The 227,627-nt window shown below is 70.6% G+C and carries 202 protein-coding genes and 1 tRNA gene (1 of these 203 running past the window's edge); 123 read left to right on the top strand and 80 right to left on the bottom strand.

The features are described 5' to 3' along the window. From scpB to ACIHFB_RS41195, 8 genes are all read left to right on the top strand, one after another. Window positions 1-518, top strand: partial view of an SMC-Scp complex subunit ScpB gene (scpB, locus tag ACIHFB_RS41230; protein ID WP_365288347.1) — the 3' portion only. It extends 133 nt beyond the left edge of the window; only the last 518 of its 651 coding nucleotides appear in the window; its start codon lies beyond the left edge, outside the window; it ends in the stop codon at window positions 516-518. 11 nt (window positions 519-529) lie between these two features. Next, a complete protein-coding gene (locus tag ACIHFB_RS41225) occupies window positions 530-1,618 on the top strand; it encodes a pseudouridine synthase (RefSeq protein WP_400129563.1) in 1,089 nt (362 codons plus the stop codon). Window positions 1,619-1,744: 126 nt separating this feature from the next. After that, window positions 1,745-2,707: a sigma-70 family RNA polymerase sigma factor gene (locus ACIHFB_RS41220; RefSeq protein WP_400129562.1), complete on the top strand. Its 963-nt coding sequence runs from the start codon at window positions 1,745-1,747 to the stop codon at window positions 2,705-2,707. Continuing rightward, complete coding sequence (locus ACIHFB_RS41215) at window positions 2,704-3,261, top strand: TIGR03086 family metal-binding protein (protein ID WP_365288341.1); 558 nt, start codon at window positions 2,704-2,706, stop codon at window positions 3,259-3,261. Before ACIHFB_RS41220 ends, ACIHFB_RS41215 begins: the two co-directional genes overlap by 4 nt. 51 nt (window positions 3,262-3,312) lie before the next feature. Next, complete coding sequence (locus ACIHFB_RS41210) at window positions 3,313-4,728, top strand: MFS transporter (RefSeq protein ID WP_400129561.1); 1,416 nt, start codon at window positions 3,313-3,315, stop codon at window positions 4,726-4,728. Between the two features lie 78 nt (window positions 4,729-4,806). After that, window positions 4,807-5,535: an NUDIX hydrolase gene (locus tag ACIHFB_RS41205; RefSeq protein ID WP_400129560.1), complete on the top strand. Its 729-nt coding sequence runs from the start codon at window positions 4,807-4,809 to the stop codon at window positions 5,533-5,535. Further along, window positions 5,532-6,551 (top strand): ADP-ribosylglycohydrolase family protein, encoded by a 1,020-nt coding sequence (locus tag ACIHFB_RS41200; RefSeq protein WP_365288335.1) that lies wholly within the window; start codon window positions 5,532-5,534, stop codon window positions 6,549-6,551. The genes ACIHFB_RS41205 and ACIHFB_RS41200 overlap by 4 nt, the downstream gene beginning before the upstream one ends. Window positions 6,552-6,554: 3 nt before the next feature. Further along, window positions 6,555-7,307, top strand: a complete 753-nt coding sequence (locus ACIHFB_RS41195; protein ID WP_400129559.1) for a DNA polymerase beta superfamily protein — start codon at window positions 6,555-6,557, stop codon at window positions 7,305-7,307. Here ACIHFB_RS41195 and ACIHFB_RS41190 read toward each other — a convergent pair. From ACIHFB_RS41190 to ACIHFB_RS41175, 4 genes are read right to left on the bottom strand one after another with little or no spacing between them, the layout of a single operon-like run. Further along, the gene (locus tag ACIHFB_RS41190) at window positions 7,233-7,976 is read right to left on the bottom strand and encodes a DNA polymerase beta superfamily protein (RefSeq protein ID WP_400129558.1); all 744 of its coding nucleotides are present in this window, start codon (window positions 7,974-7,976) and stop codon (window positions 7,233-7,235) included. The two genes, ACIHFB_RS41195 and ACIHFB_RS41190, sit on opposite strands and share 75 nt — an antisense overlap. A gap of 22 nt (window positions 7,977-7,998) precedes the next feature. Further along, entirely contained in the window at window positions 7,999-8,403 is a 405-nt protein-coding gene (locus ACIHFB_RS41185; RefSeq protein ID WP_365284804.1) for a Rieske (2Fe-2S) protein, read from the bottom strand. Next, window positions 8,400-8,981, bottom strand: coding sequence for a DUF6529 family protein (locus ACIHFB_RS41180; protein ID WP_365284806.1), 582 nt, complete (start codon window positions 8,979-8,981; stop codon window positions 8,400-8,402). The genes ACIHFB_RS41185 and ACIHFB_RS41180 overlap by 4 nt, the downstream gene beginning before the upstream one ends. A 23-nt stretch (window positions 8,982-9,004) precedes the next feature. After that, on the bottom strand, window positions 9,005-9,664 hold the full coding sequence (locus ACIHFB_RS41175) for a hypothetical protein (RefSeq protein WP_400129557.1): 660 nt from the start codon (window positions 9,662-9,664) through the stop codon (window positions 9,005-9,007). Window positions 9,665-9,773: 109 nt separating this feature from the next. Between ACIHFB_RS41175 and ACIHFB_RS41170 the strand changes: the two genes are divergently transcribed. The 6 genes from ACIHFB_RS41170 (at window position 9,774) to der (ending at window position 14,956) form a co-directional block, all read left to right on the top strand. Continuing rightward, complete coding sequence (locus tag ACIHFB_RS41170) at window positions 9,774-10,256, top strand: YidB family protein (RefSeq protein ID WP_400129556.1); 483 nt, start codon at window positions 9,774-9,776, stop codon at window positions 10,254-10,256. A gap of 115 nt (window positions 10,257-10,371) precedes the next feature. Beyond that, complete coding sequence (gene aroH, locus ACIHFB_RS41165) at window positions 10,372-10,734, top strand: chorismate mutase (protein WP_365284812.1); 363 nt, start codon at window positions 10,372-10,374, stop codon at window positions 10,732-10,734. Next, on the top strand, window positions 10,731-11,816 hold the full coding sequence (locus ACIHFB_RS41160; RefSeq protein ID WP_365284814.1) for a prephenate dehydrogenase: 1,086 nt from the start codon (window positions 10,731-10,733) through the stop codon (window positions 11,814-11,816). Before aroH ends, ACIHFB_RS41160 begins: the two co-directional genes overlap by 4 nt. Before the next feature lie 250 nt (window positions 11,817-12,066). Continuing rightward, on the top strand, window positions 12,067-12,762 hold the full coding sequence (gene cmk / locus ACIHFB_RS41155; RefSeq protein WP_400129555.1) for a (d)CMP kinase: 696 nt from the start codon (window positions 12,067-12,069) through the stop codon (window positions 12,760-12,762). A 53-nt stretch (window positions 12,763-12,815) separates the two neighbouring features. Beyond that, complete coding sequence (locus ACIHFB_RS41150; RefSeq protein WP_400129571.1) at window positions 12,816-13,418, top strand: lysophospholipid acyltransferase family protein; 603 nt, start codon at window positions 12,816-12,818, stop codon at window positions 13,416-13,418. Window positions 13,419-13,477: 59 nt separating this feature from the next. Beyond that, window positions 13,478-14,956 carry a ribosome biogenesis GTPase Der gene (der, locus tag ACIHFB_RS41145; RefSeq protein WP_365284818.1) on the top strand — a complete coding sequence of 493 codons (1,479 nt, stop codon included), beginning with the start codon at window positions 13,478-13,480 and terminating at the stop codon, window positions 14,954-14,956. Between the two features lie 63 nt (window positions 14,957-15,019). On the opposite strand, the gene ACIHFB_RS41140 is transcribed toward der, so the two are convergent. Both ACIHFB_RS41140 and ACIHFB_RS41135 read right to left on the bottom strand, forming a co-directional pair. Then, the gene (locus ACIHFB_RS41140; RefSeq protein ID WP_365284820.1) at window positions 15,020-15,400 is read right to left on the bottom strand and encodes a hypothetical protein; all 381 of its coding nucleotides are present in this window, start codon (window positions 15,398-15,400) and stop codon (window positions 15,020-15,022) included. 105 nt (window positions 15,401-15,505) lie between these two features. Further along, window positions 15,506-16,288: a hypothetical protein gene (locus ACIHFB_RS41135; RefSeq protein WP_365284822.1), complete on the bottom strand. Its 783-nt coding sequence runs from the start codon at window positions 16,286-16,288 to the stop codon at window positions 15,506-15,508. Between the two features lie 534 nt (window positions 16,289-16,822). Between ACIHFB_RS41135 and ACIHFB_RS41130 the strand changes: the two genes are divergently transcribed. Together ACIHFB_RS41130 and ACIHFB_RS41125 are read left to right on the top strand one after the other, a co-directional pair. Further along, the gene (locus ACIHFB_RS41130) at window positions 16,823-17,491 is read left to right on the top strand and encodes a transglycosylase family protein (protein WP_400129554.1); all 669 of its coding nucleotides are present in this window, start codon (window positions 16,823-16,825) and stop codon (window positions 17,489-17,491) included. Between the two features lie 116 nt (window positions 17,492-17,607). Next, window positions 17,608-18,231 (top strand): transglycosylase family protein, encoded by a 624-nt coding sequence (locus tag ACIHFB_RS41125; RefSeq protein WP_365284826.1) that lies wholly within the window; start codon window positions 17,608-17,610, stop codon window positions 18,229-18,231. Here ACIHFB_RS41125 and ACIHFB_RS41120 read toward each other — a convergent pair. The 3 genes from ACIHFB_RS41120 to ACIHFB_RS41110 are packed head-to-tail and all read right to left on the bottom strand — an operon-like array spanning window position 18,137 to window position 21,980. Further along, on the bottom strand, window positions 18,137-18,844 hold the full coding sequence (locus ACIHFB_RS41120) for an ATP-binding cassette domain-containing protein (protein WP_400129553.1): 708 nt from the start codon (window positions 18,842-18,844) through the stop codon (window positions 18,137-18,139). The genes ACIHFB_RS41125 and ACIHFB_RS41120 overlap by 95 nt on opposite strands. Next, window positions 18,841-21,504, bottom strand: coding sequence for an ATP-binding cassette domain-containing protein (locus ACIHFB_RS41115; RefSeq protein ID WP_400129552.1), 2,664 nt, complete (start codon window positions 21,502-21,504; stop codon window positions 18,841-18,843). The genes ACIHFB_RS41120 and ACIHFB_RS41115 overlap by 4 nt, the downstream gene beginning before the upstream one ends. Further along, window positions 21,504-21,980 carry a hypothetical protein gene (locus ACIHFB_RS41110; protein ID WP_365284832.1) on the bottom strand — a complete coding sequence of 159 codons (477 nt, stop codon included), beginning with the start codon at window positions 21,978-21,980 and terminating at the stop codon, window positions 21,504-21,506. Before ACIHFB_RS41110 ends, ACIHFB_RS41115 begins: the two co-directional genes overlap by 1 nt. A 131-nt stretch (window positions 21,981-22,111) precedes the next feature. Between ACIHFB_RS41110 and ACIHFB_RS41105 the strand changes: the two genes are divergently transcribed. Next, a complete protein-coding gene (locus tag ACIHFB_RS41105) occupies window positions 22,112-22,669 on the top strand; it encodes a hypothetical protein (RefSeq protein WP_400129551.1) in 558 nt (185 codons plus the stop codon). Beyond that, complete coding sequence (locus ACIHFB_RS41100) at window positions 22,644-23,936, top strand: ABC transporter substrate-binding protein (RefSeq protein WP_365284836.1); 1,293 nt, start codon at window positions 22,644-22,646, stop codon at window positions 23,934-23,936. The genes ACIHFB_RS41105 and ACIHFB_RS41100 overlap by 26 nt, the downstream gene beginning before the upstream one ends. Before the next feature lie 5 nt (window positions 23,937-23,941). Here the strand turns inward: ACIHFB_RS41100 and ACIHFB_RS41095 are convergent, their stop codons facing one another. Beyond that, window positions 23,942-25,075 (bottom strand): epoxide hydrolase family protein, encoded by a 1,134-nt coding sequence (locus ACIHFB_RS41095; RefSeq protein ID WP_365284838.1) that lies wholly within the window; start codon window positions 25,073-25,075, stop codon window positions 23,942-23,944. Between the two features lie 62 nt (window positions 25,076-25,137). Here ACIHFB_RS41095 and ACIHFB_RS41090 point away from each other — a divergent pair, with 62 nt between their 5' ends. Continuing rightward, a complete protein-coding gene (locus ACIHFB_RS41090; RefSeq protein WP_400129550.1) occupies window positions 25,138-26,166 on the top strand; it encodes a helix-turn-helix transcriptional regulator in 1,029 nt (342 codons plus the stop codon). Here ACIHFB_RS41090 and ctaD read toward each other — a convergent pair. Continuing rightward, window positions 26,057-27,736 (bottom strand): cytochrome c oxidase subunit I, encoded by a 1,680-nt coding sequence (gene ctaD / locus ACIHFB_RS41085; RefSeq protein WP_365284842.1) that lies wholly within the window; start codon window positions 27,734-27,736, stop codon window positions 26,057-26,059. The genes ACIHFB_RS41090 and ctaD overlap by 110 nt on opposite strands. A 433-nt stretch (window positions 27,737-28,169) precedes the next feature. Between ctaD and ACIHFB_RS41080 the strand changes: the two genes are divergently transcribed. Then, window positions 28,170-28,385 (top strand): I78 family peptidase inhibitor, encoded by a 216-nt coding sequence (locus tag ACIHFB_RS41080; RefSeq protein ID WP_400129549.1) that lies wholly within the window; start codon window positions 28,170-28,172, stop codon window positions 28,383-28,385. 75 nt (window positions 28,386-28,460) lie between these two features. Here ACIHFB_RS41080 and ACIHFB_RS41075 read toward each other — a convergent pair whose 3' ends face one another. Beyond that, window positions 28,461-29,537 (bottom strand): phosphatase PAP2 family protein, encoded by a 1,077-nt coding sequence (locus tag ACIHFB_RS41075; protein ID WP_400129548.1) that lies wholly within the window; start codon window positions 29,535-29,537, stop codon window positions 28,461-28,463. A gap of 239 nt (window positions 29,538-29,776) precedes the next feature. Then, complete coding sequence (locus ACIHFB_RS41070; protein ID WP_365284848.1) at window positions 29,777-30,988, bottom strand: mannosyltransferase family protein; 1,212 nt, start codon at window positions 30,986-30,988, stop codon at window positions 29,777-29,779. A 262-nt stretch (window positions 30,989-31,250) separates the two neighbouring features. Between ACIHFB_RS41070 and ACIHFB_RS41065 the strand changes: the two genes are divergently transcribed. After that, window positions 31,251-32,849 carry an MFS transporter gene (locus ACIHFB_RS41065; RefSeq protein ID WP_365284850.1) on the top strand — a complete coding sequence of 533 codons (1,599 nt, stop codon included), beginning with the start codon at window positions 31,251-31,253 and terminating at the stop codon, window positions 32,847-32,849. Between the two features lie 58 nt (window positions 32,850-32,907). Then, complete coding sequence (locus ACIHFB_RS41060) at window positions 32,908-34,086, top strand: acyl-CoA dehydrogenase family protein (protein ID WP_400129547.1); 1,179 nt, start codon at window positions 32,908-32,910, stop codon at window positions 34,084-34,086. 39 nt (window positions 34,087-34,125) lie between these two features. Here ACIHFB_RS41060 and ACIHFB_RS41055 read toward each other — a convergent pair whose 3' ends face one another. Then, window positions 34,126-34,563: a cell division protein SepF gene (locus tag ACIHFB_RS41055; RefSeq protein ID WP_365284854.1), complete on the bottom strand. Its 438-nt coding sequence runs from the start codon at window positions 34,561-34,563 to the stop codon at window positions 34,126-34,128. Between the two features lie 707 nt (window positions 34,564-35,270). Here ACIHFB_RS41055 and ACIHFB_RS41050 point away from each other — a divergent pair. The 6 genes from ACIHFB_RS41050 to ACIHFB_RS41025 all read left to right on the top strand — a co-directional run bounded on the left by ACIHFB_RS41050 (window position 35,271) and on the right by ACIHFB_RS41025 (window position 42,128). After that, complete coding sequence (locus ACIHFB_RS41050) at window positions 35,271-37,052, top strand: FAD/NAD(P)-binding protein (protein ID WP_400129546.1); 1,782 nt, start codon at window positions 35,271-35,273, stop codon at window positions 37,050-37,052. Between the two features lie 39 nt (window positions 37,053-37,091). Beyond that, window positions 37,092-38,171: an LLM class flavin-dependent oxidoreductase gene (locus tag ACIHFB_RS41045; protein ID WP_365284858.1), complete on the top strand. Its 1,080-nt coding sequence runs from the start codon at window positions 37,092-37,094 to the stop codon at window positions 38,169-38,171. After that, window positions 38,168-39,445 carry an LLM class flavin-dependent oxidoreductase gene (locus ACIHFB_RS41040; RefSeq protein WP_365284860.1) on the top strand — a complete coding sequence of 426 codons (1,278 nt, stop codon included), beginning with the start codon at window positions 38,168-38,170 and terminating at the stop codon, window positions 39,443-39,445. The genes ACIHFB_RS41045 and ACIHFB_RS41040 overlap by 4 nt, the downstream gene beginning before the upstream one ends. Before the next feature lie 4 nt (window positions 39,446-39,449). Next, entirely contained in the window at window positions 39,450-40,232 is a 783-nt protein-coding gene (locus ACIHFB_RS41035) for a DUF1684 domain-containing protein (protein ID WP_365284862.1), read from the top strand. 209 nt (window positions 40,233-40,441) lie between these two features. Further along, the gene (locus tag ACIHFB_RS41030) at window positions 40,442-41,347 is read left to right on the top strand and encodes a S1 family peptidase (RefSeq protein ID WP_365284864.1); all 906 of its coding nucleotides are present in this window, start codon (window positions 40,442-40,444) and stop codon (window positions 41,345-41,347) included. A 124-nt stretch (window positions 41,348-41,471) separates the two neighbouring features. Further along, window positions 41,472-42,128: a hypothetical protein gene (locus ACIHFB_RS41025; protein ID WP_365284866.1), complete on the top strand. Its 657-nt coding sequence runs from the start codon at window positions 41,472-41,474 to the stop codon at window positions 42,126-42,128. Here ACIHFB_RS41025 and ACIHFB_RS41020 read toward each other — a convergent pair. Continuing rightward, window positions 42,123-43,007: an alpha/beta hydrolase gene (locus ACIHFB_RS41020; protein ID WP_365284868.1), complete on the bottom strand. Its 885-nt coding sequence runs from the start codon at window positions 43,005-43,007 to the stop codon at window positions 42,123-42,125. The genes ACIHFB_RS41025 and ACIHFB_RS41020 overlap by 6 nt on opposite strands. Window positions 43,008-43,096: 89 nt before the next feature. Between ACIHFB_RS41020 and ACIHFB_RS41015 the strand changes: the two genes are divergently transcribed. Together ACIHFB_RS41015 and ACIHFB_RS41010 are read left to right on the top strand one after the other, a co-directional pair. After that, entirely contained in the window at window positions 43,097-43,966 is an 870-nt protein-coding gene (locus ACIHFB_RS41015) for a slipin family protein (protein ID WP_365285163.1), read from the top strand. Window positions 43,967-44,245: 279 nt separating this feature from the next. Next, complete coding sequence (locus ACIHFB_RS41010) at window positions 44,246-45,328, top strand: S1 family peptidase (protein ID WP_365284870.1); 1,083 nt, start codon at window positions 44,246-44,248, stop codon at window positions 45,326-45,328. Window positions 45,329-45,359: 31 nt separating this feature from the next. On the opposite strand, the gene ACIHFB_RS41005 is transcribed toward ACIHFB_RS41010, so the two are convergent. Continuing rightward, window positions 45,360-46,406 (bottom strand): DUF3533 domain-containing protein, encoded by a 1,047-nt coding sequence (locus ACIHFB_RS41005; RefSeq protein WP_400129545.1) that lies wholly within the window; start codon window positions 46,404-46,406, stop codon window positions 45,360-45,362. Window positions 46,407-46,615: 209 nt separating this feature from the next. Here ACIHFB_RS41005 and ACIHFB_RS41000 point away from each other — a divergent pair, with 209 nt between their 5' ends. After that, window positions 46,616-50,062, top strand: a complete 3,447-nt coding sequence (locus tag ACIHFB_RS41000; protein WP_400129544.1) for a DNA polymerase III subunit alpha — start codon at window positions 46,616-46,618, stop codon at window positions 50,060-50,062. After that, a complete protein-coding gene (locus ACIHFB_RS40995) occupies window positions 50,059-51,057 on the top strand; it encodes a DNA polymerase thumb domain-containing protein (protein ID WP_365284876.1) in 999 nt (332 codons plus the stop codon). Before ACIHFB_RS41000 ends, ACIHFB_RS40995 begins: the two co-directional genes overlap by 4 nt. A gap of 17 nt (window positions 51,058-51,074) precedes the next feature. Here ACIHFB_RS40995 and ACIHFB_RS40990 read toward each other — a convergent pair whose 3' ends face one another. After that, the gene (locus ACIHFB_RS40990) at window positions 51,075-51,449 is read right to left on the bottom strand and encodes a cupin domain-containing protein (RefSeq protein ID WP_365284878.1); all 375 of its coding nucleotides are present in this window, start codon (window positions 51,447-51,449) and stop codon (window positions 51,075-51,077) included. Between the two features lie 115 nt (window positions 51,450-51,564). Here ACIHFB_RS40990 and ACIHFB_RS40985 point away from each other — a divergent pair, with 115 nt between their 5' ends. Beyond that, window positions 51,565-52,008 carry a MarR family winged helix-turn-helix transcriptional regulator gene (locus ACIHFB_RS40985; protein ID WP_365284880.1) on the top strand — a complete coding sequence of 148 codons (444 nt, stop codon included), beginning with the start codon at window positions 51,565-51,567 and terminating at the stop codon, window positions 52,006-52,008. A 174-nt stretch (window positions 52,009-52,182) separates the two neighbouring features. Further along, window positions 52,183-53,061, top strand: a complete 879-nt coding sequence (locus tag ACIHFB_RS40980; RefSeq protein WP_365284882.1) for an alpha/beta fold hydrolase — start codon at window positions 52,183-52,185, stop codon at window positions 53,059-53,061. A gap of 56 nt (window positions 53,062-53,117) precedes the next feature. On the opposite strand, the gene ACIHFB_RS40975 is transcribed toward ACIHFB_RS40980, so the two are convergent. Beyond that, window positions 53,118-54,098: a lytic polysaccharide monooxygenase gene (locus ACIHFB_RS40975; protein ID WP_365284884.1), complete on the bottom strand. Its 981-nt coding sequence runs from the start codon at window positions 54,096-54,098 to the stop codon at window positions 53,118-53,120. Between the two features lie 172 nt (window positions 54,099-54,270). Between ACIHFB_RS40975 and ACIHFB_RS40970 the strand changes: the two genes are divergently transcribed. Beyond that, window positions 54,271-54,720: a GNAT family N-acetyltransferase gene (locus tag ACIHFB_RS40970; protein WP_400129543.1), complete on the top strand. Its 450-nt coding sequence runs from the start codon at window positions 54,271-54,273 to the stop codon at window positions 54,718-54,720. 27 nt (window positions 54,721-54,747) lie between these two features. On the opposite strand, the gene ACIHFB_RS40965 is transcribed toward ACIHFB_RS40970, so the two are convergent. After that, a complete protein-coding gene (locus ACIHFB_RS40965; protein ID WP_155055489.1) occupies window positions 54,748-54,882 on the bottom strand; it encodes a hypothetical protein in 135 nt (44 codons plus the stop codon). Between the two features lie 173 nt (window positions 54,883-55,055). On the opposite strand from ACIHFB_RS40965, the gene ACIHFB_RS40960 reads away from it, so the two are divergent. Continuing rightward, window positions 55,056-55,670 carry a class I SAM-dependent methyltransferase gene (locus ACIHFB_RS40960; RefSeq protein WP_365284888.1) on the top strand — a complete coding sequence of 205 codons (615 nt, stop codon included), beginning with the start codon at window positions 55,056-55,058 and terminating at the stop codon, window positions 55,668-55,670. A gap of 3 nt (window positions 55,671-55,673) precedes the next feature. On the opposite strand, the gene ACIHFB_RS40955 is transcribed toward ACIHFB_RS40960, so the two are convergent. Then, a complete protein-coding gene (locus ACIHFB_RS40955; RefSeq protein WP_365284890.1) occupies window positions 55,674-56,201 on the bottom strand; it encodes a DUF402 domain-containing protein in 528 nt (175 codons plus the stop codon). After that, the gene (locus ACIHFB_RS40950; protein WP_365284892.1) at window positions 56,182-57,111 is read right to left on the bottom strand and encodes a GNAT family N-acetyltransferase; all 930 of its coding nucleotides are present in this window, start codon (window positions 57,109-57,111) and stop codon (window positions 56,182-56,184) included. The genes ACIHFB_RS40955 and ACIHFB_RS40950 overlap by 20 nt, the downstream gene beginning before the upstream one ends. Window positions 57,112-57,181: 70 nt before the next feature. Between ACIHFB_RS40950 and ACIHFB_RS40945 the strand changes: the two genes are divergently transcribed. Continuing rightward, window positions 57,182-57,550, top strand: coding sequence for a GntR family transcriptional regulator (locus tag ACIHFB_RS40945; RefSeq protein WP_365284894.1), 369 nt, complete (start codon window positions 57,182-57,184; stop codon window positions 57,548-57,550). A 31-nt stretch (window positions 57,551-57,581) separates the two neighbouring features. Here the strand turns inward: ACIHFB_RS40945 and ACIHFB_RS40940 are convergent, their stop codons facing one another. Then, complete coding sequence (locus tag ACIHFB_RS40940; protein WP_365284896.1) at window positions 57,582-58,388, bottom strand: DUF72 domain-containing protein; 807 nt, start codon at window positions 58,386-58,388, stop codon at window positions 57,582-57,584. 48 nt (window positions 58,389-58,436) lie between these two features. Beyond that, window positions 58,437-59,531 (bottom strand): DUF5925 domain-containing protein, encoded by a 1,095-nt coding sequence (locus ACIHFB_RS40935; RefSeq protein ID WP_365284898.1) that lies wholly within the window; start codon window positions 59,529-59,531, stop codon window positions 58,437-58,439. 155 nt (window positions 59,532-59,686) lie between these two features. On the opposite strand from ACIHFB_RS40935, the gene ACIHFB_RS40930 reads away from it, so the two are divergent. Then, entirely contained in the window at window positions 59,687-61,108 is a 1,422-nt protein-coding gene (locus ACIHFB_RS40930; RefSeq protein ID WP_365284900.1) for a xylan 1,4-beta-xylosidase, read from the top strand. Between the two features lie 69 nt (window positions 61,109-61,177). Here ACIHFB_RS40930 and ACIHFB_RS40925 read toward each other — a convergent pair whose 3' ends face one another. The 7 genes from ACIHFB_RS40925 to ACIHFB_RS40895 form a co-directional block, all read right to left on the bottom strand. Continuing rightward, a complete protein-coding gene (locus ACIHFB_RS40925; RefSeq protein ID WP_400129542.1) occupies window positions 61,178-64,969 on the bottom strand; it encodes a lipopolysaccharide biosynthesis protein in 3,792 nt (1,263 codons plus the stop codon). After that, a complete protein-coding gene (locus tag ACIHFB_RS40920) occupies window positions 64,962-65,762 on the bottom strand; it encodes a polysaccharide deacetylase family protein (RefSeq protein ID WP_400129541.1) in 801 nt (266 codons plus the stop codon). The genes ACIHFB_RS40925 and ACIHFB_RS40920 overlap by 8 nt, the downstream gene beginning before the upstream one ends. Next, window positions 65,755-66,744 (bottom strand): glycosyltransferase family 2 protein, encoded by a 990-nt coding sequence (locus tag ACIHFB_RS40915; protein ID WP_365284906.1) that lies wholly within the window; start codon window positions 66,742-66,744, stop codon window positions 65,755-65,757. The genes ACIHFB_RS40920 and ACIHFB_RS40915 overlap by 8 nt, the downstream gene beginning before the upstream one ends. After that, complete coding sequence (locus ACIHFB_RS40910; protein ID WP_400129540.1) at window positions 66,741-67,562, bottom strand: glycosyltransferase family 2 protein; 822 nt, start codon at window positions 67,560-67,562, stop codon at window positions 66,741-66,743. Before ACIHFB_RS40910 ends, ACIHFB_RS40915 begins: the two co-directional genes overlap by 4 nt. 392 nt (window positions 67,563-67,954) lie before the next feature. Beyond that, entirely contained in the window at window positions 67,955-69,049 is a 1,095-nt protein-coding gene (locus tag ACIHFB_RS40905) for a GNAT family N-acetyltransferase (RefSeq protein ID WP_400129539.1), read from the bottom strand. 1 nt (window position 69,050) lies between these two features. Beyond that, entirely contained in the window at window positions 69,051-69,476 is a 426-nt protein-coding gene (locus ACIHFB_RS40900) for a hypothetical protein (RefSeq protein WP_365284912.1), read from the bottom strand. 174 nt (window positions 69,477-69,650) lie between these two features. After that, window positions 69,651-70,859 carry a S8 family peptidase gene (locus ACIHFB_RS40895; protein WP_365284914.1) on the bottom strand — a complete coding sequence of 403 codons (1,209 nt, stop codon included), beginning with the start codon at window positions 70,857-70,859 and terminating at the stop codon, window positions 69,651-69,653. 314 nt (window positions 70,860-71,173) lie between these two features. On the opposite strand from ACIHFB_RS40895, the gene ACIHFB_RS40890 reads away from it, so the two are divergent. After that, window positions 71,174-71,980, top strand: a complete 807-nt coding sequence (locus tag ACIHFB_RS40890) for an SGNH/GDSL hydrolase family protein (RefSeq protein WP_365284916.1) — start codon at window positions 71,174-71,176, stop codon at window positions 71,978-71,980. On the opposite strand, the gene ACIHFB_RS40885 is transcribed toward ACIHFB_RS40890, so the two are convergent. The 4 genes from ACIHFB_RS40885 to ACIHFB_RS40870 all read right to left on the bottom strand — a co-directional run bounded on the left by ACIHFB_RS40885 (window position 71,977) and on the right by ACIHFB_RS40870 (window position 78,457). Beyond that, window positions 71,977-73,569 carry a serine/threonine-protein kinase gene (locus ACIHFB_RS40885; RefSeq protein ID WP_365284918.1) on the bottom strand — a complete coding sequence of 531 codons (1,593 nt, stop codon included), beginning with the start codon at window positions 73,567-73,569 and terminating at the stop codon, window positions 71,977-71,979. The two genes, ACIHFB_RS40890 and ACIHFB_RS40885, sit on opposite strands and share 4 nt — an antisense overlap. 54 nt (window positions 73,570-73,623) lie before the next feature. Next, window positions 73,624-75,270 carry a nickel transporter gene (locus ACIHFB_RS40880; protein WP_365284920.1) on the bottom strand — a complete coding sequence of 549 codons (1,647 nt, stop codon included), beginning with the start codon at window positions 75,268-75,270 and terminating at the stop codon, window positions 73,624-73,626. Further along, entirely contained in the window at window positions 75,267-76,730 is a 1,464-nt protein-coding gene (locus ACIHFB_RS40875) for a tetratricopeptide repeat protein (RefSeq protein WP_365284921.1), read from the bottom strand. The genes ACIHFB_RS40880 and ACIHFB_RS40875 overlap by 4 nt, the downstream gene beginning before the upstream one ends. Window positions 76,731-76,921: 191 nt before the next feature. Then, complete coding sequence (locus tag ACIHFB_RS40870; protein WP_400129538.1) at window positions 76,922-78,457, bottom strand: DUF4331 domain-containing protein; 1,536 nt, start codon at window positions 78,455-78,457, stop codon at window positions 76,922-76,924. Between the two features lie 154 nt (window positions 78,458-78,611). Here ACIHFB_RS40870 and ACIHFB_RS40865 point away from each other — a divergent pair, with 154 nt between their 5' ends. The 3 genes from ACIHFB_RS40865 to ACIHFB_RS40855 all read left to right on the top strand — a co-directional run bounded on the left by ACIHFB_RS40865 (window position 78,612) and on the right by ACIHFB_RS40855 (window position 80,425). Then, complete coding sequence (locus ACIHFB_RS40865; RefSeq protein WP_365285165.1) at window positions 78,612-79,205, top strand: sigma-70 family RNA polymerase sigma factor; 594 nt, start codon at window positions 78,612-78,614, stop codon at window positions 79,203-79,205. Further along, window positions 79,202-80,032 (top strand): anti-sigma factor, encoded by an 831-nt coding sequence (locus tag ACIHFB_RS40860; protein WP_365284925.1) that lies wholly within the window; start codon window positions 79,202-79,204, stop codon window positions 80,030-80,032. The genes ACIHFB_RS40865 and ACIHFB_RS40860 overlap by 4 nt, the downstream gene beginning before the upstream one ends. A 126-nt stretch (window positions 80,033-80,158) precedes the next feature. Further along, window positions 80,159-80,425, top strand: coding sequence for a hypothetical protein (locus tag ACIHFB_RS40855; protein ID WP_400129537.1), 267 nt, complete (start codon window positions 80,159-80,161; stop codon window positions 80,423-80,425). A gap of 41 nt (window positions 80,426-80,466) precedes the next feature. On the opposite strand, the gene ACIHFB_RS40850 is transcribed toward ACIHFB_RS40855, so the two are convergent. The 3 genes from ACIHFB_RS40850 to ACIHFB_RS40840 are packed head-to-tail and all read right to left on the bottom strand — an operon-like array spanning window position 80,467 to window position 83,431. After that, window positions 80,467-81,675 carry a CaiB/BaiF CoA-transferase family protein gene (locus tag ACIHFB_RS40850; RefSeq protein ID WP_365284929.1) on the bottom strand — a complete coding sequence of 403 codons (1,209 nt, stop codon included), beginning with the start codon at window positions 81,673-81,675 and terminating at the stop codon, window positions 80,467-80,469. Window positions 81,676-81,707: 32 nt separating this feature from the next. Then, window positions 81,708-82,490, bottom strand: coding sequence for an ABC transporter permease (locus ACIHFB_RS40845; protein ID WP_365284931.1), 783 nt, complete (start codon window positions 82,488-82,490; stop codon window positions 81,708-81,710). Next, window positions 82,487-83,431 (bottom strand): ATP-binding cassette domain-containing protein, encoded by a 945-nt coding sequence (locus tag ACIHFB_RS40840; protein WP_400129536.1) that lies wholly within the window; start codon window positions 83,429-83,431, stop codon window positions 82,487-82,489. The genes ACIHFB_RS40845 and ACIHFB_RS40840 overlap by 4 nt, the downstream gene beginning before the upstream one ends. A 63-nt stretch (window positions 83,432-83,494) precedes the next feature. Here ACIHFB_RS40840 and ACIHFB_RS40835 point away from each other — a divergent pair, with 63 nt between their 5' ends. Further along, complete coding sequence (locus ACIHFB_RS40835; protein ID WP_400129535.1) at window positions 83,495-84,211, top strand: TetR/AcrR family transcriptional regulator C-terminal domain-containing protein; 717 nt, start codon at window positions 83,495-83,497, stop codon at window positions 84,209-84,211. Here the strand turns inward: ACIHFB_RS40835 and ACIHFB_RS40830 are convergent. The 3 genes from ACIHFB_RS40830 to hmgA all read right to left on the bottom strand — a co-directional run bounded on the left by ACIHFB_RS40830 (window position 84,208) and on the right by hmgA (window position 87,600). Next, entirely contained in the window at window positions 84,208-85,362 is a 1,155-nt protein-coding gene (locus ACIHFB_RS40830; RefSeq protein ID WP_400129534.1) for a type ISP restriction/modification enzyme, read from the bottom strand. The two genes, ACIHFB_RS40835 and ACIHFB_RS40830, sit on opposite strands and share 4 nt — an antisense overlap. 87 nt (window positions 85,363-85,449) lie before the next feature. Beyond that, on the bottom strand, window positions 85,450-86,196 hold the full coding sequence (locus ACIHFB_RS40825; RefSeq protein WP_400129533.1) for a GntR family transcriptional regulator: 747 nt from the start codon (window positions 86,194-86,196) through the stop codon (window positions 85,450-85,452). A 27-nt stretch (window positions 86,197-86,223) separates the two neighbouring features. Then, window positions 86,224-87,600: a homogentisate 1,2-dioxygenase gene (gene hmgA, locus ACIHFB_RS40820; protein WP_365284941.1), complete on the bottom strand. Its 1,377-nt coding sequence runs from the start codon at window positions 87,598-87,600 to the stop codon at window positions 86,224-86,226. Window positions 87,601-87,754: 154 nt separating this feature from the next. Here hmgA and ACIHFB_RS40815 point away from each other — a divergent pair, with 154 nt between their 5' ends. The 11 genes from ACIHFB_RS40815 (at window position 87,755) to ACIHFB_RS40765 (ending at window position 100,123) form a co-directional block, all read left to right on the top strand. Further along, window positions 87,755-88,300, top strand: a complete 546-nt coding sequence (locus tag ACIHFB_RS40815) for a hypothetical protein (RefSeq protein WP_365284943.1) — start codon at window positions 87,755-87,757, stop codon at window positions 88,298-88,300. A 52-nt stretch (window positions 88,301-88,352) separates the two neighbouring features. Continuing rightward, window positions 88,353-88,970: a TetR family transcriptional regulator gene (locus tag ACIHFB_RS40810; RefSeq protein WP_400129532.1), complete on the top strand. Its 618-nt coding sequence runs from the start codon at window positions 88,353-88,355 to the stop codon at window positions 88,968-88,970. Between the two features lie 130 nt (window positions 88,971-89,100). Then, window positions 89,101-91,353, top strand: a complete 2,253-nt coding sequence (locus tag ACIHFB_RS40805; protein ID WP_400129531.1) for a molybdopterin oxidoreductase family protein — start codon at window positions 89,101-89,103, stop codon at window positions 91,351-91,353. 133 nt (window positions 91,354-91,486) lie between these two features. Further along, window positions 91,487-92,905 (top strand): citrate:proton symporter, encoded by a 1,419-nt coding sequence (locus ACIHFB_RS40800; RefSeq protein WP_365284947.1) that lies wholly within the window; start codon window positions 91,487-91,489, stop codon window positions 92,903-92,905. A gap of 40 nt (window positions 92,906-92,945) precedes the next feature. Next, complete coding sequence (locus tag ACIHFB_RS40795; RefSeq protein ID WP_365284949.1) at window positions 92,946-94,181, top strand: MFS transporter; 1,236 nt, start codon at window positions 92,946-92,948, stop codon at window positions 94,179-94,181. A 100-nt stretch (window positions 94,182-94,281) separates the two neighbouring features. Continuing rightward, the gene (locus tag ACIHFB_RS40790) at window positions 94,282-94,914 is read left to right on the top strand and encodes a hypothetical protein (protein ID WP_365284951.1); all 633 of its coding nucleotides are present in this window, start codon (window positions 94,282-94,284) and stop codon (window positions 94,912-94,914) included. Then, window positions 94,901-95,605, top strand: coding sequence for a class F sortase (locus tag ACIHFB_RS40785; protein ID WP_365284952.1), 705 nt, complete (start codon window positions 94,901-94,903; stop codon window positions 95,603-95,605). Before ACIHFB_RS40790 ends, ACIHFB_RS40785 begins: the two co-directional genes overlap by 14 nt. 123 nt (window positions 95,606-95,728) lie before the next feature. Further along, on the top strand, window positions 95,729-97,072 hold the full coding sequence (locus ACIHFB_RS40780; RefSeq protein WP_400129530.1) for an ABC transporter ATP-binding protein: 1,344 nt from the start codon (window positions 95,729-95,731) through the stop codon (window positions 97,070-97,072). Window positions 97,073-97,091: 19 nt separating this feature from the next. Next, window positions 97,092-97,547, top strand: a complete 456-nt coding sequence (locus tag ACIHFB_RS40775; RefSeq protein ID WP_365284956.1) for a DUF3574 domain-containing protein — start codon at window positions 97,092-97,094, stop codon at window positions 97,545-97,547. A 93-nt stretch (window positions 97,548-97,640) separates the two neighbouring features. After that, window positions 97,641-99,029, top strand: a complete 1,389-nt coding sequence (locus ACIHFB_RS40770; RefSeq protein WP_365284958.1) for an aldehyde dehydrogenase family protein — start codon at window positions 97,641-97,643, stop codon at window positions 99,027-99,029. An 11-nt stretch (window positions 99,030-99,040) separates the two neighbouring features. Then, window positions 99,041-100,123, top strand: a complete 1,083-nt coding sequence (locus ACIHFB_RS40765) for a Zn-dependent alcohol dehydrogenase (protein WP_400129529.1) — start codon at window positions 99,041-99,043, stop codon at window positions 100,121-100,123. A 27-nt stretch (window positions 100,124-100,150) separates the two neighbouring features. On the opposite strand, the gene ACIHFB_RS40760 is transcribed toward ACIHFB_RS40765, so the two are convergent. The 3 genes from ACIHFB_RS40760 to ACIHFB_RS40750 all read right to left on the bottom strand — a co-directional run bounded on the left by ACIHFB_RS40760 (window position 100,151) and on the right by ACIHFB_RS40750 (window position 102,652). Next, the gene (locus tag ACIHFB_RS40760; RefSeq protein WP_400129528.1) at window positions 100,151-101,095 is read right to left on the bottom strand and encodes a DMT family transporter; all 945 of its coding nucleotides are present in this window, start codon (window positions 101,093-101,095) and stop codon (window positions 100,151-100,153) included. Between the two features lie 67 nt (window positions 101,096-101,162). After that, window positions 101,163-101,873, bottom strand: coding sequence for a winged helix-turn-helix domain-containing protein (locus tag ACIHFB_RS40755; RefSeq protein WP_365284964.1), 711 nt, complete (start codon window positions 101,871-101,873; stop codon window positions 101,163-101,165). Window positions 101,874-102,013: 140 nt separating this feature from the next. Then, window positions 102,014-102,652, bottom strand: a complete 639-nt coding sequence (locus ACIHFB_RS40750) for a TetR/AcrR family transcriptional regulator (RefSeq protein WP_400129527.1) — start codon at window positions 102,650-102,652, stop codon at window positions 102,014-102,016. Between the two features lie 122 nt (window positions 102,653-102,774). Between ACIHFB_RS40750 and ACIHFB_RS40745 the strand changes: the two genes are divergently transcribed. From ACIHFB_RS40745 to ACIHFB_RS40735, 3 genes are all read left to right on the top strand, one after another. Then, a complete protein-coding gene (locus ACIHFB_RS40745; RefSeq protein ID WP_365284968.1) occupies window positions 102,775-103,926 on the top strand; it encodes an acyl-CoA dehydrogenase family protein in 1,152 nt (383 codons plus the stop codon). 9 nt (window positions 103,927-103,935) lie between these two features. Further along, entirely contained in the window at window positions 103,936-104,151 is a 216-nt protein-coding gene (locus ACIHFB_RS40740) for a hypothetical protein (protein WP_400129526.1), read from the top strand. Window positions 104,152-104,224: 73 nt separating this feature from the next. Continuing rightward, complete coding sequence (locus tag ACIHFB_RS40735; protein WP_365284972.1) at window positions 104,225-104,848, top strand: TetR/AcrR family transcriptional regulator; 624 nt, start codon at window positions 104,225-104,227, stop codon at window positions 104,846-104,848. A 22-nt stretch (window positions 104,849-104,870) separates the two neighbouring features. Here the strand turns inward: ACIHFB_RS40735 and ACIHFB_RS40730 are convergent, their stop codons facing one another. After that, window positions 104,871-105,332, bottom strand: a complete 462-nt coding sequence (locus tag ACIHFB_RS40730) for a MaoC family dehydratase (protein WP_365284974.1) — start codon at window positions 105,330-105,332, stop codon at window positions 104,871-104,873. Between the two features lie 127 nt (window positions 105,333-105,459). Between ACIHFB_RS40730 and soxR the strand changes: the two genes are divergently transcribed. Beyond that, window positions 105,460-105,948: a redox-sensitive transcriptional activator SoxR gene (soxR, locus tag ACIHFB_RS40725; RefSeq protein WP_365284976.1), complete on the top strand. Its 489-nt coding sequence runs from the start codon at window positions 105,460-105,462 to the stop codon at window positions 105,946-105,948. Between the two features lie 25 nt (window positions 105,949-105,973). Here soxR and ACIHFB_RS40720 read toward each other — a convergent pair whose 3' ends face one another. Further along, a complete protein-coding gene (locus tag ACIHFB_RS40720; RefSeq protein WP_400129525.1) occupies window positions 105,974-106,708 on the bottom strand; it encodes a 3-keto-5-aminohexanoate cleavage protein in 735 nt (244 codons plus the stop codon). Window positions 106,709-106,803: 95 nt separating this feature from the next. Further along, window positions 106,804-107,406: a hypothetical protein gene (locus ACIHFB_RS40715; RefSeq protein ID WP_365284980.1), complete on the bottom strand. Its 603-nt coding sequence runs from the start codon at window positions 107,404-107,406 to the stop codon at window positions 106,804-106,806. Window positions 107,407-107,606: 200 nt separating this feature from the next. On the opposite strand from ACIHFB_RS40715, the gene ACIHFB_RS40710 reads away from it, so the two are divergent. Next, entirely contained in the window at window positions 107,607-110,393 is a 2,787-nt protein-coding gene (locus ACIHFB_RS40710; protein ID WP_400129524.1) for a penicillin acylase family protein, read from the top strand. 18 nt (window positions 110,394-110,411) lie between these two features. Here the strand turns inward: ACIHFB_RS40710 and ACIHFB_RS40705 are convergent, their stop codons facing one another. Together ACIHFB_RS40705 and ACIHFB_RS40700 are read right to left on the bottom strand one after the other, a co-directional pair. After that, a complete protein-coding gene (locus ACIHFB_RS40705; RefSeq protein WP_365284984.1) occupies window positions 110,412-111,731 on the bottom strand; it encodes a serine-threonine protein kinase in 1,320 nt (439 codons plus the stop codon). A gap of 80 nt (window positions 111,732-111,811) precedes the next feature. Beyond that, window positions 111,812-113,047 (bottom strand): DUF1343 domain-containing protein, encoded by a 1,236-nt coding sequence (locus ACIHFB_RS40700; RefSeq protein ID WP_365284986.1) that lies wholly within the window; start codon window positions 113,045-113,047, stop codon window positions 111,812-111,814. Between the two features lie 189 nt (window positions 113,048-113,236). On the opposite strand from ACIHFB_RS40700, the gene ACIHFB_RS40695 reads away from it, so the two are divergent. Genes ACIHFB_RS40695 through ACIHFB_RS40685 form a run of 3 tightly spaced genes read left to right on the top strand, consistent with a single transcriptional unit; the run spans window position 113,237 to window position 116,303 of the window. Beyond that, window positions 113,237-114,001 (top strand): SDR family oxidoreductase, encoded by a 765-nt coding sequence (locus ACIHFB_RS40695; protein WP_365284988.1) that lies wholly within the window; start codon window positions 113,237-113,239, stop codon window positions 113,999-114,001. Further along, window positions 113,998-115,665 (top strand): class I adenylate-forming enzyme family protein, encoded by a 1,668-nt coding sequence (locus ACIHFB_RS40690; protein WP_400129523.1) that lies wholly within the window; start codon window positions 113,998-114,000, stop codon window positions 115,663-115,665. The genes ACIHFB_RS40695 and ACIHFB_RS40690 overlap by 4 nt, the downstream gene beginning before the upstream one ends. Before the next feature lie 44 nt (window positions 115,666-115,709). After that, complete coding sequence (locus ACIHFB_RS40685) at window positions 115,710-116,303, top strand: TetR/AcrR family transcriptional regulator (protein WP_365284992.1); 594 nt, start codon at window positions 115,710-115,712, stop codon at window positions 116,301-116,303. A 1-nt stretch (window position 116,304) separates the two neighbouring features. Here ACIHFB_RS40685 and ACIHFB_RS40680 read toward each other — a convergent pair whose 3' ends face one another. The 3 genes from ACIHFB_RS40680 to ACIHFB_RS40670 all read right to left on the bottom strand — a co-directional run bounded on the left by ACIHFB_RS40680 (window position 116,305) and on the right by ACIHFB_RS40670 (window position 119,148). Next, window positions 116,305-117,528, bottom strand: coding sequence for an acyl-CoA dehydrogenase family protein (locus ACIHFB_RS40680; RefSeq protein WP_400129522.1), 1,224 nt, complete (start codon window positions 117,526-117,528; stop codon window positions 116,305-116,307). 6 nt (window positions 117,529-117,534) lie between these two features. Further along, the gene (locus ACIHFB_RS40675; protein WP_365284996.1) at window positions 117,535-118,692 is read right to left on the bottom strand and encodes a phosphotransferase family protein; all 1,158 of its coding nucleotides are present in this window, start codon (window positions 118,690-118,692) and stop codon (window positions 117,535-117,537) included. A gap of 159 nt (window positions 118,693-118,851) precedes the next feature. Further along, window positions 118,852-119,148 carry a hypothetical protein gene (locus tag ACIHFB_RS40670; RefSeq protein ID WP_365284998.1) on the bottom strand — a complete coding sequence of 99 codons (297 nt, stop codon included), beginning with the start codon at window positions 119,146-119,148 and terminating at the stop codon, window positions 118,852-118,854. Between the two features lie 121 nt (window positions 119,149-119,269). Between ACIHFB_RS40670 and ACIHFB_RS40665 the strand changes: the two genes are divergently transcribed. Further along, window positions 119,270-120,214: an NADP-dependent oxidoreductase gene (locus ACIHFB_RS40665; protein ID WP_400129521.1), complete on the top strand. Its 945-nt coding sequence runs from the start codon at window positions 119,270-119,272 to the stop codon at window positions 120,212-120,214. A 217-nt stretch (window positions 120,215-120,431) separates the two neighbouring features. Here the strand turns inward: ACIHFB_RS40665 and ACIHFB_RS40660 are convergent, their stop codons facing one another. Genes ACIHFB_RS40660 through ACIHFB_RS40645 form a run of 4 tightly spaced genes read right to left on the bottom strand, consistent with a single transcriptional unit; the run spans window position 120,432 to window position 122,601 of the window. Next, entirely contained in the window at window positions 120,432-120,749 is a 318-nt protein-coding gene (locus tag ACIHFB_RS40660) for a DUF202 domain-containing protein (protein ID WP_400129520.1), read from the bottom strand. Continuing rightward, window positions 120,746-121,138, bottom strand: coding sequence for a DUF202 domain-containing protein (locus ACIHFB_RS40655; protein ID WP_365285004.1), 393 nt, complete (start codon window positions 121,136-121,138; stop codon window positions 120,746-120,748). Before ACIHFB_RS40655 ends, ACIHFB_RS40660 begins: the two co-directional genes overlap by 4 nt. Before the next feature lie 2 nt (window positions 121,139-121,140). After that, window positions 121,141-121,674, bottom strand: coding sequence for an NUDIX hydrolase (locus ACIHFB_RS40650; protein WP_400129519.1), 534 nt, complete (start codon window positions 121,672-121,674; stop codon window positions 121,141-121,143). A 33-nt stretch (window positions 121,675-121,707) separates the two neighbouring features. Further along, window positions 121,708-122,601, bottom strand: coding sequence for a DMT family transporter (locus ACIHFB_RS40645; RefSeq protein WP_400129518.1), 894 nt, complete (start codon window positions 122,599-122,601; stop codon window positions 121,708-121,710). Between the two features lie 490 nt (window positions 122,602-123,091). Here ACIHFB_RS40645 and ACIHFB_RS40640 point away from each other — a divergent pair, with 490 nt between their 5' ends. The 4 genes from ACIHFB_RS40640 to ACIHFB_RS40625 all read left to right on the top strand — a co-directional run bounded on the left by ACIHFB_RS40640 (window position 123,092) and on the right by ACIHFB_RS40625 (window position 127,090). After that, on the top strand, window positions 123,092-124,042 hold the full coding sequence (locus tag ACIHFB_RS40640; protein WP_365285010.1) for a hypothetical protein: 951 nt from the start codon (window positions 123,092-123,094) through the stop codon (window positions 124,040-124,042). A gap of 76 nt (window positions 124,043-124,118) precedes the next feature. Continuing rightward, complete coding sequence (locus ACIHFB_RS40635) at window positions 124,119-125,660, top strand: APC family permease (protein ID WP_365285012.1); 1,542 nt, start codon at window positions 124,119-124,121, stop codon at window positions 125,658-125,660. Between the two features lie 91 nt (window positions 125,661-125,751). Further along, on the top strand, window positions 125,752-126,486 hold the full coding sequence (locus tag ACIHFB_RS40630) for a molybdopterin-dependent oxidoreductase (RefSeq protein ID WP_365285014.1): 735 nt from the start codon (window positions 125,752-125,754) through the stop codon (window positions 126,484-126,486). Then, window positions 126,470-127,090 carry a cytochrome b/b6 domain-containing protein gene (locus tag ACIHFB_RS40625; protein WP_365285016.1) on the top strand — a complete coding sequence of 207 codons (621 nt, stop codon included), beginning with the start codon at window positions 126,470-126,472 and terminating at the stop codon, window positions 127,088-127,090. Before ACIHFB_RS40630 ends, ACIHFB_RS40625 begins: the two co-directional genes overlap by 17 nt. A 10-nt stretch (window positions 127,091-127,100) precedes the next feature. Here ACIHFB_RS40625 and ACIHFB_RS40620 read toward each other — a convergent pair whose 3' ends face one another. The 3 genes from ACIHFB_RS40620 to ACIHFB_RS40610 form a co-directional block, all read right to left on the bottom strand. Further along, entirely contained in the window at window positions 127,101-128,222 is a 1,122-nt protein-coding gene (locus ACIHFB_RS40620) for a hypothetical protein (RefSeq protein WP_400129517.1), read from the bottom strand. Between the two features lie 287 nt (window positions 128,223-128,509). After that, on the bottom strand, window positions 128,510-129,907 hold the full coding sequence (locus ACIHFB_RS40615; RefSeq protein WP_400129516.1) for a GntP family permease: 1,398 nt from the start codon (window positions 129,905-129,907) through the stop codon (window positions 128,510-128,512). Window positions 129,908-129,953: 46 nt separating this feature from the next. Next, on the bottom strand, window positions 129,954-130,481 hold the full coding sequence (locus ACIHFB_RS40610) for a gluconokinase (RefSeq protein WP_400129515.1): 528 nt from the start codon (window positions 130,479-130,481) through the stop codon (window positions 129,954-129,956). Window positions 130,482-130,643: 162 nt separating this feature from the next. Here ACIHFB_RS40610 and ACIHFB_RS40605 point away from each other — a divergent pair, with 162 nt between their 5' ends. Continuing rightward, window positions 130,644-131,345 carry a FadR/GntR family transcriptional regulator gene (locus tag ACIHFB_RS40605; protein WP_365285022.1) on the top strand — a complete coding sequence of 234 codons (702 nt, stop codon included), beginning with the start codon at window positions 130,644-130,646 and terminating at the stop codon, window positions 131,343-131,345. A gap of 6 nt (window positions 131,346-131,351) precedes the next feature. On the opposite strand, the gene ACIHFB_RS40600 is transcribed toward ACIHFB_RS40605, so the two are convergent. Continuing rightward, window positions 131,352-131,774: a YchJ family protein gene (locus tag ACIHFB_RS40600; RefSeq protein WP_400129514.1), complete on the bottom strand. Its 423-nt coding sequence runs from the start codon at window positions 131,772-131,774 to the stop codon at window positions 131,352-131,354. A 370-nt stretch (window positions 131,775-132,144) separates the two neighbouring features. On the opposite strand from ACIHFB_RS40600, the gene ACIHFB_RS40595 reads away from it, so the two are divergent. From ACIHFB_RS40595 to ACIHFB_RS40500, 20 genes are all read left to right on the top strand, one after another. Then, a complete protein-coding gene (locus ACIHFB_RS40595) occupies window positions 132,145-134,010 on the top strand; it encodes a phage tail sheath family protein (protein WP_400129513.1) in 1,866 nt (621 codons plus the stop codon). 20 nt (window positions 134,011-134,030) lie between these two features. After that, a complete protein-coding gene (locus ACIHFB_RS40590) occupies window positions 134,031-134,555 on the top strand; it encodes a phage tail protein (protein ID WP_004003113.1) in 525 nt (174 codons plus the stop codon). Between the two features lie 20 nt (window positions 134,556-134,575). Beyond that, complete coding sequence (locus ACIHFB_RS40585) at window positions 134,576-135,304, top strand: hypothetical protein (protein ID WP_400129512.1); 729 nt, start codon at window positions 134,576-134,578, stop codon at window positions 135,302-135,304. Further along, window positions 135,297-136,034: a hypothetical protein gene (locus ACIHFB_RS40580; RefSeq protein ID WP_400129511.1), complete on the top strand. Its 738-nt coding sequence runs from the start codon at window positions 135,297-135,299 to the stop codon at window positions 136,032-136,034. The genes ACIHFB_RS40585 and ACIHFB_RS40580 overlap by 8 nt, the downstream gene beginning before the upstream one ends. Window positions 136,035-136,107: 73 nt before the next feature. Beyond that, entirely contained in the window at window positions 136,108-136,932 is an 825-nt protein-coding gene (locus ACIHFB_RS40575) for a DUF4255 domain-containing protein (RefSeq protein WP_365285033.1), read from the top strand. Between the two features lie 22 nt (window positions 136,933-136,954). Further along, entirely contained in the window at window positions 136,955-138,925 is a 1,971-nt protein-coding gene (locus tag ACIHFB_RS40570; RefSeq protein ID WP_400129510.1) for an ATP-binding protein, read from the top strand. Further along, entirely contained in the window at window positions 138,916-139,221 is a 306-nt protein-coding gene (locus ACIHFB_RS40565; RefSeq protein ID WP_365285037.1) for a hypothetical protein, read from the top strand. The genes ACIHFB_RS40570 and ACIHFB_RS40565 overlap by 10 nt, the downstream gene beginning before the upstream one ends. Next, window positions 139,218-145,733 carry a DUF4157 domain-containing protein gene (locus ACIHFB_RS40560; RefSeq protein WP_400129509.1) on the top strand — a complete coding sequence of 2,172 codons (6,516 nt, stop codon included), beginning with the start codon at window positions 139,218-139,220 and terminating at the stop codon, window positions 145,731-145,733. The genes ACIHFB_RS40565 and ACIHFB_RS40560 overlap by 4 nt, the downstream gene beginning before the upstream one ends. Next, complete coding sequence (locus tag ACIHFB_RS40555; protein ID WP_400129508.1) at window positions 145,730-146,953, top strand: hypothetical protein; 1,224 nt, start codon at window positions 145,730-145,732, stop codon at window positions 146,951-146,953. The genes ACIHFB_RS40560 and ACIHFB_RS40555 overlap by 4 nt, the downstream gene beginning before the upstream one ends. Window positions 146,954-146,969: 16 nt before the next feature. Next, window positions 146,970-147,656: a hypothetical protein gene (locus ACIHFB_RS40550; protein ID WP_400129507.1), complete on the top strand. Its 687-nt coding sequence runs from the start codon at window positions 146,970-146,972 to the stop codon at window positions 147,654-147,656. 1 nt (window position 147,657) lies between these two features. Further along, window positions 147,658-148,032, top strand: a complete 375-nt coding sequence (locus ACIHFB_RS40545; RefSeq protein WP_365285045.1) for a hypothetical protein — start codon at window positions 147,658-147,660, stop codon at window positions 148,030-148,032. 43 nt (window positions 148,033-148,075) lie between these two features. After that, window positions 148,076-149,167 (top strand): hypothetical protein, encoded by a 1,092-nt coding sequence (locus ACIHFB_RS40540; RefSeq protein WP_365285167.1) that lies wholly within the window; start codon window positions 148,076-148,078, stop codon window positions 149,165-149,167. Between the two features lie 37 nt (window positions 149,168-149,204). Continuing rightward, window positions 149,205-149,738, top strand: coding sequence for a phage baseplate assembly protein V (locus ACIHFB_RS40535; protein WP_365285047.1), 534 nt, complete (start codon window positions 149,205-149,207; stop codon window positions 149,736-149,738). Between the two features lie 19 nt (window positions 149,739-149,757). Continuing rightward, window positions 149,758-150,102 (top strand): hypothetical protein, encoded by a 345-nt coding sequence (locus ACIHFB_RS40530; RefSeq protein ID WP_400129506.1) that lies wholly within the window; start codon window positions 149,758-149,760, stop codon window positions 150,100-150,102. Then, on the top strand, window positions 150,099-150,482 hold the full coding sequence (locus tag ACIHFB_RS40525) for a GPW/gp25 family protein (RefSeq protein ID WP_365285050.1): 384 nt from the start codon (window positions 150,099-150,101) through the stop codon (window positions 150,480-150,482). The genes ACIHFB_RS40530 and ACIHFB_RS40525 overlap by 4 nt, the downstream gene beginning before the upstream one ends. Then, window positions 150,479-153,586 carry a putative baseplate assembly protein gene (locus tag ACIHFB_RS40520; RefSeq protein ID WP_400129505.1) on the top strand — a complete coding sequence of 1,036 codons (3,108 nt, stop codon included), beginning with the start codon at window positions 150,479-150,481 and terminating at the stop codon, window positions 153,584-153,586. The genes ACIHFB_RS40525 and ACIHFB_RS40520 overlap by 4 nt, the downstream gene beginning before the upstream one ends. After that, a complete protein-coding gene (locus ACIHFB_RS40515) occupies window positions 153,583-157,377 on the top strand; it encodes a putative baseplate assembly protein (RefSeq protein ID WP_400129504.1) in 3,795 nt (1,264 codons plus the stop codon). The genes ACIHFB_RS40520 and ACIHFB_RS40515 overlap by 4 nt, the downstream gene beginning before the upstream one ends. Then, a complete protein-coding gene (locus ACIHFB_RS40510; RefSeq protein ID WP_400129503.1) occupies window positions 157,377-159,536 on the top strand; it encodes a hypothetical protein in 2,160 nt (719 codons plus the stop codon). Before ACIHFB_RS40515 ends, ACIHFB_RS40510 begins: the two co-directional genes overlap by 1 nt. Before the next feature lie 54 nt (window positions 159,537-159,590). Next, a complete protein-coding gene (locus ACIHFB_RS40505) occupies window positions 159,591-161,141 on the top strand; it encodes a DUF6519 domain-containing protein (RefSeq protein ID WP_400129502.1) in 1,551 nt (516 codons plus the stop codon). Next, entirely contained in the window at window positions 161,141-162,037 is an 897-nt protein-coding gene (locus ACIHFB_RS40500; protein ID WP_400129501.1) for a peptidoglycan-binding protein, read from the top strand. The genes ACIHFB_RS40505 and ACIHFB_RS40500 overlap by 1 nt, the downstream gene beginning before the upstream one ends. A gap of 15 nt (window positions 162,038-162,052) precedes the next feature. Here the strand turns inward: ACIHFB_RS40500 and ACIHFB_RS40495 are convergent, their stop codons facing one another. The 3 genes from ACIHFB_RS40495 to ACIHFB_RS40485 all read right to left on the bottom strand — a co-directional run bounded on the left by ACIHFB_RS40495 (window position 162,053) and on the right by ACIHFB_RS40485 (window position 167,731). Beyond that, window positions 162,053-163,432 carry a M1 family metallopeptidase gene (locus ACIHFB_RS40495; RefSeq protein ID WP_365285062.1) on the bottom strand — a complete coding sequence of 460 codons (1,380 nt, stop codon included), beginning with the start codon at window positions 163,430-163,432 and terminating at the stop codon, window positions 162,053-162,055. Window positions 163,433-163,500: 68 nt separating this feature from the next. Continuing rightward, window positions 163,501-167,367 (bottom strand): Pls/PosA family non-ribosomal peptide synthetase, encoded by a 3,867-nt coding sequence (locus ACIHFB_RS40490; protein WP_400129500.1) that lies wholly within the window; start codon window positions 167,365-167,367, stop codon window positions 163,501-163,503. 279 nt (window positions 167,368-167,646) lie between these two features. After that, window positions 167,647-167,731 (bottom strand) — tRNA-Leu (locus ACIHFB_RS40485). A 186-nt stretch (window positions 167,732-167,917) separates the two neighbouring features. Here ACIHFB_RS40485 and ACIHFB_RS40480 point away from each other — a divergent pair. The 3 genes from ACIHFB_RS40480 to ACIHFB_RS40470 all read left to right on the top strand — a co-directional run bounded on the left by ACIHFB_RS40480 (window position 167,918) and on the right by ACIHFB_RS40470 (window position 170,549). Then, window positions 167,918-169,243 carry a M20/M25/M40 family metallo-hydrolase gene (locus tag ACIHFB_RS40480; protein WP_400129499.1) on the top strand — a complete coding sequence of 442 codons (1,326 nt, stop codon included), beginning with the start codon at window positions 167,918-167,920 and terminating at the stop codon, window positions 169,241-169,243. A 145-nt stretch (window positions 169,244-169,388) separates the two neighbouring features. After that, window positions 169,389-169,622: a chaplin ChpH gene (gene chpH, locus ACIHFB_RS40475; RefSeq protein WP_190073503.1), complete on the top strand. Its 234-nt coding sequence runs from the start codon at window positions 169,389-169,391 to the stop codon at window positions 169,620-169,622. A 123-nt stretch (window positions 169,623-169,745) separates the two neighbouring features. Further along, entirely contained in the window at window positions 169,746-170,549 is an 804-nt protein-coding gene (locus tag ACIHFB_RS40470) for a chaplin family protein (RefSeq protein ID WP_400129498.1), read from the top strand. A 66-nt stretch (window positions 170,550-170,615) separates the two neighbouring features. On the opposite strand, the gene ACIHFB_RS40465 is transcribed toward ACIHFB_RS40470, so the two are convergent. After that, complete coding sequence (locus ACIHFB_RS40465; protein WP_005485166.1) at window positions 170,616-170,804, bottom strand: DUF5703 family protein; 189 nt, start codon at window positions 170,802-170,804, stop codon at window positions 170,616-170,618. Between the two features lie 47 nt (window positions 170,805-170,851). Here ACIHFB_RS40465 and ACIHFB_RS40460 point away from each other — a divergent pair, with 47 nt between their 5' ends. Continuing rightward, window positions 170,852-171,598: a hypothetical protein gene (locus ACIHFB_RS40460; protein WP_365285070.1), complete on the top strand. Its 747-nt coding sequence runs from the start codon at window positions 170,852-170,854 to the stop codon at window positions 171,596-171,598. 102 nt (window positions 171,599-171,700) lie between these two features. Here ACIHFB_RS40460 and ACIHFB_RS40455 read toward each other — a convergent pair whose 3' ends face one another. Both ACIHFB_RS40455 and ACIHFB_RS40450 read right to left on the bottom strand, forming a co-directional pair. Next, complete coding sequence (locus ACIHFB_RS40455) at window positions 171,701-173,899, bottom strand: helix-hairpin-helix domain-containing protein (RefSeq protein WP_400129497.1); 2,199 nt, start codon at window positions 173,897-173,899, stop codon at window positions 171,701-171,703. After that, window positions 173,896-174,879 (bottom strand): aldo/keto reductase, encoded by a 984-nt coding sequence (locus tag ACIHFB_RS40450; RefSeq protein ID WP_365285073.1) that lies wholly within the window; start codon window positions 174,877-174,879, stop codon window positions 173,896-173,898. The genes ACIHFB_RS40455 and ACIHFB_RS40450 overlap by 4 nt, the downstream gene beginning before the upstream one ends. Before the next feature lie 119 nt (window positions 174,880-174,998). Here ACIHFB_RS40450 and ACIHFB_RS40445 point away from each other — a divergent pair, with 119 nt between their 5' ends. Then, window positions 174,999-176,054, top strand: a complete 1,056-nt coding sequence (locus ACIHFB_RS40445) for an LLM class F420-dependent oxidoreductase (RefSeq protein WP_400129496.1) — start codon at window positions 174,999-175,001, stop codon at window positions 176,052-176,054. A gap of 223 nt (window positions 176,055-176,277) precedes the next feature. Then, window positions 176,278-177,066, top strand: a complete 789-nt coding sequence (locus tag ACIHFB_RS40440; RefSeq protein WP_365285077.1) for a ferritin-like domain-containing protein — start codon at window positions 176,278-176,280, stop codon at window positions 177,064-177,066. Between the two features lie 114 nt (window positions 177,067-177,180). Here ACIHFB_RS40440 and corA read toward each other — a convergent pair whose 3' ends face one another. Then, entirely contained in the window at window positions 177,181-178,179 is a 999-nt protein-coding gene (corA, locus tag ACIHFB_RS40435; protein WP_365285079.1) for a magnesium/cobalt transporter CorA, read from the bottom strand. A gap of 62 nt (window positions 178,180-178,241) precedes the next feature. On the opposite strand from corA, the gene ACIHFB_RS40430 reads away from it, so the two are divergent. The 4 genes from ACIHFB_RS40430 (at window position 178,242) to mshC (ending at window position 181,745) form a co-directional block, all read left to right on the top strand. Then, window positions 178,242-178,928 carry a histidine phosphatase family protein gene (locus ACIHFB_RS40430; RefSeq protein ID WP_400129495.1) on the top strand — a complete coding sequence of 229 codons (687 nt, stop codon included), beginning with the start codon at window positions 178,242-178,244 and terminating at the stop codon, window positions 178,926-178,928. A 98-nt stretch (window positions 178,929-179,026) separates the two neighbouring features. Continuing rightward, window positions 179,027-179,617 (top strand): DUF3090 domain-containing protein, encoded by a 591-nt coding sequence (locus tag ACIHFB_RS40425; RefSeq protein WP_365285083.1) that lies wholly within the window; start codon window positions 179,027-179,029, stop codon window positions 179,615-179,617. Then, on the top strand, window positions 179,581-180,399 hold the full coding sequence (locus ACIHFB_RS40420) for an SCO1664 family protein (RefSeq protein ID WP_400129494.1): 819 nt from the start codon (window positions 179,581-179,583) through the stop codon (window positions 180,397-180,399). Before ACIHFB_RS40425 ends, ACIHFB_RS40420 begins: the two co-directional genes overlap by 37 nt. Window positions 180,400-180,515: 116 nt before the next feature. After that, the gene (mshC, locus tag ACIHFB_RS40415; protein WP_365285087.1) at window positions 180,516-181,745 is read left to right on the top strand and encodes a cysteine--1-D-myo-inosityl 2-amino-2-deoxy-alpha-D-glucopyranoside ligase; all 1,230 of its coding nucleotides are present in this window, start codon (window positions 180,516-180,518) and stop codon (window positions 181,743-181,745) included. Window positions 181,746-181,810: 65 nt separating this feature from the next. Here the strand turns inward: mshC and ACIHFB_RS40410 are convergent, their stop codons facing one another. Both ACIHFB_RS40410 and ACIHFB_RS40405 read right to left on the bottom strand, forming a co-directional pair. Then, window positions 181,811-182,434 (bottom strand): hypothetical protein, encoded by a 624-nt coding sequence (locus tag ACIHFB_RS40410; protein WP_365285089.1) that lies wholly within the window; start codon window positions 182,432-182,434, stop codon window positions 181,811-181,813. A gap of 69 nt (window positions 182,435-182,503) precedes the next feature. Beyond that, a complete protein-coding gene (locus ACIHFB_RS40405) occupies window positions 182,504-184,231 on the bottom strand; it encodes a S8 family peptidase (protein WP_365285091.1) in 1,728 nt (575 codons plus the stop codon). 318 nt (window positions 184,232-184,549) lie between these two features. Here ACIHFB_RS40405 and ACIHFB_RS40400 point away from each other — a divergent pair, with 318 nt between their 5' ends. Then, the gene (locus ACIHFB_RS40400) at window positions 184,550-185,518 is read left to right on the top strand and encodes an SMP-30/gluconolactonase/LRE family protein (RefSeq protein ID WP_400129493.1); all 969 of its coding nucleotides are present in this window, start codon (window positions 184,550-184,552) and stop codon (window positions 185,516-185,518) included. Between the two features lie 58 nt (window positions 185,519-185,576). Here ACIHFB_RS40400 and ACIHFB_RS40395 read toward each other — a convergent pair whose 3' ends face one another. The 8 genes from ACIHFB_RS40395 to ACIHFB_RS40360 all read right to left on the bottom strand — a co-directional run bounded on the left by ACIHFB_RS40395 (window position 185,577) and on the right by ACIHFB_RS40360 (window position 194,218). Next, window positions 185,577-186,608, bottom strand: a complete 1,032-nt coding sequence (locus tag ACIHFB_RS40395; RefSeq protein WP_365285095.1) for a PAC2 family protein — start codon at window positions 186,606-186,608, stop codon at window positions 185,577-185,579. Window positions 186,609-186,773: 165 nt separating this feature from the next. Then, window positions 186,774-187,445 (bottom strand): FadR/GntR family transcriptional regulator, encoded by a 672-nt coding sequence (locus ACIHFB_RS40390; protein WP_365285097.1) that lies wholly within the window; start codon window positions 187,443-187,445, stop codon window positions 186,774-186,776. Between the two features lie 130 nt (window positions 187,446-187,575). After that, complete coding sequence (locus ACIHFB_RS40385) at window positions 187,576-188,337, bottom strand: nucleoside phosphorylase (RefSeq protein WP_365285099.1); 762 nt, start codon at window positions 188,335-188,337, stop codon at window positions 187,576-187,578. An 82-nt stretch (window positions 188,338-188,419) separates the two neighbouring features. Continuing rightward, window positions 188,420-188,872, bottom strand: coding sequence for a phospholipase (locus tag ACIHFB_RS40380; protein WP_365285101.1), 453 nt, complete (start codon window positions 188,870-188,872; stop codon window positions 188,420-188,422). A gap of 221 nt (window positions 188,873-189,093) precedes the next feature. Then, window positions 189,094-190,710, bottom strand: a complete 1,617-nt coding sequence (locus ACIHFB_RS40375) for an FAD-dependent oxidoreductase (RefSeq protein ID WP_400129492.1) — start codon at window positions 190,708-190,710, stop codon at window positions 189,094-189,096. A gap of 43 nt (window positions 190,711-190,753) precedes the next feature. After that, window positions 190,754-192,292: a glycerol kinase GlpK gene (gene glpK / locus ACIHFB_RS40370; RefSeq protein ID WP_400129491.1), complete on the bottom strand. Its 1,539-nt coding sequence runs from the start codon at window positions 192,290-192,292 to the stop codon at window positions 190,754-190,756. Window positions 192,293-192,355: 63 nt separating this feature from the next. Continuing rightward, window positions 192,356-193,144, bottom strand: a complete 789-nt coding sequence (locus ACIHFB_RS40365; RefSeq protein ID WP_365285107.1) for an MIP/aquaporin family protein — start codon at window positions 193,142-193,144, stop codon at window positions 192,356-192,358. A gap of 309 nt (window positions 193,145-193,453) precedes the next feature. Then, entirely contained in the window at window positions 193,454-194,218 is a 765-nt protein-coding gene (locus tag ACIHFB_RS40360) for an IclR family transcriptional regulator (protein WP_365285109.1), read from the bottom strand. 343 nt (window positions 194,219-194,561) lie between these two features. Between ACIHFB_RS40360 and metH the strand changes: the two genes are divergently transcribed. The 4 genes from metH to ACIHFB_RS40340 all read left to right on the top strand — a co-directional run bounded on the left by metH (window position 194,562) and on the right by ACIHFB_RS40340 (window position 202,612). Beyond that, window positions 194,562-198,077: a methionine synthase gene (metH, locus tag ACIHFB_RS40355; RefSeq protein WP_400129490.1), complete on the top strand. Its 3,516-nt coding sequence runs from the start codon at window positions 194,562-194,564 to the stop codon at window positions 198,075-198,077. Between the two features lie 153 nt (window positions 198,078-198,230). Next, window positions 198,231-198,932, top strand: coding sequence for an HAD family phosphatase (locus ACIHFB_RS40350; protein WP_365285113.1), 702 nt, complete (start codon window positions 198,231-198,233; stop codon window positions 198,930-198,932). Between the two features lie 422 nt (window positions 198,933-199,354). Further along, window positions 199,355-200,962 (top strand): ABC transporter substrate-binding protein, encoded by a 1,608-nt coding sequence (locus tag ACIHFB_RS40345; RefSeq protein ID WP_365285115.1) that lies wholly within the window; start codon window positions 199,355-199,357, stop codon window positions 200,960-200,962. 69 nt (window positions 200,963-201,031) lie between these two features. Next, complete coding sequence (locus ACIHFB_RS40340) at window positions 201,032-202,612, top strand: ABC transporter substrate-binding protein (RefSeq protein ID WP_365285117.1); 1,581 nt, start codon at window positions 201,032-201,034, stop codon at window positions 202,610-202,612. Window positions 202,613-202,684: 72 nt separating this feature from the next. On the opposite strand, the gene ACIHFB_RS40335 is transcribed toward ACIHFB_RS40340, so the two are convergent. Both ACIHFB_RS40335 and ACIHFB_RS40330 read right to left on the bottom strand, forming a co-directional pair. Further along, window positions 202,685-203,356, bottom strand: a complete 672-nt coding sequence (locus ACIHFB_RS40335) for a response regulator transcription factor (protein WP_030946450.1) — start codon at window positions 203,354-203,356, stop codon at window positions 202,685-202,687. A 14-nt stretch (window positions 203,357-203,370) separates the two neighbouring features. Beyond that, window positions 203,371-204,357, bottom strand: a complete 987-nt coding sequence (locus tag ACIHFB_RS40330; RefSeq protein WP_365285119.1) for a PD-(D/E)XK nuclease family protein — start codon at window positions 204,355-204,357, stop codon at window positions 203,371-203,373. A 174-nt stretch (window positions 204,358-204,531) separates the two neighbouring features. Here ACIHFB_RS40330 and ACIHFB_RS40325 point away from each other — a divergent pair, with 174 nt between their 5' ends. The 3 genes from ACIHFB_RS40325 (at window position 204,532) to ACIHFB_RS40315 (ending at window position 207,837) form a co-directional block, all read left to right on the top strand. Continuing rightward, on the top strand, window positions 204,532-206,103 hold the full coding sequence (locus ACIHFB_RS40325) for a site-2 protease family protein (protein ID WP_365285121.1): 1,572 nt from the start codon (window positions 204,532-204,534) through the stop codon (window positions 206,101-206,103). Between the two features lie 38 nt (window positions 206,104-206,141). Next, window positions 206,142-207,044, top strand: a complete 903-nt coding sequence (locus tag ACIHFB_RS40320) for a tRNA (adenine-N1)-methyltransferase (protein WP_365285123.1) — start codon at window positions 206,142-206,144, stop codon at window positions 207,042-207,044. Window positions 207,045-207,258: 214 nt separating this feature from the next. Continuing rightward, on the top strand, window positions 207,259-207,837 hold the full coding sequence (locus ACIHFB_RS40315) for a hypothetical protein (protein ID WP_365285125.1): 579 nt from the start codon (window positions 207,259-207,261) through the stop codon (window positions 207,835-207,837). Window positions 207,838-207,890: 53 nt separating this feature from the next. Here ACIHFB_RS40315 and ACIHFB_RS40310 read toward each other — a convergent pair whose 3' ends face one another. Next, entirely contained in the window at window positions 207,891-208,196 is a 306-nt protein-coding gene (locus ACIHFB_RS40310; RefSeq protein WP_365285127.1) for a ferredoxin, read from the bottom strand. 506 nt (window positions 208,197-208,702) lie between these two features. Between ACIHFB_RS40310 and arc the strand changes: the two genes are divergently transcribed. From arc to prcA, 6 genes are all read left to right on the top strand, one after another. Beyond that, window positions 208,703-210,469, top strand: coding sequence for a proteasome ATPase (arc, locus tag ACIHFB_RS40305; RefSeq protein WP_365285129.1), 1,767 nt, complete (start codon window positions 208,703-208,705; stop codon window positions 210,467-210,469). 234 nt (window positions 210,470-210,703) lie between these two features. Further along, on the top strand, window positions 210,704-212,215 hold the full coding sequence (gene dop, locus ACIHFB_RS40300) for a depupylase/deamidase Dop (RefSeq protein WP_400129489.1): 1,512 nt from the start codon (window positions 210,704-210,706) through the stop codon (window positions 212,213-212,215). 155 nt (window positions 212,216-212,370) lie between these two features. Beyond that, window positions 212,371-212,589, top strand: a complete 219-nt coding sequence (locus ACIHFB_RS40295; RefSeq protein WP_094055289.1) for a ubiquitin-like protein Pup — start codon at window positions 212,371-212,373, stop codon at window positions 212,587-212,589. Window positions 212,590-212,633: 44 nt separating this feature from the next. After that, complete coding sequence (locus ACIHFB_RS40290) at window positions 212,634-213,245, top strand: endonuclease VII domain-containing protein (protein ID WP_365285133.1); 612 nt, start codon at window positions 212,634-212,636, stop codon at window positions 213,243-213,245. Further along, a complete protein-coding gene (gene prcB / locus ACIHFB_RS40285; RefSeq protein ID WP_365285135.1) occupies window positions 213,197-214,042 on the top strand; it encodes a proteasome subunit beta in 846 nt (281 codons plus the stop codon). The genes ACIHFB_RS40290 and prcB overlap by 49 nt, the downstream gene beginning before the upstream one ends. Window positions 214,043-214,098: 56 nt before the next feature. Beyond that, the gene (prcA, locus tag ACIHFB_RS40280) at window positions 214,099-214,845 is read left to right on the top strand and encodes a proteasome subunit alpha (RefSeq protein ID WP_365285138.1); all 747 of its coding nucleotides are present in this window, start codon (window positions 214,099-214,101) and stop codon (window positions 214,843-214,845) included. 63 nt (window positions 214,846-214,908) lie between these two features. Here the strand turns inward: prcA and ACIHFB_RS40275 are convergent, their stop codons facing one another. Then, a complete protein-coding gene (locus ACIHFB_RS40275) occupies window positions 214,909-215,928 on the bottom strand; it encodes a LacI family DNA-binding transcriptional regulator (protein WP_365285140.1) in 1,020 nt (339 codons plus the stop codon). 106 nt (window positions 215,929-216,034) lie between these two features. Here ACIHFB_RS40275 and ACIHFB_RS40270 point away from each other — a divergent pair, with 106 nt between their 5' ends. The 11 genes from ACIHFB_RS40270 (at window position 216,035) to ACIHFB_RS40220 (ending at window position 227,491) form a co-directional block, all read left to right on the top strand. After that, complete coding sequence (locus ACIHFB_RS40270) at window positions 216,035-217,294, top strand: MFS transporter (protein WP_400129488.1); 1,260 nt, start codon at window positions 216,035-216,037, stop codon at window positions 217,292-217,294. 9 nt (window positions 217,295-217,303) lie between these two features. Continuing rightward, complete coding sequence (gene pafA / locus ACIHFB_RS40265) at window positions 217,304-218,665, top strand: Pup--protein ligase (RefSeq protein ID WP_365285144.1); 1,362 nt, start codon at window positions 217,304-217,306, stop codon at window positions 218,663-218,665. 131 nt (window positions 218,666-218,796) lie between these two features. After that, the gene (locus ACIHFB_RS40260) at window positions 218,797-219,804 is read left to right on the top strand and encodes an FKBP-type peptidyl-prolyl cis-trans isomerase (protein WP_365285146.1); all 1,008 of its coding nucleotides are present in this window, start codon (window positions 218,797-218,799) and stop codon (window positions 219,802-219,804) included. Window positions 219,805-219,865: 61 nt separating this feature from the next. Continuing rightward, window positions 219,866-220,237: an FKBP-type peptidyl-prolyl cis-trans isomerase gene (locus tag ACIHFB_RS40255; protein WP_365285148.1), complete on the top strand. Its 372-nt coding sequence runs from the start codon at window positions 219,866-219,868 to the stop codon at window positions 220,235-220,237. A gap of 129 nt (window positions 220,238-220,366) precedes the next feature. Next, entirely contained in the window at window positions 220,367-221,320 is a 954-nt protein-coding gene (locus ACIHFB_RS40250) for a helix-turn-helix transcriptional regulator (RefSeq protein ID WP_400129487.1), read from the top strand. An 18-nt stretch (window positions 221,321-221,338) separates the two neighbouring features. Next, window positions 221,339-222,400: a helix-turn-helix transcriptional regulator gene (locus ACIHFB_RS40245; protein WP_400129486.1), complete on the top strand. Its 1,062-nt coding sequence runs from the start codon at window positions 221,339-221,341 to the stop codon at window positions 222,398-222,400. Window positions 222,401-222,470: 70 nt separating this feature from the next. Beyond that, entirely contained in the window at window positions 222,471-222,761 is a 291-nt protein-coding gene (locus ACIHFB_RS40240) for a hypothetical protein (RefSeq protein WP_365285154.1), read from the top strand. A gap of 10 nt (window positions 222,762-222,771) precedes the next feature. Next, entirely contained in the window at window positions 222,772-222,966 is a 195-nt protein-coding gene (locus tag ACIHFB_RS40235) for a hypothetical protein (RefSeq protein WP_210586532.1), read from the top strand. Window positions 222,967-223,228: 262 nt separating this feature from the next. Continuing rightward, window positions 223,229-223,519: a Sec-independent protein translocase subunit TatA gene (gene tatA, locus ACIHFB_RS40230; RefSeq protein ID WP_210586533.1), complete on the top strand. Its 291-nt coding sequence runs from the start codon at window positions 223,229-223,231 to the stop codon at window positions 223,517-223,519. Window positions 223,520-223,566: 47 nt separating this feature from the next. Further along, window positions 223,567-224,514 (top strand): twin-arginine translocase subunit TatC, encoded by a 948-nt coding sequence (gene tatC / locus ACIHFB_RS40225; protein WP_365285157.1) that lies wholly within the window; start codon window positions 223,567-223,569, stop codon window positions 224,512-224,514. Between the two features lie 124 nt (window positions 224,515-224,638). Continuing rightward, window positions 224,639-227,491 carry a DEAD/DEAH box helicase gene (locus ACIHFB_RS40220; RefSeq protein ID WP_365285159.1) on the top strand — a complete coding sequence of 951 codons (2,853 nt, stop codon included), beginning with the start codon at window positions 224,639-224,641 and terminating at the stop codon, window positions 227,489-227,491. Window positions 227,492-227,627 lie beyond the last annotated feature (136 nt).

The raw sequence follows: 227,627 nt of genomic DNA, 5'->3' as shown, positions 1-227,627 counted from the left end.
AGCGGCCCAAGCGGCAGATCGACAAAGCGCTGCGGGAGCTGGCCGACGACTACGCCGTGCAGGGCCGCGGGTTCGAGCTGCGGCTCATCGCCGGCGGCTGGCGCTTCTACTCGCGGCCGGAGTTCGCGCCCGCCGTCGAGCGCTTCGTACTCGACGGGCAGCAGGCCCGGCTCACCCAGGCCGCGCTGGAGACCCTCGCGGTCGTGGCGTACCGCCAGCCGGTCAGCCGCAGCCGGGTCTCGGCCGTGCGCGGAGTGAACTGCGACGGGGTCATGCGCACCCTCCTCCAGCGGGGTCTGGTCCAGGAGGCGGGCACGGAACCCGAAACAGGTGCGATCCTGTACACGACGACGAACTACTTTCTGGAGCGGATGGGCCTACGCGGTCTGGACGAGCTCCCGGAGCTCGCGCCCTTCCTCCCGGAGGCGGAGGCGATCGAGGCCGAGACCCAGGAAGGGGTTCCGTCGTTCGACCCGGACGCACCCGATGCGCCCGGTGCAGACGACGCAGACGACTAGACGGAACTTTGATGCGAAGCAGCGGCAGCGGCAAGAGTGGCGGGACCGGCGGGCGTGGCAACCACCGCGGTGCCGGCAACAACAGGGACCAGAAGCAGGGGCAGGGCCAGGGTCAGGGCCGCCCCAGCAAGCCCCGCCCCGAGGAGCGCCGCTACGACGTGGGTCCAGGCGCCACCCCGGACGGCCCGAAGTCCGGGCGCGGCAGCTCCGCGCGCGGGGGCGCCAAGGGCGGGCCCAAGCAGGGCCAGGGCAGCGGGCGGGGGCGCTGGGCGCCGGCCACCTCCCGTGAGTACGACGCGCGGGCCGAGGAGCGCAACCGCGAGCGGTACGAGGGCAAGAAGAACGTCAAGCCGCCCAAGACCGTCCCGGGCGCCGAGCAGGAGGGCGAGCGGATCCAGAAGGTGCTGGCGCGGGCGGGCTACGGCTCCCGGCGTGCCTGCGAGGAGCTCATCGAGCAGGCGCGGGTCGAGGTCAACGGCGAGATCGTGCTGGAGCAGGGCAAGCGGGTCGACCCGGAGAACGACGAGGTCAAGGTCGACGGGCTGACCGTCGCCACGCAGTCGTACCAGTTCTTCTCGCTGAACAAGCCGGCCGGTGTCGTCTCGACGATGGAGGACAACGAGGGCCGTCAGTGCCTCGGCGACTACGTGACGAACCGCGAGACGCGGCTCTTCCACGTCGGGCGGCTCGACACCGAGACCGAGGGCGTCATCCTGCTCACCAACCACGGCGAGCTGGCGCACCGGCTGACCCACCCCAAGTACGGCGTGAAGAAGGTCTACCTCGCGCACATCGTGGGCCCGATCCCGCGTGACCTGGGCAAGCAGCTCAAGGACGGCATCCAGCTGGAGGACGGTTACGCACGCGCGGACCACTTCCGGGTCGTCCAGCAGACCGGCAAGAACTACCTCGTGGAGGTCACCCTCCACGAGGGCCGCAAGCACATCGTGCGCCGCATGCTCGCGGAGGCCGGCTTCCCGGTCGACAAGCTGGTGCGCGTGGCCTTCGGCCCGATCACCCTGGGCGACCAGAAGTCGGGCTGGCTGCGACGGCTGTCGAACACCGAGGTCGGGATGCTGATGCAGGAAGTCGATCTCTAAAGCGTCGATCTCCGAAGCACCGATCTTCAAATCGGTTGTGCGTGACGGCCGGTCCCGGATTCGTTCGGGGTCGGCCGATTCGTTTTCGGGTTCCCGCCGGTCTGTATCGGTGACGGAGGGAGCGGCATGGCTGCGACGACGACGGACCGCGACGAGTTCGTACGGCTGACGGATCCGTACCGACGGGAGCTGCTTGCGCACTGCTACCGGATGCTGGGCTCGGTCGACGAGGCCGAGGACCTGGTCCAGGAGACCTATCTGCGGGCGTGGCGGTCCTACGGCGGCTACGAGGGCCGGGCCTCCCTGCGGACCTGGCTGCACCGGATCGCCACCAACACGTGCCTGACGGCGCTGGAGGGCCGTACGCGCCGTCCGCTGCCCCGCGGGCTCGGGGAGCCGTCACAGGCGCCTGAGGAGCCGCTGAGGGCCCCTGTGACGGACGTTCCGTGGTTGCAGCCGCTGCCGGACTCGCTCGTCGACCCCGCGATCGTCGTCGCCGCGCGCGGCAGTCTGCGGCTCGCGCTCGTCGCCGCGCTCCAGAACCTGCCCGCGCGGCAGCGGACCGTGCTGATCCTGCGGGACGTGCTGGCCTGGCGGGCGTCCGAGGTCGCCGCGCTCCTCGGGACCTCCACGGCGGCCGTGAAGAGCACCCTCCAACGCGCGCGTGCCCGGCTCGACGAGGTGGCCCCTGACGAGGACCTCGTCGTGGAGCCGGCGGGTACGGCCGACCGTGAGGTGCTCGACCGGTATGTGGCCGCCTTCGAGAACGCCGACATGGACGCGCTGGTCGAACTGCTCCAGGACGGCGTCGAACTGGAGATGCCGCCCTATCTGGAGTGGTTCAGCGGGAGGAAGGACGTGCTGCGGTTCCTGGAGCCGCGGGTGGGCGTGAAGGGTCTCGTCCGGATGCTGCCCACGCGTGCGAACGGACAGCCGGCCGTGGCGATGTACGAGAGGGACGCGCACGGGGTCTTCCGGGCGCACTCGATACAGGTGCTCGCGGTGTCGGACGGTGCGGTCGCGCGGATGACCGTGTTCCTCGACGCAGGGCTCTTCGACCGCTTCGGGATGCCGGGGGTGCTGTCATGAACTCAGGGGAACTGCTGGAGCGTTCGCTCGCCTACGCGCTGGGGTGCGTGGCCGGGGTGGAGCGCGAGGGCCTCAGGCGCAGGACGCCGTGTGCGGAGTGGGACCTGGAGGAACTGCTCGGGCATCTCGGCGACTCGCTGGATGCGCTGCACGAGGGGCTGACCGGCGGTCGGATCGACCTGTCGCCCACGCGTCCCGGAGCCGACCCGGCGTGCGTCGTCCGTACGCGCGCGTGCGCGGTGCTCGGCGCCTGGGCGGCGGGCGGGGCCCGTGACCCGGTTCTGGTCGGTGAACGGCCGCTGGACGTACGGGTGATGGCTGCCGTGGGTGCCGTCGAGATCGCCGTGCACGGCTGGGACGTGGCCCAGGCCTGCGGGCGTCCACGGCCCATCCCGGGGCCGCTCGCGGTCGATCTGCTGCCCGTCGCCCGGCATGTCGTGGCGGACACGGACCGGGGCGTACGGTTCGCCGCGCAGCTCGCCGTGCCCGTGTCGGGGCGGCCTCAGGCGCGGCTGCTGGCCTTCCTCGGGCGCCGCGATTCCTTTCCGGGGTGAGCCCGGTCTGCCTTCCGTGAGTGACCTCAAGAACTCACGGAAGGCACTGTCATGACCGACACCATCAGGGTCCCCCTCGGTACCGCGCCGCCCGCCAAAGCGCCACCCCTGCGTGCGTGGACGGTGATCCTCGCCGGGTTCGGGGCCCTGCTGTGCTCCCTGGACGTCGTGGTCGTCGCCACCGCGCTGCCCGCGCTGCGCGCCGACTTCGGGGCGAGCCTGTCCCAGCTGGAGTGGACGATCAACGCCTACAACCTGGTCTTCGCCTGTCTGACCCTGACCGGCGCCGCGCTCGGCGACCGCTTCGGGCGGCGGCGTATGTATGTCGCCGGGCTCGCCCTCTTCACGCTGGCCTCCGCCGCCGCGGCCCTCGCGGCCGGCCCCGGCCAGCTCATCATCGCGCGCGTGGTGCAGGGCGCCGGAGCCGCCGTACTGCTTCCGCTCACCTTGACGCTCATCAGCGAGGCGTTCCCGGCCGAGAAGCGGGGCGTGGCGATCGGCGTGTGGGGCGGGGTGACCGGGCTCGGTGTGGCGGCAGGACCTGTACTGGGCGGGGCGGTCACCGAGGGACTGTCCTGGCAGTGGATCTTCTGGCTGAACGTGCCCATCGGGCTGGCCATGCTGCCCCTGGCCGCCACCAAGCTGCGCGAGAGCTACGGCTCGCGGCCTCAACTCGACATCGTGGGTCTTGTGTTGGCGGCCGTCGGGCTGACCGGGCTGGCCTGGGCGCCGGTACGGGCACCCGAGGTGGGCTGGGGGAGCGTCGAGGCACTGGGCGCGCTGGCCGTCGGTGTCGTGTTCGTGGTGGCCTTCCTGGGGTGGGAACGCAAGGGCGCCCGCTATCCGATGCTGCCGCTCGGATACTTCCGCCGACGCGACTTCTCCACCGCCAACGCCTCGGCTTTCCTGCTGTTCGCGTCGCTGCTCGGCGCCCTCTTCATGATCACGCAGCTCTTCCAGATCGGGCTCGGCTACAACCCGCTGGAGGCGGGCGTGCGGATTCTCGTGTGGAACGCCACACCGCTCCTGATCGCGCCGGTCGCGGGCGCCCTCGCGGACCGGTTCGGCACCCGGCCGTTCATGCTGGGCGGCCTGGTGCTCCAGGCGACGGGCCTCGCGCTGCTGGCCTGGCAGGTCGAACCCGGCGTCGGATACGACCGTCTCGTCGGCCCGTTGATCGTCGCCGGCGTCGGTATCTCCATGGTCTTCCCGAGCGTGGCCAACGCCGTGACCGCGTCCGTGCCGCTGGGTGACGCGGGTGTGGCGGCCGGCGTGAACAACGCGCTGCGGGAGCTGGGCGGTGTCTTCGGAGTGGCCGTCGCCGCGGCCGTGTTCACGACGTACGGCGGCTACGCCACACCGGAGACGTTCGTCGACGGATGCGGTCCTGCGCTGTGGGCGGCGGCGGGGATCGCGGCGATCGGCGCGGTGGCTGCGGCGTTCGCTCCGTCGCGCGGGGGTAGTTGAGGGGTTGCGCGGTCCGGTCACCCTCTTTATAGTCGCAGTGACTATTAGTCGTGCTGACCATAAAGGGGGTGAACGGACGTGACCGTGCCGAGCGGCTACGACAAATACGCGCACGAGCCCTTCGCCGTCACCGTCGACCTCGCCGTCCTGACCCTTCGCGCGGGCGCGCTGCACGTACTGCTCGTCGAGCGCGGGCAGGAGCCGTACGCCGGCCACTGGGCGCTGCCCGGCGGCTTCGTGCAGCCGGACGAGTCGGCGGAGACGGCCGCCCGGCGCGAACTCGCCGAGGAGACCGGCCTGTCGGACGTCTCCGGACTGCATCTGGAGCAGCTGCGGACCTACAGCGAGCCCGACCGCGACCCCCGGATGCGGGTCGTGTCCGTCGCGTTCGCCGCGCTGCTGCCCCACGCACCCGAGGTGCACGGCGGCAGCGACGCGGCGCAGGCCCGCTGGATGCCGTACGACTCGGCGAAACCGCTCGCCTTCGACCACGACCGCATCCTGGCCGACGCCCATGAACGCGTCGGCGCCAAGCTCGAGTACGCCTGCCTCGCCACCGCCTTCTGCCCGCCCGAGTTCACCCTCGGTGAGCTTCAGCAGGTCTACGAGACCGTGTGGGGCACCGTGCTGGACCGGCCCAACTTCCGGCGCAAGGTGCTCGCCACGCCGGGCTTCGTCGAGGCGGTCCCCGGCGCCGCCCGGCTGACCGGCGGCCGCGGCAAACCGGCCGCGCTGTACCGCGCGGGCACCGCCACCGCCCTGTACCCGCCCCTGCTCCGCCCGTCCAGGGAAGGACGCCCCGCATGACCGCCACGACCGTCGCCAAGCGCGCCGCCACCGGATCCCTCACCGGACTCGCCCTCGGCGACGCGCTCGGCTTTCCGACCGAGTTCAACGACGTGCCGTCGATCCTCGCCAAGTTCGGACCGTGGCGGGAGATGGAGCTGCCGACGCCTGCGATCGTCACGGACGACACGCAGATGACCCTGGCGTTGGGGAAGGGGCTGCGGGCGGCGATGGACCGGGGTGTGCTCGAGCCCTCGGGGATGGCCGAGTCGGTGCGGCGGGAGTTCATCGCCTGGAACCGCTCCCCGGAGAACAACCGGGCGCCGGGCGCCACCTGCATCAGGGCGTGCGGCCTGCTCGAAGGCGACGGCCCCTGGCAGGAAGCCAGCCAGATCGACTCCAAGGGCTGCGGCGCCAACATGCGTGTCGCGCCCCTCGGGCTCATCTCCGGCCTCAGCGACGAACAGCGCGCGGGCGCCGCACAGTTGCAGTCCGCGCTCACCCATGGGCACCCGACGGCGCTGGCCGCGTCCGACCTCACCGCGCACGCCGTACGGCTGCTGGCGCAGGGCGCCGAGCCGACCGGACTCGTCGGGCTGCTACGGTCGTACGCCCTGGAGAACCGCACCACCTACCACCACCGCTGGCTCGACGACCTGTGGACGCGCAGCCAGGACCCGTCGGCCGAGCAGTTCATGATGCGCGGCTGGGACGAGTGCCTGGCGATCCTCGACCGGCTCCAGGACGCCCTGCGGACCGTCTCGCCCGAGACCGACCCGTGCCTGGCCACCGGTGCGGGCTGGATCGCCGAAGAGGCCCTGGCGACCGGACTGTTGTGTTTCCTTCTCTTCGTCGACGAACCGCTCACCGCCCTGCGCCGCGCCGCCTGCACCTCCGGCGACTCGGACTCGATCGCCTGCCTCACGGGCGCGTTCGCAGGGGCCTACCTCGGCTCCGATGCATGGCCTACGGAGTGGGCCGACCGCATCGAGTACCGGGGCGACCTACTGACCCTCGGGGCGCTCTGGGACGCTTGAACAGTGATCGACGCCCTGGCCATCGACCTGACGCCCGTGGTGGCCGAGCAGCCCGACCCGGTGCTGTTCGCCACCGTCTCCGGCGCGCACCTGTACGGCTTCCCGTCCCGTGACTCGGATGTGGACCTGCGGGGCGTACATCTGCTGCCGGCCGCCGATCTGGTCGGCCTGCGGGAGCCCGAGGAGACCCGGTCCAGGATGTGGGACCGGGACGGCGTCGAGCTGGACCTGGTCACGCACGACCTGCGCAAGTTCGTACGGCTGATGCTGCGCCGCAACGGATATGTGCTGGAGCAGCTGCTCTCACCGCTCGTCGTGCACACCACCGACGCCCACCGTGAACTCGCAGCCCTCGCCCCCGGTGTCCTCACCAGCCACCACGCCCACCACTACCGAGGTTTCGGGGTGACGCAGTGGCGACTGTTCGAGAAGACCGGCGAGCTCAAGCCGCTGCTGTACACCTTCCGTGTGCTGCTCACCGGCATTCACCTGATGCGCAGCGGCGAGGTGCAGGCCCATCTGCCCACGCTCCTCGGGGAGATCGCCGATGCCCCCCCTTATCTGCCCGGGTTGATCGCGGCGAAGGCGGAGCAGGAGCACGGGGCGGCCGATGTCGAGCACGCGCGCGTGCAGGACGACGTCGAGCGGCTGCGCGGTGTGCTGGACGAGGCGCAGTCGGGGTCAGGTCTGCCGGATGCTCCGGTCGGGTACGACGCTCTGCATGACTTCGTCGTACGGGTCCGTCTGGAGGGCTGACGCGCGTCGGACGTGGACGAGGAAGGCCTCGATGCGGCGTCGGTCGGGTTCGGGTGGGAGGGGGCTGTGGTGGGATGCCTCGTCCGTCTCGGTGGCCAGGCGGGTCATCCAGGACTCGACCTCGGGCCAGGGGACCTCGCCGCGCTTGACCGCGAGCAGCGGTTCGCGTCGGTCGCCCACGTCGATCGTGAGGTCGCCCGTGCGCAGCAGGTCGCGGGCGCTCATCAGCAGGCGCAGCAGATGCATCGCGTGCTTCCAGCGCGGGGCGCCGTGATTGCGGACGTCGGCCTCCAGCTTGCGGCGCTGGCCCAAGGCGTACCGGGCGAACGTCTCGTGGGCCCGGCGGGAGAGGAAGGCGCCGCGCAGGGCGATCAGGTCGCGGCCCGTGTCGTCGACGTGCTCCACGAGCGGGGAGTGCAGGCACTCCAGGACGTTCGGGTTGGCGCGCAGGGCCAGCTCGCAGAAGCGCTCCAGCTCCCAGCTGAACTGTTCCTCGGCCGGCCCCTCCACATGCGTCGGCGGCTTCTCGAAGCGCCAGAAGAGGGGGGTGGGAGCCACGAACACACCCCGGCGGTCGGTGTCGCTGCCGTCCGTGGCCAGGCCGAAGGCGCGCGAACCCATCACGCAGGAGTAGATCGTGTGGTCGCCGACCAGGGCCTCGGGGTCCATGCCGGGCAGCATACGCGGCAGGTCACGCCAGGCGGATCGAATTTCCGTCCACGGTGATCTGCTTCGCGGGCAGCGGTTTCGTTGCCGGAGGATGGGCCACCGAGCCGTCCTCGATGCTGAACTTGCTGCCGTGGCAGTTGCAGTTGATCGTGCCGCCCGAGACGCTCGCCACGGGGCACTGCTGGTGCGTGCAGATGTTCGAGAAGGCCTTGAAGTCGCCTTCCTTCGGCTGGGTGACGACGACCTTCTCGTCCTTGAAGATCGTGCCGCCGCCGACCGGGATGTCGGACGTCTTCGCCAGTTCCTGGCCGGGGGAGGCGCTCTCGGTCGAGGAGCCGCCCTCGTCGCCGGACTCGCTGCAGCCCACGAGAAGAGCCGCCGCGCCCGTGGCGAGGAGAACCGTGCGCCGGGTCGGGTCAGGGGTCATGTCGTTACTCCGAATGTGCGGAAGAACCATAGGGCGGAGGTCAGCCAGACGATCGTCAGGACCGTGAAGACCAGTCCGCCGACGATCGGCAGCAACCAGTTGGGGAGGCGCTCCGAGCGGAGCAGCAGCATCTTGGCGCTGAAAGCACCGAAGAAGAAGCAACCCAGGACAGAGTGCCACAAAACTCGTGTTTCGTACGTTTGATAGCCCAGCGCATAAAGGCAGTGCACCGCAACCGGAACCGCCACCAGAAACGCCACGCGCCCCGACCAGCGGTGCAGTGCCGAGGACCAGCCGGGGCCCGGCAGTTTCCCGTACACCATCAGCGCAGAGACGATCTGGACCAGCGCGAAGAAGATCGCCACCGTCGCCAGCCACGCCTTCATCGCCCCCGTGCTGCTGAAACCGGCGAGGTTGAAGACGGTCCCCGCCGGGTCGTGGACCTTGCCGTACACCCCGAGGCCGACGGCCACCGCGGCGGCGACCAGCGCCGGGACCAGATAGCGGGCCGGGTGCGGGCGGTGGACGGGCTGGGGCGAGGGGAAGCCCTGGGTGGCGGCGTTCGGATCGACGGTCATGCTCGACTCCCTTGAGCAGGGGATCAGGGGGTGACAGGGCGTGCCGTGAGCTGCTCTCCGTCGACCGTCACCGCACCGGTCTCCGGGTCGATCCGTGGTGCGGGGGAGGGCTCTCCGTCGAGGGTGAGGATGCCGACCTGCTGCCGGCCGCCCTGTCGCACGATCCAACCGCCGTCGACGTCGGTGTCGCCCACCCGGCCGGTCGCGCGGTACAGCCCGTCCGGCTTCTTGGCCTTGTCGGCGGTGAAGTCGTAGCGCCCGCCGTCGACGGCGACGGTTCCGCTGATCCGCTTGCCCTCCTTGAGCGTGCCGGTCAGCTTCGCGCCGTGCTTTCCGGTGAGCCGCATGGTGCCGTCGTCCTCGACGTCGCCCTTCAGCCACGACTCCTTGTCGCGGCCGTCGCAGAAGTACGCGACCGCCTTGCCGTCGCGCAGGGAGAAGGCGACGGAGGCCGAGTCGTCCTTCGTCCGGCCCGTGTAGTCGGCGTCGGGGACAGGCGTCCGGGAGGGCGAGGGGGAGGGTGACGCGGTCGTCTTCGTCGGCGTGGGTGAGGCCTTCGGCGAAGGCGACTCCTCGTACGACGACGACGCGCTCTGCGTCCCGGTCGTCGCATTGAGCGACAGCACGAGCAGGCCGAGCACCAGTCCCGCGAGAAGAGTGAACAGCGGTCCGGAACGCTTCATGGTGGGCCTCCCCCGAGAGCTTCCTGCCCATGAGAGCGGACCCGACGGTCCGGCGTCCAGAGGTGCACAGGGGCGTTCTGACCCCAAGTAGCGGAATAGGGCGATTCGGGTGACATTGGCATGGTCTGAGGCCGGGCCCGCGCCCTGTGGCCCGGCCGCTCCCCTGAAAGGCGTGACCATGGCGGGTAACGATCTCGGCAGCCTGCTGGGCGGCCTCCTCGGCGGCGGTCCGTCCGGCGGCACCGGGGGCAACATCCTGGGCTCGCTGCTCTCGGCCCTGATGCAGAACGGCCAGGGCGCCGGCGGCAACGGGCTGGGCGGGCTGCTCGACATGCTCACCAAGTCGGGCCTGGCCGAGCAGAAGGACTCCTGGGTCGGCACCGGGGGCAACCAGGCCGTCACCGGCGCCCAGATCAGGGAGGCCCTGCCCGACGAGACGCTGAAGCAGGTCGCCGACCAGGCCGGCGTCACCCCCGACGTGGCCGCGACCGAGCTCGCCCAGGTGCTGCCGAGCGCTGTCGACAAGCTGACCCCGAACGGCCAGGTCTCCACCGAGTCCCTGGAGGACCTCATCCGACGGCAGCGGCTGTGAGGCCACGCGGCGTCGTTCCCCGTCTCAGCGAGCGGGCGCCGCGCACCCGCCCGACGCGGGCTGACTAGGCTGGACGGACCAGCAATCGATCCGTACAGCAGCAAGGAGCCAAGCCGTGGCGGTACGAGCGGTCCGGGGCGCCGTCCAACTCGAGGTGGACGAGGCCGGCCACATGGACGAGCAGGTCGGGGCCCTGCTCACCGCCATCCTGGAGCGGAACGCCCTCACCGCGGACGACCTGATCAGCATCTGGTTCACGGCCACGCCCGACCTGCACAGCGACTTCCCGGCGGCCGCCGCCCGCAAGCTCGGCATCGTCGACGTACCGCTGATCTGCGCCCAGGAGCTGGAGATCGAGGGCGCCATGCCCCGCGTCGTCCGCGTCATGGCCCACATCGAGTCCGACAGGCCCCGTGGTGACATCGCACACGTCTACCTCGGTGCCGCGGCCGCCCTGCGCAAGGACATCGCCCAGTGAGGACCGCACTCGTCATCGGCACCGGGCTCATCGGTACGTCCGCCGCCCTCGCGCTGGTCTCCCGCGGAGTCGTCGTCCATCTCGCCGACCACGACCCGGAGCAGGCCCGTACGGCGGCCGCGCTCGGTGCCGGCTCGGACGCGGCACCCGAGGGTCCCGTCGACCTCGCGATCGTCGCCGCCCCGCCCGCCCATGTGGCCGGCGTGCTCGCCGACGCCATGCGCCGGGGCGTGGCCCGCGGCTACCTGGACGTGGCCAGCGTCAAGGGCGGCCCGCGCCGCGAGCTGGAGGCGCTCGGCCTCGACCTGTCGTCGTACATCGGCTCCCACCCCATGTCGGGTCGCGAGAAGTCCGGTCCGCTGGCCGCGACCGCCGACCTCTTCGAGGGCCGCCCCTGGGTGCTCACACCGACCCGGGACACCGACACCGAGGTGCTGAACCTCGCCCTGGAGCTGGTCTCGCACTGCCGCGCGGTGCCGGTCGTCATGGACGCCGACGCCCACGACCGCGCCGTCGCCCTGGTCTCCCACATGCCCCACCTGGTCTCCAGCATGGTCGCCGCGCGCCTGGAGAACGCCGAGGAGGCGGCCGTACGGCTGTGCGGACAGGGCATCCGCGATGTGACCCGGATCGCCGCGTCCGACCCCGGCATGTGGATCGACATCCTCTCCGCGAACCCGGGGCCGGTCGCCGACCTCCTCACGGACGTCTCCGCCGACCTCGACGAGACGGTCCGGGCACTGCGGGCCCTCCAGTCCTCCGACGACGCCAAGCGCCGTGAGGGCGTCGGCGGCATCCAGGACGTCCTGCGGCGCGGCAACGCCGGCCAGGTCAGGGTCCCCGGCAAGCACGGGTCCGCGCCGCGGGTGTACGAGATCGTGGCGGTGCTGATCGACGACCAGCCCGGACAGCTGGCCCGCATCTTCGCGGACGCGGGACGGGCCGGGGTCAACATCGAGGACGTACGGATCGAGCACGCCACCGGGCAGCAGGCCGGTCTGGTGCAGCTGATGGTGGAGCCGCAGGCCGCGACGGTACTGAGCGCCGCGCTGCGGGAGCGGGGCTGGGCGATCCGGCAGTAAGCGGGTTCGGTGAAGTCCGGTGCGGTTGGGCAGCGCCCCAAAGGGGCGCGGGGAACTGCGTGACCAGCCACGACGAGCCCGCAGACGATCGACGGCCCATCGGGGCCCCGCGGCGGAGCCGCATATCGGCACAGCCCGCGGAGCGCTTCGTGCCGTGGGCCGGACGAGTGACCCGCACCCAGTAACCTTGTGCGGGGCACTGTCGCGCCCCGCACACTCCCACCGCACCGCACCAGGAAGGTGTCCACCCGTGGAAAACGGCGCCGCCCCGACCGCCCCGGCCGTGATTGTCGCCATCGACGGCCCCTCCGGCACGGGCAAGTCGAGCACGTCCAAGGCCGTGGCCGCGCAGCTCGGCCTGAGCTACCTGGACACCGGCGCCCAGTACCGGGCGATCACCTGGTGGATGGTGAACGCAGGGATCGAGGTCGATGATCCGCAGGCGATCGCCGCCGCGGCCGGCAAGCCCCACATCGTCTCCGGCACCGACCCGGAGAAGCCGACGATCATGGTCGACGGCATCGACGTGGCCGCCCCGATCCGGACCCAGGAAGTGACCTCCCAGGTCAGCGCGGTGAGTGCCGTACCGGAGGTGCGGGCGCAGATCACCGAGCTCCAGCGCTCGATCGCGGCCGCCGCCGAGCAGGGCATCGTCGTCGAGGGCCGCGACATCGGTACGACCGTGCTGCCCGACGCCGACCTGAAGATCTTCCTCACCGCCTCTCCGGAGGCGCGTGCCGCCCGCCGCAGCGGCGAGCTCAAGGGCGCGGACGTCCACTCGACCCGTGAGGCGCTGCTGAAGCGGGACGCGGCCGACTCCAGCCGTAAGACCTCGCCGCTCGCGAAGGCGGACGACGCGGTCGAGGTGGACACCTCGGACCTCACGCTCCAGCAGGTCATCGAGTGCGTGGTCACCCTCGTCGAGGAGAAGCGAGCAGCGAAGTGACGGCACCTTCCGAGCGGGGCGCCGAGGTCGGGCGGCGCATCGGCGTCGGCCTGATGTACGGGCTGTGGCGACCGCGCGTGCTGGGCGGCTGGCGGGTCCCCGCGACCGGCCCGGTGATCCTCGCCGTCAACCACTCGCACAACATCGACGGCCCGATGGTCATCGGCGTGGCGCCCCGGGCATCGCACTTCCTGGTCAAGAAGGAGGCGTTCGTCGGGCCGCTCGGCCCGTTCATGCGCTCCGTCGGCCAGCTGGAGGTGGACCGCTCGACCGCCGACCGTACGGCCATCACCCGGGCCCTGGAGGTGCTGTCGGGCGGCGGTGTGCTCGGCATCTTCCCGGAGGGCACCCGGGGCGAGGGCGACTTCGCCGCGCTGCGGGCCGGGCTCGCGTACTTCGCGGTGCGCAGCGGTGCCCCGATCGTCCCGGTCGCCGTACTGGGAAGCACCGAGCGGTCCGGACGGTTGATAAAGGCGCTGCCCGCGCTGCGCTCCCGTATCGACGTCGTCTTCGGCGACCCGTTCGAGGCGGGCGACGGCAGCGGGCGGCGTACCCGAAAGGCGCTCGACGAAGCGACCGAACGCATCCAGAAGCAGCTCACCGCGCACCTGGAAGACGCCAGGCGCCTCACCGGGCGCCGGGCAACACTCAAGTAGTGGACCACCCCGTACAGGGGGTATCCACCGATCACCACACTGAACGAGGTACGGACTTCATGAACGACCAGATCCATTCCGACGGCTCGGGCGAGGAGCACGACCACGGAGCACTTGGCGACGCCGAGTACGCGGAGTTCATGGAGCTTGCCGTCGAGGAGGGCTTCGACCTCGAGGACGTGGAGGGCGCGATCGAGGCGGCCGGCCACGGCCCGCTGCCCGTGCTCGCCGTCGTCGGCCGCCCGAACGTCGGCAAGTCGACGTTGGTGAACCGCATCATCGGCCGCCGCGAGGCCGTCGTGGAGGACAAGCCGGGCGTCACCCGCGACCGCGTCACCTACGAGGCCGAGTGGGCGGGCCGCCGCTTCAAGGTCGTCGACACCGGCGGCTGGGAGCAGGACGTCCTCGGCATCGACGCCTCCGTGGCCGCCCAGGCCGAGTACGCCATCGAGGCTGCCGACGCCGTCGTCTTCGTCGTCGACGCCAAGGTCGGCGCCACCGACACCGACGAGGCGGTCGTACGACTGCTGCGCAAGGCCGGAAAGCCCGTGGTGCTGGCCGCCAACAAGGTGGACGGGCCGAGCGGCGAGGCCGACGCGGCGTACCTGTGGTCGCTCGGTCTCGGCGAGCCGCACCCGGTCTCGGCGCTGCACGGCCGCGGCACCGGCGACATGCTGGACAAGGTCCTGGAGGCCCTGCCGGAGGCGCCCGCGCAGACCTTCGGCACCGCGGTCGGCGGACCTCGCCGTATCGCCCTCATCGGACGCCCGAACGTCGGCAAGTCCTCGCTGCTGAACAAGGTGGCGGGCGAGGAGCGCGTCGTCGTCAACGAAATCGCGGGCACCACCCGTGACCCGGTCGACGAGCTGATCGAACTCGGCGGCGTCACCTGGAAGTTCGTCGACACGGCCGGCATCCGCAAGCGCGTCCACCTCCAGCAGGGCGCCGACTACTACGCCTCGCTGCGCACCGCGGCCGCCGTCGAGAAGGCCGAGGTGGCGGTCATTCTGCTCGACGCCTCGGAGAACATCTCGGTGCAGGACCAGCGCATCGTGACGATGGCGGTCGAGGCCGGACGGGCGATCGTCCTCGCCTTCAACAAGTGGGACACCCTCGACGAGGAGCGCCGCTACTACCTGGAGCGGGAGATCGAGACGGAGCTCGGCCAGGTGGCTTGGGCTCCGCGGGTGAACGTCTCCGCCCGTACCGGCCGCCACATGGAGAAGCTGGTGCCGGCCATCGAGACCGCCCTCGCCGGCTGGGAGACCCGCGTCCCGACCGGACGCCTCAACGCCTTCCTCGGTGAACTGGTCGCCGCCCACCCGCACCCGATCCGCGGCGGCAAGCAGCCGCGCATCCTCTTCGGCACCCAGGCCGGCACCAAGCCGCCGCGGTTCGTGCTCTTCGCCTCCGGCTTCATCGAGGCGGGCTATCGGCGCTTCATCGAGCGCCGGCTGCGCGAGGAGTTCAGCTTCGAGGGGACGCCGATCCATATCTCCGTGCGGGTGCGCGAAAAGCGCGGTGCGAAGAAGAAGTAGACGAAGAAGAAGTAGACAGCGAAAGGGCGGCTCCACCGGGAGCCGCCCTTTCGCTGTCACACCTCAGATCCCGCGGCGCGGCCCCGGCGGGAGCGCCGCCGGCACATAGTGCATGCCGGTGCCCTGCGGCCGCAGCTGTCCGACCCGCTGCCACTGCGACTGCTGCCCGCCGATGTGCCGGGTGCTGTACGCCCCCGCGCTGTATGCGCCGTACGAGCTGCTGCACGAACCGGATCCGCCGTGTTCGAGATATCCGAACGCGACGAAGCCGAAGTCCTCCTCGCCCCTGCGGTCACCCGGCAGCGAACGGAAGGACTTGACGTACTCGGAGTAGAGCGCGTCGTAGATCGGCGTGGCCGATGACCCACCCGAACTCTCCGCGGCCGCCCGAGCGGACGGAATCGACGAGAAGGACGGGCGGCGGGGAACGTCGTATGCGTGCACGTATGTCCAAACGACACGGCACCACAAGAGATGCGGCCGAAGATTCCGACATCGCAGGTCACTGATGCATCAGGGGCGCGTGTTACGCCCCTTTGGGGGGCGCGCTCACGTCCCCGCCAGAGGCAGAGCGGCAGCGACGAGCTTGCCGTTGGCGGCCGCCTTGTCCAGCGCGTCCCGCAGCAGGTCCTCCCGCGGCTGCCGCCCGATGGCCCCCACCGGTGCCGCGAACATCAGTACCTGCTGCTGCTTGTTCGCGGCGGCCCGCCAGCCCTCGGTCACCTGGAGCGGCTGATGTGCCTGCCACCACGCGACCGGCTGCCCCCCACCCGTGCCCGGCTGGAGGACGGCGTGCAGCTGCCCCATGGCCAACAGCACCGACCAGCCGTGCAGCACCGACGGCGTGGACTCGATCGCGGTGAGCGGCATGAAGCCCTGCTCGATGAGCAGCGGCAGGAAGTCGTCGCCGGCGCCCGTCGCGCCGGGCCGCACGATGGGCGCGGTCGGCTCGACGACCAGCGCCGGGTGCAACTCACCGGCGATCAGGACGAGTCCGCTGGTCACGCCGAGCACGGCCTGCTCGGGCACGATCGTCTCCGGCTCCAGGTCGACGGTGTCGCCGCTGATGGAGCGCACCGCCCCGCGCAGCTGCTCCTCGGTGACCTGGACGACCTGCGAGGGCAGGCAGGTGGCGTGGGCGAAGGCGAGAACAGCGGTCTCGTCGCCGATGAAGAGGACGGTGCTGGTGCGCTCCTGCTCGGAGTCGCCCGGGGTGCGGCAGGACGTGCAGTCGTAACTGCCCGGGGCGTTCTCTCCGGCGAGCAGCCGGTCGGCTTCTTCGTCGCCGATCTCGGCGCGTACGTCGTCGCTGACGTCGAGCATGCGCGGCACGGGTGGCTCCCTCGGATGTGGTGCGTAACGGGACCGGGTGGCTCCCGGCCCGTGAACCGGGCGGTCCCGGGCTCATGAAGAGACAACGGGCGATCTGTGGCGGGAGTCACGCCCCAAGGCGAACGGAATCGAACCATCCACAGCGGTGGGTCACACCCCGTCCGGAATCGGACACTCCCCGTCAAGTGCTGGGAAATCCAAGGAAGTTGGGTCGGTGATGTGGGTCACAGATCACCTCGGCGACTGGTCGACAAATCGGGATATGAACGAATGAAGTGGGTGGCCTAAAATCGCCGATACCCGAGGTAACGGCGAACTGGCCTGGAATGACAAGGAGTTGGTTGATGTCGCCGGGACATCCTCCGTACATTCCTCCGCCGTGTGCAACGAGCACCGCTCGGGTACGTCCGCCGGCCGCACCAAGCCAGCTCACAGCACAGCCTCCGGCGGACGGGGCGGAGCGCGACGACCGCGGCCAAACGCGGGAGGCGCGCCTCGCCTTGGGGGATCCCGGGTTCGTGGAGAGGGATTTCCATGTCCGAATGTGCCGATACCACCCGCGACAACGTCCGTAAGACGAGTACGACACGTACGACGGCGGTCCTCGCCGGGGCGGCTCTGCTCGCCCCTCTCGGACTGCTGGCCGCGAGCGGCAACGCCGTGGCGGCGGACGGCGGAGTCTGGGACCGCATCGCCCAGTGCGAGAGCGGCAGCAACTGGCACATCAACACCGGTAACGGCTACTACGGCGGACTCCAGTTCGCCGCTGCCACCTGGCGCGCGTACGGCGGCACGGCCTACGCGCCGACCGCCGACCAGGCCTCCAGGGAGCAGCAGATCGCGGTGGCCACCAAGGTCCAGAGCGCCCAGGGTTGGGGCGCCTGGCCGACCTGCTCGGCACGGGCCGGAGCCTATGGGAGCGCGCCCGCGGCTCCCGCGGCCGGCTCGGCCACGACGAAGGCGGCCCCGTCGAAGGCGCCGGAACGCTCGTCGACCCTCCCCCACGCTCGAACGAGCTCGCGCGGGGGCACCCCCATCGACCGCAGTGCGACCCGCGGCGACTACACGGTTCGCCAGGGCGACACGCTGAGCGCCATCGCCGCCCGGTACGGGACCAGCTGGCAGCGGATCCACGCCGCCAACAAGGCCGTCATCGGGGCTGATCCCGATGTGATCGTGCCCGGGCAGCGCCTCGACATCTGAGTCGCTCTCCCTGCCTCGGCACGGGGCCCCGTCCGGTGAGCCGACCGGGTGGGGCCCCTCGGCTCACCGGACGCGCCGCAAAGGCCGTACGCGTTCCACTGCTTAGCGTGATCCGAATGTACGCAAAGCTGATCATTCTCATCGTCGCCGCCCTGTTCGCCAGCCCCCTCACGCCGGTTGCCGCGCACGCGGCGCCGCCGCTGCCGGTACCCGCTCTACCGCACCTGCTGGTGCCCCATGAATGCGGCAAGGGCAAATGGCCCTGGGGCTGTATCGCCGAGTGCGAGAGCAGCGGGCGCTGGAACGTCAACTCCGGCAACGGTTTCTACGGTGGACTCCAGTTCGGGCAGCCGACCTGGGAGGAGTTCGGCGGTCTGAAGTACGCCCCGCGCGCGGATCTCGCCACCCGCAAGGAACAGATCTCCGTCGCCCAGAAGGTGGTGGCCGTGCAGGGCTGGGAGGCCTGGCCCCACTGCTCCAAGCGGTACGGGCTGAAGGGCCGTATGCACACCGTGAAGCGCGGCGACACGCTCTCGTCGATCGCCGGGAAGTACGGCGTCAAAGGCGGCTGGCAGGCTCTGCACAAGGCCAACAAGAAGCGTCTCGGCCGCCGTCCCAACCTGCTGAAGGTGGGCACGCCGCTGGTCATCCCGGAGGACGAGGACCGGACGCCGGACCAGACGACTGGTCTCTTCGGTCCGCCGTTGCCCGACGGTGAAGTTCCCCCTCCTCCCCGCTGAACACCACGGCGCCACGGCGCAGTTCGTACACGAGTGCCGCCCGGCCGTGCAGGGCGGGCGGCAGTCGCTGCTCGGCGACGATCACACAGGCGTCGAGCGAGGCCAGCAGTTCGTACGTCCGTACCGAGACCGTCGGTGACATGCCTTGCGTCGGCTCGTCGACGAGCACCACGCGCGCGCGTGCCAGCAGGGCACGGGAGAGCGCGAGCATGCGCTGCTCGCCGCCGGACAGGGTGCCGGCCCGGCGCGGCAGCAGGGCGGCCAGCTGCGGATAGGCGTCGAGGGCGGGGGCTGCGTCGGCCGCCGTCAGTTCGAGGTTCTCGCGGACGGTGAGGGAACCGAACACCGCCTGCCGTTCCGGGACCATGCACAGTCCGCGCCGGGCCCGCTCGAACGCCGGCATCCCGGTCACGTCGGCGCCGTCCCACACCACCGCGCCGCCGGACAGGGGCACCGTCCCGGCCAGGGCGCGCAGGGCGGTCGTACGGCCGGATCCGTTGCGGCCCAGCAGGACCGTGAGGCGGGGGCCGGGGGCCGCGAGGGTGACGCCGTGCAGGGCTTCCAGGGGGCCGTAGCGCACGCGCGCGTGCCGCAGGGAGATCGTGGTGGTCATCGGCCGGCCGCTTCAAGGGTGGCCAGTACGCGGTCGGGCGGGCCGGAGGCGACGATGCGGCCCGCCGTCATGACGTGCACGACGTCGGCGAGGTCGGCGACCAGGTCGAGGTCGTGCTCGACGACGAGCAGGGCGGTGCCGTCGGCGGCGAGCGCCTTCAGGATGCGGGCCAGCGCGGTCACTTCGGTGGTGTCCAGGCCCGCGGCGGGCTCGTCGAGCAGCAGCACGCGCGGGCTGCCCGCGAGGGCCCGGGCCAGTTCCACCCGACGCAGGGTGCCGGTGGGCAGGCCCGCGGCGGGCAGTGCCCGCACCGGTCCGTCGAGACCGAACAGCCGCAGCGCTCGCTCCACGGTCCCCGGATCCGGATCGGAGATCCGGCCCTGCTCTGCGCCCACGCAGACGTTTTCGGCCACGGTCAGCGATGGGAAGACGGACAGTTGCTGGAAGGTGCGTGCGATTCCGAGTCGGGTGCGGGTGTGTGCGGGCAGCCGGGTGATGTCCCGGTCGTCGAGTCTCACGTGGCCCTGTGCGGGCCGCAGGGTGCCTGCGAGGCAGTGGAACAGGGTGCTCTTTCCCGCGCCGTTGGGGCCCACGATGGCGGTGACCTGTCCGGCCCAGACGTCCAGATCGACGCCGTCCAGTGCGGTGAAGCCGTCGTAGGTGGCGTGGAGGTGACGGGCCGTGAGGGTGGGATCACCCGTGACAGTTTGGTCGTCGAATGCCTGTGGTTGCCGTGAGGGCACGGCGTTGGCTGTGGGGGCTGTGGATGTGCCGCCGGGGAGGGTCAGGCGGGCAGGCTCGTGCTCCGGTCGGCGCAGTCGGCTCCGTACCTCCACCCCGACCCTCGTCAGCGCACCCCTCCGCCGCACCCGCAGTCGGCCCGCCGCCGTGCGCAGCGCCTCGTACGGACCCCCGGGGAACCGCCCGACCAGCACCGCCAGCACCCCGATCAGAGCCGCTGCCACTCCGCCCCGCGCGCCCGCGTCCAGGCCCACGAGGAGGGCGGCGGCGGCCAGGGCGCCGAGGGTGGAGTCGGCGCCGAGGACCACGACCGCGGCGAACCAGAGCAGGCCGCGTACCGGGTCGTAGGCGCCGGGGTCGAAGGCCCGTAGGCCCATGCCGAGCATGCCGCCGCCGAGGGCGGCCAGGGCGGCGCCGGAGACGAAGGCCAGCAGCTTCAGTGACGGGACGCGTACGCCCGCCGCCGACGCGCCCGACTCGTGGTCGCGCATGGCCGCGAGGGCTCTGCCCGTACGGCCCCTGCGCAGCGCGTGCGTTGCGAGCAGGGCGGCTGCGAGGAGGGCCAGCTCCAGGACGTAGTACGCGCGGTCGCCGTCGAAGCCCGCCGGGCGGTCCAGCGAGAGGCCCGAGGTGGCGTACGGCTGCGCGAACACGAAGCGGCTCACGCCCACGCCGACCGCGAAGGTCGCCAGCGCGAGTGCCAGCCCCCGGCGGCTGATCGCCGGCCACCCGGTGAGCAGACCGAGCGGCGCGACCAGGATGACCGCCACCGCCAGCGCGGCCAGCTCCGGCAGGCGGGGCACGCCCGGGAAGCGGCCCGCCGCGAGCAGGGCGGTGAAGAGGGCGCCGAGACCGGCGTACGCGGCCTGCCCCAGGGAGATCTGGCCGCCGCGGCCGGTGACGACCACGAGGGAGAGCAGCACCACGCCCAGCGCCGGCACCTGCACCGACGTATGGAGGTCCGAGCCCGCGAAGCCCAGCGGCAGCAGGAACAGGACCACCGCCACGATCCAGGCGCCCGGCGGAGTCGGCACGCGCGCGGTGGCCGTGCGCGGCAGTGCGTCCCGGGTGCCGACGCGGGGCAGTACGAGGGCCGCGATCAGCAGCGCCACCACGAACAGGTTGGCGCCGACGGCCTGGAGCAACGGTTCGCCCCAGCCCGAGGGGTGAAGCCGCGTCAGCTGGCTCTGCGCCACCCCGATGCCCAGCGCCACCACCACCGCGACCGGCAGACTGCGCATCCGCGCGGCCACGGCGACCGCGACGACCTCCATGACGAGCAGCGGCAGTCCGTACGGGTCCAGACGGACGTACGGCGCCAGCAGCACGCCCGTCAGACCCGCCGTGAACGCCCCGAACGCCCAGCCGGCCGCCGCCACCCGGTCCGCGTCGATCCCGCCGAGCACGGCGAGCCGCCGGTCGTCCACGACCGCCCTCAGCTCCCGCCCGAACCGCGTCCACCGGATCACCGCACCGACCCCCGCGGCCAGCACGACCACCACGGCCAGCTGCCCCCAAGGGTCCGCCGACACCAGCTCGGGGGCGTCGTCCCGCGCGCCCTGCCCCCACAGCAGCGCCGCCCCGCCGACGAGCAGTACGAAGACGCCGATGGACGCCACCAGCGTCTGCGCCGGATCGCTGCCGAGCACGGACAGCGGGCGGAAGACGAAACGCTCCAGCACCACACCCAGGCCCGGCGCCAGGAAGACCAGCGTCACCAGCGCACCGAGCCACAGCGGCCAGCCCCACTCGACCACGCACTGCCGCAGGGTGTACGCGCACACCATGGCGATCGCCCCGTGCGCGAAGTTGAGCACGCCGGTCGCGCGGTAGGTGACGATCAGGCCGATCCCGGTGAGCGCGGCGGCGCTGCCGACCGACAGGCCGGCGAGGGTGAGGTCGTATGTGAGGGACGACATCAGTCGTCCGCTTCGACGGGCTCACAGATCGGGCAGGGCCCCAGCTCGCCGCTCGCCATCAGTTTCCGGTCCACCGGCACCGGCTCGGCCTTCCCGGCGACCAGCGGACAGTCCGCGCGGTGGAACAGCGTGCCGCCCGGCACCATCCGCAGGTCCCCGCTGACCGCCAGAGGCGCGCTCGCCGCCTGTCCGGAGTCCACCGCGTCAGCGGGCTCGGCGGCCACCAGCAGGTCGTACAACTCCTCCACGCGCGCGGCGGCGAGCGCGTTCCGGCCGTGGGTGAGCAGCACCGCACCGGCGATGATCAGCGCCGCGCCGGGGACCGTGCAGGACGCGAGGTAGGGCAGCTGCCGCTCGGCGAACCGCTCGCCCGAGATGCCGTACCAGCCGATCACACAGAGCACCGCACCCGCGGCGAGCGCGGCCCAGCCGGCCCAGAGGACGGGGTGCACGGTCCGCAGTCGGCCTGTCCGCATCTCGGCTCCCACAACGTCGTGAGTCTGTCGCTATTCCATGTCGGCCAATGGACTTGCACTATGCCTGTTGCAAGCTGACCCTGAAAGCACCGGGCGCACCCGGCCCGGACCGACACCCGGTGGTGAGCCAGATGGTTCTCGGGAGCGACCTCAGGCGGGGGAACGCAGGGCGGGGACGCGGCCCAGGCGTCGCGGGACGGGCCACGGCACTGGCGGCCGCCGCACTTCTCCTGCTCGCCGGATGCAGCGACGACGAGGGCGGTGGCAGCGAGAGCGCACCGCCGACTCCGTCCGTGGAGCAGACGACGAGCGCACCGGCCTCCGCGCCCGCCGACGCACAGGCGGCCGAGCAGGAGATCAGGCAGAACTGGCAGAAGTTCTTCGACCCGAAGACCTCCACGGAGGACAAGCAGGCGGTCCTGGAGAACGGCGGGCAGATGGGCCCGGTGCTCCAGGCCTTCAGCGGTGACGAGCGCGGCGGGCAGGTGCAGGCGAAGGTCACCGAGGTCGAGTTCACCTCGCCGACCGAGGCGACCGTGACGTACACGCTGACCCTGGAGGGCGCCACCGCGCTGCCGGACGCCTCCGGCAAGTCGGTCGAGCAGGAGGGCACCTGGAAGGTGTCCGTCACGACCCTGTGCGCGCTGGTCCAGTTGAGCGGCAATGCGTCGAACCTCCCGGGCTGCTGAGGCCCTCGCCGCGGTGCTGCTGCTCGCCCTGGGCACGGCCTGCGGCAGCCGCCTGCCGGAGAGCGACTTCGAGCGCGGCGCACGCCCCACCGCGACCGCGCCGAGCGACGACACGCCCCTCCGCGTCGGCGTCATCGCCAGCGCCACCAGCCCTGTCGGCGGCGACGCCTTCACCGGCCCGCGCGACGGCGCCAAGGCGTACTTCGACCGCCTCAACGCGCGCGGGGGCATCAACGGCCGTCCCGTCGAGGTGCGTCTGTGCGACGACGGCGGCAGTGGCGTCGGCAACAACGAGTGCGTGCACCGGCTGATCGACGAGGACAAGGTCGTCGCCCTGGTCGCCACCACCGCGCTCGACTACGCGGGAGCCTCCCGCGTCTCACACGCGCGCGTGCCGGACATCGGCGGCCAGCCCATCTCGGACGCCTACGACACCTGGCCCCACCTGTACGGCATCTACGGCAGCCTCGCGCCCCGCGACGGCACGACCGGCTGGGACGGCAAGCAGTACGGCGGCACCGAGGTCTACCGGTACTTCAAGCGCGAGCACGGAGCCCGCACCGCCGCCGTCGTCTCCTACAACCAGGCCGCGTCAGCCGCCTACGCCGGGCTCGTCGAGCGGGGTCTGAAGGCCGAGGGCTACAAGGTCGTCACCGAGCAGGTCGACTTCGCGCTGCCCAACTTCCGTGCCGTCGCCGCCGACCTGAAGGAACAGGGCGCCGACCTGGTCTTCGACGCCATCGACTCACACGGCAACGCCCAGCTGTGCAAGGCGATGGACGAGGCGGGCGTCGAGGTCACCGCCAAGGTCACGAACGTACAGAACTGGACGTCCGCCGTCCCCGACGACTACAAGGACTCGCCGCGCTGCCGCAACGCCCTGTGGGCGACGGGATCCAGCCGCAATTTCGAGGAGGCGGACCATGAGGCCGTACGGGAGTTCCGGGACGCCACCGAAGGGCTGAAGACGCACTCCCAGTGGCAGTTGGAGGGGTGGGCCGCCGCCATGTGGCTCACGGCGGCGGCCAGGTCCTGTGCCCAGGAGGGCGTCACGCGCGCGTGCGTCGACGACTTCATGAACCGCAGCGAGGGCTACACCGCGGACGGGCTGCTGGTTCCGGTCCGGTTCGAGCGGCTGGCCGAGCCGCCCGAGAGCCGGCGGACCTGTCTGTCGGTGGCCCGCTGGGAGGACGACGAGGGCTGGGTCTCCCAAGGGGACATGAACGACACGTGCTTCGACGTACCGCAGCTGTCCTACCGGCAGTGACCCCGTCACCGCAGTGAGCGGAAGAACTCCCTGACGTCACCGACCAGCAGCTCGGGCTCCTCCAGTGCCGCGAAGTGGCCGCCGCGGTCGAACTCCGTCCACCGCGTGATGGTGTTGGCCTGCTCCGCCCAGCGCCGGATCGACACGTCCTCGTCGAAGTTGGCCACCGCGGTCGGCACACCGGACGTCGCCGTCGGGAACCAGTCCCCGGTGTGGGTGTTCTCGTAGTACATGCGCGCCGCCGAACCGGCCGTTCCGGTCAGCCAGTACAGCATCACGTTCGTCAGGAGCGTGTCCCGGTCGATCGCGTCCTCGGGCAGCTCGGCCGAGGAGTGCGTCCACTCCTTGAACTTCTCGATGATCCAGGCGAGTTGGCCCACAGGGGAGTCGGTGAGCCCGTACGCCAGGGTCTGCGGACGGGTCGACTGGAGGGCGTTGTAGCCGAAGCCGTCGGTGGTGAACGCGGCGATGGCGGCGAGGCGTCGGAGCTCCTTCTCGGTGAGTCCGGCCTGCTCCTCCTCCGCCACCGGACCCAGCGGGATGAAGCCGACCGACGCGGCGTTCACATGGATGCCGACGACCGCCTCGGGGGCGAGGCGTCCGAGCGCGGGGGAGATCAGCGCGCCGAGGTCGCCGCCCTGGGCGCCGTACCGCTCGTAGCCGAGCCGGCGCATCAGCTCGGCCCAGGCCCGTGCCGTACGGCTGACGTTCCAGCCCCTGTCGCGGGTCGGGCCGGAGAAGCCGAAGCCGGGGATGGACGGGATCACAAGGTGGAAGTCCTCGCTCAGCGGGCCGATCACGGACAGGAACTCGACGATCGAACCCGGCCAGCCGTGCGTCAGGATCAGCGGCAGCGCGTCCGGCTGGGGAGAGCGGACGTGCAGGAAGTGCACCCGGGCGCCGTCGATCTCGGTGACGTACTGCGGGATCTCGTTGAGCGCGGCCTCGTGCTTGCGCCAGTCGTAGGCGCCGCGCCAGTACGCCGCCAGGTCGCGGACGTACGCCAGGGAGGCGCCGTACTCCCAGCCCGCGTCCGGGAGTTCGTCCGGCCAGCGGGTCAGGTCCAGGCGGGTGTGCAGGTCGTCGATCTGCGCCTGCGGAATCTCGATGCGGAAACTGCGGACGGTGTCGTCTGTCATGAGGCCAAGGTAGGAAGCCTTGCGGACAGTCACTGTCCTCAATCGCCGGCAGACTCACGACCATGTTGGAGACCTCGGCACGACTGCTGCGCCTGCTCTCGCTGCTCCAGGCCCACCGCGAATGGTCCGGCGCCGACCTGGCGGAACGCCTCGGCGTCACCCCGCGCACGGTGCGCCGGGACGTGGACCGGCTGCGCGAGCTGGGCTACCCCGTCAACGCCAGCCCCGGCACGGGCGGCGGCTACCAGCTGGGCGCGGGCGCCGAGCTGCCGCCGCTGCTGCTCGACGACGACGAGGCGGTCGCCGTCGCCGTTGGGCTGCGCACGGCCGCCGGGCAGGGCATCGAGGGCATCGGGGAGACCTCCGTACGGGCCCTCGCCAAGCTCGAACAGGTCCTGCCGAGCCGGCTGCGCCGCCGCGTGGGCGCCCTGAACGCGTTCACCGTGCCGATGCTGCGCGGCCCCCGGCCCTCCGCCGTCGACCCGGCCGTCCTCACCGAGCTGGCCCACCTCTGCCGCGACTCCGAACGGCTGCGCTTCGAGTACCGCACACACGAGGGAGCCGCGACCCGGCGCAGTGTCGAACCGCACCGCCTGGTGTGCACCGAGCACCGCTGGTACCTGGTCGCCTGGGACCTCGACCGCGACGACTGGCGTACGTTCCGCGTCGACCGCATCGCCCCCAGGCCGCCGCACGGACCCCGCTTCACCCCGCGCACCCCGCCCGCCGACGATCTCGCCGCGTACGTCTCCCAGGGCGTCTCCACGCGCGCGTACGCCTCGCACGCCGTCGTCCGGCTGCTGGTGCCGCTGGCGGAGGCGGCCGAGCGGATCTCACCGTCCGCCGGGGTGCTGGAGGCACACGACGAGCACAGCTGCATCCTGCGCACCGGGGCCGCGAGTCTCGACGTCATGGTCATTCACGTGATGCTGATGGGCTTCGAGTTCGAGGTACTGGAGCCCGCCGAGCTGACCGAGACGATCAGGACCGCTCGGGACCGGCTGTCCCGCGCTCTGGAGCGATCTCCGCGTACTCGGGATGGTGCAGGTCGAACGCCGGGGACTCGGAGCGGATCCGGGGCAGCGTCGTGAAGTTGTGCCGGGGCGGCGGGCAGGAGGTCGCCCACTCCAGGGAGCGGCCGTAGCCCCAGGGGTCGTCGACCTCCACCTTCTTGCCGTACTTGGCGGTCTTCCAGACGTTGTAGAGGAACGGCAGCGTCGACAGGCCGAGCAGGAACGCGCCGATCGTCGAGATCGTGTTGAGCGCGGTGAAGCCGTCCGCGGCGAGATAGTCCGCGTAGCGGCGCGGCATGCCCTCGGCGCCCAGCCAGTGCTGCACCAGGAACGTGGTGTGGAAGCCGATGAACAGCGTCCAGAACTGCATCTTGCCGAGCCGCTCGTCGAGCATCTTCCCGGTGAACTTCGGCCACCAGAAGTAGAACCCGGCGAAGATCGCGAAGACGACGGTGCCGAACACGACGTAGTGGAAGTGCGCGACCACGAAGTACGAGTCGGTGACGTGGAAGTCCATCGGCGGCGAGGCCAGGATGACGCCCGTCAGCCCGCCGAACAGGAACGTCACCAGGAACCCCACCGACCACAGCATCGGCGTCTCGAAGGACAGCGAGCCCTTGATCATGGTCCCGGTCCAGTTGAAGAACTTCACGCCCGTCGGCACCGCGATCAGGAAGCTCATGAAGGAGAAGAACGGCAGCAGCACCGCGCCCGTCGCGAACATGTGGTGCGCCCACACCACCACCGACAGACCGGTGATCGCCATCGTCGCGCCGACCAGGGTCAGATAGCCGAAGATCGGCTTCCGGCTGAAGACCGGGATGATCTCCGTGATGATGCCGAAGAACGGCAGCGCGATGATGTACACCTCGGGATGGCCGAAGAACCAGAACAGGTGCTGCCACAGCAGTGCGCCACCGTTCGCCGCCGTGAAGATCTGCGCACCGAACCGCCGGTCCGCCTCCAGACAGAGCAGCGCGGCCGCCAGGACCGGGAACGCCATCAGGATCAGGATCGACGTGAACAGCGTGTTCCACACGAAGATCGGCATCCGGAACATGGTCATGCCGGGGGCGCGCATACCGATGATCGTGGTGATGAAGTTGACCGCGCCCAGGATCGTGCCGAAGCCGGCCAGGGCCAGCCCCATGATCCACAGATCGGGTCCGACGCCCGGCGAGCGTTCCGCGCTGTTCAGCGGCGCGTAGGCGAACCAGCCGAAGGCCGCGGGCCCCGAGGGCACCAGCAGCGAGCCCAGCACGATCAGACCGCCGAACAGGAACAGCCAGTACGACAGCATGTTCAGCCGTGGGAAGGCGACGTCGGGTGCGCCGATCTGGAGGGGCATCAACTCGTTGGCGAAGCCTGCGAAGCTCGGCGTCGCGAACAGCAGCAGCATGATCGTGCCGTGCATCGTGAACAGCTGGTTGAACTGCTGGTTGTCCACCAGTTGCAGCCCCGGCCGGGCGAGTTCGGCGCGCATGATCAGCGCCATCAGACCGCCGACGAGGAAGAACGCGAACGACGTGATCAGGTAGAGATGGCCGATCTTCTTGTGGTCGGTGGTGATCAGCCACTCGACGATCACCCGGCCCGTCCGCCATGCCCGCACGGGTTGCAGTTCCGTCTGCACGGTCTGGGTCCCCATCGCTGGCTCGCCCCTTCGCTCGTCGCGCCCCGGGCCCGCTGAAGCCCGCGCCGCGTGAGTGCCCGCGAGCTCACGTCATGATGCTCGCGTCGCCGCGCGCCGCGACAGGGGGCGGACTGGGGTTCTGTGCCGGAGCCATGCATTTCCTATGCGGCGTCAGCCCCCGTGGCCCCACACGGAATCGGATTGGAATGCTGATCCACGGCGGTTACCCCGGCACTTTCCGCCGGGCTTTTCGAAGAGTCGGGACGACACGCGGGAATTACGTTCGAATGCGTGCAGAAGGCGTACGCGGGCGCCCGTACGTGTGACCAAGGGTCATCCGAAACGCCTGTCGTGATCCTGTGACAAAAGCGTGACCGGAGAGGGATCAGTGACCCACGGTGCCCGGATTCGACTTCCCCGCCCGTCCGTTCGGGCCTAGCGTGGCGCCATGGCACCGATTCCGAAACCCCCCGCCGAACCTCAGGACAGCCCGGATTCGTATGTGGGCCTCGACGCCGAGGCGGCCGAGCAGCGCGCCCGCGACCGGGGATGGCCGACCGTGCGTTCGTTGCCGCCGGGAGCGATCATCACCATGGAGTACCGGGTCGGACGGCTGAACTTCGAAGTCAAGGACGGTCTGGTGGCGCGGGCCTGGAAGGGCTGAGGAACGGCGACGGCCCTGGTCTCCCGCGTCAGCTGCTCAGCTGCGGGAGACCAGGGCCGTCGCCGTCGGGCGTGCTCAGCCGCCCGTGAGGGGGCGGGCCGAGGTGGCCGTGCCGCGTGCGACGCGGTCCGCCTGTGGCGGGCGGCGGGTGCCCAGGGGAGTGACCGGCGTGCGCTCCGAGCGGGCCGTGTGCGGGCCCGGCGCCAGATAGACGGGCGCCGCCTTGGGCGCGCGGGCCGAGGAGACGGGCTCGGGCGCCGTGGAGACGGGCTCGGGCCCCGCGGAGACCGGTTCGGCCGCCGCGGGCTCCTCCTGGGCGGGCGAACGGGGCTTGAGCGCCACTGGGACCTCGACCGGGCCGGCCGGCACAGGGGCCGGAGCGGCGCTGCGGGAGCGCAAGCGGTCGCGCAGGGCGAAGATCTCGGCCTCGGCGCGGGCGACCATCGGCTCGAACCACGGCAGCGCCAGCAGGATCAGCAGACCCGCGGCCCAGCCGAGCAGCACATCGCTCAGCCAGTGCGTGCCCAGGTAGACGGTGGTCAGGCCGACGCTGAGCGACACCACGGCCGACAGGGCCGACAGCCAGCGCCGGGCGGCCGGCGTCGAGGCCAGATAGGCGAGGATGCCCCAGGTCACCACGGCGTTCGCGGTGTGTCCCGAAGGAAATATGTCGCTGCCTGCCTGGAACCAGTTCCACATCTCGTTCGAGCCGATGTCGGTCGCGTAGTGCGGACCCGAGCGGCCCAGGCCGTACTTCACGGCGGCCACCGTCACGTTCAGCAACAGCACGGCCGCGCCGAAGGCCAGCAGCGGGCGCAGCGTGTGCTGTCTCCAACTGCGCCAGCCCAGCCAGGCCGCGACCATCACGGCGGTCGGGCCGCGCTGACCCAGGACCACCCAGTAGTCCAGGAAGGCGTGGATCTCGGGCCACTGCTGGTAGGGCCGGAAGAGCATCGCCTGCCAGTCGAACCGGACCAGCCAAGAGGTGAGTACGACCGCCAGAACGATCGTGAGGTAGAAGGCGAGCGTCGCGCCGAAAAGCACCACCCGGTGCCGCGTCATCCGCGGCACGTCGAGGACGGGCCGCTCCGGTTCACGGTCCAGCCGGGCGGAGATCCGGTCGAGCCGGCTCGGCTTTGGTTCGGTACGCACCCGATCGACGTTACAGGGAGTGAGTGGAGTTACCCGCAGAAGCGGGCCCTTTGTAATGACGATGTGATGTGGGAAAGCTCTCAGGGCGGGGTCTATTTCCTAGGATTCGGTAATCCCCTGTGCCGCTTCCCTTCAATTCCTTTGATCACTCCACCGGCCATGTTTTACCCCGCTTATAAAATCGTTCACCGGGTGATGGCCGGGAATTTTCCGGGTGCTCACCCACCGTCAGGGTCCTGTCATGGCGGACCGGAGCCGTTCAGCCAGAACGCTCCGTACACCGCCGAGCCGACCGCGACGGCCCCCAGTACCAGCGCCGACCTGGACGTTCGCAGCCGGGCCAGGGCCAGGGCGAGGGGCAGCAGCAGCGGGAAGGCGGGCATGAGCAGGCGCGGTTTCGAGCCGAAGTAGCTCGACGCGCACAGGGCGAGTGCGGTGACGACGCCCGCGTACACCAGCAGCGGGAGCGGCTGCCGCTGCCGCACACAGACGACGTACAACCACCCGATCAGGCCCACACCGACGATCAGCCCGACGCCGGCCAGGGCCGACGGGAACGACGTGAACTTTGCGGCGACGAATCGGGCGAACGCCCAGCCGCCGTCGAAGCCGTTGCGCCAGCCCGCCTGGACGTCGAGATAGCCGAGCGGTCCCTTGCCGGTGTGGTGGCCGACCCACAGCACGTACCCGGCGGCTCCGAGGGGCGCGATCAGCATGCCGACGGCGCGCCGCCAAGAGGATGCGCCGCCTCCCGGTGTGCCGCCGGCGCGGGAAGGGGCGTGTTCCGCGCCATGTGCGCCGTTGACGGGCGCCGCGCTTCGGCGTCCCGCGAACGAGGCGATCCCCGCCGCCCAGACCGCCGCCACCACCGCCAGGCCCACCGGTCGGGTCAGGCCCGCCAGCAGGGCCAGGGTGCCGGCCGTGAGCCAGCGGCCGGTCAGGACGGCGTACAGCGACCAGGCGGCGAGTGCGGTGAACAGCGACTCGCTGTACGCCATCGACTGCACGATCCCGACGGGGAGCACGGCCCACAGCAGCACCGCGCAGACCCCGGCACGGGGGCCGTACACATGGTCCGCGACGGCGAAGATCCCCCAGGCCGCGGCGAGCGAGGCGAGGACGGCGACTGCCAGGCCCGCGCCCGCGTACGACAGCGGGGTCACCGCGTGCAGCAGGCGCTCCAGCCACGGCAGCAGCGGGAAGAAGGCCAGGTTGGAGTGGATGTCGCCGTTCGGCAGGCGGACCTCGTAGCCGTACCCCAGCTCGGCGACCCTGGTGTACCAGAGGGAGTCCCAGCGGGCGGTCAGCAGGGTGTACGCGCTCTTGTCGCGCGCCGCGCTCCACAGGGCCAGGGCGAGCAGGCCCAGGGCGCGTACGGCCGCATATCCGAGGAGGGCCCGGGCCGCCCCCGTGATCCTGGGGGGTGCCACGCGCGTTGCAAGATCGGTCACGGGTCCGATTATCGACGGCGTGCGGAACCGGACGGCCCGCGGCTCCGTGTGGGAGAGGGAGGGGGAAGTGGCGTACGCCACACGTGTTCCGCGAGAGTGTGAGAGGTCCGCCACGCAGGACCGGCGCGTTCTCGCGTACATTGGCGTGTCACTCGCCTTCGTTGCGCGGGCCGGAGACCACCGCTCCTCTCCGGCCGAGTCACGGGGAGTCCCCACCCCGTGAGCCCCGCCGAACGCGAGGGAACATCTGGGAGGTACGTACATGTCCGGGACGACCACGGCCGCCGCTGCGCTGCGCCGTCGGGCGGCCGGGGCCGGTGCAAACCGCTGGGTCGTCCTGGTCGTCCTCTGCGTCAGCCTGCTCCTGGTCGCCGTCGACGCCACCGTGCTGCACGTGGCGGTACCCGCCGTCACCGAGGACCTCAAGCCCGGCGGGATAGAACTGCTCTGGATCGTCGACATCTATCCGCTCGTCTGCGCCTCGCTGCTGATTCTCTTCGGCACGCTCGGCGACCGCGTGGGCCGCAGACGGATCCTGCTCCTCGGATACGGCCTGTTCGGCGTCGCCTCCGGTATGGCGGCCCTCGCGGACACCGCCCAGGTGCTGATCGCGGCGCGTGCCCTGCTCGGCGTCGGCGGCGCGATGATCATGCCCGCGACCCTGTCGATCCTCCGCCAGGTCTTCCCCGACCGGCGTGAGCGAGCCCTCGCCATCGGTATCTGGAGTGCCGTGGCCGCGGTGGGCGCGGCGGTCGGTCCGCTGCTCGGCGGCTTCCTGCTCGAACACTTCTGGTGGGGCTCGGTCTTCCTGGTCAACATCCCGTTGATGCTGGTCAGCCTCCCCATCGGACGGCTGCTGCTGCCCGAGTCGAAGGGCGACGGCAAGGGCCCCTGGGACGTGGTCGGCGCGCTGATGGCGGCGGCCGGGCTGTTCGGGGTCGTGCTGGGCGTCAAGCGGCTCGGGGGCGGCGAAGTGGACGGGCCCACCGCGCTGCCGCTGCTGCTGGGCGCGCTGCTGCTGGTGCTGTTCGTACGACGCCAGCGTCGGCGCCGACATCCGCTGGTGGACCTGCGCATGTTCGCGCGCCCGGCGTTCAGCACCTCGGTGGGCTGCATCGTGCTGGCGATGCTGGCGCTGGTCGGGCTCGAACTGATCGCGGCGCAGTATCTGCAACTGGTGCTGGGTCTGTCCCCCCTGGAGACAGGGCTACGGCTGCTGCCGCTGACCTTCGCCGCGATGGCGTCGGGCCTCGCCGGGGCGCGGATGCTGCGGCGATTCGGGCCACGGCGGATGGTGTGCGCCGGGTTCGCGCTGACCGCGGTCGCGGTGCTGACGCTGATGGCGATGGGCGGGGAGGACAACCCCGGCCTGCTGCTGCTCGGGTTCGTGCTGCTGGGCTTCGGTCTGGAGACCACGCTCTTCGGGGCGTACGAGTCGATGCTGAGCGAGGCTCCACAGGAACAGGCGGGCGGCGCCGCCGCGATCGGCGAGACGTCGTACCAGCTCGGTGCCGGGATCGGGATAGCGCTGCTCGGGACCGTGATGAACGCTGCGTATGCGCCCGGGCTGGCGTCCGTGCCGGGCGTCCCGGGGCGGGCATCGGCCGCGGCGGAGCATTCGCTGGGCGAGGCCTACGAGGTCGCCGACCGTCTCGGCGGGCCGGCCGGTGTCGCCCTGCGCCGGGCGGCCCAGGACTCCTTCGTGCACGGGCTGCATGTGACGCTGCTGGTCAGCGCGGGATTGCTGGTACTGGGGGCGGTGATGGCGTTGCGGTTGCCGCGGGTCATGCAGTGTGAGGCGCCGGCGCCCGTGGAGCTTCCTGCTCCTCGGGAAGTCGCGGACTCCCGCGTCTCGGTGTGACGACACACCCCGGGTTACCGTAACTACCAGCGCTAGTTAACTTCCCGGAGGGTGTCCCATGCCGTTGCCCCCGTTCGACCCCGCCGACCCCCTCGGGATCGACGACCTGCTGGACCCGGAAGACCTCGCCATTCGCGACACCGTGCGCAGCTGGGCCGCCGACCGGGTCCTGCCGTACGTCGCGGACTGGTACGAGCGGGGCGAGCTGCCCGACGTGCGGGAACTGGCCCGTGAACTCGGCGGGATCGGGGCCCTCGGGATGTCCCTCACCGGGTACGGCTGCGCCGGCGCGAGCGCCGTGCAGTACGGACTGGCCTGTCTGGAACTGGAGGCCGCCGACTCCGGCATCCGCTCCCTCGTCTCGGTACAGGGCTCCCTCGCCATGTACGCCGTCCACCGGTTCGGCAGCGAGGAGCAGAAGCAGCGCTGGCTGCCCGGTATGGCGTCCGGCGATGTCATCGGCTGCTTCGGACTCACCGAACCCGACCACGGCTCAGACCCGGCCTCCATGCGGACGCACGCCAAGCGCGACGGCGGGGACTGGGTGCTCAACGGGCGCAAGATGTGGATCACCAACGGCTCCGTGGCCGGCGTCGCCGTCGTCTGGGCGCAGACCGACGACGGGATCCGAGGGTTCGTCGTCCCCACCGACAGCACCGGCTTCTCCGCCCCGGAGATCAAGCACAAGTGGTCGCTGCGCGCCTCCGTCACCAGCGAACTCGTCCTCGATGACGTACGGCTGCCCGCCGACGCCGTACTGCCGGAGGTCACCGGGCTGCGCGGTCCGCTCAGCTGTCTCTCCCACGCGCGCTACGGCATCGTGTGGGGGTCCATGGGGGCGGCGCGGTCGTGTTTCGAGACCGCTGTCGAGTACGCGAAGACGCGGGAGCAGTTCGGGCGGCCCATCGGGGGATTCCAGCTCACCCAGGCCAAGCTCGCCGACATGGCGGTCGAACTGCACAAGGGGATTCTGCTCGCCCATCATCTGGGGCGGCGGATGGATGCCGGGCGCCTGCGTCCCGAGCAGGTCAGCTTCGGCAAGCTCAACAACGTGCGAGAGGCGATCGAGATCTGCCGTACGGCACGGACGATCCTCGGCGCCAACGGGATCTCCCTGGAGTACCCCGTGATGCGGCATGCGACGAATCTCGAATCGGTGCTCACCTACGAGGGCACCGTCGAGATGCATCAGCTCGTGCTGGGCAAGGCGCTCACCGGACTCGACGCGTTCCGGTAGGACCTGCCTCAGCGGGCAGGGCCGACGAGCGGCCCTGCCTCAGCTCTGGTTGAAGAAACCGTCGGCGCGGTGTGCCGCCGGCTCCCCGCTGACGATCTCCGTGTCGGCCGGGCTGAGCAGGAACACGCGGTTGGACACCCGGTCGATCGAACCCCGCAGGCCGAAGATCAGGCCCGCCGCGAAGTCGACCACGCGCTTGGCGTCGCCCGGCTCCATGGCCGTGAGGTTCATGATGACCGGGACACCCTCGCGGAACAGCTCGCCGATGGCGCGCGCGTCCCGGAAGCTGTCCGGAGTGACCGTGCCGATCCGGCGGCCCTTCTCCTCGGCCACGTCCGAGGCCACCTTCACCCGCGGATCGGTGACCCAGGCCTCCCCGGGCTCGCTTCCCTCGGAGTAGTCATCGTCGTAGTAACGCTCGTCATCGTTGTCGTCGACGAGGCCAAGCCAGGCACTCGCCTTGCGCACCGATCCCATGGACGCCTCCTCTCACAGCGGTCTGTTTCGCTTTCCGCATCCCTATCGTCATCCATGATGTAGACGTCGCGCCAAGTGGATAGACGTCGCACGGGGGGTTTGTGACGGTACTGGTGCACAGCGAATTCGTCGAGAGCCCTGGTCTCCCAAGGGTCTTGCCGGACAGGGCTGCTGACTGTGAGTGAAATATGATTGTTCGCGTCGTTTGGGTGACCGACGCGGCGTACGGGTGAACAGCGGCGGTCTCATTGGTGTGATGTTCGGTCCGTACGATGCCCCGGTTCTGACGGAGGCTCAGATCGGCCGGGACGGGCTGCTGTGACTGCTGAGCGAGGGGAGGGTGCGCGTGAAGGCGGGGAGGAGAGATCGCGGAAGGCGCTCCTGGGAAGCGGAGCGCGCAGTGGGTCGGCTCAACAGGACGAGGACCACACTCGACCGAAGTCGATGTGGGAGCGCTTGACCAGCCACTGCTGCGGATGCATGGGCCAAGTGGAACAGGCATACGGTTGCGCGTCAACTGGCTTGAGACGGGCGGCTCACAGTATGGACACCCTTGACAGTGAGCGGAAACGGACCCGTAGTCTCGACGGACGGCTCTGCTGAGGGGCTCGGCCGTACTGCGCGCATCATCCGCGCTTCAGCGTGCTTCGTCGCGCTTCGTGTGAAGGCACCACCGTGCTCGACCCCAGCTGTCACGGAGCCTTCGCATGCCCTCCCACACCCTCACCCTGCCCGACCGTCCGCCGACGCCCGCCCTGGTGATCGTCGGCGCCGGGCCGCGAGGAACCGGTCTCATCGAGCGGATCGCCGCCAACGCGCCCGAGCTGTACGCCGGTTCGGGCCTCGACATCCACCTCGTCGACCCCCATCCACCGGGCGCCGGACGCATCTGGCGCGCGGCGCAGTCACCGCTGCTGTGGATGAACTCGCACGCCGAGGACGTCACCATGTTCACCGACGAGACGGTGCACATGGCCGGGCCCGTGCGACCCGGGCCGACCCTGCACGAGTGGGCCGGGATCGACGGCCGTACGTTCGCGGACCGGCGGCTTCAGGGCGCGTATCTGGGCTGGGTCCATGAACAGGCCGTGGCCGCGCTGCCCGAGGGCGTTCGGGTCCACCACCACCCGCGACGGGCCCTGCGCGTCAGCGGTCCGCGCGAGGGACGCCAGCAGGTCTGGCTGGAGGGCCGCCCCCGTCCGCTCCTCGCCGACCTGGTCGTGCTCGCCCTCGGCCATCTGGACGCCGAACCCGACGACGAGCAACGGGAGTTGGCGGCGTACGCCCGCGCCCATGACCTCGTCCATCTGCCGCCGGACTTCACCGCCGACAGCGACCTGTCCCTGCTCGCGCCCGGCGAACCCGTCCTGGTCCGCGGCTTCGGGCTCGCCTTCGTCGACCTGATGGTGCTGCTGACAGAGGGCAGGGGCGGCCGGTACGAGGGGGACGGCTACGTTCCCTCGGGGCGGGAGCCGGTGCTGTACGTCGGCTCGCGGCGCGGAGTGCCGTACCACTCGAAGATCGGCTACGACTGGACCGGTGAACGGCCGCCGCTGCCACGGTTCCTGGGGCCCGCCGAGATCGACGGACTGCTCGCCCGGGCCCAGGGCTTCGACTTCCGGCGGGACGTGTGGCCCCTGGTCGAGAAGGAGCTCGGCTTCGCGCACTACCACCGGCTGTTCACCGTCCACCCGGAGCGGACGGGGATGGCCTGGGCCGACTTCGAGGAGAAGTACGCGGTGGCGAGCGGCCAGGACATCCAGGCCCTGGTGGCCTCCGCAGTGCCCGATCCGGCGGACCGACTCGACCTCGCCGCGCTGGACCGCCCCCTGGACGGGGTGCGATACGGCTCGTACGAGGAGTTCCAGGAGGGGCTGCGCGGATATGTCGAGCGTGACCTGAGCAGACGTCATGACCCCGAGCACAGCCCGGACCTGGCGGTCTTCCTCGGGCTGCTCTCCGTCTACGGCCAGTTGATCCGGCTCGGGGACATCGGCCCCTGGTGGCACGGCTTCTTCAGCTATCTGGCCTCCGGACCGCCCGGACCCCGGCTGCGGCAGCTGCTCGCCCTGTCCCGGGCCGGCGTCCTGAAGTTCGTCGGCGCGGACATGACCGTCGCCGCCGAGGACGGGGTGTTCCGGGCGTCGAGTGCCACCGTGCCGGGGGCGTGGGTCGAGGCGCGGGCGCTGGTCGAGGCGCGGCTGCCCGAACCCACGGTCGGGCGGGCCCGCGATCCCTTGCTGCGGGAGCTGGACGCCGCCGAGACCCCCGCAGGTCTGCTCCGGGTGGACCCCGGCGACGGGCGGGTCCTCGACCGGTCCGGCCGGCCGCACCCCCGGCTGTTCGCGCTCGGGCCCTACACCGACGCCCGTACGCCCGGAGCCTTCACCCGGCCACGCATCGGAGGCCCGGCGTTCCGGCAGAACGACGCGACGGCACGGGCCGCCCTCGACTTCCTCCGCTCGCCACGCTCCCGCGCGGCGGCGTGAACCACCCACCACGTCTGACATTCAGAAGGGCTCTGCCGTATGACCTCATCACCCGGCCGGGGGCTGCTGCACCTGGCCGTTGCCATCGATCAGCCCGACAGCCACGACCCGGACGTCTACGTCGAGTCGGCGCGGCTCGCGGAGCGTGGGGGCCTCGACTTCGTCACGCTCGACGACGGGTTCGACCGCCCCGGACCAGACGCGCTCGGCGTCCTCTCCCGGGTGGCGCCCGTCACCGGTCGGATCGGGCTGGTGCCCACCGTCACCACCACCCACACCGAGCCCTTCCATGTGCAGGCGGCCGTCGCCACGCTCGACTGGGTGAGCCGGGGCCGGGCCGGCTGGCGGATCGAGGTGTCGCCGAGCGAGGGCGAGGCCCGTCTGTTCGGCCGCCGCCATGCCGCCCCCGCCGATGCACTGTGGCGGGAAGCGGGTGAAGTCGCCGACGTGGCGGCGAAGTTGTGGGACAGCTGGGAGGACGACGCCGAGATACGGGACGTGTCGACCGGCCGTTTCGTCGACCGGGACAAGCTGCACTACGTCGACTTCGCGGGCGCCTCCTTCTCGGTGAAGGGTCCCTCGATCGTGCCGCGCCCGCCGCAGGGCCACCCCGTGCGGGTCGTCGACGCCACCGAGGAACACGCCCGGGAGGCCGCCGCCCGGTATGCCGATGTGGCTCTGGTGCGGGCCGTGAGCGCTGCGCACGCGGCCGCTGTACGGGATCAGCTGCGGGCGTCCGCGATCGAGTTCGGGCGGGATCCCGGCGGGCTGCGGGTCCTCGCGAGCCTCGTCGTCGAACTCGGCGGCGGAGAGCGCACGGCCGAGCCAGGTCGCGGCGGGGGCGGTCCGCGGCAGACCGCGCAGGGGCCGTTCTACCGCGGCGGGCCCGTGGACCTCGCGGAGCTGATCGCAGCCTGGCACAAGGAGGGCGCCGTCGACGGCTTCCACCTCACGCCCACCGACCCGCACCGCGATTTGGAGCGGCTCGTCAACGGCACGGTCGCCCTGCTGCAACACCGCGGCCTGTTCCGCACCTTCTACCCCGGCAGCACGCTCCGGGAGCACCTGGGCCTGGCCAGGCCCGCCAACCAGTACGCCGTGACCGGGGGAGCGTCATGACCGTACGCCGCCGTATGCACCTGGCCGCCCACTTCCCGGGCGTCAACAACACCACCGTCTGGACCGATCCCCGCTCCGGATCCCAGATCGACTTCTCCTCCTTCGAGCACCTCGCCCGCACCGCCGAACGCGGCCTGTTCGACTTCTTCTTCCTCGCCGAGGGGCTGCGGCTGCGCGAGCACAAGGGCCGGATCCACGATCTGGACGTGGTCGGCCGGCCCGAGTCGATCACCGTGCTCAACGCGCTCGCGGCCGTCACCGAGCGGCTGGGACTGGCCGCCACGGTCAACGCGACCTTCAACGAACCGTACGAACTCGCCCGCAGGCTGGCCACGCTGGATCACCTCAGCGGCGGTCGGGCCGCCTGGAACGTGGTGACGTCCTCCGATGCCTTCACCGGGGAGAACTTCCGGCGCGGCGGCTTCCTCGACCGCGCGGAGCGGTACACGCGGGCGGCCGAATTCGTCGATGCGGCACGGCAGTTGTGGGGCTCCGGGCCGTTCTCCTTCCGCGGGCGGCACTTCGACATCGCGGGCGAGTCCACCCTGGAGCCGTCCCCGCAGGGACACCCCGTCGTCATCCAGGCCGGGGACTCCGACGAGGGGCGGGAGTTCGCCGCCCGCACCGCCGACGTGATCTTCACCCGGCACGGCACCCTCGACGCCGGCCGCGCGTTCTACGCCGACGTCAAGCAACGCCTCGCGGGATACGGCCGCACCCCCGACGACCTCAAGATCATGCCCGGTGTCACCGTCGTCGTCGGCGACACCGCGGCCGACGCACAGGAGAAGGCCACCGCGATACGACGGCAGCAGGTCTCCCCGCAGAACGCGATCCTCACCCTGGAGCAGATCTGGGGCGTCGACCTCTCCTCATACGACCCGGACGGCCCGCTCCCCGGCCTCGACCCGGTACCGGACCCCCAGCTCACCCGGGGGCGCACCGGGCGCGGCGACACCGTCGCGATCGCCGAGAAGTGGCGGGCGCTGTCCCGGGAGAAGGGGCTGTCCATCCGGGAGACCGTGATCGAGGCGAGTGCCCGGCAGTCCTTCATCGGCACCCCGGAGGCGGTCGCCGCCGAGCTGGAGACGTTCGTCGAGCAGGGCGCCGCCGACGGATTCATCCTCGTACCGCATCTGACCCCGGGCGGGCTGGACGAGTTCGTGGACCGGGTGGTGCCGCTGCTCCAGGAGCGCGGCGCGTTCCGTACGGAATACGAGGGCGCGACCCTACGCTCACATCTCGGGCTGTCCGATCCGGTACGGAAGGGTTGATCACGTGAGCGCCGACGCGTCCGAGGACTGGAAGCACTGGCACGAGCACCGGGTCGCCTCGGTGTCCGCACCCCACGGACCGCTTGCGCTGACCGGCACCCACTGGCTGGACGACTATCCGGACGGGCGGCTTCCGGACATCCCGGGGACCTGGGCGGCAGAGGGCGACGGAGTCGTCCTGACGGCCGCCGCAGCCGACGGTCTGATGGTGGACGGGCAGCCGTTCGCCGGTGAGGTGAGGCTGGCCGCCGACCCGGGGCCGGCGAGCGCGGCCCGGGTGGCGCACGGGGAGCGCCGACTGGTTGTGCTGGTGCGCGAAGGGGCGTGGGGCGTGCGGGACTTCGACCCCGCCGCCGAGGCGCGGCGGGCGTTCCGGGGCATCGAGGCCACGGCGTACGATCCGCGCTGGTCGGTGCCGGGGCGCTTCACGTCGTACGACTCGGGGCGCAGGGTGCTCGTGGACAACGCCGACGGACGGCAGCGGGGGCTCGGACTCGGCGGCGAGCTGGCGTTCACCCTCGGCGGGCAGGAGCTGACGCTTCAGGTGAGCGTCGAGGCGGACGGCTCGCTGTGGGCGGTTTTCGGCGATGCTACGGGCGGGCACAGCAGTTACCGATTCCGCTTCCTGCGCCCGGCCGCGCCCGACGCGGAGGGCCGTACGACGGTCGACTTCAACCGTGCGCTGCTGCCGCCCTGTGCCTTCGCCGACCACTTCATCTGCCCCTTCCCGCCACCGGGGAACACACTGGGCGTCGCCGTCGCGGCGGGGGAGCGCAACCCGCTCTGAGCGGGGGCGAGGGAGCAACTCGCACAGTTCGTTCAAATGTTGACGGCCGAAAGGCGCCCTTGCGGCTACCGGTCGTTCGGCCGAATACTCCCCCTCAGCGCTTGTCAGGGGCACGGCTTGTCCGGAATCCGGGCATTCGGCCCACTGGCTGCGCCTCACGGGCCCCGACCCCACGCGGGCCCCCGACTTCCCATGTGGAGGAACGACAAGTGAGGATCAAGCGCACCACCCCCCGCAGCGGCATTCAGAGACGGACTCGGCTGATCGCCGTCAGTACCGGACTCGTTGCCGCGGCCGCGATCGCGATCCCCAACGCGAACGCCGCCGACCCCACCACGTTCAGCGCCACCCAGCTCAAGAGCGCCGGCAGTTCGGTGCTCAAGGCTGACATCGCGGGCACCGCCTGGGTCGTCGACGCGAAGACCAACCGGGTCGTCGTCACCGTCGACAGCACGGTCTCCCAGGCCGAGATAGCCAAGATCAAGCGGCAGGCCGGCGCCAACGCCTCCGCGCTCACGATCAAGCACACCCCGGGTAAGTTCAACAAGCTCATCGCAGGCGGCGACGCCATCTATGCGAGTAGCTGGCGCTGCTCGCTCGGCTTCAACGTCCGCAACAGCGCGGGCGCCGACTACTTCGTGACCGCCGGTCACTGCACCGACGGTGCGGGCACCTGGTGGTCCAACTCGGGCCACACCACGACGCTCGGCAGCACCGCGGGCTCCAGCTTCCCGACGAACGACTACGGCCTCGTTCGGTACACGAACACCTCGGTCGCCAAGTCGGGCACCGCCGGTAACACGGACATCGTCCGGGCGGCCAACCCGACCGTGGGCACCAGCGTCATCCGTGACGGCTCCACCACCGGTATCCACACCGGCACCGTCACCGGTCTCAACGCGACCGTCAACTACGGCGGCGGCGACATCGTCTACGGCATGATCCAGACCAACGTCTGTGCCGAGCCCGGCGACTCCGGCGGCTCGCTCTACGGCAGCAACGGCACCGCGTACGGTCTGACCTCCGGCGGCAGCGGCAACTGCTCCTCCGGCGGTACGACCTTCTTCCAGCCGGTCGTCGAGGCCCTCCAGGCCTACGGCATGAGCGTCTTCTAAGCCGGCCCGCAGCACCAGCACCTCGCACGGCCGACCTGTAGCCGGCAGCAGGTGAGCCCCCGCACGCATCCGCGTGCGGGGGCTCGTTATCGTGCGGCAAGAACATGTAGAAGGGGAACGGCAGTTGGAATTCGACGACCGGCAACGGCGGGTACGGCGCAGCCCGTTGCTGTTCGTGGCACCGCTCGTGCTGCTGAGCCTGCTGACCGCGGTGCTGATCTGGGAGGTCGTGCGGTCGAACGTGACCGGCGACCTGGCCAGGCAGTGGCCCTGGCGGTTGCGGCTGATGGACATGAACCCGCTGGGCAGCCTGCTCGCGGTGGCCCTCGCCGCCGTGTTCGGGCGGGCGCAGTACGCGCGGACCGTGCGGCCGGCGCTCGGCTGGAGCTCGTCCTGGACGGTCGGCGACCTCGCTCCGGACGAACCGGCCTGGAAGGTGAGCATCGTCAACGGCGGCTCGCAGCACGTGGTGGTGGAGCGGGTCGACTACTGCTTCGTACCGCGGGGAGGGCAGCCCGGCGCCTGGGCCGATCACGCCGGTGTGGTCGAGGCGCTCGCCGACCGCGGGCTCAGACAGGGCAAGGACTACTACCTCCGGCTGACCGGCGCCGGGTTCCCACTGGGTGGTGGGGCGATGGCCGCGGGGGCGTACAGCCGGCGGTTCGTCGACGGGATCGACCGGTTGCACATGCGGCTGCGCGTCACCGACGCGGTCGGCGACAGTCATGAGCGGATCATGGACCTGATGCGGGGCGCCCGGATCGAGCGGCCCGGGTCATGAGGCCCTGGACTCCGGTGCGGCGCACAGCCAGTCCAGTACGGCGGGCAGCGCCCGAATCGACCCGAAGTGCCCGGCGTCCGGCTCCAGGACGGGGCGGGCCCGGGGGATGCGGTCCGCGAGCCACTTGAAGTGGCCCACCGGGGAGAAGGTGTCCTCGGCGCCGTGCCACAGCAGCACCGGCCGGGTGATGACCGCCGGGTCGAAGCCCCAGCTGCTGAGCAGGGCGAGGTCGTCGTCGAGCCAGCCGTACGCCGAGGTGCTCAGCGACTCGCGGTAGTTGCGCAGCAGCATGTCGCTGACGGCCGGGTCGGAGATGATCCGCCGGTCGGAGTCGGTGAGCCCGTCGCGGATGGACACCAGCAGCTGGGCCGGATCACTGCGGATGGCGGCGGCGCGGGCGGCCAGCCGCTCGGCGAAGTCCAGCGGGTCGGTGAGCGCCCGGGTGTACTCCTCGACGTTTGAGCGGGCCATGCCCTCGAACCAGCTGAGCCCCGGGGCGTCCGGTGGCGCGGGACTCACCAGCGCCGCCGTCCGCCGCACCCGCCCCGGCAGCAGCGCGGCGCAGGCCAGCGCGTGCGGCGCTCCGCCCGAGCGGCCGAGGACGGTGAACCGGTCGAGCCCGAGGGCGTCGGCCAGCTCGGCCACGTCCCGGGCGGCATCGGCCACCCGGCGTCCCGGCCGGCGGTCCGAACTGCCGTAGCCGGGACGGTCGTAGGAGATGAACCGCACGCCGGGGCGCGCGGTCACGACGTCCTCCGGCACCGTGCCGTGGCGGCAGCCCGGGGTGCCGTGCAGCAGCACCACCGGTGTGCCCTCGGGGTCTCCCTGTTCCGCCACCGCCAGCCATCGACCGTCCCGCGTGCGAACGCCGTCGACCACCTGTGTCCTCCTTCTCCCCAACGCGAACACCCCCGAGTTACCTTCGAAGTACACACCTTGTGCGCCCGATTCGGACCCTGGGGGCCGTGATGGTCGAGGAGCTGGTGGCGGCGGGCGTCTCGCTCGCGTCTGTCGGAGCGGTGTACGTGATGGCGGCGGCGCGGGTCGTCAAACAGTACGAACGCGGTGTGGTCTTCCGGCTCGGCAGGCTGAAGTCCGATGTGCGCGGACCCGGGTTCACGATGATCGTTCCGTTCGTGGACAAGCTCCGCAAGGTCAACCTCCAGATCGTGACGATGCCCGTCCCCGCGCAGGAGGGCATCACCCGGGACAACGTCACGGTGCGGGTGGACGCCGTCGTCTACTTCAAGGTCGTCGACGCCTCGGACGCCATCGTGCAGGTCGAGGACTACCGCTTCGCGGTCTCGCAGATGGCGCAGACCTCGCTGCGCTCCATCATCGGCAAGAGCGATCTCGACGATCTGCTGTCCAACCGCGAAAAGCTCAATCAGGGGCTGGAGTTGATGATCGACAGCCCGGCGATGGGCTGGGGTGTGCAGATCGACCGCGTCGAGATCAAGGACGTGTCGCTGCCCGAGACCATGAAGCGCTCCATGGCCCGGCAGGCGGAGGCGGACCGTGAGCGGCGGGCCCGGGTCATCAACGCCGACGCCGAGCTCCAGGCGTCCAAGAAGCTCGCCGAGGCCGCCCAGCAGATGGAGGACACGCCCTCCGCCCTGCAACTGCGGTTGCTCCAGACCGTGATGGCGGTCGCCGCCGAGAAGAACTCGACGCTCGTGCTGCCCATCCCGGTGGAGCTGCTGCGCTTCCTGGAGAAGGCGCCGGGACAGATGCCGTCGGCCCCGGCGGTGGCCCCTCAGCCGGTGCAGGAACAACTGCCGCCCGCCGGACCCCGCTTGAATTCGGACCCCGAAGGGTCGAATTCAAGACAGGACTAGACCTCACCGTCCGCACATCATTTACTCGCTCGTAGTGTTTGCTGCGCGAACACGCCGGGCGTGACTGTGCACGGTCAAGGTGAGGGGGCGTACGTCGGTTGTCGTACGCGCGTCCTGAACTAGACCTTGTGTGCTCCCCATAAGGCTAGGAATAGTAGGCGCCGTTCAACCGGTACGGACGCGGCTCTTTTTCTTGTACGCCGTGTCCGTTTCCGCACGCCTTCCGGTCCGCGAGGCCCCCACAGCCTCTCGGACCGACCCCCCACAGGAGGACGTAAGTTGAAGCACCGACGCATACCCAAGCGGCGGGCGGCCGTGGCAGGTGCGGGCATCGCCGCACTCGTTGCTGCGGGTGTCACCTTGCAGACTGCGAACGCCAGCGAGAGCACGGAGAGCTCCGCGCCCCACACGCTGTCGATCACGGCGGCCGGAAAGCTCGCCTCGACGCTGGGCAGTGAGCTCGGCACCGACGCGGCCGGCACCTACTACGACGCGCAGGCGAAGAACCTCGTCGTCAACGTGCTCGACGAGGCCGCCGCCCAGACCGTCGAGGAGGCGGGCGCCAAGGCCAGAGTCGTGGCCAACTCCCTCGCCGAACTCAAGAGCGCCCGTACCACCCTGAAGCAGGACGCGACCATCCCCGGTACCTCCTGGGCGACCGACCCGGCCACCAACAAGGTCGTCGTCACCGCCGACCGTACGGTCTCCAAGGCCGAGATGGCCAAGCTGACCGAGGTCGTCGACGGGCTCGGCACCACGGTGGAGCTCAAGCGCACCAAGGGTGAGTTCAAGCCCTTCATCGCGGGCGGCGACGCCATCAGCGGTGGCGGCGGGCGCTGCTCGCTCGGCTTCAACGTGGTCAAGGGCGGCGAGCCGTACTTCCTGACCGCCGGTCACTGCACCGAGTCCATCTCGAGCTGGTCCGACTCGAGCGGCACCGTCATCGGCGAGAACGAGGCCTCCAGCTTCCCGGACAACGACTACGGCCTGGTCAAGTACACCGCCGAAGTCGACCACCCGAGCGAGGTCAACCTCTACAACGGCTCCTCGCAGGCCATCGCGGGCGCCTCCGAGGCGACCGTCGGCATGGAGGTCACCCGCAGCGGCTCGACGACCCAGGTGCACGACGGCACGGTCACCGGCCTGGACGCCACCGTGAACTACGGCAACGGCGACATCGTCAACGGTCTGATCCAGACCGACGTCTGCGCCGAGCCCGGTGACAGCGGCGGCTCGCTGTTCTCCGGCGACCAGGCGATCGGCCTCACCTCCGGCGGCAGCGGCGACTGCACCTCCGGCGGCGAGACCTTCTTCCAGCCCGTCACCGAGGCGCTCTCCGCCACGGGCACCGAGATCGGCTGACGGTTTTCGCACCACCGTGAAGTCCCGCCCCTCACGCGAGGGGCGGGACTTTCGCGTGCGGCCGGAACGTCGCCGCCGCCATCGTGATCACCGTTCCCGCGAGCGCCCACGCCGACAGCACCAGCAGTGACGCCGTCATGTTGTTGCCCTTGAAGTACGCGATGGAGCGCGCCGCCCAGGTCCCCGCGCCCGGCGGCAGCGCCGGCCCGATCGCCTTCCAGAACGGTGGCAGCATCGGCAGCGGGAAGGCGCCGCCCGCGCTCGGGTTGCCCGCGATGACCACGAGCAGGATCGCCAGACCGATGCCGACGATCCCGAAGATGCCCTGGAGCGCGAGCGTGGCGGCCCCGACGGCGAACGTGATCAGCGCTCCAAGTCCCCACAGGGCGGCCACACTCCCGGGCAGGGCGCCCAGGATCGGTCCGACGATCACCGCTCCGCCGAGTCCGCCGACGATCGACGCCAGTGCCATGACGAGCAGCCGGATCACCGCGCGGCGCGGATCGGCGGGCCGGGCGCCGGAGCTGATCGCGAGGATCGAGGCGCACAGATAGCCGCCGACGCACCAGCCGACGACCAGATAGAAGGACGACAGCCCGTCGAAGTCCTCGGCGGAGGCCGGTGCCACGTCGATGACCCTGACCGTGCGCTGCTCGGCCTTCTCCAGGGTGGCGACGATCGTCTCCAGGGTGGTGGCGAGGACGGTGCCGCCGCCGGTCGCGACCAGGAGCGTGTCCGTCGTGCCCGCCGGGTCGATGATCAGCGCGCCGTCGATGTCCCGGTTCAGGACCTGCTTGCGCGCCGTCGCCGCGTCGGCCACCGCGCGCGGGTCCAGGGGAGAGCCGGGCAGCCGCTCCAGCCGGGTCACCGCCTGCTCGGCCGCGACCTGGGGCGCGACGACTCCGAAGGGCACGTCCTTGGGCTCGGGGTCGTGCAGCGCGCCCACGTAGGAGGCGATGAAGAGCAGCTGAAGCGCGATCGCGCCGATCACCAGCAACGTGGCCCGCGGGGTGACGGCGCCCTTCGCCTCGGCGAGGAAGGACGGGCGAGGAGCCTCGGCGTCGGCGCTCTGTGTCATGTCCCCACGGTCCGGTCCGGACGGCGTTTCCGCAGGTGGGAAGCGTCCGAACGGATGAGAAACGGATACGGGACGGATGCGGATCGGATGCGGATCGGATGCGGATCCGATGTCGCACACGCATTCGAGAATTGGTCTATGGTGGGGGTGAGGTAGCTGGGAACAGATGTTCGAGAGTCGCTCGCGGCTCATCAGTGCGGGAGGTGCGTGTGCCGGGTTTCACGCATCTGCACACCGTCTCCGGATACTCCCTGCGGTACGGGGCTTCCCACCCGGAGCGGCTGGCCGAGCGTGCCTCCGAACGGCAGATGGACGCCCTCGCCCTCACCGACCGCGACACCCTCGCCGGCACGGTCCGCTTCGCCAAGGCCTGCGCCAAGGCGGGCGTCCGCCCGCTGTTCGGGGTGAACCTCGCAGTGGAGGAGCAGGAGTCCGTACGTCGACAAAAGCGCCGTACCCCGGTCCGTGGCGGTGCCTTCATCGACGAGTCGACACCGCGCGTCACCTTCCTCGCCCGGGACGGCGCCCGCGGCTGGGCCGGCCTGTGCGGTCTCGTCACCGCAGCCCACACCGCCGAGGACACCCCGCTGCTGCCCCGGTCCGCCCTCTCCCACTCCCGAACACACTCAAGCGAGAGGGCTCCCGTCGCCGACGGCCTGACCGTCCTGCTCGGCCCCGACTCCGACGTCGGCCGCGCACTCGCCGCGGGGCGCTCCGACCGGGCGGCGGGGCTCCTCGTCCCCTGGCGGGAAATCTACGGCGACGCCCTGCGCCTCGAAGCCGTCTGGCACGGCCGCAAGGGCACCGGCCCGGGCTCCCTGCGGCTGGCCGCCCGTACCGTCGGCTTCGCCGCCGAGCAGCGCATCCGGCCCGTGCTCAGCAACGCCGTCCGCTATGCCGACCCCGGCCTCGGCCCGGTCGCCGACGTCCTGGACGCCGCCCGCCGGCTCGTCCCCGTCGACCCCGCCAAGGAACTGGACTCGGGGGAGGCCTGGCTCAAGGACGCGGGCGCCATGCTGGACGTCGCCGAGCGGATCGTCGAGGCGGCGGGCTTCCGGCGCGACACCGCACACCGTCTGCTGGAGCAGACGCAGGCCACCGCCGCCGAGTGTCTGGTCGATCCCGAGGACGACCTCGGCATCGGCACCGTCCACTTCCCCGAACCGCACCTCGTCGGCGCCGGCCGTCGCACCGCGCAACGCGCGCTGGCCTCCCGGGCGGCGGCGGGCATGGTGCTGCACGGCTACGACCACCGGCGCGCCTACTGGGAGCGGATGCATGAGGAGCTGGACATCATCGCCTTCCACGGGTTCGCCTCCTACTTCCTGACGGTCGCTCAAGTCGTCGACGACGTGAAGAAGATGGGCATCCGGGTCGCCGCGCGCGGCTCCGGCGCCGGTTCCCTCGTCAACCACCTCCTCGGCATCGCCCACGCCGACCCCGTCGAGCACGGGCTGCTGATGGAGCGCTTCCTGTCCAGGCGCCGTCTGGTGCTGCCCGACATCGACATCGACGTGGAGTCCGCGCGCCGACTGGAGGTCTACCGCGAGATCATCGGCCGGTTCGGCACCGAACGGGTCGCGACCGTCTCGATGCCGGAGACCTACCGCGTCCGGCACGCGATCCGGGACGTCGGAGCCGCCCTGTCCATGGACCCGGCCGACATCGACCGCATCGCCAAGTCCTTCCCGCACATCCGCGCACGGGACGCCCGCGCGGCCCTCGACGAACTTCCCGAACTGCGCGAACTGGCAGGGGAGAAGCAGAGGTACGGCATGCTCTGGGAGCTGGTCGAGGCCCTCGACGCCCTCCCGCGCGGAGTCGCCATGCACCCCTGCGGGGTCCTGCTCTCCGATGCCACTCTCCTGGCCCGTACGCCGGTCGTGCCGACCAGCGGCGAGGGCTTCCCCATGTCGCAGTTCGACAAGGAGGACGTAGAGGACCTCGGACTGCTCAAGCTCGATGTGCTCGGCGTGCGGATGCAGTCGGCGATGGCGCACGCGGTCGCGGAGGTGGAGCGGGCGACGGGGGAGCGGATCGACCTGGACGGTGTCCCGCCGGGCGATTCGGCGACGTATCGACTCATCCGCTCCACCGAGACGCTGGGCTGCTTCCAGATCGAGTCGCCGGGCCAGCGGGACCTGGTCGGGCGGCTTCAGCCGGCCACCTTCCACGACCTCGTCGTCGACATCTCGCTGTTCCGGCCGGGCCCGGTCGCCGCCGACATGGTGCGGCCGTTCATCGAGGCGCGGCACGGGCGGGCGCCGATCCGCTATCCGCACCGGGATCTGGAGCAGCCGCTGAAGGAGACGTACGGAGTCGTCGTCTTCCATGAGCAGATCATCCACATCGTCGACATCATGACCGGCTGCGGACGGGCCGAGGCGGACCGGGTGCGGCGCGGGCTGTCCGACCCGGAGTCGCAGGGGCGGATCAAGGTGTGGTTCGCCCAGCACGCGGCGGAGAAGAACTACGACGCGGAAACGATTCAGCGGACCTGGGAGATCATCGAGGCCTTCGGGTCGTACGGCTTCTGCAAGGCGCACGCCGTCGCCTTCGCCGTACCGACGTACCAGTCGGCGTGGCTGAAGGCGCATCACCCGGCGGCCTTCTATGCCGGGCTGCTCACGCACGACCCCGGGATGTATCCGAAGCGGCTGCTGCTGGCGGACGCGCGGCGGCGCGGGGTGCCGATCCTGCCGTTGGACGTGAACGGGTCGGGGATCGCACACCGTATCGAACTGGTGTCTGAATCCGGGGTGTGGGGGCTGCGGTTGGCCCTCTCCGACGTGCACGGCATCAGCGAGGCCGAGGCGGCGCGGATCGCGGACGGGCAGCCGTACGCCTCGCTGCTGGACTTCTGGGAACGGGCGCGGCCCAGCCGTCCGCTCGCTCAAAGACTGGCCCAGGTCGGCGCCTTGGACGCCTTCGGTGCCAACCGCCGTGATCTGCAACTGCACCTGACCGAGCTGCACCGGGGAGCCCGTGGTGCGGGTGGCGGCCAACTGCCGTTGGCGGGTGGCCGGAAGACCGCCCCGGCCGGGCTGCCCGACCTCTCCTCGGCAGAGCGGCTCAGCGCCGAGCTGGGTGTGCTGTCCATGGACGCCTCGCGCCATCTGATGGACGACCACCGGGCGTTCCTCGATGAACTGGGCGTGGTGTCCGCGCGGCGGCTGCGGGATGCCCGGCACGGGGAGACGGTGCTGGTCGCGGGCGCCAAGGCGGCGACCCAGACCCCGCCGATCCGGTCCGGCAAGCGGGTCATCTTCTCCACTCTGGACGACGGCACGGGCCTGGTCGACCTCGCCTTCTTCGACGACTCGCACGACGCCTGCGCGCACACCGTCTTCCACTCCTGGCTGCTGCTGGTGCGCGGAGTGGTGCAGCGGCGCGGCCCGCGCAGCCTCAGTGTGGTGGGCGCTGCCGCCTGGAACCTCGCCGAGCTGGTCGAACTGCGCGCCGAGGGCGGCCTCGACGTGGTGGCGGCCCGGCTCGCGGAGCCGGTGCCACAAGGAAACGGCGATTCCACGGGCGGACGGCGAATCCACATGCCCACCGGATACGAAATGCACCCGTGGGCCGATCTGCGGCCGGCGGGTCAAGAGCCTTCGCAGGTACGGAAGTTGTGGCACCAGAGTCCGGGGAGTGCGGGATGACCATCCTCTGTGTACGTTTTCAGCTGCCGCCGATGTACGAGGCGGCCCTGCCGGAGCTGATCGGGTTGCTCGAGGAGTTCACGCCGGTCGTCGAGGCGCTGCCGCCGGACGGGGCGCTGGCCGATCTGCGGGGCGCCGAGCGGTACTTCGGGCGCAGCGCCGTCGAGCTGGCGGCGGTGATCCGCGTCCGTTCCCTGGCCCTGCACGGGGTCGACTGTGTGATCGGTGCCGGGCCCGGCCCGATGCTGGCCCGTATGGCGCTGCGCGACGCCCGGCCCGGGGTGCCCCATGAACTGCCCGAGGGGCCGGACGGTATCGCCGGGCTGCCCGTCACCGCGCTCCCCGGTGTGGGCACCGCGACCGCCCGCACCCTGTGCGAGTACGGCCTCGACACCCTCGGCCTGGTCGCCGCCGCGCCCCTGTCCACGCTCCAGCGCCTGATCGGCGCGAGGACCGGCCGCGAGCTGCGCGAGAAGGCGAGCGGCATCGACCGCGGCCGGGTCGTACCCAACGCCGTCTCCCTCCCCCACTCTCGGCTTCGCTCGAGCGGGGGGACCCCCATCCTCGCCACCGAGCAACGCTTCGAACTCGACGAGTTGGACTCCGAACGGCACCGCCGTGCCCTGCTCTCGGCCGCCGGGGAACTGGGCGCCCGGCTGCGCGCCCTGGAGAAGGTCTGCGGCGCCCTGACCCTCACCGTGCGCTACGCCGACCGCACCGCGACCACCCGCACCCGCACCCTCAAGGAACCCACCGCCCACTCGGCCGCCCTCACCCGGACCGCGTACGACATGTACGAGGCACTCGGCCTCCAGCGTGCCCGGGTACGGTCGATCACCCTGCGCGCCGAGGCCCTCGGCCCCGCCGAACAGGCCTCCTACCAGCTCACCTTCGACCCGGTGGACGAGAAGGCCCGCCGGGTCGAGGAGGTGGCGGACCGCGCGCGAGCGAAATTCGGCCCGCATGCGGTGAAACCGGGGACGCTGGCGGCGTAACTCTCCCTGACCAGCGATCAGTTGGCCCACGGCGGCACGATGCGTGTGCCGTCGGCCAGCTCCGCCTCCAGACCGATGGAGGTGGTGACCCAGGTGAGTGCGGTCCGGTCGGTGGGGTTCTCGACGGTGAGGGTCGCGCCCGGGTTGATGATCAGGGTGTCGCCCGCGGAGACGCGGTCGGTGCGGCCGTCGAGTGTGATCAGCAGCTCGCCGTCGAGCAGGTGCAGGATCTCCTCCCGGTTGACGGTGTGCGCGGGCGCCTTGGTCCCCGGCGGGATCTCACCGCGCCAGGCGCACAGTTCCTTGCTGCCGGTGCGGGGAGTGGCGTACGAGACGAAGCGGGCGCCGTGGATCTCGTGGGTGACGGCGTCGGACCGGCGGATGACGGGCATGGGTGAGGCCTCCTGGAATGAGATGGTCAAGCGACCGAGATGGTCAAGCTGCTTGACTATATGGCTCCATGGTCAAGCGGCTTGACCAATTCGTCAAGGGTGTTTCAATGCCTCCGTGCAGAACTCCGAAGCCCTCACCCTGGCCGCCGCCCTGCTCTCCGCCGCGGCCGACCTGACGCAGCGCATCAACGACGGCGTCATCGCGCGCGGGTTCGAGGTGCGGCCCGCGCACGGGTTCGCGTTCAGCAGGCTGGCCCCGGACGGGGCGACCGTCACCGATCTCGCCGTCCACCTCGGGGTGACCAAACAGGCCGCGAGCCAGCTCGTCGAGGAGCTCGTGCGCAAGGGGTACGTCGAGCGGCGGCCGCATCCCGGCGACGCGCGCGCACGGCTGATCGTGCTGACCGAGCAGGGGTGGGCCTGTACGCGGGCCGCGAACGAGGCGACCGCGGAGGCGGTGCGGGCATGGGCCGACGTGCTCGGCGAGGGTGAAGTGCGCGCGTTGTGTGATCGGTTGGTACGGATCGCGCCCTATGGTCCTCTCAGGCCCACCTGGTGACGGTTCGTCAGCGGCTCTATCACAGTCACTGACTATCACTGGAAGTTTTTACTGACGCGTAACTTCACAAGTGAACTACCCGCTCGTAACTTGACGAGTGAACAGCATCCTCGTGATCCGGATCACAGGGCGTAGAGCCGTCGCAACTCCCTTGAGCCGCAAGGAGATCACCCGATGCTGCCCTGGAAACGAGTGCTCAGACCCCTGTCCGCCCTGTGCCTGACCGTCACGGTCGCCCTGGTCCCCGCCGTCACCACGGCCCACGCCGCCGACGCCGACGTCGCGGCGACCTCGGACCGCGGCTGGAACGACTACTCCTGCAAACCGTCCGCCGCCCATCCCCGCCCCGTCGTCCTGGTGCACGGCACCTTCGGGAACTCCGTCGACAACTGGCTGGGCCTCGCGCCGTATCTGAAGGACCGCGGATACTGCGTCTTCTCCCTCGACTACGGCCAACTGCCGGGCGTTCGCTTCTTCCACGGCCTCGGGCCCGTCGACAAGTCGGCCGAGGAGCTGAAGTCCTTCGTCGACAAGGTGCTCACCGCGACCGGCGCCGCCGAGACCGACCTAGTCGGTCACTCACAGGGCGGCATGATGCCCCGCTACTACGTCAAGTTCCTCGGTGGCGCCGCCAAGGTGAACGCCCTCGTCGGCATCGCGCCCAGCAGCCACGGCACCGACCTCAACGGCCTGACCAACCTGCTGCCGTACTTCCCCGGCGCCGAGGACCTGCTCACCACCGCCACCCCGGCGCTCGCCGACCAGATCGTCGGCTCCGCCTTCCTCGCCAAGCTCAACGAGGGCGGCGACACCGTCCCCGGCGTCAGCTACACGGTCCTCGCCACCCGGCACGACGAGGTCGTCACGCCGTACCGGAGCCAGTTCCTGAGCGGATCCGGAGTGCGCAACGTCCTGCTCCAGGACCTGTGCCCGGTCGACTTCGCCGAGCATGTGTCGATCGGACTGTTCGACCGGATCGCCTTCCACGAGGTGGCGAACGCCCTCGACCCGGCCCATGCCACCCCGACCACCTGTGCGTCGTCGGTCAGTTGACCGATGCCGGGGCCTGACCGGCCTGAGCCGCCGGTCGGGCCCCGGAGTCCCGGGTGTCAGCGGCCGTGCCGGCCACCGCTCACCGCGCGCCGCCGGACCGACCCGAACAGGGCCGCGGCCCCCAGCGCGAGGGCGGCCGCGCCGCCGACCGCGATGTACGGGGTGCTGCTGTCGCCGCCGGTCTCGGCCAGGTTCTCCGAAGCCCCGGCCGCCTTCGGCTCGTTGGCGGCGACCGCCTCGGTGGTCGGCTCCGCCGATGTACTCGCGTCGTTGTCGCCGTGGCCGTTGTGCTCGACGGTCGACTTGTCGGCACCGTCCTCGATCTGCTCCTCGGAGGGAGCGGACGCCGACGGGGCCGGGGCGGGAGCCGCCGTGGAGTCGTCGGTGTCCGTGGCGTCGCTGCCGCCGAAGGCGACGTCCGAGCAGGAGTAGAAGGCCTCCGGACTGTCCGAACGCTGCCAGACCGCGTACAGCAGCTGCTTGCCGGAGCGCTCGGGCAGGCTGCCGGAGAACGTGTAGTAACCGCCCGACGCGGCCGGGTCGGTGACCGTCGCCACCGGGTTGTCCAGATCCAGGTCGTCCCAGGCCAGCGGCTCGGCCGGGTCGTAACCGGCCTTGGTGATGTACACCTTGAAGGTGCCCTTGTGCGGGGCCGTGACACGGTACTTGAAGGTGTACGACCCACTGCTCACGCTGGTCGTCGGCCAGTCGGCGCGGGCCAGGTCGAGCCCCTTGAACGCGTCGTTGTTCGCGCTGCACAGCTTGCCGTCCGGGATCAGCGCCTGGTGCTGCCCGTTCGCGTTGCCGATGCGTATGCCGTTCCAGTCGTACAGCGCCTGGGTGCCGCCGGCCGCGACCGCCGCCTTGCACGCGTCGGACTTCGGGCTCTCGGGTCCCTCCGCGTAACACTGCGAGACCCGGCTGACCGGGTCGCCCATCGATCCGTGCGCGGACGCCGGCGCGGCGGCCAGCGCGGTCAGGGCGAGCGGGGCGATGCCGACGACTGCGACGGTGGCCACCTTGCGGCGTGCGGGCATGACGGAACTCCTCGGAACGGTCATTGGATCGATGGGCCGGAAACCCGTGGGGGGCGATCAGCAAGCTAGCCCCGGATGACCGTGAAATCGCCTGCTGGAGGCGGTGGAGGGAGATCCTTATGGTCGCTTTAAGGGAGTGCTGAGACTGCGCTCAGGTAGGTACCGTCACGGCATGGACGACGACGAGATCCGGGCGGCGGTCGCCGCCGACGTGCCCGCTGTGAAGGCTGTGACCGACGCCGCCTACCACCACTACATCGAGCGCATCGGACGAGTGCCGCGGCCCATGGAGCGGGACCACGCGGCGAACGTCGCCGCGGGGCAGGTGTTCGTCACCGGGGAGCCCGTCATCGGCCTGGTGGCGGTCGAGGAGTACGCCGACCATCTGTACCTCGACAACATCGCCGTCCACCCCGACGCCCAGGGACAGGGCGTGGGAGGACGGCTGTTGCGGTTCGTGGAGGCACACGCGCGTGCGCTGGGCGTACCCGAGGTCAGGCTCTACACGAACGCGATGATGTGGGAAAACCAGAAGATCTACCCGAAGTACGGCTACGAGTTCGTCGAACGCCGTGTGGAAGGGCCCTACGACCGCATCCACTACCGCAAGCGACTGGTCTGACGCGTCTCATGACCTCACCCGCCCGCCTCAGCCGTCGGGCCACCATGTGCGCGCGATGTCCTTTCGGACCTCGGGGCGCTCGGCGGGGCGCTCGTCGGCCTGCTCGCGGAGCCGGCGGACGTCCGTCTTCTTCAGGGGCTTCTGCACGGTGACTCGGCGCATGGCTGCCTCCTTCAGTGCCTACCCGGGTTCCGCGTTCTCACGGAGGTAGACCCTTTCGGCGAGGGTTCCTCATCGGTGCCCTCCTGTCAGTGGCGGTCATCACGGTTTTGACTGGAATTCGAGTGATCTTCGGCCGGAGCTCGATTGTCAGTGGTGGCTGTCACGCTGTGGACATGAGTGATGACAAGAGTGCTCGCGCCGGATCGGTGGCGGACTGGGACGCGGCGGCCGCCTCCTTCGACGACGAGCCGGACCACGGCCTGCGCGACCCCGACGTGCGCCTGGCCTGGGCAGACAGGCTGCACGCCTGGCTGCCTTCGCGTCCGGGAGACGTCCTCGACCTCGGCTGCGGCACCGGCAGTCTGTCGCTCCTCGCAGCCGAGCAGGGGCACCGCGTCACCGGCGTCGACCTGTCCCCGGCCATGGTCGCGCTGGCGAGAGCGAAGCTCGCCGGACGTGACGCCGTGTTCCTCGTCGGTGACGCGGCGGCACCACCGGTGGGCGAGGACCGGTTCGACGCCGTGGTCGTCCGGCATGTGCTGTGGGCCCTGCCCGACCCCGGCCGCGCCCTGCGGCACTGGCGGGAACTGCTGCGCCCGGGCGGGCGGCTCGTGCTGATCGAGGGCGTGTGGGGGACGGTCAGCCCGGTCGGCATCCCCGCCGACCGGCTCACCGACCTGCTCGGCCCGGCCGCCGGGCACGTGCGCGTGGAGCGGCTGTCGGACGAGCCGCGGCTGTGGGGGAGGGCGGTGGAGGACGAGCGGTATGCGGTGGTGGTCGGGTCGTGACGCTCAGCCGAGGAGCGCTTCGAAGCCGCCCTCGCGCGCCAGCGCCTCCAACTCGTCCAGGGCGCCCATGGCGGCGGTGGCGGCCGCGGGGTCCGACTCCGTGAGGCCGCTCGCCGCGAACTCGTCCTCGTCCAGACGTCGTACGTCCGTGCCGTCGGCGGAGCGCCACAGGTCCAGGTCCAGATCCTCTACCACCAACTCGGCGCCGGAGTCGGCGAGCACGGCCGGTCGTGTGATGTCGCAGTACCAGCCCTTGAGCGAGCCCCGAGCGTCACGGACCTCCTTCACCGCGTACCAGCGGTCGCGCCAGTAGTACTCGGTGAAGACATCGCCGGACTCGAAGCGTACGAAGCCGAAGTCGCGGGTGGAGTCGCCCGCCCAGGGGGCGCGGACGGTGACACGGGTGCCGTCGTCCTGGAGGAGCTCGGCCGGGTAACGGATCTTCGTACGGCCGCCCTTGACGAGGACGACGTCCACGAGGCGTGACGGGTCAGCCGAGTTCCCCGACCGGTCAGCCGAGTTCGCGGACAAAGCGCACCTCCGTCGCGCAGACCTCGTACCCGAACCACTTGTTGATCGCGAGCATCGGTCCGTTTCCGGTGTCGTTGCCCGTGAACGCCTCGGTGAATCCGGCGGCGCGGGCGCGGTGCAGGGAGTCGTTCTTGGCGAGCTTGGCGAGGCCCCGGCCGCGGAAGGCGCGGGCGGTGCCGGTCATCACGGTGCCGTAGCGGGTGCCGCCGTCCGTGCGGGCCGCGCTGAAGGCGGCGGGGCGGCCGTCGACGAGCGCCACCGAGGTGAGCTCGGGACTGAACAGGGGGTGCCGCCAGGTTCCCTCCAGCCAGGCCTCGTAGTCCGTGAACTCGTAGGCGACGTCGCTCGGTTCGTCCGACATCGTCTCCGCGTCCAGGGTGAACAGCGGGCGCGGATCGTCCGCGAAGTCGGCGCCCGTGCGCAGTTCGACGCCCGGCGGGAGGTCTTGGAGTGGGGGGAGGGAGTCGTTCACCAGGTCCAGGCGGAGGAAGTGGGCCGAGCGGCTCGCCCGATAGCCGTGCCGCTCGGCGAAGACGCGGTTGCCGGGCTCGTCGAGGACCCAGGCGAAGATCTTGGTCGCGCCCTGCGCGGCCAGGTGCTCGTCGGCGGCGCGGACCAGCAGGGAGCCGACGCCGCGACGCGTCCGCTCCGGGTGCACGTACAGGTTGACGTAGCCCTGGCCGGGCTCCGGGCTGTCGTGGACCATGCCGACGTTGGCGGTGCCGATCACCTCGCCGTCCTCCTCGGCGACAAGGGGAAGGTAGTGGGCGTCGGGATGGGCGTGCGTGACGTCGTAGGCGATGGACTCCGCGGTGTACAGGATGTACGAGAGGGCCTGCTGGCGGACGTGGGCGAAGCCCTCGGTGTCGGCCCGGACTTCGGGGCGCAGTTCGCGCACGATGAGTGTCATATCGGCGCACGCTACGGCGATCGTGCGGCGGGATGCCTCTCATTTTCCGGCCGTGCGGGACAATCGGGCGGTGACCTTGAAGATCCACATCGATGACAGTGCCCCGCCGTACGAGCAGGTGCGTGCGCAGATCTCCGAGCAGGCGCGGGCGGGGGTGCTGCCCGTCGGGTATCGGCTGCCCACGGTGCGGGGGCTCGCCGAGTCGCTGGGGCTGGCCGCGAACACCGTCGCCAAGGCGTATCGGGCGCTGGAGACGGACGGGGTGATCGAGACGCGGGGGCGGAACGGAACGTTCGTGGCTGCCGCCGGCTCGGCCGCGGAGCGGGAGCTGGCGTCGGCCGCTCAGGCCTACGTCGAGCGGGCTCGCAGGCTGGGGCTCACGGAGGCCGATGCGTTGGCGGCCGTGCGGGATGCCCTGCGGGCGGCGTACGGAGGATAGAGCGCGTTGCAGGGAAGGTGCGCGGAGGGGATCAAGAGGTCGGCACCCTCCCCCACTCTCGGCTTCGCTCGAGTGGGGGGACCCCCATCGGCACCCGCGTCACCCTCAGCCCCGCCCTTGCCGCCACTCCCGCGAATGCCACCGCGTCCTCCACCGCCGCCCCGCCCGGGTCGTTGTTGAAGTAGGCGTACACGTCGTGGCCGTCGGACCAGGTGGACGTGATGCGGTCGGCCCAGGTGCGCAGGGACTGACGGCCGTAGCGGGGCCACGGCTGGGCCCGGCCCTCGTGGAAGCGGACGTAGCCCCAGTCGGTGGTGCGCCACAGCGGGGTCATGGGGCGGGCCCGGATGTCGGCCCAGCACAGGGCCGCGCCCCGGGATTCGAGGACCTGGCGGATCGACTCGGTCCACCAGGAGTCGTGGCGCGGTTCGACCGCGATGCGGGTGCCGTGCGGGAAGCAGGCGAGGCAGGCGTCCAGAAGGGCGGGGTCGGCGCGGAGTGTGGGCGGGAGCTGGAGGAGGACCGGGCCCAGGCGGTCACCGAGGCCGGCGGCGTGGGTCATGAGGCGGTGCACCGGTTCCTCGGGGTCCCGCAGCCGCTTGATGTGGGTCAGATAGCGGCTCGCCTTGAGCGCGACCACGAAGTCCGGCGGGACCCGCTCGCGCCAGGCCTCGAAGTTCTCCCGCGTCGGCAGCCGGTAGAAGGCGTTGTTGACCTCGACCGTCGCGAAGCGTGCCGCGTACTCCTCCAGCCAGAGCCGCAGGGGGCACTCCGCCGGGTAGAGGACGCCCCGCCAGTCCTTGTACTGCCACCCCGACGTACCGACGAACAGGGTCATACATCCATCAAAGCACCACCTGAGGCGGGGCCCTGCAGGTGCAGCCCCCTACAGATACAGCCCCGCGTCCGCCCGCCCCCGCGGCTCCGGCAGGGACGTCGGGGACGTGCCCCGGCGCAGTGCGTACAGCTCGGCCAGGGTCGCGCCCTCGCGGTCGATGTCCTCGTCCGTGCCCAGCCAGCTCACCGCCTCCGCGTGGGTCAGCGGCCCGACCTCGATACGGGCGAGACAGCGGCCGGGGCGGACGACGGCGGGGTGGAGGCGTTCCAGATCTTCGTTGGTGGTGACGCCGACCAGGACGTTGCGGCCTTGGCCCAGGAGGCCGTCCGTCAGGTTCAGCAGCCGCGACAGCGCCTGGCCCGCCGTGTGCTTCGCCTCGCCGCGGATCAGTTCGTCGCAGTCCTCCAGGAGCAGCAGCCGCCAGCGGCCCTTGCCCGTCGAGTCCTCCTCGCCGATCGCGATGTCCATCAGATAGCCGACGTCGCTGAAGAGCCGCTCCGGGTCCAGGACACAGTCCACCTGGCACCAGTCCCGCCAGGAGCGGGCCAGTGTGCGCAGCGCCGATGTCTTGCCGGTGCCCGGCGGGCCGTGGAGCAGGAGGAGCCGGCCCGCGATGTCCTCCGGGGTCGTCTTCATCAGCTCGTCCATCGCGTCGGCGACGGGCGCGGTGTAGTTGGGCCGCACCTCGTCCCATGTCCCCGCGGAGATCTGCCGTGTCGTGCGGTGCGGGCCGCGCCTGGGGGAGACGTACCAGAAGCCCATCGTCACGTTCTCCGGCTGCGGCTCGGGTTCGTCCGCCGCGCCGTCCGTGGCCTGCTCCAGGACCTTCTTCGCCAGCTCGGCGCTGGTCGCCGTCACGGTGACGTCCGCGCCCCGGTTCCAGCGGGAGATCAGCACCGTCCAGCCGTCGCCCTCCGCCAGCGTCGCGCTGCGGTCGTCGTCGCGGGCGGCGCGCAGCACACGGGCGCTCGGCGGCAGGAGTGTCGCCCCGGTCCGTACCCGGTCGATGTTGGCCGCGTGCGAGTACGGCTGCTCGCCCGTCGCGAAGCGGCCGAGGAACAGCGCGTCGACGACGTCGGACGGCGAGTCGCTGTCGTCGACGTTGAGCCGGATCGGCAGAGCGTCGTGTGGGTTCGCAGACATGGGCCCATGATCCGTCACGAGGACGCCGTCTGCATCCGGTTTCCGCAGTGGGTCCGGAGTGTCGGATCTGTCATGTTATGCCGGTCTTGCTTTCGTCCGTCCAGTAGCGGGAACAGGCTCCCGAACGGCCGAATCCGCCGATACTGTTGTCCTTGATGGGACGTCATGGGTGGAATTCGGGGGCGGGGCGCTGGCGGCTCACCGCGCTGCTCGGCGTGGCTGCGGCCGCGCTGGCCCTGCTCGTGACCCTGCTCAACACACTTCCGGGAAACGGCGCGAGCACCGACGGCACCTCACGCGACGGCGGCCAGGTGCACGGCACGCCGGCCCCCGCGCCGGACCGGACCGAGCCGGAGGTCGGCTGGGGTTTCACGCACACCCAGTTCAGCGCCGACGAGGGCAGCTCCGCCGCCGTCGCCCGGGCCGAGGGGCTGCTGTCCCAGGGTGGTGGCCTGCCGCAGATCCAGCACGTCATGGGCTGGGGCGCCGACAACCCCGAGCCGGTCAAGGGGCGTTACGACTTCGAGGCGATGGACCGCCGTATCGACTTCGTCCGTGAGTCCGGCGGCACCCCGGTGGTCACGCTGTGCTGCGCCCCGGACTGGATGAAGGGCGGCAGGGCGGGCGTCGATGACACCGACTGGAGCCAGGCCGCCCTGGAGACCGCGCCGCGGCCCGAGCACTTCGACGACTTCGCCGCGCTCGCCGTGACCGTCGCCGAGCGCTACCCGGACGTCCGCCACTTCATCGTCTGGAACGAGTTCAAGGGCTTCTGGAACGACGCCGAGGCCCGCTGGGACTACGAGGGCTACACCCAGCTGTACAACCTCGTCTACAAGGCGTTGAAGAAGGTCGACCGGGACATCATGGTCGGCGGCCCGTATCTGGTCATGGACAGCCTCGACCCGCGTGAGGACGACGCGTCGACGACGTTCAAGGGGCCCTGGGGCGCGATGGACCAGCGGACCCTGGATGCCTTCGACTACTGGAACAAGCACAAGGCGGGCGCCGACTTCGTCGTCGTCGACGGCTCCAGCTACACCAGGGACGACGAGCTGCTGCCCGACGAGTTCGCGGCCACCGACAAGTTCACCGCGGTAGGCGAGTGGGTGCGTGAGCGGGCGCCCGGACTGCCGCTGTGGTGGGCCGAGTACTACGTCGAACCCGCCGACGGCAACGACGACCGCCACGGCTGGTCCGAGCCCCGCCGCGTCGCCGTCCAGGCCGCCGGGATGATCGCCATGGCCAAGGGCGGCGCCACCTCGGGCTTCTACTGGAACCCGGAGGAGGAGACGGGCACCGACTGTCCCGGGTGCCTGTGGACGCCGACGGCGAGTGGTGACGGGGGCACGAAGCTGCCCATGTACGACCTGGTCTCGCGGTTCGACACCGAGTTCCCGCCGGGCACGCGGTACGAGACCGTGTCCGTCGCGCAGAAGGACGTACCCGACGTCCGTGTCCTCGCCGACGACAAGGCCGTCCTGATGGTCAACACCCAGGACCGGGCGATCACCGCGACGATCGACGGCAACAGGGTCGCGCTGCAGGCGTACGAGGTGAAGTGGCTGGACCGGTGAGTCAACCGGTGAGTCAACCGGTGAGCCAACCGATGTGCCGACTGATGAGCCACTTCACCCCGCACAGACCTACTTGATCGTCAGGAACCGCTGCACCAGCGAGGCCAGCAGCACCGCCAGCAGTGGCAGCGAGAACCAGAACGTGCTCTGCAACCACCGCAGCTGCTTCACGCACGGCCGCACGGCCACCCGGACCACCTCACGCGCCGCCAGCAGCAGGATCAACGCGATCGCGGCCAGCCCTCCGACCACCGACCAGGGCGTCCACGTCACCTGCGGCCCGATCGGACCGGGATCGGCCGTCGGGACCGGGCCCTCCGGCTGTTTTCGCAACGCGTACATGGTCGCGTCCTCGTTGACGAAGACCTTCGTCAGCTCCGGTCGCCGGTCCAGGTTCTCGATGAGCCTCGTGTTCCAGGTCTTCGAGTAGCCCATGTCCAACTGGAGAAAGACGATTTGACTCCGGTTGATCATCAGATACGAGTTCGGGCCCGCGTCCTTCAACGCCTTGACCAGCCCCGACACCAGCACCGGGTCGGTCGGCGCGAGCGTCGGCAGATACTCGACCCGCTCCATGTCCTGCGAGCCCCAGGGCATCGCCGGGGTCACGTCGTTGACGGTGTCGCTGCTGAGCCAGAGCAGACGGGTGCTCGGTTCGTCATGGGCGTACACGTAGTCCATCGCGGCGACCTCACCGGGCCGGACCCGCTCGAACGGCTCGTTGCCCCAACGGGCCACCAGGAAGCCGCCCATGAGGACCAGACCCGCCATCAGCGCGGCCAGCGGAGCCAGGCTCACCCGGTCCTTGTCCCGCTCCTTCGCGGTGACGCCGGTGCGCGGGAAGAGGGCGAGACCCATGAGCAGGGCCGCGCCCGGCAGCGCGAACATGAAGACGCGCAGCGCCATCTCGCCGCCGTACGACTGCATGCCGAAGCCCAGGAACGGCACGAAGGTCAGGACCAGCAGCGAACGCTCCCGGTACTTGTGGTCGCGCCGCCGCCACCAGCCCCAGCAGGCGAAGGCCATCACGCCGCCGGCGAGCAGCACGCGCGCGTACAGCACGAGTTTGTGCGTCGAACTGCCGCCCTCGATCCGGCCGGACACCGACGAGGACACATTGCCGCCGACGCCGCCGACCCCGCCGAACAGCTCGTCGAAGTGGCCGGACCAGTACGGCTCGGCCATGAAGCCGATCCAGGAGACCACCATCACGCCGAACAGGATGGGCAGACCGCGCAGTTCGGACTTGCCGATCAGGACCAGGACCGTCACCACGCCCAGCATCACGAACGGGGTCAGCTGGTGCGCGGGCACACTCGCCGCGAACAGGCCGAGCACGACCAGCAGCAGCACGGCACGCTGCCGCCGGTCCGTCGGCTCGACCTCCGCCTCGCCGGGCCGCACCTTCGTCCAGATCACGCGGGGCGCGCGGAACCAGACCAGCAGCATGGCCACGAACACCAGGTACAGGAGATAGGTGAAGCCCTGCGGTGAGAAGTAGTCCTGGCCGACCCAGCCGCTGAGCACGAACACCCAGATGCCGGTCCACTTGGCGCGCCAGCTCGCCCGCATCGAGCGCGTGAGCAGGAACAGCGGCGCCAGATACAGCAGTTGCATGGTCAGCGGCCACCAGCGGATGACCTCGGTGAAGTCCGTGACCCCGCAGGCCTTCGCCATGAACGCGGCCGCCGCGAAGAAGCCCGGCCAGCTCCAGCGCGCGTCCAGGTCGGGTACGGCGGACCCGGTCCGGTCGATGTGGTCGAGGAAGCCCAGGTGCTGCCAGGCCGTGGCGAACCGCGGTTCCGTCTCGATCACCGCGGGCAGCGCGTGCAGCGACACGACGGTCGCGAGCAGCGTGATCAGCAGCAGGACCCGGTGCTCGCGCTGCGGCCAGAGCAGCGACGCGAACACCACGATCAGCAGCGCGGCGCCGGCCAGGGTCGGCAGTGGCAGTACGGAGATCAGCCCCAGCCCGCCCATGCCGTCCAGGTCGGTCTCGCCCAGGCGCAGGACCGGGACCCAGTACAGGAGCAGTGCGGCGAGCAGCAGACAGCCGAGGATCAGGCCGGAGCGGGTGGGCTGGAGACGCTCGCGCAGGGAGCGGGGTCCGGGTGGCTCCGAGGCGTCGGGAACCTCGGCCGCGGACACCGCAGCGGCCGGAACAGGGTCGGCGGACATCTCTCCCGTCGGTGCCGGAGCAGCCGAAACCTCCAGCCCCGGCTCTCTCTCCTCCACCGGCAGCCCCACGACCTCCGGTCCCTTCGACTGGAGCGCCCACGTCGGCCGGTGATGCTCCGGCAGCACCACCACCGACGTCCCCGTGGGCGGTGTCCCCGGCCCCGGACGGACGTCCGGACGGCGTTCCTGGTGGTCGAAGTCGACGTGGATGCCGAGGGCGAGCGTGTCGGAGTCGAGTGCCCAGCCGGGTCCGCGCCGGCGCGCCCCGGTGCCCACGGGGACCTCGCGCGCCCCCAGGTCGGCGAGGTCCCCGTCGGGCGGTGCCGCGTCCTCGGGAGCGGCGGCCGGTGCGGTCATGATGGTCCGGAACAGCTTGGGCGCCGCGATCGCCACGATCACCGCGAGGCTGCCGACCTCCGCGACGCCCGCCCCGGTCAGCCCCATGCGGGGCAGCAGCACCAGCGTCAGCCCGAGCACCAGCGCGCACAACACGCCCTGCAGCCAGGCGAGTCCGGCGGTGCGGCTCTGCGCGCGCAGCACCGCGAAGTACGTCTCCATGACGACCCGCAGCAGTCCGCCCACCGCGAACCAGCGCAGCAACGGCGTGGCCGCGTCCGCGTAGCCGCCGCCGAAGACACCGAGGATCCACGGGGCGCCGAAGAACAGGACGGCGGCGACCGGTACCATGATCCGGGCCATCCGCTTCAGCGCGGCACGGGTGTTGGCGGCCAGCCGTCCCGGATCGTGCGAGCCCTCGACGGTCAGCGAGGCTCCCATGTTGATGGCGAGCAGATTGACCGTGCCGCCGATGGTGGCGGCGATGTAGAAGTACGCGTTGTCTGCGGAGGTCACCTGCGCGGCGACGATCACCGGCACCAGGTAGACCACCGCGAGCGAGAACAGCGAACCGGTGTAGTCGCCCGCCAGGAACCGCCCGATCTCCCGCAGCGTCGGCGGCTCGGCGTGCTCGTCGGTCGCCTTGACGTGCTTGGGCACCAGGCGCCGGAACACCAGCCAGCCCAGCGGCAGCACGGACACCGCGATCGCCGCGACCCATGACACGAAGACGCCGGCCATCGGGATCGCCGCGGCGATGCCGATCAGCAGCACCAGCTTGACCGCGGAGAACACGGTGTTGCCCACCGGCACCCACAGCGCGCTGCGCAGCCCGGTCAGCACCCCGTCCTGGAGGGTGAGCAGATTCCAGGCGATCACCGACACCACGAACCCGAGCGCGGGCAGCGGCCCGTTCAGGAAGCGGTACGACGGCCCCCACATGTCCAGCGTGAGCAGGAAGACGCCCGCGGCCAGCGCCACGATCACCGAACTGCCCGCGTAGGTACGGAAGATGAGTCGCCCGGTGCTGCGTCCGGCGAGCGGTATGAAGCGGGCCAATGCGCCGGTCAGGGTCACCGCGGTCAGCCCCGCGAGGAGCTTCATGGCGGCGATCGCGGCGGAACCCTGGCCGACCGCCGACTCGGAGTAGTAGCGGGCGGCGACCAGCCAGTAGCCGAGGCCCAGCACGGCGGAGATGCCGGTGTTGAGCATCAGTGCGTAGGCGTTGCGGAACAGCTGGCTGCCGCCCTGGGACCGGCCGAGTCCGGGCAGACGCAGCCGGCGCCCCGACCGCTCGGGCGCCTGGGTCTCGGGTTGGGCCTCGGTCTTGGTGGTCGTGTCAGACACGGGAACGGATGGCCTTCCGGCGGACCTGTCGGGCTCTGCGGACCAGGGCGTACCCCTTGGTGAGGGCACGGTCCCCGGCGAACGAACGGACGATTCGGCGGCCCTCGACCAGCCGCGTGAACTCGTCGATCCCGGTGCTGCGCCGCACCGTGAGGCGGGTCAGGGCGTACGGCCCCTGCCGGCGCCGCGCAAGGCCGTTGTTGACGGCGAGCGCCTGGCCGTAGCCCGTCTCCTGGACGGCCTCGCGCACCCGGCGGCTGGAGTAGCCGTACGGATAGGCGAACGAGGCCGGTACGGAGCCGAGTTCGTCCTGGACGATCTCCTTGCACAGGATCAGCTCCTGGCGCAGATGGCCGTCCGGGAGCTGGTCGAGTTGCGGGTGGGTGTGGCTGTGCCCGCCGATCTCGACGCCGGCGGACGCGAGGTCGCGGACCTGGTCCCAGTCGAGCATGGTGTCGAGTTCGCCGCCCATGTTGTGCGGGCCGCGCAGCCAGCCGGTGGTGACGAACACGGTGGCCGCGAAGGAGTGCTTGGCGAGCACCGGCAGGGCGTGCCGGTGCACGCCCTCGTAGCCGTCGTCGAAGGTGACCAGGACCGGGCGGTCGGGCAGTGGGCCGCCGAAGCGCCAGCGTTCGGCCAGCTCCGCCGTGCAGACGGGGGTGAGGCCCAGGTCGGCGAGCACCGCCATCTGTTCGGCGAACGCCTCGGGCGTCACCGACAGGGCACGGGTGGCATCGCTCGGCTCGGCCGACACCGCGTGGTACATGAGTATCGGCACGCGTGCGTCAGTCATGTGCACCCCCCTCGATCTCGGCCACCGAGAACGTGGCCGCCCCCTTGCGTGCCCGCACACTCCCGACGACGTACCCACCGGCCGCCGTCAGCACCCCCGCGACGATCGCCCCCGCCCGGCCCGCACCGCCCCGCCGGGCCAGCAGGGCGTCGCGCAGACCGCGGGCCACTCCGGCGGGCAGCACCCGGGTGGCGTACCGGCGTTCGGACTCAAGTCCCTTGTCCGCACCGACACTTCGGGCCACCAGCGCCTTGGACAGACCCTCGGCGTAGGTACGCGTGCGGAAGTACCCGAAGTGCTCACGCGCCTCGGGCACCCTGTGGTGGATCACCGCACGGTCGTCGATCAGCAGCACGGCGTCCGGTCTGGCCCGGGTGAGGCGGATGCACAGCTCCGTCTCCTCGCAGCCCAGCGGACGCTTGTCGCCGTCGCGTCCGATGCCGGTGGCGAATCCGCCGGCCGCGTCGAACGCCGTACGACGGAACGAGGCGTTGCCGCCGAGGACGTTGCGCACCTGTACCCGGCCGGCGGGCAGGCCCTTGTAGGTGCAGCCCACCACCCAGTCGAACTCCTCCGGGAACCAGTCCGGCCGGCGCCGCGACGCCCAGATCGGCATGGTGCGCCCGCCCACGGCCATCACCTGCGGGTCGGCGTACCCGTCCGCGAAGTGCCGCAGCCAGTCGCGCTCGGCGACGGCGTCGTCGTCGAGGAAGGCGATCACCTCGCCGTACGAGGTCGCGATACCGGTGTTGCGGCCCGCGGACAGGCCGCGCGGGCCGGCGTTGGCGAGAACCCGCACGTCGGGGACCTCTTTGTACTCCTTCGCCAGCCGGTCCAGGAGCACCGCGTTGTGGTCGACGACAAGGAGCGTTTCCAGCGCAGGGTGCGATTGCGCCCGGACCGAGGCGACCGCCGCGAGGATGTCCTCCCAGCGGTCCTCGGTGTAGACGCAGATCACGACGGAGATGTCGGGACCGCTCAAGACACCTCTCCCCGCGTCGAGTCGAGCATCGGGGAGTGCTGCTCACGGCGGCGCAGGGCACGCCGGTTGGAGCGCTCCTTGAGGATCACCTTGAGCACCCGCAGCCCGTCCCGTACGGCCCGCAGATTGCTGGTGCCGTGGATGCGGAGGTACTCGTGGCTGGGTATCTCCTGCACCTTCAGGCCCGCCTTGACCACCCTGATGTTGATCAGGGTCTCGATCTCGAAGCCGGTGCAGTCGAGCTCGATCTTGTCCAGGCAGTGCCGCCAGAACGCGTTGTATCCGTAGCAGAGATCGGTGTAGCGGGCGCCGAACTTGCGGTTGACGGCCGTGCACAGCGCCCAGTTGCCGAGCTTTCTGATCGGCGTCATGTCGTCCGTGCCGCCGCCGTTGGCGAAGCGGGAGCCCTTGGCGAAGTCCGCGCCCGAGACGAGGGCGGAGACGTACGAGACGATCTCGTTGCCGTCGGCCGAGCCGTCCGCGTCGACCATCACGATGATGTCGCCGCTGGCCGCCGCGAACCCGGTGATCAGGGCATCCCCCTTGCCCTTGCCGTGCTGCTCGACGACCTTGACCTCGGGCCACAGCTCGCGGGCCACCGCGACGGTGTCGTCCGTGGAGTTGCCGTCCACCAGGACGACTTCGTGGATCCAGGCGGGCAGCGTCTTGAAGACGTACGGGAGATTCTCCGCCTCGTTCATGGCGGGAATCACGACACTCACCGGTGGCGTGATGGCCAGGTGAGAGGAGATGGGCCGGTAGGCACCGGCGGTGGTCGGATCCTGGCCCGTGCTGGGCGGGCGCAGAACTGAGCTCATGAGTCTGGTCCCTCTCGTCCGGTGGACCGCCCGCCCCCGGGCGGCCCGGCTCTTTGTCCGGTTCGAAAGGGGGGTATCTCACTTACGGCATGACGAACTGACTCTCCGTACACGCCGGGTGAGCTGGCAAAACTGGCCGACTGCCACGACTGGGCATTCGGTCTCGCGGCACGACTCGGCTGATCGTGCGATCACCGAGCACGGCACCCCCCTACCGCGCCCCGCTCCGGGAGCCATCGCAGTCCTCGAGCCCTCCCCTTGGACCGAACGCCGATGGACCGATGCGGGTGAGATGTACGACGGTATTGATGATTGAGCCTGTATGGCAAGACCTGGAACAAGGCCCCACGTTTTTGTTGTTGTGTCCGTTACCTAACGATAGAGATGGTTACCTATCGTTCGGATCGGATTTTGCCCATCCGTTTGAGCAGTTTGTCCGCTTGTTCGAACAGTTCAGGCCGGGACACCACCGTGTTGCGCAGTGCCCGGACCGGAGCGCGACGCGCCCGGTGCCCGAGTGCCACCGGATGCCGACGCGTAACCCACCCTTCGGACACGGTGAGTTCCCGTGTCTTGAGGGAGTCCTTGTATTCCTTCTGGCCCCGGCCGAGATCCAGATACGCGATGCCGTCGGCGGCGGCCGCCTCCGCCATCCGCAGATGCAGGACCAGGCCCGGGGAGTACTTCGAGAACACCGGGTCGTACGCCGGGAACCAGCACGCCAGCACCCGCTCGGTGCGCAGACCGAAGTGCGCGGCGATCGGCTTGTCGCCCGCGTACAGCACGGACAGGATCCCCGCGAACGGCTCCGAGCGGGTGTGGAACAGATACTGCACGAGCCGCGTGATCCATTCCTGCGCGAAGCGGTCGCTGCGCCCGGTCCTGCGGTACTGGGCCGACTTCCACTCCATGAGCGTGCGCAGGGCCGCCGGATCGCGCTCGTCATGGACGTAGCGCACCTCGCCCGCGTCCCGGCCGAGCTTGCGGTCCTTGGCGAGCGTGGTCCTGGTGAACTTCGGCGACCGGGCGCGCAGCTCGCTCAGATAGGTGTCGTAGCCCTGTTCGACGTCGATCACGGGTGACGGGAAACTTCCCGTGGCCTCCGCCTCGAACGGCCCCTGGCCCTCCACCAGGTGGTCGAACTCCCAGACGGAGAGCCCGCAGGCCCGCAGCAGCGCCCGCGCGTCCCAGGTGAACCCGGGCCGGTGCACCAGGCCCTGGGCGTCCGAGATGCCCAGGCCGACGGCCCGGCCGACGCCGGCGGCGGACCTCTGGTGCGGGAAGTACGCGGCGGGCTCGCCGTCCTGCCGTACGACCGCGATCCGCACCCCGCGCCGGTGCCGTCCGACCGCGAGCGTGAACTCGGGGGACAGGAACGGGTTCGCCAGCTCGGGAGATCCGTGCAGATGTGCCTTGGACTGCATGGCCGTCCAGGCCGCCCGGTCGGCTTCGCTCAGCTCGCCGGGGCGGTACACGCTGATGTCCACGTCAGTCAGTCCGCCTTCGTGCCGTACGGCCGGGCAGCCGCCGTACCAGAACCAGCAGGAGAGTGAGTGCGCTGATCGCGGTCACCGCCGCGATGCCGCCTGTGACGGACCACTGGTGCAGGGCCAGCATGGCCTGGGCGACCAGCATGTCGACGACGACCGCGCCCGCGACCGCGACCAGGATCCGGCCGAGCGGCGGGAGTCCGCGCAGTGCGGCGGCGATGGCCGCGGCCGGGGCCGCGAGCAGGAAGAAGAGGGTCAGCGGACCGCGCAGCGGTGAGCCCGAGTCGGCGAGCGCGAGGATCGCGCCGGTCCCCCCGACGGCCGTCGCCGCGCCCGCGAGCAGCGGCGTCAGGTCTCTCGCCGGCCCGTGCCGGGCGCGCTCGGCGCCGTCCGTTGAAGAAGTCTTGATACGTATGGTCTGCATTGGCGACTTTGCCCCCTGAAGCGCCGGATGCCGGGCTTCAATGTGACTCAGCCGTGCACGGGCCGTCAAGACGCGGAAGACGGTCATCCTGGTGCGTCAGCCGCTTTGCACAAGTGTTCCCCGGAGGCGACGGACACCTCCGGGGAACACCGGGTCACTTCAGGCCCGTTGACATCACGGAACGATCTTCAGCAGCCGGTTCGGGGAACCGGTGCCGGCACTCGTGACCACACCGGTGGTCGCGCCGCCGGTCAGCGCCGAGGCGACCTGCGCCGGGGTGGACGAGGTGTGGCCGGCGAGGTAGACCGCGGCCGCGCCCGCGACGTGCGGCGTCGCCATCGACGTACCGGAGATGGTGTTGGTCGCCGTGTCGCTGGTGTTCCAGCCCGCGGTGATGGAGGAGCCGGGCGCGAAGATGTCCAGAACCGAGCCGTAGTTCGAGTAGCTCGCCTTTGCGTCCGTGTTGGTGGTGGCGCCCACCGTGATGGCCGTGGCGACCCGGGCGGGAGAGTACGAGGAGGCGTTGGCGCTGCTGTTGCCCGCCGCGACCGCGTAGGTCACGCCACTGGAGATGGAGTTGGCGACCGCCGTGTCCAGCGAGGTGGAGGCACCGCCGCCGAGCGACATGTTGGCGACCGAGGGACCGGAGTGGTTGGCCGTCACCCAGTCGATGCCCGCGATCACGCCGGCCGTGGTGCCGGAGCCCGCGTCGTTGAGCACCCGCACCGCCACGATGTTCGCCTTCTTGGCGATGCCGTAGGTGGTGCCCGCGATCGTGGTGGCCACATGGGTGCCGTGGCCGTTGCCGTCGGAGGCGGTGGTGTCGCCGTCGACCGCGTCATAGCCGTACGTGGCACGGCCGCTGATCTGTGAGTGGGTGATCCGGACGCCGGTGTCGATGACGTATACGGTCACGCCGCTGCCCGCGGTGTCCGGGTAGGTGTAGGTACCGGACAGCGGGAGCGAGGTCTGGTCCGAGCGGTCCAGGCCCCAGGGGGCGTTGCTCTGGGTCGTGTCGGTCAGTTGGACGCGCTGGTTCTGCTCCACGGAGGCCACCGCCGGGTCGGCGGCGAGCCGCTTGGCCTCGGTCGAGGAGAGTGTGGCCGTGTAGCCGTTCAGCACCTTGCCGAACGTCTTCTTCACCGTGCCGCCGTACTCCTTGACCAGGCTCTTGCCCTCGCTCGACGCGGCTTTGAGGCCGACGTTCTTCTTGAGCGTGACGATGTAGCTGTCCTTGATCGCGGTGGGGGAGCCGGCGGCGAGCACCTTCCCCTCGGCCGGGGCGGCCTCGGCGGGAAGCGCGGTGAGCCCGCCCATCAGGGCGGCGGTCGCCAGGCTGGTTATCGCGGCGAACCGGAATCTCTTGCTACGCAGCTGTGCCATACGAGGGAGTCCTCCTCTTGGCGGCGCGCGCCTGGGTGTGGCGCGCGTCTGTGGGGGGTGCGCGCGTCATCGCGCACACGACCCGGAGCGTCGCGTTCCGTCCCGGGCTGGAGTAAAGGATCAGCCGTCTACAGGCGTAGAACAAGGGAGTTGAGGACCTGTCAACAAATCTGTCATGAGCACGAAATCAATGACCGGGTGAACCCATGGGGCGGAACCCGGAAAGGGCCGACAAGTCTTGGCATGGACACTTCCATTCAACACGCGTAGTTGCTACGACGGTTGTGGCAGAGATCCTGCTATAGGGAGGTTCCATGAGACGTTCCCGATTTGCCGCATACGTCAGCTCACTCCTCCTGGCCCTCGGTGTCACCCTCACCGGAGCGACCACCGCGCAAGCCGCCCAACCCGCCGCAGAAGGCGGCTACGTGGCCCTCGGAGACTCCTACTCCTCCGGACTCGGCGCGGGGAGCTACCTCTCCTCCAGCGGCGACTGCAAGCGCAGCACGAAGGCGTACGCGCACCTCTGGGCCGCCGCCCACGCACCCTCGACGTTCGACTTCACCGCCTGCTCGGGCGCCCGAACGGATGATGTTCTCGCCCATCAGCTCGGCCCGGTCAACGCCGCCACGAGCCTCGTCTCCATCACCATCGGCGGCAACGACGCCGGCTTCATGGACGTGATGGTCACGTGCGTGCTCCAGTCCGACAGCGCGTGCCTGTCCCGCGTCAACACCGCCAGGGCGTACGTCGACTCGACGCTCCCCGGCAAGCTCGACAACGTCTACTCGGCCATCCGCGCCAAGGCCCCGTCCGCACACGTCGTCGTCCTCGGCTACCCCCGCCTCTACCGGCTCGGCGCCGTGTGCCTCGGTCTCTCCGAGACCAAGCGGAAGGCGATCAACGACGCCGCCGAGCACCTCGACAACGCCATCGCCAAGCGCGTCGCCGACCACGGATTCACCTTCGGCGACGTCCGTCCCGCCTTCACCGGCCATGAGATCTGCTCCGGCAGCCCATGGCTGCACAGCGTGAACCTGGCCAACATCAGCGAGTCGTACCACCCGAACGCGGGCGGGCAGTCCGGCGGATACCTGTCGGTGCTGAACGCGAACGCCTAGGGAGAGACCGAAGCGGAAGAGGAGGCCCCGTCCGTCGGGGTCTCCGACTCGCATGTCACGGAGAACGGGACCGAGTTGGAGTCGGTCTCCACGGGGTTGCGCACCTCTACGCTGATCTCGTTCTCGAACGTTCCGTTGTCGTCGTAGGTCGTCACGAACGCCCGGTCCTGTTTGGTCCGGGACCCGCCCTCGGGGAACGACAGGGTCTTCCAGCCCTGATCCATCACCTCGCCGTCCTTGGACACCCAGCGGTAGCTCACCTCGGCCGGAAGCTGTCCGACCGTGAACGTCGCGGTGAACGCGGGCGCCTCGTCGTTCGGCGGCGGACACGGTCCGGAGTACTCCGTGTCGGACCCCGCCAGGGAGACCCGCACGGACTGCTGGGGCGCTGCCGAGGTCGTGCCGTCACCGCTCGGGCTCGGCGTGGGGCTGTCCGCACCGCCGGCCGCGTTGTCGTCGTCGCTCGGTGTACTGCCCTCGCTCGTCTGGCTGGTGGTCGTACCGCCGCCCTGATCGCCTCCGTCGTCCTCCTTGTTGAGCAGGGCGTACGTCAGTCCGGCCACGGCCAGTGCGATGGCGGCGACGCCCGCGATGAGGGCGATCGCGGCGCGGCGGTTACGGCCCGGTTCCTGGGTCGTGGTGGTCGTCGTCGGGGTGGGCACGGGCCGGGTGGAGGGGAGGGGCCCAGTGGGTGGTTCCTGCGGCTGGGCCGCGAGGGTCGGTGTGTACGGGGCCGCGGGGTAGGTGTCCGCGCGCGGGGTGCCTCCGGCTGCGACCAGGCGCAGATCCCGCTCCGCCTGGTCCGACGACAGCCGCTCGGCCGGGTCCTTGCGCAGCAGCCCCTCGATGACACCGGCGAGCGGACCGGCCCGGTGCGGCGGCGGCAGCTCCTCGTCGACGATCGCACGCAGGGTGCTGAGCGGGGTGTTCTGCCGGAACGGCGAGTTGCCCTCCACCGCCGCGTACAGCAGCACGCCGAGCGACCACAGGTCCGACTCGGGGCCCGGCGTGCGGCCCAGCGCCCGCTCCGGCGCCAGGAACTCGGGCGAGCCGATGACCTCCCCGGTCATGGTCAGCGCCGAGCTGCCCTCGACCATGGCGATGCCGAAGTCGGTCAGCACGACCCGGCCGTCGTTCGACAGCAGTACGTTGCCCGGCTTCACGTCCCGGTGCAGCACCCCGGCGGCATGCGCCGCCCGCAACGCGGCCAGCACCTCCGCGCCGATGTGCGCGGCACGCTGCGGGGACAACGGTCCCTCGGCCTCCAACTGGTCCGCCAGCGACACCCCGCGGACCAGCTCCATCACGATCCACGGCCGGCCGCCGTCCGAGGCCACGTCGTACACGGTCACCACGTTGCGGTTCGCGACCCGCGCCGCCGCCCACGCCTCACGCTCCAACCGGGCGTACATCCGCTCGACCTCCGGGCCGGGCAACCCCGCGGGCGCACGCACCTCCTTCACGGCGACCTCGCGGTGCAACACCTCGTCGCGGGCCCGCCACACCGTTCCCATACCGCCCTCGCCGAGCGGGGACAGCAGACGGTAGCGGCCCGCGATCACACGTTCACTGCCCGGTTCTTCGGACACGGGCGCCCCCCATTCGCATCCGGGCTGTTCTCCTCAACGCTCGCCAAACGTAGCTCAGCCGAGTGCGGATGCCGCCCCCTTGAGGAGCAATCCGATCCCGAGCGCGACGACGACGAACGCCGACATCAGCGGCGCGGTCCTGCGCACCAGAGCCACCGTCGGACTGGCGGTGAAGCGGGGACGTTTGTCCAGCACTCGGGTCATACCGGTACCCAGCCTGACGACGGCGAACCCGGCCGCGGTGAGGGTCAGGGCCAGCCCGGCGCCGTACGCCACGACGAGCAGCAGTCCGAACCAGGCCTTGCCGAGAGCGGCGGCACCGACGAGCACGACGACGGCGGAAGGGCTGGGCACGAGCCCGCCGGCGAAGCCGAGGAGGATCGTGCCGCGGAGGGTGGGGGCGGTGGAGTGGGTGTGGGTGAAGCCGCCGTGCGAGTGCTCGACGGTGTGCGGGTGGTCGTGATGATGATGGTCGTGGTCGTGGTCGTGGTCGTGGTCGTGGTCGTGGTCGTGCGGGTGGGGGGCGGTCGTCGTGCCCGCGGGCGTCGGCGCGGAGTGCGCGGCGGCCAGGACCAGTTGGCGAGCGGGGGGCTTGTCCGGCTCGTGCGAGTGGTCGTGCGGGTGCGGGTGCGGATGGTCATGGGTGTGCCCGTGCGGGTGCGGGGGGCGCCGGTTGCGCCAGGTCCGTCGTACGAGGTTCACGCCCGCCGCCGTCACCAGGGCGCCGCTCGCGAGGCCGAGCCAGGTGATCACCGAGGGCGTCGCCGCCGAGCCGGCCGTGACCAGCAGGCCGAGGGCGACCACGCCGAGGGTGTGGGTGACCGTCACCGAGGCTGCCAGGGGGAGGACGTTCCGCAGGCGGGCGCGGCCGCCGTGGGCCGCCGCCGTCGCGGCCATGAGGGTCTTGCCGTGGCCCGGGGCGAGGGCGTGCAGCGCGCCGAGGCCGACCGCGATGACCAGGGCCAGCGCGCCGAAGCCGAGGGTGAGGTCGTGGCGGGCGACGAGGGAGTCCAGGGCGCGCGTCCAGCGGTCGGCGCCGCGGGGCAGCACGGAGGAGGCCGGGGCGTCCTGTGCGTCCTCGGAGAGGGCGGGGCCGCCGGAGCGCAGACGCAGGGAGGCGGTCGCGGTGTCGGCGGGGGAGGAGAGCAACTCCTCGGGGTAGCCGGTCAGTTCGCGGGAGACCGACTTCTCCGGTACGTCCGACGCGGTGAGTGTCATACGGTCGCCGCGTGCGGTGATCTCACGCCAGCCGGGGCCGGAGTCGGCGCCCGCGCTGTGGAAGCCGAGGGTGAGGGTGTCCTGGTCGGGGAGCGGCGCCGTCAGCCGGCACTCCACCCGGAGCGTGTCGAGACCCGCCTGTCCGGGCCGCACGCGCGCGTGGCTCTCGGCGACGGTGAGGCCGACCGCACGCCCCTCGACGGTGACCTTGCCGTCCCGGGCGGCCGAGGCGCACCGCTGCCGGGCCCAGTCGGTCATGCCCGCCTTGTCGATGTCGGGCTTCGCCTGGGTCGCCGGGATCTCCGCGAGGTCCTCGACGTGCAGCACCCGGAGTTCGCCGGGGGCGGCGACGAGGCCGTCGTAGCGGTTGACGGTGAAGTTGCCGAGGGGGTGCGCGCTCGCGGCTCCGGAGGGGAAGAGCACGAGCGCGCAGACGGCCGTGAGGACGGCCGCGCCGGAGGCGAGCAGGCGACGGGGGCTCACTTGGCCGCCTCCAGGTCCTTGAGCGCCGTACGGGCATCCCGGGCGCCCAGCGGTGAGAAGCCGGGGTTGAGTTCCAGGGCCGCCCGGAGTGAGGTGCGGGCTTCCTCCTCGTGACCGGTGGCGCGTTCGATCATGCCGCGGTGGTAGAGGAACGCGGCGTTGCGGTAGCCGGTCGCGGCGGCGCGGCGGGCGTACGGGAGGGCTTCCTCGTCGCGGCCGTTCACGTGCAGCGCCCAGGCGAGGGCGTCCGCGGTGTGCACGGTGTGCCGGCGGTCCCACTCGGCGCGGGCCGCGCGCAGCGCCGACTTCGCGTTGCCGTGGTCGGCGGCGGCGAGCGCGGTGTCGAGGTCGGCGTTGACGCCGTTGGCGCGGGCGAGCGCGGTCCAGGCGTCGACGAGGGCGTACTGGTCGTTCGCCTCGGCCTTGTCGCCGTCGGCGTCGCGGGCCTCGTACAGCTCGCCCAGGACGACGAGCGGGCCGGGCAGCGGATAGCGGGCGACGACCTGCTCCATCCCCTTGATCGCACCGGCCCGGTCGCCGCTCGCGGCCTGCGCACGGGCGCGGCCCTCCAGCGCGGGGAGGTAGTTCTCGTCGGCGGCGAGGGCGCGGCCGTAGTGCTCCAGCGCCGTCGTGTAGTCGCCCTGGTTCCAGGCGAGTTGACCGAGCTGGGCCGCCACGTACGCCACATCGCCGGGCGTGGCGGCGTTGGCGAGGGCCTGCTCCAGCACGCGCTCGGCCGTGGTGACGTCGCCGCGCAGCTCATGCACGTACGCGTACCGGGTGAAGACGGGGACCCCCGGACGCCGTGAGTCGGCGGTGTCGGCGGCCTTCGACGCCTCGGCGTACCGGCCGAGCTCGACCAGGGCGTCGATACGGGAGGACAGCGCCCGTTCGCTGTAGGGGTTCTGCTTCAGGGCCTGGTCGGAGTACTTCAGCGCATCCTCGAAGTCATGCCGGGCGGCGGCGAGGGCGGCGCGCCCCGCGAGGGCCTGGTCGTTGTCGGCCTCGAGTTCGAGCGACCGCTTCAGCGCCCGCTCGGCCTGCGGATAGCGGGAGGGGTCGCCCTTCGTCCGCGCCTGCTCGACATAGGCGAGACCGAGGGTGGCCCAGCCTCCGAAGTCCCTTGGCTGGGCGCGGAGATGGGCCTGAAGGGAGGAGATGCTCGCGTCGAGATCGCCGCTGGACAGCAGCGCCGGTGACATGGCGGCGGGAGCGGCGGCGACCGCGGTGCCCCCGTTGTCCCGCACGGCCCCGAGCGCGATGGCTCCGGCGGTCATGGCGACGGCCAACATGGCCGCGCATCCCGCGAGTTGGGCAGCCCGCCAACGCCGCGAGGCGGCCGCCACGCGCCGCACGGCGGCAACGCGCTCGTCGATCTCGGCGGCCCCGTCGACCTCAGCGGTCCCGCCGTCGTCCTCCGGATACTCCGCAGGCTCGCTGTCGTTCGTACGCGGGGACATGCCCTCTCCTCAATCGCCGTGCTGCACAAGGAAGTTGCAAGGAAAAGCGGCGCGGCCCGCCCCGTGGGGGATGGATGAGAGCGGGCCGCGCCAGTTGTCGGGGTCGGGGGAGGACAGCGCCCCGACAGGGGCGCGGGGAACTGCGCGACCGGCCACAGCGGACCCGCAGTTTTCCCCACGACCCGGCGGAGTCAGTACGCACGCCCCCGCATCCGGCGCCACCACATCAGACCCCCGCCGATCAGCAGGATCCCGGCCGCACCGGCACCCGCCGAGGCGGCGATCAGGGTGGTGTCCTCGGAACCACCGGAGGTACCCGCCGGCTGAAGCGCGTCGCCCAGCTGGTTGCGGACGTCGTTCCCACCGGTCGTGCCCTTGGCGAGCGGACCGCGCGAACCCTCGGTCGGCAGGGCGACGTACGGGAAGGCCTTCTCGAAGTCCTTGTCGTTCTTGTCGACCGCGTCACCCAAGTCGTTCTTGGAGCCGACCAGTTCACCCTCGACGACCTGGAGCGAGGCGTCGAGCACGTCGTCGGTCAGCCGACGCCCGTTCGGGAAGCCCGCGTTGTCGCCGTCGAGGACACCGAGGCGCTTGGGCTCGGCGGCCGGCTTGATGGAGGTGTTGAGCCGCAGCTCCTCCGCAGGGGTCACATGCGGCGGCTGGTTGAGGCCCTCGACGCCCTTGAGGAAGACGTCCACGAGGTCGTTGCGCGGCTCGGCAGGCGCCTTGATCTTGTAGATCGCCTCGATGAGCTTCGGCAGCTCCGGGTTGGTCACGTTCTTCAGGAACTGTGCGTCGTTCCAGGGCGAGTCCGCGTTGAACTTGTCCTTGTCCTTCAGCGGGTTGACGACCTCGTTCACCAGCGGGCTGCCGAGGCGCGACACCTGGGTGAACTGCCCCTTGGCGTTCTTGCGCTGGGTCGTCGACCAGATACCGACGATCGGCTGGTCGGCCGACTCGGTGATCATGTCCGTCGGGACCTGTAGGGCGATGGAGTTGACGTTGTAGCCCTTGAGCGTGTCATTGCCGACCTCGGAGAGGTTTCCGCCGTACAGCAGGTCGAAGACGCGCAGGTCGAGGAAGAACGGGTCGTCCGCCTGGCCGGCGAACGTCGTGGAGCCGCCCGCCAGTTCGTGCACGGCCTGGGACCGCAGCGTGGCGTAGTCCGGCATCGACGCCTTGCCGACGTTCGACGGAGCCACCGGTACATCGTCGGCGACCTTCGTCTTCGACACCAGGTGCTGGTTCTTCAGCCGCAGCAGGTCGATGTCGTAGGTCTGCGTGATGTTCAGGTCGGGGTCGTCCAGGCTCTCCACCGCACCGGTGTTGTACAGGAACGTCTTCTTGTTCTTCGTATGGGTCTTGAAGGTGTAGCGGTAGAGCAGCTCGCCCTGGGCGTCGCCGTTGTTGTCTATGTGGATGTCGTACTGGGCGTCCTCGGCGAACGTGAAGAAGTTCGGTCCGCCGGCCGGCTCCTCGAAGGGGATCCAGTTCGCGACGATGGTCGTCGTGTCCGGCTTGTCCGGGCTGACGAACGCGTACACATCCGTGTTGTCGTACTGCGGGGTCCCCGAGATCAGCGGGGCCTCCCGGTGGCTGGAGGCGGAGGCCGCCCCCGGTTCCAGCGTGGCCACACCGGCGGCTGCGAGTGCCCCGGTGGCCAGCGCACCACATACGAGGGTCGCGATGCTCCTCGCGCCCACGCTGCTCCTGGAGATAGGTGTCATGCCGTCCGTCCTCAGTCCAACTTGCCTGACGCACGAGGATTCGACGCGGGTGACGACGCGGATTGGTCGAACTTCAAAACAAAATTTCCCGCCGCCGGACCGGCGTTTCGAGCACGCTGATCCGTAACCCCATCCGGAGGTGGGTTCGTTGCGAATACCCCGTGGGACGGGACGCGCCGCTTGCGGCCGAAGAGAGGGGGACAGGGTGGAGGCGGACGAACTTCTGGTGCTCGTGGCGGGGGGTGACCAGAAGGCATTCGAGGAGCTGTACGGACTGGTGTCCGGACCGGTGTTCGGACTTGTCAGACGAGTCGTACGGGACCCGGCCCAGTCGGAGGAGGTGTCCCAGGAGGTGCTGCTCGAACTCTGGCGGTCCGCCGGACGGTTCGACCCCGGCCGGGGCAGCGCACTGTCCTGGATCCTCACGCTCGCCCACCGTCGCGCCGTGGACCGGGTGCGCAGCGCCCGAGCGGCCGGCGAACGCGAGCAGCGCGAGGCACGCCGCTCCCACAGCCCCGCCTTCGACCAGGTCTCCGAGGAGGTCGAGGCCGGCCTCGAACGAGAGTGGGTGCGCCGCTGCCTGGACCGTCTCACCGCGATCCAGCGCCAGTCCGTGACGCTCGCCTACTACGACGGCTACACGTACCGTGAAGTGGCCGAGCGGCTCTCCTTGCCGCTGGGCACGGTGAAGACGCGGATGCGCGACGGACTGACCCGGCTGCGCGAGTGCCTGGGAGGTGTCGCATGAGCATCCTGGGTCGGCTGTTCCGCGGCGAGAACATGCACTCCCTCGCCGCTCCGTATGCGCTCGACGCCCTGGAACCGGGAGAGCGCGTGCGCTTCGAGAAGCACCTCAAGAACTGCGAGACCTGCGCCGCCGAGGTGCGCACCCTCTCCGAGGACGCCGTCCGCCTCGCCTGGTCGACGGCGGCCCCGGCGCCGACCGCGATGCGCGAACGGGTGCTGGCCGCCGTACGCACGATTCCGCAGGAACCCACCGCACAGGGCGCACGGAATGAGCCCGCACGCGCGCGTGCGACGCAACTGCCGCCCCATGTCTGGGGGACCGAGCCGCCCCCGTCGCGCGCTCGTGCGCCCCGGCGCCCGCTGTTCGTCCCCTTCGCGACGGCCACCGCCGCGGCGGCCCTCGTCGTGGCCGCGCTCTTCGCCGTGCAGGCCAATCAGACCCAGGACCAGCTGGACGCCCAGCGGGTGCAGGCGCGTGAGATCGCCCACGTTCTCGCGGCACCGGACGCGCGCGCGAGCACCGGACAGGATTCCCAGGGCCGAAGTATCGGAGTGGTCGCCTCCGCATCGGAGGGGAGCGCGGTGGTCACCCTCGGCGGTTACGGCGGCCTGCCGAGCGGCAGTGTGCACCAACTGTGGCTCATGCGCCCCGATGTGCAACCGCGCTCCCTCGGGCTCTTCGACGGCGACACGCCCTTGGTCGCGTCCGGCCTGGACAAGTCCTCGACGTCACTGGCTGTGACCGTGGAGCCCGACGGAGGGTCGGAGCAGCCCACCACCCAGCCAGTTGTCCAACTCGCCCTGAAATCGGTTGGATTCGGAGAGTAATCGAAGACGAGTCGTCAACCCCCTTACGGGGAAGGTGAATCCTGTGACCGCGATACACGAGTGCCCCACGGGGGCGATAGGGTTACCCTGCCCGGGCCGGGTGGACTCGTACGGGTGGGGAGTGACATGGAACAGATAGTGCGCAGCAGGGCAAGGGTCCCTGCGATCACGTGCGGGAGCAGCGCGACCAGCTCGCGCCTCGACCGCCATCTCTCGGTGCTGGGCGGCCCTGTCGTCCCGCAGCGCGAGACGGCCGAGGCGACCTTGCTGATGCGCGAGCTGACCGCACGTGACACCAAGCAGGAACGCAGCGCCAGGAGCGCGCGGGTGAGCCGTGTCTCACTCTTCGCACCGCTGCGCAGGCTGCGCCGTTCGCTGTTCGGCGACCGCTGAGCGACACCGCGCTTCTCGAGACCGTTCCTCGAGGCCCGCGCTCAGGCCGCCACACCGTCCCGGCGCAACGCTGCGATCTCGTCGTCCGTCATCCCCACGGCACGCAGCAACGCCTCGGTGTGCTCCCCGAGCGCGGGCACGGCCCCCATCCGTGTCTCGTCCCCGCCCGGCATGGTGATGGGCGGCAGCAGCGCACGTAGCGGCCCCACCGGCGACTCCACCTCCCGCCACCGCTCCCTGGCCGCCAGCTGCGGATGCTCCGCCACCTCCCGTACGTCCCTCAGCCGTGCGCACGCGATGCCCGCCGCCTCCAGCCGCGCCACGGCCGTGTCCGGGTCCAGTGCGACCAGCGCCTTCGCGACGGCCGCGTCGGTACGCGCCCGGTTCGCCACCCGCGCCGCGTTCGTCGCGTACGCCGGGTCGGTCCTCAACTCCGGCCGGTTCAGCACCTGTTCGGCCAGTCGCCGCCACTCCCGGTCGTTCTGCACCGACAGCAGCACCCTTCCGCCGTCCGCCGTGGGATAGGCGTCGTACGGCGCGATGACGGCGTGCGCGAGCCCTGTGCGCGCCGGGGGTGTGCCGTCGTGCATCACATGGTGCAGCGGATGCCCCATCCACTCCGCGAGCGCCTCCAGCATGGACACCTCGACCGGCCCGCCACGGCCCGTCGTCCCGCGCCGCACCAGCGCCGCGAGGACGCCCGAGAAGGCGTACATGGCGGCCGCGATGTCCGCCGCCGGGATCCCCGCCTTCACCGGCTGCTCCGGCGTCCCCGTGACCGACACCAGCCCCGCCTCGCACTGCACGAGCATGTCGTACGCCCGCTTGTCCGCGTACGGCCCCGACGCCCCGTATCCGGAGATGTCCACGGCGACCAGCCGCGGGTGGGCGGCGCACAGCGTCGCCGCGTCGAGTCCGAGCCGGGCGGCGGCCCCCTGGGCGAGGTTCTGCACGAACACGTCCGCGTCCGCCACCAGCCGCCGCACGACATCGAGCCCGCGCGGGTCCTTCAGGTCGAGGGCGAGGGACTCCTTGCCGCGGTTGCACCACACGAAGTGCGAGGCGAGACCGCGCGCCGCGGTGTCGTAGCCGCGGGCGAAGTCACCGCCGTCGATCCGCTCGACCTTGATGACCCGGGCGCCCAGATCGGCGAGCTGACGGGTGGCGAACGGGGCGGCGACGGCCTGTTCGACGGCGACGACGGTGATGCCGTCGAGGGGCAGGGGAAGGGAATCCATGCCGTGGATCATGACCCACGGCATGGCCCCGGGGAAGGAGGGGTTCACCCCTCGCCGCGTGCGTACCGTCGTACGGCGAGCGGTCCGAACACGGCGATCAGCACCGCGCACCAGGCCAGCGACCCGGCGACCGGATGGGCCACCGGCCAGGCGGCGCCCTCCGGTATCGGAGCGTTGCCGAACAGGTCACGCAGGGCCGTGGTGACGGCGCTGAGCGGGTTCCACTCGGCGACCGTGCGCAGCCAGCCCGGCAGATTGTCGGTGGGGATGTAGGCATTGGACAGCAGCGGCAGCATGAACGTCGCGCTGCCGAGCTGACCGGCGGCCTCCTCGCTCCGGGACAGCAGTCCGAGGAAGATCCCGATCCAGGTGCACGCGAACCGGAACAGCAGCAACAGCCCGACGGCGCCGGCCGCTTCCAGTGCCGACCCCTCGACCCGCCAGCCCACCGCGAGCCCGACGAGCAGATACGGCACCGTTCCGACGGCCGTGACGACGAGGTCGGCGACCGACTGACCGAGGGGTACGGCCGCCCGGCTCATCGGCAGGGTGCGGAGGCGGTCCGTCACACCCCGGTGCGAGTCCTGGGCCGCCTGGAACATTCCGGTCATGATGCCGTTGGCCGCGGTCGCCACCAGCAGCCCCGGGACGAGGAAGGAGCGGTACTCCGCGCCCGGCATGGCGAGGGCGCTGCCGAAGACGTAGCCGAAGAACAGCAGCATCGTGATCGGCATGGTCTGGGTGAGGATCACCAGCGCCGGGTTGTTCCGCACCCGCCGCAGCTGACGGCCGAGCATGGCGGTGCCGTCGAAGGCCAGAGTGCTCATGCCACGAGCTCCTTGCCACCGGTCAGGCGGAGGAAGACATCGTCGAGACTCGGTGGCCGCAGGCTGACGTCGAGCAACGGCACACCCGCCGCGTCGAGTTCGCGGACCAGTCGGGGGACGGTGAGGGTCGGGTCGGCGGTGACCGCGCCGACGGCGCCCCGTTCGTGGTCGAACGACGGCTCGTTTCCGGTGAGTTGGTCCAGAACGGCGGCGGCGTCGGTGAGGGCCTCGGCGTGGGCGACGACGATCTCGGCGTACGAGCCGATGAGCGCCTTGAGTTGGGTGGGGGAGCCGGTGTGCGCGACCCGCCCGTGGTCCACCAGGGCTATGTCGTCGGCGAGTTGGTCGGCCTCCTCCAGATACTGCGTGGTGAGGAGCACGGTCGTGCCGTCCGCCCTGAGGTCGCGCACGGCGTCCCAGATGCGGTTGCGGGTGGCCGGGTCCAGGCCGGTGGTGGGCTCGTCGAGGAAGAGCACGTCCGGGCGGCGGATCAGGCTTGCGGCCAGGTCGAGTCGGCGGCGCATCCCGCCCGAGTAGGTGGACGCGGGACGGTCGGCGGCCTCGGTCAGCCCGAAGCGGTCCAGCAGTTCGCCGGCCCGCGCCGCCGGCCCCCGGACCCGGTGCAGCCGCGCGAACAGCCGTAGGTTCTCCCGACCGGTGAGGTCCCCGTCGACCGACGCGTACTGACCGGTGACGCCGATCCTGCGGCGTACGGCGGCCGCCTCCCGTACGAGATCGTGCCCCGCGATCCGGGCCGAGCCCGCGTCCGGCCGCAGCAGCGTGGTGAGCAGCCGGACGGCGGTGGTCTTGCCCGCTCCGTTGGGCCCGAGGACTCCGCAGACCGTGCCCTGCGCGACGGCCAGGTCCAGCCCGCGCAGGGCGTGAACCGTCCCGAACCGCTTCTCCAGACCTTCACTAAGTACAGCGTACGTAGAAGTCATGGGTCGACCATAGCGCACTACGTACGCTGTACGTAACTAGGATGGTGGCCGAGGTGATGATCGATGGCGGGCCGAGCGGCCGAACCCGAAGTGATCTGGGCACGTCCCGAGCGGACGGGCCGGGGGCCCAAGCCCGCGTACACGCGCGCCGACATCGCGGCGGCGGCGATGCGGATCGCCGACGCGGAGGGGCTGGACGCGGTGTCGATGCGGCACGTCGCGGCCAAGCTGGGCTGCGGGACCATGTCGCTGTACAACTACGTCCCCCGCAAGGAGGACCTGTACGAGCTGATGATCGACGCCATCGGCGCCGAGCACGAGATCAGGGAGCCCTCGGGCGACTGGCGCGCCGACATGCTGCGCAACGCGCTGGAGACGCGCGCCATCATGCACCGCCACACCTGGGTGCCGCGCCTGATGTCGGGCGTGTACGGCTTCAGCCCCAACACCCTGCGCTACCTGGAGCACTGCCTGGCCTGTCTGGAACCGCTCGATCTCCCGTACGGCGTGAAGATGGAGTTGGTCGCGCTGCTCAACGGCGTGGTGACGACGTACACCGCGAACGAGATCGCCACCGCCGAGCGCACCCGATCCATGCCCTGGACCGAGGAGGAGGAGAACGCGGTCCGGATCGCCTACCTCGGCAGCCAGGTGGCCACCGGCGCGTATCCGCTGCTGGCCGCGGCCTTCGCGGAGGCGAGCGGGCCGATCGATCTGGAGGCGGTGTTCGAGCGGGCGCTCGGCCGGGTGCTGGACGCCTTCGACCCCGACCTGCGTTAGATCAGCGTGAGCTGACCCTCCGGCCCTTCCTCGTGCGCGTCCAGCACCGAGGCCGGGCGGCGGGAAGGCTCCGGAGGCGGCAGTACGCCCGCCTTGTGCAGGTCCGTCGCCGTGACCGTGGAGGCCAACGGGTCCGGGTGGGGCGGGACTTCGGACAGCAGCGCGAGCACGGTGATCAGTTCGAGCAGCTCCGACGTCCAGCTCTGGGGCCAGGTGACCGGGCGGATCGCCTGGAGGGTGCCGGGCTCGACGGGTGCCGTCCGCGCCGTGAACCATTCCTCCAGCACCCGGACCCCGCTCACCTCGAAGTCCCAGGCCTCGGGCGGCACCGGGGAGATACGGCCCTCGTCGAGGTGGAGCGCCTCCTCCTCGCGGTCGTAGTCGAGGGTGTGCGGGCGGGTGGGGAGCGGGGCGCGGACGTACGGCCGGCGACCGCCGGGGAGTCTGGGGCGTTCACCGTCGCGGCACATCAGCCGGAGCGTCCGGTGGCCCGACTCGACGCCACGCGCCCAGAGTTCGGGGTCCTCGGTGAGGGGCACGGCGAGGTCGGCACGGACCGCCGTCACGATCCAGGCCAGCATGTCCAGCGGCTCCGGCACCTCGCCCAGACGCTCGCCCAGATGCTCCAACAGGCCCGGCGCCAGGTTCGGTTCCGCCCCGCCCGGGCGGCGGTACAGCGGGCGGACACGTCCGGGGCGCAGCAGCGGCAGCAGGGGTGTCGCGAGCAGGACCGGACCGGGCCCGCCGCCCGCCGTCTCGGCCACGAACACCTGCCGCTCGTCCGCCACCCGCCACAACTCCGGCCGGGCCGCGTCGATCAGCCGGTGGTCGGGGATCAGCCACTGCTCGTCGAAGGGGGCATGCAGAACACGCACGGGCTCAGGGCACGGCCCGGTGGCGCGGGCCAGCCTCTCCGTGCCACTGGACTGCCCCGGCAACTGCCCGACCGCCGAGTGCAGCGTTCGCGACCGGGTCGCCTCGAACAGCGCCTCCCGCTCCGGCCCCTCGGCCTTCACCAGCGCCGCCCAGCGCGCTTTCAGGGATGCCGCGTCGGCGCCCGTCGGCCACCCCCGGCCGAGCCGCGGCGGTGCGACGGACCACGGCATGAGGTCCGCCAGCAGCGGAGCGTCGTCGTGCGTCACGCAGGGCATCGTACAAGCGCCCCGAAGGGGCGCGGGGAACTGCGCGACCAGCCCCCACCGGCCCGCGGACGAACCCGGCCCTCCCCAGCGGAGCGCTCACGCATCAAGAGTGACCGTGAACGAGAACCGATCCCCCCGGTAATGGATGACCGCCACATCCAACGCCCGCCCCTCCGTGTCATAGATGACCCCCGTGTACCGCAGGATCGGGCTGAGCAACGGCACTTCGAGCAGCCGCGCCGTCTCCGGATCGGCGAGCCGCGCCTCCACCGTGTCCGTGATCCGGCTGATGTCCGCCCCGACGACATCCCGCAGCACCTTGGTCATCGGCCACCGCACCAGGTCGTCGAGATCGAAACGCTCGGCCAGTTCGGGCCGCACGTGATTGCGGGCATGATTCGTCGGCTCACCGGTCTTCTCGTCACCGCGCAGCCGGTGGTACGTCGCCACCTCGGCGAGGTCCGGGAAGTACTCGGCGAGTTCGGCCGGCACGGGCGCCTTGCCGTGGTCGAGGAGCTCGGTCACCATGCCGGACTGCTGGGCCACGATCGCGTCCACCGAGCCGAGGAGCCGGACGGGCGTACCCCGGCTGGCGCTCGGCTCGATGAACGTGCCGCGTCGGCGATGGCGCGTGATCAGCCCTTCCTCCTCAAGCTCCTTCAGCGCCTGCCGCATGGTCAGCACGCTCACGCCGTAGTGCCCCGCCAACTGCTCCTCGGTCGGCAGCCGCAGCGGGTCCTGGGGCGAGCGGCCGAGTATCGACGCGCGCAGCGACTGCGACACCTGATACCAGAGCGGCAGCTTGCGGTTCAGGACGATCGAGTCCGGGGCGAAGGAGGTCATTGGGCCATCCGTACCGGCAGGCAATCGTCAGTGCAAGGGGCGGAAGTGACGTTCGAGGCCCTGCCACACGTCGTCGTACCCGCGTTGCAGATGCTCCGCCCCGGCCGCGTGCTCGGTCAGTGTCACCGGCCAGCGGGTCTCGAACATGAACGCCAGCCCGTCGTCTACCTTGTGCGGCCGCAGCTCGGCGGCGCTCGCCCGGTCGAAGGTCTCCCGGTCCGGCCCGTGCGCCGACATCATGTTGTGCAGCGAACCGCCGCCCGGCACGAAGCCCTCCGCCTTCGCGTCGTAGGCCCCCTCGACGAGCCCCATGTACTCGCTCATCACATTGCGGTGGAAGTACGGCGGCCGGAACGTGTCCTCGCCCACCAGCCAGCGCGGCGCGAACACCACGAAGTCCACGCCCGCCAGGCCCGGGGTGTCGGACGGCGATGTCAGTACCGTGAAGATCGACGGGTCCGGGTGGTCGTAGCTGATGGTGCCGAGCACATTGAAGCGGTGCAGGTCGTAGACGTACGGCACATGGTTGCCGTGCCAGGCGACGACATCGAGGGGGGAGTGGTCATAGGTGGCCGTCCACAGGTTGCCGCAGAACTTGTTCACCACCTCGACCGGGCCCTCGACGTCCTCGTAGGCGGCGACGGGGGCGCGGAAATCCCGGGCGTTGGCCAGCCCGTTGGCGCCGATCGGGCCGAGGTCGGGGAGCTGGAAGGGCGCTCCGTAGTTCTCGCACACATAGCCGCGAGCGGTCGCGCTCTGCGCGCCGTCAGATGCAGCGTCCAGCAGCTCCACACGGAAGCGCACCCCACGAGGGACCAGCGCCACATGTCCCGGCTCCACATGCAGCAGCCCGAACTCCGTGCGCAGCAGCAGCCCGCCGTGTTCCGGCACGATCAGCAGCTCGCCGTCGGCGTCGCTGAAGACACGGTCCATGGAGGCGTTGGCGTGATAGAGGTGCACGGCCATACCGGCGCGCTGGGTCGCGTCGCCGTTGCCGCCCAGGGTCCACAGGCCCCGTACGAAGTCCGTGCCGGCCTCGGGTTCCGGCAGCGGGTTCCAGCGCAGCCGGTTCGGGTCGGGCACCGACTCCGTGAAGGGCGCCGTACGGATCGAGCCGTTCTGCGTGCGTGTGAACGCCGGGTGCGCGGCCGAGGGGCGGATCCGGTACAGCCAGGAGCGACGGTTGTGGGCGCGGGGCTCGGTGAACGCCGTACCGCTGAGCTGCTCCGCGTACAGCCCGAGGGGGGCGCGCTGGGGCGAGTTGCGGCCCTCGGGCAGGGCGCCCGGGACGGCCTCGGAGCTGTGCTCATTGCCGAAACCGGACAGGTAGGTCAGTCCCTCGGCGGTCTTCCGCGCTCCCGCGTGCTCGAACACGCTCGCGCGGGAGGTACCCCCATCGCTCATGATCGCTGCTCCCTTGCCGTCTGATTCCTATGCTTCACCATAGGATTGCGGTTTCGCGGGCGCAAGGGGTCCGTACGACCTCCTCCTGGAGTACGGCGAGAACCAGACTCCAGGGGGATTCGAGGTGTCGGACCGGTGTTCTACGCTCGCCGCCATGTCGTGGACGCGCGCACTGCTCGCAGCGCTCGCGGTCTGTGTCCTGCTCCTGGCCGGAGCGGCGGGCTGCGGCTCCGGTGACGCGGGCGAGCGGAAGAGCCAGAAGAACGGGGAGTCGATGTCACCGGTCGGCGAACTCCTCGACGACACCGACACCGAAGGGCGGCAGCTCCGTGAGATGGACGAGAAGGACGCACCCGAAGTCGGCGTCGAGGTGCAGCCGGACGCCGACGAGGGCTGGGACGTACGCCTGACCGTCCGCAACTTCCGCTTCTCGCCGCCCGGCGTGAAAGCCGAGGCGGTGCCCGGCCGCGGTCTCGCCCAGCTCTTCGTGGACGGCCATCGCGTCGCCCGGCTCCGCACCTCCGTGTACCGTCTCCCGGCCGGCCTCGTCACGCGCGGCACGCACCAGGTCACGGCCCGGCTCTACGCCGACGACGGCACGGTGTGGGCGGTCGACGGCGAACCCGTCGAGAGCACGGCCGACATCACGGCGTCGCAACCGGGGCCGACGACGCCCACGAGCGCACCCTCAAGACCGTGAGGGCGCCGGACAACGGGGGGCGAGCTTCACTGGATCCCGGCGGACGGGCATCATGAAGCCCGTGCCCCATGCGACATCGCTCCGTCGTGCGCCCATCCAGCGGCGCAGCGCCGAACGACTGACCAGGATCCTCGACGCCTGCGCCGACCTCCTCGACGAGGTCGGCTACGACGACCTGAGCACCCGTGCCGTGGCCCAGCGCGCGGGCGTTCCCATCGGCTCCGTCTACCGCTTCTTCGGCAACAAGCGCCAGATGGCCGACGCGCTCGCCCAGCGCAACCTCGAGCGCTACACCGAACGCGTCACCGAGCGCCTCATGGGGATCCGCGAAGGGGGCTGGCGGGCCGCGATGGACGCGGTCCTCGACGAGTACCTCGCCATGAAGCGCACCGCGCCCGGCTTCTCCCTGGTCGACTTCGGCAACCAGATCCCGGTCGGCGCCCGGCACGCCGAACCCAACCACCGTGTGGCCGACCGGCTGACCGAACTCCTCTCCGGCTACCTCGACCGCACCGCCGACGACGATCTGCGGCGCACCTTCCTCATAGCCGTCGAAACCGCCGACACCCTCGTCCACCTGGCCTTCCGGGTGGCACCCGAGGGCGACGAGAAGATCATCGGCGAGACTCGGGAGCTGCTGCGGGCGTACCTGGCGCGCGTCCTGGACTGAGCGCCCGAGAGCCTGTGGCCCTCGCGGGTTCCCGACCTCACCCCCGGCAGACCCTCCCCTTCGTGCATACCGGTCGGTATGCTCGACGGCAGTCCGTGCGTCATCGCTGCCGCCGCCTCCGGGAGGACCCGTGTCCCGCACCGCCCTGCGAATCTGCCCCCTGTGCGAGGCCACCTGCGGGCTGACCCTCACCATCGAGGGCACCCACGTCACCGGCGCCCGCGGTGATCGCGACGATGTGTTCAGCAAGGGGTTCATCTGCCCGAAGGGCGCCTCCTTCGGCGCTGTCGACGGCGACCCCGACCGGCTGCGCACGCCCCTCGTCCGCAAGGACGGCGAACTGCGCGAGGCCACCTGGCAGGAGGCGTTCGACGCCGTCGCGGCCGGCGTCCGACCGGTTGTCGAGCGCTACGGCGCCAACTCCGTCGGCATCGTCCTCGGCAACCCCAACGTCCACACCATGGCCGGCGCCCTCTACCCGCCCGTCCTGCTCGCCGGACTCGGCACCCGCAGCCTGTTCACCGCCTCCACGGTCGACCAGATGCCCAAGCACGTCTCCAGCGGCCTCCTCTACGGCGACGCCCTCGCGATCCCCGTGCCCGACCTGGACCACACCGACCATCTGCTCCTCATCGGCGCCAACCCCCTGGAATCCAACGGGAGTCTGTGCACCGCCCCCGACTTCCCCGGCAAGCTCAAGGCGCTCAAGGCCCGCGGCGGCACCCTCACCGTCATCGACCCGCGCCGCACCCGCACCGCCAAACTCGCCGACCGTCATCTCGCGATCCGGCCCGGCACGGACGCCCTGCTGCTCGCGGCCATGGCGTACGTGCTCTTCGAGGAGGACCTCGTCGATCTCGGCGACCTCGAACCCCATGTGCAGGGCGTCGCCGAAGTCCAGGACGCCGTACGGCACTTCACCCCCGAAGCCGTCACCGCCGCCTGCGACATCGACGCCGACGTCATCCGCGCCCTCGCCCGTGAGCTGGCCGCCGCGCCCACCGCCGCCGTCTACGCCCGCATCGGCAGCTGCACGGTCCCGCACGGCACCCTCGCCAGCTGGCTCGTCGACGTCCTCAACATCCTGACCGGCAACCTGGACCGGCCCGGCGGTGCGCTCTTCCCGCAGTCGGCCACCGACAAGACCCCGCGCCCCGCCGGGCCCGGCCGCGGCTTCGCGCTCGCCCGCTGGCACTCCCGCGTGAGCAAACACCCCGAGGCCAAGGGCGAGTTGCCGCTGTCCGCGCTCGCCGAGGAGATCGACACCGCCACGCCCGAGGGCGAGCCGGTCCGCGCCCTGATCGCCGTCGCGGCCAACCCGGTGCTGTCCGCCCCGGACGGCGACCGGCTCGACAAGGCCCTCGACTCGCTGGACTTCATGGTCAGCGTCGACCCCTACCTCAACGAGACCTCACGCCACGCCGACGTCGTCCTGCCGCCGCCCCCGCCCTCCCAGAGCGCGCACCACGACTTCGCCTTCAACACCCTCGCCGTGCGCAACCAGGTCCGCTACACCCGCCCCGCCGTCCCGCTGGAGCCCGGCCGCATGGCCGAGAGCGAGATCCTCGCCCGGCTGACCCTCGCGGCGACCGGCATGCACGGCGCCGACCCGTCGGCCGTGGACGCGCTGGTCGTCCAGCAGACCCTGGGCAAGGCCGTCAAGGAGCCCCACTCTCCCGTGCACGGCGCCGACCCCGAGGAACTGGCGTCCCGGCTCACCGGCGAGAACGGCACCGAGCGTCGGCTCGACATGATGCTGCGCCTCGGCCCCTACGGCGACGGCTTCGGCGTACGACCGGACGGCCTGACCCTGGACAAGCTCCTCGCCCACCCGCACGGCATCGACCTCGGGCCACTGGGCCCGCGCCTGCCGCAGCCGCTGAAGACCAGGAGCGGCAAGGTCGAGTTGCTGCCGCAGCCCATCGCCGACGACCTGCCCCGGCTGAGGCGAGCCCTCGGCGACCGGTCCGACGGACTCGTCCTGATCGGGCGCCGCCATCTCCGCTCCAACAACAGCTGGATGCACAACGTCCCCGCCCTCACCGGCGGTACCAACCGCTGCACCCTGCACATCCACCCCGCCGACGCCGAACGCCTCGGGGTGCGCGACGGGGCGCCGGTGCGCGTGAAGGGCGCCGGGGGAGAGGTGACCGCCCCCGCCGAGGTCACCGACGGCGTCCGCCAGGGCGTGGTCAGCCTGCCGCACGGGTGGGGCCACGACCGGCCCGGCACCCGGCTCGGCCACGCCTCGGCCGACCCCGGTGTCAACGTCAACCAGCTCCTCGACGGCAGCCTGCTCGACCCGCTGTCGGGCAACGCGGTCCTCAACGGAGTGCCCGTGGAAATCGCCGCCGTGACCGAAAAGCTCACCTCGCTGACCTGAGCAAAGCTGTGACCAGGAGTTTTGCGCTTATTGCTCGCATGTCAACGTCTTGTTAACGCCGTTCGACGGGACCTAACGTCGTCGCACCGCCGGCCCTGGTGGGAGTTCAAGGGCGAACGTTAGGTATCCACTCATGTTGACCATCCTCGGCTTCGCCATGATCGCGACCTTCCTGGTCCTGATCATGATGAAGAAGATGTCGCCGATCGCGGCGCTCGTGCTCATACCCGCACTCTTCTGCGTGTTCGTAGGCAAGGGCGCCCACCTCGGTGACTACGTCATCGACGGCGTCACGAGCCTCGCCCCGACCGCGGCGATGCTCATGTTCGCGATCGTCTACTTCGGGGTGATGATCGATGTCGGGCTCTTCGACCCGATCGTCCGGGGGATCCTCAAGTTCTGCAAGGCCGACCCGATGCGGATCGTCGTCGGCACCGCCGTACTCGCCGCGATCGTCTCGCTCGACGGCGACGGCTCGACCACCTTCATGATCACGGTCTCGGCGATGTATCCGCTGTACAAGCGCCTGAAGATGAGCCTGGTCGTCATGACCGGCGTTGCCGCGATGGCCAACGGCGTGATGAACACCCTGCCGTGGGGCGGCCCGACCGCCCGCGCCGCCACCGCCCTCAAGCTGGACGCCAGCGACATCTTCGTTCCGATGATCCCGGCCCTCGCCGTCGGCCTCCTCGGCGTCTTCGTCCTCTCGTACGTCCTCGGCGTGCGCGAGCGCAAGCGCCTCGGCACGCTGACGCTGGACGAGGTGCTGGTGGAGGAGAAGGAGACCGAGACGGTCCTGGTCGGCGCCGGAGGCCCCGGCACGGGCAAGGGCGGCTCCAAGGCCACCGGCGGCTCGGGCGCCGGCGCGGACGCGTCCGACGACGAGGACGAGGACGAGGACGACCGGATGCTCCAGGTCCTCGACCCGGCCCGGCCCACCCTGCGCCCCAAGCTGTACTGGTTCAACGCGCTGCTCACGGTCGCGCTGCTCACCGCCATGATCATGGAGTGGCTGCCGATCCCGGTGCTGTTCCTGCTCGGCGCGGCCCTGGCCCTGACCGTCAACTTCCCGCACATGCCCGACCAGAAGGCCCGCATCGGCGCCCACGCCGAGAACGTCCTCAACGTCTCCGGCATGGTCTTCGCCGCCGCCGTCTTCACCGGCGTCCTCCAGGGCACCGGCATGGTCGACCACATGGCCAAGTGGATGGTGGACGTCATCCCCGAGGGCATGGGCCCGCACATGGCCCTGGTCACCGGTCTGCTGAGCCTCCCGCTCACCTACTTCATGTCGAACGACGGCTTCTACTTCGGCGTCCTCCCGGTCCTCGCCGAGGCCGGTGCCGCCCATGGCGTCTCCCCGCTGGAGATGGCCCGCGCCTCCCTGGTCGGCCAGCCGCTGCACATGTCGAGCCCGCTCGTCCCGGCGGTGTACGTCCTGGTCGGCATGGCCAAGGTCGAGTTCGGCGACCACACCAGGTTCGTGGTGAAGTGGGCGGCGCTCACTTGTCTGATCATCCTCGGGGCGGGAATCCTGTTCGGAATCATCTGACCTCTGAAACGCCAGGAACTCCTCCAGGAGGTAAAGAACCATGGGGCCCGGTGGAAACCGCGGCTGGCTGCTCCGCCTCGTCATCGCCTTCAGCTTCGCGCAGGGGGCGGTGTCGATGGCCCGGCCCGCCGTCTCCTACCGGGCCCTCGCGCTGGGCGCCGACGAGCGGGCGATCGGCGTCATCGCGGGTGTGTACGCCCTGCTCCCGCTGTTCGCCGCGGTACCCCTCGGCCGCCGTACCGACCACGGCCGCTGCGCGCCCCTGCTGCCCGTGGGCGTCGTCCTCATCGCCGGCGGCTGTGCGCTGAGCGGTGTGGCCGACTCGCTGGTGACGATGGCGCTGTGGAGCGGCGTGATGGGCCTCGGTCATCTGTCCTTCGTCATCGGCGCCCAGTCGCTCGTCGCCCGCCAGTCCGCGCCGCACGAACAGGACCGCAACTTCGGTCACTTCACCATCGGTGCCTCACTCGGCCAGCTCGTCGGCCCGATCGCGGCGGGCGCGCTGATCGGCGGCCAGGACATGGCGGGCAGCAGCGCGCTCGCGCTGCTGGTCGCGGGTGCCGGGGCGGCGGTCGCCTTCACGTCGCTGTGGCGCATAGAGCACCGTACGGCCGCCAAGTCCCCTGCCGCGCGGGGCGAACGCGTCCCCGTGCAGCGCATCCTGCGCGCCCGGGGTGTTCCCGCGGGCATTCTCATCAGCCTCTCGGTCCTGTCCGCGACCGACATCCTCACCGCCTACCTGCCGGTCGTCGGTGAGCACCGGGGCATCGCGCCGTCGGTCGTCGGTGTGCTGCTCAGCCTTCGCGCGGCGGCCACCATCGCGTGCCGTCTGGTGCTGACGCCGCTGCTGAAACTGCTCGGCAGGACGCTGCTGCTCACCCTCACCTGTGTGCTGGCGGCCCTGCTGTGCGCGGGCATCGCGCTGCCGGTGCCGGTGTGGGCGCTGGCCCTGATCCTCATCGCCCTCGGCTTCTGCCTCGGCGTCGGCCAGCCGCTGTCCATGACGACGGTCGTCCAGGCGGCCCCCGACGGCGCCCGTTCCACGGCCCTCGCCCTCCGGCTGACCGGCAACCGGCTCGGCCAGGTCGCCGCTCCCGCGACGGCGGGCCTGATCGCCGGGATCGCGGGTGTGGCGGCGCCGTTCGTGATGCTGGGGGCGCTGCTGCTGGTGTCGGCGGGGGTGGCGCTGCGGTCGCCGGGGCGGCCGGAAGGGGACGGGCCGGCCGAGCGGGAGCGGCCGAAGCGGTCGGGATTGCGCCGGACGAGCGATATCTGACGACGCGCCGGGCTTCGTGCGGCGAGTCGCCGTGCGTGTACAGGAGAGTCCAACCGAAAGAGCGATTTGTATGAAAATCGTCTGAATCGGAGGACCGCGCATGCCGACCCTGACACCCACACGTACCTTCCGCGCCCGCGCGGGCGCCACAGTCGTCCTCACCGCACTCGCCGCGGCAGGCGCGTCGTGGGTGGCGGCGCCGACCGCATCCGCCCAGGGGGAGAACGGCGACATCAGGATCCACCGCGTGGGCGTGCCCTACGGGGTCTCGAAGGAAGACGCGGTGGTCTGCAAGTTCTACCTCGACGCCGTCAACTTCGACGTCCTCCCCGCCATCGCCTACACCATCACCCCGCAGCCTCCGCTGCCCACCGCCGCCACCGTCGCCGGCACCATCCAACTCGGCGGGGGCGCCGGTCACACCGATGCGCTGGGGCTTGCGGACGGACAGTACAAGATCACCTGGATCGTCCTGGGAGCTCCCAAGGAGAAGGTCTTCCGGGTCAATTGCCGCGACAACAAGCACATCGAGGATCACCAGCGCAACGACGCGGCATGGGGTCCGGGCGACCACAACGGCCCGCGGGGCGGTGTGCACGCGGGCGGCGGCGGTCTCGTCGACACCGCGGCCGCGTTCGCGCCGGTGGCCGCCGCGGCGGCCGTCGGTCTGGCCGCCGTCGGCGGCGCCGTGTACTTCCGCGTGATCCGCCGCCGGCCCCATGGTGCCGCGTAGGCGCAGACGCAGGCCCTGGTACCGGACCCGTGCCTACCGCCTCGCCAGGACGGCCCTGCTCACAGCCGTCCTGGTGGCGGTGGTGGTCCGGTGCGACGGACACGGCGCACCCACCGTCGCGGAGGCGGCCACCGGCCGTGACGCCGTGACGGCCGCCGGGCGTGACTCCGAGGCGGACGCCCGCCCGTCCCGCGCCGCTCCCTCGGCCCGCGCCAAGCACCCGCCTCGCCCGCTGCCCAGGTCCCGCCCGATGTCCCTCCGCATCCGGTACCTCGGCATCAACGCCCCGATCACGGCCCTCGGTCTCACCAAGGAACGGGAGTTGGAGACACCACCGATCGACAAGCCGAAGCTCGTCGGCTGGTACGAGGGCGGCGCCACGCCCGGTGAGTCCGGCACCGCGATCGCGGTCGGCCACCGCGACACCAGGACCGGCCGCGCCGTCTTCGCCGGGCTCGCCTCGATCAAGCCCGGCAAACCGATCGAGGCGCGGCGCGCGGACGGCCGTACCGCCGTCTACACCGTGGACCGGGTCAAGGTCTTCGACAAGGCCGGCTTCCCCGACAAGGAGGTCTACGGCCCGACCCGGCGCCCCGAACTCCGCGTGATCACCTGCGGTGGCCTCTTCAGCCGACGGACGGGCTACACCAGCAACGTGGTGGTCTTCGCCCACCTGACCGCGACGAAGTGACCGACCTCTTCCCCGAACGCGCACATTCCGTTAACTTCCGTGACCCACAGCCCCGTTCGAACCGAACGGGGCCTTTCGACCGCGGAGCACCAGCGCACGAGTGAGCCCTCGGGGGCATGAGCCATGACACGCGCCATCTCTCTGCACGACGTGAGCAAGGTCTACGGGCGCGGTGTGCGCGTGGTGGACCGGCTGTCGCTGGATATCGAGCCCGGCGAGTTCCTGGTGCTGCTGGGGCCGTCCGGGTGCGGCAAGTCCACCGTGCTCAGAATGATCGCGGGTCTGGAGGAGATCACCGAGGGCGAGTTGCTGCTCGACGGCGAGTACGGCAATGATCTGCCGCCGTCCGGGCGGGACATGGCGATGGTGTTCCAGAACTTTGCCCTGTACCCGAGCATGACCAGCCGCGACAACATCGGTTTCCCGTTGCGCATCGAGGCGCCCGGCGCGGATCCGGCCCCGCGTGTGGACGCCACCGCCCGCATGCTGGGCATCGAGGACCTCCTCGACCGCTTCCCCGGCCAGCTCTCCGGCGGCGAACGCCAGCGTGTCGCCATGGGCCGCGCCATCGCCCGGCACCCGTCCGCCTTCCTGATGGACGAGCCGCTGTCCAACCTCGACGCCAAGCTCCGCAACCATCTGAGGGCCGAGATCTCCGCCCTCACCCGCGAGTTGGGCGTCACCACGGTGTACGTCACCCACGACCAGGCCGAGGCGATGTCGCTGGGCGACCGGGTCGCCGTGCTGCGCGGCGGCCTCCTCCAGCAGGTCGGCACCCCGCGTTCGGTGTACGCCCTGCCCCGCAATGTCTTCGTCGCCGCCTTCATCGGCACCCCGCGCATCAACCTCCTGCGTGGCCTGGTGCGCGCCCCGCTCGACGGCGCCATGACCGTCAGCCTCGGCAAGCAGTCCCTGCGGCTGCCCGAACCCCTCTCCCTGGACCACCAGTTGCTCCGTGTCCAGCAGGGCCGGGAGGTCATCGTCGGCCTGCGCTCGGAGGCCGTACGCATCGCCAAGCCGGCGTCCGCCCACCCCGGCGAGGCGGTGCTCACCGGTCTGGTGGAGCACGTGGAGTTCCAGGGGCACGAGGTCCTCGTCCACTTCAACACGGGCTCCCGGCCGGCCGTCGTACCCGAGTTGGAGGCCCCGCGCCCGGCCCGCCCGGTCCGGCGCCGGGGCCGGCGGCGCGAGGGCGGCACGGTTCTGGACCGTCTTCGGGAGCGCGCGGGCGCCCGCCGGGCCGGCCCGGTGGTGGTCCTGGACCATCCGGCGGACGCGGCCCCCGACCCCGCACCGCCCGACGGCCGCCTCCCCGGCGACCTGATCGTCCGCACCACCCCGGACATCGAACTCCGGCACGGAATGCAGATCCCCCTTCTCGTCGACATCGCTCACCTGTTCGTCTTCGATCAGTACGGCGAACGGATCTGCCCGAGTCCGGCGCGTTTGCCTGACCTGGAGGAGTGAGTCCCGCGACCATGGACGTATGAATCTCCAACTCACCCGCACCCGGGCCGCGTTCGCCGTCGCCGGTCTGCTGCTCGCGGTCGGCGCGCCGACCGCGTACGCCTCCCTCGACGACGGAACGACCTCCGCCGCACCGCAGCGCGGCGAGGCGTACGTCGAGACCCAGCTCTTCTTCGGTACGGCGCGCCCGGACGGCGGTCCGGCCGTCACCGACCGGCAGTTCATGGCGTTCATCGACAAGGAGGTCACGCCTGGCTTCCCGAACGGGCTGACCGTGCAGAGCGGGCGCGGGCAGTGGAAGGACGTGAGCGGCACGATCGAGAAGGAGCGGTCGTACGAGTTGATCCTGCTGTATCCGGTGGCGGAGGCGGCCACCAGCGACCGGAAGATCGAGGAGATCCGCCGGGACTACGAGAAGGCCTTCGGCCAGGAGTCCGTGGGCAGGGTCGACGATCGGGCCCAGGTCGACTTCTGATCGGACCGGGATCTCCGGCCCCCCTGGCGACCGAAAACTAACATCGCTAGTTTAGGTGCTCGGACCGCACGGCCCCGCCCGGGAGGAAGCACGATGAAGGCACACGACGGCATGTACATCGACGGCGCCTGGCGCCCCGCCGCCGGCCAGGACGTGATCGAGGTCGTGAACCCGGCCGACGAGCAGGTCATCGGCCGGGTCCCGGCCGGCACCGCCGAGGACGTCGACACCGCCGTACGGGCCGCCCGTGCCGCCCTCCCGGGCTGGGCCGCGACCCCGCCCGCCGAACGGGCCGCACGCCTGGGCGCTCTCCGGGACGCCCTCGCCGCCCGCAAGGACGAGATCGCCGAGACGGTCACGGCCGAGCTCGGCTCGCCGCCGAAGTTCTCCGAGAACGTGCACGCCGCCGTGCCCATCGCGGTCGCGGGCTCGTACGCCGAGCTGGCGGCGACGTACTCCTTCGAGGAGAGGGTCGGCAACTCGACCGTCTTCCACGAGCCGATCGGCGTGGTCGGCGCGATCACGCCGTGGAACTACCCGCTCCACCAGATCGTCGCCAAGGTCGCCCCGGCGCTCGCGGCGGGCTGCACGGTGGTGCTGAAGCCCGCCGAGGACACCCCGCTCGTCGCCCAGCTCTTCGCCGAGGCGAGCCACGAGGCCGGGATCCCGGCCGGTGTCCTCAACCTCGTCACCGGCCTCGGCCCGGTCGCGGGCCAGGCCCTCGTCGAGCACCCCGGCGTCGACCTGGTCTCCTTCACCGGCTCCACCGCCGTCGGGAGGCAGATCGGCGCGACGGCCGGCGCGGCCGTCAAGAAGGTGGCCCTGGAGCTGGGCGGCAAGTCCGCCAACGTCATCCTCCCGAGCGCCGACCTCGCCAGGGCCGTCAACGTCGGCGTCGCCAACGTGATGTCCAACTCCGGCCAGACGTGCAGCGCGTGGACTCGCATGCTGGTCCACCGGGAGCAGTACGACGAGGCGGTGGAGCTGGCCGCGACGGCCGCCGCGAAGTACGGCGAGCGCATCGGCCCGGTGGTGAGCGCCAAGCAGCGGGCACGGGTGCGCGGTTACATCGAGAAGGGCGTCGCGGAGGGCGCGCGCCTCGTCGCGGGCGGCGCCGAATCCCCGCGTGAGCAGGGCTACTTCGTCGCCCCCACGGTCTTCGCCGACGTCGACCCCGATATGACGATCGCCCAGGAGGAGATCTTCGGCCCGGTCCTGTCGATCATCCGGTACGAGGACGAGGACGACGCCCTGCGGATCGCCAACGGCACGGTGTACGGCCTCGCCGGCGCCGTCTGGGCGGCCGACGAGACGGAGGCGGCGGTCTTCGCGCGCCGACTTCAGACCGGGCAGGTCGACATCAACGGCGGCCGCTTCAACCCCCTTGCGCCCTTCGGCGGTTACAAACAGTCCGGTGTCGGCCGGGAACTCGGCACACACGGCCTGGCCGAGTACCTCCAGACCAAGTCCCTGCAGTTCTGAGGAGCCCGCACATGGTTCGCGCCGCCGTCCTGCCCGCCATCGGCTCCCCGCTGGAGATCACCGAGATCGACCTGCCCGACCCCGGCCCGGGCCGCATCCGCGTCCGCCTGGCCGCCGCCGGTGTCTGCCATTCCGACCTGTCACTGTCCAACGGCACCATGCGGGTACCGGTCCCGGCCGTCCTCGGCCACGAAGGCGCCGGGACGGTCGTCGCCGTCGGCGAGGGGGTCACCCGCCTCGCACCCGGCGATCACGTCGTCCTCAACTGGGCTCCGTCCTGCGGCAGTTGCCACGCCTGCTCCCTCGGCGAGGTCTGGCTGTGCGCCAACGCCCTGAACGGCGCCGCCGACATCCACGCCCGGCGCACCTCCGACGGCACCGACCTCCACCCCGGTCTGAACGTGGCCGCGTTCGCCGAGGAAACGGTCGTCTCCGCGTCCTGCGCCCTTCCGCTCCCGGAGGGCGTCCCCCTCACCGACGCCGCCCTCCTCGGCTGCGCGGTCCTCACCGGCTACGGCGCCGTCCACCACTCCGCGCGGGTCCAGCCGGGGGAGACGGTGGCGGTGTACGGCGTCGGGGGAGTGGGCCTCGCGGCACTCCAGGCCGCGCGCATCGCCGGCGCGTCGAGGATCATCGCGGTCGATGTCTCCCCGGAGAAGGAGGAGTTGGCGCGGGGCGCCGGCGCCACCGACTACCTCGTCGCCTCCGACACGACCGCCCGCGACATCCGCGCCCTGACCGGCAAACATGGCGTCGACGTCGCCGTCGAATGCGTGGGGCGCGCGACCACCATCCGCACGGCCTGGGACTCCACCCGCCGCGGCGGCCGCACCACGGTCGTGGGCATCGGCGGCAAGGACCAGCAGGTCACCTTCAACGCCCTGGAGATCTTCCACTGGGGCCGCACCCTGTCCGGCTGCGTCTACGGCAACTCGGACCCGTCGAAGGACCTCCCGGTCCTCGCCGACCACGTCCGCGCCGGCCGCCTGGACCTGGGAGCGCTGGTGACGGAGCGGATCGCGCTGGACGGGATTCCGGCGGCCTTCGAGAACATGCTGGCGGGGAAGGGCGGCCGGGCGCTGGTGGTGTTCTGAGCGCCGGTCAGCGAAGCCTCCGCGCGTTCACGCCGAGTCCGAGGCCCGCTCGGGGCGCGGCGCCGGCGGCACCGCCTCCGGTGTCGCGGCCCGCGTGCGCGACCGCGACACCGCCACGCCCGCCAGACACAGTGCCCCGCCCGCGAGCGTGAGCAGCCCCGGCACCTCGCCGAGCGCCAGCCACGACATCAGGACGACCAGGGCGGGGACGGCGTACGTGGTCGCGCCCATCCGGCTGGCCGTCGTACGGGCCAGGGCGTACGCCCAGGTCGTGAAGGCCAGGGCGGTCGGGAACACACCGAGATAGACCATGTTGAGCGTCGCCGACAGCGGTGCGTCGGCCGCGTCCGACACCAGCTGTCCGGCGAACGGCAGACAGGCCACCGCCCCGACCAGACACCCGAACGTCGTCATCTGGAGCGCGCTCGCCCGCCCGAGCGCCGGTTTCTGCGCCACCACCCCGCTCGCGTAACCGACGGCGGCCAGCAGACACAGCACGACCCCGAGCAGCGACGAGCCGCCCCCGCTCGACATCGACAGCCCCACGGTCACCGCGCCCGCGAACGACACCGCCATGCCCGCCAGCAGCCGCGGCGGCATCGGGTCGCCGAGCAGCCGCGACGCGAGGAGCGCGACCAGGACCGGTCCGATGTTGATGACCAGGGCGGCCGTACCCGCATCCACCTGCTGCTCGCCCCAGTTGAGGGCCACCATGTAGAAGCCGAACCACAGCAGCCCGGATATCGTGATCCCGGGCCACGCCGCCCGCGGCGGCCACCCCTCTCGTCGTACGAGGCAGAAGATCCCCAGCGTGAGCGCCCCCGCCAGCAGCCGCCCGAGCGCCAGCGCACCCGGCGCGTATGACGCGCCGGCACTGCGGATGGACACGAAGGCGGAGGCCCACAGCACCACGGTGACGGTGGCCGCACCGGCGGCGAGCAGTTCGGGCCTGGAGGCGGAGGCTTTCATCATGCTCCCGAGGCTAGGAGGGTCCGTGATCGGGTGCTCGCGGATTTCGGACGGGGCGCCCGGGGCTCGCTCAGCGCAGCGACTCGGCCCGGATGCCGAGCAGATCGGACAGCGCGCGCTCGCCCTCGGCCGTCACCTTCACGGCCCGCTCCGAGCCGATCCGCACGCACCAGCCCGCGTCCAGGGTGTGCCGGCACAGGGCCGCGCCCGCCACGCCCGCGAGGTGGGAACGCCGCTCGGTCCAGTCGAGACAGCCACGGGCCAGCGGCCGTCGGCTCCTGCGGTCCAGCCCGATGCCGACGGAGTCGAACCAGCGCAGTCCCGCCTGTGTGAGCGCGAACCCGGTGTCCTGGCTGAGCAGTCCGCGCTCGGTCAGCGCGTCGGTGAGCGTGATGCCGAGCCGTCCCGCCAGGTGGTCGTAGCAGGTGCGGCCGCGGGCCATCGCGGACCCGGCGGTCGACTCCCGCAGGGTGCGCGGGCGTCGGGCCGCCTCCGGCGCGACCTGCGCGGCCAGGTCCTCCACCAGCTCCGCGACCTGCGAGTCCGCCAGCCGCACATACCGGTGCCGCCCCTGCCGCTCCTCCGCGAGCAGTCCGCCCGCGACGAGCTTGCCCAGGTGCTCGCTCAGCGTCGACGCGGCGACTCCCGCGTGCCGGGCCAGTTCGCCGGCAGTCCACGCCCGCCCGTCGAGCAGCGCCAGTAGACATGCGGCGCGCGTCTCGTCGGCGACGAGCCCGGCGAGCCGGGCCAGCTCGGGGGCGCGGGCGTCCTTGGCGGTCATGTGATTCAGCATGCGCCATGGACACTTCGGCCCCCGCCGAAGTGTCCTGGGGGCGGTATGTGAACCCCGCGCGCCCCCAGCGCCCTCAGGGGCGCGGGGAACTGCGCGACCAGCCACGACGGCGCCGCAGACAAACGACGCTACCCCCGCCCGACCTGCTCGTACTGCCGCACCAGCCCGTCCAGCAGCGCAGCGAGCCCCGTCTCGAAGGCCCGCTCGTCGATTTTCTCCTGCTGCTCGGCGAGGAGGTGGGCCTGTCCGAGGTGGGGGTAGTCGGCGGGGTCGTACGCGCTCGCGTCGTCCACGAAGCCCCCGGCGAACGAGCCGAGCGCGGAGCCCATGATGAAGTACCGCATCAGCGCGCCGATCGAGGTGGCGTGCGCGGGCGGCCAGCCCGCGTCGACCATCGCGCCGTAGACGGCGTCGGCGAGGCGCAGTCCGGCCGGCCGGCGGCCGGGGCCCTGTGCCAGCACCGGGACGATGTGCGGATGGTCGCGCAGCGCGGCCCGGTAGGAGACGGCCCAGTCGTGCAGTGCGGTCCGCCAGTCCCGGCCGTCCTCGAACATCGACAGATCGACCTGGGCGCTCACCGAGTCGGCGACCGCCTCCAGGATCTCGTCCTTGGTGCGGAAGTGGTTGTAGAGCGACGGCCCGCTCACCCCCAGCTCGGCGGCGAGCCGACGGGTGGAGACCGCTGCGAGGCCCTCCGCGTCCACGAGCGCCCGCGCGGTGTCGACGATCCGGTCGGTGCTGAGGAGGGGCTTGCGCGGTCGGGCCATGGCGCACATAGTAGGGCTGCGAAGCCGAAACTAGCAGTGCTAATTTAAATGTACGGTCTTCAAGAAATGGCCTTGAAGAAGCGGCCTTCAAGGTACGGCCTTCCGGCAGGGGTGACTTCGGTATGAACCTGGAGCTCAGCGAGGAGCAGACCGCCGTCCGGCAGCTCGCCCGGGACTTCGTGGCCCGCGAGATCACCCCGAACGTCGTCGCCTGGGACCGGGCCGAAGACGTCGACCGGGCGATCGTGAAGAAGCTGGCCGCGGTCGGCTTCCTGGGTCTGACGATCGACGAGGAGTACGGCGGCAGCGGCGGCGATCATCTCGCGTACTGCCTGGTCACGGAGGAACTCGGCCGCGGAGACTCCTCGGTGCGCGGCATCGTGTCGGTCTCGCTCGGCCTGGTCGCCAAGACCATCGCCGCCTGGGGGAGCGAGGAGCACAAGCGCAGCTGGCTGCCGGGACTGACCTCCGGCGAGTACGTCGGCTGCTTCGGCCTCACCGAACCGGGCACCGGCTCCGACGCCGGGAACCTCGCCACCCGCGCCGTCCGGGACGGCGACGACTTCGTCGTCAACGGCACCAAGATATTCATCACGAACGGCACTTGGGCCGATGTCGTCCTGCTCTTCGCCCGCTCCACGGACGCACCGGGCCACAAGGGCGTCTCCGCGTTCCTCGTGCCGACCGCCACGCCCGGCCTCAGCCGCCGTGTCATCCACGGCAAGCTAGGCCTGCGCGGCCAGGCCACCGCCGAGCTCGTCCTGGAGGACGTCCGGGTCCCCGCCTCCGCGATGATCGCCCCCGAGGGCAAGGGCTTCTCGGTCGCCATGTCGGCCCTCGCCAAGGGACGGATGTCGGTGGCGGCGGGCTGCGTCGGCATAGCGCAGGCCGCGCTGGACGCGGCGGTGACGTACGCGACCGAACGCGAGCAGTTCGGTAAGACCATCGCCCACCATCAGCTGGTGCAGGAGCTGATCAGTGACATCGCGGTCGACGTCGACGCCGCCCGGCTGCTGACCTGGCGGGTCGCCGACCTCGTCGACCGCGGCCTGCCCTTCGCCACCGAGTCCTCCAAGGCCAAACTGTTCGCCTCGGAAGCCGCCGTCCGAGCCGCCAACAACGCCCTCCAGGTCTTCGGCGGCTACGGCTACATCGACGAGTACCCGGCGGGCAAGCTGCTGCGCGACGCCCGCGTGATGACCCTCTACGAGGGCACCAGTCAGATCCAGAAGCTGCTCATCGGCCGGGCGCTGACGGGGGTTTCGGCCTTCTAGGCGGGTCGGGTGAAGTTGGCAGCGCCCCGAAGGGGCGCGGGGCTGTACCGATATGCGGCTCTGCCGCGTGGGCGCGACCAGCCACGACGGCGCCGCAGCGGACCGACGGCACATCGCAGCACCTTCAGCGGAGCGCTCGTCACCTCCGCCTTCACCCTCGCCAAGGTGATCAGGGACCGGCAGGAGGCCGAGAACCGCGCGTACCACCCGTTCGAAAAGCTCTGAGCGGGCACACTAAGCGCTCGCTCACCTTGGGCGGTATGGTGTCCTTCTTGCCAGTGAGAGGGGCGAACGAGCGATGAGTACGGCGGAGGAGACGGCCGGCGGCGAACCGCGGGCGTGGGACGAGGTCACGCCGGACGCGGCCAGGCGGCTGCTGATCGCCGCCGTGGAGGCCTTCGCCGAACGCGGCTATCACGCCACCACGACCCGTGACATCGCGGGCCGCGCCGGTATGAGCCCGGCCGCGCTCTACATCCACTACAAGACCAAGGAAGAGCTGCTCCACCGCATCAGCCGGATCGGCCATGAGAAGGCGCTCGACATCCTGCGTACGGCGGCGCGGCGCGAGGGCAGTGCGACGGAGCGGCTCGCCGATGCCGTGAGCTCCTTCGTGCGCTGGCACGCCGGGGGGCGCACCACCGCCCGGGTCGTGCAGTACGAACTGGACTCGCTCGGCCCCGAGGCCCGCGCGGAGATCGTCGCGCTGCGTCGTCAGTGCGACGCCGAGGTGCGCGGGATCATCCAGGACGGCGTGGCCGCGGGCGAGTTCGACGTCCTCGATGTGCAGGGCACCACGCTGGCCGTGCTGTCGCTCTGCATCGACGTCGCCCGCTGGTTCAACATCGACGGCCCGTGGACCCCCGACGAGGTCGGCGCGCTCTATGCCGACCTCGTGCTGCGGATGGTGGGGGTCAAGTAGTCCGCCGGGCCCGGCCCCGGGCTCAGAGGTAGTAGCGGGACACCGACTCGGCGACGCAGACCGGCTTGTCGCCGCCCTCGCGCTCGACGGTGAAGGCGACGGCCACCTGGACGCCGCCGGTCACCTCGTCGACGGCGCTGATCGTGGCGGTGGCGCGCAGCCGCGAGCCGACCGGCACCGGCGCGGGGAAACGAACCTTGTTCGTCCCGTAGTTGACGCCCATCTTCACGCCCTCGACCTTGATCAGCTGCGGTCCGAAGAGCGGGAGCAGCGACAGGGTGAGATAGCCGTGCGCGATGGTGGTGCCGAAGGGGCCCGTCGCCGCCTTCTCCGGGTCGACGTGGATCCACTGGTGGTCACCCGTGGCCTCCGCGAACAGGTCGATCCGCTTCTGGTCGACCTCCAGCCAGTCGGTGTACCCCAACTGCTCGCCCACCGCCGCCTTCAGTTCGTCGGCGGACGTGAAGATCCTCGGCTCTGCCATGTCCCGGCCTCTCGCGTAGCAATCTGCCCTACCTAAGCAACTGCTTAGCATGGTCGGCCGCGGGCCCTCTGTCAACGGAACCGAGGCTCAGGGCCGAAGGGAGCCGCTGGTGGGTAATCTTCGAGGGGTGCCCCAGATTCACGAGAAGATCCACGAGCTCACGGTCGGCCAGCTCGCCGCCCGCAGCGGCGCCGCCGTCTCCGCCCTGCACTTCTACGAGTCCAAGGGCCTGATCGCCAGCCGCCGCACGGCGGGCAACCAACGCCGCTACACCCGCGACACCCTGCGCCGGGTCGCCTTCGTCCGCGCGGCCCAACGCGTCGGCATCCCCCTGGCCACCATCCGTGACGCCCTGGCCGAACTCCCCGAGGAACGCACCCCCACCAAGGACGACTGGGCCCATCTGTCCGAGGCCTGGCGCTCCGAACTGGACGAACGCATCAAGCAACTCAACCGTCTGCGCGACCACTTGACCGACTGCATCGGCTGCGGCTGTCTCTCCCTGGACACCTGCGTCCTGTCCAACCCGGACGACGTCTTCGGCGAACGCCGCGCGGGATCACGCCTGATGGTGGAACGCAAGGGCGGGGAGACGGAGCAGGGGACGCCGACGTAGCCCGAGGAAAGGGGTGGCGAACGGATTACCGGCCGCCACCGACCCTCGCCTCGCCGTACAGCCGTATCCCTTCCGCCACCAGCTCCGCGTTCGACACCGCCCGCCGTCCGTCCGGCAGGACCACCGTGTCCTCCATCCCGATCCGCGTCGCGAGCCCGAGCCGTCCCGCCAGCCGCAGCACCGGCCATGCGCTCCCGTCCTCCCCGTGCAGCAGGACCGGGCGGCCGAACGCCGGGCCCAGGTCGGCCAGGAGAGTTCGCGCGCTCTCCTCGGCCGTGTCCGGTGAGGTGTCCGTCACCTCCGCCAGCACACGCAGGACCTTCGGGCCGAGCGGCGAGCGGGCGAAGCGGGCCGCCCCGTCCGTCCCGGACCAGATGCCCGCCTCCACGCCCACTCCGCGCTCGATCAGCGCGGCGGCGATCTCCTCGGCACCCGGCTCATGCCAGTTGACCGAGGCGTGATCGGGCAGCTCCGTCCACTCGCGCACCCTGTCCGGACGGGCCACCGGATCCGGCTCGGCCCAGGCGCCGGTGGTCACTCCGACCGGCACGGACACGCGCGCACGGATCGCCTCGAGCGTCGGCGCGATCACCCGCGGCGACAAGGTGTCGTGTCCGCAAGGGGTCTTGGGATGAACATGGACGTCCGTCGCCCCGGCCGCGACCGCGAGCGCGGCCGACTCGGCCATCGCCTCCGGCGACAGCGGCACCCCGGCGCCGTCGGCGGCACTCCGGGGTCCGTTCAGACACACCTGCACCATGTCTCGATGGTGCCAGTCACCACTGACAACGCAGCTGCGGTGCGGCACCGCATTCGATTGGGGGGTGCGGCATCCCCGGCGCACCCCCGTCGTGCCTAGGCGGACACCAGGAGCCGTTCGCGCCTGGCGGAGGCCAGGGCTTCGGGCGTCAGCACCGGACTTGGCACCACGATGCCGCAGTCCGTGCACACCGGGCCCGTCGAGGGTTCATGGGCCAGGTCGTACTTCCAGATCAGACGCGCTCCGCCGCACACCGGACAGTCCGAACCCGGTTCGCGCTCAAGGGCGGAGATCAGTCGGCGCAGTACCTCGGCCAGGGGTTCTCGCGGGTGGACCCGCGGATTGTCGCACCAGGCGACTCCGAAACCGCCCCAGGTCAGCCGGTGCCAGTCGTCAACGCTGCCCGGCCTGCGCAGTCCGTCGTGCTTTTCCTTCTTGCGCCGCTCGGCGAACCCGACCTCGTAGGCCAGCCACACCGAACGCGCCTCTTCCAGCTCGTCCAACGCGGCCACGAGCCGCGCAGGATCGGGGGACCGGTCCTCAGGACCGAACCCTGCCCGGGAGCACAAATGGTCCCAGGTCGCCCTGTGCCCGTACGGAGCGAACCGTTCAAGGCACTTGCGGAGTGAGTAGCGCCGAAGCGCCAGATCACACCGTGGATCTCGCACCTGTCTCGCCAGACTCCGGAAACCGGCCATCGCCCTGCACCTCCGTCACACCTGCACCTGTACTTCGGTTACTTCGGCGTCGTCGTTCGGACGTTGCCGAATAGACGTATCGACACGCGATTCGGCTCCATCCTTTTTTCCGTGGCCTCCAGAAGTTGACGCATGTTCACCTTCAATCTCGGGGATACCGGCGGTAACGTCCGGCCCACCCCCCGTCGGGAGGAGATGCCATGCGCATCCCACGCACCGCACGCGACAGACTGAGAACTCCCCGCAGATTGCCCGGGTTCCTGAAGTCGGCTTCCGTATGCGTCCTGATTGCCGGCCTTTTGTCTCCCCTTTCCCAAGCGGTGGCCGCGGAGACCGCCGGCGTCGAGGCGGCCGCGGTCACCGACCACTGCGGAAGTCAGTGCTCCGACGTTCTCCCGCCCGGCCAGAACGGGAACGCCACCCTCGCCCAGATCCTTCTGAACCAGGCCTTCGGCACCCAGCCCGCGCACGCCGAGGACCAGCTCGGCCCGTACGCCAACCTGGCCACCGGCTACTCCGGGCTCACCAACTCCACGATCAACACCTTCTTCAACGACGCGTCTTTCGGAGTCCCCGCCGATCAAGTCGCCTCCACCGTCAGTCCGGCCGGCCGCAGCGATGTGAAGATCGTCCGCGACAAGAAGACGGGTGTGCCGCACATCACTGGTACCACTCGATACGGCACGGAGTTCGGTGCCGGGTATGCGGCAGCTGAGGACCGGCTGTGGCTGATGGACGTCTTCCGCCATGTCGGACGCGGCCAGCTGACCCCCTTCGCGGGCGGCGCCGCCTCCAACCAGGGCCTGGAGCAGCAGTTCTGGCGCTCCGCGCCCTACACCGAGGCCGACCTCCAGGCGCAGATCGACAGCACCGCCGCGAACGGCGAGCGCGGACAGCAGGCCCTCGCCGACGCCAACGCCTACGTCGCCGGCATCAACGCCTACATAGACGCCTCCGACAGCGGCCGCTACTTCCCCGGCGAGTACGTCCTGACCGGCCACAAGGACTCCATCACCAACGCCGGAACCATCGCGCACTTCAAGCTCACCGACCTGGTCGCGCTGGCCTCCGTCATCGGTGCCCTGTTCGGCTCCGGAGGCGGCGGCGAGGTCAACAACGCGATCTCCCTGCTCGCCGCCCAGGAGAAGTACGGCGTCACCGAGGGCACCGAGGTCTGGGAATCCTTCCGCGAGCGCAACGACCCCGAGGCGGTCCTCACCGTCCAGGACGGGAGCTTCCCGTACGCAGGCAAGCCCGCCGACGCGCAGGGCACCGCGATGCCCGACGCCGGTTCGGTGACCGAGGAGCAGCTGGTGTACGACCGTACGGGCAGCGCGGCGACCTCGACCGCCACCAGCTCCTCCACCGAGGCGACCGCCACCGCCCTCAGCTCCGCCAGGCGCGGCATGTCCAACGCCCTGGTGGTGGGCGGCGAGCACACGGCCAGCGGCCATCCGATCGCCGTCTTCGGGCCGCAGACCGGCTACTTCGCGCCCCAGCTGCTGATGCTCCAGGAGATCCAGGGCCCCGGCCTCAGCGCCCGCGGCGCCTCCTTCGCGGGCCTGAGCATGTACGTCGAACTCGGCCGCGGCCAGGACTACTCATGGAGCGCCACCACCTCCGGCCAGGACATCATCGACACCTACGCCGTGGAACTGTGCCAGGACGACTACCACTACCTGTACCGCGGCACCTGCACGGCCATGGAGCAGATCGAGCAGAAGAACGCCTGGAAGCCCACCGTCGCCGACGGCACCGCGGTCGGCTCCTACACGATGCGGGTCTGGCGCACCAAGTACGGCCCCGTCCAGTACCGCGCCACCGTCGACGGCAAGAAGGTCGCCTACACCACCCTGCGCTCCTCCTATCTGCACGAGGCCGACTCGATCATCGGCTTCCAGATGCTGAACGACCCGGACTACGTCAACAGCCCGCAGACCTTCCAGAGCGCGGTGCAGCACATCAACTACACGTTCAACTGGTTCTACGTCGACTCCGAGCACACGGCGTACTACAACAGCGGCAACAACCCGGTACGGGCCACCGGCGTCGACGCCGAGTTCCCGGTGTGGGCGCAGCCGGCGTACGAGTGGAAGAACTGGAACGCGGCGACGAACACCGCCACCTACACACCGGCGTCCGCGCACCCCAACTCCATCGACCAGGACTACTACATCTCCTGGAACAACAAGCAGGCCAAGGACTACTCGACCGCGTCCTGGGGCGACGGGTCCGTGCACCGCGGCAATCTGCTGGAGGACCGGGTGAAGAAGCTGGTCACCGCGGGCGGCGTGACCCGGGCCTCGCTGACGAAGGCGATGGCCGACGCCGCGCTCGCGGACCTGCGGGCGGAGGACGTGCTGCCCGACCTGCTCAAGGTCGTCAACAGCTCGACGGTGACCGACGCCACGGCCAAGGCGGCCGTCGACAAGCTGTCCGCGTGGGTCACGGCGGGCGGCAAGCGCACGGAGACGTCGGCCGGTTCGAAGACCTACGCCGACGCCGACGCGATCCGCATCCTGGACGCCTGGTGGCCGCTGCTGGTGAAGGCCGAGTTCGAACCCGGCCTCGGCAGCGACCTGTACGGCGCCTTCACCGCCAACCTGCCGATCGACGAGACCCCGTCGGCCGCCCACGGCCCGACCGGCTCGCACGCCGGAAGCTCGTTCCAGTACGGATGGTGGAGTTATGTGGACAAGGACATCCGGGCGGTGCTGGGCGAGACCGTGCAGGGTCCGCTGGCGCAGAAGTACTGCGGCGGCGGCAGCCTCAGCGCCTGCCGGGACACCCTGATCAGCACACTGAAGGAGGCGGCCGGCAGGACCGCGGCCCAGGTGTACCCCGGCGACGAGCTCTGCTCGGCCGGTGACCAGTGGTGCGCCGACTCGATCAACCAGCGGACGCTGGGCGGCATCAAGCACTACAACATCAGCTGGCAGAACCGGCCGACGTACCAGCAGGTCGTGGAGTTCACCTCACACAGGTGAGGGACCGCAGGCGGCGGGTCAGGCGATACGGCCCGCCGCCAGCACCACCTGAGCCAGCTCCCGGTGCGCGATGTCGCTGTGCGCACCGGCCGGTGGGCCGCCGCGTTTGACCACGGCGGCCACGTCGACGTTCACGCATCCGGACGCGGGCAGCTTGCCCCTCTTCAGGGCGTCGGCCAGCTTCAACGCGCGCGTGCCCGGCACCGCCTGCACCCCCTTGAGCCCCATCGCCCCCCACTTGTCGCCCAGCATCCGCCCGACGTCGAGGCCGGCGACCGTGCGGTCGTCGTGGGCCATGCGGGAGGCCAGCGGATACATCGTGCCGAGGGCCGAGTCGTGGTGGGAGTGGCAGCACACCAACGGGCCGTCGATGCGGTTCTGCTGGCCCTGGAGCACACCTCCCGCGCGCGCGTCGTGCGGGAGCCGGGCAGCGAACGCGTAGTGCGAGAAGGCCCCTTGGAGCAGCGTCACGGACTTCACCGTGTGCACCCCGTCGGGCAGCCCGCGCAGCGCGAACGAGACCAGCCGGCCGCCGAAGCTGTGCCCGACGAGATGCACGCGCGCGTGCGGCACGGCCGTGGCCAGTTGGCCGATCACCCGGCCGAGCCCGCGCTCCCCGACGGTTCCCGCGCGCCGCTTCATCGCGTAGTACGTCGCCTGGCGCAGCAGTTCCTGAGCGCCGTGCCAGGGGTTGGGAATCGAGAAGGAGGCGGCGCCGTCGGGGGACTCCAGCCGGGCGAGTGCCTGGGCGAACTCCTCGCAGGCCGTCGCGGTGGACCCGGAGAACATCTGCGGCTCGCTCTGTGGCACCCCCTCCGCCAGTGTGTCCGCCGCGAACAGCGCCTGCGGCCCCGGCGGCACGACCTCGACCAGCAGCCGCACCAGGCGCCCGAACTCCTCCAACTCGGCTTCCTCGCGCGGCTGTTGGTCCATCATGCGGGCGATCTGATCGATCACGGTCGCCCGGCCCGGGAAGGTCTCCAGCAGTGCGTGCCGGGTGTCCTTGTCGAGCGCGGGCTGCGGGGACGTCTCGACGGCCACCAACCGTGGGAAGTCGGGGATCGGCTCGTCCGAGAACCGCATCGACGGCCACAGCACACCCACATACCCGATCCTGGCCTTCGGCGCGAGCTGGGGGAACGGGGCGAAGAATCGGCTGTAGAACCGGGTCGCGATCGAGCGGTCGTTGTTCCAGCCGTGCGCGAAGACGACCAGATCAGCGACGCGCCGGTCCGCGGCCCCGGCGAGCAGACGGTCCCGCTGTCCGGCGTTCACGTCCCCGTCCGCGTCGAACGTCAGCTCCCAGTAGGGAGTCACACTCATCTCCGGATCCGTCATGCCGAGCCCCCTGGTCCCCGATGCGGTGCGATGCGGTCGCATCGTCCTGCGGCCGGGCGGGGTTGGCCAGACAGCCGGAGTCATCTGTAGAGGAGGTACTCCCTCCGCACCTTCCGGAAGGCCGCCAGTTCCTTCTGCCAGCCGGCCACCACCTCGTCCGTGCCGGCCCCCGCGTCGATCGCGGTCCGCACGAGCGTGGAGCCGGTGAGCTTGTCGATCCAGTTGTCCGACCGCCAGGCGAAGCCGCTCCACACCTTCTTGGCGGTCACCAGGAGCGCGATCCCCGTGCGGACGGGGTCGTAGGCGGTCCGGTCGTGCACATGGATCTGTACGCCCCCGATCGTCTTCCCCTGGAACTTGGAGAAGACCGGAGCGAAGTACGCCTCCCTGAAGTCGACGCCGGGCAGGTCCAGTTCATTCACCTCGGCCGCCCATCGTCCGTCGACGCCCTCGGCGCCGAGCAGCTCGAACGGGCGGGTGGTGCCGCGCCCTTCGGAGAGGTTGGTGCCCTCGAAGAGACAAGTCCCGGAGTACACGAGGGCGGTGTCGGGGGTGGGCATGTTCGGGCTCGGGGGTACCCAGGGCAGCCCGGACGCGTCGTAGAACTCCGACCGCTTCCACTCCGTCATCCCTACGGTGTCCAGCTCGACCGGCGTGGTCAGGAACTCCCCGTTGAACAGGCGCGCCAGCTCCGCGACCGTCATGCCGTGCGCCTGCGAGATGGGCTGCCGGCCGACGAAGGTCGCGAACTCCTTGTGCAGGACCGGGCCTTCGGCGGAGCGGCCCGTCACCGGGTTCGGGCGGTCGAGCACGACGAAGCGCTTGCCGGCGAGCTGGGCGGCCTCCATGCAGTCGTACAGCGTCCAGATGTACGTGTAGAAGCGGGCGCCGGCGTCCTGGATGTCGAAGACGACCGTGTCGACGCCGGACGCCGTGAAGATGTCGGCGAGGGGGCGGCCGCTCTTGAGGTACGTGTCGTAGACCGGGAGGCCGGTCGCCGGGTCGTCGTAGCGGCCCTCGGAGCCGCCGGCCTGGGCGGTGCCGCGGAAGCCGTGCTCTGGGCCGAAGACGGCCCCGAGGTTCACGCGGTTGTCCGCGTGCATGACGTCGACGATGTGGCGGACTTCTCGGGTCACGCCGGTGGGGTTGGTGACGATTCCGACTCGGTCGCCGTGGAGGAGGGTGTAGCCGGTTGCGTCGAGGCGTTCGAAGCCGGTTTGCAGCCGGCGGCCGCGTTGTTCTGCTGCGGCTGCGGAGGTTGTGGAGACGGCCAAGGCGGGGGTTGCAGCCAGGAGAGTTCGTCTGCTCAAGCGCATGGAGGCACGGTAGGGGGTGGTCGCGGTGGTTCGTAAGCTGCCGGTCGAGTGTGGCTTGTCGCGCCCACGCGGCGGAGCCGCACATTGATACAGCCCCGCGCCCCTTTGGGGCGCGTTGTTGTCGGCCTTCCTTTTGTACATACCGACTGGTTAGTCTGGCCGCAGTGGAGCCGCAGTCGAAGGAGACCGATGGTGGAAGCCGTGCAGGACGCCGGAGTAGTCGTCACCGGAGCTGGAGGCGGGATCGGGGCTGCTCTGGCCCGGCGGTTCGCTGCCGGAGGGGCCCGGGTCGTGGTCAATGATCTGGATGCCGAGAAGGCCAAGGCCGTTGCCGATGAGATCGGTGGGATCGCGGTGCCGGGTGACGCCTCGGCCGTCGTTGCCGACGCCCGGGACGCGCTCGGTGGCACCGTCGATGTCTACTGTGCCAACGCCGGGCTGCCCTCGGGTGGGTCCGAGGCGGCCGAGGAGCAGGTCTGGGCGATGGCCTGGGATGTCAATGTGATGGCACATGTGCGTGCCGCACAGGAGCTGATCCCGGGGTGGCTGGAGCGTGGGCGTGGGCGGTTCGTGTCCACCGTGTCCGCCGCCGGGCTGCTCACCATGATCGGGGCCGCCCCGTACAGCGTCACCAAGCACGGTGCGTACGCGTTCGCCGAGTGGCTGTCGCTGACGTATCGCCACCGTGGGATCAAGGTGCACGCGATCTGCCCGCAGGGTGTGCGTACGGACATGCTGGACGGCACCGGCAGCGCGGGGGACCTGGTGCTGAAGCCGACCGCCATCGAGCCGGAGGACGTCGCGGACGCGCTGTTCAAGGGCATCGAGGAGGACCGGTTCCTGATCCTGCCGCACCCCGAGGTCGCCGGGTACTGCCAGGCCCGGGCCGCCGAGCCCGATCGCTGGCTGACGAACATGAACCACATCCAGCAGAAGTGGGAGGAGACCCGGTGACCGGCTCCCGCTATGCCGCCCGGCCCTGGCTGGGCCTCCTCAGTGCCGTCCAGCGCGGGCCGATAGCCCCCGTCGACTCCCTCGTGCACGCCCTGCGCCGGGTCGTTGAGGAGACGCCGGAGGGCACCTTCCTCGCCTACTTCGACGGCCGGCTGAGCTATCGGGAGGTCGACGAGCTGAGCGACTCCGTCGCCGGGCATCTCGCGGCACGGGGTCTGGAGCGCGGTGACCGTGTCGCCGTCCTGCTGCAGAACTCCCCGCACTTCGTGGTGGCCCTGCTCGGCGCCTGGAAGGCGGGCGCGGTCGTCGTCCCGGTCAACCCCATGTACAAGTCGGGGGAGGTCGGCCATGTCCTGCGGGACGGTGATGTGGCCGCGCTGATCTGCACCGACCGGGCCTGGGAGTCGTATCTGCGCGAGACGGCGCAGGGCTCCGAGGTGCGGATCGTGCTGACCGCCTGTGAGCTGGACTTCCAGACGCGCGACGACGCGCGCGTGCTGGCCTTCGAGCGGCTGCCGCAGGCCGCCGATGCCGATGACCTGGCGGTCGTCGCCCGGCAGGGGAACAAGGCACCCGAGGGGCGCGAACCGGACCCCTCCGACATCGCGCTGATCAGCTACACCTCGGGCACCAGCGGCACGCCCAAGGGCGCCACCAACACGCACGGCAACATCATGTACAACGCCGAGCGGCAGCGGACCGGGCTCGGTCTGCCCGAGGCGCCCGTCTACTTCGCGATGGCGCCGCTGTTCCACATCACCGGGATGGTCTGCCAGCTCGGCGCGTGTCTGAACAGCGCGGGCACGCTGGTGCTGGTGTACCGCTTCGAGGCGGGGGTCGTGCTGGACGCGTTCGCCGAGTACCGGCCGCACTACACGGTCGGCCCGTCGACCGCCTTCATGGCGCTGGCCGCCCATCCCGACGTCACCCCCGACCACTTCTCCTCGTTCCGGAACATCTCCTCCGGCGGTGCCCCGCTGCCGCCCGCCCTGGTGGAGAAGTTCCGGGCGGGCTTCGGGCCGTACATCCGCAACGGCTACGGCCTGACGGAGTGCACCGCGCCCTGCGCCTCCGTGCCGCCGGAGCGGGAGGCGCCCGTCGACCCGGTGTCCGGGACGCTGGCCGTCGGGGTGCCGGGGCCCGAGACGGTCGTACGGATCGTCGACGACGAGGGCGCGGAGGTCCCGTTCGGGGAGCAGGGCGAGATCCTCGTACGGGGGCCGCAGGTCGTCCCCGGTTACTGGCGGCGCCCCGACGCCACGGCCGAGACCTTCCCGGGCGGTGAGCTGCGCACCGGGGACATCGGGTTCATGGACGCCGAGGGGTGGCTGTACGTCGTCGACCGGAAGAAGGACATGATCAACGCGTCCGGCTTCAAGGTGTGGCCGCGCGAGGTCGAGGACGTGCTGTACACGCATCCGGCGGTGCGCGAGGCGGCCGTCGTCGGGGTGCCCGACGGGTACCGCGGGGAGACCGTCAAGGCGTACATCAGCCTCCGTCCGGGCGCCGAGACGGACCCCGATGCGCTCGCCGCGTACTGCAAGGAGAGACTGGCCGCCTACAAATATCCGCGGCAGGTGGAGATCCTGCCCGATTTGCCCAAGACGGCAAGTGGGAAGATCCTCCGGCGGGAGCTTCGTTCCCGTCCGCACGACGGTCAGTGAAGAACAAGAGAACAGCAGACAGCTCGGAAAGGCAGGTGGCGGCTGTGCCCAGGACGACGGACGGAGACGGTACGCCCGTCCCGCAGCGGCTCCTCGCCGCCGCCACCCGGCTCTTCGCGGAGCAGGGCTACGACCGCACCTCCGTGCAGGAGATCGTCGAAGCGGCCGGCGTCACCAAAGGCGCGCTCTACCACTACTTCGGTTCCAAGGACGACCTCCTGCACGAGGTGTACGCGCGCGTGCTGCGCGTCCAGCAGGAGCGGCTCGACGGGTTCGCGAACGCCGACGAGCCGATCGAGAAGCGGGTACGGGACGCGGCGGCCGATGTCGTGGTGACGACGATCGAGAACCTCGACGACGCGATGATCTTCTTCCGCTCGATGCACCATCTGAGCCCCGAGAAGAACAAGCAGGTGCGCGCCGAGCGACGCCTCTACCACGAGCGTTTCCGCGCACTCATCGAGGAAGGCCAGCAGGCCGGGGTCTTCTCGAAGGCGACCCCGGCCGACCTGGTGGTGGACTACCACTTCGGGTCCGTCCACCACCTGTCGACCTGGTACCGCCCCGACGGCCCGATGAGCCCTCAGGAGGTCGCCGACCAGCTGGCCGACCTGCTCCTGAGGGCCCTGCGGCCCTGAGTCACAGGTACTTCTTCAGCTCCCGTCGCGCCAGCGACCGCTGGTGCACCTCGTCCGGACCGTCGGCGATCATCAACGTCCGTGCGCCCGCGTACAGTTCGGCGAGCGGGAAGTCCTGGCTGACGCCGCCCGCGCCGTGCAGCTGGATCGCCCGGTCGATGATGTCGACGACCGTGCGGGGCGTGGCGATCTTGATGGCCTGGATCTCGGTGTGGGCGCCCCTGTTGCCGACCGTGTCCATCATCCAGGCCGTCTTCAGCACCAGCAGCCGCAGCTGCTCGACGGCCACGCGCGCGTCCGCGATCCAGTTGTGGACCACGCCCTGCTGGGCCAGCGCCTTGCCGAAGGCGTCACGGGAGACGGCCCGCCGGCACATCAGCTCGATGGCCCGCTCCGCCATACCGATCAGCCGCATGCAGTGGTGGATACGGCCGGGGCCGAGGCGCGCCTGCGCGATGGCGAAGCCGCCGCCCTCCTCGCCGATCAGGTTCGACACCGGCACGCGCGCATGGTCGAAGACCACCTCGGCGTGACCGCCGTGGGAGTGGTCCTCGTAGCCGAAGACCTGCATGGCGCGCTTGACGGTGACGCCCGGGGTGTCGCGGGGGACCAGGACCATGGACTGCTGACGGCGGATGTCGGGGCCGTCCGGGTCGGTCTTGCCCATCACGATGAAGATCTTGCAGTCCGGGTTCATCGCCCCGGAGATGTACCACTTGCGGCCCGTGATGACGTATTCGTCCGTGCCGTCGGGGGCCCGCTCGATCAGCGTGGTGATGTTGGTGGCGTCCGAGGAGGCCACCTCCGGCTCCGTCATCGCGAACGCCGAGCGGATCTCACCGGCCAGCAGCGGCTCCAGCCACTGCTTCTTCTGCTGCTCGTCGCCGAACTGGGTGAGCACTTCCATGTTCCCGGTGTCCGGTGCCGCGCAGTTCAGCGCGGTGGGCGCCAACTGCGGGGAGCGGCCGGTGATTTCGGCAAGCGGGGCGTACTGGAGGTTGGTCAGCCCGGCACCGTATTCGGAGTCCGGCAGGAAGAGGTTCCACAGGCCCTGCCTGCGGGCCTCGGCCTTGAGTTCCTCGACCACGGCCGGAGTGTCCCACGGGGAGGCCAGCTGTGCGCGCTGCTCCTCCGCGACGGACTCGGCCGGATAGACGTACTCGTCCATGAAGGCGAGCAGCTTGGCGCGGAGTTCCTCGGTGCGCGCGTCGAACGCGAAGTCCATGGCGGATCAGCCTTCCTGAAGGGTGGTCAGGCCGTGCTCGATGAAGACGGGGACCAGGTCGCCGATGCGGTCGAAGCCGGGGCCGACCGTCTGGCCCAGGGTGTAGCGGTAGTGGATGCCCTCCAGGATCACGGCGAGCTTGAACCACGCGAACGCCGTGTACCAGGAGACCGCGGAGACGTCGCGCCCCGAGCGCGCGGCGTACCGCTCGATCAGTTCGGCCGGATCGGGGTGCCCCGCGGCCTCGGCGGTCGTGGAGACCGGGGAGTCGGGCGCGCCGAGCGGAATGCTGTACATCACCAGCAGCCCCAGGTCGGTGAGCGGATCGCCGAGGGTCGACATCTCCCAGTCGAGGATCGCCTTGATCTCGTCGACACCCTTTTTTGGCTCGTTCGCCTCCGGGGCGCTCTCTGCCGGTGTCGAGAGCCCGACCGTGCTCAGCCCTTCGGGCCTCCGCGCGCTCGCACTCTCGACACCGGCGCGCCCCTCCGGCTCACTCGCAGGGCCGATCAGGACGTTGTCCAGCCGGTAGTCGCCGTGTACGACGGTCGGGGCGGGGGAGGTGGGCAGCTGCCGTCCGAGCGCGGCGTGCAGCTCGTCGATGCCGGCCAGCTCGCGGTTGCGGGAGGCGTCCAGCTGCTTGCCCCAGCGCCGCAGTTGCCGGTCCAGGAAACCCTCGGGACGGCCGAAGTCCGCCAGGCCCACCGACGCCGGGTCCACCGCGTGCAACTCGACGAGGGTGTCCACCAGGGACAGCACCGCGCCGCGGGTGCGCTCCGGGCCGAGCGGGGCGAGCTGGTCGGCCGTGCGGTACGGGGTGCCCTCGACGAACTCCATCACGTAGAACGGCGCGCCGGGCACCGCTCCGTTCTCGGGGTCCTCGCACAGCAGCACCGGGCGGGGCACCGGCACGTTCGTCGGGTGCAGGGCGCTGATCACCCGGTGCTCGCGCTTCATGTCGTGCGCGGTGGCCAGCACATGGCCGAGCGGCGGCCGCCGTACGACCCACCGGGAGGTGCCGTCGGAGACCGCGTAGGTGAGGTTCGACCGTCCGCCCTCGATCAACCGGCCGGTCAGCGGGCCGTGGACCAGGCCCGGCCGCTCACTGTCGAGCAGACCGCGCAGCCCGTCGAGATCGAGACCTGGCGGGTGGTCGGCGCTCATCGTTGCTCCTTCGGTGACACGAGAACGGGTTCCCGACCATGATGCCGACCGGTCGGTATGCCGTCCAGTGCGGGGAGCGAACGTGACCTGGGCCACCATAGGCCGACAGCTCCCCGGGCGATGCCTCGGGGAGCTGTCGGGCGGTGCTTCTCGGTCAGGTCAGTGGTCGTCCCAGTGGCCGTCGTGCTCGGCGTGCCGGTGGCCGTCGTGCAGATAGTCGACGTGGTCGCCGTGCTGGACGCGCCGGTGTCCGCAGTCCTCGCCGTGCTGGTGGTCGTGGCTCGTGTGGGCGGCGTGCCCGGCGGGCTCGCACTCGTCCCAGTGGCCGCTGTGCGCGCGGTGCATATGCCCGTCGTGCGCGTAGTCGATGTGGTCCCCGTGCGGCACTTCGGTGTGCCCGCAGCCCGGGCCGTGGGCGTGCGGGTGGGTGGCGTGTTCCTGGTGCATAAGGGTCATGCTGGTTCACCTTCGGATGTTCGGCAGTACGTCCGATGACGTCGGACAGGTTGCCACGCGAACGGCGCATATCCGGTCATTCGGCTTGCGTGGCGCCCGGGCACCCCGGAGGGTCGAACCCATGAAGGGCATCAGCTACACACGCTACGGCGGACCCGAGGTACTCGCATTCGGCGAGGTGGCCGACCCCAGACTCGGGCCGGACGCGGTGCTCGTGAAGGTGCGGGCGGCGGCGGTCAACCCCGTGGACTGGAAGTGCCGGGAGGGCTATCTCGACGGCATGCTCCAGGCCGTGTTCCCGGTGGTGCCCGGCTGGGACGTCTCCGGCGTGGTGGTGCAACCCGGGGTGTCCGTGACGGAGTTCGCCGTCGGGGACGAGGTCATCGGGTACGTCCGGGAGGACTTCCTCTCCCGCGGCACCTTCGCGGAGTACGTCGCCGCCCCCGTGCGCACCCTGGCACGCAAGCCGCGCAACCTCTCCTACGAGGAGGCGGCCGGACTGCCCCTGGCCGGGCTGACCGCCTACCAGGTGCTGGTGAAGGCCATCCAGGTGAAGCGCGGGGAGACCGTCCTCGTGCACGCGGCCGCCGGCGGCGTCGGCTCGATCGCCGTCCAGCTCGCCCGCCACCTCGGCGCCCGGGTCATCGGCACGGCGAGCGAACCCAACCATGACTTCGTCCGCTCGCTGGGCGGTGAGCCCGTGGCCTACGGCGACGGTCTGGCCGAGCGGGTGCGCGGGCTGGCGCCCGAAGGCGTGGACGCGGCCTTCGACACCGTCGGCGGTGAGGCCCTGAAGGTCTCCGCGAACCTGCTGGCACCCGAGGGCCGCCTGGTCTCGATCGCCGACGCGGACGTCTTCGACTACGGCGGCCGTTACTACTGGGTCCGCCCCGACGCCGAGGACCTGCTCCGGCTGTCCGAACTCGCGGAACAGGGCGTGGTCTCGGTCCACGTCTCCGAGACCTTCCCTCTGGAACACGCCGCCGACGCCCACCGACTCAACCAGGAGGGCCGGACCCGCGGCAAGATCGTGGTGACGGTGGACTGGGAGGCGGAGGACACGTAAGCGCTCCGCTGGAAGTGCGGTGATGCGGTCTCTCGGTCGACTGCGGCGCCATCGTGGCTGGTCGCGCAGTTCCCCGCGCCCCTTCGGGGCACTGCCGAACCGCAGCCGACTTCCCCCGCCCTGCTTAGGCGGTCTTGTCGAAGTCCGGGGCGTTACTGCGCCCCGTCAGGGGCGCGGGGAACTGCGCGACCAGCCCCCACCGGCCCGCGCGGACCGCTTAGAAGAGCAGTGCCGCCGCGCACGCCGCGAGAGCCACCGTGCACAGGACCGCCGTCGCGGCCTGTCGAGAAGTGAGGGCCACGGGGGCGGGCGCCGCCGCGAGGGTGTCGATTCGGCGGTGGGCGACGAGCAGGAAGCCCAGCCAGAGGGCGACACTCAGGGCGCAGACGAGGACGCCGGGCAGCGTCGTGCCGCCGTGCAGCGCGGTCTTCACGGCGAGTACGGCGGCGACGGTGCCCGAGAGTGTCGTACGCCGCCAGGCGAGGCGGGTGCGTTCGGGCTGGAGACCGGGGTCCCTGGCCGGCTCGGTGGTCATCCTTCCCAGCCGACCAGTACGACGACGACCATCGCGAGGGCCACCACCGCGACGACGAGGCTCAGCACCGCCGGGAAGCGTGACACCGGCAGATCGTCGCCCTTGCGCATGGCCCGCTCGCAGCGCATCCAGTGGTTGACCGCGCGCAGCGAGCACAGCACGCCCGCGGCGAGCAGCGCCAGCGCGAGCCCGACGCGCCAGCCCCAGCGCAGGTCCGGCAGGAACTGGTCCACCGCGAAACCGCCGCCGATCAGCGCGAGGGCGGTCCGCAGCCAGGCCAGAAACGTGCGCTCGTTCGCCAGCGAGAAGCGGTAGTCGGGGGTGGTGCCCTCGTCGCGGATCTCCTGTGGGGCGAACCAGAGGCGGACGTTCCGAGCGAAATCGATCACGTTCAGGACGATACCGGTCGGGAATTGCCCGACCTGAATGCCCTCAGCCGTTCATAGGCCGCCAACCCGTCCGGCACCCACGCCCACTCCGTCAGACGTCGCTCCACCTCGGCCTCCGGCAGGAAGTCGTACCAGGCCACCTCTTCGACCTGCGGTTGTACGGGGAGGTCGCAGCGGACCTCGTACACCGCCGACCACCAGCTCTGGCCGGCGCCGTTGGCGTACAGGAACTTGAACAGGAACTCGGGGTGCGGGAGACCGCAGACGCCGAGTTCCTCCTCGGCCTCGCGCAGGGCGGCGGTGTCGTAGGACTCGCCCGCGCCGACGACTCCGCCGACGAACATGTCGTAGAGGGAGGGGAAGACCAGCTTGGTCGGGGTGCGGCGGTGGACGAAGAGGCGGCCGGTGGCGTCGCGGGCCTGGACGAAGACGCAACGGTGGCTCAGCCCGCGGGCGTAGGCCTCGCCGCGCGTGGACCGGCCGATCACCTGGTCGTGTTCGTCGACGATGTCGAGGATTTCGTCAGCAGCGCTCATGCCACCCATGAAAGCGCGCATGCCGCCGATGAATCAGCTCGGCTGCAACTTCCGCGCCGGCTCCCGCACCGCCGCCCCGCACGGCATCGCCGGGTGCAGCCCCAGCAGGATGATGCCGACCACGATGGCCGCGAGGCCCGCCGCCTCCCAGGCCAGCGCACCCGCGTCGGTGCGCAGCCGGTCGCCGAGGAAGCCCACCCCGCAGGCGATGCCGGCCAGCGGCTGGGCCGCGGTCAGGGCGGGCAGCGACATCCGCAGGGACGCCGTCTCGAACGCGCTCTGCACCAGGACGAGGCCGGTGACGCCGAGCGCCAGCACGGCGTACGGCTGCCAGCCGGTCAGCAGCTCGACCAGCCCGCCCTCGGAGAAGCGCTGGCCGCTGACCCGGGTCAGGGCGTCCTGTACGCCGTACAGCAGACCGGCGGCCACGGCGAGGAGCGCCGGGCCCGAGCTCAGCCGTGAGCGCTTCGCGTACGTCGTGAGCAGCAGCGCGAGTCCTACCATGGCGCCGATGATCAGCCAGTGGCGCACGGGGTCGCTGATCGCGGTGCCACCGGTCGGCTGGCCGGCGACGATGAACGCGGTCACGCCGCCGGCGAGCAGTGCGAGGCCCGCCCAGCCCTGGCGGCCCAGTGGCTGCTTGGTCTGGCGGCGGGACAGGGCCATCGCGAACAGCAGATTCGTCGCGAGCAGCGGCTCCACCAGGGAGATCTCACCGTGGCCCAGCGCGATTGCGCCGAGCGCCATGCCGGCCACCATCAGACCCAGGCCGCCCAGCCAGCGCGGCACCTTCATCAGGTCCAGGAGCAGCCGGGGGGAGAGGAAGTCGTTCAGGGGTGCTCGCTGGGCCGCGTTCTGCTGGAGCACGAAGCCGAAGCCCAGGCAGCAGGCGGCACTCACCGCGAGTATCAGAACCTGAAGCGACACGCTGCGTACCTCGATCGTTTCGCCGGGCCGGGGGCTGCGTCTGGCCGACTGTAGTGCCCCAGGGCCCGGTGTGCCCCTGGGAGTGCCCGATCCGGGCAGTGGACTCGGTCACGGCACCCCGTCGATCAAGGGCGGTCGCACAACCGTCTCGCCATGGTCCGATGCCTCGACGGGCGACGCTATGGCGTGCGTCACAGTCAAGGGGTGCGAGGTGGTGATCATGCGGCGGTTTCTGTTGATCGGTAAACCACAAGTGTCCCTTCCGTAACGAGAGTTGACGCGTGTAAGAGTTGTGCGGGCCTTGACGTCATCCGTTGGCTGGGGGTTTGCTGTGCGTGATCACTCGATGGCAAGCCGACATCACTCCGCGGTGAGCCGACATCACTCAGTGGCAAGCCGACACCACCCACTCGCAAGCCGAACCCGAGACCGACGACAAGCCGCGCTGAGGCGAGCCGAGCCGATACGAGCGCGTGAGGAAGTTCCCGCGGTGCCCCCACCTCCGCCACCCCTCGGCCGCGCCCGAAGGCGCGCTGCCCAGGCCTTCGACGCGGCCCTGGACGACGCCGAACTCGCGGTGGCCCGCGCCGCGTTGGCCCAAGGGCGCTGGCAGGCCGTCCGCTCGCTGCTCGCACACACGGGCGACGACTTCGACAGCCGCGGCCACCGGGTCACCGTCCTCGCCCAGGAGCCCTACAGCGCCGCCTGGTCCCGCGACTGGCTGCTCGCCGAACCCGACTCCGCCGACGCCTGCGTCCTGCTGGCCCTGTCACTGGTCCAGAGTGCGCTGCGGGGCAAGGACAAGCCGGTCCGCGCCCGTGAGGCCTGCCACTCCGCCGCCGCGCTCGCGCCCGGCGACCCCACGCCGTGGCTCGGGCTGCTCATGCTGGAGCGCCGCTTCGGCACCGAGGAGGAGGCGCTCCGGCTGTTCGGCGAGATCCGCGGCCGATACGCCGATCACCACCACGCCCACCATCTGATGGTCGCCCTGCTCGCCGAGCGCCGCGCCGCCGAGGGACCCGACCCGCTGCACGAGGTCTACGAATTCGCCGCCCACTGCGCCGAGCAGGCCCCCGCCGACTCTCCGCTGGCGATCCTCCCGGTCGTCGCGCATGCCGAGCGGTACCGCGCGCTGGCCGCCGCCGGTCATGTGCCCGCCGACCCGGCCGCCTCGGGGCACTGGTCCGGGCGCCGGGCCCGGCAGGTGATGAAGGCCGCCTTCGACTGGTGGCTGGAGTGGGAGCAGGAGGGCCATCCACGCCGTCTGGTCGATCTGAACTTCCTCGCCCACGCCAAGGTCTGCGAAGGTCGAGGCGCCGAGGCCGCCGCCCTGTTCCACCGCATCGGCGAGCACGCCACCCCCGACCCGTGGTCGTATCCGGACCGCGACCCGCACGCCGCCTTCCGAGCCGCCCGCGCCACCGCGCTCGGCACGGCGTGATGCCTGCACAGCCCCATGTATCGCCCCACGTTTCGCCCCATGAGTCACTGAGTCCCTACCAGGAAGGACGGCCCCGATGACGACGGGCAGTTCGCACACGAGCACCGCCCCCGACGGCGGCATCAGCACCTTCAAGGGGCAGGAACGCGCCCTGCGCGCCGACCGCCTCGGCACCGGCGGCCTGCTGCTCTCCGTCCTCGCCGCGACCGCCCCTCTCATGGTCGTTGCGGGTGTCATGCCCACCACATTCGCAGTGATCGGCATCGTCGGACAGCCGCTGCTCTTCGTCGTGCTCGGCGCGGTGCTCGTCCTCTTCGGCATCGGATACGCCGAGATGAGCCGCCACGTCCACAACGCGGGCGCCTTCTACGCCTATATCTCCCGCGGCCTCGGCGGCACCGCCGGAGCGGCCGCCGCCCTGGTCGCCCTCGTCGCCTACAACGCCCTCCAGGTCGGCATCTACGGAATCTTCGGCTTCGAGGTCTCCGGCCTCTTCGCCACCTACGCCGAGATCGAGATCGCCTGGTGGATACCGGCGCTGGTGGCCGTGGCCGTCGTCGGGGCGCTGGGCTGGCTGAAGATCGACGTCAACGCGCGCGTGCTCGGCGTGCTGCTGATCGTCGAGGTGGCCCTGGTCGTCGTCTTCGACATCGCGGCCGTCGCCGACCCGGCGGCCGAGGGGCTGTCCCTGCACGCCTTCAACCCGGACACGCTCAGCGGCGCCGGAGTCGGCACCGCCCTCTGCTTCTGCATCGCGGCCTTCCTCGGCTTCGAGCAGGCGCCCGTGTACGCGGAGGAGACCAGCAGGCCGCACGTCCTCGTCCCGCGCGTGATGTTCCTCGCCGTCGGCGGCGTCGCCGTCTTCTTCGCGCTGAGCAGCTGGGCCCTCACCGTCGCCGCAGGGCCGTCCGCGATCGTCGGCGCGTCCCGCGAGCAGAGCGCCGGACTGCTGTTCTTCCTCACCGAGGAACGGCTGGGCGGCACCTTCACCGACGTCCTGCACGTCCTGTTCGTGACCGGCATGTTCGCGGCGATGCTCAGCTTCCACAACGTCGTCGCCCGCTACGCCTTCGCCATGGGCCGCGAGGGCCTGCTGCCCGCCGCCTTCGGCCGCACCACCGGCACCAGCGGCGCCCCCGGCACCGGATCGCTGCTCCAGACCGCGGTGGCCGCCGTGCTCGTCATCGCCTTCGCGATTGCCGACGACAAGCCGTCCGGTGACCCGACCGCACCCGTCCTGCACCTGTTCACCTGGTTCGGCAACATCGGCGCCCTCGGTGTGATCGTGCTGATGGCGCTGGCCTCCCTCTCGGTGGTCGTCTTCTTCGCCCGGCGCGGCGCCGCCGGCACCCAGGCCTGGCGGCTGGTCACCTCCGCACTGGCCGGGATCGCCCTGCTCGTGATCGCCGTCTACACGGTCAAGGACTTCGACGTCCTGGTCGGCGCCGGCCCCGACTCGGCCCTCAGCTGGCTGCTCCCCGGCATCATCGGCGCCGCCCTCGTCATCGGCCTGGTCCAGGGCCTGCTACTGCGCTCGCGCGCCCCCGAGACCCACGCCCGCATAGGCCTCGGCAACGAGGCGTTCCAGTTGGACAAGGCGGCGGAGGCCACCGACTGAGCCGTACCGGAACGTAAGAAGTGATTACGGAACTCTGACGAGCACCCGCGATCCCTGGCCCCGCAGGGCCCGCGGGTGCTCGAATGAATGAGTGAAACCCGAACCGTCCGAACAGCCTGAGGAACGCGGCAAGCCGATCGGCCGACGCGTCCTCCTCGGCACCCTCGGCCTGGGCGCCCTCGGCGTGGTCGCCGCGCCCGGCCTGCAACGCGGCCTGGAGTCCTTCCTCGGCAGCGCGGCCGACAAGGACCCCACCGGCCTGACCGGTCTGCTCCCGAACGGTGGCGGCTTCCGCTACTACTCGGTCGCGTCCTCCGTACCCCACAAGGACGCCGGGAACTACCGCCTCACCATCGACGGCCTGGTCGACCGCCCGAAGACCTACACCCTGGCCGACCTGCGGGCCCTGCCGCAGACCAGGATGGTCAAGGACGTGCAGTGCGTCACCGGCTGGCGCGTCCCGGACACACCCTTCGAGGGGGTGCGCCTGTCCCGGCTGCTGGACGCCGCGGGAGTGCGCTCCACGGCCGGGGCGGTCCGCTTCAGCTGCTTCGACGGCACATACACGGAGAGCCTCACCCTCGACCAGGCCCGCCGCGCGGACGTCCTGGTCGCCCTGCGCATGCAGGACAAGGACCTGGGCCACTCCCACGGCGGCCCGGTCCGCCTGTACGTCGCCCCCATGTACTTCTACAAGTCGGCCAAGTGGCTCTCCGGCATCACCCTCACCGACGAGGTGAAGCCCGGCTACTGGGAGGAGCGCGGCTACGACGTCGACGCCTGGGTCGGCCGCTCGAACGGACGCGACGATGAGCCTACGAGCTGAGGCGCCCCCCACCGCACGGGTCCGCCGGTTCAGCCGGGCCGAACGGTGGGTGCACCGACTGACCGCCGCGCTGATGGGCGTGTGCGTGGTGACGGCGGCCTGTCTCTACCTCCCCCAGCTCGCCGAACTCGTCGGCCGCCGTGAACTGGTGGTCCGTATCCACGAGTGGGCCGGACTCGCCCTTCCGGTCCCGGTGCTGGCCGGTCTCGTCTCCCGTGCCTTCCGCGCCGACCTGCGCTTCCTGAACCGCTTCGGGCCGCACGACCGGGTCTGGCTGCGCGCGGCACTGCATCGCGACAAGCGGACGTCGGCCCGCCCGGCGGGCAAGTTCAACGCCGGGCAGAAGGTCTACGCCGCCTGGATCTCGGGTGCCACGCTGGTGATGCTCGGCACCGGCCTGATCATGTGGTTCACCCACCTCACCCCGCTGATGTGGCGTACCAGCGCGACCTTCGTCCACGACTGGCTCGCGCTCACCATCGGCATCGTCCTCGCCGGCCACATCGGTATGGCGCTGGGGGATCCGGAGGCCCGGCGCGGTCTGCGCACGGGGTCGGTGTCGCGGGAGTGGGCGGACCGGGAGCACCCCCTCTGGCGTCCGTGAAGGCGGTCGCTCACCGGGAAGGGCCGGTCGAGGGGGTATTCGGTGACTCGACCGGTGAAGGACTGGCGGAGCTGCCGGGCGCGACGAGGGTGAAGGCGTCGTCCAGCCTCGCCGTCCCGCCGTACGTGATGCTCACGGCGGCGCTCTGCGGATAGGTGCCCGACAGCGGAACCGGGACGACGACGTCGAAGGTCAGCCGGTCGCGCGGCTCGGCCCCGTGGTCCTGCCGCACGGCGGGGAGCGCGGGCGCTCCGGCCACGGTCACCGCCCCCAGCCCGCCGAGGAGTTCCGCCTTGTCGAAATAGAGGCCGCCGACCTGGACGGTGATCGTGTCACCGGGCTTGGCCTCGCCGTCCCCGCCCACGTCCACGGAGACGATCCGGAAGTCGCAGACGTCGCTGCCGCCCGCGGCGGACGGCGTCAACCGCACGGTGGTGGACGGGTGTTGCCGGTGGAACCGCAGGACTCCGCCGAGTACGGCGTGGGCGGCGCGTGCCTTGCAGCCGGTGAGCCTGCCCTGGAGCGCGGCGTAGTCCGCGGCCGCCGTGTCCCAGTCGCCGCCCTGGCCCTGGACGGCCCTGCACACCTCGGCCAGTGCGCGGACCACGCGCCAGTCGTCGTCCGGTGGATCGGCCGGGATCAGCGCGGCGGTGGCCCCGCACCTGTCGGGGTGTTCACCGAGCGCGTCGTAGACACTCTCCGGGTCGGCGGTCCGGTCGGTGTCGGGCGACGTCGGCCCCGAGGACAGCCAGCGGGGACCGGCCACCGGCCCGCCCCCGCCGCCGAAGCCGCCGCTCCCGCCCGAGCCACCGGAGCCACCGGAGCCACCCGATTCGCTTGAACTCCCGGACCCACCGGACCCGTTGGTCCCCGCGGAACCGTCCATCCCACCGGTCGCGCTGCCACCGCCGCCCCCGCCGTCGGGCCGCAGCATCGGCGTGTTCCCGACCGGCCCGCTCGCCCCACCCTCGCCCCGACCGCCGCCCGACACCCCGCCCGAGATACTCGTGCCCCCACCACCCGAGCCGCCCGCGGCGTCGTTCCCGTCGCCGCCGCACGCCGCGGCCGTGGCGATCGCCACTGCTCCGGCGATCAACAGCGCGGATATGCGCGCCCCGAGTGATATCGCCATGCCGCCCCCGATGCCATCAGCACCGGGCGTGGCTCAGTGGGCCGGAGCTCCGGTGGTTCTTCCCATGATGGGACGCGCGCCCGCTCCCGGGAAGCGGGCACAGCCAGGCTGCGAGAGTTGGTGCAAACCGGTACTCAAGAGGTGAAGTGGAACATTCTCCTGGGCGAGGACCGCGTGTCCCGGCAGACGTTGCGCCGCCCGGCCGGCCCCCGCAGGGCGTGGTCGGGCGGCGCAACGGCCGTATGGGCTACCGGGCATGAGACCTCATCCCGGAGGTCACCCCATGCCTAGATGATCAGGGACAGCAGCAGGACGAAGCCGCCCGCGACCACCGAGATGATCGTCTCCATGACCGACCAGGTCTTGATGGTCTGGCCGACGTCGAGGCCGAAGTACTCCTTCACCAGCCAGAATCCGGCGTCGTTGACATGGCTGAAGAAGAGCGAGCCGGCGCCGATGGCGAGGACGAGCAGGGCGGTCTCGCCGGTCGACATGCCGGCGGCGAGCGGGGCGACCAGGCCGGCCGCCGAGACCGTCGCCACCGTCGCCGAGCCGGTCGCCAGCCGGATCGCCACCGCGATCAGCCAGGCCAGCAACAGGGCCGGGATCGACCAGTCCTCGGAGATCTCCAGGATCATCTGGCCCACGCCGGAGTCGATCAGCGTCTGCTTGAAGCCGCCGCCCGCGCCGACGATCAGCAGGATGCCCGCGATGGGCGCGAGGCCCTTCTCGACGAGCCCCGAGACCCGCTCGTTGCCGAAGCCGGCCGGCCGCAGCAGGGTGAAGATGCCCACGAGCACGGAGGCGAGCAGGGCGATGAGCGGGGAGCCGATGACGTCGAAGACGCGCTGCGTGGTGTGCTCGGGGTCGTCGATGACGATGTCGACGAGCGCCTTGGACAGCATCAGGACGACCGGCAGCAGGATGGTGGCGAGCGTCGCGCCGAAGCCCGGGCGCTTCTGAAGTTCCTCGGAGGCGCGCTGCGGGACCATCCGGTCCGGGGCCTGGACGTCCACCCAGCGGGCGGCGACCTTCGAGAACAGCGGCCCGGCGATGATCACCGTCGGGATGGCGACCAGGACACCGAGCGCCAGCGTGACACCCAGGTTGGCCTTGACCGCGTCGATCGCGACCAGCGGGCCGGGGTGCGGCGGCACCAGGCCGTGCATCACGGACAGACCCGCGAGCGCCGGGATGCCGATGCGCATCAGGGAGTAGTTGCCGCGCTTGGCGACCATCAGCACCACCGGGATCAGCAGGACGACGCCGACCTCGAAGAACAGCGGCAGGCCGATCACCGAGGCGATCAGCACCATCGCCCACGGCATCGAACGGCCGCTGGCCTTGGCGAGGATCGTGTCGACGATCTCATCGGCGCCGCCGGAGTCGGCGAGCATCTTGCCGAGGATCGCACCCAGCGCGATCAGCACACCCACGCCCGCGACCGTGGTCCCGAGCCCGGTGGTGAAGCTCACGATCACCTTGTCCAGCGGCGCCCCGGCGAACGCGCCGAGGGCCAGCGAGCCGATGGTCAGGGACAGGAAGGCGTGCAGCTTGAACTTGGTGATGAGCAGGACGATGACGGCGATGCCCGCCAGGACGGCTATGCCCAGCTGAGCGTGGCCGGCCGAGGTGATGGGCTCGACGGTGTCCGCTGCCAGCACCTCGACATTGAGTCTGGTCACGGGGGTTCCCTTGCAGGTACGGGGGATGGGGAAAGTGCGTGGGGGGTTACGGGGTCGGCTCGGGGAGAGCCGTGAGAGCGGTCACGGCCCGCTCGGTGATCTCCTCGGGACTGCCGGAGACATCGACCGCGACGCCCGCCTCGTCCGACTGGAGCGGCTGGAGGGTGGCGAACTGGGAGTCCAGGAGCGCCGTCGGCATGAAGTGCCCCTGGCGGTGCACCATCCGCTCCTCGATGAGGGCGCGGTCGCCGGTGAGGTGCACGAAGACGACACCGGGGGCCGCGGCCCGCAGCCGGTCGCGGTACGACCGCTTCAGCGCGGAGCTGCTGACCACCCCGCCGAGCCCCGCCCGCCCGTGCGCCCAGGCGCCGATGGCGTCCAGCCACGGCCACCGGTCCTCGTCGGTGAGCGGGGTGCCGGCCGACATCTTGGCGATGTTGGCCGGCGGGTGGAAGTCGTCGCCCTCGGCGTACGGGACGCCGAGGCGGGCGGCGAGCAGAGGACCGATGGTGGTCTTGCCCGTGCCCGCGACGCCCATGACCACGACGACATGGGGGGTACGCAGTTGCTGCATCGTGCTCTCACTGTCTGCTGCTGTCTTCGTCGACGGCCGCCGCTGTCTCCGTCGACACCTGATGTCGACAGAACTGAAACCCATTAGGTAAGACGAATTCAAGAGTCTGTGACATATAAGTCTGACTTTTTGTTCCCGTGACGTGGCCCGTACTCTGAGTGCATGAGCACACCGGGTCGAGGGCTGCACGGCCGTGTACTGGACACCCTCGGCCCCGCGATCACCGCCGGGGAGTACCCGCCGGGCAGCGTCCTACGCACGGACGAGCTGGCCCAGCAGTTCGAGGTGTCGCGCTCCGTGATGCGCGAGGCCGTCCGCGTCCTCGAATCCATGCACCTGGTCGAGTCCCGCCGCCGCGTGGGCGTCACGGTCCGCCCCAAGGCCGAGTGGAATGTCTACGACCCTCAGGTCATCCGCTGGCGGCTGGCCGGCGCCGACCGCCCCCAGCAACTGCGTTCGCTCACCGTGCTGCGCTCGGCGATCGAACCGGTCGCCGCGGGTCTGGCCGCCAAGTTCGCCACCGCCGACCAGTGCGCCGAACTCACCGAGTGCGCCCTGGGTATGGTCGCCCACTCCAAGGGCCATCAGCTGGAGGGTTACCTCCGTCACGACGTGGCCTTCCACCGGGTGATCCTCAACGCCTCCGGCAACGAGATGTTCGCGCGCCTCGGGGACGTCGTCGCCGAGGTCCTCACCGGCCGCACCCAGCACGAGGTCATGTTCGAGGACCCCGACCCGGCCGCCGTGACCCTGCACGTCCAGGTCGCGGAGGCGGTCCGCGCGGGCGACGCGGCGCGCGCCGAGCACCTCACCCGGGAGATCACCGAGGGCGCGCTCCAGGAGCTGGACATCCTCGCTCCGTAGCGCGGTTCAGTCGAGGAACTCCCCGTCGACGTACACCCACGCCCCCGCCACCCGCTCGAACCGGCTCCGCTCGTGCAGCGACCCGCCCCGGAACGACGCGCGGAAGGTCACGGTCCCGGTGGAGTGGAACGCCGACCCCTCGTCGGTGCCGAGGATCTCCAGCCCCGTCCACTTCATCGCCGGATCGAGGTCGATGTGCGCGGGCCGGGTGCGCGGATGCCAGGTGCGCATCAGATACGCCTCGTCCCGTTTCGTAAAAGCGCTGTAACGCGAGCGCATCAGGGCCTCGGCGGTCGGTGCCGTCGCGTCACCCCGGTGAAACCGGCCACAGCACTTCTCGTACGTCTCCGCAAGACCGCACGGGCAGGAAAGGGGGCGCGCGGCGGAGGAAGTGCGCTGTTGCCGGTGAGCCGGGTTGCGTCGGGACATGCCTCCATTCTGCTGGAACGCCGGCTGTGGAGATGCCGTGGATCACCTGTCCCGACACGCGCACATGATGTGCGAGTCGTGTTCGGCGTCCTTCATCGAAACTCCTTCAGAGCTGGCGTGAACACGCCTTGCTTCAGCAACTGCGCACTCACCAAGGTGGGTTGAGCACTTGAGCATCAGGAGTCACAAGCGAGCTGCTTGGCCCGGACGGCCGTCCGCCCGGGAACTGACGGGGGAAAACTGATGCGGTGTCCGTGGACCGGTTGCGTCGTCTCGCGCCCGGGGGCCTCCGCGTGCGCCGGAACAGATCTCACCCTCTGCCGCCTCTTGGTGCCTTTCACCTGGTGCCTGAGAAGGGATAGGAGGGGGAATGCCGACGAATGCAGTGAGCGCCGCCAGGCCGACGTACCCGGGCGTCTACGTCGAAGAGCTTCCCAGCAGCAACCGCACGGTCTCCGCCGTGACCACCTCGGTGACCGCGTTCGTGGGTCACACGCGGCGTGGTCCGCTGAACGAGCCGGTGCGGATCACCGGCTTCGCCGAGTTCGAGCGCCGCTTCGGGGGCCTCAGCTCGCAGAGCGCCGTCGCGTACGCGGTGCACCAGTTCTTCGGCAACGGCGGCACGGTCGCCGTGATCGTCAGGGTCGCGAAGGCGGGCAGCGGCAAGGCCGCATGCGTCGTGCTGGAGTCCACCGAGGGCCACAGCGAGTCCCGGGTGCTCGAAGTCCACGCCAAGGAACCCGGCGTGTGGGGCAACGGCCTGCGCGTCGCCGTCGACTACGACACGCCTCACCCCGACGAGACCTTCAACCTGCGGGTGTACGACGCCAAGGGCGACGCCCGCGAGAGCTTCACCGGCCTGTCCATGGACACCTCGCACGGCCGGTACGCGCCGACCGTGATCAACGCCGGCTCGCGGCTCATCCGCGTCGAGGCCGTCGGCGAGGGCCGCCCCGATCCGTCCGGCACCGTCTCCAAGCCGTTCGGCGACGAACTGCCCGACCTGGCCGTCGACCTGACCGTCAAGATCGGCGACGTGGAGCGCGAGTTCACGCTCTACGACCCCGACTGCGACGGCGAAGCCCCGTGCACCGTCGCCGAGTTGGCGCTGCTGCTCGAACGCAAGCTGCGGGCCCTGCCCGACGCCCCCGGCAAGCACGCCTTCGCGGGCGCCGAGGTCACCGCGTTCGGCCGCCGCATCCAGGTCGTCGCCGGCTCCACGGACCCCGAGGACGTCGTCCGCTTCCTCGGCGAGTGCGCCAACGACCTGGGCCTGGAGGCCTCGGTCAACCCGCCGGTGTTCCCGCTGGAGGGCGGCGAGGACGGGGAGGCTCCCGGACCGCGCGACCTCATCGGCTCCGAGGCCGACAAGACCGGCATCCAGGCGCTGCGCGGCGTGGCCGACGTCAATCTGCTGGCGCTGCCCGAGCTGGCGGCGTACGAGAACACCGAGGACATGGTCACCGTCGTCTCGGCGGCCCAGCGGCTGTGCCAGGAGCGGCGGATCTTCCTGCTGGTCGATGCGCCGAGCACCTGGGTCAGCGTGGACGGCGCCCGAGCCGGGCTCGCCGCCTTCGACGCCGTCCGCGGCAACCACGCCGGTGTGTACTTCCCGCACCTGCAGATCACCGACCCGCTCACCGGGCGGCTGCGCGCCTTCCCGCCGTCCGGCGCCGTCGCCGGCGTCATCGCGCGCACCGACGCCGAGCGCGGCGTGTGGAAGGCACCGGCCGGCACCGAGGCACGGCTCGCGGGCGTGCGCTCGCTCACGGTCGACCTGACCGACCGCGAGACCGGGCTGCTCAACCCGCTCGGCGTCAACTGCCTGCGCACCTTCCCGCTGACCGGCCCGACGGTGTGGGGCGCGCGCACGCTGGAGGGCTCCGACGCGCTGGACAGCGAGTGGAAGTACGTCCCCGTGCGGCGGCTCGCGCTGCACGTGGAGGAAAGCCTCCAACGCGGCCTCCAGTGGGTCGTGTTCGAGCCCAACGACGAGTCCCTGTGGCAGCAGATCCGCCTCAGCGCCTCCTCGTACCTGCACACGCTGTTCCGCCAGGGCGCCTTCAAGGGGAGCACGCCGCGCGAGGCGTACTTCGTCAAGTGCGACCACGAGACCACCACCGACGAGGACATCGCCAACGGCGTCGTCAACGTCCTGGTGGGCATCGCGCCGGTCCGGCCGGCCGAGTTCGTGATCGTCAGGATCCAGCAGACGTCCGGGCAGTTCGAGCTCTAAGGAATCCCGAGGACATTTCGATGGCAGAGTTCACGGTCAACGCCCATCGTTTCGACCCGTACAAGAACTTCAAGTTCCTGGTCCTCTGGGACGGTCGTACGGTCGCGGGCATCAGCAAGATCAGTCCGCTCAAGCGGACCACGGAGGTCGTCAAGCACCGGCACGGCGGCGACCCCTCGTCACCGCGCAAGTCGCCGGGCCGCTCGGAGTTCGAGGGCATCACCCTGGAGCGCGGGGTCACCCACGACCCCGAGTTCGACCGCTGGGCCAACAAGGTCTGGCAGGTCGGCGCGGGCCTCGGCTCGGAGGTGTCCCTCGCGGACTTCCGCAAGGACATCGTGATCCAGGTCCTCAACGAGGCCGGCCAGGTCGCCGTCTCGCACAAGCTGTACCGGACCTGGCCCAGCGAGTACCAGGTCCTCGGCGAACTCGACGCCAACGCCAACGCGGTGGCCATCCAGTCGCTGAAGCTCGAGTGCGAGGGCTGGGAGCGGGACTACGAGGTGCCCGAGCCGGAGGAGCCCTCGTTCCTCAACCCGGCCTGAGCGTCGAAGAGTTGGGGGACATGGTGATCACGGGGGCGGCCGAGCTGCTGGCCACCTGGGAGGCCGGGCTCGGCGCGGCGCCGACCGGGCGCGCGCTGCTGCTGCACGGCACCGCGCGCCCGGACCTCGACGCCGGGACGCTGCCACAGCTCCCGGTGGGCGCACGCGAGACGGACCTGTTCACGCTGCGCCGGGCGCTGTTCGGCGAGCGGATGCAGGTGCGCCTGGAGTGCTCGGCGTGCGGCGAGGACATGGAGTTCGACCTGGACGCCGCGGAGTTCTCGGCAAGTCTCGGCGGGCGCGAGGACTCCGTGGTGCGGGTCGCCGAGGACGGCTGGGAGGTCGAGTTCCGGCTGCCCGGCGTCGCCGACCTGACGGCGGCTGCCCGTGCCGCGGACCCGCGCGCCGCGCTGTTCGCGCGGTGCCTCGTCTCGGCCGCGTACGCCGGCCAGGTCCGGCCCGCCGACGCGCTGCCCGCGCCCGTGCAGCGCCGGATCGCCGAGGCGGTCGAGGCCGCGGACCCTGGGGCCGATGTCTCGCTCAACGTGGCCTGCCCCGAATGCGGGCAGGCCACCCGGGCGGAGCTGGACATCGCCTCCTACCTCTGGACCGAACTGGACGCCTGGGCACGGGACGTACTGCTCGACGTCCATCTGCTCGCCACCGCCTACGGCTGGAGCGAGCCGGAGATCCTGGCGCTCAGCCCGCTGCGGCGCCGCTACTACCTGGAGCTGTGTGCGGATGGATGACGCCGACGGGGCGCCGATCCCTGACTTCCTCGATCGGCTGATCGCCCGACACGCCGCCCCGGCCGCGACGCCGCGGCCGGGCGTGGTGCGGGTACAGCCCCGGCTGCCCGGTCCGTTCGAGCGGATCGAGGCGGTACGGGCCGGAGCGCCGGACCCGGACGGGACCGGCCCGCTGTGGCCCGCCCCGACGCCATCGGCCGTACCCCAGCGGGACGTTCCGCGCCCGGCACCGGCTCCGGCCGGACTGCGCACGGAGCGCGAGCGGACCGTCGTACGCACCGAACGGGTGCCCGCCGACCCGGTCGTGCGCAGCATTTCCCCGGCCGAGGCACCCCTGCTGCGGCCCGCCACGCCGGTCGCACCCGGGCCGCGGCCGGTGCCGGACGGCGCGCGTCGCTCCGCGGCCAGGGGGCGTTCGGACCGGGACGGGTCCCAGACCGCGGCGTCCGTACCCATCCCCCCGGGTACGGACGCCGCCCACCCCACCGCCGTGTCGGCCGCCCTGCGCCCCAGCGCGGCGGAGTCGGCCGCCGCCCGCGACGCCGTACGGCAGGCCGGGGCCCGGCGGCCCGGGCGGGCGGTCGAGCAGGTGGTGCAGGTGCAGATCGGGCGGCTCGAGGTGACGGCGTCGTCGTCGCCGACCGGCGGGCCCGGTCGGCGGACGGAGTCGGCGGCACGTCCGGGGGCGACCGTGAGCCTCGCGGAGTACCTGGCGCGGGGGCGCACATGACACGGACGAGCCATGACAGGGCGGGCCGGGACACAAGGGCCGGCCGGAGCAGAGGGACTGAGGAATCGACGCCATGAGCAACGCACTTGCCATCGCCCATGTCTCCGAGGCCCTCGCCCTGCTGATCGCCTCCCATCTGGGACCGGAGATCGACATGGCGGTCAAGGTCGAGCCGAGCAAGCCGCCCACCGAGCCGCCCTCCGAGCCCACCATCACGGTGTTCCTGTACCAGGTCACGCCCAACACCTCGCAACGCAACAACGACCTGCCGACGCGTGCGACCGACGGCACGCTGGTCCGCCGGCCGGCCGCCGCGCTCGACCTGCACTACGTGATCACCGCGTACGGCGAGGAACGCACCCTGGTCGGGCAGCGGCTGATCGGCTCCGTCGTGCGCACCCTGCACGAGATCCCGGTGCTCCCGGCCGACGTCATCGAACAAGCCGGTGAACGGCCGTACTTGGCGGGCAGCGATCTCGCCGAGGCGGCACAGCGGGTGCGGTTCACGCCGACCGTGATGGACGTCGACGAGACGTCGAAGCTGTGGGGGATGCTCCACCAAACCCCGTACGCGCTGTCCGTCGTCTACCAGGCCGCCCTCGTCTTCATCGAGGGCCGCGAGGCACCGGTCCCGGCGAAGCCGGCGGAGCGGACGGATGTACGCGTCCTGCCGTTCGGGGCGCCGGGGGCTCCGGTGCCGCCGGGTGCGTCACGTCCCGCGGAGGAGCCGGTGGAAACGGTGGAGGAGCCGGCCGAGGCGAAGCCTCCGGCGAAGGCCGTGGCGAAGGCCCCTGCCAAGTCCGCGGAGAAGCCTCCCGCGAAGACGCCCGCCAAGAGTGTCGCCAAGGCTCCGGCGCGGACGCGCAAACGGGCCGCCCGGCCGGACACGCAGAGCTGAAGCGCACAGGGAGGTGGGGGAGATGGGGGCAGACGAGGACATGGGTATGCACGAACAGGGCGCACCACTGATCGCCGAGATCCGTCGCGTCCTCTCCCGGATCGACGCCCATGCGAAGGGTGGGGGCGGAGGGGGCGAAAAAGCCGGTACGGCACCCACCACCGCCCCGGACGTGATCGACACCCCCGGTATCGCGCCCCTCGACGCCCTCAACACCTGCTTCGGGCTCACCGCCTTCGAGCGGGACCTCGTACTCCTCACCGCCGCACAGGAGTTGGAGCCCACGACCGCCGCACGCTGCGCCGCCGCCTGCGGTGACCCAGAACGGTCGTACCCCACCTTCTCGCTGGCGCTCGCCGCGCTCGGCGAACCGCACTGGAGCGCGCTCACACCCGTGGCGCCGCTACGGCGCTGGCAGATCGTCGAGCTGGACGACGCCTCCCGGCTCACGACCTCCCGGCTCCGGCTCGACGAACGCATCCTGCACTTCCTGCTGGACTCGCCCTACCTGGACGCCCGGCTGCACGGCCGTCTGCGCCGCGTCCCGGTGCCCGACGGACTGCCGTCCTCCTACGACCTGGCCGCGAGCCGGCTCGCGGCGGGCTGGACGACGGGAGCGACCCCCGGCGCACCGCCGCTCGTCGAGGTGACCGGCGGCGACATGCGCAGCCGGGCCGACATCGCCGCGGCCGCGGCCGCCCGCTGCGGTCTCGGGCTGTACGCGATGGGCGCCGAGGACATGCCCACCGACGCCGTCGAGCGGGACCGGCTCGCCCGGCTGTGGCAGCGCGAGGCCATCCTGCTGCCCGCCGCGCTGATCGTCGAGGTCGGCGAACTGGACCGCGACCAGCGGGCGGCCACCGACAACTTCCTGGCCGGGTCCGCCGTACCGGTCGTCGTGTCGAGCGAGGACCCGCTGCGCTCGGACCGCTCGCACGGCGGCGCCCGGGTGGCCGTGCCGCGACTGGACGACGAGGAGCAACTGGCGCTGTGGGCCCACGAGTTCGAGGGCATCGCCGACCTCGCCGAGAGTGAACTCCGCTCCCTGGTGGCCCAGTTCCAGCTGCCGCCGCACATCGTGCGCTCGGCGGCCGCGGCCGTACGCCGCGATCTGCCCGGCGAGGACGAGCTGGACGCGGCCGGGCTCGCCTGGCGTGCCGGTCTCGACGAGGCGCGGCTCGGGATGGACGAGCTCGGCCGCCGTATCGAGCCGGAAGCGGGCTGGGGCGACCTGGTCCTGCACGAACGCCAGACGAGCGTGCTGCGCGAGATCGTCGCGCATGTGCGGCAGCGGCCGACGGTCCACCAGGAGTGGGGCTTCGCGGGGACACTCCGCCGCGGCCTGGGCGTCACGGCGCTGTTCGCCGGCGGCTCGGGCACGGGCAAGACCCTGGCCGCCGAGGTCATGGCGCGCGAGCTGGGTCTGGACCTGTTCATCGTCGATCTGTCCCAGGTGGTCAGCAAGTACATCGGCGAGACCGAGAAGAACCTCCGCCGGGTGTTCGACGCCGCCGAACGCGGCGGTGCGCTGCTCCTGTTCGACGAGGCGGACGCCCTGTTCGGCAAGCGCAGCGAGGTGAAGGACAGCCACGACCGGTACGCCAACCTGGAGGTCAGCTATCTGCTGATGCGCATGGAGGCGTACCGCGGACTCGCGATCCTGACCACCAACATGAAGCAGGCCCTCGACACCGCGTTCCTGCGGCGCATCCGCTTCGTCGTCGACTTCCCGTTCCCGGCCGAGCACGAGCGCGCCGAGATCTGGCGCCGGGTCCTGCCGCCGCAGGCACCGACGAAGGACATCGACCCCGCACTGCTGGCACGGCTGACGGTCGCCGGCGGCTCCATCCGCAACATCGCGCTGTCCGGTGCCTTCCTCGCCGCCGAGGAGGGCGACCGGCTTCAGATGCGGCACATGCTGGCGGCCGCCCGCACCGAGTACCTGAAACTGGAACGCCCGCTGACACCCACGGAGGTGCGCGGATGGGTGTGAACCGGGAACCGGCGGCGGCGCGCGAACCGGCCGCGATCCGGGTGGAGATCGGCGAGCTCGTGCTCGACGGCTTCCGGGCGGACCCGGACCGGGTCTCCGCGGCCTTCGAGACGGAGCTGACCCGGCTGGTCCGGGAGCGGGGCGTGCCGCTTGCGGCCGACGGCCCGCTCAGCGTGGACGCCCTCTCGGGCCTCCCGCCGCTGCCCGCCGGCCTGTCCGCACGGCGCCTCGGCCAGGAACTGGCGCGCGCGGTGCACGAAGGTCTCAGCGGCTCGGGGGAGGTGACCCGGCCGTGAGCAACTCACAGACCCAGGACGCCCGTTCGGAGCAGGCGGAACAGCGCCGCCGCAAGCGCAAGGAGCGTGCGGCCTCCTCCCGTACGCCCGACCCGAAGAACATCGTCAGCGGCGCCGGCCACCCGCTCGACCCCGGCGTACGCCGTGACCTGGAGGAGCAGCTCGGCCACGACCTCAGCCGCGTACGTCTGCACACCGGCCGCGACGCCGGGCAGCTGACCGAGCTGCTCGGCGCCGACGCCGTCGCCGTCGGCCAGGACGTCTTCTTCCGCGAGGGCGCCTACCGTCCCGGGACCGCCGACGGCCGGCGCCTGCTGGCCCACGAACTGCTGCACACCGTCCAGAACCCGCACGGCCTCGGCGCGCTGCGCGCGGGGCGCGAACTCGGCGCGGTGAGCCTGCCGCAGGAGGCCATCGAGCGGGAGGCGGAGGGGGCTGCGCAGGCACTCGTACGACCCGAGACCGCCGAGGCCTCTTCGGTTCCGGAACTGGAGGAGGGCCAGGGCACCCCCGGCTGGCTGCGGTACGCCACCGTCGACGCCGACCGGATGCGGGCCGAGGCCATCGATCCGGCGACCCTCGTGGACCGGCTCGCGGGCGGTGTGCTGCGGTCCCTGCGCGGCGACCCGACCGACGCCTCCCACCGGGTGCGGCTCCAACTGGGCCGGATGTCCGACAGCTTGGCGGACCAGGTCGTCGACCGGCTGGAACAACGGCTGCTCAGCTCCGAGTACGAGCGCCTCCTCGACCTGTTCGCGGAGTCCGGCTCGACCGGACCCCTCGATCTGCAACCCTCCGACGTACCGCTGCCCGAGATCGACCTCTTCGCGGAGCTCGGCGTCGAACGCACCGCGTGGAAGCGGCAGGAGGAGACGCGCCGGGACTCGCAGGGCAAGCGCACCGACGACACCCGCGAGGAGCAGCGGGACGTCAAGGACCGCGACGAGAAGGCCGGTGCGCAACGCAGCCGGGCCCAGTCCGACGCGGCCACCGAGGACCAGGAGGCGGCACAGCGCAAGGACCAGGAGGACGAGCGGGCCGCCTCACGGCAGCGGGGCGAGGAGGAGCAGCGCCAGGAGGACGAGCAGGCCGCCACCGACCGCGAACGCGTCGACGAGGCAGCCGACCGGCGCACCGAGGGCGGGCAGGAAGGCGCCGAGCAGGCCAAGGAGGAACGCAAGGAACAGCGCGAGCGCGAGGAGGCCGACCCGCAGCAGGCGACCGCCCCCGGCGCCGACAAGCGCAGACGCCGTGACGAGCAGACCCAGCCGGCCGCCGGGTCCAAGCCGGAGGCGCTGGACCCGAAGGCCAAGGCGCAGCCCGGCCGCGTACGTCCCGAGAAGGTGGACGAACGGGCCGAGGAGCGGGACTCGGCGCTGTCCGAGCACGGCCTGCACGAGAAGGACGAGCACGAGGACGACGTCCGCGAGGAGGAGAAGCCGCTCGGGCTCGAAGCGGACGCGGACGACGAGGTCCGAGGCGGCGACGAGGCCGAGGGCAAGGGCCCGAAGGCCGAGCCCGAGCCGACGATCAAGCCCGAGGACCATCTGCCCGAGGCCGACCTCGACCTCAGTGCCGTACCCACCGCGGAACAGCTGAAGCCGGGCGCGGCGGAGCCCTCCGTACCCTCCTTCCCCACGCCCCCGCCGACAAAGGCGGAGAAGGTCGAGCGGGAGCGGGAGAAGGACGAGCAGGAGCGGGACGCCGACGACACGGCCGCGGCCGGGCCCGAGACCAAGGCTCCCGGGCAGGACGAAGGACCCGTCGAGGGAGAGGCGTCCCAGCCGGAGGGCGGGCCCGTCGCCCGCGGCGACGACCCCGCCGCCAAGGACCTTCAGGAGACCGAGAAGCCGCTCGACCAGGAGGTCGGCCCCGACCCGGCGACCGAGGACAAGGAAAAGCCGGAGCCCGAGGCCGAGAAGCCCGACCCCGCCCAGGAGCAGGAACAGCAGCAGACCAAGGAGCCGGGCGCCGACGAGGAGCCCCGCGAGGAGGACGAGCGGACCGACGCGGACGAGACGCGCGGGGCTGGGGCCGCCGCCGGACCCACAGGTGCGGCCGACGGCGCGCGTATGGCGGCTGGTACGCGGGCCGGCGCACCCTCGGTGAACCCCGCACTTGCTCCAGTGCGTAAGCCCGCCGGTGCCGCCACTCCCCGTACCCAGGTCGAGGACCGCAATCCGTCGCCGGCGGCCCGCCGTGACGCCGCGCCGCCCAAGCCCGACCGGGAGGCGCCCAAGGCCAAGTCGCAGGTGCCGCAGGACTCCGGGCCCGTGGCGGCGCCGCGCCAGCCGGTCGGCGGCGCCGAGAAGGCACCCGGGCCGACGGCCGCGGCCGGGCCCGGCGCCGCGCCGGGTGCAGGGCAGACCGGGGTCAGCCCGGCCGCCGAGCAGGCGCCGGGAGCGGAGCAGGCAGCGGCGCCGCAGCCCGAGGCGTCCCTGGAGAAGGACGGGGGCGGCTGCGCGCCGCCCGCGCCGGCTGCCGAACCCGAGGGCGGCGGCACATGCAGTGGCGGTGGTGGTGGTCAGGCCGCGCCCGAGGAGAAGCAGCAGGAGCCGCCGGACGTCTCCGGACAGGACCCGAAGGCCGCCGTCCAGACCGTGAGCAAGCTCGCGCCGGACCAGGCTGCCGCCGCCATGCCCGGTGTGGACCAGGCAGCGACCAAGAAGGTCGGCGAGGAGCAGCAGCGCCTGGACTCGGCGCCGCCCACGCGGGAGCGGCCCTCGGGTGCGCCACAGACCCGTTCGGCTCCGCCCGAGGCGGCGCCCGCGGCGGCCCAGGTCACCGGCAAGGTCGAGAAGCTCGGCCCGGAGGACCAGGGCGACAAGCAGAAGGCCAAGGGCAGCGACAAGGCCCAGGGCGAGAAGCCGAGCGCGCCCCCGCCGCCACCTCCCGCCGTGCCGACGGAGGGGCTCAGCGAGTCCGAGGCGCAGAGCGTGGAGGCCGCGGCCGACGCCGTGCCCACCCATGACCCCGCCCTGGAGAACAAGACGGTCGGCCCGGCACCGAAGATCCGTCTTGAGGGCGCCAGCGACCCGACCCGCACCGACGACCAGCAGGGTGCGCTGAAGGAGAAGCAGTCCGCGATCCAGTCGACCGGCCGTGACGACGCGGCCAAGCCGATGGGCGAGGACCAGATCTTCCCGAACGCGCCGCAGGAGCAGCTCACCGGCAACGCCGCCGGCGGCTCCGCCGGGGCCGGCAAGGGCGGTGGCCTGCGCGCCATGTCACCGCCCAAGGCCGGGGTCGGCAAGGTCGCCCAGGAGGAGAAGGGCGGCGAGATCAGCGGTGCCGCCGGACAGGCGCAGGGTGAACTCGCCGCCAAGGAGCAGGAGCACCGGCAGGGCGAACAGAAGGCCAAGCAGGAGAAGCAGACCGAGATCGACCGCGAGGTCGCCCAGAACACCGAGAAGCAGACCTCCGAACGGGGCAAGGTCGCCCGCGAGACCCAGAGCCGTCGCGAGGAGTGGCGGTCCGAGCAGGACAAGAAGATCGACGAGGCGGACACCAAGTCCGAGGACGAGCACGGCAAGAAGAACAAGGAGATCGTCAAGGCCCGCGACGACAAGGACAAGGAGGTCGGCGAGCGCAAGGACAAGGACAACGCGCAGATCGACACCGAGCGGGAGAACGCCGAGAAGGAGGCCGAGAAGAAGAAGGAGGAGGAGAAGCCCTCCGGAGGCTTCTTCGGCATGCTGGCCGACGCGGTCGGCGACTTCTTCAAGGGTCTGCTCGAGGCGGTCACCGCGGTGTTCGAGGCGGCGCGGGCCGCCGTCAACGGCATCATCGACCAGTTCAAGGAGTGGGCCAACGCGGCGATCGACTTCGTCCGCGACCTGGCCATCTCCGCGATCAACGCGCTCGCGGACGTCCTGATCGCGATCGGCGATGTGCTTCTCGCGGCCTTCCCGGAGCTGCGGGACAAGTTCCGCAAGGCGATCGAAGGGCTGCGGGACGCGGCCATCGCGACCGTCAACCAGCTCGCGGACGGCCTGAAGAAGGCGGTCAACGCCCTCCTGGACGCGCTCGCCGCCGGCCTCAACGCGCTGCTGACCGCCCTGGAGGCGGGCCTCAAGTTCGTCATCAAGGCCTACCAGGCGGTGATCGAGGGCGCGATCAAGTTCGCGCAGGCCGCGATCGAGGCGCTCGGCAAGTTCGCCGCGCTGATCGCGGACATCGCCCCCGACCCGGGCGGCTGGCTCTCCAAGGCGGGCTCGTCCGCCAAGTCCGGCATCACGGACCACCTCTGGGGCGCTATCAAGGTCGGCGTGAAGCGCTGGTTCGACACCAAGGTCGAGGGCATCCTCGGCCTCGGCAAGGCCGTCATCAACGTGCTCGTCAAGGGCTGCGTCTCCCTCAAGCAGATCGGCAAGATGGCCTGGGACGCCATCGTCGCCTCACTGCCGATGATGATCGCTTCGCTGGTGATCGAGAAGGTCGTCTCGATGCTGGTGCCTGCGGCCGGCGCGATCTTGACGATCGTCCAGGGCCTGATGGCGGCCTGGCAGAGCATCAGCTCCATCCTCACGGCCTTCTCGAAATTCTGGGCCTACCTGAAGGCGGTCAAGGCGGGCCCGGCGGCGTGCCTGTTCGCGGAGGCGGTGGCCGCAGGGATCGTGGCCCTGCTGGAATTCATCGCCAACTTCCTGATGATCCGCCTCTCTTCGGCGACCAAGGGCGTCGGCAAACGCCTCCAGGACATGTCCCAGAAGATCCTCAACGGCCTGAAGAAGACCGGCAAGGGCGCCAAGCAGGCTGCGGGCGACGCCGTGAACAACGCGCGCGGCGCGATGCGCAACGCGAACCAGAAGGTTGCGGCGCCGGGGGTGGCGGCTCCGAAGCCGAAGGGGGCGACGTCGCCTTCGGCGAAGGCGCCGGTGAAGCCCAAGGATGCGGCTACGCCCAAGGGGCCGGCGAAGGCGGATCCCGCGACGGCCAAGCCGAAGGACGGGGCGCCGCCGAAGCAGGAGACGCCAGCGAAGGACCGTACGCCGGACCGGGACCGTACGCCCGACTCGGACCGTACGCCGGACAGGGACCGCACGCAGGAGCCGACGAAGGACCGAACCTCCCACCGGGACCAGACACCCGCCGGGGGCAAGACCCCCGATGCCCCGACTCCCAAGAAGAAAAAGAAGGAGATCGAGGGCCCCAAGCCGACCAAGCCGAAGAAGCCCAAGTCTCCTGCGGGGAAGGCTCTCGCGAAGGCGAAGGGCGCGGTCAAGTCCGCCCTGAAGAAGGTCGGAAACGCGGCGAAGACGCTTGGCAACAAGCTGAAGAAGTCCAAGCTCGGCAAGTCCCTCAAGAACAGTGCGGCCAAGCTGCGCGATCAGTTCAAGAAGAAGAAGGACCGCCTGAGGGACGACAAGAAGCAGCAGCAGGACCACAAGAAGCAGCAGCAGGATCAGCGGCGCAAGGACGAGAAATCGAAGGAGTCCAAGTACGCTCGCCTCCAGAAGGCCGCGCTGCGTATCCGCCCCAAGCTCAGCAGCATCCTGGAACGCGGCATCAGGCGATCGGTCATGCGCGGCGTTCTCTCCGGAATGCGCCTCTGGTACCGCCTGTCAGGGCTGGACATGCAAGGCGCGAAGAAGGTCGAGTTCTCCGCGCGGCTCAACCCCGAGGAGAATGTCGGCGACGCAGTCGAGGTCACCTCGGGAGCGGACAGCGCCACCGAGCCACCACAGGGCACCGACTCGGCGGCCCGGCAGCAGGAGGAGCAGCGGTCCGTCGAGCGGCAGCGCGAGCAGTCCGCGACTCAGGAATCCCCCGGAATACCTGCCGCCCAGCGCGCACAGAACGTGCAGCAGTTGAACGCGAGCCTGGCCACGATCCTCGCTTACCCCTTCGTACCACATGCGCTCTACCGGCAGGCCGGCGAGGTGCAGAGCTACAAGGAAGCGGACGCTCGACGCAGGAAGGAGTTGAGGCATCGGAAGAAGAACGACCTGAAACCTCGACAGACTCAGGTGACCGCCGACCACATTCCCTCGGGTCGGGCCATTATCGCGCATCGCCAGCGGGAGTTCATTGAGGATAAGGCAAAGGAAGACAGGACTCTGCGGCGGCTGCTCGACGACGAGGCGGCCGGCGACATCGATGCGAGGGACCAGTCGAAGCTAGACAAGAAGCGACTGGAACTTCTCAGGGAGGAGGAGCTGCTCGCGAAGAATCAGGACGGCGCCGAAGAGCATCAGCGGAAGGCCAAGGAGGAGTACAACAAGGCACTGACCGTGATGGTGCCGGAAGATGCGGTGCACAAGAAGGGGCGCACCTGGGGCCACAAGAACAAGCCGGAGCAGTACGAGCGTGACGCCCTGAATCTGACTCGCGCGGCAAAGTTCGATTTTCAGCACTATTTGAATTATCTCTCCACGCCGCCCCAGGTGCTCACCAAAGCCTATGTGGCTCACTTTACGCGGCACTACAAACGGCTCGTGGAAGAAGGGGTCATCGACTACTCTCGTGGAATCGACATGATGTTCTTGCACTACTGGGGGAAGGCGAAATGAGTTCCAGCGAAGAAATCCGGAGGATCTACACCGACCCCCGTCTCCCCGGCCCCAGGAAGCGGGATCGGATCTTCGCGTACCTCTACGCACTGGAGGAGCACGGCGTGCCCGTCGCTGTCGAGGCACTGATCGCGGCCGACGAACGGTACCTCGCCGGGTACCTCGCGCAGTATCTGGAGTTGACGCCCGGCTACGCCGAGCAGAAGACCCGGGCCGCGGAGGCGCTCAGGGAGCACGAGGAACTCGTCCGCTCCGCGGCACGACTAGTCCCCTGGCTTCCCGAGAAGACCCTCCACGGACTCATCGACGACTACCTCGCCGCGGGCGACCCCGACGCCCCTGTGGCCAGTGTCATCTACAACATCGGCACCTTTCGTCCCGAGCTGCTGCGGCCCGTCGCCGACCAGATCCACGATGACGACATCCAGCTGGGCCTGCTTTCCGGAGCCCCCGACCACGAGGCCCAGCAGCTGCTCGACCAGTGGGAGGTCACCAAGGATCCGCACCACCTGGTCCAGTTGGCCTTCATGCGTACCCCGTTCGCCTCTCAAGCCCTGCTCGGCGTCCGGGACGAGTTCGACGGCTCTCCGGAGTGGCAGACCTTGCTGGAACTCTCGGGTGCTCTGCCTGACTCGTCCCTGCCGGCCGGTCACTCCCCCGCGTACATGGGGTTCGTCGCCGAACACGGCAGGAGCCCGCACCAGGTCGCCCTGCCCATGTCGGGCGAGGTGCCGGTGTGTCATCTGTGCGAGACACCTGCCGGGCACCTATTGACCCTGTCAGCGAAGGACCTCCCCTACGAACTGACAGCAGACCCGACGTTCTACTGGTACACCTGCGGCTGCGAAGACATCGGATCGACCACTGTGCGGACAGAGCCGGGAAGGACCACGGTCTACTACGGTCCACAAGGTCTCGCCGACCCTGACTTCAGTTTCGCGGGGGGCGCGCGGTCCCTCGTCCTGGAGCTCCACCCCAATCAGGTGGGCGTGACCACCCGGGGGTTGACCGGGCAGCCCCCGCATCAAGTGGGCGGACTGCCGCAATGGGTCAGGCCGGAAATTCACCCTCGCTGCCCCGAATGCTCGGGAGTCATGCGTTTCCTCGCCTTCATGAACAGCGCCCAAATGCCTTTCGGGCGACAGCTCAAGCTGGGCGGAATCGTCTACTGCTTCTGGTGCGACGACTGCCATGTCTCGAGCACGAAGGTCCAGAGCTGAACGCAGAGGAGTGCCCATGACCCGCTACGCAGACATCCCCAAACCCATCCGCTCCGGCATAGTCGTAGTAAACCCCGACACCGGCGCCCCCCAACGCATCATCATCCTCCAGTTCAACCCCGACACCCTGGAGCGCTCCCTCGCCCCCCAGTCCGCCGGCGGCCAGAACGCCGAAGGCGGCGGTGCCGGCGGCGGCGACCGGAACGAGGCCCTGCGGCTGAAGGGCCCCGCTGAGGAGACCTGGAAGTTCACCGCCGAGATCGACGCCACCGATCAGCTGGAGATCGCCGCGCCCGACGGGATTCACCCCCAACTGGCCACGCTCGAAATGCTCGTGCACCCGACCACCGCCCAACTCCGGGACGCGGCCAAGCAGACGCAGAAGGGGACCATCGAGATCACGCCGATCGAGATGCCGCTCACCCTTTTCACGTGGGGGAGCAAGCGGGTGCTGCCGGTGCGGCTGACCGAGCTGTCGATCAATGAGTCGGCGTTCGACGTCAATCTCAATCCGATCAGGGCGAGCCTCAGCATCGGGCTGAAGGTGCTCAGTGTGAGCGACCTGCCGGCCGGGCACCGCGGTGCCGACCTGTACATGGCGCATCTCGCGCAGAAGGAGCGGCTCGCCGCCTCCGCCCGCGGGGGCAGTCTCGGCGCGCTCGGGCTGAGTGGACGCGGTACCGCCATCTTGGGAAGGGGCTGACATGGCCGGCACGGACGGCATCCAGCCGTACGAGAGCGCCCTGGACGCGATACCCGGGGCCCATCCCTACCCCCGCAACAGCCGGTATCACGACGCCGAGATCGGGGTGCACACCGACGAGGACGGGACCGAAGTGCGGTACACCAAGCGGCGGTTGCTGCCTCCGCTCGATGCGCAGGAGACCGAGGCGCACGTCGTCGGCGACGGTGAGCGGCCCGATCTCCTCGGGCAGCGGTACTTCGGGGACCCCGGCCAGTGGTGGCAGATCGCCGACGCCAATCCCACACTCGATCCACGCGAGTTGACCGACGAGCCGGGGCGGATCGTCGACGTACCGCTGCCGGGTGGCTTCCCGCAGGGGGGCCGGCGTGCCTGAGGAGATACCCGTCGGGGCGGGGCCCGTCCACATGACCCTGCACATGGGCCCCAAGCTCGCCCGGCCCGTGCCGGCCGAGGTCATGGAGGCCCTGCTCTCCGCGCAGATCACCGTCACGGCGGGGGAGCGCAGCGGGTTCCAGATGGCCTTCGATCTCACCAAGCGAGGGGTCATACAGAGGAACCTGCTGCCCGATGGGTTCTTCGATCCCAAGACCCGCGTCATCGTCAGCGTGAGTGTGCGCGGCACCCCGCAGGTGCTGTTCGACGGGCTGATCGTCCGGCAGGAGGTCGGCGCCAGCAACCGGCCGGGGCAGACCACGCTCACCGTGACCGGCGAGGACCTCACCCTGCTGATGGACCTGGAGGAGCGCACCGACCGCTACCCCAACCTCGCGCCCTCGCGCCGCGTCTTCGCCATCCTCGGCCGCTACCGCGACTACGGCATCCTGCCCGACGTCAAGGACGAGCAGATCCTCCAGCCCCCGCACGAACAACTGCGGGTCCACTACCAGACCCAGACGGATCTCCAGTACGTGACCGAACTCGCCCAGGCGAACGGCTACGTCTTCTATCTCGAGCCGGGGCCCACGCCTGGTCAGTCCTCCGCCTACTGGGGTCCCGAGGTCCGGCTCGGCACCCGCCAGCACGCCCTCAACGTCAACATGGACGCCAACTCGACGGTCGACCAGCTGACGTTCGCCTACGACGGGACCGCCCGCGAGGAGCCCCAGGCGCGTTGGCAGAACCCGGAGAACCGGCACGCCACGCTGCTCGGCCAGCCGTCGATCAGCCCGTTGCGGCCACCGCTCGGCCGGCGCCCCACGCCGGCGCTGAAGCGCAGGACCCTGGCCGGCACCGCCAAGCAGCAGATCCAGCAGGCGCAGGCCGAACTGCTGGCCCGGGCCGCCACCTCTGCCGACGTCATCACGGGCTCCGGCTCCCTCGACGTCACCCGGCGCGGCTATCTGCTGCACCCGCGCAGCCTCGTCGGCGTCCGCGGCTCGGGGCCGATGTACGACGGCGACTACTACGTCAAGTCCGTGACGCACACGCTGCGTCCGGGTTCGTTCACCCAGAACTTCACGCTCTCCAGGGAGGGCCTCGTCGCGAGCGGCGACACCGTACGGCCGTGACGGCGGCACCACCTCACAAAAACAGGAGCAGGTCAGCATGGCGGCACCGAACAACCGGTACCTGGGCAAGTTCCGGGGCCGGGTGATCGACAACAACGATCCGCTGGGCATCGGGCGGATCACGGTCCAGGTCCCCGATGTGCTCGGCGACGAGCCCTCCACCTGGGCGCTGCCCTGTCTGCCGTTCACCGGCCAGGAGGCGGGGCAGGTCGTGGTGCCGCAGCAGGACGCCGGTGTGTGGGTCGAGTTCGAGCAGGGCGACCCCAGCTTCCCGATCTGGACGGGCTGTTGGTACGGGGAGCGCGGCGAGCTTCCGCCCGACGCCCAGCGGGAGCTGGCGCGGCCGTCCGCGCTGAAGCCGGTCGTCGTGCAGACCCAGCTGGCGCACAAGATCGTGATGAACGACGTGGCGGGGCCCGACGAGGGGATCCTGCTCCAGGCCAAGGGCGGGGCGTACATCCGGATCACCGCGGAGGCCATCGTCATCGCCTCCGGGCCGGCCCGGATCACCCTCAAGGACGGAAAAGTCACCGTCAACGAAGGTCAGTTGACCGTGGAATCGAAGCGTTAGGAACGGGGGAACGACGAACGTGTCCGGGACTTCCGGGAACCTGATCGGCGCCGACGCCGTGATCAGTTGCCCGCACGGGGGGCGCGTCACCGCGGCCCACGCACCGTCGTCGGCGGTGCGGATCGGCGATCGCGCGGTCGCCACCACCGCAGACACCTACACAGTGGTCGGCTGCACCCACATCGTGAACGGCATCCCGCAGCCATGCGTGTCCGTGCGCTTCACGGCATCCGACAGCGGCGTCACCGTCGCGGGTGTCCCCGTGCTGCTCGACACCTCCGCGGGCCAGTGCTTCAGCGCCGCCCTGGTGCCGCAGGGGCCGGCCGTGGTCACGTCCGCGCAGCGGGGGGTGTCCGTCGGATGAGGAAGCCACAGCCCCGCAGCGACATCGCGTTCCCCTTCCGTGCAGACCGCCGGGGACGTACCGCACACGCCCGCCACGGCGAACACGTCCACGACCTGATCGAGCAACTGCTGTTCACCAGCCCCGGCGAGCGCGTCATGCGCCCCGACTTCGGCTGCGGACTCCTCGACCTGGTCTTCGCCCCGAACAGCCCCGAGCTGATGAGCACCCTCGAACTCTCCGTCCAGGCCTCGCTCCAGCGCTGGCTCGGTGACCTCATCGAGGTGGAGGCCCTCGACGTGGTCAGCGAGGACCACGTCGTCCGCGTGTATCTGTCGTACGCCCTCCGCTCCGACGGCACCCGGCGCGACGACGTCTTCGAAGGGAGGGCCGCCGCATGACGAGCACGACCGCACCCAGGCGGGCCAAGGTGAGAGCCGCCCAGCTCAACGGAGTCGACGCCGTCGAGGTCAGCGACGACGGACTGCTGCTCACCGTCACCTTCCTCGGCAAGGCCCCGCACGGCCTCTGCCCGGAGAACGTCCGTATCGACGGCGGCCGCCGCGTCACCGGCCTCGCCGACATCACAGTCGTCGACGTCAGCGTCGAACGCGAGGAGGACCCGGAGCTCGACGACCGGCTCTACGTCACTCTCGACCGGGCCGGCGACACCTCCCGCTACCGGCTCTCCCTCGTGGAGGCCGACCCCTACGGACGGCCCGGCACCGAGCCGTACCGCGGCTTCGACCAGCGCTACCACACGGCCTCCTTCTCCTTCCGGCCCGACTGCCCGACTCCCTTCGACTGCAAGGAAGACGGCGAGGAGACCCCGGACTTCCCGGACGCGCCCGTCGTCGACTACACGGCCCGCGACTACGACACCATCCGCAAGCTGCTTCTCGACCGGCTGGCGCTCACCACGCCCGACTGGGTCGAGCGCAACCCCGCCGACCTCGGCATGACCCTCGTCGAGCTGCTCGCCTACACCGGCGACCAGATCAGCTACCAGCAGGACGCGGTGGCCACCGAGGCCTACCTGGACACCGCACGTCGCCGGGTCTCCGTACGACGGCACGTCCGCCTCATCGACTACGCGATGCACGACGGCTGCGCGGCTCGCGCGTACGTCGCCGTGGAGACCGCCGGCGACCACACGCTCACCCCGGGCACGTACCGCTTCGCCTCCGTCGACGTCCGCACCCTCGACCCCCACGACCGCCCCGAACCCGGCACGGTCATCGGCGAGATCGACCTCGGCGACCTCGACGAGCGCGGCTCGTTGGAGGTCTTCGAACCGGTCGTCACCGCCGACCCGCTTGAGCTGCGGGTCGCGCACAACGCGATCCGCCTGTGGAGCTGGGGCGGCGAGGTGTGCACCCTGCCCAAGGGCGCCACGTCGGCCACGCTGAGGGACGAGTGGCAGGACCCGGAGACCTGCCGGGACCGCCGACTCGACCTGACGCCCGGTGACCTGCTCGTCCTGGAGGAATTGAAGGGCCCGCGCACCGGCACCCCCGGCGACGCCGACCCCGCCCACCGTCAGGCCGTACGCCTGACCTCCGTCACCCCGGGCGTCGACCGCATCGAGGACCAGCCGGTCCTGGAGGTCACCTGGGCCGCCGAGGACGCCCTGCGCTTCCCGCTCTGCCTCACCACGCGCGGCGGCTGCGACTGCCTGCCCGTCGAGGATGTGAGCCTGGCCCGCGGCAACGTCGTCCTCGTCGATCACGGGCGCTCGCAGGCCGGACTCCCCGAGACGGTCACCGTTCCTCAGGAGCCCGCCGTGGTTGCCACGTGCGACCCTCCCGCGTTCGGCTGCCACGACCGAGACGAGGGCAACGCACCCGCGCGGCTCATCAACTCCCTCGCGGACAAGGCGGAGAACGGCGAAGCACTCACGCCCGACGACGTCCGTGAGCTGTTCGAGGTGGTCGGCGAGCCCGCGACCGTACGCGCCGGACTCGGCCTGGAGCGGGCCGGGCAGCGGCACGAGCGTGTCGTCCCGGGCACCGCGTACGGCCAGGCCGCCGCCCTGCGCACGCTGCTCGCCCAGTCCGTCTACCCGGGGATCCGGCCCCGCTTCCGGCCCGTTCTCGGCCGTACGCCCGTCACGCAGGCCGTCCCGTTCCCCGACCCGCGGACCGTGTCCGCCGGTCAGGCCGAGCGGATCGCGGCCATCCCCGGGCGGGTAAGGCAACGGCTCGTCGAGCTGTGGCGCAGCGCCCGGGACCGCGACGGACTCGGCGACGAGGAGATCGCCGAACTCGCCGTCGTCTTCGGCCTGAAGATCCTCGAACGCCTGGAACTCCGTCTGCATCCGGTCCGCGCCCTGCGCGAACTCCTGCACCGCAGCGACCAGTTGCTCGACGCCAAGCTCCAGCGGGTCGAGATCCTCACCGCGCGGGCCCGCGCGGGCAGCGTCCTCGACGGCCACATCGCGTGGGAGATCGCGCACAGTTGGGGCCCGTCCTACGCGGCCGGACTCCACCCCGACGAGCCGGTGCTCCGCGGCTCCGCGACCGCCGGGCTCGCACAGGATCCGCGCCGTGCGCTGCCCGCCGTACGAGCCCACGAGGGCGACGACCGGGTGTGGGAGCCGCGCCGCGACCTGCTCGACAGCAGCTCCCGCGACCGGCACTTCGTCGGCGAGCTGGAGGACGACGGCCGGATCGCGCTGCGCTTCGGCGACGGGCGGCACGGGGCGAAGCCCACGCCGGGCTCGCGCCTCGCCCTGCGCTACCGGCTCGGCGGCGGCATCGCGGGCAACGTCGGCGCGGAAGCCATCAACCACCTGGTCGTCCAGGACGACTGCGACCCGCCACCGGCCGCCGTCGTCCGCAACCCGCTGCCCGCCACCGGCGGCACGGAACCCGAACCCGTCGAGCAGGTACGCCAGTTGGCCCCGCTCGACCTGCGCCGCACCCGGCTGCGCGCGGTCACCGCGGACGACTACGCGGCCCTCGCCTCCGCCGTGCCCGGCGTGCAGCGCGCCGCCGCCGAGATCCGCTGGACCGGCAGCCTCCAGGAGGCCCACATCGCGATCGACGCGTACGGCACCGGCGCCCCGGCACCGGAGCTGCTCGCCTCGGTCGAGCAGGCCCTGGAGGCGTACCGGCGCATCGGCCACGACCTCGTCGTCGGCCCGGCCCGCCTGGTGCCGCTCGACATCGCGCTGACCGTCTGCGCCAAGCCCGGTCACCAGCACGGGCAGATCCTGGCCGAGCTGTACCGGGTGCTGGGCAGGGGCCGCAACGGCTTCTTCCACCCCGACGCGCATCGCTTTGGCGAACCCGTCCGGCTCAGCCGTCTGGTCGCCGTGGCGGCCGCGGTGCCGGGCGTGGAGAGCGTCCGAGTCACCCGGCTGCGGCGGCTGTTCGAACAGGACCGAGGAGAGAGGGAGGACGGCGTGCTGCGGCTCGGCCCGCTGGAGATCGCCACCTGCGACAACGACCCGGACCGGCCGGAGAACGGCCTGCTGGCGATATCCCTGGGAGGTGCCCGATGAGCGCGGTCCCCGACGAGTGCACCTGCGGCGGCGCCTGCCGCGGCGGCCACGACGAACGCCTCGCGCCCGCCCCGCTCCACAACCCGCCCGGCCGCACCGCGCTGGACTACCGCGTCGGCGAGTACGGCTCCTTCCTGGCCGCCCTGCTCGACCGGCTCGCCTCACCCGCGTACCCGGCACTCAACAGCCTCACGGTCCGCACCCCCGACGACCCGGCGATCGGCCTGCTCGACGCCACCGCCGTCCTGGGCGACCTGCTCACCTTCCACTCCGAGCGGATCGCCGACGAGGCATACCTGCGCACCGCGAACGAGCACCGCTCGCTGGTCCTGCTCGGGCGGCTCGTCGGCCACCGGCCCCGCCCCGGCGTCGCGGCCACGACCCACGTCGCCTACACCCTTGACCGCGACCCGCGCGCCGAGACCCTGCCGGTGACCGTCCCGCGCGGCGCACGCAGCCACAGCGTGCCGGCGTCCGCCGACGAGCAGTCCCAGACGTTCGAGACCAGCCGTGATCTGACGGCCCGTTGGGACTGGAACGAGCTGAAGGTACGTCGGCGGCGGCCGTCCCCGGTGACCCCGGCGGATCTGGAGCGCCGCTCCGAGCTGTTCGTCGAGGGCACGGCGAACTCTCTTCAGACCGGCGATCAGCTGCTTTTCGTCTTCGGTGAACAGGCCGGCGGCGAACGGAAGTTGCTTCCCGTCGCGAAGACGAGGGTCGACCGGGACGACGAGATCACCGCGATCTCCCTGCCCAAGTCGGCCCCGCCGACGCTGAAGGAACTCGTCGACGAGGTACGGCGCTGGACCGCCGAGCCCGCGACTCCGGGCGAGCCGGGCGACGAGCCGCCCACACCGGAGCTGCCCAACCCACGTCCGGTCAGCCGCCTGATCGAGGACTTCGAGGATCAGGTCCTCGCCCCGCTGCGGTCGGATCTCGACGCCGTGAAGACGCCGGAGCAGCTCGCGGCACGGCTGGTCGAGCCCGTGGCCCGGCTGGGCGAGGCACAGGTGTTGGCGACGCCTTATGAGGATGTGGCGGAGTGGTTTGCCCAGCTGGAGGCGGTGCTCGCGGAACTTGCGAAGCGAGCGTCGGAGTTGGCACCGGCGCAGACGGTTGAGTCAGGTGGTCAGTCGTCTGCCGCGCCGTCGGGGCTGGTCGCGCAGTTCCCCGCGCCCCTGAAGAAGGGCGATTCGCGCACCGCCGCTCTTGAAGCACTGGGCGCTGTGCTTCCCGCCCTGCGTGCCTCAAGCCCTGCCCCGTCCGGCGGCACCGGCCGTCAGCGCCCCGGCGGTGACACCGCCCGGCTGCTCTCCGCCCTCAACCCCGGTCTCGGGAGTCTCTACCCCGCCTGGCGTACGGCCGCCGCCCCCACCAACCCCCAGCTCCTGCGCGAGCTGCTCGCGATGCGTGTCACCACGGCGCCCTTCGGTGCCACGGCCCCGCTCAAGCCGGTCCAGGACGACCGGGGCCGGGTGATCCGCACGGCGGACTGGCCGCTCACCGGCGCCGCTCTCACCAGCATGCGCGTCGTCTACGACACGGCGGGCAAGGTGCCGGTCCGGGCGGAGTTCCAGTACGTCGAGGGCAGCAGCTCCGACCAGCGCGCCGAGAACCTGCCCGTGCCGCAGTTCATCACCTTCCCGCTGGGCACCGGCCAGGTCGAGCTGTCCGTCCGGGCGGCCCAGGACCGCGACCTGAACTGGCTCAGCCGGCGGCCCGCCGACTCCCAGGAGCCCGGCGTCACCGTCCGTCTGCACGCGGGACTGCCCGAGCGCACCCTGTTCGTGTCGCGGCCCGACGACGACGGCCTGGTCCATGTGGGCATCCACAACGGCACGGCCCAGGAGATCGCCCTGCGGCCGGGCGACAGCGAGCAGTTCACGCACGGCGAGTACGAGGTCGGCGTCCGCTACACCGTGGGCAGCGCCGAGCCCAACGTCGAGGTGGTCATCGCCAGCAAGCCGCAGCCCGTCAGCCGCAGCGTGCTGCAACTCGACACCGTGCACACCGGCATCACCGTCGGCAGCTGGGTCGCCGTCCAGCGCCCCGCGAAGGGCGCCCAGAGCGGCATCCCCGGCGACGCCAGGCTGGCGTTCGTCACCACACAGGTGACCGCCGTGCGCACGGCCGCGTACACGAACTACGGCATCACCGGCCGGGGCACGGAACTCACCCTCGCCGACCCCTGGCTGGACGAGTTCGACGTGCTGCTCTCGCACATCCGCGACACCACCGTGCACGCGGCGGGCGAGCCCCTGCGGCTGGCGGACGAGCCCCTTGCGGAGGACGTGTACGGCAACGAGATCGAACTCGCCGAGCTGTACGACGGGTTGAGGCCCGGGCGCACGCTGATCGTCAGCGGCGAGCGCAGCGACATCCCGGGCGTGGCCGGGGTCGCCGCCACCGAGGTCGTCACGATCGCCGCCGCCGACCCCGCCGTCGACCCCCAACTGCCCGGCGACCATGTCCACACCGCGCTCACCCTCACCGCCGACCTGGCCCACCGCTACCGGCGGGAGACGGTCCGTATCCTCGGCAACGTCGTCGAGGTCACCCACGGCGAGAGCCGCGAGGAGGCGATCGGCAGCGGCGACTCGGACCGCGTCAACCAGACGTTCGCGCTCTGGCAGTCCCCGCTCACCTGGCTCGCCGACGACAACCCCCTCGGCGCCACCCCGGTGCTGGAGATCCGCATCGACGGCGTGCTCTGGCACGAGGTCGACAGCCTTGCCGGACGCGGCCCGCGCGAGCGCGTCTACATCACCGGCAGCACGGCCGACGGCCGGACGACCGTCACGTTCGGCGACGGCATCCACGGCGCCCGGCTGCCCAGCGGCCATGAGAACGTCCGCGCCCGCTACCGCTTCGGCACCGGCAGGGCCGCCAACGTCGCCGCCGACCGGATCACCCAGCCCCTCACCCGGCCGCTCGGCGTCACCGCGGTCACCAACCCCCGCCCGGCGACGGGCGGTTCGGACGCGGACGGCCCCGGCCTGACCCGCCGTACGATCCCCCTCGCCGTCTCCTCCCTGGACCGCCTGGTGTCCACGGCGGACTACGAGGACTTCGCCCGCTCGCGCGCCGGCATCGGGCGGGCCGCGGCCCGTGAACTCTTCGACGGGCGGCGACGCGTCGTGCACGTGACCGTTGCGGGGACGGACGACGTGCCGCTCGGCGAGGAGACCCTCCGGCCGCTGCGCGCCGCCCTCACCGCATACGGCGACCTGGGCCTCCCGGTCCGGGTGGACGTCCGCGAGCCGGTCCTCCTGGTCGTCGCCGCCAAGGTCAAGGTGGCCCGCGACCACGCCTGGGAGTTCGTCGAGCCGCGGCTGCGCCAGGCACTGCTGCGCCGACTCGGCTACGAGGGACGGGAGTTGGGGCAGCCCGCCCGGCTCTCCGACATCCTGGCCACGGCCCACACCGTGCCCGGCGTCGACTACGTGGACGTCGACGTCTTCACCGGGATCCCCGCGTCCGCCACCCCGGACCGGCTCACCGAGCTGCTCACCCGCCCCGGCGCACCGAGGACGAGCGTGTCCGCACACCCGGCGACGTACGACGAGGCGGTCCACACCGTCCGCGCCGACGACGGCGAGACCCTGAGCGCCATAGCGGCCCGCTACGGCATTTCCCTCGCCGAACTCCTGCGCCTCAACCCCGACATCACCGACACCCGGCGCCTGCCGAAGGGCCGGTCGGTGTTCGTCTTCCGCGGTATCCGCCCGGCCCAGCTCGCACTGCTGTCGCCGCGTGCCGCGGACACCCTGATCCTGACGGAGGTCAAGTGATGTCCCCGGACGTGGAGTTGGAGACGGCGGCCCCGGCGACGTCTCGGGAGCCGGACGGGCTCGCCGCGCTGCTGCCCCGCTGGCACCTGCTGCGTGACGCCGAGGAGGGCGAGGCGCTGCGTGCGCTGCTCGCGGTCGTCGCCGAGCAGCTGGACCGCGTCCGCGACGGCGTCCAGCAGGGCTACGAGGACCTGTTCGTGGAGACCGCGGCGCCCTGGGTGCTGCCGTACCTCGGCGATCTCGTCGGCTACCGCACCCTGCCGGGCTACGAGCGCGTCCTCACCACCGGTCTGCACGAGGGCGGCCGGGCGGCGCTCGCCGAAGCCGTCGCCCCGCGCCGCGACGTGGCCGCGACGGTCGCCAACCGCCGCCGCAAGGGCACCCTCCACCTCCTGGAGGAGCTGTCCGAGCAGATCACCGGCTGGCCCGCCCGCGCCGTCGAGCTGTCCCGCCTGGTCGCCCACCATCAGCCCGTAAAGCTGTACGGAGGCGCCGAGCGCACCGTGCGGGGTCGCGCCGTCGACCTGCGGAACTCCTCCGAACTCGCCCTCGCGGGCGGCCCGTTCACGACGACGGCCCGCACGGTCGACGTCCGGAACGCGAACTCCCGCCACCGTCAGGGCGGTTGGACCCCGGCCGGTGTCGCACTGTTCGTGTGGCGGCTCAAGGCGTACTCGCTGACGTCGTCCCCGGCGTACTGCATCGACCGCGCCCGCAACCTCTACACCTTCTCGATCCTCGGCAACGACAGCCCCCTGGTCACCAAGCCGGTCCCGGAGCCGTCGCCCACGCACATCGCGGCGGTCGACAACGTGCCCGCCTTCATCACCCGCCGTATGCTCCACGACCGGCTCGCCGACTACTACGGCCCCGGCAAGAGCTTCGTCATCCGGCGCGACGGCGAGGACAAGCCCGTACCGCCGCAGGACATCGTCGTCACCGACCTCTCCGAGTGGCGCTACCGGCCCAAGCGCGGACAGGTGGCCGTCGACCCCGAACTCGGCCGGATCGCGTTCGGCGCACGGTCCGCGCCCCGGCAGGGCGTCTGGGTCGACCACCACTACGCGTTCGGCGCCGACATGGGCGGCGGGGAGTACGAGCGGGACAGGGAGCCGCGCCCCGACGCGGAGACGTACCGGGTCGGCCCCGGACAGCCGTACCGGCAGATCATGGACGCCTACCGGGCCTGGCAGAACGACCGCCGGGCGGACCGTACCGGCCCCGAAGGCATCATCGAGATCACGCACAGCGGCGCCTACCAGGAGCAGCTGGACTTCGACCTCGACCCCGGCGACCGCCTCGAACTGCGGGCCGCCGAAGGCACCCGGCCCGTGATCCGCCTGCTCGACTGGTACAGCAACCGCCCCGACGCCCTCAACATCCGTGCGGTGTCCGAGGACTGCGCCCCGCACGAGCGGCCGCGCATCGTCCTCGACGGGCTGCTCGTCGCCGGCCGCGGCATCAACGTCACCGGACCGATGGGCGCCGTCGTCGTACGCCACTCCACGCTCGTGCCGGGCTGGTCCCTGGAGCCGGAGTGCGAGCCGCACTCGCCCGAGGAGCCCAGCGTCGTCCTGGAACGCACCACCGCCTGCCTCCAGATCGAGCACAGCATCCTCGGCACCATCGAGGTCATCGGCGACGAGGTCACGGAGGAACCCCTCGACATCCATCTCCGCGACAGCATCCTCGACGCCACCGGCGACGACCGCGAGGCCCTGTCCGCCCCGGACTGCCGCCACGCCCACGCCGTGCTGCATCTGCACCGCACCACCGTCATCGGCGAGATCCACACCCACGCGGTGCAGATCGCCGAGAACTCGATCTTCACGGGCAAGCTCCATGTGGCCCGGCGCGGCATCGGCTGTCTGCGGTACTCCTACGTCCCCACCGGCTCGCGCACCCCGCGAAGGCACCGGTGCCGGCCCGATCTCACCCCGGGCGTACGGCCGTTGTTCGCCGCCGTGCGCTACGGAACGCCCTGGTACGGGCAGTTGGCCGACCGCTGCCCCGAAGAGATCCGGCGCGGATCCGACGACGGCGCCGAAATGGGCGCCTTCCACGACCTGTACCGGCCGCAGCGCGAGGACGGCCTGCGCGCGCGGCTGGAGGAGTACACGCCCGCGGGCACGGACGCCGGGATCTTCTTCGTGACATGAGCAGTGCCGCCGTAAGCCCTACCCGCACTTTCCTGAACCAGGGGGACCCCCTTCATGCACGCTGACCTCTCCCGCTCCACGTTCCGCCCGGAGCGGCACTACTCCGCGGTCATCGCCCAACAGGGCCGTGTCCAGCTCGACGCCGACGCCAACGAGCAGACCGCGATCCAGCTCCACCAGGCCCGCACCCTCGCCGCCGACCTCATCGGACAGCACGGCGGACCGCGCGACGCCGCTGGCTTCCGCATCGAGTACGTGGGCGGCAAGCACGAGATCGACACCCTGTTCATCCACGGCGGCCGCTACTACGTCGACGGCATCCCGCTCGACGCGAACCGCCCGGCGCCCGGCACGCCCGTGCCCGACGAGGACGCGGAGGACCAGGAGACCGCGCAGCCGCCCGCGTACTGGACGTACTGGGACCAGCCCGACGGCTTCCGCGACCCGGAGAAGCCCGGCGACCGGCTGCCCTCGCCCGCCCAGTCGCCGTTCCTGGTCTATCTGACGGTGTGGGAGCGCTCGGTCAGCGCCGCCGAGGACCCGGCACTGCGCGAGGTCGCGCTCGGCACGGCGCTGCCCGACACCGCGGCCCGTGTGAAGGTCGTCTGGCAGGTGCTGCCGCTCTCGCTCGCCGCGCTGGAGATCGAGGACGCGAACCCGCCGAAGGAGGACGTCCGCGCCGCCTTCACCCGGTGGGCGCAGCAGCAGTCCACCCCCACCGCCCGGCTCGCCGCCCGCAGTGAGCGGCCCGACCACGCCGACGAGGACCCGTGCCTGGTCAAGCCCGACGCCCGCTACCGCGGCCCGGAGAACCAGCTGTACCGGGTGGAGATCCACGAGGGCGGCGAGGCCAAGGACGCCACCTTCAAGTGGTCCCGCGAGAACGGCTCCGTCGTCTTCCCGGTCGACGAACTCGACGGCACCTGGGTGCAGTTGGCGACCCTCGGCCACGACGAGAAGCTGGACCTCGACGTCGGTGACCTCGTCGAGCTCACCGACACCGCGTACGCCTCCCGCCTCGAACCCCTGCCGCTGCTGCGGGTCGAGGAGCTGGACCTGCCGGGCCGCCGGGTGCGGCTGTCCGCCGAGCCGGCGGACGAGGTCGGTCGGCTGCCCCACCTCAACCCGTTCCTGCGCCGCTGGGACCACCACGAGGGCCCCAAGCGCAAGGGCCGCACGGCGGCACTGCGGGGTGGCGCGATCCGCGTCGAGGAGGGGGAGTGGCTGCCCCTGGAGGACGGCGTCGAGGTCTACTTCGCCAAGGGCGCCGCCTACCGCACCGGCGACCACTGGATCATCCCCGCCCGCACCGCCACCGGCAGCGTCGAATGGCCGGCCGACCAGGCCCGCCGCCCGCTGCTCCAGGCGCCCGCCGGCATCGTCCGCTCCTTCGCCCCGCTCGCCCTGGTCAAGGGCGAGGGCGGCACCGTCGACCTGCGGCTCGCGTTCACCCCGCTCGCCAGCAGCATTCCGGCGGCGGACGAGGCGACGCTCGCGGCGGAGGCCCAGGCACGCCGGGAGGAGCAGGTGGCGGAGGCCGACCCCTCCGGCGGCCGGTCGCAGACGACGGCCGCGGCCGAGCGCGCAGTGGACGGAGACGAGTAATGGCCAAGCCCCTGAGCGCGTCCAAGCTGGTGGAGATCCTGCGCAAGGAAGGCCTCACGGTCCACGAGGTCCGCAACTGGCGCTCCCACAACCGCAACTCGAAGGGCCCCTGGGGCCCGGTCAACGGCGTGATGATCCACCACACCGTCACCTCCGGCACCAACGGCTCCGTCGACCTCTGCTACGACGGCCACTCCAACCTGCCCGGCCCGCTCTGCCACGGCGTCATCGACAAGAAGGGCCACATCCACCTCGTCGGCAACGGCCGCGCCAACCACGCGGGCCTCGGCGACAACGACGTCCTGCGCGCCGTGATCAACGAGACGAAGCTGCCGACCGACAACGAGGCCGACACCGACGGCAACCGGCACTTCTACGGCTTCGAGTGCATCAACCTCGGCAACGGCAGGGACCCCTGGCCCGAGGTGCAGAAGGAGGCCATCGAGAAGGTCTCCGCCGCGATCTGCCGCCACCACGGCTGGACCGAGCGCTCCGTGATCGGCCACAAGGAATGGCAGCCGGGCAAGGTGGACCCGCGCGGTTTCACCATGGACGGCATGCGCAAGCGGATCGCCCAGCGGCTGGCCGGCAAGGGCGGCGACACCGGCGGCAAGGAACCCGACCCGAAGCCCGCCCCGCCCAAGCCGACCTACGAGCCGTTCCCCGGCAGCGGCTTCTTCCACCTCGGCCAGAAGTCCCCGATCATCACGGCCATGGGCCGCCGCCTCGTCGCCGAGGGCTGCGGCCACTACGAGGAGGGCCCCGGCCCCGAGTGGACCCTGGCCGACCGCCGCTCCTACCAGGCCTGGCAGCAAAAACTCCGCTTCAAGGGCAAGGACGCGGACGGAATCCCGGGCAAGGTCAGTTGGGACAAACTGAGGGTGCCGCACACCTGACCCTGCCAAGGGCGTTCATGCGGAACCGGTGTTGGTCGGCGGATGGGCCGGCCTCACCGGCATCCGCACATCCTGCTCCGGCAACGGCGGCAACGCGGTCTTCTCCAGCCACGCCCTGAACAGATCGTCCAACGGCTGCTCGGCAAACCGCGCGACATACGCGGTGAACGCAGCCGTGGTGACCGTCCCACCCCGATGCAACGCCGCCCATCCCCGCAGCATCCGGAAGAACGCCGCCTCACCCATCGCGCAGCGCAACGCATGCACGGTCAGCCCACCGCGCTGATACAGCCGATCGTCGAACATCAGCTTCCGGCCGGGATCGGCGAGCTTCAGGTCCTGCGGCAACGAGGACAGCAACCGGTGAGCCGCGGCGGCAAGTTGCTGCGCCGTACGCCCACCCGACCGCTCCGACCACAACCACTCCGCGTACTTCGCGAACCCCTCGTTCAGCCATATGTGCCGCCAGTCCGCGATGGACACACTGTTGCCGAACCACTGATGCGCCAGCTCATGCGCGACGAGCCGCTCGCAACCCCGCCCCCCGTCCACATGGTTGGCGCCGAACAGCGACAGCCCCTGCGCCTCGACGGGGACATCGAGCTCTTCCTCCGTCACCACGACCGCGTACTCGTCGAACGGATACGGCCCGAACAACTCCTGGAACAGCTCCATCATCGCGGGCTGCCGTGCGAAGTCCCGGGAGAACCGGGGCAGCAGATGCGCCGGAATGTGCCCGTGCTGCGGCACCCCGCCCAGCCCCGGGTCGCCGAGCAGCACCGTCTCGTACTTGCCGATCGACAGCCCGACCAGATAGCTCGACGTCGGAGCGGCCTGCTCGTACACCCAGGTGGTCGTCGACGCCTTGGTCGTCCGGGTCAGCAGCCGCCCGCCCGCGACAACGGCGTACGCCGACGGCGTCGTGATGGAGATCTGGTACGACGCCTTGTCCGCGGGCCGGTCGTTGCACGGGTACCAGGACGGCGCCCCGACCGGCTGGCTGGCCACCAGCGCCCCGTCCTCCAGCTCCTCCCAGCCGAGCCCGCCCCAGGGGCTGTTGACCGGCTTGGGGTTGCCCGACCAGTGCACCTCCACGGTGAAGGCGGCCCCGGGGCGGACCGGCTTCGCGGGACGGATGCGCAGCCTGCCGCCACGATGCGTGTAATGCGGCTGCCGCCCGTCCACCCGGACCCGGCCGACCTTGAAGTCGGCCAGGTTGAGCTGGAACTCGGTCACCGGTGAGCGGCCCGCTATGGCGTTGATCCGGGCCGTCCCCGCCAGCCGGTTCGGGCCCGGGCGGTAGTCCAGCGCCAGCTCATAGCGGTGCACCCGGTAACGGGAATCACCGTTGTCGGGGAAGTACGGGTCCGGACCCACTGCCTGCTGAACCGCCACTGCTGCGTCTGCTCCCTGCGCTGTGCTCGTACGACGTCCCTCGCTCCCCGACGTCGTGGAAGCCGTGCTCAGCGGCGCCATGACTCGATCGGGTTGCCCAGCCAGCGCGTGTCGTCGGGAACTGATTCCGCAGCCATGACGAGTGACGCGGGACCCAGCGTGGTCCGGGCACCCACCGCGCTGCCGGGCAGGACGATTCCGCCAGGACCCAGCGTCGCGCCCTCACGGAGGACAACAGTATCCGTCCGCAAGATCCGGTCGTGGAAGAGGTGCGTCTGGAGCACACAGCCCCGATTCACGGTGGCCGCGTCCTCCAACGTCACCAGATCCGTCTCCGGCAGCCAGTAGCTCTCGACCCACACGCCCTTGCCGATGCGCGCACCGAGGCCGCGCAGCCACGCCGTCATCACCGGAGTACCCGGCACCGACCCGGCCAGCCACGGCACGGCGACCACCTCGACGAAGGTGTCCGCCAGCTCGTTGCGCCACACAAATCCGCTCCACAGCGGGTGCTCCCCGCTGCGGTGCCGTCCCACGAGTGCCCACTTGGCGCCGATCGAAAGCAGCGCCGCGAGCCCGCCCGCCCCGAGCAGCACGAGACCGCCCAGCAGCCAGGCCCAGCCGTCCAGCGCACTCAGCGCCGCCACCGTCAGCATGGCCAGCGCCGCCGAGCAGAACACCGGCACGATCCGGCACAGCTCGACGAGAGCGCGCGCCCACAGCAGCCGAGCCGGCGGGTCGTACGTCCGGCTCTGGTCACTGTCGTTCGCGCTGCGCGGCAGCTTGACCGGCGGCAGCCCCAGATACGAGGTGCCCTTCTTGGCCTTCTTCGGCGTCGCCGACAGCACACCGACCAGACCGCCGTCCGGCACGCTCCGTCCCGGCGCGGTCATCCCCGAGTTGCCGAGGAAGGCCCGCCGCCCGATCTCCGCGCGCCCGATCTTCACCCAGCCACCGCCGAGCTCGTACGGCGCGGTCAGCGTGTCGTCGGCGAGGAACGCGCCCTCGCCGACCGTGGTGAGGCTCGGCAGCGCAAGGACGGTCGACACCTCGGCGCCCTTGCCGATCCGCATCCCGAGCAGCCGCAGCCACACCGGCGTGACGAGCCCGGCGTACAGCGGGAACAGCGTCTCCCGGGAGCGGTCCATCAGCTGCGTGACCGTCCAGGCCTGCCAGCCGGTCCTGCTGTGCGTGGGATACGTGCCCGCGCGCAGGCCCAGGCTCAGCAGCCGTACGGCGACCAGTATCAGCACGGCGTAGGCCAGCCCGAAGGCGAGCGTCGACGGAACCAGCGCGAGCGCGGCACCCCGCAGGGCCTCGCCGAGCCCGGCGCCGGACGCCACGAACTCGTGCGCGACCAGCAGGGCGGCGACCAGCGAGAGGACGGGCAGCAGCGTCAGCGCGACGCCCGTCACGCCGTACAGCACACGCCAGAACGTGCCCCGACGCGGCCGCTCCTTGGGCCAGTTCCGCTTCGCCTTGCCGAGCTTGACCGCGGGCGCGCCCGCCCAGCGCTGACCGGTGGGAACCTGCCCCGAGACCGCCGAGCCCGGCGCCACCTCGGCCCGCTTGCCCACGCGGGCACCGGGGAACAGCATGCTGCGCGTGCCGACGACGGCATGCGCACCCACCTTGACCGTGCCGATCTCCAGCCGGTCACCGTCCAGCCAGTACCCGGACAGGTCGACCTCGGACTCGACGGCGGCGCCCCGGCCCAGCTTGAGCATGCCGGTGACCGGCGGCAGCGAGTGCAGATCGACGTCCTGTCCGACCTTGGCGCCCAGCGCACGGGCGTACCGCTCCAGCCAGGACCCGGTCAGCGAGGTCGCGCCACTGAATTCCGCGAGCCGCTCGGCGGCCCACAGCCGCAGATGGACGCTTCCGCCGCGCGGATACCGCCCGGCCTCCACGCCCCGCAGCAGCAGCCGGGCCCCGCCCGCGGCGATCGCGAGCCGTCCCGGCGGGCTGAAGAGCAGCAGTCCCGCGGAGATGACGAGCCACCACGGGGCGGTCGGCAGCCAGGAGTACGCGGTCAGGAGGTTTCCGAGAGCGGCCAGGGGCACCAGCCAGCGCAGCCCCAGCAGCGTGAAGAGAGGGAGGAGCACCAGGAGCTGGATCGCCTGGGCGCGCTTGGGCACCGGAGCGATCGTCCGCTGGGAACCGTCGTCCTGCGCCGACTCCTCCAGGTGGCGGGCGAGCTTGCGCAGCGTCGGCTGCTGGTAGATGTCGAGGACGGCCGCGCTGGGGTAGCGGGTGCGCAGCCGTGTCGTCAGCTGGGCGGCGCCCAGGCTGCTGCCGCCGATCGCGAAGAAGTCGTCGGCGGCACTGGTCACGGGGATGCCGAGGACTTCCGTCCACTGCTCGGCGAGCCAGGCCTCGGTGCCGTAGAGCTGCTCGGCCTTGCCGCCGGTCTCCAGCTCCTTCAGGGGCCAGGGCAGCGCATTGCGGTCGACCTTGCCGGAGGTACGGGTCGGCAGGTCCGCCACGGACGCGAGCAACGGCACCAGGGCCGCGGGCAGCTCGGCGCGCAGCTTCTCGACCGCGGCCGCGTGGTCCCAGCCCTCCTGTGTGACGACGTACCCGACGAGCAGCTGATTGCCGCTGCGGGCGGTGCGTACGGCCGCCGCGGCACCGGCGACACCGGGCAGGGCCTGGAGCGCCGCGTCCACCTCGCCCAGCTCGATCCGCCGCCCGCCGAGCTTGATCTGCTCGTCGGCCCGCCCGAGGAAGACCAGCCCCTCGGGCTCCGCCTTGACCAGGTCACCACTGCGGTACGCCCGCTCCCAGCCCAGGGACTCCAGCGGCGCGTACTTCTCCGCGTCCTTCTCGGCGTCGAGATACCGGGCGAGCCCGACCCCGCCGATCACCAGCTGACCGCTGGAGCCCATCGCCACCGGCTCCCCGGCCTCGTCGACGACGGCCAGCTCCCAGCCGCGCAGCGGCAGCCCGATCCTGATCGGCTCCTCGCCGCCCATCAGCGAGGCGCAGGCCACGACGGTCGCCTCGGTGGGCCCGTAGGTGTTCCAGACCTCGCGCCCCTCGGTCACCAGCCGCTGCACCAGCTCCGGCGGACAGGCCTCGCCGCCGAAGATCAGCAGCCGTACGTCGTTCAGCGCCTCGGGCTCCCACAGCGCGGCCAGCGTGGGGACCGTCGACACGACGGTGATGTCCTGCTCGACCAGCCAGGGCCCGAGATCGGCACCGCTGCGGACCTGAGAGCGGGGGACGGGCACCAGACAGGCGCCGTAGCGCCAGGCGAGCCACATCTCCTCGCAGGACGCGTCGAACGCCACGGACAGTCCCGCCATCACACGGTCGGCGGGCCCGATCGGGTCCTCGGTCAGGAAGAGAGCGGCCTCCGCGTCCACGAACGCGGCGGCGCTGCGGTGGCTGACGGCGACACCCTTGGGCTTCCCGGTCGACCCGGAGGTGAAGATGATCCAGGCGTCGTGCTCGACGCCGGGCCGGCCGGCGGGGACGTCCGCCCTGCTGTGGGCGGTGATCACATGCTCCGCACCGATGACGGCCCGGACCTCCGCCTCCCCGAACACCAGCTCGGCCCGCTCGTCCGGGTCCTCGGCGTCCACCGGGACGTATGCCGCGCCCGCGGCCAGCACGGCGAGGATCGCGACGTACAGGTCATTGGTCCCGGAGGGCACCCGCACGCCGACCCGGTCGCCGAGTCCGACCCCGGCGTCGGCCAGCCGGCGCCGCAGCACCTCGACCTCGACGGCCAGCGCACGGTAGGTGAGGCGCGTCGTGCCGTCGTCCAGGGCGAGCTCGTCCGGGTAGGACCGCACGGACGCCTCGAAGACGTCGACGAGGGTGCGGGGGGAGGCGGCGGCGCCGCCGGAGAAGCGTGCGGTATCGCCGAATCGTTCGCGGATCTCTTCATCGAGCAGACCGAGAGCACTGCTCTCGTGTATGGCTGCCATCGGGTCCTCGCGTCTCGATCCCGGAAGCCTCCGGGGCGCTGGCGGGTCCGCAGGTCTGCCTGGGGTTGTCCGGCTCCAGCATCCGTAACAAGCCGGAAATCTTAGTACGACGCTAGGTACGACCCCATCCGTCTCGCCACTCGGGGCGGCCCTTCGGGGGATTGACGAGTACCTGCGGACCAGGGCTGACCTGCTGATCTTCGTCGTGGACGAGATATGCCCCACACCAACGGCCGAGGGCCGTGACCCGATGGTCACGGCCCTCGATTTTCTTGTGCGTGTCCGAGGGGGGACTTGAACCCCCACGCCCGATAAAGGGCACTAGCACCTCAAGCTAGCGCGTCTGCCATTCCGCCACCCGGACAAGGTGTACGTCGTGCGGGGTTTCCCCCGCGGCGACGAAGGAAACATTACCAGGCTTCGGAGGGTGTCCGATCACCCCCTGTCGCTGCGTGAACGGCGCGTGACGGACCGGCACCGGTCTTGGGGCGGGCCGCCGGGAGAGAGAGGATGAGGGGGACCACCAGCAGTGACAGTGGGAGGAAGCAGCGTGAGCGGGACGGACACGGCCAACAGCGTCACCGGCGAGGACGAGGTCGTGGACCTCTGCCGCGAGCTCATCCGGATCGACACCAGCAACTACGGCGACCACTCGGGTCCCGGCGAGCGCAAGGCGGCCGAGTACGTCGCCGAGAAGCTCGCCGAGGTGGGCCTCGAACCGCAGATCTTCGAGTCCCACCCGGGACGCGCCTCCACGGTGGCCCGGATCGAGGGCGAGGACCCTTCCCGGCCCGCGCTGCTGATCCACGGGCACACCGACGTCGTCCCGGCCAACGCCGACGACTGGACCCACGATCCCTTCTCCGGCGAGATCGCCGACGGGTGCGTGTGGGGCCGTGGGGCCGTCGACATGAAGGACATGGACGCGATGACCCTCGCGGTCGTCCGCGAGCGGCTGCGCAGCGGACGCAAGCCCCCGCGGGACATCGTCCTCGCCTTCCTCGCGGACGAGGAGGCGGGCGGGACGTACGGTGCCAAGCACCTGGTCCGCAAGCACCCGGACCTCTTCGAGGGCGTCACCGAGGCCATCGGCGAGGTCGGCGGGTTCTCCTTCACCGTCAACGAGAAGCTGCGGCTGTATCTCGTGGAGACCGCCCAGAAGGGCATGCACTGGATGCGGCTCACCGTGGACGGCACGGCCGGCCACGGGTCGATGACCAACAACGACAACGCCATCACCGAGCTGTGCGAGGCGGTCGGACGGCTCGGGCGGCACACCTGGCCGGTCCGGGTCACCAAGACCGTACGGTCCTTCCTCGACGAGCTCTCCGACGCGCTCGGCACCGAACTCGACCCCGAGGACATGGACGAGACGCTGGCCAAGCTCGGCGGCATCGCCAAGATGGTCGGCGCGACGCTCAGGAACTCGGCGGCACCCACCATGCTCGGCGCCGGCTACAAGGTCAACGTCATCCCGGGCCAGGCGACCGCGCACGTCGACGGGCGCTTCCTGCCCGGGTACGAGGAGGAGTTCCTCGCCGACCTCGACCGCATCCTCGGCCCGCGGGTGCGGCGGGAGGACGTGCACGGCGACAAGGCCCTGGAGACCGACTTCGACGGCAGGCTCGTCGACGCCATGCAGAGCGCCCTGAGCGCCGAGGACCCCATCGCGCGGGCCGTCCCCTACATGCTCTCCGGCGGCACCGACGCCAAGTCCTTCGACGACCTCGGCATCCGCTGCTTCGGCTTCGCGCCGCTTCAGCTGCCGCCGGAGCTGGACTTCGCGGGCATGTTCCACGGCGTCGACGAGCGGGTGCCGGTGGCGGGGCTCAAATTCGGGGTGCGGGTCCTCGACCGGTTCATCGACGCGTCATGACGCGTTGACGCCCGTATTCGCCTGCCCGTACGGAGATCACCCAGGAAGGGTGAATGCGACCATAAGCTCGTAGCCCTATTACTTCCTCCTCGTTACAGCTGATGTGATCCGCGACTTTGGATCGCATTGCCAACAAGGAGGAATAATGATCAAGAAGGTCGTCGCCGCTGCTGCCGCCACTGGTGGTCTGGTTCTCGCGGGTGCGGGCCTTGCCGTTGCCGACTCGGGTGCTCAGGGTGCCGCCGTGCACTCTCCCGGCATCCTTTCGGGCAACGTCGTCCAGGCCCCGGTTCACGTCCCGGTGAACGTCTGCGGCAACACGGTCTCCGTGATCGGGCTGCTGAACCCCGCCTTCGGCAACACCTGCATCAACAAGTGACGCTGCCTTTCTGAGGTTCTCGTCCACGCCGTCGGTCCCGGAGCGCAAGGCTGCGCTCCGGGACCGACCGGTCTTTTCGCGTCGGTAATGCTCGGTAATGCAGGACAAGGCAGGTAAGCAGCAATGAGACAGGTCACCCGCAAAGGCCTGATGACCGTGGCGGCCGCGACCGGCGTGATCGCCGCCGCCGGCGGCCACGCCCACGCCGACTCGGGCGCGAACGGCTCGAGTTCGCACTCGCCCGGCGTGCTCTCGGGCAACACCGTGCAGGCGCCGGTCGACGTGCCGGTCAACGTCTGCGGCAACACGGTCAACGTCGTCGGGATCCTCAACCCGGCGGTGGGCAACAAGTGCGCCAACCCGGGCGGGAACAGCGGTCACGGCGGCTCCGGCGGGTCCGGTGGTGCAAAGGCCGACGGTCACGCCAAGCACTCCCCGGGCATCGGTTCCGGCAACCACGTCGAGGCGCCGGTCCACATCCCGGTGAACGTCTGCGGCAACAGCGTCGACATCATCGGCATCGGCAACGCCACCAAGGGCAACGACTGCGCCAACGGCGGCGGTTCCGGCGGCGGGCAGCCGAGCACGCCCCCCGGCGGTGGCGACCACGAGACGCCGCCACCCGGAAACCCGGACCAGCCCGGGAACCCCGAGCAGCCGGGCAACCCCCAGCAGCCCGGCAACCCCGAGCAGCCGGGCAACCCCGTGGAGCCCGGTACGCCGCCCACCGCGGACGACGAGACGCCGGACGACAACGGCTCCTCGCGCGGCAACCGGCCCGGCGCCCAGTCGATCACCCAGCCGCAGGGCAGCGCCCAGCTCGCCCACACCGGCGGTGACCTCCCGCTGGGCGTCGTCCTCCCGGTCGGCGCGGGAGCACTGCTGGCGGGCACGGTGCTCTACCGCAGGGCGCGCGCCGCGGCGTAGCGACACCGTGCACAACGGAGTGGGCCCCGCCTAGGCGGGGCCCACTCCGTTTCTCTCCTGCTCAGCTCACCACGTGGCGCGCACCTGGCGGATGATCCGTCGGCGCAGCCGCACCCTGCGGCTCCCGTCCCGCAGCAGGCTCAAGCGGTCCAATTCCCAGTGTCCGTACTCGGCATGGTCCGTCAGCAGGCGTGTGGCGTCCTTGCGGGAGACCCCGCGCGGTACGTACACGTCGACAAATTCGTATTCCGGCATCGCATCTATTGTGCGGGCAGAGCCCCTGTACGGATAGCGTCTGCTCTATGTCTGATGCTGCGCAGCCCACCGCTGCCGAGGTACGCGCCGCCGCCGAGGCGGTCAAGACCGCGCTCGACCGCCACCTGGCGGCGGTCGAACGCCGGTCGGGGGATGACGACCCGGCCGTCTACGAGGCGTTCAACCAGCTCGCCGCGGCCGCAGAGGCGTACGACGAGCTGCTCTACGACCGCTACGACGAGGTCACACCCTTCGAGATCCCCGGTACCGAAGACGCGCTGCCGCCGTACACAGGGCCTGAGGAGCCGAATGCACTGAGCGTACTGATCCGCCGCGACTACGCCGTGGTGGAACCGCAGCGGCTGCTGGCGCAGGCCCAGCGGGTCGAGGCGGCCGACGACGAGGGCAGGGACGGTGCGGGCGCCTCCGGCACGGTGCACGGGGCGCTGGGCCTCCTGTTCGGCGAGTTCGAACCGGACGAGATCGCCTCCCGGCACAAGGAGTTCGGCCTGGAGGAGGGCGACTCCACGCTCTGGGTGACGGCGGCGGACGAGCCGGCCGATCCCGGTGAGTGGCTGGAGACACCGTTCGAGGCGATCGACGCGCAGCAGGTCGTCTGCCGGTTCGACGTCAGTGCCGTCTTCGACGACGAGATCGAGGACGACGTGGACGATGATCTCGAGGACGAGCTGGACCCGGACGACGACGAAGAAGAAGACGAGGCAGAGGACGAAGCGGAGGACGAGGCGGAGGCGCAGGAAGAAGACCTGGAGCCGCTGGACGCGGACCGCTGACGGGCTGAACACCGGCTTCACGACGACGGCGGTGGTCACGGAGGTTCTCGCCTCCGTGACCACCGCCGTTTTCTCGTCTGTCGTCGCCCCGGGCAGCCCGGCTCAGCCCGCCGTCGGGATCTGCGGGGCCAGCAGGGCGGCCAGCCGGGTCGTCCTGGGCTTGGGCGGGACCTCGGCCACGGCGTGCGGCAGTGCCTGCTCGACGCCGTGGACCACGGACAGATGGCGCTCCGCGCGGCCGAAGGCCGTGTAGATCCAGGGGCGGCTGAGGGCCGGGGCTGCGTCGCCGGGCAGCACCACGACCACCGCGGGCCACCGGGCGCCCACCGCCTGGTGCGCGGTCAGCGCCCACCCGTGCCGCACGGACTGCTCCACCCGCTCCTTCGGTACGACGACCGGGTCGCCGGCACACGACAGGTGCAGCCCCTCGGCGTCGGCCTTCACCACCTGGCCCGGCAGCGTACGGCCGGGCGCGGGGGAGTAGGCGATCCGGTCGCCGGGGTCGAAGCCGCCGAACCGGCCCTGGCCGGGATTCAGCCGCTCCTTCAGGGCCGCGTTCAGCACGCGGGTACCGGCCGCGCCGCCGTGGCCCGGTGTGATGACCACGGTCTGCTCGGCCGGCACGCCGATCGCCCGCGGCACCGAGTCCGCGACGAGCTGCACCGTGCGGTGCACGGCCTCGCCCGCGTCCCGCACGGGCACGATCACGAGCTCCTTGCCGGGGGAGTCCACCTGGTTCAGCTCGCCGACGCCGATCCCCGAGACCAGCTCGCCCAGCGGACCGGGGTCCGGCCGCCGTGAGGCGATCTGCGGGCAGACCCGGGCCGCCAGCAGATCGGCGAACACCCGCCCCGGACCCGCCGACCACAGCACCCCCGGATCCCCGGTCAGCACCAGCCGCGCCCCGTCCGGCAACGACTCGGTGAGCAGCGCACCCGTCTCCACGTCCAGCTGAGGAGCGTCCAGCACCACCAGAAGGTCGAGGTCCAGAGCGCCGTCCGCGTCCCGGCCCGGACCTTCGGCGCCGGAGAGAAGGCCGGACACCGTGGCGACCCGGGAGTCACCGGGCTCGCTCAGCAGCGCCGCGAAGCGGGTACGGCCCAGCGGGCTGTGGGCGGCGACCCAGGCACGCAGACCGAGATCGTGAACCGCGCGCAGCAGCGCCGCCGGTTCGGCCAGCGATGCCTCCCCGCCCGTGTGCAGGACGAGACCGTGGGCCGCGACCGCGCGGATCAACTCGCCCGCGGAGCCCGCCGCCGACGCGACCCGCTCCCACTCCTCGGCCGAACCGTCCTGCTTGGGCACCGAGTTGACCAGCCGGGCCAGTCCGTCGGCGAGACTCTCCTCCGCGAGGGCATACCGCTCGAGGCCCACCAGGACCCGCACCGGGCGGGCCTCGTCGGCCCCGTCGGCCCCGTCGGCCCCGTCGGCCCCGTCGTCAACGGGGTCGTCCTGGCGCCGGGCCGCCGGCTCCTCCAGGGCGTCCTGGAAAACCAGGGCCTCGCCCTCCGCGAGCGTGTTCTGCACGGCAGCGTCGGCGTCCGGCACCCCCCGCTGGGCCAGCGCGGCGGTGAGCGCCGGCATGTCCAGGGCGGTGTGCCCCGCCAGGGCGGCCTGTTCCAGGAGCCAGCCGGTGACCGCGCGGCCGCGCCGCTCGTCGTCCGGGCCGGACTCGGTGCCGAGCAGGGCCCGCGCGAACCCGTCGGCCTGCTCGGGCCGCACCCCGGTGACCCGCAGCAACTGCCAGGGGTCCGCCCGCAGTACGTCCCCCGCGCTCTCACCGAGGGCCGCGGCGACCTGCGGGGCGAGCGTCTCCGGGGCGCCCCCGTCGGCCAGCACACGGCGCACGGCATCGACGGCCTCCGGCGCGGGGGCCACGGATGTGCCGGTGCTCTGGGCCTCGACGGTCTGCGGGCGACGCACCGGCTCGGGCGCGGGGCGGCGCGGCGACGGCTCCGGCTCGCTGAAGACGGTGGCCGCGGGCTTCTCGCCGCTCTCCACGGCGCGCACGGCCGCGAGCAGGTCGGCGGCCGTTCCGCTGAGCTTCGCCCCGGCTGTGATGGGCGCCTTCTTCTCGGCCTTCCGCCGCTCGATCCGCTCCCGCTCGATCTGCTGGGCAGCGAGCTCGGCCTCGGCCTCGGACAACTTGGCGGCGGCCTCGGCATCGTCGGCTCCGGCCGGCGTGCCCTCGGTGCTCTCGGTGTCCTCGGCGCCTGCGGTCGACGACGCGCCCTCCGCCGCACCCGGGGTCCCCGGCGCGGCGTTCTCGGCGTCCTCGGTGGGCTCGGGCTCCGTGCTCACAGCGTGCTCCAGTCGTGATCGGGATAGCGGTGCACCGGAGCCGACACGTCGTCGAGCGCCCGGCAGATCTCGTCAGGAAGACTAAGGGCCTCCACTGACAATGCCGCCGAGAGCTGCTGCGCGTTGCGCGCGCCGACGATGGGCGCGCTCACCCCGGGCCGGTCGCGGACCCAGGCGAGGGCCACCTGGAGCGGGGTCACCGCGAGCCCGTCCGCCGCCGTCGTCACCGCGTCCACGATGCGGGTCGCCGTGTCGTCGAGGTACGGCGCGACGAACGGCGCCAGATGCTCCGAGGCGCCCCGCGAGTCGGCCGGCGTCGCGTTCCGGTACTTGCCGGTCAGGACACCGCGGCCGAGCGGGGAGGAGGGCAGCAGGCCGATGCCGAGGTCGAGGGCGGCAGGCAGCACCTCCCGCTCGACGCCGCGCTGGAGCAGCGAGTATTCCAGCTGGGTGCCGGCCAGCCGGGTCCGTACATCCGGTGCCGCCCGCTGCCAGGTGGCCGCCTTGGCGAGCTGCCAGCCGCAGAAGTTGGAGACGCCCGCATAGCGGACCCGGCCGCTGCTGACCGCCAGGTCCAGGGCCTGGAGGGTCTCTTCCAGCGGGGTGTACGGGTCGTAGGCGTGGATGTGCCACAGGTCGACGTAGTCCGTGCCGAGCCGCGCCAGCGAGGCGTCCAGCGCGGCGAGCAGATGTCCGCGTGAGCCGTCGACGCGGATGTCCGGGTCGGGGACGCTGCCCGCCTTCGTCGAGATGACCAGGTCCCGGCGCGGGACCAGGCCTTCTATGAGTCGCCCGAGCAGATACTCGGCCTCCCCGTCGCCGTATACGTCGGCCGTGTCGACGAGTGTCCCGCCCGCTTCCCAGAACGTCTTCAAGAGGTCCGCGGCGTCGTGCTCGTCGGTGTCCCTGCCCCAGGTGAGTGTGCCGAGTCCGATACGGGACACACGAAGGCCGGTACGGCCGAGATGCCTCTGCTCCATGAGCGCCGAGATTACTGGCCACACCCTGTGATGTGGGGGCCTGTGGATAACCAGTTTCCCCACCCCCACGCTATGGTCTCCGGACAAGAGACGTTACTGATCGGTAAGGGGAATCCGCCATGCAGCTCGGGATCAACCTCGGCTACTGGGGCGCCGGAATGGACGCGGACAATCTCGCCGTGGCCAAGGAGGCCGACCGGCTCGGGTATGCCGTCTGCTGGGCCGCCGAGGCGTACGGTTCGGACGCGGCCACCGTGCTGACCTGGGTCGCCGCCCAGACCGAGCGCATCGACGTCGGCTCCGCCATCTTCCAGATCCCGGCCCGGCAGCCGGCGATGACCGCCATGACCGCCGCCACGCTCGACTCGCTGTCCGGCGGCCGCTTCCGGCTCGGCCTCGGCGTCTCCGGGCCGCAGGTCTCCGAGGGCTGGTACGGCGTCAAGTTCGACAAACCGCTGTCCCGGACCCGTGAGTACGTGGAGATCGTACGGAAGGCGATGACGCGGGAGCGGCTGTCGTACGACGGCGAGCACTGGACGCTGCCGCTGCCCGGCGGCCCCGGCAAGCCGATCAAGCTGACCGTGCACCCGGAGCGCGAGCACATCCCGCTGTACATCGCCGCGATCGGCCCCAAGAACCTTGAGCAGACCGGTGAGATCGCCGACGGGGCCCTGCTGATCTTCCCCTCCGCCGACCACCTCGAGGACACCGCGATCAGCTATCTGCGGGCCGGACGTGAGAAGGCCGGGAAGACCCTCGACGGGTTCGACGTCTGCCCGACGCTGCCGCTCGCGGTCGGCGCCGACAAGGACGTGAACGCACTGGCCGACGCCTTCCGCCCGTACACCGCGCTGTACGTCGGAGGCATGGGCAGCGCCAAGCAGAACTTCTACAACCAGCTCGCCCAGCGCATGGGGTACGAGCAGGCGGCCGCCGAGATCCAGGAGAAGTACCTCTCCGGCGACAAGCAGGGCGCGGCGGCAGCCGTTCCGCACGAGCTGATCGACCAGACCACGCTGCTCGGTTCCGTGGACCGCATCGCGGACCGGATGAAGGCCTACGCGGCCGCCGGGGTCACCACCCTGTCCCTCAACCCGGCGGGCTTCACACTGGACGAGCGGCTCGTCTCGCTGCGGGCCGGAACCGAGGCGCTGGAGCGGGCCGGGCTGGCCTGACGCTTGGCCTGACACGGAGAAAGTTCTACGGCCGTGGTGGGGGCTCGGGGGTCTTCCCCGCCACGGCCGTCATGCAGCACAACGCGCCGGAGCGCGTGCGGTTACGCCCTCGGCGGACACCGGTGGTCATCCTTTTGGCGGAGTTGTCCGACACAGCTGTTGCAGCGTCCCTCGCACCGCATTTGACTCGTTCTTTGCGGAATCCTGCAGAGAGGTGCGCACGATGCTTTCGGCCAAGAGTCTGTTCCAGGAGATCCTCGACAACGACGAGTCCTTCCGCCTGTTCTGCTCCATCGCCGCCAGCGGGGAGTCGCAGGGCGGCTGGGAGAACGCCCGGATCGCCGCGCTCGTGCCCGCCGGCGAGCGCTCACTCGCCCCCAAGATCACCCGGCACGGCGCGGACGAGGACAAGCACGGGCGGATCTTCAACGCCCTGATGAAGAAGCGCGGCCTCGACCCCGTCCCCGTACCGCCCGAGACCGACTACACCATGCTCCTGGAGAAGAACGGCATCGGCCTCGCGCACGACAAGCTCAAGCGCGACGAGCCCCTCACCGTCCAGGACATCGTCACCTATCTCTCGCACAGCCGGGTCACCGAACAGCGCGCCTCGGAGCAGATGGACATGCTCCGCACGTACTTCGCCGACCACCCCGACCTCGGCCGGGCGGTGAAGATGATCTCCAACGACGAGGACAACCACCTCGCCTACTGCCACGAGGAACTCCTGCGCTTCGCCCGGGACGGGCACGGCCGGGCCATCCAGCGGACGCTGCGGGAGTGCGCACTCGCCGAGATCCGGATCTACCGGGACGTCAGCCTCGCCGTGATGTCCCACATGGGGCGCGTCCTCGGCTGGCCGAGGCCGAAGGCGGCGGTGCTCGCGGCGGGCATCCACGCGGTGTACGTCTACGAGCGGATCGCGGGCTGGCGCCGGATGGTCAGCCTGAAGATGCCGGAGCGGCGCGACGCCCTCGGCGGCCCCGCCACCTCGGCCCCCGAGTTCGCCTGAAGCCCGAAACCCGAAACCCGAAACCCGAAACCCGAAACCCGAAACCCGAAACCCGAAACCCGAAACCCGAAACCCGAAACCCGAAACCCGAGGCTTGCCCCCGAAGAGCAGCGCCTACAGCCAGCCCCGACTCTTGAACAGCCGGTACAGCAAGACCTCCAGGGCCGCCATGGCCGCGATCAGCGTCGGATACGACCACAGCCAGTGCAGCTCCGGCATGTGGTCGAAGTTCATGCCGTAGATCCCCGCGATCATCGTGGGCACCGCGGCCATGGCCGCCCACGCGGAGATCTTCCGCATGTCGTCGTTCTGCCGCACGCTCATCTGGGCCAGATGAGCCGACAGGACGTCCGACACCAGCCGGTCCAGGCCCTCGACGGACTCGTTCACACGCGTCAGATGGTCGTTGATGTCGCGGAAGAACGGCTGCGCCTTCTCGGGCACGAAGGGCACCCGCAGGCCGGACATCCCGGTGCCCGCCAGCCGGTCCAGTGGCTGGGCCAGGGGACCGGTGGCCCGGCGGAACTCCAGGATCTGCCGCTTGAAGTTGTAGATGCGGGACGCGGTGTGCCGTGTGCCGCCGCCGGTCGGCGAGAACACCTCCGCCTCCAGCTCCTCCAGGTCGGTGCCCAGCTCGCCGGCCACGTCCACGTAGTGGTCGACCACGGCGTCGGCGATCGCGTAGAGCACCCCCGTGGGGCCGTGCCGCAGCATCTCGGGCTCCGCTTCCAGCCGCCGCCGTACCTCCGTGAGCGGAGCCTCCTCGCCGTGCCGAACGGTCACCACGAACGAGTCGCCGATGAAGACCATGACCTCGCCGGAGGTGACGTTGTCGCTCTTGGGCTCGTACGCGACCGGCTTGAGGACCATGAACAGCGAATCGTCGTACACCTCCAGCTTGGGGCGCTGATGGGCGGTCAGGGCGTCCTCGACGGCCAGCGGGTGCAGTCCGAACTCCTCCGTGACCCGGCCGAACTCGCCCTCCGTGGGCTCGTACAGCCCGATCCACACGAACGCGTCCCCGCCCACCCGGCACAGCGTCAGGGCGTCGGAGAAGTCCGCGGGCCCCTCCGTGCGCAACCCGTCGCGATAGATGGCGCAGTCGACGATCACGCAGCGTATTCTCCCGCCCTCCGCCCCCGAACGCACCCCGGTGGACGCCTACCCTTGGCCGCATGCCCACGCTGATCCTCGTCCGGCACGGACGATCCACCGCCAATTCCGAGGGACTGCTCGCCGGGTGGACGCCCGGGGTCGCCCTCGACGAGCGCGGCGCCACGCAGGCCGCCGCGCTGCCCGGACGCCTTGCCGAGCTGCCGATCTCCGAGATCGTCACCAGCCCGCTGCAACGCTGCCAGGAGACGATCCGGCCGCTGCTCGACGCACGGCCCGGACTGACGGCGCACACCGACGACCGGATCGGGGAGTGCCACTACGGCGACTGGTCCGGGCGCAAGCTGGCCGAGCTGATGGACGAGCCGATGATGCAGGTCGTGCAGGCGCATCCGTCGGCGGCACAGTTCCCCGGCGGGGAGTCGATGCGGGCGATGGCGACCCGGGCCGCCGAGGCGGTGCGCGAGTGGAACGCGCGCGTGGAGCGCGATCACGGCGCCGACGCCGTCTATCTCATGTGCTCGCACGGCGACATCATCAAGTCCCTCGTGGCGGACTCGCTCGGACTGCATCTCGACCTGTTCCAGCGGGTCTCCGTGGAGCCCTGCTCCATCACCGCCATCCGCTACACGCGCCTCAGGCCGTTTCTCGTTCGCCTCGGTGACACCGGGGATTTCGCGTCCCTTGCGCCGCGCGAGGAACCCCCCTCAGGAGACGCCCCGGTCGGGGGCGATGCGGGCGCACCGTGATCGTCAACCGCAGTAGGGTGAAGCGGTCGAGGCGGCACTGAGCGAGTTGCGGTGGCCGCACCGGCCGGTCCCGATATCGATTCCAATGGAGACAGGACGTGTCCCGTCAGGTGTTCCTCTACGATCCGCCGGACCGCTTCGTGGCCGGAACGGTCGGACTGCCCGGGCGCCGTACGTTCTTCCTCCAAGCCATCGCAGGATCCCGCGTGACCAGCGTGGCTCTGGAGAAGACCCAGGTCGCCGCGCTCGCCGAGCGCATGGACGAGCTGCTCGACGAAGTGGTACGACGCAGTGGCGGCAGCGCAGCCGTCCCTGCCATGACGCCCACCGAGGTCGCCGACACGGCCCCGCTGGAAGCCCCCATCGAGGAGGAGTTCCGCGTCGGCACCATGGCCCTCGCCTGGGACGGCGAGGAACAGCGCATGATCGTCGAGGCTCAGGCCCTCGTCGAGCTGGACGCCGACTCCGAGGAGGACCTCGCCGAGGCCGAGGAACGGCTGCTCCAGGACGAGGAGAACGGGCCCCCGATGCTGCGGGTCCGGCTCACCGGCGCCCAAGCCCGCGCGTTCGCCAAGCGTGCCCTGGACGTCGTCAACGCCGGGCGGCCGCCGTGCCCGCTGTGCAGCCTCCCGCTCGACCCGGAAGGACACGTATGTCCGCGCCAGAACGGATACCGCCGCGGAGCGTGACCACGACCCAGCTGCTCACCCGGGGTGAGCTCACGGTCCGCGGGCAGATCCGGGACGCCTCGAACGCGGTGCTGCACTGCTCCGTCTCCCTCGACGGGGACGAGGCCTTCTGCGTCTACAAGCCGGTCCGCGGGGAGCGCCCCCTCTGGGACTTCCCCGACGGCACCCTCGCCCAGCGCGAGGTCGCCGCGTACGAGGTGTCCGAGGCCACCGGATGGGGCCTGGTGCCCACCACCGTGCTGCGCGACGGGCCCTACGGCGAGGGCATGGTCCAGCTCTGGATCGAGGGCGTGCCCGGATCCGAACTGCTGGCCCTCGTCGACGGGGAGGAGCCGGAGGAGGGCTGGAAGGCGATCGGCTTCGCCGAGGTCGGCGACGGAAAGACGGCGCTGCTGGTGCACGCCGACGACGAACGGCTGCGCAGGCTCGCCGTCCTCGACGCCGTGATCAACAACGCGGACCGCAAGGGCGGCCATCTGCTGCCCGGCGACGGCGGCCGGCTGTACGGCATCGACCACGGCGTGACCTTCAACACCGAGAACAAGCTGCGCACCCTGCTGTGGGGTTGGGCGGGCGAGCCGCTCACGGGTGAGTCCATGGCCGTTCTCAAGGGCCTCAAGGACGGCCTGGGAAGCGGTGGAGCCCTAGCGGCACGCCTGACCGGGCTGATCACCGACGCCGAGGTCGATGCCACACGCGCGCGTGTCGACGCGCTGCTCACCGCGGGGGTCCATCCGGAGCCGAGCGGGGAGTGGCCGGCCATCCCGTGGCCGCCGGTGTAGGCCTCTGGTGCGGGGGAGCAGTCAGCACGCCCGACGACGTTCCGCAAGAGTGCCCTACCGGCCATCCGGCCTGGTCCGGTTCGTATACGGAACTTCCGTCCGGTTAGGCTCATGACATGCATGCCTGGCCCGCTTCTGAGGTCCCCGCCCTGCCCGGCAAGGGCCGCGACCTCCAGATCCACGACACAGCGACCGATGACCTCGTCACCCTCGAGCCCGGTCCCGTCGCCCGTATCTACGTCTGCGGCATCACTCCGTACGACGCGACCCACATGGGTCATGCGGCGACCTACAACGCGTTCGACCTCGTGCAACGCGTGTGGCTCGACACCAAGCGGCAGGTTCACTACGTCCAGAACGTCACCGACGTCGACGATCCGCTGCTGGAGCGCGCCCTGCGGGACAACGTCGACTGGGTCGCCCTCGCCGAGAAGGAGACGGCCCTCTTCCGCGAGGACATGACCGCGCTGCGGATGCTGCCGCCGCGGCACTACATCGGCGCGGTCGAGGCGATACCGGGCATCGTGCCGCTCGTCGAGCGGCTGCGCGACGCGGGCGCCGCCTACGAACTCGAAGGGGACATCTACTTCTCCGTCGAGTCCGACCCGCACTTCGGCAGCGTCTCGAACCTCGACGCGGCCGCCATGCGGCTGCTGTCCGCCGAGCGCGGCGGCGACCCCGACCGGGCGGGCAAGAAGAACCCGCTGGACCCGATGCTGTGGATGGCGGCCCGTGCGGGCCAGCCCAGCTGGGACGGCGGTTCGCTGGGGCGCGGGCGGCCCGGCTGGCACATCGAGTGTGTCGCGATCGCCCTGGACCACCTCGGTATGGGCTTCGACGTCCAGGGCGGCGGCTCCGACCTCGCCTTCCCGCACCACGAGATGGGCGCCTCGCACGCCCAGGTGCTGACCGGCGAGTTCCCCATGGCCAAGGCGTACGTCCACGCCGGCATGGTCGCGCTGCACGGCGAGAAGATGTCGAAGTCCAAGGGCAACCTGGTCTTCGTCTCCACGCTGCGCCGCGAGGGCGTCGACCCGGCCGCGATCAGGCTGGCCCTGCTCGCCCACCACTACCGCGCGGACTGGGAGTGGACCGACCAGGTCCTCGAGGACGCCCTCGCGCGCGTCGACCGCTGGCGCGCGGCCGTCTCCCGCCCCGACGGACCGCCCGCCGAGCCGCTGGTCGAGGAGATCCGCGCGGCCCTGGCGCACGACCTGGACGCCCCGGCCGCCCTCGCCGCCGTCGACCGCTGGGCGGCGCTCCAGCAGGAGCGGGGCGGCACGGACGAGGGCGCCCCCGGCGTCGTGTCGCGTGCCGTGGACGCTCTGCTGGGCGTGGCCCTGTAGTCAGCTCGTGGAAGGGCGCCCCCTCCTTGCCGGAGGGGGCGCCCTTGTGCTGGCTCAGGTGCGCGTCAGATCCGCTGGATCCGTACGCTGCGCAGCACGTTCGGCGACTGGGTGTCCCAGATGCCGACCACCTGGTGGCCGAACGCGAAGGCCTGCTGGATCTGCTGGTGGATCTGCGGGTTCGGGTTGTTGAGGACCCGGAACTGGTTGTTGATGCGCAGGAAGATCTGGTGCGGCTGCCCCTGGAGCGGGTGGACGATGTCGATGAAGCCGTTCGCCACGCCGGAGGCGAGGGCCTGCGCTTGCACCTGCTGGACGACCTGCTGCACCGCGGACAGCGCGACCTGCTGCAACTGCTGCTGCATCTGCTGCTCGGTCTGCTGAGCCTGCTGGTCCTGCTGACCGGCCTGCTGCTGGCCGAACTGCTGCGGCTGACCGAACTGCTGCTGCTGGCCCAGCTGCTGGAGCAGCTGCTGGTACGGCTGCTGCTGGCCGAGCTGCTGGAGCTGCTCCAGCGTGCCGCTCATGCCCTGCGGCTGTTGCTGCTGGCTGTAGTTCTGCTGGCCGAAGCCCTGCTGGCCGTAGTTCTGCTGCTGGCCGTACTGCTGCGGGAACTGCTGCTGGTGCTGATACGGCGACGTGCTCGGGAACTGCTGTCCCAGTTGGCTCATCTGCGGGGTGGTGCTCATGCGGGTGCCACCTTCCGTCATGTGTTGAGCGATGGTTGGGAGTTGTGGAGCGTTGGCGGGCGTCGACCGTCAGCCGGTGATCACCAGACCGACGATCTCGTCGTCCGAGAACCACACGCGGACGTCCGGCCGTCCCCCCGCGAAGGCGGTGTGGACCGCCTGGCGGATCTCCGGGGACGGGTGGTTCAGGTTGCGCCAGGCGCCGGCCACGAACAGCCGGAGCCGCGGCGGGAGTTCACGGGGATACGGCAGCAGCTCGTCCCAGTAACGTTCGGCCTGGCCCGAGCCGACCGACTGCGGGAGCAGCTGGGTCACCGCCGCCTTGATGTCCGGCCGGCTGCCGATCCGCTGGGAGGCGGGCCGGCCCGGCGCGTCCTGCTGCGGGGAACCGGTGGCCCGCAGCACCGCACGGGCGCGTTCCGGCGACATCGGCGGCTGGCCGGCCGCCTTGAGCATGCCCTGCAGCGCGGCCAGCGCGCCGACCACCACCGGGGAGGCGGAGGAGGTACCGGAGAACGTGTCCGTGTACCAGGCGATCTCCTCGGGCCCGCCCTGCAGATCGCCGGGCCGGTCCCAGAAGCCGCCGGTGGTCGTGACCTCGCGGCCCCAGCCCTGAGCGTCCAGCCGGGCACCGTAGTTGGAGAACGCGAGCCGGGAACGGTCCGGGCCGTGGTCGCGGCCGTGGGTGCCGGGCGGCGGTGCGCCCGCACCGACCAGGACGGCGCCGGAGGACTGGTTGGAGGGGTTGAACGGATTGCGCCACGACTCCGGGAATTCGTCCGGGCGGCGCTCGTAGACGGCGTCGTCGAGGGACTCGCCGCCGTTGCCCGCGGCCTCCACGACGACGACACCCTTGGCGGTGGCGTAGCGGATGGCCGCGCAGTCGTCGGGCCACCACTCGAGCGCGACGTAGCCGCTCTGGTCGTCGCGTGCGGCGAAGTCCAGCCGTGGGCCCGGGCGGTGGAGTTCGATCAGCACGATGTCGCCGGGGCCGAGCCGGTCGGCGGCCGCGTGGATCGCCGCCGCGGTGCCGATGCCCTGGAAGGACGCGGCCGCGGTCACCGCTTCGGGCACGATGCCGTTGACGCCGTGCTCGTTGAGGTCGCCGCCGATCACACCGATCACGGCGGTGCCGTGGTTGCGCCAGGCGAGGTCGGTCAGCGGGGTGCCGACGACGACGCCGGCGAGCTTCGCGGCGAGATCCTCATGGCCCAGCTGCCAGGCGCCCTCGACATCGATCACGGTCACGCCGTGGCCGGTGCCGCCGGGGCGCTGCCAGGCCCAGTGCGCGTCGATGCCCTCGGGCGCCGGACGCAGATAGCCCTGCCGACCGCTGAAGTCGGGTGTGACCGGCGTGCCTTCCTTCAGCCGCCGGTTGTCCTCGGCGCTCTGGAGGGAGGCGGGCACGGCGCCGGGCTTCACATACGCCGTGTCGATCCCCGGCAGCGCGGCGATCCGTGAGCGCAGCTCCTGGGCGCGGCTCTCGCCGCCGCGCACGCGGTAGAACAACGCGAGGTCGGGCGTGTCCTCCGGGCCCGCGGCGGTCGCCTGCTGGAGTCGCTCCTCGTTGCCGAACAGGGGCTCCAGAGCGAGCTGTTCGTCGCTGAGGAACATGTTGAGGGCCGATACATCGGCCTCCGCCGCCGAGCGGACGCCCTCCGTCCGGGCGCGTAGCCGGGCCTCGGGCCGTGCGACGACGATCAGCTCCTGCTCGGCTCCTCGATAGGTGAATCCAGCTCCGTCGGGTCCCGGCCCGGATGTCCCCGGGCCCTGCGCCGGCTGTACCTGGTCGGTCATCGGATACCGCTCCCTTCGGTCCGTGCGGATGCCAAGTAGCGGATGGTGCCGAGTCGTACGGGTACGGGGGACAACCAAGCACTCCCACGGCGACCCGTCCAGCCCCGCCGTTCGTCAACTGGTTTGGAAACAAGTTGAATTGGGTAACGTGTGCAATTGGCGTGAAACAGATGTCCTGCAACAATCCGGCCAGAAGCTGTCTACTGGCTGTCGAGGGACTTGGGGGAGCTGCGGAGCCACCTGGCATGTGATGGGGTGGGCGCGTCAGTTGACCGTTGGACCAGCCGGTCGGCCGGTCCCTCCGCGGAAGGACGCACAGTGGCACCCACGCATCGCTCCTTCGCACGTGACTTCACCCGCCGCAGACTCCTCACGATCGGCGCCGCGAGCGCCGGTGCCGTCCTCGCCGGATCCACCGCGGCCTCGGCCTCCGGCAAGTCCTGGCCGGCCGTGATCCCGCTGCCCGACGGCTTCCGCCCGGAGGGCATCGCGATCGGCGGCGGGCCGTACGCCTACCTCGGCTCGCTCGGCGACGGTTCGATCTACCGCGCCGACCTGCGCACCGGACAGGGCGGCATCATCTCGACCGGGCCCGGGACGCCCTCGGTCGGCGTCAAACTCGACGACCGGGGACGCCTGTTCGTCGCCGGACGCGGCTTCGGCGCACGGGTCGTCGACGTCCGCAGCGGCGAGATCATCGCGTCGTACGTCCTCACCACGGCGACCCCGAGCTTCGCCAACGACGTGTTCCTGACCCCGCGCGCCGCCTGGTTCACCGACTCCTACCAGCCCGCGCTGTACGCCCTGCCGCTCGGCCGGCACGGCGGGCTGCCGGACGCGGACGAGGTCGTGACGATCACGCTGAAGGGCGACTGGAGCCAGGTCCCCGGCGAGGTCGTGAACGCCAACGGCATCACCCGCACCCCCGACGGCTCGGCCCTGCTGGTGGTGCAGTCCGGGGTCGGCGCCCTGCACCGGGTGGACCCGAGGACCGGGGTCACGACCCTCGTCGACCTCGGGGACGCGGCCCCGCTCACCAACGGCGACGGTCTGCTGCTGCTCGGGCGGACGCTCTACGTCGTCCAGAACCGGCAGAACGCGATCGACGTCTTCACGCTCGCGCCCGACGGCACCAGCGGAGTCCTCCGGCGCCGGATCACCGACCCTGCCTTCGATGTGCCGACCACGGTGGCCGCATACAAGGACCGGCTCTATCTGCCCAACGCACGGTTCACGACGACTCCGACGCCGACGACCACGTACGACGTGATCGCTGTGGCGCGCTGAGGGAGAGGTCAGGGGCGGCACGCGCGTCTGCGTACCGCCCCTTCCGGTTCAGTCCGGTTCAGTCCTCCGACGGGTCGTCGCCCTCCGGCGGGCCTTCCGACGGGCCGCCGGAGGGCGACGGGCCGTCGTCCTCGCCTTCCGGCCGCTGCGGTTTCGGCGGCCGGCTACGACCGCCGGGGTTGTCCCGCAGATACGAGGCGATGTCGCTGCCGTCCGCCGTGGCGTGTCCGCCGGGCGTGGGCGGGGTGCCGCCGTCCCGGCGCCGCAGATACCGCTCGAACTCGCGGGCGATCGCCTCGCCCGACGCCTCCGGCAGCTCGGCGGTGTCCCGGGCCTCCTCCAGCGTCTGCACGTACTCCGCGACCTCGCTGTCCTCGGCGGCCAGCTGGTCCACCCCCACCTGCCAGGCGCGCGCGTCCTCGGGCAGCTCGCCCAGCGGGATGCGTACGTCGATCAGGTCCTCCAGACGGTTGAGGAGGGCCAGCGTCGCCTTCGGGTTGGGCGGCTGCGAGACGTAGTGCGGGACGGCCGCCCAGAGCGAGACCGCAGGTACGCCCGCGTGCGTGCACGCCTCCTGGAGGACGCCGACGATGCCCGTGGGCCCCTCGTACTTGGTCTCCTCCAGGTCCATCCGCTGGGCCAGGTCCGCGTCGGACGTGGTCCCGCTGATCGGCACCGGACGTGTGTGCGGGGTGTCACCGAGCAGGGCACCCAGGACGACGACCAGTTCCACACCGAGCTCGTGCGCGAAGCCGAGCAGTTCGTTGCAGAACGAGCGCCAGCGCATGGACGGTTCGATGCCTCGGACGAGTACGAGGTCGCGGGGCTTCTCACCGCCGATCCGCACCACTGACAACCTTGTCGTCGGCCATGTGATCTTGCGCACGCCGGCGTCCATCCACACCGTGGGCCGGTTCACCTGGAAGTCGTAGTAGTCCTCGGCGTCCAGCGCCGCGAACACCTCGCCCTTCCACTCCCTGTCCAGATGCGCGACCGCGGCGGAGGCGGCGTCGCCGGCGTCGTTCCAGCCCTCGAACGCGGCCACCATGACCGGGTCGACCAGCTCGGGAACCCCCTCGAGCTCGATCACCCAGCGCCTCCTTCCGACGTGCCCTCACGTACGCCCCAACCTTACGGCGTGCGGGCGGGGCGTCCGCAGCCCCCCGGAGGGGGAATGAACGCATCACTGCCCAGATCGCCGTACGGGAACACCCCGGTCAGTGATCCGAGCTGTCGACGTGGATCACGGCGTGGATCACAGCGTGGACCTCAGCCACTGCTCCACGCTCGCGATGTGCACCGTCGCCCACGACCTCGCCGCCTCCGCGTCCCGGTCGCGCAGCGCGGCGACGATCATGCGGTGCTCGTGGAGGGTGCGGCTGACCGCGTCCTCCTGGGTCAGGCCGCGCCAGATGCGGGCACGGGTGGTGGGACCCGAGAGACCGTCGAGGAGCGAACAGAGCACCGAGTTGCCCGAGCTCTGCACGATGCCCCGGTGGAAGTCCAGGTCACAGGCGACCAGCTCCTCGACCGAGGGGGCGTCGCCGAGCTTGTCCAACTGGGCTGACAGCGCGCTCAGTTGCTGCTCGCTGACCCGCGAGGCCGCCATCGCCGTCGCGGCCGGCTCCAGGATGCGGCGTACGGCCAGGAACTCCAGGACCGTGTCGTCGCGGTGGAAGTCCACGACGAAGCTCAGCGCCTCCAGCAGGAGTTGCGGGTCGAGGCTGGTGACGTACGTGCCGTCGCCCTGGCGCACGTCCAGGATGCGGATCAGGGACAGGGCGCGCACGGCCTCCCGCAGGGAGTTGCGGGAGAGCCCCAGTTCGGAGGCGAGTTCGCTCTCCTTGGGCAGCCGGTCGCCGGGGCGCAGTGCGCCGGAGACGATCATGCCCTTGATCTTCTCGATCGCCTCGTCGGTGACCGCCATGGCCGCGCCTCCCTGTCGTTCAGACCTCCGATGTCTCACGCCATTATGGAGGTTCACCAGGCTGAACGGGACGCCGAATGCGCAGATCAGGGCTTCCGCGGGCGCCGATCACCGACCCGCCGGTCGAAGCTCAGGCCTGCTCCGCCTCGGCCAGCAAGCGCAACGCCTCCAATGACACCACCGCGCCCCGCTCCACGCCCGCCGCGACGACGTCCCGGTGCGGGTCGTACCCGCCCGTCGAAAAGGGAGCGTCCGCGTCGACGAGTTCATCGGCGTTCGCCCCGTCCACGACGAGCACTCCGCCCGCGACCAGCCCGCGCAGCGAGGCCGTCACCAGCAGCGCGGAGAGCTCCATCTCGATCGCCGCGAGCCCGGCACCGTCGTAGCCGAAGAGGGGCAGCAGCCCCGGCTGGAACGCGGCCCGCGTCCACACGATGCCCCGGTGGTGCGGGGCGCCCGCCGCGCGGGCCGCGCGCTGGAGGGCGAACACCGCCTCGGGGGAGGAGACCGCCGGGTACTCGGGCGGCAGCAGCTGCTGGGTGACGCCGTCGTCGCGTACGGCGGCCTCCGCGATGACCAGATCGCCGGCGTCGATGCCCGGCTTCATCGCGCCCGCCGTGCCGAACCGCAGGAAGGTGTGCACGCCCGCGTCGGCCAGCTCCTGGAACAGCAGGATCGCGCCCGGCGCACCCACCCCGTGCGAGGCGACGGTGACCGGCACGCCCTTCCAACCCCCGCTGAACACACGGTATTCGCGGTGGTAGGAGACTTCCTCGGCGCCGTCGAGGAGTGCGCCGACGGCCGCCGCGCGCGCCGGGTCGCCGACGACGATCGCGTACGCCGGGAGCCCGGTGCGGGGTATGCGTGTGACGGGTGAGAGGTCCTGGAGCATGAGGCGACGTTACCGACGTGCCACGAGGACGGGCGGAGCCGGGTGCGACGTACCGCACCCGGCCCCAGGAAGGTGACCGCTGTCAGCCGAAGGCCTTCACGGCCTGGTAGTACGTCCAGGCCGTGCCGTCGCAGGCGGACTTCGTCGCGCCGCTGTAGCCGTTGCAGACGCGCTTGAGGTCTTCGTAGAAGGCGCTGTCGAGGCGGGACTTGTTGGCGTCGAACGCGCCCGCGGCCTTGTAGTTGCGGTAGCCGAAGTCGTGCCGGGCGCAGGAGTTGGCGAAGGGGAAGCCGAAGGGGTTGTCCGGCGAGGAGGAGCAGTAGTCGGTGGACCAGTCGAATGCGTAGGAGGTCCAGGCGGACTGGTTCGCGCGGGCGGCGGCCCACGTGTTGTAGCTCGACGCGCTGGTCTGGGTCCAGCTGGAGAGGACCTGGGGTTTGTCGGCGGGAACTGCGGTGGCGGTGGCGGCAGTTGCGGTGACGGTGATCAGTGCAAGGGCCGAAGCGGCGAGACCGGTGGCGAGTCTGCGGTGCATCCCACACCTCCATGAGGCCGCGATCCGTCCGTCGGATCGCAGGTTCATGACAAGATGATTGATCCGCCATCAGACACTTCACACCTCATGTGTCCTAATGGGCCATTAACTCTTGGACATGCCAGGAGATCAGAGCATGAACCGGACGGGACCGAAAGGGAGTTGAAGCATGCGAAAGGGGCGGCTCCGTCAGCGGAGCCGCCCCTTTCCCGTCGTGCCGGCTACTTCTCGTCGAGCAGGTCCTGCACCTTCGCGCGGACCTCGTCGGTGGCCAGTCCGCGGATCGTCAGCGTCGTACGGCGGCGCAGCACGTCGTCCTGCGTCTCGGCCCACTCGTTGTCCCGGGCGTAGACGACCTGCGCCCAGATCTCCGGGGCGTCCGGGTGGACGCGCTCGCCGAGCTCCGGGTTCTCGTTGGCCAGCCGGGCGATGTCGAACGCCAGCGAACCGTAGTGGGTGGCCAGGTGCTTGGCGGTGTCGGCGCCCATCCGCGGGCCCGGTGCCGGGCGGTCGACCAGCAGCCGGTGCGCTATGGCACGCGGGTTGGCGACACCCGGCAGCGGCAGCTTCTTCGGCAGGGAGGCGATCGGCTCGAAGTCGTCGCCCAGCGGGTGGCCCGGCAGCGCCTCCAGCTTCTTCATGACCGTACGGCCGATGTGCCGGAAGGTCGTCCACTTGCCGCCCGCGACCGACAGCATTCCGCCCCGGCCCTCGGTCACCACGGTCTCGCGCTTGGCCTTGGCCGTGTCGCCGGGGCCACCCGGCAGCACCCGCAGACCGGCGAAGGAGTACGTGATCAGATCGCGGCTCAGCTGCTGGTCCCGGATCGAGAACGCGGCCTCGTCCAGTATCTGGGCGATGTCCTTCTCGTTGACCGAGACGTCCGCCGGGTCGCCCTCGAACTCCTCGTCGGTCGTGCCGAGCAGGAGCATGTCCTCCCAGGGCAGGGCGAAGGTGATGCGGTACTTGTCGATCGGCGTCGCGAGCGCGGCCTTCCAGGGGGAGGTGCGCTTCAGGACCAGGTGAGCGCCCTTGGACAGACGGATGGACGGAGCCGCGTTCGGGTCCTCCATCTTGCGCAGGTGGTCCACCCAGGGACCGGTCGCGTTCAGCACGAGACGGGCGTCGACCCCGAACTCGTCGCCGGTCGTACGGTCCTTCAGCTCCGCGCCCGTCACCCGGCCCTTGGTGAAGCGCAGCCCGGTCACCTCGGCGTGGTTGAGGACGACCGCGCCCGCCTCGGTGGCGGCGCGGACCGTCATCAGCGCCATCCGGGCGTCGTTCATCTGGTCGTCGCCGTACACGGCGACGGCCTTGAGGTTCTCGGTGCGCAGCTCGGGCACGTCCTGCGCGGCCTTCGCCGGGGAGAGCAGATGGCCGACGCCGTCGCCGAAGGCGGAGAGCGCCGAGTACGCGAACACGCCCGCGCCGAGCTTCGCCGCGCCGTGCGGCCCGCCCTTGTACACGGGGAGGTAGAAGGTGAGCGGGTTCGCCAGGTGGGGGGCCACCTGGCGGGAGACCGCACGGCGCTCGAAGTGGTTCTCCGCCACCAGCTTCACTGCGCCGGTCTGGAGGTAACGCAGACCGCCGTGGAGCAGCTTGGAGGAGGCGGAGGAGGTGGCACCGGCGAAGTCGCCGGCGTCGACCAGCGCCACCCTGAGCCCGGACTGCGCGGCGTGCCAGGCGGTGGAGATGCCCAGGATGCCGCCGCCGATCACGAGAAGGTCGTACGACGCCTTGGCGAGCTGCTCCCGGGTCTCGGCACGGCTCGGGTTCGAGCCGGAGGCCGGGCGCGTACCGAGGGCAGGCACGGACTGCAGGGTGGACTGACTGGTCATGTGTGGTTCTAACTCCTCGTCAGAGCTCTTGAGAGGGTTCTCGTCAGCTCTCGTCTTCGATCCAGCCCATGGTCCGCTCGACGGCCTTGAGCCAGCTCTTGTACTCGCGGTCGCGGGTCTCCGCGTCCATCCGGGGGGTCCACTCGGCGGCCCGCCGCCAGTTGGCGCGCAGCTCGTCCGTGCTGGACCAGAAGCCGACGGCGAGACCGGCGGCGTAGGCGGCGCCGAGGCAGGTGGTCTCGGCGACCATCGGGCGCACCACCGGAGCGTCCAGGAAGTCCGCGAGGGTCTGCATCAGCAGGTTGTTGGAGGTCATACCGCCGTCGACCTTGAGGGCCACCAGCTCGTCGCCGGAGTCCTTGACCATGGCGTCGGCGATCTCCCGGGTCTGCCAGGCGGTGGCCTCCAGGACGGCGCGTGCCAGGTGCGCCTTGGTGACGTACCGGGTCAGACCGGCGATCACACCGCGGGCGTCGGAGCGCCAGTGCGGGGCGAACAGGCCGGAGAAGGCCGGCACGAAGTAGGCCCCGCCGTTGTCCTCGACCGAGAGCGCGAGCGTCTCGATCTCGGCGGCGGTGGAGATCAGGCCCATCTGGTCGCGCATCCACTGCACCAGCGAGCCGGTGACGGCGATCGAGCCTTCCAGGGCGAAGACCGTCGCCTCGTCGCCGATCTTGTAGCCGACCGTGGTCAGCAGGCCCGCGTACGAGTTGATGATCTTGTCACCGGTGTTCATCACCATGAAGGTGCCGGTGCCGTACGTCGACTTGACCTCGCCCTCGGAGAAGCAGGTCTGCCCGAACAGGGCCGCCTGCTGGTCGCCGAGCGCGGAGGCGACCGGGATGCCGCCGAGCAGGTCGCCCAGACTGCCGCCGGTGACCTCGCCGTAGACCTCGGCCGAGGAGCGGATCTCGGGCAGGATCTGCAGCGGCACGCCGATCGACTCGGCGATCTTCTCGTCCCACGCCATGGTGTGGAGGTTCATCAGCATGGTGCGGGAGGCGTTGGTGACGTCGGTGACGTGCTTGCCGCCGTTGACACCGCCGGTGAGGTTCCAGATGACCCAGGTGTCCATGGTGCCGAAGAGGATGTCGCCCGCCTCGGCGCGCTCGCGCAGCCCCTCGACGTTGTCGATCAGCCAGCGGGCCTTCGGACCGGCGAAGTACGACGCCAGCGGCAGGCCGGTCTCGCGGCGGAAGCGGTCCTGGCCGACGTTGCGGCCGAGCTCCTTGCAGAGCGCGTCGGTACGGGTGTCCTGCCAGACGATGGCGTTGTGGACGGGCTCACCGGTGTTCTTGTCCCACAGCAGGGTCGTCTCGCGCTGGTTGGTGATACCGATGGCCTTGATGTCGTCGCGGGTGATCCCGGCCTTCTGAATGGCTCCGGCGACGACTTCCTGGACGTTGGTCCAGATCTCGTTGGCGTTGTGCTCGACCCAGCCCGGCTTCGGGAAGATCTGCTCGTGCTCCTTCTGGTCGACGGAGACGATACGGCCGTCCCGGTCGAAGACGATGCAGCGGCTGGAGGTGGTGCCCTGGTCGATCGCGGCGATGAACGGGCCCGCGGTGTGTGCGTCGCTCACTGTGTGCTCCTGGGGGTTCCGTAGGGAAGGGGCTCTCTGTACGGCGCGGTGCTCACTCGTGCTCTAAGCGAACGCGACGTTGTAGATGCCTGCCGCGATGGCGCCGCCGATCAGCGGGCCGACCACCGGGATCCAGGCGTAACCCCAGTCGGAGCCGCCCTTGTTGGGCAGCGGCAGAAGGGCGTGCACGATACGCGGACCGAGGTCACGGGCCGGGTTGATCGCGTAGCCCGTCGGGCCGCCGAGGGAGAGACCGACGGAGACGACCACGAAGGCGGTGATCAGGGCGCCCAGGGTGCCCAGACCGTTGCCGTCGGCGTTCAGTCCCTGCGTGAGGATGGCGAGGATCAGCACGATCGTGCCGATGATCTCCGTGGCGAGGTTCTGCCACACGACGCGGATCTCGGGGCCGGTGGAGAAGATGCCGAGCACGGGGCCGGCCTTGGGCTCTCGTGCCTCGACGGCCTTCTGAGCCTTTGCGACCGGCTCGCCGACGATCTCCTTGTCGGTCAGGTGCGCGTGGAACTGGCCGTAGTAGGCGACCCAGACCAGGGCCGCGCCGATCATCGCGCCGAGCAGCTGTCCGCCCCAGTAGGTCGGAAGGTTGCTCCAGTCGTCGTCCTTGATCGCGAGAGCGAGCGTCACTGCCGGGTTGAGTTGGGCGCCGGAGAGCGGTGCCGAGATGTACACGGCGGTCATGACGGCGAAGCCCCACCCGAAGGCGATGGCGAGCCAGCCGGCGTTACGGGCCTTGGAGGCCTTGAGCACGACGGCGGCGACCACGCCACCGCCGAGCAGGATGAGTACGGCGGTACCGATGGTCTCGCCGATGAAGATGTCGGAGCTGGACACCCGCGACTCCTTTGTCCTTCGTCCAGGGGAAGAGCTGCCGGCCCTTGGCGTGGTCACACTCTAACGCCAATTGCCGGTCGGTGTTCGACAATGTCGACCGATGGACGGGAGTCTTGCCTTGGCGTTACAGGTGCGTCAAGAGTTCTGTTATCGAAAACACGATCGTTATTGATCGCTGCGGGCTATCGATCGAAAGCCCCGCTCATCCATGACAACGCCTCTTATGGCATGACAACAACCGGAACGTCCGCTGACGCCCCGGTCTGCTGGTGTATGGCGCCCAGAAAACGCCGTGTTCTCGTACGGGTCTCAGAACCGCCCGGCGCCCAGATCCCGCGAGACCGCGCGGGCGCAGTCACGCACCGCCGCGATCAGCTCGGGCTGCAACTCGCCGTCCCGGCACAGCCGTTCCACGGCGCCGGTGATGCCGACCGCGCCGACCGGCATGCGCCGCCGGTCGTGGATGGGTGCGGCGATGGACGCGACGCCCTCCCAGGTCTCCTCGACGTCGGCCGCATAACCACGCGCGCGTGTCAGGTCGAGGATCTGTTCGAAGGCGCCGAGCTCGCACACTGTGCGGTCCGTGAAGGGCTTGCGGTCGGCCTCCAGTGCCTCACTGTGCGCGACCGGGTCGTAGGCCGACAGAACCTTGCCCAGGGCCGTGGAGTGCAGCGGCTGCATGGCGCCGATCTCCAGGACCTGCCGGCTGTCGTCGGGCCGGAAGACGTGGTGCACGATCAGGACGCCCTGCTGGTGCAGCACGCCCAGGTGGACGCTCTCGCCGCTGGAGCGGGCCAGGTCGTCGGTCCACACCAGGGCGCGCGCCCGCAGCTCGTGCACGTCCAGGTAGGTGGTCCCCAGGCGCAGCAGCTCGGCGCCCAGCTGGTAGCGCCCGGAGGTGTCGTCCTGCTCGACGAAGCCCTCCTGCTGGAGGGTGCGCAGGATGCCGTGGGCGGTGCCCTTGGCGAGGCCCAGGGACGAGGCGATGTCCGACAGGCCGAGCCGTCGCTCGCCGCCCGCGAGCAGCCGCAGCATCGCGGCCGCCCGTTCGAGCGACTGGATGTTCCGTGCCATCGCCGTCCTACCTCCGTCCCTCTCGACCGTCACAGACGACGTTCGCTGCCGTCGTTCGGCAATGTCGAACACTACCGGTCCATGCCGACCCACCGCCAATGGTCTGCGGACACCTTCCACAGACACCTGTTGCGCCACTCGTAAGACACCTATTGCGTCACTCGTAGCGCGCCGTGCCCCGCACTCGTATCCCGCTGGAGACCTGCCTGTCATCTCCGTCCGTTGCGTGGACCGTATGACCATCCCGTCACCGACCCGGTTACGCTGGCTGCCGTGCGCCTACCGTGGAACGTCCCACGGGCGGCGCAAAGCCGACAGCCGTCGCACCAAAGGGAGCCCTTACATGGCCTCGTCGCCGCTGACCCCTTCCGCCGACAGCCGGACACGTGTGTCCGCGCTCCGTGAGGCGCTGGCCACCCGTGTGGTGGTCGCCGACGGGGCGATGGGCACCATGCTTCAGGCCCAGGACCCCACGCTCGAGGACTTCGAGAACCTCGAGGGCTGCAACGAGATTCTCAATCTCACCCGGCCCGACATCGTGCGCTCCGTGCACGAGGCGTACTACTCCGTCGGTGTGGACTGTGTCGAGACGAACACGTTCGGCGCCAACCACACGGCAGCGAGCGAGTACGAGATCGCCGACCGGGTCCTCGAACTGTCCGAGTCCGGCGCCCGCATCGCCCGCGAGGTCGCCGACGAGTTCGCCGCCAAGGACGGGCGCCAGCGCTGGGTCCTCGGCTCGATCGGCCCCGGCACCAAGCTGCCCTCACTCGGCCACATCGACTACGCCACGATCCGCGACGGCTACCAGAAGAACGCCGAGGGCCTGCTGGCCGGCGGCGCGGACGCGCTGATCGTGGAGACGACGCAGGACCTGCTGCAGACGAAGTCCAGCCTGATCGGCGCCCGGCGCGCGATGGACGCCCTCGGCGTCTCCGTCCCGCTGGTCTGCTCGCTCGCCTTCGAGACCACCGGCGTCATGCTGCTCGGCTCCGAGATCGGCGCCGCGCTGACCGCCCTGGAGCCGCTGGGCATCGACCTGATCGGCCTGAACTGCTCCACCGGCCCCGCCGAGATGAGCGAGCACCTGCGCTACCTCGCTCAGCACTCGACCACGCCGCTGATGTGCATGCCGAACGCCGGCCTGCCGATCCTGACCAAGGACGGCGCGCACTTCCCGCTGACGCCGCCCGAGATGGCGGACGCGCAGGAGAACTTCATCAACAGCTACGGCCTCTCGCTGGTCGGCGGCTGCTGCGGCTCCACCCCCGAGCACCTGCGCCAGGTCGTGGAGCGGGTGCGCGACATGACTCCGGCCGAGCGCTCCCCGCGCCCCGAGCCGGGCGCCGCCTCGCTCTACCAGACGGTCCCGTTCCGCCAGGACACCGCGTACATGGCGATCGGCGAGCGGACGAACGCCAACGGGTCGAAGAAGTTCCGCGAGGCCATGCTGGACGCCCGCTGGGACGACTGCGTGGAGATGGCCCGCGACCAGATCCGCGAAGGCGCGCACATGCTCGACCTGTGCGTCGACTACGTGGGCCGCGACGGCGTCGCCGACATGCAGGAGCTGGCCGGCCGGTTCGCCACCGCCTCCACGCTGCCCATCGTCCTCGACTCGACCGAAGTCGACGTCATCCAGGCCGGGTTGGAGAAGCTGGGTGGCCGCGCGGTCATCAACTCCGTCAACTACGAGGACGGCGACGGCCCCGAGTCCCGCTTCGCGAAGGTCACCACGCTCGCCCAGGAGCACGGCGCCGCGCTGATCGCGCTGACCATCGACGAGGAGGGCCAGGCCCGCACCCCGGAGCACAAGGTCGCCATCGCCGAGCGGCTGATCGACGACCTGACCGGGAACTGGGGCATCCACGAGTCGGACATCCTCATCGACACCCTGACCTTCACCATCTGCACCGGCCAGGAGGAGTCCCGGGGCGACGGCATCGCCACCATCGAGGCGATCCGCGAACTCAAGCGCCGCCACCCGGACGTACAGACCACGCTGGGCCTGTCGAACATCTCCTTCGGCCTGAACCCTGCGGCCCGCATCCTGCTCAACTCGGTCTTCCTCGACGAGTGCGTCAAGGCGGGCCTGGACTCGGCGATCGTCCACGCGTCGAAGATCCTGCCGATCGCCCGCTTCAGCGAGGAAGAGGTGGCCACCGCCCTCGACCTGATCTACGACCGCCGTTCCGAGGGCTACGACCCCCTCCAGAAGCTCATGCAGCTCTTCGAGGGCGCCACCGCCAAGTCCCTCAAGGCCGGCAAGGCCGAGGAACTGGCCGCGCTGCCGCTGGACGAGCGGCTGAAGCGCCGCATCATCGACGGCGAGAAGAACGGCCTGGAGGCGGACCTCGAGGCGGCGCTCGAGACCCGCCCCGCCCTCGACATCGTCAACGAGACGCTCCTGGACGGTATGAAGGTGGTCGGTGAGCTGTTCGGCTCCGGCCAGATGCAGCTGCCGTTCGTCCTTCAGTCCGCCGAGGTGATGAAGACCGCCGTCGCCTACCTCGAACCGCACATGGAGAAGTCGGACACCGAGGGCAAGGGCACCATCGTGCTCGCCACGGTGCGCGGCGACGTCCACGACATCGGCAAGAACCTCGTCGACATCATCCTGTCCAACAACGGCTACAACGTGGTCAACCTGGGCATCAAGCAGCCGGTCTCCGCGATCCTGGACGCCGCCGAGGAGCATCGCGCCGACGTCATCGGCATGTCCGGCCTCCTGGTCAAGTCCACGGTGATCATGAAGGAGAACCTGGAGGAGCTCAACCAGCGGGGCATGGCCGTGGATTACCCGGTCATCCTGGGTGGAGCCGCGCTGACCCGGGCGTACGTAGAGCAGGACCTGCACGAGATCTACGAGGGTGAAGTCCGCTACGCCCGTGACGCGTTCGAGGGCCTGCGGCTGATGGACGCGCTGATCGGCGTCAAGCGGGGCGTGCCCGGTGTGACGCTGCCCGAACTCAAGCAGCGCCGGGTACGGGCCGCCGCGGCCGTGGAGGTCGAGGAGCGCCCGGAGGAGGGCCACGTCCGCTCCGACGTCGCCACCGACAACCCGCTGCCCGCCCCGCCGTTCTGGGGCACCCGCGTCATCAAGGGCATCCAGCTCAAGGAGTACGCGAGCTGGCTGGACGAGGGCGCACTGTTCAAGGGCCAGTGGGGGCTGAAGGAGGCCCGCACCGGGGACGGGCCCACGTACCAGGAACTCGTCGAGACCGAGGGCCGCCCGCGGCTGCGCGGACTGCTGGACAAGCTGCAGACCGAGAACCTGCTGGAAGCGGCGGTCGTCTACGGCTACTTCCCCTGTGTGTCCAAGGACGACGACCTGATCCTCCTGGACGACGCGGGCAACGAACGCACCCGCTTCACCTTCCCCCGCCAGCGCCGCGGCCGCCGGCTGTGCCTCGCCGACTTCTTCCGCCCGGAGGAGGCGGGGGAGACGGACGTGGTCGGCCTCCAGGTCGTCACGGTCGGCTCGCGCATCGGCGAGGAGACCGCGAAGCTCTTCGCGTCCGACTCCTACCGCGACTACCTCGAACTGCACGGCCTGTCCGTCCAGTTGGCCGAGGCGCTCGCCGAGTACTGGCACGCGCGCGTGCGCTCCGAGCTGGGCTTCGCCGGCGAGGACCCGGACGGGATCGAGGACATGTTCGCCCTGAAGTACCGGGGCGCCCGCTTCTCCCTCGGCTACGGCGCCTGCCCCAACCTGGAGGACCGCGCCAAGATCGCCGAGCTGCTGGAGCCCGAGCGCATCGGCGTCCAGCTCTCCGAGGAGTTCCAGCTGCACCCCGAGCAGTCCACGGACGCGATCGTGATCCATCACCCGGAGGCGAAGTACTTCAACGCCCGGTGACGAAGCGACGCCGTACCCGCTGACCTGCGGGTCCAGGCGCCCTTGAGGACGACCGGGCACGCTGATCGAAGAAGACGTACACTGGTCGGTCCACCGCAGGCCGGTTCCCATTCCGGGAACCGGCCTGATCGTCCCTCAAGGAGGTGCGCCAGGATGACCAGCACGGTCCCCGCGCTCGGAACCCGAACGGCCGAAGGGTCGGCACTACAGGCCGTGCTGCTCGACATGGACGGAACCCTGGTGGACACCGAGGGCTTCTGGTGGGACGTCGAGGTCGAGATCTTCGCCGGTCTCGGCCACACCCTCGACGACTCCTGGCGCCACGTCGTGGTCGGCGGCCCGATGAGCCGCAGCGCCGGCTTCCTGATCGAGGCCACCGGCGCCGACATCGCCCTCGCCGAGCTCACCCTCCTGCTCAACCAGGGCTTCGAGGACCGTATCGACCGCGCTCTGCCGCTGATGCCGGGCGCCGCCCGGCTGCTGGCCGAGCTGTCGGCGTACGCGATCCCCACAGCCCTGGTCTCCGCCTCGCACCGGCGCATCATCGACCGTGTGCTCACCTCGCTGGGCGCCCACCACTTCGCCCTGACCGTCGCCGGGGACGAGGTGCGGCGCACCAAGCCGCACCCGGACCCGTACCTGTTCGCGGCCGCCGGGCTCGGCGTGGATCCGGCCAGATGCGCGGTCATCGAGGACACCGCGACCGGAGTGGCGGCAGCAGAGGCCGCCGGCTGCCAGGTGGTGGCCGTGCCCTCGGTGGCACCCATCCTCCCGGCCGACCGGCGCACCGTCGTGACCTCGCTGGAAGAGGTCGACCTGGCATTTCTGCACGGTTTGATGACGGAAATGCGCTAGGCGTTCACCCAGCGTGCAGCATCGATAGTGCGGGAATTGCATGCAAGCAACTGCAAAGGAATTCAGCCCGCACCGGATGGCTGAATTCCGGTACCCGCACAGACTGTTGAGAATGTGACGTTCCCCACTCCGTGAGGCGTCGACAGGGCGCCGGACCTGTGCCGCGAGCCCCCAATTCCGGGGCCGAGGCGGGACCTTGTGTCCCGATTGGTGGGATCCTGCACGAATCCTTCCACCGTCGGGTTTTCAGTCTGTCCGCATCCGGTTTCGCTGCGTGATGGTCTTTCAACTCCAGGTGCCGCCAACTCTCGTGCAGGTGCGGACTAATCTCGTCGCGAGAACATCGCAGTTACCCCCGTGACCCGCCGCGACACCCCTGCATGCCGGGTACACGGACTCGACAGCTCTGGAGAAACTCGAGCATGAACCGCAAGACTTTCGTGCTGCCGGCCGTCATCGGCCTGCTCGCGCCGGTGCTCGCAGCCTGCGGTGGGTCCGACAGCGGCGGTGGCGGCGGTGACCCGATCGTCGTCGGCACCACGGACCGGTTCAGCGCCTCCACGGACGCCCCCGCGCCCCTCGACCCGGCGTACGCCTATGACGTCGGCACCTGGAACGTCCTGCGCCAGACGGTGCAGACCCTGATGATCCAGCCCCGCGGCGAAGGCGACCCGGTGCCCGAGGCCGCCGAGAAGTGCGGCTTCACCGACACCGGCAACGAGCGCTACGTCTGCACCCTGCGCGACGGCCTCAAGTTCGCCAACGGCGACCCGATCACGGCCGCCGACGTGAAGTACTCGATCGACCGCGCCATGTCGATCAAGGCCGACAGCGGTGTGTTCGCCCTGCTGTCCACCGTCGACACCGTCGAGACACAGGGCGACCGCGAGGTGATCTTCCACCTCAAGGCCGCCGACGCCACCTTCCCGTTCAAGCTGTCGACCCCGGTCGCCGGCATCGTCAACCCCGACGACTACGAGAAGAACAAGCTGCGCGACGGCTTCGCGGTCGACGGCTCCGGCCCGTACACCCTCGATGCCGAGGTGAAGAACGACGAGCTGGTCAAGGCCGTGTTCACCAAGAACCCCAACTACAAGGGGACCTTGAAGGTGAACAACGACAAGGCGGAGCTGCGCTCCTTCAGCGACGCCACCGCGATGGGCGCCGCGCTCGACGACGGCGACATCGACATGATGACGCGCACCATGTCGCCGAAGCAGATCGAGAAGCTCTCCAACGCCGCCGCGGGCACCGACGAGGACCTCGTCGAGATGCCCGGCCTGGAAATCCGCTATCTCGGCTTCAACACCGACGCCCCGACGGTGAAGACCAAGGCCGTACGCCAGGCGATGGCCCAGGTCATCGACCGCGCCGCGCTGGTCTCCCAGGTGTACGGCGACCAGGCGGAGCCGCTGTACTCGATGGTCCCGGCCAGCATCACCGGGCACTCCAACTCGTTCTTCAACAAGTACGGCGACCCGAGCGTGGCCAAGGCCAAGGCCATGCTGGCCCAGGCCGACATCACCACCCCGGTGAAGCTGACCCTCCACTACACGACCGACCACTACGGCTCGGCCACCAAGGAGGAGTTCGAGCTGCTCCAGAAGCAGCTGAACAACAGCGGCCTGTTCCAGGTCCAGATCGAGGGCACCCTCTGGGAGACGTTCCGGCCCGCCGAGCAGAAGGGCGAGTACGACGTCTACGGCATGGGCTGGTTCCCGGACTTCCCCGACGCCGACAACTACCTCGCGCCCTTCCTCGACAAGGACAACACCATCGGCTCGCCGTACGTCAACGACGAGATCCGCGGCGCGCTGATCCCGGAGTCACGCCGCGAGGCCGACCGGATCTCCGCCGTCAAGAGCCTGACGGAGATCCAGTCCATCGTCGCCGACGACGTACCCGTGCTGCCGCTGTGGCAGGGCAAGCAGTACGTCGCCGCCCGCGACGACGTCACGGGCACCGCCTACGTCCTCAACTCCTCCGCCACGCTTCAGCTGTGGGAACTCGGCCGAGGAGTGAGAGGCTGACCTACCCGGGCCCCCGGGGCCTCGGACGACGGCCCCGAATTTTCGGAACCGACGACAAGGCACCTGCAAGTGAATATGCGTAACCAGTGGCCGGTCCTGCCGATCGTGGCGGGACTGGCCTCCGGCCTGCTGACCGGATGCGGAACAGAAAGCGGAGGCTCGGGGAGCGACGGCTCCTCCGTGGTCGTGGGGATGTCCGACGACGTCCTGGCCACCGATCCCGCCTCCGGCTACGACCCCGGCTCCTGGCTGTTGTTCAACAACGTCTTCCAGTCGCTGCTGAGCTTCCCCAAGGGAGCCACCGAACCGCAGCCGGAAGCCGCCGAGGAATGCTCCTTCACGGACACCTCGACCCAGGTCTACCAGTGCACGCTGAAGGACGGCCTCAAGTTCAGCAACGGTGACGCGCTCACCTCGGAGGACGTGAAGTTCTCCTTCGACCGCATGCTGAAGATCAACGACGAAGCCGGCCCCGCGATCATGTTCCCCATGCTCGACCGGGTCGAGACGCCGGACGAGAAGACGGTCGTCTTCCGCCTCAACACCGCGGACGCCACCTTCCCCAGCAAGATCGCCTCCGGCGCCGGCTCCATCGTCGACCACCGGTCCTACGAACCGGGCGGCCTGCGCGAGGACGGCGAGGCCGTCGGCTCCGGCCCCTACAAGCTCGACTCCTTCAGCGACGACGAGGCCGTCTTCTCGGTCAACGAGAACTACAAGGGCACCGCCGACGTGCAGAACACCGGCGTCGTCCTCAAGTCCTTCCACGGCGACCAGGCCGCGCTCAAGACGGCCCTGCTCGACAAGAAGGTCGACATCGCCTACCGAGGCCTCGCCGCGAGCGACATCTCCGACATCGAGAAGGCCGACCCCGACTCCGGCGTCAAGATCGTCGAGGGCAACAGCGCCGAGGTCCAGCACCTGGTCTTCAACATGGACGACCCGGTCGCCGGAAAGCTGAGCATCCGCAAGGCCATCGCCTACCTGCTCGACCGCGACGCCCTCATGAACGACGTCTACAAGGGCACCGCGACCCCGCTCTACTCGATCGTCCCGGCCGGTATCGCCGGCCACAACACCGCCTACTTCGACACCTACGGCGCCCAGCCCTCCAAGGCCAAGGCCGCCGCGGCCCTGAGCGACGACGGCATCACCGACAAGGTCAAGCTCACCCTCTGGTCCACCCCCTCCCGCTACGGCCCCGCCACCGACGACGAACTCAAGGCCATCGCCGGCCAGCTCAACGCCAGCGGCCTGTTCGAAGCAGACGTCCAGTCCGTGTCGTACGACCAGTACGAGCAGGACATCGCCGACGGCAAGTACGGCGTGTACGTGAAGGGCTGGGTGCCGGACTACCCGGACGCCGACAACTTCACCGGCCCCTTCTTCGGCGAGGGCAACGTGCTGAGCAACAACTACTCCAACAGCACGATCACCGGCACGCTCATCCCGCGCACCGCCTCCCAGACCGACCGTGCCGCGACGGACTCGGACTTCGGCGAACTCCAGAACATCGTCGCCGAGGAACTCCCCGTCCTGCCGATCTGGCAGGCCAAGCAGTACGCCGTCACCCGCGACAACGTCTACGGCCTCGAGTACTGCCTCGACGCCTCCACGGTCTTCCGGTTCTGGGAACTCAGCAAGGACTGACCGGACGACCGCACCTACGCCGAGGGCGCCCCTCCACAGGAAGGGGCGCCCTCGGCGTCGTAGGACACCCGGCTACTGCGCTCCCGGGCGCACCAGCCCGCTCTCGTACGCATACACCGCCGCCTGCACGCGGTCGCGCAGCCCCAGCTTGGTGAGGACGTGCCCGACATGCGTCTTGACCGTGGTCTCGCTGACGAACAGATCGGCCGCGATCTCCGCGTTCGACAGCCCGCGTGCCACCAGCTTCAGCACCTCCACCTCACGCTCGGTGAGCGTGTGCAGCGTGTCCGGAACGGGCTCGTCGCCGGAGGGCAGATGCGTGGCGTACTTGTCGAGCAGCCGACGCGTGATGCTCGGCGCGAGCATCGCCTCGCCCGCCGCGACCACCCGGATCGCCTGCACCAGCTCATTGGCCGGGGCGTCCTTCAGCAGAAATCCGCTGGCCCCCGCCTTCAGCGCCTCCACCACATACTCGTCGAGGTCGAACGTGGTCAGCACCAGTACCTTCGCCGGACCGTCCCGCCCCGGCCCGGTGATCTGCCGGGTCGCCTCCACACCGTCCATCCGCGGCATGCGGATGTCCATCAGAACCACATCGGGCTGAAGGGCCCGCACCTGATCGAGAGCCTGGAGGCCGTCTCCGGCCTCGCCGACGACCGCGATGTCCTGCTCGGCCTCCAGAATCATCCGGAAGCCGGTACGCAGCAGCGGCTGGTCGTCGACCAGTAGGACGCGGATGGCCACGTAAGTCTCCTTCGCTAGTCCGGCCCCATTCTGCCCTGCTCGGTGCCGCCCGACTCGGCCGCCCTGACCGGCAGCGGATAGGGCGGGGGAGTACCACCGAATTCCGGGCATACCGCCTGGTGATCGCACCAGCCGCACAACTTCGTGGGCCGCGGCCGCCAATCCCCCGTCTCCGTCGCCAGCCGGATCGCCTCCCACAGCGCCAGCAGCTTGCGCTCGACCCGCTCCAGGTCGGCCGGCACCGGGTCGTACGTCAGCACATCACCGCTGCCCAGATAGACGAGCTGGAGCCGCCGCGGCACGACCTGCTTCAGCCGCCACACCACCAGCGCATAGAACTTCATCTGGAACAGCGCACCCTCGGCGTACTCGGGCCGGGGCGCCTTGCCCGTCTTGTAGTCGACGATCCGCACCTCACCCGTCGGCGCCACGTCCACCCGGTCGATGATGCCGCGCAGCCTCAGCCCCGACTCCAGCTCCGCCTCGACGAACAGCTCACGCTCGGCCGGCTCCAGCCGCGTCGGATCCTCCAGCGTGAACCAGCGCTCCACCAGCCGCTCCGCCTCACCCAGCCAGCGCGCCAGCCGCTCGCCCTCCGCATCGTCCGCGAACAGCTCCACGACCTCCGGCCGGCTCTCCCGCAGCCGGTCCCACTGCCCCGGCACCAGCGACTTGGCCCGCGGCGCCGTACGCTCCCCGGCCGGGGCATCGAAGAGCCGCTCCAGCACCGCATGCACCAACGTGCCCCGGGTCGCCGCCTCACTCGGCTTCTCCGGCAGCCGATCGATCACCCGAAACCGATACAGCAACGGGCACTGCATGAAATCACTGGCGCGAGAGGGGGACAGGGAGGACGGGCGCACCGCGGGAGTGTCAGGCGCGGCCCCGGACGGCGCCGCGGGCTGCGGCACGCCAGGCGGTATGGTCGCGACCGCCGCCTCGGCCGCCGCCTTCATACCGCCGCTCTGCGCCTCTGCCGCGCCCTCGCTGCTCATCTCCATGACCACAGACCATACGGCCCGCCACTGACAGTGACCCGGTCACGGTCGTGACCGGTGCGACGGCAGAGAAAACACAGGGGGTGCCGGGGCGGAACGCGTCACGACGGCCGCATACCATCGACCCGAGACCTTCCGCCCGGCAGGCGCGGAAGACGCTGCTAACGAGGGGACATCGTGGACGAGAGCGGCGGGAGCGGGCAGCCGCGGTCCGGCAACGAGAAGCCGACCGAGCGCCGGCCAGGGCGTACGACCCCGGCCACGGACCCCGCACGCCCCGACCCGTCCGACGAACGGGCCACGGAGGCACAGGGACCGGGCGCCACGGCCCCTTCGCCTTCGGACAACACCGCCGACGACCACGACCACCCATCCGCACCCACCCCTCCCAGCGACGACCGCGACGGTCGGTCCGAAACCCCGCACACGGCATCAAGCGGCGACCACGAGGACACCAGCCCGCCCACCGATCCCAGCGGCGACCGCCCGGCCCCGAACCCCGCGCACACACCCGCAGGCGCCGGCCAGGAACACGTCGACCGTTCCCACGCCCACGCGCACACCGGCGGCAAAGCCCCCCAGCCGCCGCGCACCCGCGACCCCAGGGGCGGGCTCCTCATGGGCCGGCCCTTCGGCGTACCCGTGTACGTCGCGCCCAGCTGGTTCCTCGTCGCCGCCCTGATCACCTGGGTGTTCGGCGGCCAGCTCGACCGCGTACTGCCCGAACTCGGCGCCGCCCGCTACCTCGTCTCCCTCTTCTTCGCGGTCGCCTTCTACGCCTCCGTACTCGTCCACGAACTCGCCCACACCGTCGCAGCCCTCCGCTTCAAACTCCCGGTCCGCCGCATCCAGCTCCAGTTCTTCGGCGGCGTCTCCGAGATCGAGAAGGAGGCCGAGACACCCGGCCGCGAGTTCGTCCTCGCCTTCGTCGGCCCCCTGCTCTCCCTCATCCTCGCCGGCCTCTTCTACCTCGCCCTGCTCCCCGTGGAACCCGGCACCGTCCCCGGCGTCCTGCTGGCCGGCCTGATGATCTCCAACCTCATCGTCGCCGCCTTCAACCTGCTCCCCGGCCTGCCCCTCGACGGCGGCCGCATGCTCCGCGCCGTCGTCTGGAAGATCACCGGCAGGCCCATGAGCGGCACCATCGCCGCTGCCTGGGTCGGCCGCGCCCTCGCCGTCTCCGTCCTGATCGGCCTGCCCCTGCTCACCCAGTCCGGCGCACTCGGCCGTGACGCCGTGGACAACGTCGGCATGGACACCGTCATGGACGCCCTGCTCGCCGCGATCCTCGCCGCGATCATCTGGACCGGCGCCGGCAACAGCCTGCGCATGGCCCGGCTGCGCGAACACCTCCCCGAACTGCGCGCCCGCAACCTCACCCGCCGCGCCGTCCCCGTGGAGACCCACACCCCCCTCTCCGAGGCCCTGCGCCGCGCCAACGAGGCCGGCGCCCGCGCCCTCGTCGTCGTCGACGCCGACGGCGAACCCCTCTCCCTCGTCCGCGAGGCCGCCATCGTCGGAGTCCCCGAACACCGCCGCCCCTGGGTCGCCGTCAGCGGCCTCGCCCAAGACCTCACCGACGGCATGCGCGTCTCCGCCGAGCTCTCCGGCGAGGACCTCCTGGACACCCTGCGCGCCACCCCCGCCACCGAATACCTGGTGATCGAGGAGACCGGCGAGATCTACGGCGTCCTGTCCGCCGCCGACGTGGAACGCGCCTTCGTCAAGGCCATGGCCCGCCCCTCCTAGTGGTCGGCGACCCCCACAAACGCCGGTAGGCTGTTCACATGTCCGAACCGACCGGTGCCGCCCGCCGACGCGGGCCCTTCAAGGTCGGGGACCAGGTACAGCTGACCGACCCCAAGGGCCGTCACTACACGTTCACGCTCGAAGCCGGGAAGAACTTCCACACCCACAAGGGTTCCTTCCCGCACGACGAACTGATCGGTGCTCCCGAGGGCAGCGTTGTCCGCACCACCGGGAACGTCGCCTACCTCGCGCTGCGCCCCCTGCTCCCCGACTACGTCCTGTCCATGCCCCGCGGCGCCGCCGTGGTCTACCCCAAGGACGCGGGGCAGATCCTCTCCTTCGCCGACATCTTCCCCGGCGCACGCGTCGTCGAAGCCGGCGTCGGCTCAGGCTCGCTCAGCAGCTTCCTGCTGCGCGCCATCGGCGACCAGGGCATGCTGCACAGTTACGAGCGCCGCGAGGACTTCGCCGACATCGCCCGGCAGAACGTGGAGCGCTACTTCGGCGGCCCCCACCCCGCCTGGCAGCTCACCGTCGGCGACCTCCAGGACAACCTCAGCGACACCGACGTCGACCGCGTCATCCTCGACATGCTCGCCCCCTGGGAGTGCCTGGAGGCCGTCTCCAAGGCACTCGTCCCCGGCGGCATCCTCTGCTGCTACGTCGCCACCACCACCCAGCTCGCCCGGACCGTCGAATCCATCCGCGAGATCGGCTGCTTCAACGAGCCGACCTCCTGGGAGACGATGATCCGCAACTGGCACGTCGAAGGCCTGGCCGTCCGCCCGGACCACCGGATGATCGGCCACACCGGCTTCCTGCTCACCGCCCGCCGCCTCGCCGACGGCGTCGAGCCCCCCATGCGCCGCCGCCGCCCCGCCAAGGGCGCCTACGGCGAGGACTACGACGGCCCCAACGCCGACGGCGGCGCCGGCCGCTAGGGCGGCCCTGTGCCGCAGTCAACGTACGAACGTCGTGGCCGAGTTCCCGAGAACACCGCGGAACTCGGCCACGACGCCGTTCTGTTGACGCCGGGCCAGGAAGCGGCAGCACACGGGCACAACATCCGCCCACCCCCGCCGTTCCCCCGCACTGTGACGTGTGGCACCATGCTGGCCACCCCCACCGGCACAGCCCTCACAGGAGACACTCCTAGTGCAGCAATCCGCCGTCCCGGAACTCGCACACACGCACACCCGCCCGATCCACTGGCTCGCCACCGCAACCGCCCTCGCCGGCGTCGTCGCCCTCTCCTCGATCCTCCAGCCCGACGCGGCCACCGCCGCCCAGGCCGCAGGACACGACTCCAAGACCACCCATGCCACCGCCGCCGCCCCCGACCCCGCGAACGCCGACTTCCCGATCGAATGCGGCCCCGTGAAGGCCATCGTCGTGAAGAAGGCCTCCGGGGACCTCGACGGCGACGGCAACCCCGAAACCGTGGCTGTCGTGCACTGCGACGCCCCCATGGGCACCCCGCCCGACGGCATCTACGTCCTCACCACCGCAGCCGACACCCACAAGCCGCGCGTCGTGGCCACACTCGTCGACCCCAAGGACCGCAACACCGTCACCGACCTCGCCGTACACGACGGAGCCGTCCTCGGCACCCTGCTCGGCTACTCGTCGACCGACGTGCCCAGTTGCTGCCCCGACGTCAAGGACAGCGCGAAGTGGCAATGGGAGAACGGCGCGTTCATCCGCTCCAAGCCCTCCGCGGCCCGCAACGTCTGAACCGGCCAGAACCGTGGCACCTCACACGGCGATGACCCGGCACACCCGCCCCGTCACTCCGCGTCGGGACCGAAGACCTCGACCCGGTCCGTCACCCGACGCACATGAATGCACTCGCCCGGACACTCCCGCGCCGAGTCGACCACATCCGTGAGCAGCGGCAACGGAACGGGCGTTGTGGCGCCCTTGTGCTGCAACAGCTCCTCGCCCGAGCCCTTCACATAGGCCAGACCGTCGATGTCCAGCTCGAACACCTCGGGCGCATACTGGGCACAGATGCCGTCGCCGGTACAGAGATCCTGGTCGATCCAGACCTCCAGAGGCTCACCGTCGACTCCGGCCTCCTGCTGCACGCTCATGTCTCCTGCCGTCCCCTGCGCCCGGTGTTGAAGACTTCGACCCTACCTCTGCCCGAAACACCACCCACGGTCGAGGGACGGTCGGGCCCGGCACGATATCCGCCACAGAACCACCCCCGTCGCAGGCGGACACGACCCCCGCGATCCGCGCCCCACTGTGACTCAACCCACACACCATGGACACGCTGAGTCAACGCGGGCGACCCCGATCCCGAGCCGAACCCGATTCGGCCCGAACGGCCCCGGCGCCCCGCCACCCGGGTGCCCCAAGCCCTCCGACGACCGACGACACGGACAACTCGCGCCCGGCGTGAAGGATTTTGACCACCCCAGCCTTGGAACAGGCGGCTTCTGAATCACGTTGACTGGGTATCCACACGGCGTGAGGGAGAGCGCAGGGTGACCGACGACACACCTTGACAGTCTTTGTGATCTAGGGGTTTCAATCGACACCCACCCAGGTAGGGTCTGGAAGCGTCCAGCTCCCCTTGGAGGAGGTGAGGACCGTGGCAGCCCACGACGACGACATGAACCGCGGCATCCGCCCGGGACGAGGGTCCGACGACCCGTCCGGGCAGATTGCCTACCTTGAGCAGGAGATCGCCGTCCTGCGACGCAAGCTCGCCGACTCTCCGCGGCACACGAGGATTCTCGAAGAGCGGATCGTCGAGCTGCAGACCAACCTGGCCGGCGTGTCCGCACAGAACGAGCGGCTCGCCAACACGCTCCGTGAGGCCCGCGACCAGATCGTGGCCCTCAAGGAAGAAGTCGACCGGCTCGCACAGCCCCCGGCCGGCTTCGGAGTCTTCCTCACGGCGAACGAGGACGGCACCGCCGACATCTTCACCGGCGGCCGCAAACTCCGCGTGAACGTCAGCCCGAGCGTCGAACTCGACGACCTCAGGCGCGGCCAGGAAGTCATGCTCAACGAAGCGCTCAACGTGGTCGAAGCCATGACGTACGAGCGCGTCGGGGACATCGTCACCCTCAAGGAAATCCTCGAGGACGGCGAACGCGCCCTGGTGCTCGGGCACACCGACGAGGAACGGGTGGTACGGCTCGCCGAGCCGCTGCTGGACGTCAACATCCGTCCCGGTGACGCCCTGCTGCTCGAACCCCGATCCGGCTATGTCTACGAGATCGTTCCCAAGAGCGAGGTCGAGGAACTCGTCCTCGAAGAGGTCCCCGACATCGGCTACGAGCAGATCGGTGGCCTCGGCGGCCAGATCGAGATGATCCGCGACGCCGTCGAGCTCCCGTACCTCTACCCCGATCTCTTCAAGGAGCACGAACTGCGGCCGCCCAAGGGCGTCCTGCTGTACGGGCCCCCCGGATGCGGCAAGACGCTCATCGCCAAGGCCGTCGCCAACTCGCTGGCCAAAAAGGTCGCCGAAGTCACCGGCCAGGCCACCGGCAAGAGCTTCTTCCTCAACATCAAGGGCCCCGAACTCCTCAACAAGTACGTCGGCGAGACCGAGCGGCAGATCCGCCTCGTCTTCCAGCGTGCAAGGGAGAAGGCCAGCGAGGGCACACCCGTCATCGTCTTCTTCGACGAGATGGAATCCCTCTTCCGCACCCGCGGCTCCGGCGTCAGCTCGGACGTGGAGAACACCATCGTCCCCCAGCTCCTCGCCGAGATCGACGGCGTGGAAGGCCTGCAGAACGTGGTCGTGATCGGCGCCTCCAACCGCGAGGACATGATCGACCCCGCCATCCTGCGCCCCGGCCGACTCGATGTGAAGATCAAGATCGAGCGTCCGGACGCCGAAGCCGCCAAGGACATCTTCCAGAAGTACCTCACCGAACGTCTCCCGCTGCACCCCGAGGACGTCGGCGAGCACAGTGGCGACAAGGGCCTCACGGTCCAGAGCATGATCCAGACCGCGGTCGAGCAGATGTACGCCGAAACCGAGGAAAACCGCTTCCTGGAAGTCACCTACGCCAACGGAGACAAGGAAGTCCTCTACTTCAAGGACTTCAACTCCGGCGCCATGATCGAGAACATCGTCGGACGCGCGAAGAAGATGGCGATCAAGGACTTCCTCGAGCACAAGCAGAAGGGCCTCCGCGTCTCCCACCTCCTCCAGGCCTGCGTGGACGAGTTCAAGGAGAACGAGGACCTGCCCAACACCACCAACCCGGACGACTGGGCCCGCATCTCCGGAAAGAAGGGCGAACGGATCGTCTACATCCGTACCCTCATCACCGGAAAGCAGGGCGCCGACACAGGACGCTCCATCGACACGGTGGCGAACACCGGTCAGTACCTGTAAAAGGCAGGGCGGCTGCGGGTGCCCTCACCGGGTACCCGCAGCCGACTGTTTTTCAGGCCACGGCTGGAGCAAGGCAATGACGCAAATGATCTCCCCACCAGCGCAAAGGCGTTCTAGGCTCTTCCGTACCGCCGAGTCGCGCAGTGCGGGGACGGGCACCGCACACGCACCGGAGCGCCAGCGGTACTTGAGCAGCGTCCCCGACCGAGGACGCCGCCGGGCAAGGAGGGCCGCATGACCGTACGGCGAGTAATGGGCATCGAGACGGAGTACGGGATCTCCGTCCCCGGCCACCCCAACGCCAATGCCATGCTCACCTCATCCCAGATCGTCAACGCCTACGCGGCGGCGATGCACAGGGCCCGCCGGGCCCGCTGGGACTTCGAGGAGGAGAACCCGCTGCGGGACGCGCGAGGCTTCGACCTCGCCCGCGAGGCCGCCGACGCCAGCCAGCTCACCGACGAGGACATCGGCCTGGCCAACGTCATCCTCACCAACGGCGCACGCCTCTACGTCGACCACGCACACCCCGAATACAGCTCCCCCGAGGTCACCAACCCCTGGGACGCCGTCCTCTGGGACAAGGCCGGCGAACGCATCATGGCCGAAGCCGCCGAACGAGCAGCCCAGCTCCCCGGCGCCCAGCCCATCCACCTCTACAAGAACAACACCGACAACAAGGGCGCCTCCTACGGCACCCACGAGAACTACCTGATGAAGCGGGAAACCCCCTTCTCGGACATCGTCCGCCACCTCACACCGTTCTTCGTCTCCCGCCAGGTCTTCACCGGAGCGGGCCGCGTCGGCATCGGCCAGGACGGACACGAACACGGCTTCCAGCTCAGCCAGCGCGCGGACTACTTCGAGGTCGAGGTCGGACTCGAAACCACCCTGAAGCGCCCGATCATCAACACCCGCGACGAACCCCACGCGGACGCCGAAAAATACCGCCGCCTGCACGTGATCATCGGCGACGCCAACCTCTCCGAGATCTCGACCTACCTGAAACTGGGCACGACCGCCCTGGTCCTGTCCATGATCGAGGACGGTTTCATCGCGGTCGACCTGGCAGTGGACCAACCCGTCCGCACCCTCCACCAGGTCTCCCACGACCCGACACTCAAGCGCCTCGTCACACTCCGCAGCGGTCGCACACTCACCGCCGTCCAGCTCCAAATGGAGTACTACGAGCTCTCCCGCAAATACGTGGAAGAGCGCTACGGCGCCGACGCCGACGACCAGACCAAGGACGTCCTCGCCCGCTGGGAAGACACCCTCAACCGCCTCGAGAACGACCACATGAGCCTCGCAGGCGAACTCGACTGGGTCGCCAAACGAGAACTCATGGAGGGCTACCGGCGCCGCGACAAGCTCGACTGGGACGCCGCCCGGCTCCACCTCGTCGACCTCCAGTACGCCGACGTACGAGAAGAAAAGGGCCTCTACAACCGCCTGGCCGCCCGAGGACGCATGAAGCGCCTCCTGGACGAGCAGGACGTCGAGCGGGCCCGCACGAAGCCTCCAGAGGACACCCGCGCCTACTTCCGAGGCCGCTGCCTGGAGCAGTACGCCGACGACGTGGCCGCGGCCTCCTGGGACTCGGTCATCTTCGATCTCCCGGGCAGGGACTCCCTCCAGCGCGTCCCAACCCTGGAACCGCTTCGCGGAACGCGTAATCACGTCAAGGAACTCCTGGACCGCTGCCGGACCGCAGAAGACCTGGTCAAGGTCCTCTCCGGCGGCTGAACGACCACCCGGGCAGAAACGGCCCGGCAGGGTGGAAATCCCGCCGTCCGGGAATCATCGTGGTGGTCCCCGGACGTTGAGGGAACTGCGGGGCCGATGTCGGACCCTGCTTGTAGGGTCTGATCAAGAACGTCGAACCGAGCGGGGTGAGGGTTATGGCGACCAAGGACACCGGCGGCGGCCAGCAGAAGGCAACGCGCTCCACGGAGGAGGTCGAGGAGCAGGCGGCAGAGTCGCAGGCTTCGGAGGACCTCAAGGAGCGGCAGGAGAAGTTGTCGGACGACGTCGACTCTGTGCTGGACGAGATTGACGACGTACTCGAGGAAAATGCCGAGGATTTCGTTCGAAGCTTCGTGCAAAAAGGCGGACAGTGAAGGCCGTCTGGGCATTTTTGCCTTCGAATTGAAGGTGGCGGGGGATGGGTGTGGCTGGCGAGCCGGACGCGAAGCAATGCAGGAAGTGTGAGCGAGACCTGCCTCTTGCTGCATTCGCGAGGGACAAGAATCGGCGTGATGGCCTCCAGGTGCACTGCCGGGAGTGCGTGGCGGAGTACAGCGCCTCGCACTACCGGCGGCGCCGGGAAGCGCTCGGCAAGCCGGTCCGCGAGAGGGTGGACGTTCCGCCCGGTCATAAGCTCTGCCGGACATGCGGTGAGGTGAAGTCACACAGCGAGTGGCATCGCAACGCAACCGCCTCTGACGGACTCTCGACACGCTGCAAGGCGTGCCGGGCGGTTCAGGGGCGGCAGGGACATCTGAAGCGTCAGTACGGCCTTACCGAAGGCGAGCTTGACGAGTTGATCGCCTCCCAAGGCGGCGTCTGCTGCATCTGTTTGTCCGCCCTGCCCGCGCATGTGGATCACTGCCACCAGACGGGTAGGGTCCGAGGCGTACTGTGCTTCAGCTGCAACGCCGCACTGGGGCAGTTCAAGGATCGGCCCGACGTCATAAGGCGGGCTGCGACATACGTGGAAGGAAACGCGTGGAAGCCAACACTCGTAGCACCGGGCGTCTACCGGCTGCCTTCCTGACGCCTGGGTCGTCGTCCTTCATGGACTTTCTGTCCGAGCATCAGCCGGACATCCTGCCCGGCAACCGGCAACTGCCCCCCACTCAGGGCGTGATCGAGGCGCCGCACGGCACGACGATCGTGGCCGCCTCCTTCCCGGGGGGTGTGGTGCTGGCCGGTGACCGTCGGGCCACCATGGGTAACGTCATCGCGCAGCGGGACATCGAGAAGGTGTTCCCGGCGGACGAGTACTCGGCGGTGGGTATCGCCGGCACCGCGGGTCTCGCCGTGGAGATGGTGAAGCTCTTCCAGCTGGAGCTGGAGCATTTCGAGAAGGTGGAAGGCGCGCAGCTCTCGCTGGAGGGCAAGGCGAACCGCTTGTCGACCATGATTCGGTCCAACCTGGGCATGGCCATGCAGGGGCTGGCCGTCGTGCCGCTCTTCGCCGGCTATGACGTGGATCGTGAGAAGGGCCGGATCTTCTCGTACGACGTCACGGGTGGTCGTTCGGAGGAGCACGGCTTCGCGGCGACCGGTTCGGGTTCGATCTTTGCGCGTGGCGCGATGAAGAAGCTTTTCCGTAGCGATCTGTCTGAGGCCGAGGCCACGACTCTTGTGGTGCAGGCGCTGTATGACGCGGCTGACGACGACTCGGCGACCGGTGGTCCCGATGTCGCCCGCCGGATCTACCCGATCGTCACCGTGATCACCGAGGATGGCTTCCGTCGGCTGACGGATGAGGAGTCCTCCGAGATTGCCCGCTCGATCCTGGAGCGGCGTCTGGAGCAGCCGGACGGTCCGCGTGCCGCGTTGCTCTGACCGGGGCTCTCTTGCCAGGTGATCCAGTGACTTCGACAGAAAGGGATGGATAGCCGGTGTCGACGCCGTTCTATGTCTCACCTCAGCAGGCGATGACCGATCGTGCGGAGTTCGCCCGGAAGGGCATCGCGCGTGGCCGTAGCCTGGTCGTGTTGCAGTATGCCGATGGCATTGTGTTCATCGGTGAGAATCCGTCTCGCGCGCTGCACAAGTTCAGCGAGATCTATGACCGGATCGGTTTCGCGGCGGCCGGTAAGTACAACGAGTACGAGAATCTGCGGATCGGTGGTGTCCGGTATGCGGATCTTCGTGGTTACACCTATGACCGTGATGATGTGACTGCTCGTGGTCTGGCGAATGTCTATGCCCAGACGTTGGGGACGATCTTCTCGAGTGCGGCTGAGAAGCCGTATGAGGTGGAGTTGGTCGTTGCCGAGGTGGGTGAGACGCCGGAGGGTGACCAGATCTATCGGTTGCCGCATGACGGGTCGATCGTCGATGAGCACGGCTCGGTGGCGGTGGGTGGTAATGCGGAGCAGATCAGCAGTTATCTCGATCAGCGTCACCAGGACGGTATGACTCTGGCGGAGGCGCTGAAGCTGGCGGTGCAGGCCTTGTCCCGGGATACGAACGGTACGCAGCGGGAGATCCCGGCGGAGCGGCTGGAGGTCGCGGTGCTGGATCGGACGCGTCCGCAGGCGCGGAAGTTCAAGCGGATCACGGGTCGGCAGCTTGGTCGGTTGTTGGAGGCGGACGGTGCGGAGACCGCGGCGGAGGCCGAGGGTTCCGACGACGAGGAGTAGTCCGGCGTTCGTTTCGATGCCTTGTGTGCCCCGGTCGCTTCGTGCGGGCGGGGCACAGGCGTGTCAGGGGGCGCTGGGCGGGGCTGTGGAGCCGCGTACGACGAGTTCGACGGGGATGTCGCCTGCGTCCGGTGTGCGGCCGTCCAGGACGGCGAGCAGGGCTTGCATGCCGCGTTCGCCGAAGAGTTCCGCGTCGAGTCGTACGGTCGTGAGTTCGGGGTCGATGGCGGTGGCGAGGGCGAGGTCGTCGAGGCCGGTGATGGAGATGTCGTCGGGGATGGTCAGGCCGAGTCGGCGTACGGCTTTGTAGGCGCCGGCGGCGAGTTTGTCGTCGTCGCAGACGAGGGCGGTGGGGCGGGGGCCGCCGGGGGTGGTGAGGGCGGTTTCGGCGGCGGTGCGGGCGCCGTCGATGGAGATGGGTGCGCGGGCGGTGCGGATGGTGGTGCCGGGGGTGTCGCCGATGCGGTCGGCGAGTTCGCGTGCGCGTATCTCGAAGGTCCAGGAGGGGATGTCGGCCGCGAGGTGGAGGAAGTGGCGGTGGCCGAGGCCGAGGAGGTGTTCGGCGACTTGGCGGATGCCGTCGGTGATGTCGAGGTTGACGGTGGCGGCGCCGTGGCTGCCTGTGGGGTCGCTGTCGAGCATGACCAGGGGGAGTTGGTCGCCGCGGATGGTGGTGAGGGCGTCGGCGGCCATGGAGGAGGCGATGACGCCGTCGAGGGCGGATTGGGCCGAGGCGAAGGGGTCGCGGGCGGGGCCGATGCCTTCGGGGGAGGGGTAGAGGACGACGCCGAAGCCGTGTTGGGCGGCGACGCGGGCTGCTCCCGTGTAGACGCCGGCGAAGAATTCCGTGGTGAGGGCGGGGACGACGAGGAGCACGGTGCGGGTGCGGCCGAGGCGGAGGTTGCGGGCGGCGAGGTTGGGGCGGTAGCCGAGTTCGCGGGCGGCTTCGCGGACGCGTTGGGCGGTGGTTTCGGAGACTCGTCCGCGCCATTTGTCGCCGAGTACGAGGGAGACGGCCGCTTGGGAGACTCCGGCTGCTTGGGCGACGTCACGGCTTGTGGGGCGGGTGCTGCCTTGTGCCACCGTGTGCCTGCTCTTTCGTCTGGACGCGTGAACAGCGCACATGGTACGTATGGGAGTGGAAGTTATACGTAAAACGTCATGCGTCTCGGTGACGGGGAGGGCGGTCATGGCCGCGGGATACCTGGAGATCCTCAGGGCGAGGCATGTCGCCCGGCTGCTCGTCGGCACCCTCGTGGGCCGGCTGCCGTGCGCGACCGCGCCGATCGCGATCCTGCTGTTCGTGCGCGCCGAGGGCGGCTCGTACAGCCTCGCCGGGGCGCTGGCGGCGGTGTACGGCGTCGCCAACGCGGTCGGGCAGCCGGTGCTGGGGCGGCTGGTGGACGTGCACGGCCAGCCGCGGGTGCAGTTGCCCGCCGCGGTCCTGTCGGCGCTCGCGATGGCGCTGTTCGCGTTCGCGGGCATCGGGACGCTGCCGATCGCCTACACGGCCGTTGCGGCCGCCGGACTGTTCACTCCGCCGCTGGAGGGCGGGCTGCGGGCGCTGTGGCCGAGCGTGCTGCGCCGGGAGGAGCAGGTGCACACGGCGTACGCCATGGACGCGGTGGCGCAGGAAGTCATGTTCACCGTCGGGCCCTTGCTGGTGACGCTGTGCACGGCCCTGTGGTCGGAGCGGGCGGCGCTGCTGGTGCTGAACGTCGTCGGTGTGCTCGGTGCGCTGTCCGTGGTGGTCTCGCGGCCCTCGCGCGCGTGGCGCTCGGCGCCGCGTGAGGCGCACTGGCTGGGCGCGCTGCGTTCGCCCGGACTTCTCGCCCTGCTGGGCGCGTTCCTGTTCGTGGGTGTCGCGCTGGGCTCCATAACGGTCGCGGCTGTGTCGTACGCGGACGACCACGGCGGCGACGCGGTGTACGGCTGGCTGATGGCGGCCATCGGGCTGGGCGCGCTGATCGGTGGCACGGTGTACGGGGCGCGGCAGTGGACCGGTGAGCCGGCCCGGCGACTTCAGGTTCTGGTGGCCCTTCTGGCGGTGTGTTATCTGCCGCTGCTGCTGATGCCGGGCCCGGTCGCGATGACGTTGCTCACCGTCCTCGCCGGTGTCTTCCTCGCGCCGGTCATCGCCTGTGCCTTCGTGCTCGTCGACCGGCATGCTCCGCGGGGGACGGTCACCGAGGCTTTCTCCTGGCTTGTGACGATGTTCACGGTCGGTGCGTCGGTCGGAACGGGCCTCGCGGGGCCGGTCGTGGAGGCGGGCGGGGCGCTGTGGGGGTTCGCCGTGCCGGGGGCCGCGGGCGGGGTGTCGTTGCTGGTTCTGCTGGTCACCGTGCGGGTGCTGGTGGCGCCCGGTGGACGGGCCGTGGTGGCGGCCGCATCGGAAAATGATCGCAACCGTGCGGTCGAACCCCGTTTCAGCTCGGGGGATCGGGCGTAATGTTCACTCATGGACCGCCGCATTTTCGGGCTGGAGAACGAGTACGGCGTCACGTGCACGTTCAGGGGACAGCGCCGGCTGTCGCCTGACGAGGTGGCGCGGTACCTCTTCCGCCGTGTCGTGTCATGGGGCCGCAGCAGCAATGTCTTTCTGCGAAACGGCGCCCGCCTCTATCTCGACGTGGGATCACATCCGGAATACGCGACACCCGAATGTGACAACGTGACCGAGCTGGTCACCCACGACAAAGCCGGCGAGCGCATTCTCGAGGGACTCCTGGTGGACGCCGAACGACGCCTGCACGAGGAAGGAATCGCGGGCGACGTCTACCTCTTCAAGAACAACACCGACTCGGCGGGCAACTCCTACGGCTGCCACGAGAACTATCTGGTGGCGCGGCACGGGGAGTTCTCCCGGCTCGCGGACATCCTCATCCCCTTCCTTGTCACCCGCCAGCTGCTGTGCGGTGCGGGCAAGGTTCTGCAGACCCCGCGTGGCGCCGTGTACTGCGTCAGCCAGCGGGCCGAGCACATCTGGGAGGGCGTGTCCTCGGCGACGACGCGTTCCCGGCCCATCATCAACACCCGCGACGAACCGCACGCGGATGCCGAGCGCTACCGCCGCCTGCATGTCATCGTGGGCGACTCGAACATGTCCGAGACGACCATGCTGCTCAAGGTCGGCGCCACCGACCTGGTGCTGCGCATGATCGAGGCGGGCACGGTGATGCGGGACCTGACCCTGGAGAACCCGATCAGGGCGATCCGTGAGGTCAGCCACGACATCACGGGCCGGCGCAAGGTGCGTCTGGCCAGCGGCCGTGAGGCCTCGGCGCTGGAAGTGCAGCGCGAGTACTTCGAGAAGGCCGTCGACTTCTGTGAGCGCCGCGGGATCCGCACCGGCACCGTGGAGCAGGTCCTGGAGCTGTGGGGCCGCACCCTGGACGCGATCGAGGCCGAGGACCTCGACCGGATCGGTACCGAGATCGACTGGGTGATGAAGTACAAGCTCATCGAGCGGTACCGGGCCAAGCACAACATGACCATGTCGCATCCGCGCGTGGCGCAGATAGACCTCGCCTACCACGACATCCATCGCAGGCGGGGTCTTTACTACCTGCTGGAGAAAAGGGGTCAAGCCACCCGGATCTGCAACGACTTGAAGATCTTCGAGGGCAAGTCGGTTCCGCCGCAGACAACTCGGGCCCGGCTGCGCGGTGACTTCATCCGCAGGGCGCAGGAGCAGCGCCGTGACTTCACGGTCGACTGGGTGCATCTGAAGCTCAACGACCAGGCACAGCGCACCGTGTTGTGCAAGGACCCGTTCCGTTCTGTGGACGACCGGGTGGAGAAGCTCATCGCCGGAATGTGAGCCGTTCGTTTCGGCTTGATCGCCGGAACGCAACACGGGCGCCGTGCGTTTCCCGTACGGCGCCCTTCTCACGCCGTAGAGTTGCGCGCGCACGCCCCAAAACAAGATCAACCGATTACGAGGCCCCCACCGTGCGTCGACGCTCACTTCTCATCGCTGTTCCCGCTGGACTGGTCACGCTCGCCGGATGCGGCGACGACGACGGGGCCGATTCGGCCCAGGGCTCCGACAGCGCGTCGCCCTCGGCCTCGGCCTCGGCGTCCTCGGCGCCGCCGCCGAAGCTGGTGGACGGCCCGCTGCCGGCGATCACCGCGGGCACGAAGTTCGACGAGAAGCCGACGGTCGCCAAGGGCAGCGGCGACCCGTCGAAGGACCTGGCGGTGAAGACGGTGATCGCGGGCAGCGGCCAGACCGTCGCGGAGAACGACTATGTCCAGGCCAACTACCTCGGCCAGATCTGGGACACGGCGAAGGTCTTCGACAACTCCTACGACCGCAAGACCCCGCTGATCATCCAGCTCGCCCCGAACAGCATCATCGACGGCTGGCGGTACGCCCTGACGGGCAAGAAGGCGGGCAGCCGGGTCCAGATGGCCGTTCCCCCGACGTGGGGGTACGGAAAGCAGGGCAACTCGCAGGCGGGCATCAAGGGCACGGACACGCTGGTGTTCGTCGTCGATGTGCAGGCGACGTTCAACGCGAAGAGCTCCGCCAAGGGCAGCACGGTCGCGCAGGACAACATCGATCTGCCCAAGGTGGGTGCCAACACCGACGGCAAGGCGCCCTCCATCGATGTGCCCAAGTCCGACGCGCCGACGAAGCTGGTGGCGAACTACGTCATCGAGGGCGACGGCGCCGAGGTCGGGGCCGACGACAGCGTGCTCGTGCAGTACAAGGGCGTGGTGTGGGACGGCGGCAAGGAGTTCGACTCGACGTACAGCCGCAAGGCGCTCACGTCGTTCTCGCTCCAGCAGGTCGTCAAGGGTTGGGCGCAGGGCCTGACGGGCAAGAAGGTCGGCAGCCGGGTCCTGATCGTCATTCCGCCGGCTCTGGGGTACGGCGACAACCCGCCGGCCGGCAGCGGCATCGAGAAGGGCGCGACGCTGGTCTTCTCGGTCGACATCCTGGCGAAGATGTGACCTCGCCGAGATGTAAGACTGTGACTGTTCGCCTTTCCGCAGACAAGCAGGAGCTAGAGACGTGAGCATCGACAAGCCCGAGATCGACTTCCCGGGCGGCGAGCCCCCGGCGGACCTGGAGATCAAGGACATCTGGGAGGGCGACGGCGCTGTGGCGCAGGCGGGCCAGACCGTCACCGTCCACTACGTGGGTGTCTCCTTCAGCACCGGCGAGGAGTTCGACGCCAGCTGGAACCGTGGCGCTCCCTTCCGCTTCCCGCTGGGCGGCGGCCGGGTCATCAAGGGCTGGGACCAGGGTGTGCAGGGCATGAAGGTCGGCGGCCGGCGCCAGCTGACCATCCCGGCCCACCTCGCCTACGGCAACCAGAGCCCGAGCCCGGCGATCAAGCCCGGTGAGACGCTGATCTTCGTGGTCGACCTCATCGGGGTCTGATCGACGTACGACCGCACCCGATCACCTGGGGTCCATGCCTGTCCGGGCATGGGCCCTCGGCTTTTGCCGCGCCACTGCTGGGCGGTACGGTCATCGTTCACAAGCACCATAGGGAGGCGAAGGGCGTCGATGGCCATTGCCAAGGCCGAGCGGTTGATGAACCTGGCGCTGTGTCTGCTGGGGACGCGGCGGCCGCTCAGCAAGCGCGAGCTTCGTGAGTCCATCGAGGCCTATCTCGAAGCCGCGTCGGACGACTCCTTCAACCGGATGTTCGAGCGGGACAAGGACGATCTGCGCGAACTCGGCCTGGTCATCGAGACCGTGGAGAACCTCGACGGCGAGGTCGGGTACCTGGCCCGCCGTGACAGCAACCGGCTGCCGCCCATCACTCTCGACGCCGAGGAGGCCGCCGCCCTGGGGCTGGCCGCCAAGGTGTGGCAGCAGGCGCGGCTCGCGGGCGCGGCCAGCGGTGCGCTCCAGAAGCTGCGCGCGGCCGGGCTGCCCGAGGACGTCGACCCGTACGAGGCGCACGGTGCGCTGGAGCCGCGGATCCCGGTGCACGAGGCGGCGTTCGAGCCGTTGATGCTGGCCTGCCGTGACCGCCGGCCGGTCGCCTTCGACTACCGCAAGGCCACCGCCGCCCACCCCGAGCCCCGCAATGTGGAGCCGTGGGCGCTGGAGTGCTGGCGCGGTCACTGGTATCTGGCGGGCTGGGACCGCGACCGCGGTGCCGAGCGGGTCTTCCGGCTGTCCCGGATCACCGGCCGGGTGCGCACCCGCAGTGGCCGGTTCACCGTCGAGGTGCCCGATGTCGTGACCGTCCGGGAGACCGTCGCGAGCTGGGCGGGGGAGACCGCCGACCGCAGTGCGCTGATCAGGCTGCGTACGGACGCGGGATATCCCTTGCGGGCGAAGGCCACGGCGGTACGCGAACTGGGCGACGGCTGGGACGAGTTGGAGATTCCGTACGGGCACGGACTGGATGCCTGGCTGGTGGAGTTCGGGCCGGACGTGGTGGTTCTGGAGCCGGCCGAGCTGCGCGCCGACGTGGTCGACCGGCTGCGTGCCGTGGCCAAGGGCTGAGGGGGAGCGGAAGAAACAGTGGCTGGTAAACCGGTCAGGCCCGTCAACGCCATCGACCAGACCCGGCGGATGCTGTCCCTGGTGACGTATCTGCGTGAGCGGCCCGGCGCCCGGGTCGAGGACGTCGCCCGGGCTTTCGGGATCACCGAGGACGAGCTGGTCTCCGATCTCGATGTGCTGCCCATGTGCGGCACCAGCTTCCGTGGCGGTGACCTGCTCGACATCGACACCGACGGCGAGCGGATCTGGTGGCACAACCCCGATGACGTCGCCGAGCCGCTGCGACTCGCCGCCGACGAGGCGACCGCGCTCCTGGTGGCCGCCCGCGCCGTCTCCACGCTGCCCGGGCTACGGGAGAGCGACCGGCAGGCGCTGCTGCGGGCCACCGCGAAGGTGGAGACCTCGGCAGGCGAGACGGCCGGCGCCAGTTCCCGGCTGTCGGTGACCTTCGAGTCCGAGGGCGGCGTCTTCGCGGACGTCGACCGCGCGATCTCGGAGCGCCGCCGCCTGTGGATCCGCTACTACTCGCCGGCCCGGGACGAGCTCAGCGAGCGCGAGATCGACCCCATCCGCCTCGTCAGCGTCGGCCACACCTATGTGGAGGCCTGGTGCCGCCGTTCCGAGGCGCGCCGCACCTTCCGCCTGGACCGGGTCGCCGAGATCAAGATCCTGGACGAGCCGTCCGCGCCCCCCGAGGTCGAGCTGCGGGACCTCTCGGAGGGGCTCGTGCAGCCCGCCGCCGAGGACCCGGAGGTCGTCGTCGAGGTCGGTCCCGGCGGGCGCTGGGTCGCCGAGTACTACCCGCACGACAGCGCGGATGAGCTTCCCGACGGCGGGCTGCGTATCTCTCTGCGCACCCCCGACCCGACGTCCCTGCGGCGGCTGGCGCTCCGGCTCGGACGCGACGGCCGGATCGTGTCACCGCCCGAGCTGGCCGACAGCGCCCGGCACGCGGCCCGCGAGGCGCTGGCGGCGTACGACGGCATCGAGGCGCAGGGGCCGGCCGCGGAGCGCGGGGTGCCGGGCGGACAGGACGGTCGGCGCGGGGTGCCGGGTGGACAGGACGACCGGCCGGAGTGAGCCGCCAGGGGCGCGCCGGACGCGAACGACGCGAACGAGGCGAACGACCAGGAGAAGAGGTGCAGGGGCTTTGAGTGAGTCGGCGTCCGGGGTGCGGGGAGTGTCGGTGGCATCGGCGTTCGCCGGTATGAGAAGCGTGAGTCCGGTCGTGTTCAGGGCGGGCTGCCCGGACTGCCGGGGCCGCTTCGAGCTCGCCGCGAGCGCCCTGCGCCTGGCCATCGGCGCCAGCAGCCGCACCACCTTCTACTCCTTCACCTGCCCCGACTGCGGCGCCTCCGTCCGCAAGCCGGCGGGGGAGCGCGTCGTCGAGCTGCTGACCGGCGGCGGGGTCAGAACACTGCGGCTGCACTCCACCCTCTAGGCTCGGCGTCATGTTCTGGCCGATGTTCGCGGTAGCTGTGGGTTTTCTGGGTCTCGCCGTCCTCGGTGTGCTTGCGGTGCGGGTCTTCCTGGAGGCGCAGCGTCTGGGCAGGCAGGTCTCGGACTCGGCGGCCCGCATCAACCGGGCCGCGGAGGACCTGGAGCGTGCCTCCTTGAGCACGGCCCGGGCTGTGGACTCGTTGTGAGTCCGGCTGCGGATGCCCTGTGAGTCCTGCGTCTGATGCGCTTTGGGCCGCTTCGCCCTGTCACCCTGGTGGTCCCGGCAGGTACGCTGCTGGTCGCGGCCCGGAAAACGAGGCTCGGGTCGCTGACCGGGAGTACGCACAGGGATTGCCTCGCGTTTACCCCTGAGCGTTACGATCGCTGGCAAGCACGATCGATCGGATGAACGTTCGACCGGTCGGACAGCATCCCACCCCAGCCGCCTCGGTGAGAAGGTAAAGACTTATGTTCGGAAGGCTCGGAGCCCCCGAGATCATTCTCATCCTCGTCGTCATCATCCTGCTGTTCGGCGCGAAGAAGCTTCCGGACATGGCTCGCTCGCTCGGCAAGTCCGCGCGCATCCTCAAGAGCGAGGCCAAGGCGATGAAGACGGAGGGCCAGGACAACGCCTCCGCCCCCGCGGCCCCGCCGCAGACCGACGAGCAGCCCCCGGCTCAGCGCACCATCCAGGCCGCCCCCGGCGATGTGACCAGCTCCCGCCCGGTCACGGAGCCGACGGACAACGCCAAGCGCTGACGCAGGGCCGGTGACAGCCGGCCCGCTGCACGAGATGGGAATGTGGGTTGCTGAAGTCTGCCCGCAAGCAGGAGAAGGATCCCGAGGGGCGGATGCCCCTCGCGGAGCACCTTCGTGAGCTCCGCAACCGGCTCGCGAAGGCGCTGCTGGCCGTCGTCGCCATCACGGTCGTAGCTGCCTTCTTCTATAACGACATCATCAACTTGCTCACCAAGCCGATCCTCGACTCGGTCGGCTGTGACAAGACGTTTGAGCAACTGGCGGCCTCCAAGTCCACCGAGCCGTGTGCGCAGATCACCATCAACGGTCTGCTCACTCCCTTCACGCTCGCGCTGAAGGTGTCGTTGATGGCCGGTGTCGTCCTGGCCTCGCCGGTCTGGCTGTACCAGCTGTGGGCGTTCGTCGCGCCCGGTCTGCACCGGCACGAGAAGAAGTACGCCTACGCGTTCGTCGGTATGGGCGCCCCGCTCTTCCTCGTCGGCGCCTACTTCGCCTACTCGGTGCTGCCCACCACGGCGAAGGTGCTGCTCGAGTTCACCCCGGACGGCACGGACAACCTCCTGCCGCTGGACGACCTGCTCGATCTGGTCACCCGCATGGTGATCGTCTTCGGTCTCTCCTTCGAGCTGCCCCTGTTGCTGATCTTCCTCAACCTCACCGGGGCGATCACCGGCAAGCGGATGCTCGGCTGGTGGCGGGCGATGATCATGGGCATCACCGTCTTCGCGGCGCTCGCGACGCCCAGCACCGACCCGCTGACCATGCTGGCGCTCGCCGGACCGATCTGGATCCTCTACTTCAGCGCCACCGCCTTCTCGTTGATCAACGACCGGCGGCGGGGGCGCCGCGAGGCCATGGGGCCCGCCGATGACGAGGCCTCCGACCTGGACCTGACCCCCGAGGACGTCGGTGAGGTCGAGGCGGTCTCCGCCAGCAGGGCGCTGCCCGAACAGGCGGGCACGGATCGGGTCAATGGGTTTGATGATGTGACGTAGTCGGCTGTGAGGTGGTCGGCTTTGACGTAGTCGGCTTCGCGATTGCTTTGGGCGCCCCCACCACTGCGAGTGGTGGGGGCGCCCTTCGTTTGCGGGAGCGGGTGGGGATTCGTAGATCCGGATATTGATCGTCCTGTTGTCGGTGGGGGCCGGTACGCTCGAAAGCACGATGACAGAGGACCTCTCACCGGCCGAGCGGTATGCGGCAGCACGCAAGCGCGCTGTCGAGCAGGCCACCGCGCTCGCCTCCTTCCGCGAGATGTACGACTTCGGCCTCGACCCCTTTCAGATCGAGGCCTGTCAGGCGCTCGAAGCGGGGAAGGGCGTGCTGGTGGCCGCACCCACCGGTTCGGGCAAGACGATCGTGGGCGAGTTCGCCGTCCACCTCGCCCTGTTGCAGGGCAAGAAGTGCTTCTACACCACCCCCATCAAGGCGCTGTCGAACCAGAAGTACGCCGACCTGTGCCGCCGTTACGGCACGGGCATGGTCGGTCTCCTCACCGGGGACAACAGCGTCAACTCCGACGCCCCGGTGGTCGTGATGACCACCGAGGTGCTGCGGAACATGCTGTACGCCGGTTCGCAGACGCTGCTCGGGCTCGGGTATGTGGTCATGGACGAGGTGCACTACCTCTCCGACCGGTTCCGGGGCGCCGTCTGGGAAGAGGTGATCATCCATCTTCCCGAGTCCGTGACCCTCGTTTCGCTTTCGGCCACCGTGTCGAACGCCGAGGAGTTCGGCGACTGGCTCGACACCGTCCGCGGCGACACGCAGGTGATCGTCTCCGAGCACCGACCCGTGCCGCTGTTCCAGCACGTGCTCGCCGGACGCCGGATGTACGACCTGTTCGAGGAGGGCGAGGGCCACAAGAAGGCCGTCAACCCCGACCTCACCCGCCTCGCGCGGATGGAGGCGACCCGGCCGTCGTACCAGGACCGCAGACGCGGGCGTGCCATGCGTGAGGCCGATCGGGAGCGGGAGCGCAGATCGCGGTCGCGGGTGTGGACGCCCGGGCGGCCCGAGGTCATCGAGCGGCTCGATGCCGAGGGGCTGCTGCCTGCGATCACCTTCATCTTCAGCCGCGCCGCCTGTGAAGCCGCCGTCCAGCAGTGCCTGTATGCCGGGCTGCGGCTCAACGACGAGGAGGCGCGGGACGAGGTTCGGGCGCTGGTCGAGGAGCGCACCGCCTCCATTCCCACTGAGGATCTGCATGTTCTGGGGTACTACGAGTGGCTGGAGGGGCTGGAGCGGGGGATCGCCGCCCATCATGCGGGCATGCTGCCGACGTTCAAGGAAGTCGTCGAGGAGCTGTTCGTGCGGGGGCTGGTCAAGGCCGTCTTCGCCACCGAGACGCTCGCGTTGGGCATCAACATGCCTGCGCGGTCCGTGGTGTTGGAGAAGCTCGTCAAGTGGAACGGCGAGCAGCATGCCGACATCACCCCCGGTGAGTACACGCAGCTGACCGGTCGTGCGGGGCGGCGTGGGATCGATGTCGAGGGTCATGCCGTGGTGCTGTGGCAGCGCGGGATCAGCCCGGAACATCTGGCGGGGCTGGCCGGTACGCGTACCTATCCGCTGCGGTCCAGCTTCAAGCCGTCGTACAACATGGCCGTCAATCTGGTCGAGCAGTTCGGGCGGCATCGCTCGCGGGAGCTGCTGGAGACGTCCTTCGCGCAGTTCCAGGCCGACAAGTCGGTCGTGGGGATCTCGCGGCAGGTGCAGCGCAACGAGGAAGGGCTGTCGGGCTACAAGGAGTCCATGACCTGCCACCTCGGGAACTTCGAGGAGTATGCGGGGCTGCGGCGTCAGCTGAAGGACCGGGAGACCGAGCTGGCCAAGCAGGGTGCGGCTCAGCGGCGGGCCGAGGCGGCGGTTGCCCTGGAGAAGCTCAAGCCTGGTGATGTCATTCATGTGCCGACCGGTAAGTTCGCCGGTCTGGCGTTGGTGCTCGATCCGGGGCTGCCTGCCGGGCGGTCGAACGGTCATCGGGGGTTCGAGCATCATGATGGGCCGCGTCCGCTGGTGCTGACCGCTGAGCGGCAGGTCAAGCGGCTGGCGTCGATGGACTTTCCGGTGCCGGTCGAGGCGCTCGAGCGGATGAGGATTCCGAAGTCCTTCAATCCGCGGTCTCCTCAGTCGCGTCGCGATCTGGCGTCCGCGTTGCGTACCAAGGCCGGGCACATTGCGCCGGAGCGGCATCGTAAGCAGCGGGCGCAGGCCGCCGACGATCGGGAGATCGCCCGGCTGCGGACCGAGATTCGGGCGCATCCGTGTCACGGGTGCAACGACCGTGAGGACCATGCGCGTTGGGCCGAGCGGTATCACCGGCTGTCGCGGGACACCTCGCAGCTGGAGCGGCGGATCGAGGGGCGCACCAACACGATTGCTCGTACCTTTGATCGGATCGTCGCGCTGCTGACCGAGCTTGACTATCTGCGGGGCGACGAGGTCACCGAGCACGGCAAGCGGCTGGCTCGGTTGTACGGCGAACTCGATCTGCTCGCCAGTGAATGCCTGCGCGAGGGTGTGTGGGAGGGGCTCGCTCCTGCCGAACTTGCCGCCTGTGTCTCGGCGTTGGTGTACGAGGCGCGGGTCGGTGACGACGCCATGGCGCCGAAGCTGCCGTCCGGCAAGGCGAAGGCCGTGCTCGGTGAGATGGTGCGGATCTGGGGGCGGCTCGATGCCCTGGAGGAGGATTTCCGGATCACCCAGACCGAGGGTGTCGGCCAGCGTGAGCCCGACCTCGGCTTTGCCTGGGCCGCCTATATGTGGGCGTCGGGGAAGGGGCTCGACGAGGTGCTGCGGGAGGCGGAGATGCCGGCCGGGGACTTTGTACGCTGGTGCAAGCAGGTGATCGATGTGCTTGGGCAGATCTCGGCGGCTTCTCCTGTGGAGGGGTCGACGGTGGCGAAGAACGCTCGTAAGGCTGTGGATGGGTTGCTGCGGGGGGTTGTGGCGTACTCGTCGGTGGGGTGATGCCTCCCGGCAGGGGTGGCGGTTGGTGGGGGTGTCTGTAGCGCCTGCGGGTGGGGGGTGGGTCGGGGACGTGGGGGGGGGGGGGGGCGCCCCCCCCCCCCCGCAGCACCGCGGGGAGGAGTCGGGCCGCGGGGGC

This window comes from Streptomyces sp. NPDC051963 (genome assembly GCF_044593495.1).
Classification (GTDB): domain Bacteria; phylum Actinomycetota; class Actinomycetes; order Streptomycetales; family Streptomycetaceae; genus Streptomyces.
Note: the sequence above shows the minus strand (reverse complement) of the source record. Positions and strands in the feature narration are given on the sequence as shown.

What these genes read in the sequence shown, in the direction of transcription:
- ACIHFB_RS41225 (WP_400129563.1), top strand. Translation starts at nt 530, where the DNA reads ATGCGAAGCAGCGGCAGCGGCAAGAGTGGCGGGACCGGCGGGCGTGGC.
- ACIHFB_RS41220 (WP_400129562.1), top strand. Translation starts at nt 1,745, where the DNA reads ATGGCTGCGACGACGACGGACCGCGACGAGTTCGTACGGCTGACGGAT.
- ACIHFB_RS41215 (WP_365288341.1), top strand. Translation starts at nt 2,704, where the DNA reads ATGAACTCAGGGGAACTGCTGGAGCGTTCGCTCGCCTACGCGCTGGGG.
- ACIHFB_RS41210 (WP_400129561.1), top strand. Translation starts at nt 3,313, where the DNA reads ATGACCGACACCATCAGGGTCCCCCTCGGTACCGCGCCGCCCGCCAAA.
- ACIHFB_RS41200 (WP_365288335.1), top strand. Translation starts at nt 5,532, where the DNA reads ATGACCGCCACGACCGTCGCCAAGCGCGCCGCCACCGGATCCCTCACC.
- ACIHFB_RS41190 (WP_400129558.1), bottom strand. Translation starts at nt 7,976, where the DNA reads ATGGACCCCGAGGCCCTGGTCGGCGACCACACGATCTACTCCTGCGTG.
- ACIHFB_RS41185 (WP_365284804.1), bottom strand. Translation starts at nt 8,403, where the DNA reads ATGACCCCTGACCCGACCCGGCGCACGGTTCTCCTCGCCACGGGCGCG.
- ACIHFB_RS41180 (WP_365284806.1), bottom strand. Translation starts at nt 8,981, where the DNA reads ATGACCGTCGATCCGAACGCCGCCACCCAGGGCTTCCCCTCGCCCCAG.
- ACIHFB_RS41175 (WP_400129557.1), bottom strand. Translation starts at nt 9,664, where the DNA reads ATGAAGCGTTCCGGACCGCTGTTCACTCTTCTCGCGGGACTGGTGCTC.
- ACIHFB_RS41150 (WP_400129571.1), top strand. Translation starts at nt 12,816, where the DNA reads ATGTACGGGCTGTGGCGACCGCGCGTGCTGGGCGGCTGGCGGGTCCCC.
- der (WP_365284818.1), top strand. Translation starts at nt 13,478, where the DNA reads ATGAACGACCAGATCCATTCCGACGGCTCGGGCGAGGAGCACGACCAC.
- ACIHFB_RS41130 (WP_400129554.1), top strand. Translation starts at nt 16,823, where the DNA reads ATGTCCGAATGTGCCGATACCACCCGCGACAACGTCCGTAAGACGAGT.
- ACIHFB_RS41125 (WP_365284826.1), top strand. Translation starts at nt 17,608, where the DNA reads ATGTACGCAAAGCTGATCATTCTCATCGTCGCCGCCCTGTTCGCCAGC.
- ACIHFB_RS41120 (WP_400129553.1), bottom strand. Translation starts at nt 18,844, where the DNA reads ATGACCACCACGATCTCCCTGCGGCACGCGCGCGTGCGCTACGGCCCC.
- ACIHFB_RS41115 (WP_400129552.1), bottom strand. Translation starts at nt 21,504, where the DNA reads ATGTCGTCCCTCACATACGACCTCACCCTCGCCGGCCTGTCGGTCGGC.
- ACIHFB_RS41110 (WP_365284832.1), bottom strand. Translation starts at nt 21,980, where the DNA reads ATGCGGACAGGCCGACTGCGGACCGTGCACCCCGTCCTCTGGGCCGGC.
- ACIHFB_RS41105 (WP_400129551.1), top strand. Translation starts at nt 22,112, where the DNA reads ATGGTTCTCGGGAGCGACCTCAGGCGGGGGAACGCAGGGCGGGGACGC.
- ACIHFB_RS41100 (WP_365284836.1), top strand. Translation starts at nt 22,644, where the DNA reads ATGCGTCGAACCTCCCGGGCTGCTGAGGCCCTCGCCGCGGTGCTGCTG.
- ACIHFB_RS41095 (WP_365284838.1), bottom strand. Translation starts at nt 25,075, where the DNA reads ATGACAGACGACACCGTCCGCAGTTTCCGCATCGAGATTCCGCAGGCG.
- ACIHFB_RS41090 (WP_400129550.1), top strand. Translation starts at nt 25,138, where the DNA reads ATGTTGGAGACCTCGGCACGACTGCTGCGCCTGCTCTCGCTGCTCCAG.
- ctaD (WP_365284842.1), bottom strand. Translation starts at nt 27,736, where the DNA reads ATGGGGACCCAGACCGTGCAGACGGAACTGCAACCCGTGCGGGCATGG.
- ACIHFB_RS41080 (WP_400129549.1), top strand. Translation starts at nt 28,170, where the DNA reads ATGGCACCGATTCCGAAACCCCCCGCCGAACCTCAGGACAGCCCGGAT.
- ACIHFB_RS41065 (WP_365284850.1), top strand. Translation starts at nt 31,251, where the DNA reads ATGTCCGGGACGACCACGGCCGCCGCTGCGCTGCGCCGTCGGGCGGCC.
- ACIHFB_RS41060 (WP_400129547.1), top strand. Translation starts at nt 32,908, where the DNA reads ATGCCGTTGCCCCCGTTCGACCCCGCCGACCCCCTCGGGATCGACGAC.
- ACIHFB_RS41055 (WP_365284854.1), bottom strand. Translation starts at nt 34,563, where the DNA reads ATGGGATCGGTGCGCAAGGCGAGTGCCTGGCTTGGCCTCGTCGACGAC.
- ACIHFB_RS41050 (WP_400129546.1), top strand. Translation starts at nt 35,271, where the DNA reads ATGCCCTCCCACACCCTCACCCTGCCCGACCGTCCGCCGACGCCCGCC.
- ACIHFB_RS41045 (WP_365284858.1), top strand. Translation starts at nt 37,092, where the DNA reads ATGACCTCATCACCCGGCCGGGGGCTGCTGCACCTGGCCGTTGCCATC.
- ACIHFB_RS41040 (WP_365284860.1), top strand. Translation starts at nt 38,168, where the DNA reads ATGACCGTACGCCGCCGTATGCACCTGGCCGCCCACTTCCCGGGCGTC.
- ACIHFB_RS41015 (WP_365285163.1), top strand. Translation starts at nt 43,097, where the DNA reads ATGGTCGAGGAGCTGGTGGCGGCGGGCGTCTCGCTCGCGTCTGTCGGA.
- ACIHFB_RS41005 (WP_400129545.1), bottom strand. Translation starts at nt 46,406, where the DNA reads ATGACACAGAGCGCCGACGCCGAGGCTCCTCGCCCGTCCTTCCTCGCC.
- ACIHFB_RS40995 (WP_365284876.1), top strand. Translation starts at nt 50,059, where the DNA reads ATGACCATCCTCTGTGTACGTTTTCAGCTGCCGCCGATGTACGAGGCG.
- ACIHFB_RS40990 (WP_365284878.1), bottom strand. Translation starts at nt 51,449, where the DNA reads ATGCCCGTCATCCGCCGGTCCGACGCCGTCACCCACGAGATCCACGGC.
- ACIHFB_RS40980 (WP_365284882.1), top strand. Translation starts at nt 52,183, where the DNA reads ATGCTGCCCTGGAAACGAGTGCTCAGACCCCTGTCCGCCCTGTGCCTG.
- ACIHFB_RS40975 (WP_365284884.1), bottom strand. Translation starts at nt 54,098, where the DNA reads ATGCCCGCACGCCGCAAGGTGGCCACCGTCGCAGTCGTCGGCATCGCC.
- ACIHFB_RS40970 (WP_400129543.1), top strand. Translation starts at nt 54,271, where the DNA reads ATGGACGACGACGAGATCCGGGCGGCGGTCGCCGCCGACGTGCCCGCT.
- ACIHFB_RS40965 (WP_155055489.1), bottom strand. Translation starts at nt 54,882, where the DNA reads ATGCGCCGAGTCACCGTGCAGAAGCCCCTGAAGAAGACGGACGTCCGC.
- ACIHFB_RS40960 (WP_365284888.1), top strand. Translation starts at nt 55,056, where the DNA reads ATGAGTGATGACAAGAGTGCTCGCGCCGGATCGGTGGCGGACTGGGAC.
- ACIHFB_RS40950 (WP_365284892.1), bottom strand. Translation starts at nt 57,111, where the DNA reads ATGACACTCATCGTGCGCGAACTGCGCCCCGAAGTCCGGGCCGACACC.
- ACIHFB_RS40940 (WP_365284896.1), bottom strand. Translation starts at nt 58,388, where the DNA reads ATGACCCTGTTCGTCGGTACGTCGGGGTGGCAGTACAAGGACTGGCGG.
- ACIHFB_RS40935 (WP_365284898.1), bottom strand. Translation starts at nt 59,531, where the DNA reads ATGTCTGCGAACCCACACGACGCTCTGCCGATCCGGCTCAACGTCGAC.
- ACIHFB_RS40930 (WP_365284900.1), top strand. Translation starts at nt 59,687, where the DNA reads ATGGGACGTCATGGGTGGAATTCGGGGGCGGGGCGCTGGCGGCTCACC.
- ACIHFB_RS40920 (WP_400129541.1), bottom strand. Translation starts at nt 65,762, where the DNA reads ATGACTGACGCACGCGTGCCGATACTCATGTACCACGCGGTGTCGGCC.
- ACIHFB_RS40910 (WP_400129540.1), bottom strand. Translation starts at nt 67,562, where the DNA reads ATGAGCTCAGTTCTGCGCCCGCCCAGCACGGGCCAGGATCCGACCACC.
- ACIHFB_RS40900 (WP_365284912.1), bottom strand. Translation starts at nt 69,476, where the DNA reads ATGCAGACCATACGTATCAAGACTTCTTCAACGGACGGCGCCGAGCGC.
- ACIHFB_RS40895 (WP_365284914.1), bottom strand. Translation starts at nt 70,859, where the DNA reads ATGGCACAGCTGCGTAGCAAGAGATTCCGGTTCGCCGCGATAACCAGC.
- ACIHFB_RS40890 (WP_365284916.1), top strand. Translation starts at nt 71,174, where the DNA reads ATGAGACGTTCCCGATTTGCCGCATACGTCAGCTCACTCCTCCTGGCC.
- ACIHFB_RS40875 (WP_365284921.1), bottom strand. Translation starts at nt 76,730, where the DNA reads ATGTCCCCGCGTACGAACGACAGCGAGCCTGCGGAGTATCCGGAGGAC.
- ACIHFB_RS40870 (WP_400129538.1), bottom strand. Translation starts at nt 78,457, where the DNA reads ATGACACCTATCTCCAGGAGCAGCGTGGGCGCGAGGAGCATCGCGACC.
- ACIHFB_RS40860 (WP_365284925.1), top strand. Translation starts at nt 79,202, where the DNA reads ATGAGCATCCTGGGTCGGCTGTTCCGCGGCGAGAACATGCACTCCCTC.
- ACIHFB_RS40855 (WP_400129537.1), top strand. Translation starts at nt 80,159, where the DNA reads ATGGAACAGATAGTGCGCAGCAGGGCAAGGGTCCCTGCGATCACGTGC.
- ACIHFB_RS40850 (WP_365284929.1), bottom strand. Translation starts at nt 81,675, where the DNA reads ATGATCCACGGCATGGATTCCCTTCCCCTGCCCCTCGACGGCATCACC.
- ACIHFB_RS40845 (WP_365284931.1), bottom strand. Translation starts at nt 82,490, where the DNA reads ATGAGCACTCTGGCCTTCGACGGCACCGCCATGCTCGGCCGTCAGCTG.
- ACIHFB_RS40840 (WP_400129536.1), bottom strand. Translation starts at nt 83,431, where the DNA reads ATGACTTCTACGTACGCTGTACTTAGTGAAGGTCTGGAGAAGCGGTTC.
- ACIHFB_RS40835 (WP_400129535.1), top strand. Translation starts at nt 83,495, where the DNA reads ATGGCGGGCCGAGCGGCCGAACCCGAAGTGATCTGGGCACGTCCCGAG.
- ACIHFB_RS40830 (WP_400129534.1), bottom strand. Translation starts at nt 85,362, where the DNA reads ATGCCCTGCGTGACGCACGACGACGCTCCGCTGCTGGCGGACCTCATG.
- ACIHFB_RS40825 (WP_400129533.1), bottom strand. Translation starts at nt 86,196, where the DNA reads ATGACCTCCTTCGCCCCGGACTCGATCGTCCTGAACCGCAAGCTGCCG.
- hmgA (WP_365284941.1), bottom strand. Translation starts at nt 87,600, where the DNA reads ATGAGCGATGGGGGTACCTCCCGCGCGAGCGTGTTCGAGCACGCGGGA.
- ACIHFB_RS40815 (WP_365284943.1), top strand. Translation starts at nt 87,755, where the DNA reads ATGTCGTGGACGCGCGCACTGCTCGCAGCGCTCGCGGTCTGTGTCCTG.
- ACIHFB_RS40810 (WP_400129532.1), top strand. Translation starts at nt 88,353, where the DNA reads ATGAAGCCCGTGCCCCATGCGACATCGCTCCGTCGTGCGCCCATCCAG.
- ACIHFB_RS40800 (WP_365284947.1), top strand. Translation starts at nt 91,487, where the DNA reads ATGTTGACCATCCTCGGCTTCGCCATGATCGCGACCTTCCTGGTCCTG.
- ACIHFB_RS40795 (WP_365284949.1), top strand. Translation starts at nt 92,946, where the DNA reads ATGGGGCCCGGTGGAAACCGCGGCTGGCTGCTCCGCCTCGTCATCGCC.
- ACIHFB_RS40790 (WP_365284951.1), top strand. Translation starts at nt 94,282, where the DNA reads ATGCCGACCCTGACACCCACACGTACCTTCCGCGCCCGCGCGGGCGCC.
- ACIHFB_RS40785 (WP_365284952.1), top strand. Translation starts at nt 94,901, where the DNA reads ATGGTGCCGCGTAGGCGCAGACGCAGGCCCTGGTACCGGACCCGTGCC.
- ACIHFB_RS40780 (WP_400129530.1), top strand. Translation starts at nt 95,729, where the DNA reads ATGACACGCGCCATCTCTCTGCACGACGTGAGCAAGGTCTACGGGCGC.
- ACIHFB_RS40775 (WP_365284956.1), top strand. Translation starts at nt 97,092, where the DNA reads ATGAATCTCCAACTCACCCGCACCCGGGCCGCGTTCGCCGTCGCCGGT.
- ACIHFB_RS40770 (WP_365284958.1), top strand. Translation starts at nt 97,641, where the DNA reads ATGAAGGCACACGACGGCATGTACATCGACGGCGCCTGGCGCCCCGCC.
- ACIHFB_RS40765 (WP_400129529.1), top strand. Translation starts at nt 99,041, where the DNA reads ATGGTTCGCGCCGCCGTCCTGCCCGCCATCGGCTCCCCGCTGGAGATC.
- ACIHFB_RS40760 (WP_400129528.1), bottom strand. Translation starts at nt 101,095, where the DNA reads ATGATGAAAGCCTCCGCCTCCAGGCCCGAACTGCTCGCCGCCGGTGCG.
- ACIHFB_RS40755 (WP_365284964.1), bottom strand. Translation starts at nt 101,873, where the DNA reads ATGACCGCCAAGGACGCCCGCGCCCCCGAGCTGGCCCGGCTCGCCGGG.
- ACIHFB_RS40750 (WP_400129527.1), bottom strand. Translation starts at nt 102,652, where the DNA reads ATGGCCCGACCGCGCAAGCCCCTCCTCAGCACCGACCGGATCGTCGAC.
- ACIHFB_RS40745 (WP_365284968.1), top strand. Translation starts at nt 102,775, where the DNA reads ATGAACCTGGAGCTCAGCGAGGAGCAGACCGCCGTCCGGCAGCTCGCC.
- ACIHFB_RS40735 (WP_365284972.1), top strand. Translation starts at nt 104,225, where the DNA reads ATGAGTACGGCGGAGGAGACGGCCGGCGGCGAACCGCGGGCGTGGGAC.
- ACIHFB_RS40730 (WP_365284974.1), bottom strand. Translation starts at nt 105,332, where the DNA reads ATGGCAGAGCCGAGGATCTTCACGTCCGCCGACGAACTGAAGGCGGCG.
- ACIHFB_RS40720 (WP_400129525.1), bottom strand. Translation starts at nt 106,708, where the DNA reads ATGGTGCAGGTGTGTCTGAACGGACCCCGGAGTGCCGCCGACGGCGCC.
- ACIHFB_RS40715 (WP_365284980.1), bottom strand. Translation starts at nt 107,406, where the DNA reads ATGGCCGGTTTCCGGAGTCTGGCGAGACAGGTGCGAGATCCACGGTGT.
- ACIHFB_RS40710 (WP_400129524.1), top strand. Translation starts at nt 107,607, where the DNA reads ATGCGCATCCCACGCACCGCACGCGACAGACTGAGAACTCCCCGCAGA.
- ACIHFB_RS40705 (WP_365284984.1), bottom strand. Translation starts at nt 111,731, where the DNA reads ATGACGGATCCGGAGATGAGTGTGACTCCCTACTGGGAGCTGACGTTC.
- ACIHFB_RS40700 (WP_365284986.1), bottom strand. Translation starts at nt 113,047, where the DNA reads ATGCGCTTGAGCAGACGAACTCTCCTGGCTGCAACCCCCGCCTTGGCC.
- ACIHFB_RS40695 (WP_365284988.1), top strand. Translation starts at nt 113,237, where the DNA reads ATGGTGGAAGCCGTGCAGGACGCCGGAGTAGTCGTCACCGGAGCTGGA.
- ACIHFB_RS40680 (WP_400129522.1), bottom strand. Translation starts at nt 117,528, where the DNA reads ATGGACTTCGCGTTCGACGCGCGCACCGAGGAACTCCGCGCCAAGCTG.
- ACIHFB_RS40675 (WP_365284996.1), bottom strand. Translation starts at nt 118,692, where the DNA reads ATGAGCGCCGACCACCCGCCAGGTCTCGATCTCGACGGGCTGCGCGGT.
- ACIHFB_RS40670 (WP_365284998.1), bottom strand. Translation starts at nt 119,148, where the DNA reads ATGACCCTTATGCACCAGGAACACGCCACCCACCCGCACGCCCACGGC.
- ACIHFB_RS40665 (WP_400129521.1), top strand. Translation starts at nt 119,270, where the DNA reads ATGAAGGGCATCAGCTACACACGCTACGGCGGACCCGAGGTACTCGCA.
- ACIHFB_RS40660 (WP_400129520.1), bottom strand. Translation starts at nt 120,749, where the DNA reads ATGACCACCGAGCCGGCCAGGGACCCCGGTCTCCAGCCCGAACGCACC.
- ACIHFB_RS40650 (WP_400129519.1), bottom strand. Translation starts at nt 121,674, where the DNA reads ATGAGCGCTGCTGACGAAATCCTCGACATCGTCGACGAACACGACCAG.
- ACIHFB_RS40635 (WP_365285012.1), top strand. Translation starts at nt 124,119, where the DNA reads ATGACGACGGGCAGTTCGCACACGAGCACCGCCCCCGACGGCGGCATC.
- ACIHFB_RS40625 (WP_365285016.1), top strand. Translation starts at nt 126,470, where the DNA reads ATGAGCCTACGAGCTGAGGCGCCCCCCACCGCACGGGTCCGCCGGTTC.
- ACIHFB_RS40620 (WP_400129517.1), bottom strand. Translation starts at nt 128,222, where the DNA reads ATGGCGATATCACTCGGGGCGCGCATATCCGCGCTGTTGATCGCCGGA.
- ACIHFB_RS40610 (WP_400129515.1), bottom strand. Translation starts at nt 130,481, where the DNA reads ATGCAGCAACTGCGTACCCCCCATGTCGTCGTGGTCATGGGCGTCGCG.
- ACIHFB_RS40605 (WP_365285022.1), top strand. Translation starts at nt 130,644, where the DNA reads ATGAGCACACCGGGTCGAGGGCTGCACGGCCGTGTACTGGACACCCTC.
- ACIHFB_RS40600 (WP_400129514.1), bottom strand. Translation starts at nt 131,774, where the DNA reads ATGTCCCGACGCAACCCGGCTCACCGGCAACAGCGCACTTCCTCCGCC.
- ACIHFB_RS40595 (WP_400129513.1), top strand. Translation starts at nt 132,145, where the DNA reads ATGCCGACGAATGCAGTGAGCGCCGCCAGGCCGACGTACCCGGGCGTC.
- ACIHFB_RS40590 (WP_004003113.1), top strand. Translation starts at nt 134,031, where the DNA reads ATGGCAGAGTTCACGGTCAACGCCCATCGTTTCGACCCGTACAAGAAC.
- ACIHFB_RS40585 (WP_400129512.1), top strand. Translation starts at nt 134,576, where the DNA reads ATGGTGATCACGGGGGCGGCCGAGCTGCTGGCCACCTGGGAGGCCGGG.
- ACIHFB_RS40580 (WP_400129511.1), top strand. Translation starts at nt 135,297, where the DNA reads ATGGATGACGCCGACGGGGCGCCGATCCCTGACTTCCTCGATCGGCTG.
- ACIHFB_RS40575 (WP_365285033.1), top strand. Translation starts at nt 136,108, where the DNA reads ATGAGCAACGCACTTGCCATCGCCCATGTCTCCGAGGCCCTCGCCCTG.
- ACIHFB_RS40570 (WP_400129510.1), top strand. Translation starts at nt 136,955, where the DNA reads ATGGGGGCAGACGAGGACATGGGTATGCACGAACAGGGCGCACCACTG.
- ACIHFB_RS40565 (WP_365285037.1), top strand. Translation starts at nt 138,916, where the DNA reads ATGGGTGTGAACCGGGAACCGGCGGCGGCGCGCGAACCGGCCGCGATC.
- ACIHFB_RS40555 (WP_400129508.1), top strand. Translation starts at nt 145,730, where the DNA reads ATGAGTTCCAGCGAAGAAATCCGGAGGATCTACACCGACCCCCGTCTC.
- ACIHFB_RS40550 (WP_400129507.1), top strand. Translation starts at nt 146,970, where the DNA reads ATGACCCGCTACGCAGACATCCCCAAACCCATCCGCTCCGGCATAGTC.
- ACIHFB_RS40545 (WP_365285045.1), top strand. Translation starts at nt 147,658, where the DNA reads ATGGCCGGCACGGACGGCATCCAGCCGTACGAGAGCGCCCTGGACGCG.
- ACIHFB_RS40540 (WP_365285167.1), top strand. Translation starts at nt 148,076, where the DNA reads ATGGGCCCCAAGCTCGCCCGGCCCGTGCCGGCCGAGGTCATGGAGGCC.
- ACIHFB_RS40535 (WP_365285047.1), top strand. Translation starts at nt 149,205, where the DNA reads ATGGCGGCACCGAACAACCGGTACCTGGGCAAGTTCCGGGGCCGGGTG.
- ACIHFB_RS40525 (WP_365285050.1), top strand. Translation starts at nt 150,099, where the DNA reads ATGAGGAAGCCACAGCCCCGCAGCGACATCGCGTTCCCCTTCCGTGCA.
- ACIHFB_RS40520 (WP_400129505.1), top strand. Translation starts at nt 150,479, where the DNA reads ATGACGAGCACGACCGCACCCAGGCGGGCCAAGGTGAGAGCCGCCCAG.
- ACIHFB_RS40515 (WP_400129504.1), top strand. Translation starts at nt 153,583, where the DNA reads ATGAGCGCGGTCCCCGACGAGTGCACCTGCGGCGGCGCCTGCCGCGGC.
- ACIHFB_RS40510 (WP_400129503.1), top strand. Translation starts at nt 157,377, where the DNA reads ATGTCCCCGGACGTGGAGTTGGAGACGGCGGCCCCGGCGACGTCTCGG.
- ACIHFB_RS40505 (WP_400129502.1), top strand. Translation starts at nt 159,591, where the DNA reads ATGCACGCTGACCTCTCCCGCTCCACGTTCCGCCCGGAGCGGCACTAC.
- ACIHFB_RS40500 (WP_400129501.1), top strand. Translation starts at nt 161,141, where the DNA reads ATGGCCAAGCCCCTGAGCGCGTCCAAGCTGGTGGAGATCCTGCGCAAG.
- ACIHFB_RS40490 (WP_400129500.1), bottom strand. Translation starts at nt 167,367, where the DNA reads ATGGCAGCCATACACGAGAGCAGTGCTCTCGGTCTGCTCGATGAAGAG.
- chpH (WP_190073503.1), top strand. Translation starts at nt 169,389, where the DNA reads ATGATCAAGAAGGTCGTCGCCGCTGCTGCCGCCACTGGTGGTCTGGTT.
- ACIHFB_RS40470 (WP_400129498.1), top strand. Translation starts at nt 169,746, where the DNA reads ATGAGACAGGTCACCCGCAAAGGCCTGATGACCGTGGCGGCCGCGACC.
- ACIHFB_RS40465 (WP_005485166.1), bottom strand. Translation starts at nt 170,804, where the DNA reads ATGCCGGAATACGAATTTGTCGACGTGTACGTACCGCGCGGGGTCTCC.
- ACIHFB_RS40460 (WP_365285070.1), top strand. Translation starts at nt 170,852, where the DNA reads ATGTCTGATGCTGCGCAGCCCACCGCTGCCGAGGTACGCGCCGCCGCC.
- ACIHFB_RS40450 (WP_365285073.1), bottom strand. Translation starts at nt 174,879, where the DNA reads ATGGAGCAGAGGCATCTCGGCCGTACCGGCCTTCGTGTGTCCCGTATC.
- ACIHFB_RS40445 (WP_400129496.1), top strand. Translation starts at nt 174,999, where the DNA reads ATGCAGCTCGGGATCAACCTCGGCTACTGGGGCGCCGGAATGGACGCG.
- ACIHFB_RS40440 (WP_365285077.1), top strand. Translation starts at nt 176,278, where the DNA reads ATGCTTTCGGCCAAGAGTCTGTTCCAGGAGATCCTCGACAACGACGAG.
- ACIHFB_RS40430 (WP_400129495.1), top strand. Translation starts at nt 178,242, where the DNA reads ATGCCCACGCTGATCCTCGTCCGGCACGGACGATCCACCGCCAATTCC.
- ACIHFB_RS40420 (WP_400129494.1), top strand. Translation starts at nt 179,581, where the DNA reads ATGTCCGCGCCAGAACGGATACCGCCGCGGAGCGTGACCACGACCCAG.
- mshC (WP_365285087.1), top strand. Translation starts at nt 180,516, where the DNA reads ATGCATGCCTGGCCCGCTTCTGAGGTCCCCGCCCTGCCCGGCAAGGGC.
- ACIHFB_RS40410 (WP_365285089.1), bottom strand. Translation starts at nt 182,434, where the DNA reads ATGAGCACCACCCCGCAGATGAGCCAACTGGGACAGCAGTTCCCGAGC.
- ACIHFB_RS40405 (WP_365285091.1), bottom strand. Translation starts at nt 184,231, where the DNA reads ATGACCGACCAGGTACAGCCGGCGCAGGGCCCGGGGACATCCGGGCCG.
- ACIHFB_RS40390 (WP_365285097.1), bottom strand. Translation starts at nt 187,445, where the DNA reads ATGGCGGTCACCGACGAGGCGATCGAGAAGATCAAGGGCATGATCGTC.
- ACIHFB_RS40385 (WP_365285099.1), bottom strand. Translation starts at nt 188,337, where the DNA reads ATGCTCCAGGACCTCTCACCCGTCACACGCATACCCCGCACCGGGCTC.
- ACIHFB_RS40380 (WP_365285101.1), bottom strand. Translation starts at nt 188,872, where the DNA reads ATGCACCGCAGACTCGCCACCGGTCTCGCCGCTTCGGCCCTTGCACTG.
- ACIHFB_RS40375 (WP_400129492.1), bottom strand. Translation starts at nt 190,710, where the DNA reads ATGACCAGTCAGTCCACCCTGCAGTCCGTGCCTGCCCTCGGTACGCGC.
- ACIHFB_RS40360 (WP_365285109.1), bottom strand. Translation starts at nt 194,218, where the DNA reads ATGGCACGGAACATCCAGTCGCTCGAACGGGCGGCCGCGATGCTGCGG.
- metH (WP_400129490.1), top strand. Translation starts at nt 194,562, where the DNA reads ATGGCCTCGTCGCCGCTGACCCCTTCCGCCGACAGCCGGACACGTGTG.
- ACIHFB_RS40350 (WP_365285113.1), top strand. Translation starts at nt 198,231, where the DNA reads ATGACCAGCACGGTCCCCGCGCTCGGAACCCGAACGGCCGAAGGGTCG.
- ACIHFB_RS40345 (WP_365285115.1), top strand. Translation starts at nt 199,355, where the DNA reads ATGAACCGCAAGACTTTCGTGCTGCCGGCCGTCATCGGCCTGCTCGCG.
- ACIHFB_RS40330 (WP_365285119.1), bottom strand. Translation starts at nt 204,357, where the DNA reads ATGGAGATGAGCAGCGAGGGCGCGGCAGAGGCGCAGAGCGGCGGTATG.
- ACIHFB_RS40320 (WP_365285123.1), top strand. Translation starts at nt 206,142, where the DNA reads ATGTCCGAACCGACCGGTGCCGCCCGCCGACGCGGGCCCTTCAAGGTC.
- ACIHFB_RS40310 (WP_365285127.1), bottom strand. Translation starts at nt 208,196, where the DNA reads ATGAGCGTGCAGCAGGAGGCCGGAGTCGACGGTGAGCCTCTGGAGGTC.
- dop (WP_400129489.1), top strand. Translation starts at nt 210,704, where the DNA reads ATGACCGTACGGCGAGTAATGGGCATCGAGACGGAGTACGGGATCTCC.
- ACIHFB_RS40295 (WP_094055289.1), top strand. Translation starts at nt 212,371, where the DNA reads ATGGCGACCAAGGACACCGGCGGCGGCCAGCAGAAGGCAACGCGCTCC.
- ACIHFB_RS40290 (WP_365285133.1), top strand. Translation starts at nt 212,634, where the DNA reads ATGGGTGTGGCTGGCGAGCCGGACGCGAAGCAATGCAGGAAGTGTGAG.
- ACIHFB_RS40270 (WP_400129488.1), top strand. Translation starts at nt 216,035, where the DNA reads ATGGCCGCGGGATACCTGGAGATCCTCAGGGCGAGGCATGTCGCCCGG.
- pafA (WP_365285144.1), top strand. Translation starts at nt 217,304, where the DNA reads ATGGACCGCCGCATTTTCGGGCTGGAGAACGAGTACGGCGTCACGTGC.
- ACIHFB_RS40250 (WP_400129487.1), top strand. Translation starts at nt 220,367, where the DNA reads ATGGCCATTGCCAAGGCCGAGCGGTTGATGAACCTGGCGCTGTGTCTG.
- ACIHFB_RS40235 (WP_210586532.1), top strand. Translation starts at nt 222,772, where the DNA reads ATGTTCTGGCCGATGTTCGCGGTAGCTGTGGGTTTTCTGGGTCTCGCC.
- tatA (WP_210586533.1), top strand. Translation starts at nt 223,229, where the DNA reads ATGTTCGGAAGGCTCGGAGCCCCCGAGATCATTCTCATCCTCGTCGTC.